The sequence below is a fragment of the Flavobacterium sp. NRK F10 genome (assembly GCF_024054235.1).
Lineage (GTDB): Bacteria > Bacteroidota > Bacteroidia > Flavobacteriales > Flavobacteriaceae > Flavobacterium > Flavobacterium sediminis.
This window is the reverse complement of sequence record NZ_JAMXLC010000001.1, coordinates 2,036,060-2,202,567: the sequence shown is the minus strand read 5'-3', so window position 1 is coordinate 2,202,567 and position 166,508 is coordinate 2,036,060. Positions and strand designations below refer to the sequence as shown.

At 35.7% G+C, this 166,508-nt stretch carries 134 protein-coding genes and 8 tRNA genes; 53 read left to right on the top strand and 89 right to left on the bottom strand.

Features of this window, described 5'->3' with window-relative positions; genetic code table 11:
• Window positions 1-111: 111 nt before the first annotated feature.
• The 14 genes from NHF50_RS09990 to NHF50_RS09925 form a co-directional block, all read right to left on the bottom strand.
• The gene (locus tag NHF50_RS09990; protein ID WP_252776166.1) at window positions 112-561 is read right to left on the bottom strand and encodes a hypothetical protein; all 450 of its coding nucleotides are present in this window, start codon (window positions 559-561) and stop codon (window positions 112-114) included.
• A 2-nt stretch (window positions 562-563) separates the two neighbouring features.
• The gene (locus NHF50_RS09985) at window positions 564-11,441 is read right to left on the bottom strand and encodes a DUF6443 domain-containing protein (protein WP_252776164.1); all 10,878 of its coding nucleotides are present in this window, start codon (window positions 11,439-11,441) and stop codon (window positions 564-566) included.
• A gap of 3 nt (window positions 11,442-11,444) precedes the next feature.
• Window positions 11,445-12,155, bottom strand: coding sequence for a hypothetical protein (locus NHF50_RS09980; protein WP_252776163.1), 711 nt, complete (start codon window positions 12,153-12,155; stop codon window positions 11,445-11,447).
• Entirely contained in the window at window positions 12,148-12,714 is a 567-nt protein-coding gene (locus NHF50_RS09975; protein WP_252776161.1) for a hypothetical protein, read from the bottom strand. The genes NHF50_RS09980 and NHF50_RS09975 overlap by 8 nt, the downstream gene beginning before the upstream one ends.
• 14 nt (window positions 12,715-12,728) lie before the next feature.
• Window positions 12,729-18,797, bottom strand: a complete 6,069-nt coding sequence (locus NHF50_RS09970; protein WP_252776159.1) for a hypothetical protein — start codon at window positions 18,795-18,797, stop codon at window positions 12,729-12,731.
• An 808-nt stretch (window positions 18,798-19,605) separates the two neighbouring features.
• Window positions 19,606-20,403, bottom strand: coding sequence for an endonuclease/exonuclease/phosphatase family protein (locus NHF50_RS09965; RefSeq protein ID WP_252776156.1), 798 nt, complete (start codon window positions 20,401-20,403; stop codon window positions 19,606-19,608).
• A gap of 2 nt (window positions 20,404-20,405) precedes the next feature.
• Window positions 20,406-20,822, bottom strand: a complete 417-nt coding sequence (locus NHF50_RS09960; RefSeq protein WP_109569535.1) for a hypothetical protein — start codon at window positions 20,820-20,822, stop codon at window positions 20,406-20,408.
• Between the two features lie 14 nt (window positions 20,823-20,836).
• The gene (locus tag NHF50_RS09955; RefSeq protein WP_146193434.1) at window positions 20,837-21,166 is read right to left on the bottom strand and encodes a hypothetical protein; all 330 of its coding nucleotides are present in this window, start codon (window positions 21,164-21,166) and stop codon (window positions 20,837-20,839) included.
• 13 nt (window positions 21,167-21,179) lie between these two features.
• Window positions 21,180-22,235: a type I restriction endonuclease gene (locus NHF50_RS09950; protein WP_252776154.1), complete on the bottom strand. Its 1,056-nt coding sequence runs from the start codon at window positions 22,233-22,235 to the stop codon at window positions 21,180-21,182.
• A gap of 24 nt (window positions 22,236-22,259) precedes the next feature.
• Window positions 22,260-22,472: a TM2 domain-containing protein gene (locus NHF50_RS09945; RefSeq protein WP_252776152.1), complete on the bottom strand. Its 213-nt coding sequence runs from the start codon at window positions 22,470-22,472 to the stop codon at window positions 22,260-22,262.
• Window positions 22,473-22,476: 4 nt separating this feature from the next.
• A complete protein-coding gene (locus tag NHF50_RS09940) occupies window positions 22,477-23,085 on the bottom strand; it encodes a PH domain-containing protein (protein WP_109569532.1) in 609 nt (202 codons plus the stop codon).
• A 270-nt stretch (window positions 23,086-23,355) separates the two neighbouring features.
• Window positions 23,356-24,021, bottom strand: a complete 666-nt coding sequence (locus NHF50_RS09935) for a response regulator (RefSeq protein WP_252776151.1) — start codon at window positions 24,019-24,021, stop codon at window positions 23,356-23,358.
• A 6-nt stretch (window positions 24,022-24,027) separates the two neighbouring features.
• Complete coding sequence (locus tag NHF50_RS09930) at window positions 24,028-25,668, bottom strand: tetratricopeptide repeat-containing sensor histidine kinase (protein ID WP_252776149.1); 1,641 nt, start codon at window positions 25,666-25,668, stop codon at window positions 24,028-24,030.
• A 54-nt stretch (window positions 25,669-25,722) separates the two neighbouring features.
• On the bottom strand, window positions 25,723-25,902 hold the full coding sequence (locus tag NHF50_RS09925; RefSeq protein WP_252776147.1) for a hypothetical protein: 180 nt from the start codon (window positions 25,900-25,902) through the stop codon (window positions 25,723-25,725).
• Between the two features lie 353 nt (window positions 25,903-26,255).
• On the opposite strand from NHF50_RS09925, the gene NHF50_RS09920 reads away from it, so the two are divergent.
• Together NHF50_RS09920 and NHF50_RS09915 are read left to right on the top strand one after the other, a co-directional pair.
• A complete protein-coding gene (locus NHF50_RS09920; protein WP_252776145.1) occupies window positions 26,256-27,155 on the top strand; it encodes a hypothetical protein in 900 nt (299 codons plus the stop codon).
• A 67-nt stretch (window positions 27,156-27,222) separates the two neighbouring features.
• Entirely contained in the window at window positions 27,223-29,592 is a 2,370-nt protein-coding gene (locus NHF50_RS09915) for a GAF domain-containing protein (protein WP_252776142.1), read from the top strand.
• Here the strand turns inward: NHF50_RS09915 and NHF50_RS09910 are convergent.
• Window positions 29,589-30,752, bottom strand: coding sequence for a Pycsar system effector family protein (locus NHF50_RS09910; RefSeq protein ID WP_252777332.1), 1,164 nt, complete (start codon window positions 30,750-30,752; stop codon window positions 29,589-29,591). The two genes, NHF50_RS09915 and NHF50_RS09910, sit on opposite strands and share 4 nt — an antisense overlap.
• Window positions 30,753-30,777: 25 nt before the next feature.
• Between NHF50_RS09910 and NHF50_RS09905 the strand changes: the two genes are divergently transcribed.
• Window positions 30,778-34,515 (top strand): metallophosphoesterase, encoded by a 3,738-nt coding sequence (locus tag NHF50_RS09905; protein ID WP_252776139.1) that lies wholly within the window; start codon window positions 30,778-30,780, stop codon window positions 34,513-34,515.
• On the opposite strand, the gene NHF50_RS09900 is transcribed toward NHF50_RS09905, so the two are convergent.
• From NHF50_RS09900 to NHF50_RS09875, 6 genes are all read right to left on the bottom strand, one after another.
• A complete protein-coding gene (locus NHF50_RS09900) occupies window positions 34,498-35,277 on the bottom strand; it encodes a hypothetical protein (RefSeq protein WP_252776137.1) in 780 nt (259 codons plus the stop codon). The genes NHF50_RS09905 and NHF50_RS09900 overlap by 18 nt on opposite strands.
• Window positions 35,278-35,360: 83 nt before the next feature.
• Complete coding sequence (locus NHF50_RS09895) at window positions 35,361-36,023, bottom strand: response regulator transcription factor (RefSeq protein WP_252776136.1); 663 nt, start codon at window positions 36,021-36,023, stop codon at window positions 35,361-35,363.
• 3 nt (window positions 36,024-36,026) lie between these two features.
• A complete protein-coding gene (locus tag NHF50_RS09890; protein WP_252776134.1) occupies window positions 36,027-36,788 on the bottom strand; it encodes a sensor histidine kinase in 762 nt (253 codons plus the stop codon).
• 112 nt (window positions 36,789-36,900) lie between these two features.
• Window positions 36,901-37,485, bottom strand: a complete 585-nt coding sequence (locus NHF50_RS09885; RefSeq protein WP_109569522.1) for a hypothetical protein — start codon at window positions 37,483-37,485, stop codon at window positions 36,901-36,903.
• Between the two features lie 75 nt (window positions 37,486-37,560).
• Window positions 37,561-37,872 carry a hypothetical protein gene (locus NHF50_RS09880; protein WP_109569521.1) on the bottom strand — a complete coding sequence of 104 codons (312 nt, stop codon included), beginning with the start codon at window positions 37,870-37,872 and terminating at the stop codon, window positions 37,561-37,563.
• Window positions 37,873-37,883: 11 nt separating this feature from the next.
• The gene (locus NHF50_RS09875; protein WP_109569520.1) at window positions 37,884-38,336 is read right to left on the bottom strand and encodes a hypothetical protein; all 453 of its coding nucleotides are present in this window, start codon (window positions 38,334-38,336) and stop codon (window positions 37,884-37,886) included.
• Window positions 38,337-38,581: 245 nt separating this feature from the next.
• On the opposite strand from NHF50_RS09875, the gene NHF50_RS09870 reads away from it, so the two are divergent.
• Entirely contained in the window at window positions 38,582-39,058 is a 477-nt protein-coding gene (locus NHF50_RS09870; RefSeq protein WP_109569519.1) for a DUF1761 domain-containing protein, read from the top strand.
• A gap of 27 nt (window positions 39,059-39,085) precedes the next feature.
• The gene (locus tag NHF50_RS09865; protein ID WP_252776133.1) at window positions 39,086-40,231 is read left to right on the top strand and encodes a GNAT family N-acetyltransferase; all 1,146 of its coding nucleotides are present in this window, start codon (window positions 39,086-39,088) and stop codon (window positions 40,229-40,231) included.
• A 6-nt stretch (window positions 40,232-40,237) separates the two neighbouring features.
• On the opposite strand, the gene NHF50_RS09860 is transcribed toward NHF50_RS09865, so the two are convergent.
• Window positions 40,238-42,157 carry an ABC-F family ATP-binding cassette domain-containing protein gene (locus NHF50_RS09860; RefSeq protein WP_252776130.1) on the bottom strand — a complete coding sequence of 640 codons (1,920 nt, stop codon included), beginning with the start codon at window positions 42,155-42,157 and terminating at the stop codon, window positions 40,238-40,240.
• A gap of 70 nt (window positions 42,158-42,227) precedes the next feature.
• On the opposite strand from NHF50_RS09860, the gene NHF50_RS09855 reads away from it, so the two are divergent.
• A complete protein-coding gene (locus NHF50_RS09855; RefSeq protein WP_109569517.1) occupies window positions 42,228-42,635 on the top strand; it encodes a DUF983 domain-containing protein in 408 nt (135 codons plus the stop codon).
• Here NHF50_RS09855 and NHF50_RS09850 read toward each other — a convergent pair.
• From NHF50_RS09850 to topA, 7 genes are all read right to left on the bottom strand, one after another.
• Window positions 42,625-43,707, bottom strand: a complete 1,083-nt coding sequence (locus NHF50_RS09850) for an FAD-dependent oxidoreductase (protein WP_308219316.1) — start codon at window positions 43,705-43,707, stop codon at window positions 42,625-42,627. The genes NHF50_RS09855 and NHF50_RS09850 overlap by 11 nt on opposite strands.
• 38 nt (window positions 43,708-43,745) lie before the next feature.
• Complete coding sequence (gene gldN, locus NHF50_RS09845) at window positions 43,746-44,639, bottom strand: gliding motility protein GldN (protein ID WP_109569516.1); 894 nt, start codon at window positions 44,637-44,639, stop codon at window positions 43,746-43,748.
• A 37-nt stretch (window positions 44,640-44,676) separates the two neighbouring features.
• A complete protein-coding gene (gldM, locus tag NHF50_RS09840) occupies window positions 44,677-46,230 on the bottom strand; it encodes a gliding motility protein GldM (protein ID WP_252776128.1) in 1,554 nt (517 codons plus the stop codon).
• A gap of 63 nt (window positions 46,231-46,293) precedes the next feature.
• Window positions 46,294-46,926, bottom strand: a complete 633-nt coding sequence (gene gldL, locus NHF50_RS09835) for a gliding motility protein GldL (RefSeq protein WP_252776126.1) — start codon at window positions 46,924-46,926, stop codon at window positions 46,294-46,296.
• A gap of 62 nt (window positions 46,927-46,988) precedes the next feature.
• Window positions 46,989-48,377 (bottom strand): gliding motility lipoprotein GldK, encoded by a 1,389-nt coding sequence (gene gldK / locus NHF50_RS09830; RefSeq protein WP_252776123.1) that lies wholly within the window; start codon window positions 48,375-48,377, stop codon window positions 46,989-46,991.
• Between the two features lie 146 nt (window positions 48,378-48,523).
• Window positions 48,524-49,672 (bottom strand): formimidoylglutamase, encoded by a 1,149-nt coding sequence (locus NHF50_RS09825; protein WP_252776122.1) that lies wholly within the window; start codon window positions 49,670-49,672, stop codon window positions 48,524-48,526.
• Between the two features lie 2 nt (window positions 49,673-49,674).
• Window positions 49,675-52,161, bottom strand: coding sequence for a type I DNA topoisomerase (topA, locus tag NHF50_RS09820; protein ID WP_252776120.1), 2,487 nt, complete (start codon window positions 52,159-52,161; stop codon window positions 49,675-49,677).
• Between the two features lie 158 nt (window positions 52,162-52,319).
• Here topA and miaB point away from each other — a divergent pair, with 158 nt between their 5' ends.
• From miaB to NHF50_RS09780, 8 genes are all read left to right on the top strand, one after another.
• Complete coding sequence (gene miaB, locus NHF50_RS09815; RefSeq protein ID WP_252776119.1) at window positions 52,320-53,768, top strand: tRNA (N6-isopentenyl adenosine(37)-C2)-methylthiotransferase MiaB; 1,449 nt, start codon at window positions 52,320-52,322, stop codon at window positions 53,766-53,768.
• Window positions 53,769-53,857: 89 nt separating this feature from the next.
• Window positions 53,858-55,126 carry a sigma-54-dependent Fis family transcriptional regulator gene (locus tag NHF50_RS09810; protein ID WP_252776116.1) on the top strand — a complete coding sequence of 423 codons (1,269 nt, stop codon included), beginning with the start codon at window positions 53,858-53,860 and terminating at the stop codon, window positions 55,124-55,126.
• 1 nt (window position 55,127) lies between these two features.
• Window positions 55,128-55,640 carry an LptE family protein gene (locus NHF50_RS09805; RefSeq protein WP_109569510.1) on the top strand — a complete coding sequence of 171 codons (513 nt, stop codon included), beginning with the start codon at window positions 55,128-55,130 and terminating at the stop codon, window positions 55,638-55,640.
• 12 nt (window positions 55,641-55,652) lie between these two features.
• Complete coding sequence (locus NHF50_RS09800) at window positions 55,653-56,519, top strand: tetratricopeptide repeat protein (RefSeq protein WP_252776114.1); 867 nt, start codon at window positions 55,653-55,655, stop codon at window positions 56,517-56,519.
• A gap of 2 nt (window positions 56,520-56,521) precedes the next feature.
• Window positions 56,522-56,875: a preprotein translocase subunit SecG gene (gene secG, locus NHF50_RS09795; protein ID WP_109569509.1), complete on the top strand. Its 354-nt coding sequence runs from the start codon at window positions 56,522-56,524 to the stop codon at window positions 56,873-56,875.
• A gap of 142 nt (window positions 56,876-57,017) precedes the next feature.
• A complete protein-coding gene (gene groES / locus NHF50_RS09790; protein ID WP_109569508.1) occupies window positions 57,018-57,293 on the top strand; it encodes a co-chaperone GroES in 276 nt (91 codons plus the stop codon).
• Between the two features lie 44 nt (window positions 57,294-57,337).
• Window positions 57,338-58,966 (top strand): chaperonin GroEL, encoded by a 1,629-nt coding sequence (gene groL, locus NHF50_RS09785; RefSeq protein ID WP_252776113.1) that lies wholly within the window; start codon window positions 57,338-57,340, stop codon window positions 58,964-58,966.
• 124 nt (window positions 58,967-59,090) lie between these two features.
• Window positions 59,091-61,424 (top strand): hypothetical protein, encoded by a 2,334-nt coding sequence (locus NHF50_RS09780; protein WP_252776110.1) that lies wholly within the window; start codon window positions 59,091-59,093, stop codon window positions 61,422-61,424.
• A 39-nt stretch (window positions 61,425-61,463) separates the two neighbouring features.
• On the opposite strand, the gene NHF50_RS09775 is transcribed toward NHF50_RS09780, so the two are convergent.
• Genes NHF50_RS09775 through xrtF form a run of 7 tightly spaced genes read right to left on the bottom strand, consistent with a single transcriptional unit; the run spans window position 61,464 to window position 67,762 of the window.
• The gene (locus NHF50_RS09775; RefSeq protein ID WP_109569505.1) at window positions 61,464-61,808 is read right to left on the bottom strand and encodes a heavy-metal-associated domain-containing protein; all 345 of its coding nucleotides are present in this window, start codon (window positions 61,806-61,808) and stop codon (window positions 61,464-61,466) included.
• Between the two features lie 20 nt (window positions 61,809-61,828).
• Window positions 61,829-64,066 carry a TonB-dependent receptor gene (locus tag NHF50_RS09770; protein WP_252776108.1) on the bottom strand — a complete coding sequence of 746 codons (2,238 nt, stop codon included), beginning with the start codon at window positions 64,064-64,066 and terminating at the stop codon, window positions 61,829-61,831.
• A gap of 56 nt (window positions 64,067-64,122) precedes the next feature.
• On the bottom strand, window positions 64,123-64,530 hold the full coding sequence (locus tag NHF50_RS09765) for a hypothetical protein (RefSeq protein WP_252776105.1): 408 nt from the start codon (window positions 64,528-64,530) through the stop codon (window positions 64,123-64,125).
• A 42-nt stretch (window positions 64,531-64,572) separates the two neighbouring features.
• Window positions 64,573-65,928 carry an MBL fold metallo-hydrolase RNA specificity domain-containing protein gene (locus NHF50_RS09760; RefSeq protein ID WP_252776102.1) on the bottom strand — a complete coding sequence of 452 codons (1,356 nt, stop codon included), beginning with the start codon at window positions 65,926-65,928 and terminating at the stop codon, window positions 64,573-64,575.
• A 3-nt stretch (window positions 65,929-65,931) separates the two neighbouring features.
• Entirely contained in the window at window positions 65,932-66,762 is an 831-nt protein-coding gene (locus tag NHF50_RS09755; RefSeq protein WP_252776100.1) for an ATP cone domain-containing protein, read from the bottom strand.
• 30 nt (window positions 66,763-66,792) lie between these two features.
• On the bottom strand, window positions 66,793-67,230 hold the full coding sequence (locus NHF50_RS09750; RefSeq protein ID WP_109569500.1) for an exosortase F system-associated protein: 438 nt from the start codon (window positions 67,228-67,230) through the stop codon (window positions 66,793-66,795).
• Window positions 67,205-67,762 (bottom strand): exosortase family protein XrtF, encoded by a 558-nt coding sequence (xrtF, locus tag NHF50_RS09745; protein ID WP_252776098.1) that lies wholly within the window; start codon window positions 67,760-67,762, stop codon window positions 67,205-67,207. The genes NHF50_RS09750 and xrtF overlap by 26 nt, the downstream gene beginning before the upstream one ends.
• 69 nt (window positions 67,763-67,831) lie before the next feature.
• Between xrtF and NHF50_RS09740 the strand changes: the two genes are divergently transcribed.
• From NHF50_RS09740 to NHF50_RS09730, 3 genes are all read left to right on the top strand, one after another.
• Window positions 67,832-68,287 (top strand): GAF domain-containing protein, encoded by a 456-nt coding sequence (locus tag NHF50_RS09740; RefSeq protein WP_252776096.1) that lies wholly within the window; start codon window positions 67,832-67,834, stop codon window positions 68,285-68,287.
• An 88-nt stretch (window positions 68,288-68,375) separates the two neighbouring features.
• Entirely contained in the window at window positions 68,376-68,645 is a 270-nt protein-coding gene (rpsO, locus tag NHF50_RS09735) for a 30S ribosomal protein S15 (protein WP_109569498.1), read from the top strand.
• Between the two features lie 139 nt (window positions 68,646-68,784).
• Entirely contained in the window at window positions 68,785-70,953 is a 2,169-nt protein-coding gene (locus NHF50_RS09730) for a polyribonucleotide nucleotidyltransferase (protein ID WP_109569497.1), read from the top strand.
• Window positions 70,954-71,108: 155 nt separating this feature from the next.
• Here the strand turns inward: NHF50_RS09730 and NHF50_RS09725 are convergent, their stop codons facing one another.
• On the bottom strand, window positions 71,109-72,143 hold the full coding sequence (locus tag NHF50_RS09725; RefSeq protein WP_252776094.1) for a YafY family protein: 1,035 nt from the start codon (window positions 72,141-72,143) through the stop codon (window positions 71,109-71,111).
• A 2-nt stretch (window positions 72,144-72,145) separates the two neighbouring features.
• A complete protein-coding gene (locus NHF50_RS09720) occupies window positions 72,146-72,757 on the bottom strand; it encodes a hypothetical protein (protein WP_252776092.1) in 612 nt (203 codons plus the stop codon).
• 93 nt (window positions 72,758-72,850) lie between these two features.
• Between NHF50_RS09720 and NHF50_RS09715 the strand changes: the two genes are divergently transcribed.
• From NHF50_RS09715 to NHF50_RS09705, 3 genes are all read left to right on the top strand, one after another.
• Window positions 72,851-73,318 (top strand): hypothetical protein, encoded by a 468-nt coding sequence (locus NHF50_RS09715; protein ID WP_252776091.1) that lies wholly within the window; start codon window positions 72,851-72,853, stop codon window positions 73,316-73,318.
• A 66-nt stretch (window positions 73,319-73,384) separates the two neighbouring features.
• A complete protein-coding gene (locus tag NHF50_RS09710; RefSeq protein WP_252776089.1) occupies window positions 73,385-74,131 on the top strand; it encodes a nucleotidyltransferase domain-containing protein in 747 nt (248 codons plus the stop codon).
• Between the two features lie 8 nt (window positions 74,132-74,139).
• Window positions 74,140-76,587, top strand: a complete 2,448-nt coding sequence (locus tag NHF50_RS09705; protein WP_252776088.1) for a S8 family serine peptidase — start codon at window positions 74,140-74,142, stop codon at window positions 76,585-76,587.
• Here NHF50_RS09705 and NHF50_RS09700 read toward each other — a convergent pair.
• From NHF50_RS09700 to NHF50_RS09690, 3 genes are all read right to left on the bottom strand, one after another.
• Window positions 76,576-77,622, bottom strand: a complete 1,047-nt coding sequence (locus NHF50_RS09700) for an AAA family ATPase (RefSeq protein ID WP_252776086.1) — start codon at window positions 77,620-77,622, stop codon at window positions 76,576-76,578. The two genes, NHF50_RS09705 and NHF50_RS09700, sit on opposite strands and share 12 nt — an antisense overlap.
• Before the next feature lie 400 nt (window positions 77,623-78,022).
• On the bottom strand, window positions 78,023-78,385 hold the full coding sequence (locus NHF50_RS09695) for a hypothetical protein (protein ID WP_146193431.1): 363 nt from the start codon (window positions 78,383-78,385) through the stop codon (window positions 78,023-78,025).
• Window positions 78,386-78,524: 139 nt separating this feature from the next.
• On the bottom strand, window positions 78,525-78,677 hold the full coding sequence (locus NHF50_RS09690) for a hypothetical protein (RefSeq protein ID WP_170108195.1): 153 nt from the start codon (window positions 78,675-78,677) through the stop codon (window positions 78,525-78,527).
• A 118-nt stretch (window positions 78,678-78,795) separates the two neighbouring features.
• Here NHF50_RS09690 and NHF50_RS09685 point away from each other — a divergent pair, with 118 nt between their 5' ends.
• The 16 genes from NHF50_RS09685 (at window position 78,796) to rpe (ending at window position 91,542) form a co-directional block, all read left to right on the top strand.
• Window positions 78,796-81,492, top strand: coding sequence for a LamG-like jellyroll fold domain-containing protein (locus NHF50_RS09685; protein ID WP_252776084.1), 2,697 nt, complete (start codon window positions 78,796-78,798; stop codon window positions 81,490-81,492).
• An 85-nt stretch (window positions 81,493-81,577) separates the two neighbouring features.
• Window positions 81,578-82,021: a hypothetical protein gene (locus NHF50_RS09680; protein ID WP_109569485.1), complete on the top strand. Its 444-nt coding sequence runs from the start codon at window positions 81,578-81,580 to the stop codon at window positions 82,019-82,021.
• A gap of 117 nt (window positions 82,022-82,138) precedes the next feature.
• Entirely contained in the window at window positions 82,139-83,893 is a 1,755-nt protein-coding gene (locus NHF50_RS09675; protein WP_252776081.1) for an ATP-binding protein, read from the top strand.
• Window positions 83,886-84,632 carry a LytTR family DNA-binding domain-containing protein gene (locus NHF50_RS09670; RefSeq protein ID WP_252776080.1) on the top strand — a complete coding sequence of 249 codons (747 nt, stop codon included), beginning with the start codon at window positions 83,886-83,888 and terminating at the stop codon, window positions 84,630-84,632. Before NHF50_RS09675 ends, NHF50_RS09670 begins: the two co-directional genes overlap by 8 nt.
• Before the next feature lie 185 nt (window positions 84,633-84,817).
• Window positions 84,818-85,273, top strand: coding sequence for a VapA/VapB family virulence-associated protein (locus tag NHF50_RS09665; protein ID WP_245896343.1), 456 nt, complete (start codon window positions 84,818-84,820; stop codon window positions 85,271-85,273).
• Between the two features lie 675 nt (window positions 85,274-85,948).
• Window positions 85,949-86,071 (top strand): hypothetical protein, encoded by a 123-nt coding sequence (locus NHF50_RS15755; RefSeq protein WP_256476014.1) that lies wholly within the window; start codon window positions 85,949-85,951, stop codon window positions 86,069-86,071.
• A 70-nt stretch (window positions 86,072-86,141) separates the two neighbouring features.
• Window positions 86,142-86,215 (top strand) — tRNA-Arg (locus NHF50_RS09660).
• A gap of 22 nt (window positions 86,216-86,237) precedes the next feature.
• Window positions 86,238-86,309, top strand: a tRNA-Asp gene (locus NHF50_RS09655).
• A 6-nt stretch (window positions 86,310-86,315) separates the two neighbouring features.
• Window positions 86,316-86,386, top strand: a tRNA-His gene (locus tag NHF50_RS09650).
• A gap of 228 nt (window positions 86,387-86,614) precedes the next feature.
• Window positions 86,615-86,688: transfer RNA gene (locus NHF50_RS09645), tRNA-Leu, on the top strand.
• Window positions 86,689-86,693: 5 nt separating this feature from the next.
• Window positions 86,694-86,767 (top strand) — tRNA-Phe (locus tag NHF50_RS09640).
• Between the two features lie 31 nt (window positions 86,768-86,798).
• Window positions 86,799-87,116 carry a hypothetical protein gene (locus NHF50_RS09635; protein ID WP_109569483.1) on the top strand — a complete coding sequence of 106 codons (318 nt, stop codon included), beginning with the start codon at window positions 86,799-86,801 and terminating at the stop codon, window positions 87,114-87,116.
• A 711-nt stretch (window positions 87,117-87,827) separates the two neighbouring features.
• Entirely contained in the window at window positions 87,828-88,925 is a 1,098-nt protein-coding gene (locus NHF50_RS09630) for a slipin family protein (protein ID WP_252776078.1), read from the top strand.
• Window positions 88,926-89,065: 140 nt separating this feature from the next.
• On the top strand, window positions 89,066-89,611 hold the full coding sequence (locus NHF50_RS09625) for a 3'-5' exonuclease (RefSeq protein ID WP_252776077.1): 546 nt from the start codon (window positions 89,066-89,068) through the stop codon (window positions 89,609-89,611).
• A gap of 173 nt (window positions 89,612-89,784) precedes the next feature.
• On the top strand, window positions 89,785-90,648 hold the full coding sequence (locus NHF50_RS09620) for an RNA polymerase sigma factor RpoD/SigA (protein ID WP_045967558.1): 864 nt from the start codon (window positions 89,785-89,787) through the stop codon (window positions 90,646-90,648).
• Between the two features lie 234 nt (window positions 90,649-90,882).
• Entirely contained in the window at window positions 90,883-91,542 is a 660-nt protein-coding gene (rpe, locus tag NHF50_RS09615; protein ID WP_252776074.1) for a ribulose-phosphate 3-epimerase, read from the top strand.
• Between the two features lie 103 nt (window positions 91,543-91,645).
• On the opposite strand, the gene NHF50_RS09610 is transcribed toward rpe, so the two are convergent.
• The 3 genes from NHF50_RS09610 to NHF50_RS09600 all read right to left on the bottom strand — a co-directional run bounded on the left by NHF50_RS09610 (window position 91,646) and on the right by NHF50_RS09600 (window position 93,394).
• Window positions 91,646-92,065, bottom strand: coding sequence for a CBS domain-containing protein (locus NHF50_RS09610; RefSeq protein ID WP_252776072.1), 420 nt, complete (start codon window positions 92,063-92,065; stop codon window positions 91,646-91,648).
• 108 nt (window positions 92,066-92,173) lie between these two features.
• Window positions 92,174-92,974, bottom strand: a complete 801-nt coding sequence (locus tag NHF50_RS09605) for a zinc-dependent peptidase (protein ID WP_245896341.1) — start codon at window positions 92,972-92,974, stop codon at window positions 92,174-92,176.
• Window positions 92,975-93,046: 72 nt separating this feature from the next.
• A complete protein-coding gene (locus NHF50_RS09600) occupies window positions 93,047-93,394 on the bottom strand; it encodes a MotA/TolQ/ExbB proton channel family protein (RefSeq protein ID WP_252776069.1) in 348 nt (115 codons plus the stop codon).
• 212 nt (window positions 93,395-93,606) lie between these two features.
• Between NHF50_RS09600 and NHF50_RS09595 the strand changes: the two genes are divergently transcribed.
• Complete coding sequence (locus NHF50_RS09595; protein WP_252776068.1) at window positions 93,607-94,683, top strand: sensor histidine kinase; 1,077 nt, start codon at window positions 93,607-93,609, stop codon at window positions 94,681-94,683.
• Complete coding sequence (locus tag NHF50_RS09590; protein ID WP_252776066.1) at window positions 94,667-95,383, top strand: LytTR family DNA-binding domain-containing protein; 717 nt, start codon at window positions 94,667-94,669, stop codon at window positions 95,381-95,383. The genes NHF50_RS09595 and NHF50_RS09590 overlap by 17 nt, the downstream gene beginning before the upstream one ends.
• A gap of 18 nt (window positions 95,384-95,401) precedes the next feature.
• Here the strand turns inward: NHF50_RS09590 and NHF50_RS09585 are convergent, their stop codons facing one another.
• The 21 genes from NHF50_RS09585 to mraZ all read right to left on the bottom strand — a co-directional run bounded on the left by NHF50_RS09585 (window position 95,402) and on the right by mraZ (window position 120,594).
• Complete coding sequence (locus NHF50_RS09585; protein WP_252776064.1) at window positions 95,402-97,219, bottom strand: glycerophosphodiester phosphodiesterase family protein; 1,818 nt, start codon at window positions 97,217-97,219, stop codon at window positions 95,402-95,404.
• Between the two features lie 30 nt (window positions 97,220-97,249).
• Complete coding sequence (locus NHF50_RS09580) at window positions 97,250-98,500, bottom strand: YaiO family outer membrane beta-barrel protein (RefSeq protein WP_252776063.1); 1,251 nt, start codon at window positions 98,498-98,500, stop codon at window positions 97,250-97,252.
• A gap of 11 nt (window positions 98,501-98,511) precedes the next feature.
• Window positions 98,512-100,935: a sulfatase-like hydrolase/transferase gene (locus NHF50_RS09575; RefSeq protein ID WP_252776060.1), complete on the bottom strand. Its 2,424-nt coding sequence runs from the start codon at window positions 100,933-100,935 to the stop codon at window positions 98,512-98,514.
• An 18-nt stretch (window positions 100,936-100,953) separates the two neighbouring features.
• Complete coding sequence (locus NHF50_RS09570) at window positions 100,954-102,327, bottom strand: glycosyltransferase family 2 protein (RefSeq protein WP_252776059.1); 1,374 nt, start codon at window positions 102,325-102,327, stop codon at window positions 100,954-100,956.
• 73 nt (window positions 102,328-102,400) lie between these two features.
• Entirely contained in the window at window positions 102,401-103,492 is a 1,092-nt protein-coding gene (locus NHF50_RS09565) for a hypothetical protein (protein ID WP_252776057.1), read from the bottom strand.
• A gap of 25 nt (window positions 103,493-103,517) precedes the next feature.
• A complete protein-coding gene (locus tag NHF50_RS09560) occupies window positions 103,518-103,883 on the bottom strand; it encodes a response regulator transcription factor (protein WP_252776056.1) in 366 nt (121 codons plus the stop codon).
• Between the two features lie 431 nt (window positions 103,884-104,314).
• Window positions 104,315-104,388, bottom strand: a tRNA-Arg gene (locus NHF50_RS09555).
• Between the two features lie 71 nt (window positions 104,389-104,459).
• A complete protein-coding gene (locus NHF50_RS09550; protein ID WP_109569460.1) occupies window positions 104,460-104,909 on the bottom strand; it encodes a GatB/YqeY domain-containing protein in 450 nt (149 codons plus the stop codon).
• Window positions 104,910-105,045: 136 nt separating this feature from the next.
• The gene (gene ftsZ / locus NHF50_RS09545) at window positions 105,046-107,016 is read right to left on the bottom strand and encodes a cell division protein FtsZ (RefSeq protein ID WP_252776053.1); all 1,971 of its coding nucleotides are present in this window, start codon (window positions 107,014-107,016) and stop codon (window positions 105,046-105,048) included.
• 10 nt (window positions 107,017-107,026) lie between these two features.
• A complete protein-coding gene (ftsA, locus tag NHF50_RS09540; RefSeq protein WP_252776052.1) occupies window positions 107,027-108,391 on the bottom strand; it encodes a cell division protein FtsA in 1,365 nt (454 codons plus the stop codon).
• Between the two features lie 9 nt (window positions 108,392-108,400).
• Window positions 108,401-109,126, bottom strand: a complete 726-nt coding sequence (locus NHF50_RS09535) for a cell division protein FtsQ/DivIB (protein ID WP_252776049.1) — start codon at window positions 109,124-109,126, stop codon at window positions 108,401-108,403.
• Entirely contained in the window at window positions 109,104-110,462 is a 1,359-nt protein-coding gene (gene murC, locus NHF50_RS09530; RefSeq protein ID WP_252776047.1) for a UDP-N-acetylmuramate--L-alanine ligase, read from the bottom strand. The genes NHF50_RS09535 and murC overlap by 23 nt, the downstream gene beginning before the upstream one ends.
• A 19-nt stretch (window positions 110,463-110,481) precedes the next feature.
• The gene (gene murG, locus NHF50_RS09525) at window positions 110,482-111,588 is read right to left on the bottom strand and encodes an undecaprenyldiphospho-muramoylpentapeptide beta-N-acetylglucosaminyltransferase (RefSeq protein ID WP_252776045.1); all 1,107 of its coding nucleotides are present in this window, start codon (window positions 111,586-111,588) and stop codon (window positions 110,482-110,484) included.
• Between the two features lies 1 nt (window position 111,589).
• Window positions 111,590-112,867: an FtsW/RodA/SpoVE family cell cycle protein gene (locus NHF50_RS09520; RefSeq protein WP_252776043.1), complete on the bottom strand. Its 1,278-nt coding sequence runs from the start codon at window positions 112,865-112,867 to the stop codon at window positions 111,590-111,592.
• Window positions 112,868-112,872: 5 nt separating this feature from the next.
• Window positions 112,873-114,204, bottom strand: coding sequence for a UDP-N-acetylmuramoyl-L-alanine--D-glutamate ligase (gene murD / locus NHF50_RS09515; protein ID WP_109569455.1), 1,332 nt, complete (start codon window positions 114,202-114,204; stop codon window positions 112,873-112,875).
• A gap of 1 nt (window position 114,205) precedes the next feature.
• Window positions 114,206-115,423, bottom strand: a complete 1,218-nt coding sequence (gene mraY / locus NHF50_RS09510) for a phospho-N-acetylmuramoyl-pentapeptide-transferase (protein WP_252776042.1) — start codon at window positions 115,421-115,423, stop codon at window positions 114,206-114,208.
• 12 nt (window positions 115,424-115,435) lie between these two features.
• Complete coding sequence (locus NHF50_RS09505) at window positions 115,436-116,896, bottom strand: UDP-N-acetylmuramoyl-L-alanyl-D-glutamate--2,6-diaminopimelate ligase (RefSeq protein ID WP_252776040.1); 1,461 nt, start codon at window positions 116,894-116,896, stop codon at window positions 115,436-115,438.
• Window positions 116,893-118,887: a penicillin-binding protein gene (locus tag NHF50_RS09500; protein WP_109569452.1), complete on the bottom strand. Its 1,995-nt coding sequence runs from the start codon at window positions 118,885-118,887 to the stop codon at window positions 116,893-116,895. The genes NHF50_RS09505 and NHF50_RS09500 overlap by 4 nt, the downstream gene beginning before the upstream one ends.
• Complete coding sequence (locus tag NHF50_RS09495; RefSeq protein WP_109569451.1) at window positions 118,878-119,237, bottom strand: FtsL-like putative cell division protein; 360 nt, start codon at window positions 119,235-119,237, stop codon at window positions 118,878-118,880. Before NHF50_RS09495 ends, NHF50_RS09500 begins: the two co-directional genes overlap by 10 nt.
• 3 nt (window positions 119,238-119,240) lie before the next feature.
• Window positions 119,241-120,149 (bottom strand): 16S rRNA (cytosine(1402)-N(4))-methyltransferase RsmH, encoded by a 909-nt coding sequence (gene rsmH / locus NHF50_RS09490; protein ID WP_252777328.1) that lies wholly within the window; start codon window positions 120,147-120,149, stop codon window positions 119,241-119,243.
• Entirely contained in the window at window positions 120,124-120,594 is a 471-nt protein-coding gene (gene mraZ / locus NHF50_RS09485; protein ID WP_109569450.1) for a division/cell wall cluster transcriptional repressor MraZ, read from the bottom strand. Before mraZ ends, rsmH begins: the two co-directional genes overlap by 26 nt.
• Before the next feature lie 364 nt (window positions 120,595-120,958).
• On the opposite strand from mraZ, the gene NHF50_RS09480 reads away from it, so the two are divergent.
• Both NHF50_RS09480 and yihA read left to right on the top strand, forming a co-directional pair.
• Window positions 120,959-121,714 (top strand): alpha/beta fold hydrolase, encoded by a 756-nt coding sequence (locus NHF50_RS09480; protein ID WP_179948676.1) that lies wholly within the window; start codon window positions 120,959-120,961, stop codon window positions 121,712-121,714.
• A gap of 35 nt (window positions 121,715-121,749) precedes the next feature.
• Window positions 121,750-122,370 carry a ribosome biogenesis GTP-binding protein YihA/YsxC gene (gene yihA, locus NHF50_RS09475; protein WP_109569448.1) on the top strand — a complete coding sequence of 207 codons (621 nt, stop codon included), beginning with the start codon at window positions 121,750-121,752 and terminating at the stop codon, window positions 122,368-122,370.
• Between the two features lie 4 nt (window positions 122,371-122,374).
• On the opposite strand, the gene gldC is transcribed toward yihA, so the two are convergent.
• Together gldC and gldB are read right to left on the bottom strand one after the other, a co-directional pair.
• A complete protein-coding gene (gene gldC / locus NHF50_RS09470; protein ID WP_252776038.1) occupies window positions 122,375-122,707 on the bottom strand; it encodes a gliding motility protein GldC in 333 nt (110 codons plus the stop codon).
• Entirely contained in the window at window positions 122,707-123,666 is a 960-nt protein-coding gene (gene gldB / locus NHF50_RS09465) for a gliding motility lipoprotein GldB (RefSeq protein WP_252776036.1), read from the bottom strand. The genes gldC and gldB overlap by 1 nt, the downstream gene beginning before the upstream one ends.
• Before the next feature lie 104 nt (window positions 123,667-123,770).
• Here gldB and nadE point away from each other — a divergent pair, with 104 nt between their 5' ends.
• Window positions 123,771-124,577 carry an NAD(+) synthase gene (nadE, locus tag NHF50_RS09460; protein ID WP_109569445.1) on the top strand — a complete coding sequence of 269 codons (807 nt, stop codon included), beginning with the start codon at window positions 123,771-123,773 and terminating at the stop codon, window positions 124,575-124,577.
• Between the two features lie 79 nt (window positions 124,578-124,656).
• Window positions 124,657-125,286, top strand: a complete 630-nt coding sequence (locus NHF50_RS09455; protein ID WP_109569444.1) for a response regulator transcription factor — start codon at window positions 124,657-124,659, stop codon at window positions 125,284-125,286.
• Window positions 125,287-125,289: 3 nt separating this feature from the next.
• Here the strand turns inward: NHF50_RS09455 and dnaG are convergent, their stop codons facing one another.
• The 7 genes from dnaG to NHF50_RS09420 all read right to left on the bottom strand — a co-directional run bounded on the left by dnaG (window position 125,290) and on the right by NHF50_RS09420 (window position 133,639).
• Window positions 125,290-127,272, bottom strand: a complete 1,983-nt coding sequence (dnaG, locus tag NHF50_RS09450) for a DNA primase (RefSeq protein ID WP_252777327.1) — start codon at window positions 127,270-127,272, stop codon at window positions 125,290-125,292.
• A 99-nt stretch (window positions 127,273-127,371) separates the two neighbouring features.
• Window positions 127,372-128,472 carry a hypothetical protein gene (locus NHF50_RS09445; protein WP_252776034.1) on the bottom strand — a complete coding sequence of 367 codons (1,101 nt, stop codon included), beginning with the start codon at window positions 128,470-128,472 and terminating at the stop codon, window positions 127,372-127,374.
• 41 nt (window positions 128,473-128,513) lie between these two features.
• The gene (locus NHF50_RS09440; RefSeq protein ID WP_252776032.1) at window positions 128,514-129,206 is read right to left on the bottom strand and encodes a hypothetical protein; all 693 of its coding nucleotides are present in this window, start codon (window positions 129,204-129,206) and stop codon (window positions 128,514-128,516) included.
• The gene (locus NHF50_RS09435) at window positions 129,193-129,759 is read right to left on the bottom strand and encodes an RNA polymerase sigma factor (RefSeq protein WP_252776031.1); all 567 of its coding nucleotides are present in this window, start codon (window positions 129,757-129,759) and stop codon (window positions 129,193-129,195) included. Before NHF50_RS09435 ends, NHF50_RS09440 begins: the two co-directional genes overlap by 14 nt.
• 188 nt (window positions 129,760-129,947) lie before the next feature.
• The gene (locus tag NHF50_RS09430; protein WP_252776028.1) at window positions 129,948-130,928 is read right to left on the bottom strand and encodes a polyprenyl synthetase family protein; all 981 of its coding nucleotides are present in this window, start codon (window positions 130,926-130,928) and stop codon (window positions 129,948-129,950) included.
• Between the two features lie 53 nt (window positions 130,929-130,981).
• Complete coding sequence (gene rlmN, locus NHF50_RS09425) at window positions 130,982-132,022, bottom strand: 23S rRNA (adenine(2503)-C(2))-methyltransferase RlmN (protein WP_252776026.1); 1,041 nt, start codon at window positions 132,020-132,022, stop codon at window positions 130,982-130,984.
• Window positions 132,023-132,055: 33 nt separating this feature from the next.
• Complete coding sequence (locus NHF50_RS09420; RefSeq protein WP_252776024.1) at window positions 132,056-133,639, bottom strand: FMN-binding glutamate synthase family protein; 1,584 nt, start codon at window positions 133,637-133,639, stop codon at window positions 132,056-132,058.
• A gap of 93 nt (window positions 133,640-133,732) precedes the next feature.
• Between NHF50_RS09420 and NHF50_RS09415 the strand changes: the two genes are divergently transcribed.
• The gene (locus NHF50_RS09415) at window positions 133,733-134,374 is read left to right on the top strand and encodes an O-methyltransferase (RefSeq protein ID WP_109569438.1); all 642 of its coding nucleotides are present in this window, start codon (window positions 133,733-133,735) and stop codon (window positions 134,372-134,374) included.
• Here the strand turns inward: NHF50_RS09415 and NHF50_RS09410 are convergent.
• The 6 genes from NHF50_RS09410 to NHF50_RS09385 form a co-directional block, all read right to left on the bottom strand.
• Window positions 134,358-134,933 carry a phosphatase PAP2 family protein gene (locus tag NHF50_RS09410; protein WP_252776023.1) on the bottom strand — a complete coding sequence of 192 codons (576 nt, stop codon included), beginning with the start codon at window positions 134,931-134,933 and terminating at the stop codon, window positions 134,358-134,360. The two genes, NHF50_RS09415 and NHF50_RS09410, sit on opposite strands and share 17 nt — an antisense overlap.
• Window positions 134,934-135,281 (bottom strand): twin-arginine translocase TatA/TatE family subunit, encoded by a 348-nt coding sequence (locus NHF50_RS09405; RefSeq protein ID WP_109569436.1) that lies wholly within the window; start codon window positions 135,279-135,281, stop codon window positions 134,934-134,936.
• 132 nt (window positions 135,282-135,413) lie between these two features.
• Window positions 135,414-137,681, bottom strand: coding sequence for a M1 family metallopeptidase (locus NHF50_RS09400; protein WP_252776020.1), 2,268 nt, complete (start codon window positions 137,679-137,681; stop codon window positions 135,414-135,416).
• A gap of 10 nt (window positions 137,682-137,691) precedes the next feature.
• Window positions 137,692-138,198, bottom strand: coding sequence for a DUF6702 family protein (locus NHF50_RS09395; RefSeq protein ID WP_146193425.1), 507 nt, complete (start codon window positions 138,196-138,198; stop codon window positions 137,692-137,694).
• Window positions 138,185-139,033 (bottom strand): carboxypeptidase-like regulatory domain-containing protein, encoded by an 849-nt coding sequence (locus NHF50_RS09390; protein ID WP_252776017.1) that lies wholly within the window; start codon window positions 139,031-139,033, stop codon window positions 138,185-138,187. Before NHF50_RS09390 ends, NHF50_RS09395 begins: the two co-directional genes overlap by 14 nt.
• On the bottom strand, window positions 139,030-139,770 hold the full coding sequence (locus tag NHF50_RS09385; protein ID WP_109569432.1) for a hypothetical protein: 741 nt from the start codon (window positions 139,768-139,770) through the stop codon (window positions 139,030-139,032). Before NHF50_RS09385 ends, NHF50_RS09390 begins: the two co-directional genes overlap by 4 nt.
• A 107-nt stretch (window positions 139,771-139,877) precedes the next feature.
• On the opposite strand from NHF50_RS09385, the gene pepE reads away from it, so the two are divergent.
• Window positions 139,878-140,588, top strand: coding sequence for a dipeptidase PepE (gene pepE, locus NHF50_RS09380; RefSeq protein WP_252776016.1), 711 nt, complete (start codon window positions 139,878-139,880; stop codon window positions 140,586-140,588).
• Window positions 140,589-140,619: 31 nt separating this feature from the next.
• On the opposite strand, the gene NHF50_RS09375 is transcribed toward pepE, so the two are convergent.
• Together NHF50_RS09375 and NHF50_RS09370 are read right to left on the bottom strand one after the other, a co-directional pair.
• Window positions 140,620-140,692: transfer RNA gene (locus tag NHF50_RS09375), tRNA-Gly, on the bottom strand.
• Window positions 140,693-140,721: 29 nt separating this feature from the next.
• A tRNA-Gly gene (locus NHF50_RS09370) sits at window positions 140,722-140,794 on the bottom strand.
• 506 nt (window positions 140,795-141,300) lie between these two features.
• Between NHF50_RS09370 and NHF50_RS09365 the strand changes: the two genes are divergently transcribed.
• Window positions 141,301-142,893 carry a murein L,D-transpeptidase gene (locus tag NHF50_RS09365; protein ID WP_252776014.1) on the top strand — a complete coding sequence of 531 codons (1,593 nt, stop codon included), beginning with the start codon at window positions 141,301-141,303 and terminating at the stop codon, window positions 142,891-142,893.
• Here the strand turns inward: NHF50_RS09365 and NHF50_RS09360 are convergent.
• On the bottom strand, window positions 142,882-143,637 hold the full coding sequence (locus NHF50_RS09360) for a murein L,D-transpeptidase catalytic domain family protein (protein WP_109569428.1): 756 nt from the start codon (window positions 143,635-143,637) through the stop codon (window positions 142,882-142,884). The two genes, NHF50_RS09365 and NHF50_RS09360, sit on opposite strands and share 12 nt — an antisense overlap.
• A 187-nt stretch (window positions 143,638-143,824) precedes the next feature.
• Here NHF50_RS09360 and NHF50_RS09355 point away from each other — a divergent pair, with 187 nt between their 5' ends.
• The 6 genes from NHF50_RS09355 to NHF50_RS09330 all read left to right on the top strand — a co-directional run bounded on the left by NHF50_RS09355 (window position 143,825) and on the right by NHF50_RS09330 (window position 153,050).
• Entirely contained in the window at window positions 143,825-146,251 is a 2,427-nt protein-coding gene (locus NHF50_RS09355) for a DUF5916 domain-containing protein (protein ID WP_252776013.1), read from the top strand.
• An 86-nt stretch (window positions 146,252-146,337) separates the two neighbouring features.
• The gene (gpmI, locus tag NHF50_RS09350) at window positions 146,338-147,861 is read left to right on the top strand and encodes a 2,3-bisphosphoglycerate-independent phosphoglycerate mutase (RefSeq protein WP_252776012.1); all 1,524 of its coding nucleotides are present in this window, start codon (window positions 146,338-146,340) and stop codon (window positions 147,859-147,861) included.
• 118 nt (window positions 147,862-147,979) lie between these two features.
• The gene (locus NHF50_RS09345) at window positions 147,980-148,651 is read left to right on the top strand and encodes a TetR/AcrR family transcriptional regulator (RefSeq protein WP_109569425.1); all 672 of its coding nucleotides are present in this window, start codon (window positions 147,980-147,982) and stop codon (window positions 148,649-148,651) included.
• The gene (locus NHF50_RS09340) at window positions 148,648-150,303 is read left to right on the top strand and encodes a peptidase domain-containing ABC transporter (RefSeq protein WP_109569424.1); all 1,656 of its coding nucleotides are present in this window, start codon (window positions 148,648-148,650) and stop codon (window positions 150,301-150,303) included. The genes NHF50_RS09345 and NHF50_RS09340 overlap by 4 nt, the downstream gene beginning before the upstream one ends.
• A 5-nt stretch (window positions 150,304-150,308) precedes the next feature.
• Window positions 150,309-151,661 (top strand): HlyD family secretion protein, encoded by a 1,353-nt coding sequence (locus NHF50_RS09335; RefSeq protein ID WP_252776010.1) that lies wholly within the window; start codon window positions 150,309-150,311, stop codon window positions 151,659-151,661.
• A 9-nt stretch (window positions 151,662-151,670) separates the two neighbouring features.
• Window positions 151,671-153,050, top strand: coding sequence for a TolC family protein (locus tag NHF50_RS09330; RefSeq protein WP_252776008.1), 1,380 nt, complete (start codon window positions 151,671-151,673; stop codon window positions 153,048-153,050).
• Between the two features lie 49 nt (window positions 153,051-153,099).
• Here the strand turns inward: NHF50_RS09330 and NHF50_RS09325 are convergent, their stop codons facing one another.
• Both NHF50_RS09325 and NHF50_RS09320 read right to left on the bottom strand, forming a co-directional pair.
• Window positions 153,100-153,432 (bottom strand): RNA-binding protein, encoded by a 333-nt coding sequence (locus NHF50_RS09325; protein WP_109569421.1) that lies wholly within the window; start codon window positions 153,430-153,432, stop codon window positions 153,100-153,102.
• A gap of 92 nt (window positions 153,433-153,524) precedes the next feature.
• The gene (locus NHF50_RS09320; protein ID WP_252776005.1) at window positions 153,525-154,790 is read right to left on the bottom strand and encodes an acetyl-CoA hydrolase/transferase family protein; all 1,266 of its coding nucleotides are present in this window, start codon (window positions 154,788-154,790) and stop codon (window positions 153,525-153,527) included.
• A gap of 190 nt (window positions 154,791-154,980) precedes the next feature.
• Between NHF50_RS09320 and map the strand changes: the two genes are divergently transcribed.
• Window positions 154,981-155,799: a type I methionyl aminopeptidase gene (map, locus tag NHF50_RS09315; protein WP_252776003.1), complete on the top strand. Its 819-nt coding sequence runs from the start codon at window positions 154,981-154,983 to the stop codon at window positions 155,797-155,799.
• The gene (locus tag NHF50_RS09310) at window positions 155,799-156,569 is read left to right on the top strand and encodes a class I SAM-dependent methyltransferase (protein WP_252776001.1); all 771 of its coding nucleotides are present in this window, start codon (window positions 155,799-155,801) and stop codon (window positions 156,567-156,569) included. Before map ends, NHF50_RS09310 begins: the two co-directional genes overlap by 1 nt.
• Before the next feature lie 71 nt (window positions 156,570-156,640).
• Here NHF50_RS09310 and NHF50_RS09305 read toward each other — a convergent pair whose 3' ends face one another.
• From NHF50_RS09305 to NHF50_RS09290, 4 genes are all read right to left on the bottom strand, one after another.
• Window positions 156,641-157,657 (bottom strand): FAD:protein FMN transferase, encoded by a 1,017-nt coding sequence (locus NHF50_RS09305; protein WP_308219315.1) that lies wholly within the window; start codon window positions 157,655-157,657, stop codon window positions 156,641-156,643.
• The gene (locus NHF50_RS09300) at window positions 157,632-157,994 is read right to left on the bottom strand and encodes a Na(+)-translocating NADH-quinone reductase subunit F (protein ID WP_252775999.1); all 363 of its coding nucleotides are present in this window, start codon (window positions 157,992-157,994) and stop codon (window positions 157,632-157,634) included. Before NHF50_RS09300 ends, NHF50_RS09305 begins: the two co-directional genes overlap by 26 nt.
• Before the next feature lie 32 nt (window positions 157,995-158,026).
• Window positions 158,027-161,836, bottom strand: a complete 3,810-nt coding sequence (locus NHF50_RS09295) for a T9SS type B sorting domain-containing protein (RefSeq protein WP_252775997.1) — start codon at window positions 161,834-161,836, stop codon at window positions 158,027-158,029.
• A gap of 294 nt (window positions 161,837-162,130) precedes the next feature.
• Window positions 162,131-166,508: RHS repeat-associated core domain-containing protein (locus NHF50_RS09290; protein ID WP_308219314.1), on the bottom strand; the 4,378-nt coding region annotated here is incomplete at its 5' end.

The following is a 166,508-nucleotide window of genomic DNA, read 5'->3' as shown; positions in this document are numbered from 1 at the left end:
GATAAGCAATATTGCTTATCCTTTTTTTATAAAATTTACGTTATCATTTGATTTTTAAAACTTTAACTTATATTGAAAATTACATCACTAACTCTGTAACATTACCACCCATTACCTCCACCAATTATTTTTCATAACATGCAATTCCTCTAGTACTAAAAATTTTGGTAGTTCTTTTATGCTGTCTAACTCAGTAAATTCTTCAGGTAAATCAAAACCAATATTCATAGATTTATCAATTATTAAAATTCCATGTAAAATGATTGAATATTTATTCTCTACTATCAATTCGTTTACAACCATACCTGGATAAAAAAAATTATCAAATTTACCATTGTAAGGTCTTTTACAACTGATTTTTTCAATTAATCCACTTTCATTATTGCCTGTAAAAGAAACTATTCCATTGTTAATTACATAGTCTGTGTATTGCTCAGATATTGCTTCTTGTTTAATTTGTCTAGGATTGATACTATTAACCCAATCTTTAACATTATCATTAATTGAGATTCCAGCAATTGACTTTCCAGCAATAATATTTTCGTTAAAATTTAAACACATATTTATCTCATTAATTTACCATTTACAAAGACTGGTGAGTTAGTGATTTCATCGAAATTCTCAAACCCTTCTTCAGCGATTCTTCCCAAAACTGTTTTCTCTCCATTGCTACTTACTTTATAAAGTTTCCAATAGGGTACCTTATGAATACCACCGCCAGGATGATAGTCTAATTGGTATGTTATATCTGATTTTGTTACTTTAGTAAAAACTGTGTGATGTTTTTTTCCTTTAAATAAAACTTGCGGAGATGATTTTGTCCAGCCTTGTTTTGTTAAAAAAGATTCAACTTGATCAGGGTGTTTTCCTGTTAAAACACTTACCCATCTTCTTACTGTTTTTAGATTATTAATATATTTAGCAGCTACTTGATATGCCCGAGCTAAAACTCCAGCCCTTATGTATCTTAGCATTCTTAACTTTCCAACTTTTGTTATTTTTGATGATCCGCCAGGCCCACTTAATAAAGGGCTTACTTCAAATCTGTAAGGCAAATTTTTATTTTCTCCTGTTAAATATCCATCTTGATCAACTACAGATACAAAGCCTTCGTCAACTTCTTTTCCTTCATTATTTACATACCTATCTCCAAATTCATACCATTTTGCTTCAGGTAAAACTTGTCCATGGTTATAATCTAATTGGGTGTATTCATAAGCGTCTTCTAAATACCAACCTTCCTCTGTGTTTTCGGTACCCATGTGCCAAAACCATTGTTTTTTCGGGTTTCCTTTGGTCCTCATTTTTAATATATTGGTACCTGCATTTCCCCTATCAGTTCTTGCCCAAGCAGTCTGACCTTCTTTTTTTCCTTTTTCTTTTGGCTCAAGTCCTTCAAGTTCTCCCATATCAATTAATCTATTCCCACTAAACTGATAGGGAGAGTACCAAGGATATTCATATACAAGCGGATCCACCGCAAAAAACCTACCCACTCTTGGGTCGTGCATTCTAAAGGTATAGTTTATACTATTCCCTTCTCCTTTAATTTCGTCATCTTTTTCTTGTCCCTGAAAGCCGTAACGATAAAGCGGACTTGAAAAAGTACGTCCCGTCATTTGAAATCCAAATGGAAAATAATCTGTATAACTAAGAACGTCGGCATTAAAATACAACAAACTACCATTGTCTAAACTTGGGATTTTCTTGTCGTTAATTACAACTAATACATTCCCCAAATGATTACTTAACTCATAACGTTTGTCACCTATCAAAGATAAGTAATTTTTGATTGCTATAGGGCCTGTTACCTGATAATTTCCGTTGGTGTCGTCCAAATAATTAGCGGTTCCGTCTGTATCATCGTCCAGAGTATAGGGGTTGCCGTCTGTATCATCCGGTATTTGAGGGTTAAAATAACCCGGACCGCCTTCAAGCGTTTCCCAAGTAGCATAACCGTCACCATCATCATCAACGTCTAAATAATCAGGCAATCCATCTCCGTCAGTATCTTGTGCATCATTAGGGGCATTGTTACTATCCGGGTCGTTGTTCTCGTACATGCTCAGAATACCGTCGCCATCGTCGTCAACATCCAAATAGTTCGGGATACCGTCACCGTCTGTGTCTATGATCGTTAGCACGCCGTTGTCGATCTCTACTTCGTAAATGTCCAGCAAACCGTCTCCGTCGGTATCATCCGGACAGGCTCCGAAACTATAGTAATCCGAAGCATTGGCATCGGGTTGCAATGTCATAGTCTCTGTAGTGGTTACCTGAGTGCTTGCATAATACAACTGGAAGTAATCGCCGGAGGTAAACAACACATCATTGGCTTCTTTAACCAATTCGCCATCAAGGCTGCCGTCAAAATCAAAATGTCCTAAGGCATCTTCATTGGCTACAGAGCTGTTCACATTCTGAATGGCATCGCTAAAGCTGTAGTCTAAGTAACACAAGGCTACTGAAGCATTGTCATTGTACTCGTCAATCGTAGTACCGTCGTCGTTATACTGTCCGCCCAGTGTGTTAACCGGGTCGGCATTATCATACATTGAAGCTGCCTGAACCGATGCTCCGGTTACCGTGCTTAGGGTCAATGCCGGTGTGGAATTATCGCTCAGTACAATGCTGGAATTGCTGCTTCCGCCGTACACAAATGAAAAGTCTAATCCGCCCTGAGCACTTTCTATCTGAGACGCGTCAAAAATATAGCCGGTTTCAAATGTATGCTCCGTTAAACCACTGACAGCGTCGACCTGTGCCTGTAAGTTGGCATTTAAAGGATAGCTACAAAGATTAAATTCATCAGTATAATATTTATTATCCAGACTGACCGTAAAACGGAATGCATACTGGTTAGTTGTATTCTTTAAGGCTTCGACCTTTACTTTATTAGCCGAAACGAAATAACCGATATCACGAAAGGCATTTGTACCGGCACAATCGAACTTATAGCGTATGGTTTGTGTACGGTTTTCCTGAAACTCTCCTATAAAGCCTTTGTTGATCCCGGAAACCGGCGTATCGACCTGGCAGAGTGCTTTTGTACTCAACCGGAAGGAACTTAACAGTTTATCGGTTAACAGTGTTGAAGTCGACATATTAACATGTTCATAAGCGACTTCGTTACCCGGCCATACGTATTCGTTAGCTGCATTTAACACCAAGGAGTTTCCTATGGTATTGATCGTTGCCGTTGTTGTTTTTGCTGTAGTGGATTTTAAGAGGATCACACTGGTTCCTAAACTGCTTTCATACACCTCAAGGTTTTCTTCTTCTACTCCTAAACGCGAAGAACCGTAAATGTCGTGTTCTTTTAACGTAAGTGTTTTGGTAGAATTTAAACCGCTTTGGTAATCGTAAAAATCATAAACTCCCAGTACGTTCCCCTGTGCATCACGGGCATAATAGGTCGTGTTTGACGTAGTTCCCGAACGGTTTGATGTGGTTACCGTTTTTCCGATCCTGTTGCCCAGACCGTCATAGATAAAGGTAATTACGGTAGGGAAGCTCACATACGAGTTTTTAGTAACACTTCTTACTTTTCCGTCTACCCGCCAGTCGATCGCTAAGTTTTCCGTTCGGTCTTGTACCAACTGCCCTATTTCGTCATAAAGGTAATTGTGGGTATTTTTATCGGTATCTACAAAAGTAACGCCTAAAGCACTTTCCTGATCTTCCAGATCCAATGAGTTGCTCAGGGTTGCCACTGCATCTTTAACTAGGGTTAACTGGTTGTTCTGCTGTGTTTGTCCGTCGCCCGGCCAGTACTTATAGTCCAACTCGTCCATCGGATCTCCGTTTTGCAGGTTACGCACCAAGCTTTTTAAGTTTCCGTTACGGTCGTAGCTATATGAACTTGCATAGCTGTTTGCTACGGAATTGACATCGTCGTATCCGGTATCTGTCGGTTTTAAGGCTACTGAGGTCATCCCGGTAATACGGTTCAACTGGTCGTAGGTATAGTTATTTTTCTGAACGTCTAAAAGTGCCTGTTCATTGGTACGGATAGCCGTTGTCATTTGTTTAATGTTTCCGTTATACAAATTGCGGTTTGAGGCACCGAAGGTGTTTCTGCTGAACATTAAAGGCGCAAAAGCATCCGTTCCGTCATCGGCAGTATCTATAGCCCGGTAATCGCCGTCAAAATAATTAAGACTGTAACCGAAAGCATCTTTTGTTTTAAGGATATTTGCTGAAATGCCGTCGGCTCCCATATCGTTATGAGGCGATGCCAGATTTTCTCCGTTAACGGCTTTTAGCCATCCTTGCAGGGTATACGCATAATCCACTCCCTGAACCATTTTGTCTCCTACTTCTACTCTGGACAACGGTCCGTGCGCATAGTATTCGTATTTTGCGTCTTTTTCCCAGATAACACCGTCTTTTGAGGTTTGTACATTAACAATACGGTTGTCTGCATCGTACTCGTATTTATGGATGTACAGATCTTCTTTGCCGGGCTGGAAGGTTACTTTATTAACATTACCACTGATCAGATCGTACTCATAAACCACTCTTTTTAAATGGGCTTCACAATCGTTAGTCAGTCCGGTGTTTGCATCCAGTACCAGATTTGAATCGCAATTGGAATCTTTTAACGGCATAAAGTAAGTTACCTGCTCTTTTACATTGCCATGAACATCATAATTATAGAAAATGGCATTGTCAAAATTTAGAGGTGTACTTTCATTATACAGATCGTAATAGAAGATTCCGGTTACCCTGTTGCGGTTGTTAAAAGTACGCTCCTGCACGCTAACTCCTGCCAGCGTTGTAAAATACTGATTGGAATAAATACCCGATTCCACTTCCGGATTGGTATCGTAAACCGTACGGGTCACTTCCGCTTTCGTTAGTCCGGTTCCAAAACCGTCAACTTCTGTTTCTGTAATAACATAGGTACTATTACCGCTTCCGTCATCGACCGCATCGCTGGTTACATTTATTAATTTTCCTTCTTCGGAAATATAATATGAGTATTTTGTTGTTCCGTTTAATGCTGTTATTCCGCTTATTTCTCCGGCTTCTGTAATTCTTCCTAAGCCGTCATAAACCGTATAGCTCATTCTTGCATTTCCGTTAACCGCCATAGCGGCTAATTGTTTTGCATTTTGTGAGGCTATGATCCTTCCCAGTTTATCGTATGCAAAACGACTGATCCCTCCGTCCGGCGTACTTTGCCAGGTTAACTGGTTCAATGAATTGTAATGGTACTGCGTTTTAAAAGTATGGGATGGCTGTAAACTCGTATCATCTGCTGTTACATCCGGGTCATAAGTTGCACGGTATTGATTGATGGCATCGCTCTTATTGACCATATCGGTAGGTGTAAATCGTTTTACTCCTTCCGGTGCCACTGTTTGGGTTAAATTGCCTGCCTGATCGTAATAGTAAAGTGTGTATTGGTATTCTTTGTCGAAATATTCTACTTCAAAATTTTCTATTAAATCGGATAAGGCTGCTTGTATATATGCTTTTTTAAATGCTTCCTTCTTGGTATTCAAATACGACTGGTACGCTTCATTATTGTAAGCTTCGCTTATTCCTATCTGTAATTCTACACAATCAGGGTTTTCATCTATTACTTCAATAACTGTTTCAATGGTTAGCGGATTTGGCGGACAAACAGTATTGTTTACCATAAAATCATTAACTACGAAACAAGACCAATTTACAAATTCACAGTTCGTTAGCTGTCCGTTAGCATTGATAAATTGCTGAAAAGCATCTACTATATCCTCATAGCCATTACCGTTATAATCCAATCCGTAATTAAGCGGTGTTCCTCCAAATTCATCGATACTGATATAGTACGGATCATCAATACTTGTTATGTTTAATGTATTCAAATAATAAATATAGCCTTCTACTATGTAGGCATATTTCATATTACAGAAATGCTCTTCTGTAAAATGTTCCGGTAAGGCTCCTGCTCCGAAAATGGAAACATAATTCTGAACAAAATAATCGTACCCGTTTGTACAGGAAACCGGTATTACTAACTGAGGTATACAGCCGAAATCGCACTCTTCGGTTGTTACTTCCGTTACCATATTAAAACTACAGGTTCCTTTAATTACTCCCGAATACTCTTTTTCATCTTTATCTGTAAAGAATACGGCATAAGAGTCCACATCATAAAAATCAATCGCAGTAACAGAAACTATGGTTTCAAATTTAACCCCTACAGGCAAATAAACCGGACAAGAGGCTTCTTTATCAATATTTATCTGAAATTTTATATAATCAGGATTTTCAAAAGCTACATTGGATATGTTCAACTGGCTGTTTATTGTACTTCCGCTGATGTATCCTCCCAATTGCGTTAAATACGTATTTGTATAGCCTTCAAAATTAGCCCCCGGATCTGCCTGCCAATCTGCTATCAACTGATTGTAGAAGCCCATCAACAGCGATTCTATGATTGGCTGGTTGTTTGTGGTTTGTACAACTGTTTTACAGCACGTAAAGTTCAAATTCTGATTTACACTATTCATCTGTTTGTTCAGTATTCCACTAAACAGAGTGGTAGCAAAACTACTGTCTACTCCTTTAAAAGTGATGTTAAAATTTGATCCGGAACTTATTGTATCATCAATAATTACATCATCAAAATTATAATTTTGGGTATTAGGAATCGAAACGTCAAAAACGTATTTTACTGTAGCATTTACTTCTATTTCATAACCGGAAGTTGTTGTATTCCAAACAGCAGTGGTTAAAGAGGATACTCCCATATCGGTTGCAATAAAATCATACAGGCTGCTATTTGTAAAGATCGGTAAGCTTAATAAATCGACATTAGAGCTATTTATTGCGTTAGTATCGTTCAAATAATTCATAATGTTCATCAACCCTAATTCAAAATCATTACGCTTAGTACAGTTACTGAATGAACTTGGCACATTTGAACCGTCTCCTAAATCATCACCTACCCCATTACTACCTCCATTGATGGTACATTCTCCGATTCTGGCATAGGTATACCCTGAAAAAACTTTCTCTACTAAAGTTCCTGTATTCAGATCTTTTATCGTGACCAAAACGGCAAAATTAAACCGATTGTTACTTGTATCATAAGGAGCTGCATAGGTGAACTGAGACAATGACTCTATAGTCCAAGCGGTACTGTATGTATCCCAAGTGTAGTATGTATCTTCAAAAAACGTCAGGATATTTGCGGTATCTGAACCATTTGTAACAGCAATAGTCAACTCCTCATTGGAAGTATTTACATTACTTGTAATTAAAATTTGATTGGAAGTGAAATAGTCAAATCCGGAATACACATCATCAATTAACTCTGTATTGAGGGATGCTCCCGAATAGTTCATACTTAGGTTTGATATACTTATAGCGGTAGCACCGGCACTGATTTGCTCTCCTAAACTAGTTAAAAAGAAATCCATATAGATTGCTTTCGGACACATCCCTGTCTCCGTATACGTATAATAAGCTGCCCATTCGGTCATTTCTTCTAAATTTTCCGATCCGGTTTGAGAAGAATCATATAAGGCATCTGATGGTAAAAAGATTCGTTCTTTTTCCAAATACAGACCATTTTGTCCCGCAACTGAAGAACATATAGTAAGGCTTGGCTCGCTGATGTATGAAGATAAATCGATTATATTCGCTGAAGCGGTTTCTGTATATCCGTTAATAGGATAAAGAATATTTGACGGTACAACCGGATGATCGTCTATACAACCGTTGTAAGCTCCGTGATTCTTAGCATAAATATTAGCAAAAACACTTTTTATCTTACTTCTTTCTGAAATGTAAAAGGACACATATTTAAACCAAAGATCGTTTCGTTGTTCTTCTGTCAGGTCATTAAAAATATCTACTCCTGAAATATCACATACTGACAGGTTATTACAATAGATACTTTGAAGTGCTAATTCAAAAGCTGACTTTCCGGAACCGCTTAGTCCTGTAGTATTATTTGCGTCAATGATCATTGCTTCAAGCATGATCGCTTTTCTTTTATCTCTCAAATTCGCCGCACTTGTTCCTTCGATACTTAATTCATAGTTGAAAAACGGATCATTATCGACAATGGCGTGAACTGCTACAAAATCATAAGGCGTCGTGCCAAGATATCCATTTAGCAGCGCTTCATCAAACGTTAAAGACTGTAAAAGATTTGTATATCCGTCGGCTGTAAGGGTATACGATGTAGTGGTATTACCATTTACCGCATCTATAAATGTAAAGTCTAATTCATCTGTTAAGGTACAAACATTTTGTTCATACTCTAAATAGGCATATTCCGGATGATAAATCAACAGTGACTTAGCCCATGAATTTTCAAATTTGTCTACAAAATCTCCTACATTCAATAAATATTGGGGTTCTATCTTTTTGAATCCTGAAATCCCGGCGTTCTGGAGATAAACAGGATCGTCAATTTCCGGTAAATATGTTATTGTACCGTTATCATCAATGACTTGTACTAAAACATAGGCAATCTGATCGGTATCATCGTAATAATGTTTAGGATCAGTAGTTCCTGCATTTTCTATACTATAAGGATATTTCCATGAAAATGGAGTACCGCTAAGAGTATAACCATTGTTATTAACTGTGTTCTGTATATAATTTGCATAATCAAAATACAATTGATTATCTTCCTTATTATAAATACTTAACGGATCTTGATCTAAGATCAAAACGCTCCCCGGATTATTAGGATCATCTCCGTTTCCGTAATAGCCATACTGTCCGGAAAGTGACATGTCTGATAGTAACCTTGCTTCTTTTGACTCACAAGAGAGAGTGACTACCGGTACATTTGAGCCTGCTTCAACAACCCCGTCAACCTGACAAGGACGTAAACACTCTTCTACCAATAATTCATATTCTCTTTCAAAACGTTGAATCAACAATTCAATTTCTGAAGTTGAATAACCGTTTTCAATTTGATTCAGGTCTGTATAATTGCCTCCTAAATCATCATAAAAATAACCTCCCGAATCTAATTCCAGGTCTATATTATAGAGTTCCAAATGTGTCAGGATGTAATCGTTCACATCTGTTCCTAAAGCTTCCACACATTCCTCACAAGTCTGGAAACAATCTTCAAATGCAGCTTCAGGTGACAATGCTTCCGGACAAATCACGCAACCTTCTACTTTTAGTCTGTTAATGTAGTCGTCAGCATAATTGTTTAAAACGTCATCGTCAACTACAATCTCCTTAACTATATTATAATTACCTACCTCTAAGGTTCCTGAAACAAATTGATCGTCATAAAATACAGTATTGTTACTGATTGTCTCTAAGTTATATAAATCTACATTCGTATTTATCAGGTTTCCTTCAGCATCATATTCTTTAGGACAACTCTCAAATTGATAAGCTGATGTAGCCGGTTCATTTTGTAAACTGATATCGATTGTTCCTTGCGCTAATACGGATTGTCCACATGCATCTAAAGCATCTATTTTTAGTTTGTACACAAAAGGATACCCAACTGTTTGATTGCCGCAATCTATGGCATAAGCATTTTTACCTTTTGCAGAATACTTAAATGTAAAGATTGAGTTCTTTTTACTATTGAATTGTGTTCCAAAATATTTTAAACCATCATCTAATAAAAAATTCCCTGTATTTAATGGATAATTATTGTCAAAATTTGTATCTACATCATCAACATATAGTTTATTTAACAAGTCCGTAAAGAACTGTCCGTGTATTGCTTCGGTTCCCCCGTCTGAAATAGTTCCTGTAGCGGCATCATCTTCATCTTCCAAACCGTCTAAAAGTTCCTCCGTACCGCTTTCATTTGCAGGAGTACCTCCGGAAAGTGCTGTAGCAACGGTTCTCCCCTGTGGATCAATATAACTTACAGATACTTGTCCGTTAGGATCTATAACTACGTTCTTTTTATAGTGAATAGCGTTCCCCACACTATATCCGAACAATCGATTCAATTCTTCAACCGTTGGTTTTGTATAAAAATACTTCATCTCATGAGTTGAACCTAATTGATGAGAACTTCCTACACCTCCTTTTCTTGCTATTCTTCCTGTATTGTCAGCAGTATATTCAACCTGAGAAAAGGGATATCCATTTGCATCCGGAATGTATTGATGATTTTTTCTATTCAAAAAATCATTATTGGAAGAATAATATCTTGCTGCTCCTGAAGCATCACTCATTTGAACTAAATCCGTATCACAAACTGTACTACTCCCCGAGCCTGCTGTGTTTGTTTCCCAATCAAAATCTTGATGTGTAAACGGATCTCCTAAATTGTTCTGATTAAAATTATTATAATATTGTATTTTATCATTGGTCGTAGGAACAGGCAATATCTCAACTGCAGGTCTGCCTTGTGCATCATAAACTACTTCTCCTACAATTGCATTATTATCTGTATTTATCTTTGTAACTGTTTGTCTGTTTCTTAATGACCCGTCAAAATAGCTTACCACTTCCTTTTTCTTTCCTTCCTCAGCATAACTGGCCTGAAATTGCCAATTTTTCCCGCTATCGTGATTCTCAACGGTGTAAACATCAGGCCAATCTGAGATGAATTGTTTTGTTGCACTACCTGAACTCCATTCACCAAAATAGCTTTTTTCTGAATTATCTCTAAATCGACTGACACCTCTAACTCTGTAAATTAAATACCCTTTTGAATAAATTAAAGGGATTGTATATGAATTACTATTCGCTAAAACTCGTGTATTATTCAATTCAAAATCTCTTTCACTCAATTTTATCTGACTTGGCGCCAAAGCAGTTGTTACTCCTGAATCTGAATAATTATCTACCCATGTCCATTCCAATTCATACTCAATTGCACCCGGTAAAGTATTCCAACTCAATACTAATTCACTTGGAATTGCAGTTCCTCCGGAATATGTATAAAATGTTTCACTTGCATTAATTACAGGTGTTTGCTGAGTTATTTCGTAAAATCTCTTGGCAACAAACCCTCCGCTTATATATAAATTATCCGGAATTAAACTTGATATTGTTCCTGTGGGAACATCTTTAATTTCGACATTGGTTACTGAAACCTGAAGTCCATATCGGTTATCAACTTTTAAAAAGCTAAGATCACTAAAGTTTGTTCCTGAATTAAAAGATGAATTAGGATTATAACTCACCACCAATATTTCATTTAAAATGTTAGCATTATCTAAACTTCCATCTGCTTTTAAAGGAATTATCTCAAAACTTATACTGGCTTCATACCAATTAAAAGGAGGCTCGTCATTGTTTATTTCCAGCTTTACATAGCTATATACGTCATCATCAACCTGATAAGGAAAACCTGCCTGATTGTCGTAAAATGTGGACGGTGAATTAAATACATTTAACTTCTGTAATGGTAAAAGAGCATACACCTGCTCCTGTACTTGGGCATAAACTGTTACTAAATTAAGTAACATTAAGGTAAACAGTAATTTAAACTTATGCATCTTTTAATTTATTAAGAGTTTATAATCTATATATTTCCTTGCAAGCTTATAAGATTCTCCTTCTTTCAAGACTATATTGTCTATGTTGAACAAACTTTTTACTTCCGCTTCACTCAGTTTTTTTTCGCTAAAAACTATCTCTAATCTCGGAGTGTTAGTCTTCTCGACTCCTTTCTCTTTATAAGGAACTTTTTCTAACAAATACAAAACTTGTTTCTTTATCTTATAAGTCCCTTTTTCTATATATATTTTAACTTTCCCGTAGGGTAATTGGGTTAATGTACTCGTTTGAAATTCAATAATCCATTCATTCCCTATTGATTGTAGTTTCTTCGTTTTAAAATATTTAATATAATCTTCAACGTTTAAAGGTGAATTCTGCGGTACAGAACTTGAGGGTATAAGTAAAACTAATTTCTGATCATGATTAATCTTAAGCGCCAGCTTAGAAGTATTTATAAATTCTGTATTATGAATTCTGATATAATTGTCTTTATTGCTGTTAACCGTAATACCCTCATAACTTTCAGTAACGAAATTACTGCTATATGTTGAATACAGTTTATAGCTTAATGACACAGCCAAGCTCTCTTTTTTCTGATACTGTTCATTTGATTTACTTAAAATTTCTGCTATTTTACTATCTTCTTGTGCATAAAAAAATTGCACTGATAATATTAGAAACAAATACTTCATCAAGTTTAATTTATTCATCTCTTTTAGGGTTATTACTTCTGGTTTCCTGAATGGTATACACTCCTCTTTCTGTTTCTTTTTTTACTCGAATTAAACCTCCTTCTAAATCATATTCATAAAAAGTGGCATAATTATTCTCGTCTAACTCAGCCATTAACCGCTGTGTCTCTTCATCGTATACAAAACTTTTCATATTTCCGTTAAACGGGTAGAATCGTATATCATCAAAATAACAGTCTCCTCCTGAAGCATTATTGCAATGCATTTCTACTCTTAGAAAAGGAGTCGCTGTAGCTCCTTGTAATGAAGGGATCTCAAGAACTCCTACAATACGTTGCCATCCATCAATAACATTTCCTACGGTATAAAAATTTATACTTAAAGGATTGGCTACATTCTCAACCTTAACCGTAAAATAACTGGTATATCCTGTTACTTGTTGGGGATGGATCTCTTTAACCCACCCGCTAACAATATATTGCCCCGGCTCCGGAGCAAATGTTCCTTCTTCCGGATTATTTTGAGAAAAACTATATAAAAAAAAGAATGTAAAGAATATATTTATAACTTTTTTCATATTTAAAACATTAATTAGTTGAAACAAGATTCTTCAAAAGGAGTTGATGAACAATTCCGCCCATGTATACATGAAACGGTTATAAGCTGAACCCCATCATCATCACAAGGCGGATTATCAATACCACAACCTGCATAACTAAAATACAGGTACATTATTTCTCCATCTACAGATATTTTTAAATAATAAGCTCCTCCTGCCCCGCATATATAAGTTGATACATTTAACACGTTACCATTAACAGAAGCGCTGGCTTCTGTAATACCACATTCATCCTCTATGGTAACTATTGAATTAGCGGCAAATGTCAATGTTGATCTTCCATTTGACACCGTATAGCTACTACATCCGCTTGGGTCATTTTCATCAGGAATAGTAGGACAATTATCCAAAATCTCTATTGTAGGTGGCGTTAGCTGAAGATTACTCGTTAAGGTTCTATAGCCTCCGTTCTCTACTTTAATACTTTTCTTTCCGGTATGAGAATGATCAGAAGTTATATCCTGAACAGCTATTAAGAAATCTAAATGTGTATTGTCTGACTCAAAACCTTCAAATCCCATATTTCTGTATTTAGCGTTTGAAGCAACAGCAATCGGCAATGTATATTTATAAGCATATTGTGCCGAACTATAGCGATCTAAAGCATCTTTATTCTCTAATTCCGGACCATACGGACTGTATTGTGTTACACTACTTGCGAATGTCCAACCTGTTTCATCTGCAACCCAGTTTTTATTTGCATCCAACTTATAAAAAGGACTAAACTTAGTATAGAATCCTTCTACTCTAGGGTTATTAATAGTTCCGTTGCCGAATCTTCTTCCTGTCAGATAAGCATAGGATTTTTCTGCTCTCCATTCTCCTTTAACATTAAAGACATAAGGATTTGCTAAAGGTCCGTAAGGATAATTCGGTAAGCCTTCTTCTGTTACTGGCCAATACTCCGTCGGGTCAAAAGGATCCGGATCAGAAGGTCTGGATGTCCCTGAAGTTCCCGAAGTATCTACATACGCCGGATAATATAGTCCTGTTTCGTATTGCGGCAACCAAAAATCTTTATAAAGTACGGCACTACTATTAATAATGTATGGATTATTACCGACTGGTGTTCCATCAAAAGTCAATGAATCAAAATCAAAATCTACCTCTCCGTCATTGTCTAAGTCTTTTAAAGGATTTTTCATTAATGTCACTGAAGCCATAGATGCTGATTGCAGGTTTCGATATCCTGATCTTACAATTTTAAAATCAAATTCATCATAATCACCACATTGATTGATATAACTTCCATAACGATCCATTAATAAAATTCCTTTCTTATCAGAACTGAATCCCACGACCCAAAGTCTTGACCCTACTATACTGCTTGCATCTATCGGAACCAAACCATCTCCCCCTGTGACATATTCTGACGTATATATCTCATCTCCTACATGAAAGTATTCTGTCAGATCTATTCCACTGTGCCCTTTAACCCAAAAGAACGGATTGTTAGCAGCCGAACTTGATCCGGGAGGCAGAATACCTGAATAAGAACTTAATGTTCCGTGAATACCTATGTTGTTACTTGCCAGTCCCATTCCGTCATACATCCAATAGGCCGGGTAACTAAAGCTGTAATAATGATCATCGTATTCATTGACTGTTTCCGTCAAGAGCACTTGTCCGGAAGAAGCATCCCAAAGTAAGTTCTTGGTAGCAACCGTAGATCCTAAATCTGTGGCTATAGTCTCTTTCATAATTCCCTTCCTATGAATTACCTTTGTAGTCGTTGCCATACGCAAAATATTATCATGTTGTTCATAAGAAGGTATTGTTGTCCAAATGTAAGTAATAACACAAGTAGGACATGGCACCCAAATATCTATACTCAAATTCCCTTTAAAACCAGTTATTCTTGTAGAAGAAGTATTAGTTCTGAAATCGTTTATTACATCATAGTCTATACCTATTGCACTTTCCTGAACTTCTCCTTTTGAATTAATAACCGGCACCGTATTATTTAACTCGCCTGCTTCTAAACTATATTCGTATTTAACTTGTGAAATCAGGTTGTCATTCTCATCAAACACTTCTTGCTTTTTCTGTTTTCCGTTCATATCATTAGTCTCTACAGAAAAACCTTGAGTAGCCGTTAACTTGGTCTCATCTATTATCGGTAATCCTAAAATTCCGGCTAAAAAATTAGCCATAGGATCTGGGTTAGAATCTATTAAATTGTCTCCGTTCTTAATTTCCGTAAAGTCAGTTTTTGTCGGAAAATCTTTTGACGTGTAAAAATAGTTGCTCACATAGCCTGTAGCATGTTTCTTTACTATCTTATCTCCATTTGCTCTCGGTAAATTCCGAACAGTAACTCGACTATAGGTTACCGTAGGTGCCGGAAAGAATGAAACCCCAAAAGGTTTTTCACTATAGTTTGTTTCTTTTGGTGCTATTAATCGTACTCCTTTGTCATAAAAAGGTACTACAAAAGGATTATCTTTTGCTCCCAATGGTTCAAAAGTAGCAACTCCGCTTGAAGTTCCGTTTTCTAAAGTATAATCATACAACTGCCCGTACTGCATATCGTTTAAATCAGTTCCTGATGTATCGGAAATATCTCCGTTGAGCATATTAGTCCACTTATCAGACAATGTAACCGACTTAACTCTACAACCTCCTCCTAATTTCTTTCTTGTAGGGTTCAACAATCTAATCCATGATTTTTCGGGTTTAAAATACCGTGCACAACTTTCTTCATTTCTTAACTTTCCATTAGGTCCTGAAAAAATTTCTGTCATTGTTTGAAAACTACTTCCTATAGCATTAATTATATCAAAGATATTTTCTTCATCCGGATCATTATTTAAGCCATAAACTGTTTTGTTCATATTCTGTCTTCCAAAATACCAACCGGCTTTTGATATAGGATTTACATCTTTATTCCCGTTTGTACCTCCCTCCATATCTGTCCATTCCATCGGTAAAGCAGCATAATATTTTCCGTTAGAAGAAAAAAGTTCCGGCTGTGAATTCTTATCCAGTTTAAAATACCCCTCAACATAATCATAATCATTGCTTCCTCCGGCCATGTTTAACATAAACCTGAAAAAAATAGGTTTATTCAACTGATCTCCGATATATTTATCCATAAAAAGAGAAGGATTACCGGAATAATCATCATCTACTTCAACTACAACATACTTTGCTTCACTATTGGCTCCATAAAAATTAGCATTGAATAATGTAGAATTAAAATTACTTGGGGAGCCTATTTTTGAAACCCCTACTACTTTAAACATTTGCATTGCTCTTTTATCCTGAACATATTGATAATCATCTGATTCTGTCTCAATATTGATTTCTCCGCCGGAGGGCAATTGTATTTTTCTCAATGACCATGTAGAAGTATTACTATCCGCTTGATTTTGCTCTTGTTCTACATAAGGAAATTCAACACTTGATATAGGATCATTTGGCAACATGGCACCGGTTCCGTTATTTTCCTTATAATTTCCCCAAACATCAAATGATTTCATATTATAATCAGGATTTGAATCAGGATTATCTTCATCATAATTAAATACATAAGGTGTATATTTCCCCATATTAGAGTCCCGATAAGTAAAATATACCTTTTCTAAAGTCAACTTTCCTCCTGAATTACTCGTTTCATTTTCTGTCAAAGAACCACCTTGATAATTATTATCCACTCCTTTACACAAATTATAATTATAAATAAAATGCGCTGTTTTTATAGGAGATACATCTAAATCGTCACTAGGATCCTCATTTAATAAATTGGCAGCTTTTGCTTCAGGTTTTGAATACAATTTGATCTTATCAATCTTGTACATTTTACTAGCTGAATTGATGTTCTTACTCAAGTTATATTCTGACTCTACTCCTAAACCATCTTTTCTTGGCGACAATTCAAAAATTGCCACATGCGTTTTGGTTTCAATTCGGGATATATATTTTGATTCTCTTTCTCCATAAGTATAACTCGCTTTTTTATGATTTCTATCAGCATTATACCCCGGATTATAAGACGCTCCATAATAAGGTGCTCTCCACTTATAGTTTCCGTAATCTTCATAAACAAACTTAGTATAACTCCCTAAATCGTCATCGGTCATACCGTCTCCTGTAATATCCTCATAATCGTTTGATAAAACTGCCGAAAGAAGATAACTGTTAGTATAAGAAGGTGTCACAATCTTATTAAAGTAATGATCAATCCCATTACCATTAGTAACAGATGCCTGATTCATAAAATCATTCTCATTAGTTGGACTATAAATTCCGACATTATCCGGTGCAACATTCTTTGATAATGCAAATGTCACCTCATTCTTAGTCGTATTGTAAATGGTATTACCAAAAACATAAGTACTTCCATCATTATTAAGAGCCTTGAAACCGGCAGTATGGTAATCTTCTGCATTGTCATTTTTTACCACAAATACATCTCCTTCCGATTCTCGTGCTGTTACTTTATACACAACCTGATTTCGTTCTTCTCTTACAGTGCGCTTTATTTTATTATTAATGTTTACGGCTGTATAATTATAAAGATCAGTACCGGAACCTGATAATTGCTTTTTTCGATACTCATTTTTTAAATTATTTACATTTAACAATTTAAAATCAATTGCATTTGTCTCTCCTAATTTATAGGTCAATAAATCAATATCTTTATTTAAAGTAAGATCATTACTGAACTTAAAGTAACTATTTTCATATTCAAGTGTCTCTGTCTGTGATTTTTTAAAATAATTCACTACCGGATTATCCCAAACACCTGCCCTTACATCATTGTGCGCATCTTCTACATCCATCCCAAAATGCATTCCCCAACCTATTTCTGCTTCTACCCCTAAAGAGCCACTCTTACTATCGTCTCTTTTTTTGGCATCAAATACATATCCTACTTGGCTTTGATAAGGTCTAAAACTTCCTGACATGCCTTGAGTCTGCATACTATAAGTATCATACGTGTAGTTTGTCACAGGAAGTACTCTTGTATTTTTTGTTACACCTCTATCATTTTCTCTATTGAAATCCAATAAATCATTCTCTGAAGCTAAATGCGTAAACTCATAACCATAAGCTTTCTCCTTGGTAATTTTACTTTTCAATTTCATATTCGAAAAAAATCCGACAACTCCTACCTCTCCATCAAATAAATAGGCATGCCCTCCAAAAGATGTACTAAAAGTACCTGAATACGTACTGAATTCATTACGTATTACAGGAGTAAAGCTGTTATTGATAAAATTGAATGTTGCCGCTCCAGAGGTTAACCCTATACTTCTAGAATTAGCTCCTTTTCCATCTGACTTGGAATTAAAATCTCTTTTTATTGATGTCGACCCATACAAACTAAAGCTTTGTAATCCCTGTCTAGAATTAAAACTTAATCCAAGCCCTGCTGACAATCCTAAATCATAAGTATCATTATTTAACTTTTTAGTCATAGAAACATTTACAGACGGAGCCACACTTACCCCCTCAGTAGCTGAAGAGGAAATATTCATTCCTACACTTACACTACGATTAATATCAACAGCAAATCCAAAAGATGGTACTGCGGATATGCCATTATAATTATTGTGCTGTAAGGTTAAAGCTGCATTACCACTTAACCCTCCTCCGCTTTCAAAACCTACTAACTGCCCGTTAACCCTAAATGTAAAACCTACCGTTCTATTCGGTTTCAAATTGTTATAATATTTTACTTCTTCTCCCTTAAAATCATCCGGAAGTCCTCTAACCTGTCGCTCTATTTGTCCTACGTTCAGATTCCATCCTAAGCCTACCCATGAAGCTTCCTGATCCATACTTACACCGGAGTTATAAGCCAGGTTAATAGGATAGCCCCCTACATCCATTATCGGAATGTTATAGTTAAAATCCCCGCTAGCTAAATCCACCATATCGGATGTACCTATAGGTGTAAAAGCATTGAATTCCGGCTGTGTCGGACCACTGGTCAATGCATACATTCTTACAGGCTGGGTAACTTGTAAAAACATCATAATAGCTAAATAATATGCTATTAACTTAGAAAACTTACTGGTTCTAATCTGCTTCATAATAGTATTTCTGTATAAGTATCTTTAATATTGGAATATCTCTCTTTTCTTTATTACTACAGACTAATGTATCTTCTCCGATTTTAGTCTGAGAATCCGCATTAAGTCTTAAAAAATTATACTTTGAAATTTTGTTTGCGACAAACAATAATAACTTAAAAGATAGCGCCCTAAACTTTAAAGCTCTGTCATTCGCTAAAAGGCAACTATTATTCATTTTTGCCTTTTTTAATAAGAAAGTGATGTGAATTTTCTTTTAATAAACCTCCATCTTCTTATGTAAAAACAATTTCAACAGTACAGTCTGCTCTTGTTTTTTCCGATAAAGAGAATCTATTAAAAAACAAATCTTACGTTTTTTCAAACTATTCATATTGAAAAAACTAACAATAGAAAAATCAGGGGGATTGATCTTTCTGAATAAATTTCGGTTCCTACCTCTTTTAATCTTTTACACGATAGAAAATCCAATACTATTTTTCAAGTATTTTCATTCCTTTTCTTCTTTTACTAGAAAAGATTAAAAAATGGTTAGTTAGCAGATACGTTTTTAGCAGCACTCTATCTTATTAACAAAAACATTATTTTTTAAACTATTTCAATACTTTACTATTTCCTGATGACCTTATTCAATTACACTTTGAATAGTTTTTAAGATATCAGGCTATAAATTAACAAACGTTAACATTTACTTTTTATTTTTTAGCAAAGCAAAAATTGTTAAAAAAAATTTTAACAAAAATATTTAGACCTATTGTAATCACCAAATTTTTGTTCTGTTAAATTATTCTTATCTTTTAAGAAAAAGTTAAATTATTTGTACCCAAACAGGAATATGGTCAGAAATTTCTCTTGATTTAGAAAAAAAGAGAAATTGTTTATAAAACAAAACAACTCCTGAGCCTATTAGTGAGAAACGATTTTTGTTATAAAAAACATTATCATATTCAGAAGCTAAACAGTCATCATCAATACATTTTTGACGGAGTGATGTTTTTTGATTCCGGAAAGCGGACTCGTACCCCATTTTTTTAAGCGGATTAAAAACGGTGTGTTTTTGCGGACAATTGAAATCTCCAAGAAAGATAAGATTTAAATTGGGGTACAAATCCGGAAAAAACTTAAAATATTTGATTTCGGTTTCGGGCTGTTGCCTTTTAGTTTTAGCATGGAAATTAACTAAGGTAAATTCTTTTTCCCCAAATTGAAAGGTGCAAAAAAAGGGCTCCCGTTGAATCTCTTCTACAAAATTCTGATCCAGCCATGGTTCTCCCAGTTTGGTTACTTTAGAAGGCTTCCATAAAAAAGCATAGCGTTCCGATTTATAAGCACTTCCTTGTGTTGCTTCACTGACTACATAATCCCACTTTGCTCCTTTTCTATTAAGGTTATCGGCTAATTGAGCGACAGCTCTTGCTCCAGATCCGTTAACAACAACTTCCTGTAGAGCCACAACATCAAAATCTTTTAATACCTCAGCCATAAATTGAATGGCGGAATCTGATTTTGAGGAGCCAAAGTTTTCAATGTTCCATGAACATATCTTTACTTGCGAAAACGCAATTACGACATAAAAAGAAAACAAAAAAGTAAACCAAATTCTCATCACTACTCTACTACAAATTCATATTCATTGCCGTCTATATCTTTTCCGGCAAGTTTTTCGTTCTCAACCCAATGAACATACAGGTCTTTTTCATGCCCGTCTTTGTCTTCTACCATACCTGCTCCGTATTTTCCTCGTATATTGATGTTTCCTCTTACTTTATTACTGTCTTTATCGTAACCGATGATATCGTAATTGTACTCATAATGTCCGCTAATTCCGGTGCGATACTCGTAGCGGTACTTTTTATCGACGTGATAGGTTTTTTTTTCTTTTTCCGTGATCTCTTTCCGATCTTCCGGCGTTATGGTATCTAACTCTAAATAAAAAGATTGCGGACTTGGTGGTGGAGGTGTATCTGTATCTTTACAGGACAACAGATTAAAAATAATAATAGGTAATAGTAGTTTTTTTATCATGATTCTTTAAAATTTTATTTCAATAACAAATATAAATAATAAGGAGGCTTTCCGTTTGGACCGCCGCCTCCGCCAATTTCATTTTGTAATAAATCTGAGAAATTATCTATCAGGAGCTTTTCCATTTCATTTATATAACTAACCGATGATGTTTCGTACTTCACTATCATCTTCTTCCACCCTTTTCCACTATTACTATGTTGAGAAAAGCGATTCAAAGGATTAGATGTGATTCCTACTTTTACTTTATTGTAATGTCTAAGATACTGAGCAATACTTCTTATTAATGATTCTTTCACATCATTAAAAGTACCTGTCTGGTATTCGTAAAATTCTAATTCCATTTTTTTTCTGATTTTATTCTTCACTATTATATCTCCATGCTGTTTCTAACAACTCATCCTCAAACTGATAAATATCCTCAAGGCTTTCTAATGCATGTCGGGTTTCATTTTTAGCATCATCAAACAATCCGATATACTTCTTAACACCGTTAAAATGCAATCGGCAAAGTGGTTTTCGGTTATTATCATCCAATAAAATTCCGAAATAAGATTGCGTATCACGATGTACAATTCGATGCACTTCTAATTTTCTTCTTAAAATGGCTACTACAATACGAAAGCCTTCCAATTCTTCTTCTGTTGTATTTATTTTACTTTCTTCTATTTCCTCTACCTGATCGCCAACCTGCTTTTCCGCTTCTTTATTTAAAGCGGCATTTAAGCGATCATTGATTCTTTCGTTAATAAATTGATTAAAACCTTTTAAAACCAATTCTTTAAACTCATCCATTACTTTTTCAGTCAATCTTCCGGAATATACTTTACCGGCAAACAAACGAATAAACTCAGTTGAAGGATTTTGTAATTCATCATTGATTAATTTTTTAATCTCTTTTGTGTACTTCAATGAACTGGCATTATTAACAATCTTATTGACATCAAAATTAGATTTATGAAATTTTGCAATTTCATGGATAGTATTTTCTTTCAGACTAGTGATCTCAAACTCGAGAAATGGTTTTTCATCCATTTTATTTTTTTCTTCCAGATCGGTAAAGAATTGATACTGAATTCCATTGGTCAACAAAGCAAATCGGGCTTTTGTTACATGAAAATAACGCAACAATTGCGAATTATGAATTGATAAATCTTCCCGCCAGTTTTTACACTCTATGATTAAAATAGGTTCTCCTTCCTGAAAAATAGCATAATCTACTTTCTCTCCTTTCTTTAAACCTATATCAGCTGTAAACTCAGGTACCACCTCTGTCGGATTAAATGTGTCATAACCTAAACTATTAATAAAAGGAAGCACAAAAGCATGCTTGGTAGATTCTTCTGTTTCTATTTTATCTTTGAGCTGATTGATCTTATCTGCTAAAGCTTTAAATTGTACTTGTAGTTCCATTCTTTTATCTTTTAATTGATTAAACTAAAAAGCAGTCTTATTATATTTAAAATTAAATCGCTCTTCTGACATAAATAAAAAAGCTATAAAATCAAAAAGAGCAATTATTGTTGGAATAAATGTCCAGCAAAACAACAAATACAATATCCCAACAAAAGTCTGCCCTAAATAAAATCTATGTATTCCGACTCCTCCTAAGAAAAACGCCAGTAAAACAGTTGTTAATTTACTTTTCATAATTTTACATTCTTGATAATATTTGTTCTTTTTTTGATTCAAAATCTTCTTTAGAAATGATCTCATTTTCTAATAATCCTTTTAACTTTTGTAAAACGATAAGAGGATCTTCTTCTTTATCTTTCTCATTAGCTGCATTTGTTGCTGTATTAGCGTTCACTACAATACCACCTCCTGCAGCGGCTCTTTTGTCTTCTAAATCTCTTTGCCTTCTATATTCCGCCATCTCTTCTTCTTTTTCCTGTGCAAACTGGTATAATTTTCTTGCCTGAACTTTAGGTAAATAATCTAAAGTATTTAATTGCCCCTTAATTGTTTTTACTGAAAAAACAGCTCCCAGAATAGCTTCTTTCATATGACAGTCTGCTATTTCTTTCCATAAATAATCTTGAAAATTCATAGACAGACCTAAATTACTAGGTCGGCAAAAAATCACTCTTTTGTTTGTCAATGTAATACAATCAGGAGATAAATTAACAATGGGTTTATTCTGTACTGCAATATATTCGACTTCTTCCCCTGCAGTAAGCAATCCTTTCACCTTGTGCATTAATTTTTCTACAACCTTTGGGTTTTGTTCCTCATTTAAGAACTTTTTAATATCATTAATCATTTTTTATTATTTAAGGTTAAACACCCCAAACATAAGGCCAATACCATAGTTTTCCTTACGGCTTTCCGTAAAGACTATTTTTTAATTTTGAAGAAAATAAATTAAAGGTGATTATTGTTCTTTTGAATTTTTGTAGCAAAATATATTTTCTGAAAAAAGTGCTGCAATAGTTGTAGCAGAAATTAATTTTTAAAAAAAATGCTACAAATATTGTAGCAAAAAAAATTATCTTGAAAATTGTGATACACAATAAAGGATGCCCGGAATATTTCAGATCACGCCCATATCTTTTGCAATAGCAATTAAATGCACATTATTGTTGGCTCCGAAATACATTCTCAGCCTGTTGATCCGCTTTTCTATGGTGCTTTTACTGTTAGGAGTGATTCCTTTCTCCTTAAACGTTAGTTCTATTTCATCCTGAGTAATTCCGGAGGCTAAATGTCTTATGATCTGTAAATCATAACTGTCTATTTCACTCACGGTTTTATCCTGCAAAGCTGAAGCATGATCCGGAGAAACATACCGCTCTCCTTTTTCAGCTTTCAAAATGGCTTCCTTGAGTTCCGGAATACTTTTGCGGTCTTTAACCACATAACCGTCCACCTCAAAATTGTCAAAAAGCGATTTTATCTTGAAAGACTTATCTTCCATAGAATACACTATCGTTTTTAATTCCGGCTGCACTTCTTTTGCTTTTTCTATCAATGCTTCGCCCGACTTTAAGGTTACAGCTCTGAAATCTTCTTTAAAACACAGATCAGAGATCAATAATTGATAAGGATCCCCGTCTAAAAGTGCTCTTTTGATCTTTAACAAGGCATCATCACAATATTTAGCAAAATCAACCTGCTCAACCTCTAATTCTTTTAAAAGTTGCGTAACCGCTACATTAGTCGTGTCAAAATCTTCTGCTATCAATACTTTTGTAAACATACGTGCTTAATTTTTAGGTATTACGATTGAAACTTTTAAGCCTTTCCCCGGCATAGTGTCAAAAGTAATCGTTCCGTTTACACTGTGAATACGGTTTTCCGCACTTTGGATTCCGCCTTTTACATTTTTCTTTTCAAACCCTATTCCGTTATCCGAATAGTTTACTTTCAGTTCTTTGTCCGAACTGAAATTCAGCACCACTAAAGATGCCTGACTGTATTTTTTCATATTCACCAGCAATTCCCGGAGTACTCGATATACTGCGATCTGTTTTTCCGGCGAAATCTGGTCCAGATTCACTTCTTCTTTCTTAATGATAATGCGTACTTCCTTGTCCTGAAAATCAGATATCATCGCTACAAGGTCGGCTTCAAAATCTTTTCCGGTAACTATATCATTATTCTCTCTGGAAATATTACGGGTCTTCTTGTAGATCTCATCCAAATCATTGACCAGAGACGCCCTGTTTTTGTCCAGATCCTGCGTTTGCACAAACGATAAGGTTTGAAAAACATCATTAGCCAACTCATCGTGCAATTTTCTGGAAATGCGGGTCTCTGTTTCGTAAGCTGTTTTTTGATTTTCTAATTGAAGTTTTATCTTATTTTTCCTTTTGATGTGAAAAAAGATATACAATGACGATAAGAGTACAATAATGGATAAGAGTAGATAGACTATTTTTTGTATTCTTTGAATCTCTACATCTTTTGAGATTAAAGAATAATCGTACTTCATTTTAGCAAATTGATTTTTTGCAGTTTGCCGAACCAGGTCAATACTGTCGTTTATTGTTCGATAATCCTGAAAATACTGTTTAGATTGTATCCCGGAAGTGTTTGGTATTAAAATTTCTAAAGCTTCTATCTGATCGTCCGGACTTTTTATATTGGAAGCTGCCTGAAACGCTTTTTGGGCATATTCAACTGTGAGGCTAGGCAAAGAATCCTGATAAAAACGGGCTAAATGTACTAAGGAAGCAATTCTTTCGTAATCTTCGCCCAGACTATCTCTTATCCGCATTGACTCTGTCAAATAATCATAAGCTTTATCTATATCTCCTTTTTTAAAATAAGCAAAACCTAAATTATCTATTATTTTAGCATAGTTTTTTTTGTCCTGTCGTTTTAATACATCTTCTTTTAAAAGTTCATTTGCTAAAGAAATTGCTTCTTCATAATTTCCTTTTTTTATATTAACAACTATAATATTATTTTTAATAATAGCTTTTTCAAGTATACCTGAAGTAGTATTCAATATCTCATAATAGTAGTTCAATGCTGCATCATAATCATGTCTTTCTTTACTAATAATTCCTAAACAATTATAGATTTCATTCTTATAAGATAAACTATCACAATCTTCAAAATATTTAATTGCTTCTGTAGCTGTCTCTTCACTAGATGAAAAATCACCTACCATTTTTTGTAACTGTACTTCTTTCATTAGAATATAAACAATGTAACAAGTATTTTCTTGAAGATAACTAAGCTCTTTCGCTCTCTCAAAATAGTAAAAAGCACTATCGATTTTGTTCTCTTTATTAAAAACCTTAGCTTTTCCTATGTAACTATCTAATAATTTATTTTGATTCTTGGGACTACATGAAATCAATAAAAAAAATACAATTAAAAAGGGGAAATATTTCATATAAAAAACATTTCCCCGAATTTATTAAATATTATCTTATAAAGATAAAAAAAATTAAGGATTTGATGGCGGTGGTGGATCAAGATGTCCGTCTTCTCCTCCTGTTGTATCCAAAGGTTCTTTATTCAAATACACTTCTTCCTCTGGTTCTTTAACTGAATTTTGGATGAAATCATCATTTGTACAAGACACTAGTCCGATCCCGGCTATTACTAAAAGAATTATTTTTTTCATGATCTTTTAAAAATTAAAAATGAGACATAGGCAGGGCTGTTCGAGATTGTTCGAATGTTTTTTCTACAGCCTTACTGCCGTTCGTTAATACTTTGCGGGAAGTGAAGTGTGCTGAAACAGAAAAGTCAATTTATACTTCCCGAATAAAAATCCTGATCTGTTTAGCGACACTTTTTTAGAAGTAGTTTTGTACATTTGTTCTTATCGCGAGTAGAACAAGAACTAAATCTGAAGACAAAGTAAAGCCTGATTTTCAATAGTTTTGCTACGGAATTCCGATAGTTCTAAGAGTTCTTGAAAAGTCCGACAGAATCCGAAAAATCCGACAGAATCCGAAAAATCCGAAATAATACATGGAAAAAAATTACTTAGAAGAGTATAAAAAAGCGATTCGAAAAAAGTATGAAACTGAAAAAAATGGTGTTCACAGTAACTTTCTTTTAAATCCTTCTCCGGCAAAACTCAGAGATTTATGCGTCATTATACTTACTGATTCCAAAAACCAAAATGACTCTATTAATTTTCGAAATTTTTTAGGTTTTGACTTTAACATAGAAAAAGTGCATGAACTCAATGATCAAAAACTTATAGATAAATTCAAACCCATAGGGCGTTTCTTCAGGGGAAAATCTGAGCTTTCCACTCTTTTTGCGTTAGATATGGCCGCTCTACTGGTAAACTATGAAAGTAGACCTTATACTAAGTTTACCCGATTAGTAGCAGAAAATAGTAAGCCTGATGAGCAAGCAGAAGAAACATTTCCGGAAGAAAAGACCTCAGAAAAAGAAAATTTAAAAACACCACTAACTTCCTTCATCAATTTTACAGACATAAATCCGATTCCTAAAAAACCGGAAAAAAAACGGTGGAATCCGAAAATAGTATTTGGTCTTTTTTCTTTGTTAATTCTATTTTCTTTAGGGGGTTACTATTTAACCAAAGAAAAAGCATACATGGTGTGGACCGAAGATCATTTTGTAAAATATTCGGAAAAAGAAATTCGCGACAATCCCGGTCTTCCGTATGAGAAAATAGATGAAAACAGATTCAGGAACTTTAAAAAGATAATTCCTTGTGACACTACTACTTTTTTTAAAAACGGAATGGAAAATGTCTGGTACGGCAAATCTTTAAAAGGTAATGAGATCGAATGCTTTACAGCTCCGGGATTGCATCCGGAAACCGGAGTTACTCTAAAAAAGATCACGACTTATATCATTGGTGAATATCATTTAAGGAGACCTTGCCGTTAACTTTTTCCGTTCGTCACACAAAAGGTTTCCGTCATAATATTTTGTATCTTTGTACAAATTAAGACGGATGGGTTTATCGTACTTCAGTGAATCACCTTTTAAAACACTCATTTCCTTTCATAAGCTTACGGAAATGCTGGAGCATATTGCCCAAAACGATATTCCGTTCCGCTCGGCTTATGCCCGATCATTACTGGATGAAGTACAAAAAGTTCCGGAATTGATCACCGGAATTGAAAATATCGATACGATACGCCAGAACAGTCAGTTGATCAGCTACCTGCTTTCAGACCTGTTTCCCACCGCTTTAACGCATAATGAAATAAAGGCCGCAGCTATCCCTTTTCACAATTTTACGTTCAATTATACCAAACGGTTTGAAAACATCTTGCAGAATGCCGGTGTCAATTTTGAGGTCAACATCCGTGATCTTGACGAACATCGATTTTATGTCATGAATTGTTGCCTCATTATCAATCACTATTTCAATAGTACGGTTGATTTTGCCATGCCTTTGTTTTACGATATCCCTGATAAAAAAGGATTTATGCGTCATTATCGCATTTTATACAATGCTGATTTTATGGATGTAATACCAACGGACAAAGCGATCATGTTGACCGAAGCGGATATCAATTTGTTACTGGACAATTATGATGATCTGGAGTTGTGGAAAAAATATTTTCCGCATGAAAGTTGGATCTTAAAAGGATTCGGAATTGTTAGTTTATTCGACAGTACAACGGAAAATTCACTTTCCAACTTAAAAACGAACTTACTGAAAACTAAAAGCGAACCGACTATTTTTGAAAACAGTTTTGAATCGATTTTCAGGTCTTTTTTTAAAATCCCTGATTTAAGGATCGGTTTTATGATCTTCAATCAAACTGAAAAAAAATTAGTGAAACCTCCTATCAGTAAAGGTTTTATTTCGAGTTTCCTTTTAGATGAAAAAGATTGCGATTGCGAAACGCTCTTATGTGGCGGTTCCTATGATAATCTGATAAAGAAACAGACTTATTTTACCATATCTGACGTTCAGAATTACATTCAGAATTCCGGAAATGAGACTTTCGGTTATAATTTATTATTAAAAAATATTTCGAGTTGTATTTTAGCTCCTATTGTAAAAGACAATCAATTACTGGGCATCATAGAATTTGTTTCGGCTACACCAAGAGCACTGAACAGTATTGAAGCTCAGAAAATTGAATTGATCACTCCGTTTTTGGTTGACACCATTGAACGCTTCAATAACGAAAGAGACAATCAGATAGAGGCTATCATCCAGCGGGAATATACCACGATACATCCAAGTGTTTATTGGAAATTCACTCAGGAAGCTCAAAAATTTTACGACAGCCTGATCAATCAGGAATCGTATACTTTAAAAGAAATTGTTTTTAAAGATGTCCATCCGCTTTACGGACAAATCGACATCAAAGGCTCTTCGGAACACCGAAACGAAACCGTAAAAAAAGACCTCAACGTTCAGTTAAAATGGCTGCTTGATATTTTCAGCACACTTAATAAGAACCATAAACTTGCTATTGTAGAGCAACGCATCTTTGAATTACAGGATTGGCAACTGGAGATCAGCGGGAATCTGAAAGCTGATATCGAACAGCAGATCCAACGGTATATCGGCACGGAAATACACCCACTGCTACAAACCATTCAGCTTGACGATGATGCCATTCAGAAAGAGATCAATCACTATTTTGACTCTTTGGATGTCAAAAACGGTTTGTTGTATACCGAACGTAAAAAATTTGATGAAGCTATGGCTATTATCAATAAAAAGCTGGCTAAGATCATTGATGAAAAACAAAATGAGGCTCAAAAGATTTATCCGCATTATTACGAACGTTTCCGAACAGACGGTGTTGAACATAATTTATACATCGGTGCGTCCATAACACCGCAACGAAAATTTGATTTGCTTTATCTTCAGAACCTGAGACTTTGGCAATTTCAAACCCTGTGTGAAATGGAAATTGAACACCATAAGATCAAATCGCAATTGCCATTTCCGCTAGAAGTCACTTCTCTGATCCTGGTTTTTAACAGTCCGATCTCTATTCGGTTCCGAATGGATGAAAAACGCTTTGATGTCGACGGCACGTATAATGCACGCTATGAAGTGGTCAAAAAGCGCATCGATAAAGCATTCATAAAAAATAAAAAAGAGCGCATTACCGCTCAGGGAAAAATCACTATTGTGTACTCCGGAAAACATGAGGAAGAAGAATACCTGAAATATGTTCGCTACCTGCAACACAAAAACATTATTGCTCCGGAAGTCGAGCAATTTGAAGTACAGGATCTACAAGGAGTTTCCGGATTAAATGCAATTCGTGTTACCATACTTCACGAAAACGCTAAACCGGAAAAGAGTAAGGTTACTATTGACGAATTCCTGAAGATCAACCCTTAATTTCCGGCCATTTTAAAAGCAACGACAAACGCAATAACTGAAACAATAATTCCGATCATAAAAATATTGTATGTTATGCGTAACAATCGGTATTTCTTTTCTAATACTAGCCCCAGATAATACAGATCAGAGATCATTGTATTGTATAAATAATCTTTATCATTGATCATTTCAGTAACGGCATCCTGATATTCTTTTAACGGCATCTTATAAAAATTACCGAAAAACAACAAATTGACTTTTCGTTCTTCTAAATCCCGTTGTGTGAACTTACCGGAAGTGACTTTTGGTCGGGTCGAAAGAATGGCAAAAATAATTGAGACCACGCTAAACATGACCATAGTAAAAGTAGGACCGATCAAATGAGCATTATTAGGGTTATCTAATTTCGGTACAATGGTTGACAAAGCTACCGAAATGATAATAGCATTTACCGACAGCAAGATATTTGCCTTACTATCAGCAATACCACTCAATCGGGTATGGTTATTTAAAGTTACCCGAAACATGGTATCAATGCCTCTGCTCGGTTTTTCTTTCTTTGCTTTTTTAGTTTCTTTCTTTTCCTCCATCTTTTGGATTGTATTCAAAACTTGTTTGATATTCTTTTCTTTAACCGGTTGTAAAAACTTTTTACAATATTCTGTATAAAAATGATGCTTTTGCTTTAAAAAAAGTAAGTTTTCTTTATTCCAGTCCAAATCTGAAAAACGCTTTTCACAAGTCAGCTCCCACTCTTTCCGGAGAGACTCTGATGATGTCAGATAGTCGATACTCCCTAAGTGGCAATGATCTGCATCCTTCATGATCCGTTCCCGTTCGTCCTCAGGTTCATGATTGTACCGGGTTGCCAAAATTATTCTTTTTACGTCTTTAATAAAAGTACTTTCTTTTCCGTTCTCTGTTAAAAACCTGGAAGCAATTTCTGCGCTGACCTGTTCGTGATTTATGATGCTTTCTGTATAACCTGTATCATGGAACCATCCGGCAACCAATAAAATTTCCTTTGTTTCAGCATCTAATTTTTCATACGCAACAATCGCTTCAATTGTCCGTACTACATTTTGTGTATGCGTAAAATTATGATACAAATATGCAGAAGATAACTTATCTTTGAATAATTGCTCCACAAACGAAGCTGATTTTGTAATTATAGACATCATAATCTTTTAATGATATAAATTTATGAAAATCATTGCGTTTTCAAATAATAAAACCTTTTTAAAACACGTTTTTTGCGTCCTTACGTCATGTTTCCTCTTAAGTTCTTGTGCTACAATGGGCGTTTCCGAAGGTAAGAACGTTAAAAACTATGATTTTAGTCTATCGGAAGACACATTAACTGTCGCCCATACCTTTTTTTTAATTGGTGATGCCGGAAATGCCGACGAGCCGGAAGGCGCAATAACTTTGCATTTGTTAAAAAACCAGTTGGAAACGGCTTCCAAGAACAGCACTCTTATTTTTCTGGGTGACAATATTTATCCTAAAGGTTTACCTGATAAGAAGGATAAAGCCAGGGCATTGGCTGAAGAAAAATTACAACGCCAACTAGACATTACCCAAAACTTTAAGGGAAAAACTATCTTTATTCCCGGAAATCACGATTGGTATAGTGGCTTAGAAGGGCTTCATGACGAAGCTAAAATGGTACAGCGATACTTTGACTCTAAAAAGGCTTTTCTTCCCAAAGACGGCTGCCCTATAGCAACTGTTTCCGTTACTGATAATCTAGCCTTAATCGTTGTTGACAGTGAATGGTATTTAGAAGACTGGAACCAACATCCGAAAATGAATGACGATTGTGAGATTAAAAACCGAGAAGAATTCTTTGACGAGTTACACAGCCAGATCAACAAAAATCAGAATAAAACGATCATTCTGGCTATCCATCATCCGCTGTTTAGCAACGGTGCTCATGGCGGACAATATTCCTTTCGTAAGCACTTTTTCCCGATAAGCAACGCGATTCCTTTGCCTGTTATAGGTTCTTTTATTAATCTATTGCGAAAAACCACAGGAGCCAGTCCGCAGGATCTTCAAAACAAACAATATGCTGCCTTTATTAAAAGGCTTAAACCTATGATCCAAAACTTAGACAATATTATAGTCGTTTCCGGTCACGATCATAACCTGCAATACATTGAGAAGGAAGGTATCAAACAAATCATCAGCGGTGCCGGTTCAAAAAAAGAAGCGGCAAAGGCAACCGGAAAAGATGATTTTACGTATGGCGGAAATGGTTTTGCCATCATGAAGGTTTATCAGGACGGTACTGTGATTAATCGCTTTTACGGAACGGATAATGCCGATCTGCAAGAATTGATCGCTCTGAAAATTATGGAACCAAACAGTAAAGATGAAACCGCTTTTACAGATTCAAATCCTTTACCACCAACCGTTTCTGCCTCAATTTACCCTAAAGAATGGACCGAAAAAAGTAAGTTCTACTCTTTCTTATGGGGACATCATTTCAGGGAATATTACGGATTAGCCGTTGAAGCTCCTGTTGCTTCTCTGGACACATTATACGGCGGACTGGAAACGGATATTGCCGGAGGGGGACACCAATCAATGTCACTCCGGTTAAAAGATACAACTACCGGCAAAGAATATGTTATGAGAGCACTGCAAAAAAGTGCTACTCGCTTTTTACAGACTGTTGCTTTTAAGGATCAGAATGTGGAACAGGAATTCAAAAACACGATTACCGAACGTTTTATTTTTGACTTTTATACTACAGCACATCCTTTTACCCCTTTTATTATCGGTGATCTGGCAGATGCTGTAGGTGTATTTCACACCAATCCGAGACTGTTCTATATTCCGAAACAAAAAGCACTAAAACAGTACAATGAAACCTATGGCAATACCTTGTATCTGGTTGAGGAACGCCCGACAGAGGAGCATCGTGACGAAAAGAGCTTTGGTAAACCGGATGACATTATCAGTACGACTGATGTATTAGAAAAGATCCGAAAAGATGAAAAATATCAGGTAGATGAATCTTCTTTTATAAGAGCCCGTCTATTTGATATGTTGATCGGTGATTGGGACAGACATGCCGATCAATGGCGCTGGTCTGTTTATAAAACCGAAGATCAGGTACTCTTTAAACCTATTCCCAGAGACAGGGACCAGGCTTTTGTAAAGGTCGACGGTAACTTGCTAAGCCTGATTCTCAAGATTCCGGCTGCCCGGCATATCAGTGATTTTAAGAGCCGTTTCCCAGATGAAAAATGGTTTAACTTTGCAGGACACAATCTGGACATAGCCTTTATCCGAAAAGCAGATGCAGAAGACTGGAAAAAGGAAGCTCAATTTATTGCCGATCACCTTACTGATAAGGTAATTGATAGTACTTTTGAACAACTGCCAAAAGAAATTAATCATGACGGCACTACTCAGGAAATTATTGCAAAACTGAAGTTGAGACGCGATAAACTAGCAGCTTATGCCGAGAAATATTATCACTTCTTGCACAAACGGATCATTTTAACCGGAACCGATAAAAAAGATGAATTCATTATTGAACGTTTACCTAATGAACAAACGAAGGTAACGATCAACCGTATCAAAAAAACAGGAATAGAAAAAGAGTTCAGCAGAACTTATTCTGCCTCAGAAACCTGTGAGATCTGGATTTACGGTTTAGATGATGACGATATTTTTAAAGTAAGCGGAACGGAAAAACATCCGATAAAGATTCGCCTGATCGGCGGACAGAATAATGACACTTATGATATTGAGAACGGTAAAAAAGTAGTGCTCTATGATTACAGATCAAAGAACAACACTTTACTTAATTCCGGGAATGCCACCGTTCATTTTAAAGATGATTATGACCTAAATGAATACCATTATAAAAAAACTTCAAAATATAGTGCTTTTATGGGCTTGCCTTCTATAGGATACAACCCTGATGACGGTATTAAACTGGGAGTAGGGTTATCTTACACGTATCAAGGATTCAAAACAGATCCTTTCACTTCAAAACACTCATTCAAAGGAAACTACTATTTTGCAACAGAAGGATTTGAGCTATTCTATAACAGCATCTTTACTCAGCTTTTAGGAAACTGGAACGTTGAAATTAATGCCCGTTATACGACACCGAATTTCAGCATTAATTATTTCGGTTACGGAAACGAAACTAAAAACTTTGACGACATCTTTGGCATGAACTATAATCGCGTTAAGATCCAAACCTTCAAAATAGCTCCGAGCTTTAAACGGATAGAAAGGACAGGAAACGAAATAAGTTTTACGCCATTCGTAGAAAACATTGAAGTAGAAGGTATAACCGATCGCTTCATCAATGTTTCTACAGAAATAAACCCGAGGGTTTTTGAATACCAACAATTTGCCGGAGCAGGCTTTAAATATGCCTTTGAAAATTATGATAGTAAAGCGAACCCCGGATTAGGCATTACGTTTGCCTTTTCAACGGAATGGAAAACTAATTTGTCAGACATCAAACGAAACTTCACGTATCTTGAAAGTCATCTTGGATTCAGCCATAAACTAACCGCTGATAAAAAAGTAGTTTTGGCGACTTTATTAAAGATTAAAAAAATATTCAACAATACGTATGAATTCTATCAAGGAGCTACTTTGGGCGGTGATTATGATCTGAGAGGTTTCAGGAATCAACGTTTTCTGGGTGATGCTGCTTATTTCCAGAGTTCAGATCTCCGCTGGAACATTGGTCACATTAAAAGTATCGTTCCGATGCAATATGGTATCTTAGCCGGATATGATTACGGAAGGGTTTGGCTAGACGGCGAAGATTCAGATAAATGGCATCAATCGTTGGGAGGTGGTGTTTGGTTGAGCGGATTAGATGCTGTTACAGCCCGATTGACCTTTTTCAATAGTGAAGACGGCAACAGAATTGCCTTTGGTTTAGGGTTTGGCTTTTAGTTTTAACCGATACAAATTCCCCCCTTTCTTTTTCACACGTTCATCAACCATAAAAAGGGTTTCGTTGCTTCCGAAACAAACGCCTTCTTTTTGTGAAGTATTTAGTTTTACAGTCGAAGTAACAGCTTCAGACGGAAATCGGTCTGTTTTTAACTGCATTGTAAAAAGCACTGAATGCCCTAATAGAGCCAATGTCTGTGTTGTTGTATTGAATGCCGCATCTGTAACCATAACCGGTTTGTCTTTCACCGATAGTGCCAATGTATCCGTTAAGATAGCCTTAAAATTTCCCGGTCGGTTAGGAATTTGATAGACATGAGAAATGCCATTCTTGTTTTTAGTAAAAAGCCAGAAAACATCTCCTTTTACGATAAATGCTTCTGCATCAAAGCTTTTCTTCTTTTTTTTTGGAGGAAAATGTTTTTGTTCCGGGTAGTTGAATGTTGTGACCTGACTTGGTACTACTTCATTCCGGTTCAACTCTTTTTTATTGATCTTTAAAATCCGGAGGTCTTTCCGATCACTGTCATTGTTACCAAAATCGCCAATGTAAAGATTTCCTTCCTCATCTCTTGTTAAAGCTTCCCAGTCTCTGTTCTCAAATCCTTTCACTTCTATCTTTCCGGAGAACGTTCCGTCAGTATGAAATACCCAGATAACGGCTTCATTATTGCTATCTTCTACCAAATAGAGCTTATTTTCTATCTCTATTATTCCGGATAATTCTTTTAATTCTTTAGGAAATGAAGCCACTGTTTCCAAAGTTGTCGGTTCTTTTTGACATGACCCTAAAAAACAACAGCCAAAACTCAGAAAAAGAAAAAAAATATATGTTTTATTAATCATCAGATATCATCTAACTGAATTAAATTTCGCTTTAACGCATAAATAACGGCTCCTACAATATTTTTAGAATTGGTTTTCCCGATAATATGTTTGCGGTGTGTATCAACTGTAGTTGAGGCTATATTCAATATTTTTCCCATCTCTTTACTGCTCAATTCCCGGGATGCTAATTTTATGATTTCTATTTCTCTGGATGTAAGCTGTATCGCATCTTCATAATGTGTCGTAGATTGGTTAGCTTTCTTTTCCCATAAAAGAGCCTCACGCAAAACAGTTCCCAGCTCATTTCCGAAATAATATCCTTTTTCCTTTATACTATTTATAGCCTGTTCCAACTGATTAGGATCTGAATTTTTAGTAAAAAATCCGTGGGCGCCCAGTTCCATAACTTTGTGAACACTTTCCTTAGTTGTTAATTGGGATATGATCAGAATGAACATATCCGGATATTCTTCCCGTAGCACTTTACAAGTCTGAAAGCCATCGAGCTCCGGCATTTGTATATCCAGTAAAACCAAATCGATCGGTACGGAATCTATTTGTTCTAAAAATTCCTTTCCATTGCCTGCTTGCAAAACAACATCCACATCCTGAAAGGAATCTACCAGATGGGCTAAGCTTTTTCGAAATAGTTGATGATCGTCAACAATAGCAATACGCATTTCTTATTTTTTTACCGAAATTACAAATTTATTCCCCTTTTCTACGGGAATTTGTTCAAAATCTGCTTCAATAACTTTAATTCGTGAGCTGATATTTTTCAATCCGGCTCCTCTAGATATAGCATATTGCTCTTTGAAATTAAAAGGAATACCATTGTCCTGTATCTCGATTTGATAGTGTTCCGGCGAATCGCTGAAAATAAAAGAACAAGACGTTACCTTTCCGTATTTCATCATATTAGAAGTAAACTCCTGAAGTATTCTGAACAATTCATACGCTTGCTCTGCAGGTATCTGATATCCTGAACCGTTATCGGTTAAAGTAAAAATGGCTTCTGCACTGGTATTAATACGATCGAGATAATCTTTAAATGCAGGCTGAAAGCCGGCTTTTTCCAGTAAAGGCGGCATCAATTTATAAGAGACCAAACGTGTATTCTCTAATGCAGCTTCTACTCCTCCTTTAATCTCAGAGAACATTTGCTTTTTTTCATCATCTGTTTCTGTTCGGAGTAAAATAGCAATAAAGTTCCGTACTGCGTTTAAATCACCGGAAACTCCGTCATGAATATCCGCAGCTATACGTTGGCGCTCTTTTTTTTCACTTTCCAAAGAGGTTTTCAAAAGCAACTCAGCTTCTTTTCTCTTTATCTTTAGTAAATTCGTCTGGTAAAAAACGGCCAAAAACAATAGAACAAAAACCAGAATTACAATTAGTCCGGTTCCTATTATGATTAAACTCCCAACTTGACTTGAATAATCCACCTATACATATTTTAATCAGAACAATGCTCATATTAGCCGCTATTCGGGCAAATATTGTATCATTTGACTCTTATTTAGGCATCAAAATTACAAAAGTTGCTAAATTTTCAACTCACTTTAGTGTTTTTTTCGAGCGCGATTTTAAAATAACCACAAGTAAGACAATTTTTGTTATAACATTCAATAACGCAATAATCACCCAAAAACTGGTGATACCTAATTTTTCCTGTCGTAAATAATCAGCCATTAAGAGGACCAAAAAAGTTCCGCAATAGAAAACCAGAAAGACTGAAATATAATAAAATACCGGGCGATCATACAAAGGAGATTCGTCCATTTTCTTAAAGACCTCTACAAACCATTGAACGCTCAATGTTACCACCATCAATACCATTATCATATTAATTGGCATATCATCATATACCTTTTGGTCAAAAGAAAAGTCTTTGAGCAGATAAGCATAAACCAAAAAATACAAAATACCGAAAAAATACGCTATCTTTTTATTATCCAATAATTTATAATAAAAATATAAAACAGTAAAAAATTCAATAAGACAATAAAAACGATACCATATAGTTGTAGAAATCCTGAAATATTTTTGATTGAGAGGGTCAAAAATACTAACCGCAAATGTTAATACTAAAAACGGTAAAAGGTAAACCGTTTCCCGGTTTACCTTTTTATGATTATACATATAAGTGAGTAATAAAGATACTCCGAATACATAAGAGATATTAGCTAGAATATTTAATGGCGACAAAACGAAACTCTAATTATTTAATAAACTATTAGTATCACAATCCGGTGGACATGGTGCTGTTCTATCAATAATTACAGCCGTCATATCATTACCTTCTGCGTCCACTCCGATTAAAACGGGAGAAAATCGTTCCAGATCTTCATCATAACCATTATAAAGACGAATTCCCATACATCCTTCCTGATTTAATATCAAATTTACCTTTTCAATTCCTACGAACGAACATTGAATTTCATTCGGATACTTCACTTTAAATGCATTAATTAATTTCTTTGCTGCATCAATGGAGATAACTTCCCCACAATTTGGATTAATAGCCATAGTTTAATTATTTAAGATTTGTTATTAGTAATTTTAAATTTTCCTTTTAGCACATTCCACACGATTTTTAGCGCCAAAAAAGAATAAGCCAAAACAACAAAATGTTTAAACCCTAACCCCATAAAATAGTTAAGAACCAAAGAAATTGTCAAATATGCTATAGAATAAAACATGGTATTAATAAAAATAGCAGAACCATCTTCGTACTTTTTGTCGTGAGATAAAAATAACAGCACTGTCGTTAAACTAATATTCATTAAAAACCATGTTATAGAAAATAAAACGCTTAACAATAATATGAAATAAAAATCGAAATCCAAAAGAAGCGGACTATCTAATTCATCTATCAGATCGTGCTTAAAAAGAAAAATAGCAATTAAAAAGTAATGAGCCTGCCCGAAAATCGATAATACAATTTTCGGATAGCTTAACCTGAATCGTAAGAGTTTCACTATGTTGCTCATCACTTTTTTAACTTGCTTTCAAAATGAAAAATTTAATTAACTAAATACCCCTACCAAATTAACCTCATTATTCCATTTTGTCTTTTCCAAAGTTACCTGCTCCCACTAATACGGACAATACTTAGTTTTGGGTATTTTTATACCTAATATTCGGTATTTCTTCGTCAAAAAGCACTATTTGCCACTTTGTCATTCATTTTCTTTTTTTCATTACCTTTGGTTTACTAACCAAAAACTAAACGCTTATGTTATTCAATCCTATTGCTGTAATTGTAGCAGCACTTTCTACCTTTGTAGTGGGTTTTATTTGGTATAATCCTAAAGTTTTCGGAACTATCTGGATGCAGGAATCCGGTATAACGGAAGAAAAAGCGAAACAAGGCAACATGATCAAGATCTTCGGACTTACATTGCTTTTTTCGATCATGATCGCTTTCATGTTACCCACATTTGTCATCCACCAGATCGGTGCTTTGCAAGCTTCAGGAGGAAATGTTACTGATGAAGCTTACCTTGCCTTCATGCAAGTTCACGGAGAACGTTTTCTTTCCTTCAAACACGGTGCATTACATGGCTTTATTTTAGGCTTATTTTTTGTACTCCCGATTACGGCAGTTAACAGCTTGTTTGAACAAAAATCATGGAAATACATCTTAATTACAAGTGGTTATTGGATCGTTTCTCTTACTATAATGGGAGCCATTATCTGCGGCTGGCACTAATTGGTTCACTTATCAGTACATTTCAATTTGAAAAATATCACTTTTACTATATTTCAGAATGTAAACGATCTACCAGAAAATTGGGATCAAGTTTCGCATTATAATCATTTTTTACAAACTCCTTATTTACAGGTCCTGCAAGAATCAGCACCTGTAAATATGGAGTGTTTCTTTATTGGTATTTTTGAAAAAGAAACACTAATAGGAACGGCATTAGCCCAGTATTTAGACCTAAATAAACTGGAGTCTTTCGGAGAACGGGATCATTGCTTAAAAACCAGTATTCGGAATTTTGTTTTTAAAAATTTCGCCTCTCATGTCCTTTTCTTAGGCAACAATATGATTACCGGACAAAACGGATATACCTTTAACAAAACAATCGGTTTTCAAGAAATCAGCCGTTTAATGGTTGAATGTGCTGAAGCCTTAATCACCTATTTTAAAGAAAAAGGGATTAAGATACATCTGGTCAGTTTTAAAGATTTTTACAATGACTGTTCGTCAGAGTTAAAAAAACACGATTTTAGATCCATCTATGAATTTTCAGCGCAACCCAATATGGTTCTCACGATACATCCAAACTGGAAAAGCATGAATGATTACACCAGTGCCCTTATCAAAAAATACCGGGATCAATATAAAAGAGCCCGAAAGAAATTTGAAGGAATCGCTATAAAAGAGCTTTTTTTAGAAGATGTTTTAGCAGAAGAAGACCGACTGTATGAATTGTATCATTACGTTGCTTTAAATGCACCGTTCAATACGTTCTTTTTAGCTGAGAATCATTTTTCCACTTTTAAAAAAAAATGCGGCAACCGCTTCAGAATCTGTGGCTATTATAAGGACGGAGTTCTGATTGGTTTTCATTCATTATTGCTGAATGATGAAACTTTAGAAACGTACTTTCTGGGGTATGACGAAAAAATCCAGAAAGAGAAACTTTTATACTTGAACATGCTTTATAACATGACCGAATTCGGAATTGAAAACGGCTTTAAGAAAATCATTTTCGGACGAACGGCATTAGAGATCAAAAGTTCCATAGGAGCTCAAGCCGTTAAAATGTCCGGATTTATTTTTCACACCAATTCACTAATCAATCGTTTTATTGAACCCTTGTTTACTCGACTTGAACCAGACGTTTCGTGGCAAGAACGACATCCTTTTAAATAACCCGTTTTAGATAGCATCGATCTCCATTTGAACCATTTCCCAGTCTTCCATCAATTGGTCTAAATCTTTCTTTTTCTGTTCGTATGCGGCAAAAAAGGAACTATCCTGCATCAATTTTTCATAGTTCACAGCTAGCTCTTCATCCTCTTTTTGAATTGCTTTTTCAAGCTGATTGATCTGGCTTTCAATTTTGCTCAATTTGTTCTGCAATGATTTTTGTTTCTTTTGCTCTTCATAAGAAAGACTTTTCTTTTCTTGTTGCACTGTCTGTTTTGCGGAAGAAACAGCTTCATCACTTTTTTCAATTTCACGCATATTCTGGGCGTTTCGCTGCTCTAAAAAGAAATTGATATCTCCCAAATATTCTTTTATTTTCTGGTCTTTAAATTCATAAACTGTATTGGTCAATCCTTGTAAAAAATCACGATCGTGCGAAACAATTAACAATGTACCTTCAAAATCTCGTAAAGCTGCTTTCAAAACATTTTTAGACTTAATATCTAAATGGTTGGTAGGCTCATCCATCAACAACACATTAATAGGCTGTAAAAGCAATTTACAAAGTGCTAAACGATTGCGTTCTCCTCCCGACAGTACTTTTACCTTTTTCTCAACATCATCTCCTCTGAACAAAAAAGCACCTAACATATCTCTGACTTTAGAACGATTTGCATCATTTGCAGCATCCAACATCGTATCCAATAGTGTTTTTTCGCCATCTAAATATTCTGCCTGATTTTGAGCAAAATACCCCAATTGTACATTGTGTCCCAACTTTATCGTTCCTTCATAAGGAAATTCATCAACAATAGCTTTTATAAAAGTTGATTTTCCCTGACCGTTTTGACCGACAAAAGCAATTTTATTTCCGCGTTCTACTAAGAGAGAAATATCCGAAAGCACTTTTTTATCACCGAAAGCTTTAGAAACATGTTCCGCTTCTACTACTACCTTACCGGGAGTAACCGAGATCGGAAAAGTGATCGACATCACTGAATTATCGTCTTCATCCACTTCAATTCGCTCAACCTTTTCCAGTTTTTTGATCAATGATTGCGCCATGGATGCCTTAGAAGCTTTGTATCTGAACTTTTCTATCAGTTTTTCTGTTTCTTCAATTTTCTTTGCTTGATTTTTAGATGCTGCCAATTGGATTTCCCGTTGCTCTTTTCGGGCTATCAGATATTTTGAATACGGCTTATTATAATCATAAATTTTACCCAATGATATCTCTATCGTTCTGTTGGTCACATTATCCAGAAACATCTTATCATGGGAAACAATAACAACCACTCCCGGAAAATTCTTTAAGAAACTCTCCAACCAGATGATACTTTCAATATCCAGGTGGTTGGTCGGCTCATCCAGCAGTAAAACATCATTACTTTGCAACAAGAGCTTTGCCAGTTCAATACGCATTCGCCATCCGCCGGAAAAAGACTCGGTAGGATTATTGAATTCTTCTCTTTTGAACCCTAAGCCCAATAGTACTTTCTCGGTTTCACCTTTGTAATGATACCCTCCTAATATTTCGTATTGATGCGTTACTTCACTTAACTCATCAATCAAATTATGATATATTTCGCTTTCATAGTCCGTTCTGTTAGCCAACTGATGGTTGATGTCATCAATGCGTAATTCTGCCCTTATAATCTCTTCAAATGCCTGATAAGCCTCTTGAAGAACCGTGCGCCCTCTTTCAAAATCTATATCCTGACGTAAGAAACCTATCTTGACTTCTTTTTCAGTGGCAATTGTTCCGGAATCGGGTTTCATATCACCGGATAAAATCTTCAACATGGTTGATTTTCCTGCACCGTTCTTCCCTACGAGTCCCACCCGGTCTCCTGAACCTAAACGAAAAGTCACTTCTTCAAAAAGGTAAGTCCCTCCAAATGAAACCGATAAATTATGTATATTCAGCATTGTTATTTTTTGTTACAATTGTTACAGATATGCATACAAGTTGTAGTATCTTTGTATAAATTTTTTGCAAATGTTAAAAAAAGGATCGAAACTCTATAGCATTTTAACAGGAACTTGTCCTAAATGCAACGAAGAGAGTATGTATGAGGATCCCAATCCTTATCATATCAGCAAGATATACAAAATGCATGAAACTTGCAGTCACTGCCATACAAAATATCAAATTGAGCCTTCATTTTTTTATGGTGCCATGTATGTGAGTTATGCTTTGGGAATTGCTTTTAGTGTGGCTGCATTCATTATTTCTTATGTTTTTATCGGAACAAACCTGAAAACAGCTTTTATCGCCATCATAGGAACATTGGTTGTTTTTATGCCGGTAATCATGAGACTTTCAAGAAGTATATGGATCAACTTTTTTATCAATTATGATAAAGACTGGAAAAAACATCTAAACGAAAAAAGAGCTAAGATTTAGCTCTTTTTTTATAATACCTTTCAATGTTAATTTCCTTATCCAAAGGGAGTCCTTCTTCAATATGTCGGAGTAAACTCTGAGCTAAGAAAGGTCCTAGCATTACTCCTCGTGTACCAAGACCATTCAACAGATGCACGTTATTATATTGGTAATGTGTTCCCACCAGCGGTCTTCTATCTTTAACCGTCGGGCGAACCCCAGCTAAATGTTCCACTACTTCATATTCACAGGTAATCAGTTCATTTAACTTTTCCAACAGCTCTTCTTTGCCTTCTTTTGTCGGTAAATTCGTTTTATCACTCCAATTGTAGGTTGCTCCCACTTTATAGATTTCATTCCCAACAGGCAAAATAAAGACGCCCGATTTAATAATTTCTTTTAGTTGCAACTCCGGCGCTTTTATATGTAGCAACTCACCTTTTGTACCATCTAATGGCAAATCATTAAAATAAGAGTTCTGATGCAAACCGAAACCTTCAGCAAAAACAATATGTTTAGCTTTATGCTCTTTATAAGAAACAAATTCATTATTTATTTCTAGGCTATCGTATGCAAAGGAATCGTTTACCAAAAATTCTCTTTCCTTTAAATATTCTCTGTAGCTCAACACCATTTTCTGAATATCTAAATAACCCGAATGCAATACCTCTCCGAAGCCATAAGGTGCCGGACAATAATCATAATCATAATGCAATACCTTAGGATTCAAAAAGGCTGACAATTTAGGTTTATCGGCAGCTACGAACCAATTATTTTGCTCTTCAACAGAAGCGAATTTCCTTAAAATAGGCATCGGAAAATCAAAAGTAACACCCAGTTTTTGCTCTAATCTCGGGTAAAACACTGAAGCTATATCCAATTGTTCCTGAGCCTTCCATATTTCGCTAAAACGCTTCAAAACAACAGGATTATACAAGCCTCCTGCTACCATTGAAGAAGGCTGCGAATCATTCTCAAAAACTAAAATAGTTTTACCGCTTTGCAACGCAAATTCAGCAAAACAAACACCGGCTAATCCCGAACCTACAATTAAATAATCTACCATACTACAAAAATAAAAAACTCCCATCATAGATAGGAGTTTTAAAATTAAATTGGAGAAAAATTATATTAATAATTCCACATATCTTGTTCGAAATCGCGGATCTTTTCTTTGATTCTGTCCGCTTCTAACAATTGCATCTGAGCATTTTCCTGCATGTAATCTTTAATTTCACGATCACCATAAACGTTCTCTTCTAAGTAAATAACCGAACTAAAACGTCTTGCATTTAACAAGTGATCAAAAGAGAAAGGCATTGCAGAGTTTCTGTCATTAAATGCTTTTGCTTCATGCAAAATATCTCTTACTGCCGGGAAATAAACCCAGAATAATTCGATATAATCTTTTTCGTCGTTATTCATTGTATAAACATCAGGAACAACCGGACAAATACCTAACATACGGTATTTTAATTCTCCTTGACGTTTATCAAAATACCAGTAGCCAACAACTTTATAAGAGTCAACGTGGTAAGCTTCGATCTGAGTTTTTGTAATGAACTCTTCAGGAATAGCTTCACCGGCATTAAAATATTCACGACCGGCATCAGTAGTATCTATATATACTAAAGAAGCCTCAATATCTTTTAATGATTTTTTATCCGTAAAATAACTTGAGTCATAGACTTCTGTGATTTTACCGTCTTTAATAGCATTAATCAAGACATTGTACAAAGGTTGTCTTTCCTTTGTTTTCATGATTTCACCTTCAACAGGAAAGTAATAAGGAAAATTCACTCTTTCATCAAGGTCAATAATCTCCCAAATTCTCTTACCCATCAATACATCTCTATCCATTACGTATCCGTAAGGTAGTGGCTTATCATTATCAGCTACTAATTCAGCTTCTGTTTTCTTCCCGATTTGGTCAGGAGTCTTTGCATTTAATAAATTAGATTGCGCAAATGTTAAAGTAGAACTTAAACCTAATGCTGCAACTAAAATAACTTTTCTCCAATTCATTTTATTTCCTTTTAGAGTTTAAACTATAAACTTAAAATTATTGTATTTCAAATGTACAAGGTGCTGTTTTCTTCAACATGATTGAACTTCCTTGTAATTTTGTTTTAATTTCAGAAATGATAATCACATCACCTCTACTAGCTTTTGAAATAGCAGCTTTTGCTCTTCCGTCCATTTTGTTTCCTGAAACAACGATTGTAGGTTGTCCCGGAACTTTAATATTGAACCCAACAACATTAACATTCAATTCAAAATCAAAGTCATCCAATTCAGCTGTAACAGTTGATACCTCTAAACTTGATTTAGGACCTTTAGCTGCAACTTCTCTTCTGATTTTACCTTGAGGAGCAGGAATATCTTTAATTCTGAATGTTTTCTTATCAGAAACCGCTTGTCCGTCAGGTAATTTACCAGTAACATTGATTGTAACTTCTCTACCTTGTCCTGGACTCATATTATATTGCCCAACTTTAGAACCTTTAGATAAACCAGGTGCACTAGCTGAAACTTTATCGTCAGAGATACCTGCAAATGAAATAGTCATCGGGTTAACAACACCACGGTAAACAACATTCATTTTGTCAGCAGAAATTGTAGCTGAATTCGGTTTAGGAACTACTACATAGTTTCCTTTAATATCGATATCAACCGGTTTTCCTTCTTCCATGAATGTGAATTTACCAGTAATATCATGCTCACCAACATTTCCTGCATTGAACCCTAACATAACCTGACCGTCTTGTAATGAATTAGCCAAGTCAACTTCTCCACCGTTAACTACAACTTTAGTAGGAACAGTTGATTTGTCGTAACGACCTAAAACAACTTTACCTTTAAATTGCTCACCAGCAAAGAAAGCAGATTTTTCGGGAATTACAATTGCATTATAGTTTTTAAAAGAAGCAGCTTCTTTTAAAGTATTACCCATAAATACATTATAAACACCTGCTTCTAATGTTTTAACATCATTTTGTAAAGCACTTAATTTAGCGATTGTTGCAATTGCAGGGAATCCTTTGAAGTGATAATCCAAATATTTTTTGTTTACTCCTTCACCGTCTTTAACATCACTTGTGTTAAATTTAGTTTCCAATTCTTTAACAATAGGCTGATAAGTAGCGCCTTCACCTAAAACAGATTTAATTCCGTTTCTATATTTGTCAAAAGCATCAATAATTTTCTTACCTTCAGCTGAATATCCGTCACCAGAGAACCATAGTTCATCAATTGTAGACTTATCCATAGCTTCATAAGGTAATTTTCCATCTTCTTCTTTTTCAAAACCAGCTTCGATTGAAGCTTTAGTTTTTCCTAAGAAATCATAAAATTCATTTGAAACTTTAGCAATTTGATCTGCTTTTCTTTTTGACTCACCGAAACGAGTAGGGTCATCACTTGCTTTAGTATCTAAAGCTCCTAATAATTTAGAGTTATAATCTTTTTGGTTAACGTTAGCTGTATCAAATTTTTCATTCATCAAACCGAAAGCGGTCAAAACCTCTTTCGACATATTTAAAGCTAGCATCGCGATGAAAACCAAGTACATCAGGTTAATCATCTTCTGTCTAGGGGTTAATTTTCCTCCTGCCATTTCTTAATAATTTTGTCTTTTTGATTGTTATAAATTAAGTTGAATAAATGATAATCTAAAAAATTATCTATTACTCATAGCAGAAAGCATACCTCCGTAAACAGCATTCAATGAAGCAATATTAGAAGTCATTGATTGCATTTGCTCTTTTAATTTAGCAGCATTTTCAGCAATTTCTTCATTAGCAGCAGCATTTTTCTGTGCACTGTCTAATTGAGATTGATATAAACTATTTAAAGTTTCTAAGTTTTTAGCAGCGCTTACCATCTCATCAGCATATTTCTTTTGAGAAGCGATTGCATCAACAGTAGGAGCAATATTTTTAGCTGCACCTTCAAAGTTTTTAATACTGTTTCCTAAGCTTTCCATTAAAGCTCCGTCAATCTTAGCTTCTTTTAACAAGCTATCTAATTTTTGAGACAATAATCCTTGTGCTTCAGCTGGATTTTCAGCTTTTTTCCCTTTTTCTTTTGGTTGTCCACCTGCCAATTCAGGATAAACTAAAGACCAGTCTAATTCTTTTTCTACAGGCTCGAAAGCTGATAAAGCGAAGATGAACGCCTCAGTTAACAACCCTACAATAAGCATAGGTCCCGCACCAGGCCAGTGCATCAATTTGAACAACGCTCCAACGATTACTACTGCCGCTCCCATTCCGTAAAGGAATCCCATTGCTTTTTTACTTAAAATTGCCATAATAAATAATTTTTAGTTAGTTAAGTTAATTATAATTAAAATTGGTTAAATATTAGTGTTTATTATTTTGGTCTTGTTCCTGTTGCTGCCGTACCCATGTAATCCTGAACCGTTCTGAAACCGATGTAACTACGAGCAGAATCTGCATATTCAAAGTCACGAGTACCTACTTGCAAGAAGTACCCAACATCTTTCCAAGAACCACCTCTAACAACTTTTCTCTGATTTTTTTGATCCGGAACATTCGGATTCATTGTAGATACAAACTCATAAGATCCCGGGTCGTAAGAAGATTGTGTCCATTCTGCAACGTTACCTGCCATATTGTACAAGTTGAAGTCGTTTGGCTCGTAAGATTTAGCCTCAACAGTATACAATGCACCGTCAGCAGCATAATCCCCTCTATTCGGTTTGAAGTTAGCCATAAAACAACCTCTGTCATTTTTAGCATAAGGACCACCCCAAGGGAAAGTTCCTGACTCTACACCACCTCTGGCAGCATATTCCCATTCTGCCTCAGTTGGCAAACGGAAAGAGTTAACCTGATCTCTTCCTTTTTTCTTTTTGATGTATGAATTTTTATATAAAGTTCTCCATGCACAAAATGCTTTTGCCTGATTCCATGACACTCCTACTACAGGATATTCATCGTAAGCAGCATGCCAGAAATAATCATTATGCATAGGCTCATTATAAGAATAAGCAAAATCTTTAATCCAAACTGTAGTATCAGGATAAATCTCGATCGGAGGATTTTCGCTATACAAACCTTTTCTTCCTTTCTTTTTAACCGCTTTATTCCAATCTACTTCTTTATATCTGAACTGTAATTTAGAAACATCAATTGTTTTTAATCCGTTATACGATTCTGATTCTGGTAAGTACATAGAATCCATAACTTCAACATAATACTCATCCGGATATTTTTGAGGATCGTCGATCAATTTCGCTTTATGATTCAATTTTCTACCCGCATACATATCATCGTCTGTTCCTAAGCTATAGTAATTCTCATACATATACTTATCGTAAGGCGACATTTCTTCCACATTCGCATCGGCAAAAGCATAGTCTCCGATACTACCTGTCGCTTTTCCGTTTCCTCCGTCACCAGAACCACCACCTACTTCGTCTGCAAGAATAGCAAGTCTTGTTCTAATAATAGAGTCTTTTACCCAACTAACAAATTGACGATACTCTGCATTTGTAATCTCAGTTTCATCCATGTAAAACGAACGAACAGTTACAGTCTTTGTCGGAGCGTCTTGTATATTGGCTAAATCATCGTCTGATTTACCCATAATAAAAGCTCCGCCAGGAACTAAAGTCATTCCGTATGGTTTTTCAGGATGCCATTTTTTACTTTTTGCACCAACTAATTCACCTCTATCGCCCTTACCACAGCTGATAAACAATGACAAGATTGCTGAAAATGCAACTAACTTCTTCATATAAATTTGGGTTAAAAATATTTTTACTTTTTAAGGGCGTAAACCTATTCAATAATTTTGAAAAAAACAATATTTTTCGAAAAAAACCTTAAAAAAATCTTAAATGCCATGAATTCCTTGCATAAAATATTCATTTCAAGGGTAGTTTATAACAAATTACGCCGTTGTGCTTTCCACCACCGTTCCGGTATTTCCTGCTCACAAGCCGCTAAATAATCTTCATGCGAGCAAGGTAATAACGTATTTTTCTTTATTTTATTATCTACATCTGAAATAAATGGTATTTCTATCCACCATCTACCCGTTCTGTCACTCTTATAAAAAATCAATTCATCATCATCAATCGGAACAATATATTTAAAATAATTCTCTTTTGTTCCGAAAGGATATTCTCCCGACCTCAATGCGAAGCCTTCCAAGAAGTACCATAGGATTTGTGCCACCAAAGATACTTCTTTTGTTGAATTATTAAAATTAAAAATACCTAAAGTTGAAACTTTATCACTAATTCCCGCATACCTTATTAAAGCACATATTTCTTTTCCGTCAAAACCATTCGGATTAAAATGGTTGAAATTACCCGAAAAAGAAGACTGAACAGAGAACATATCCACACTTACTAAATCCGCATCTCTGAAAACCGGCTCAGCGATACTGATCGTATTGGATACCTGTCCTAACCTGTAAGCTTCAAAATACAACTTCTCAATTAAATCGATCTCCTCCTGCGAATTGAGATAAGTCTGATATCCTACATTAGCATAATTAAACAAATTATTAGGCTCTTCAACTATAATTCGTGAAAGATACGAATTAGCAACCGGATTATTCTCTTTCGCAAAATCAAACTTACTATCCACTGTAACCAAATTTACCATTTGCTCCAAAGCATCGAATGAACGGTAAACCGCATAGGTTAAATCCTGCGAACCTCCTATCACTATAGGAATTATTCTCTGCCGTAAAAGATCTTCACAAACCGATCGTACTAAAAAATAAGTGTCTTCAATAGAATCTCCGGGAGAAATTGTTCCCAGATCTGCCAATACCAGAGACCAATTCCCCGGAAAAAGACCATAAAAATACTTTCTGAATGTCGTAAAATCTATATCCGTATTTGCTTCTACCATCCCCCTGTACTCGTTCACCGTAACCAAAGCTACTTGAACCCCCTCTAAATCCGGAAACTCTGCTTCTGTATTAAAAAGAGTCTTTTTCCCTAATGTTTGAGGCGATAAGGTTTCTACAAAATTTAAAAACTCATCACTTACAGGTCGCAAAAAATCAAACACCATACTTATTTCTTTTTAGCTGTTGCTTTTTTAGATGCTGTTTTTTTAGCCGGTGCTTTCTTTTCAATCAATTCTTTTACTTCCTCTAAGGTTAACTTTTCCGCATCCACTTCTTTCCCTAATTCTACCTTTGTTTTCCCTTTTAAAATAACCGATCGCCCCCAACGTGCTTTTTCTACACGGATTCCTTCTTCCGGCCAATCGTGAATTAATTTATCTTTTTCTTTTTGTATTTTATCTTGAATAAGCTCTATTATATCTTCCTGACTCAACTTGTCGAAATTATATTTTTTACTGACATTGATAAACATTCCGTCCCACTTAATGAACGGTCCGAAACGCCCAACTCCTTTTTGCACCGGTTTTCCTTCATAAGTAGCAATAGGAGCGTCTGCCTGCTTTTTTTCTTCTATCAGCTCAGCAGCTCTTTCTAATGTTACATCCAACGGTTCTTCTCCCTTCGGCAAAGAAATAAATGTTTTCCCGAATCTGACATAAGGCCCGAAACGACCGTTATTCACTTCTACTTCCTCCCCGTCATACGTTCCTAATGATTTCGGCAACAAAAACAACGTAAGCACCTCATCCAAAGTAATAGTTCCGATATTCTGCTCCGGTAACAAACTTGCAAATTGTTTGTTTTCATCTTCAGCATCTCCTATCTGAGCCATTGGTCCGAATTTACCTAACCGAACCGAAACTTGTTTGCCGCTTTCCGGATGAACCCCTAAAATACGCTCTCCGGTCTCTCTGTCAGCATTTTTCTCCACATCCACTACATTCGGATGGAAATGACTGTAAAAATCTTTCATCATTTGCACCCAATCCTCTTTTCCTTCAGCAATCTCATCAAAGTCCTGTTCCACTTTTGCTGTAAAGTTATAATCCAATATCGTTTCAAAATTGGCCACCAAAAAATCATTTACGATCATCCCGATATCTGTCGGTACCAATTTTCCTTTATCAGATCCCGTCGTTTCCGCCAAGACCTTAGAAACCATATCTGTACCCGTCAACGTTAACTGGTTATATTTTCGCTCCACTCCTTCATTAGAACCTTTTTCCACATAATTACGCGCAATAATTGTTGAAATTGTCGGCGCATAGGTCGACGGTCGTCCAATCCCTAATTCCTCTAATTTCTTAACCAATGATGCTTCTGTATATCGACTTGGCGGACGTGAAAAGCGCTCTGTTGCGACAATAGTATGATTCGCCAGTTTCTCTCCTACTGTTAAAGCCGGAAGCATTCCTTCCTGTTCTTCTTCATCGTCATCATGCCCTTCTAAATACACTTTTAAGAACCCTTCAAATTTGATCACCTCTCCACTGGCAGCAAAATATTCTTTATGACCGGTTGCTTCTATTTTTACATTTGTTCTTTCCAATTGCGCATCGCTCATTTGAGAAGCCAATGTTCTTTTCCATATCAAATCATATAATCGAGCCTGATCTCTGTCTAAATTTACTGTATGACGACTCATATCTGTAGGACGAATGGCTTCGTGCGCTTCCTGTGCTCCTTTTGACTTCGTCGCAAAATTGCGCGGTTGGGAAAATTCCTTACCATAGTAACTTTCTATTTCCGCTTTTGCTGCTTCCATAGCCTCCTGAGAAAGATTTACACTATCTGTTCTCATATAAGTAATCAACCCTGCTTCATACAACCTTTGAGCAATTTGCATGGTAATCCCTACCGGCAAATACAACTTACGCGCAGCCTCCTGTTGTAAAGTAGACGTTGTAAACGGGGCTGCCGGAGATTTTTTGGTTGGTTTAGTTTCCAGATCACTTACCTTATAAGCAGAGCCAATATTTTGTTTTAAGAAAGTTTCTGCTTCCGCTTTAGATCTGAAGTTCTTCGGTAAACGCGCTTTAAAAGTCTTCCCGGCTTCATTTGCAAATTCTGCCACAACACTATAAGAAGCTTCTGCATTGAAATTTTGGATTTCACGTTCACGCTCTACTATCAAACGAACAGAAACCGACTGTACCCGTCCGGCAGAAAGTCCTCCCTTGACTTTTTTCCACAATACAGGCGACAATTCATACCCTACTAAACGGTCTAAAACTCTTCGGGCCTGTTGCGCATTTACTAAATTATAATCGATCCCTCTCGGGTTTTCAATTGCTTTTTGAATGGCAGACTTAGTAATCTCATGAAATACAATACGTTTAGTCTTTTCCGGCTTCAATTTTAATTCTTCTGCCAAATGCCAAGAAATAGCTTCTCCCTCGCGATCTTCATCGGAAGCTAACCAAACAATCTCTGCTGATTTAGCTAAATCCTTAAGCTTTTTTACTAACGACTTTTTATCGCCGGAAACTTCATATTTAGGTTTAAAATCATGCGCTACGTCCACGCCGATCTCCTTTGAAGGCAGATCTGCTATATGACCAAAACTCGATTCTACCTGAAACTCTTTTCCTAGAAATTTTTCGATAGTTTTTGCTTTAGCGGGTGACTCTACTATTACTAAATTCTTTGCCATGTCCAATTTTTGTTTGAGGCAAAAGTATAAGTTTTTTTTAAATTTTTCGGCTATTGTCGTTTTTATAACAAATAAATCGTTAAAGATAATATGACATCTTGTCATATTATAGAATTTAGTATTATCTTTGCCCATTAAACGTTTTGGGATTTTTATAAATGGAAAAGATTATTGAAGAAAACAAACAAGGAACAAGCCTTGTTAAAGAACAAAAGGAAGGCAATGCTAAAAAACTTTTCATAGAAAGTTATGGTTGTCAAATGAATTTTTCGGATAGTGAAATCGTTGCCTCTATCTTGGCTAACGAAGGCTATAATACTACTCAAAACCTTGAAGAAGCCGATTTAGTTTTAGTAAACACTTGTTCGATCAGAGATAAAGCAGAACAAACCGTTCGTAAACGTCTGGAACAATATAATGCCGTTAAAAAGATCAACCCATCCATGAAAGTAGGGGTTCTCGGTTGTATGGCAGAACGTTTAAAAGACAAATTCCTTGAAGAAGAAAAGATCGTGGACATGGTGGTAGGTCCCGATGCCTACAAAGATATTCCGAACCTTCTAAAAGAAGTGGAAGAAGGTCGTGACGCCATCAATGTAATCCTTTCAAAAGAAGAAACTTACGGAGACGTTCAACCGGTTCGTTTAAGCAGCAACGGAGTATCTGCCTTTGTATCTATTACCCGCGGATGCGACAACATGTGTACTTTTTGTGTGGTTCCGTTCACACGAGGAAGAGAACGTAGCCGGGATCCGCAAAGTATCGTAGAGGAAATTCAGGATCTTTGGAACAGAGGATTCAAAGAGATCACACTGTTAGGGCAAAATGTTGACAGCTATTTATGGTATGGCGGAGGTCTAAAAAAAGATTTTGACAAAGCAAGCGAAATACAAAAAGCTACAGCAGTTGATTTTGCGCAATTATTAGACCAATGCGCCTCTCAGTTTCCTAAAATGCGTTTCCGTTTTTCAACATCTAATCCGCAGGATATGCACGTGGAAGTTATTGAAGTGATGGCAAAACACCATAATATATGTAAATACATCCACTTACCGGTTCAATCAGGAAGCACTCGTATCTTAAAAGAAATGAACCGCCAGCATACTCGTGAAGAGTATATGGCTCTGGTTGATAAAATTTATGAATTGATCCCGGATATTTCTTTATCTCAGGATATGATCGCCGGATTCCCGACCGAAACTGAAGAAGATCATCAAGATACCTTGTCTTTAATGGAACACATAAGATACGATTTCGGATTTATGTTTGCCTACTCAGAACGACCGGGAACTTTAGCCGCAAGAAAAATGGAAGATGATGTACCTGAAGAAGTTAAAAAACGTCGTTTAAATGAGATTATAGATTTACAACAACGCATTGCTTTAGAAAGAACTCAGCGATTTGTAGGGCAAACCGTTGAAGTTTTAGTTGAAAAAGACTCCAAACGTTCCGACAAACATTGGAGCGGCAGGAACTCTCAAAATACAGTCGTGGTTTTCCCAAAAGAAGAGTATAAACCGGGTGATTTTGTAATGGTTAAAATTTCAGATTGTACAACCGCTACATTAATCGGTGAAGCCATCGGGTATTCTGAAAAAATGCAATAATATTTAGTCGAAAGATTAAAGTTTTAAAGTCGAAAGAAATTCTTTTTTGAGTTTAAAACTTTTGACTTTTGACTTTCAGACTTAAAAAAATGGAGAGCATTCAAAATATAAAACAACGCTTCGAAATCATTGGTAACGATCCGAAATTAAATCGTGCACTTGAAAAGGCCATTCAGGTAGCACCAACAGATATTTCTGTTTTGGTTACCGGTGAAAGTGGTGTTGGTAAAGAAAGTATTCCCAAAATAATTCATGCACTTTCACACCGAAAACACGGCAAATACATTGCTGTAAACTGTGGCGCTATTCCGGAAGGAACTATTGACAGTGAGCTTTTCGGTCATGAAAAAGGTTCATTTACCGGAGCTACTTCCACTCGTGAAGGTTATTTTGAAGTCGCAGACGGCGGAACTATTTTCTTAGATGAAGTGGGAGAATTACCCTTAACCACTCAGGTTCGTTTGCTGCGCGTTTTAGAAAACGGCGAATTTATCAAAGTGGGATCTTCACAAGTACAGAAAACCAATGTTCGTATTGTGGCTGCCACTAATGTAAATATGCAAGAAGCTATTTCCAAAGGCAAATTCCGCGAAGACTTATATTATCGTTTAAGTACCGTGGAAATCCACTTACCTCCCTTGCGTGAGCGCAAAGATGATATTCACATCCTGTTTCGGAAATTTGCCGCTGATTTTGCTCAAAAATATAAAATGCCACCTATTCGGCTTTCGGAAGAAGCTATACAATACCTGATCCGCTATCGCTGGAGCGGAAACATTCGTCAACTGAGAAATATTGCCGAACAGATTTCCGTTTTGGAAACCAACCGCGATATTTCCGCAGCTACTTTACAAGCGTATCTCCCTGCTGAAGGAAACAATCTTCCTTCAATTGTAAACAATACCAAATCGGAAAGTGACTTCAGTAACGAAAGGGAAATTTTGTATAAAGTACTTTTTGATATGAAAGCCGACCTGAATGACCTGAAAAAATTAACTTTGGAACTCATGCAGAACGGAAGTGCTAAAGTTCAGGAAAACAATAAAAACCTGATCCAACGCATTTACGGTCAAAAAGAAGAGGACATTATTTTTGAACAACAGCCGGAAACGGAAATTATCCCTGTAAAAGAAAACAACGTCATTGCTCCGGAAGGATACCGTCACGAAGACCTTGATGATGACCAATATATTTTTGAAGATGCCATTGAGGAAGAAACCTTGAGTTTAGAGGCCAAAGAAATTGAGTTGATCAAAAAAGCATTGGAACGCAACCGAGGCAAACGCAAGGCTGCCGCTGATGAACTCGGAATCTCTGAAAGGACATTATACCGAAAAATTAAACAATACGATTTATAAAATGATCTCAAAGCTAAAATACAGTTTTTTAATCCTTAGTATCACCCTGCTGTTTACAGGATGTAGTGTAAACTATAATCTTACCGGAACAGGTAAAATCGACGCCGAAACATTTCAGGTCAATTATTTTCAGAATTCAGCTGATCTGATCGAACCCGGAATTGAAAGAACATTCACACTTCGTCTACAGGATCTGATCCAGAACCAGACGAACCTGAATTTAGTAAATCACGACGGAGATTTAGTATATGAAGGAGAAATTGTAGAATACCGCATTTCCCCTATGTCAGCAACGGCAGACCAGCTTGCTGCTCAAAACCGTTTAACTATAAGTGTTTTGGTTCGTTTTACCAATAAAAAACACGAAGATGATGATTTTGAAAAACGGTTTTCATTCTATCATGATTACCCGGCTTCCGAACAAATGGTAGGAAGTAGGTTAACAACGGCTTTAGACGAAATTTACGAACGGATCACACAAGATATTTTCAACGCTTCCTTAGCAAAATGGTAAAATCAAATTCTATTGAACACTAACGATTTAACATATCTATTAAACAAGCCAGAAGCTATTAATGATGTACAAACCGCATCATTAGAATCCGTTTTACAACAATTTCCGTACTTTCAGGCAGCCAGAGCCTTATATATAAAAGGGCTTTACAACAATCAGAGCTTCAGATACAATTACGAACTGAAAAAAGCAGCCGCTTATACAACGGATAGAAGTATCTTATTTCATTTCATTACTTCTGACGGTTTTCATACACTTCAAAAACAACATATCGAAGAACAACAAACGGCTCTTGAAGAGATTGATGTTACGGAAAGTGAATGGATAGCTCCCGAAAACCTTTCGGAAACCCCGAAAAGTCAGACCGACATTCCACAAGCAGAAGAAATAGAAACCCCGATTACTGAACATGCTTTAAAAACGGATGTTGCGCCGAATGAAAATACAGAAGCTTCTCCGGAAGAGCTATTAGAAATAGGCAAACCTTTCAACTTCAATTCAAGTGAAAAACACTCTTTTAACGAATGGCTCCAGCTTACCAGAATTGCTCCTATTGAAAGAAATGAAACTGAAAAAGAGCCTGAAATTGACAGTGAACGAAACAAAAAATTCGATTTGATCGATAAATTTATTGAAACAAACCCTAAAATAGTTCCTTCAAAAGAAAGCCAGTCCAACGCCGTAAATATCAGCAAAAGCCTTGAAGAACCTACACATTTGATGACCGAAACATTGGCGCAGATATACTTAGAACAAAAAAAATATCAACGTGCCATACAAGCTTATGAAATTTTAATTTTGAAATATCCAGAAAAAAGTAGTTTCTTTGCAGACCGAATTAATAGTATAAAAAAATTACAACAAAATAATAATAACTAATTATGTTTACAGGATTTTTAATTGCAATCACAATTGTTTGTTTTTTATTGATTTTAGCCATTATGGTTCAAAACCCTAAAGGAGGCGGATTATCTTCTACATTCGGAGGTTCTCAACAATTAGGTGGTGTTCAGAAAACAACTGACTTTTTAGACAAAAGTACCTGGACCTTAGGAGGGATCTTAATTGCATTGATCTTATTATCTTCAATAGCATTTAACAACAGTGCTTCAGGTTCAAAAGTATTAGGAGATGACGAAGTGACTATTCCTCAAACTGAAATCCCGGCTACTCCGGAAGCTCAACAACAAGCTATTGAACAAGCTCCTGCTGCAACAGAGGACGCTGCAAAATAATTGCTGTAAAATACTATCATTAAAATGCCAGCCTGTCAGTGCTGGCATTTTTATTTTCAGCAAAAATGTCAGGAAAAGCATTTGGCATAATTTCTGAAAAGATTTTGACCGTAAAATTTAACATTAAAAAACTAGATAAATTATGTCATTAAACATTAAACCTATTTCAGATCGCGTAGTAATTGAGCCAATGGCTGCAGAAACTACAACGGCTTCAGGGATCATTATTCCTGACACTGCAAAAGAAAAACCTCAAAAAGGAACTGTAGTTGCCGTAGGTAACGGTAAAAAAGACCACACGATGACCGTTAAAGTAGGCGACACTGTACTTTATGGCAAATATTCAGGTACCGAGTTCAAGTACGAAGGTAAAGATTACCTGATTATGCGTGAAGATGAAATTTACGCTATCTTATAAAAAAACAAACAACTTTTAAACCTTAAAATTTAAATAAAAAGAAAATGGCAAAAGATATTAAATTCGACATTGAAGCTCGCGACGGTTTAAAACGCGGTGTAGATGCTTTAGCAAATGCTGTTAAAGTAACTTTAGGACCAAAAGGTAGAAATGTTATTATCTCTAAATCATTCGGAGGCCCTACAGTAACCAAAGATGGTGTTTCCGTAGCAAAAGAAATCGAATTACAAGACCCGTTAGAGAACATGGGTGCTCAAATGGTTAAAGAAGTAGCATCAAAAACTAATGATTTAGCCGGAGACGGTACTACAACTGCAACAGTTTTAGCACAAGCAATTGTTAAAGAAGGACTTAAAAACGTTGCTGCCGGAGCAAATCCGATGGATCTAAAACGGGGTATTGACAAAGCGGTTGAAGCCTTAGTAGCAGACTTAGGTAAACAGGCTCAGGAAGTGGGTGATTCTTCTGAAAAGATCAAACAAGTAGCTTCTATTTCTGCCAATAATGACGATACTATCGGCGAATTGATCGCAACTGCTTTTACAAAAGTAGGTAAGGAAGGGGTTATTACCGTTGAAGAAGCTAAAGGTACGGATACTTACGTAGACGTTGTTGAAGGGATGCAGTTTGACAGAGGTTACCTTTCTCCTTACTTCGTAACCAATGCTGATAAGATGGTTGCCGAACTAGACAATCCTTATATTTTACTATACGATAAAAAGATCTCTAACTTACAGGAATTACTTCCTATTTTAGAGCCTGTTGCTCAATCAAGTCGCCCGCTATTGATCATTGCTGAAGATGTAGACGGACAAGCTTTAGCTACTTTAGTAGTTAATAAATTAAGAGGCGGATTAAAAATTGCTGCTGTTAAAGCTCCGGGGTTCGGTGACAGAAGAAAAGCAATGTTAGAAGATATTGCCATCTTAACCGGAGGTACTGTAATTGCTGAAGAAAGCGGATTCACTCTTGAAAATGCTACTTTAGCTATGTTAGGAACGGCTGAAACGGTTACTATCGATAAAGACAACACAACTATTGTAAACGGTAACGGCGATGCTGAAAACATTAAAGCTCGTGTAAACCAGATCAAAGCTCAGATCGAAACTACGACTTCTGACTATGACAGAGAAAAACTTCAAGAGCGTTTGGCTAAATTAGCCGGAGGTGTAGCTGTATTATATGTTGGTGCAGCCTCTGAAGTAGAAATGAAAGAGAAAAAAGATCGTGTTGATGATGCTTTACACGCTACAAGAGCTGCTGTTGAAGAAGGAATTGTTGCCGGAGGTGGTGTAGCTTTAGTAAGAGCTAAAAATGTATTAACCGATGTGCAAGCTGTTAATGCTGACGAAACTACAGGTATCCAAATCGTAAACAGAGCTATCGAAGCTCCTTTGAGAACAATTGTTGAAAACGCCGGTGGTGAAGGTTCTGTTGTTATTTCAAAAGTATTGGAAGGTAAAGCTGATTTTGGTTTCAATGCTAAAACCGGAGAATATGTTGAAATGTTGAAGGCAGGGATCATTGACCCTAAAAAAGTAACTCGTGTAGCTCTTGAAAATGCGGCTTCTGTTGCCGGAATGATCTTAACTACCGAGTGCGCTTTGATCGATATTAAAGAAGAAGCTCCTGCAGTGCCTCCTATGGGTGGCGGAATGCCGGGAATGATGTAATGACATTCTTCTTACAAGAACAAATTAAAAGCTGCCTGTCAATTCGGGCAGCTTTTTTTGTATTTGACTAAAAAAGAATTTGATTTATTTGTATTTTTCCTACATTTGAAAAAAAAACAGGAATATGTTTCGAAAAATTTTTCTCTTAACCTTCTTACTATCAATAGCTTTAAAGGCTCAGAATATGGGCGAAATTGACCGTAAATTTCAGAACTATTTTAAACTTGACAGAGAAAATATTTATTTACACCTCAACAAGAACACTTATTTTTCTAATGAAACTGTATGGTTTAAAGGCTATATTTTAGACAAAAAGACTAACAAATTGAATCCTTTAACCACCAATGTTTATATCACTCTTTATAATCAAGATAAAAACGAAATAAAAAACCAACTTTTCTATGCTTCAAACGGGATTACTTCAGGGCAAATTAAATTAGATAAAAGCCTCCCTTCAGGAAAATACTTTCTGCATATTTATACCAATTACATGAACAACTTCATTGAAGATGAATCTACCATTGAAGAGTTTGAAATAATCAACATTGAAGACACACCTCTCGATCTTCATTCTGAACCGGAACATCTTAATTTTGAAATAACTCCCGAAGGAGGAAAACTATTATTTGAAAGTGATAATACAGTTGTTGTCAAAATAACAGACTGCCAAAACAAAGGAGTCAAACTTTCCGCCGATGTTACAGACGATTCCGGCAATACCATTACAAGCTTTTATACAAATCAAGAAGGATACGGGAAATTTGATTTACTCAATACTAAAAACACAACCTATTCCATAAAGACAAGTGTTGCTAACCAAACTTTTTCACATGATTTACCTCCTGTGACTATTGAAGGCGTTAATTTATCGGCACTCACCTTTATCAAACAAGATAATGTATTGCTTACTTTAAAAACCAATGCCAATACCTTAACTAAAATAAAAGAAGAAAATTTAAAACTTATCATAGAAAAATATGATTCTATAAAGTTCTTAGACATCCGTTTTGACAACCTGACCAAAAAAGATTTTTTCCTCGAACAAAAAGAATTCTTTAACGGGTTAAATACTTTAAGATTATTAAACTCAAAAAATGAATCCATCGCTGAAAGATTGATCTTTATAAAAAAAGATCCAAACAAAATTGAAATCCGAAATACTGTTAAAAACAACGACAGTATAAGAGTAAAAGGATTGTTGAAGAATAATATCGGGATTATGAGCATCAGCATTCTTCCTAACTCCAATATAAGCCAAAATTCTATCATTAATCATTTAGCCTTTGAGAATGTAACTAAAGAAAAATTAAATAATACACATTATTATTTCGAAAATTTTGATCGAAAAAAACAATACGAACTCGACCTTTATTTGATGGGCTGTAAATCGAAATACAATTGGAATTCAATACTGAACGACACTATTGTACAGAAATACGATTATGAATTCGGTATTGATATTACCGGAAAAATAAACCAAAATATCCCGAATAAAGAAAAACTACAATTAAAACTATACACTCAAGGAAGTCTTAATTTAGGAACCAACATAGAAACCGACAACTCGTTCTATTTTAAAAACTTACTATTAGAAGATTCCGTTTATTGTCATTTTTCTCTTTTAAAGAACAATACTAATTTAAAAAAGCTCAGCGTAGTTACTACTTTAAAGAATAACAACAGTAAGTTTTTAAAACCTGTTCTTATAAAGAAAAACTCCTGTCAAAGTACTTTCTATGAGAAAAAGCAGGATGAATATGTTAATCTATTTCCTAAAACAGGAAAAATAATTGAACTGGATAGTATACAATTAGTTTCAGAAAAAAAAGAGAAGCTTATCTACGGAAATACAAGATACCAGAATAATTATGCCCGAGCATTCAAAATAAATGAAACAGACAGGCAAACATACAATGATGTCTTATCTTTTATATCATTTAACGGATTCGATGTCAGTGTATCAGGCATAAATGTTATTATCAATGCCAGAGCGTCCAAATCAGTTTTAGGATCCCGAACCCCAATTGTTTACTTAGACAATACTCCTATAACTGATTTCAGTTTACTTTTAGGCATGTCATTAAGACAGGTAGATGAGATTTATATTAACAGAACAGGATTTGGTGAAGGAATGAACGGTTCCAACGGAAGCATACGCATTTACACCCGAATAACTTATGACAAAGAATCTAACCCAACAATTAAATCAAGTAAAATTCAGATCAAAAAAGGGTTTCAAAAAGATATTCCTTTCAAAAACATTGAGTACCAAGATTACGACCATGATTCATTTAAAAAATACGGTGTAGTTGATTGGAAAAATAACATTTACACCAATGAAACAGGTGAATTTGAATTTTCTTTTCCTCATTTTGATCTAAAAGAATTCTATCTCGACATACAAGGTCTTGACGGTTCCGGTAATTTTTTCCATGAAGTACTTCCTGTTAAGCTCTAAAATAAAAAACCGATTAGAAATCTAATCGGTTTTATTTTTTTATAATCGTTCGTATTGGCAACAAGAATGCAAACGCTCATAATCTTCATTACTAGCTTTAAAGTTTTCAGTATCGTGACCGGCTTTAGCAATTGCTTGTTGTACTTCTTCAACTGAACATTTATTTTCATCAATGATCAGATGAATATCGTGATGATCAACATGCCACTGTGCACTTTTTACTCCTTTAACAGAAAAAGCAGCCTTTTCTATACGTTTTTTACACATTTCACAATTCCCGTTAACTTTAAATTCAACTTGTTTATTCTTACTTTTCTTTTCTTGCCCCATCATTCCTGTAGATGCCAAAAAACTTAAAAAGAATACTAACATTACTTTTTTCATACCTACTATAATTTTGAAATTTATTTAATTTTAAATCGCAATCCTGCATAATACATTTGCCCGAAAACAGGCCCGTAGATCATACTGCTGTCAAAATATGACCCAAAAGGATCATTTGCCGCCACTATGGCATTATTTTGTTTGTAATTTCCAATATTTTCACCTCCCACATACATTTCAAAAGTACTTGAAAAAGTTCGGGTAATCTGAGCATTTATAACTGCAAAATCCGGAGCATACACTCCTAAACGATATTCTTGCGGATTAGATACTGTAGCAGGCAAACGTTGCTCTCCAAGCCAGTTATAGGTCACATCGAACTTCCACTGTTTTCCTTTTTCCTTAATATGCGTCTCATAAGCTACATTAGCAAAAAAACGATGCTTGGCTTGTAGTGGCTTTTGTTTTTGTCCTGTCAGATATTGACTTTGTACATCATAATATTTATAGGCCATTTTAATATTGAAATGAGTGAACGGAGTTACACTCCATTCCGCCTGAAAAGAATTAGCAAAGCTTTTTCCTTCTAAATTATGAAACAGAACGTATTGCGGACTATAATCCACATCTACCACGACCTGATTTTCAAAATCAGTCCGGTAGTAATCCACAACCAGTTCAGAATCCATACCTAAAAAGGTAAAGGACTGGATAATGCTTAAACCATAGTTCCATGCAATTTCAGGATCTAAACCATATAATTTACCATTGGCGTTTAAAATACCGAAAGCTCTTGAAGAAGCAAAAAGTTGTTGGTTCTCTGCAAAAATATTAGCTGCTCTTTTACCTCTTCCTGCAGAAACTCTTATTACTGCATCTTTCCATGGGTTATAACGGATGTGCAAACGCGGTGTTATGAAAGTCCCCAACCGATTGTGATTATCGACCCGAATTCCGGCAACTGCGCTGAAATTATCTAAATTATCGAATGTATATTCAAAGAATACTCCCGCTGAATTGTCAATTCTGGAAAAATCTTCAGTAAAATTAACAGCTACACCCTCTTTATAAGCATCATACGTAAAATTAACTCCGGTAGTAAACTTATTTTTAGTATTGTTTATAATGGAACTGAACAATAGATTAGAATAATAACTTTGCTGATGAATATTATATCTGTTTAAACCAAAATAAGAATCTTGTTTATGGGATTGAAATGAATTCTGAAAACCAAAACTTTGATACGGCATCTCTTTAAAAACATAACCTGTTTTGTTAGCTATCTCTATTTTTTCAGTATTTACCTCACTTCCCCATGCACTAACCGTTAATCTGTCAATATCCGGATCAAATGTGAGCTGACCGGCTTGTTTTTCATCTTTCATATAACGAACATTCAGAAAACTAACCCATCCTTTTTCAGTATCGTGGAATTGCCACCGATTTAAAATATTAATCTGTTTCCCAATCGGGTTGTCTAAAAATCCGTCATTATTTTTATCATTTTTGATTTGGCGGGTATTACCATGAATAAACAAACTGGAACTTAACTTTTCTGAATACTTTTGATTGAAATGAGTATTCAATTCAAAGCGTCCGCCCATTGCTCCATAGGCATTTAAGAAAAAAGGAATATCGGTTGCAGGTTTAAGCAGTTCATAATTAATCTGACCGGAAATACTTTCATAACCATTACTAACACTACCCGCTCCTTTGGTAATCTGGATACTTTCCACCCAGGTTCCCGGAATAAAAGACAATCCGTACGCCTGTGATGCACCACGAACAGAAGGTATATTTTCTTCCGCTATTACAATATACGGACTGGTTAATCCCAACATCCTGATCTGTCTGTTTCCGGTTACTGCATCAGAAAAATTAACATCGATTGACGGATTAGTGCTAAAACTCTCCGACAAATTACAACAAGCCGCTTTCAGCAGTTCCTTATGCCCCATAGTTTGCATATTGACTGCTTGAAGATATGAATGTTCTGTTGTCTTTTTAATTTTGGAAACCGTTACTTCCTCTAAATTGGTCATTTCTTTTAAAACGACAGTTACAAAGTCAGTTGTAACCGCAACTTTTTGAGTTTGAAACCCGATATAGCTCACTACCAGATCTTGTGTTTCACTTACTCTTTTAAGCGTAAAGCTCCCTTCTGTATCAGTAGTAACACCTACCGACGTATTAAACCAAAATACATTGGCTCCTAAAAGGGGTTGGTTATTTTCGTCTACTACTTTTCCTTTAATTTCAGTCTGTGACCAACCGGATACTGAGATAAGCAGTAACAAAAACAAGATATTTTTGTACATAAAGAATCATGTTTTAATGTTAGTTAAGAATTTTTAAAAACGAATAACATTAAAACTCAGACATAAAAAAGGTATTGACAATACAACTTATAAAGTGGTGGTGCATGGGAATCACAGTAAAAACAGAACCACTTTTGTTGAACAATCGTTTCTGCAACAGAGAAAAAATCGGGAATACAAACAGTTGAAAGAACAAAAAACGATAATTCCGATTGATGAGACCGGGCTAAAACAGTAGCTGTTTCCTTCTCTGCTTTTACAACTGAATCTGAACAACAGTCTTCATGATCTTTTTGAGCTGCACAACAGTCTTTTTCCTCTATCACACAAGCTTCTTCAACCTGATACCCCAAAGAGACCGAAGCCATTTTATTATGGCAATAATGTACATTTACAGCTAACCCTAAATTAGAGAACAGGATCAGAAACAATAAAACTGCACTTATTACTTTTTTTAGCCTCATCCGGCAAAAGTACTTATTTTTTTATTGCTACTTCACAAAAAATCAAATTTCAATCACTTGCCCTCTACTCGGAACAACTACATGAAAACCATAATGCTCTTCTACTTTTACCCTTAATTCATCAGCAGCTTCATTTTCGCCATGAACCAAAAAAAGCGTTTCCGGTTTTTCTTCCAGATCAGAAAGCCAATTCAACAGATCCGCTTGATCTCCATGAGCCGACAAACCTTCAACAGAAAGAACTGTTGCCTCAACCGGATAATATTTACCATACATTTTTATTTCCTTAGCTCCTTCCAGTAATTTTCGGCCTCTGGTTCCCTCTGCCTGATACCCCACTAAAGCAACTGTAGTTTCCGGTCTTTTTATATAACGTTCCAGATAAGACAACACTCTGCCGCCGGTAACCATTCCGCTGGCAGCAATAACCACTTTAGAACGATCATCATATATTGTTTCAATCGTATCTTTGTAATCAGAGATCAATGTAAACATCCTGCACATTTCCACACATTCTTCCTGATTCAGTTTGTGCCATTTTCTATTATCAATGAACAGTTGCAATACGTCAATCCCCATCGGAGTATCAATAATGTACGGAATATCAGGAATTCTTCCTTGTTTTTTCAATTGCCAGAGCAAATACATCATTGTTTGTACCCGTTCTACCGCAAAACTCGGAATAACAATATTTCCTTTCTTATGATACGTATTATTGATAATCAGTTCCAGGTCAAACATAGGATCTGTTTTAGGATGCAAACGATTTCCGTAAGTGCTTTCCAGAAAAACATAATCAGCCTTTTTAGGTTTTACAGGCGGAAATAGCAGCACATCATCGTCTTGTCCTATATCCCCGGAAAAGACAAATGTTTTCCCTTCAGCAGTCAGAGAAACTGAACAAGCTCCTAAAATGTGTGATGCATAGAAAAATTCAAAATATACGGAATCTGACAAGTAAACTTCTTCATTCGGATCTACAACCTTTAGCATAGGAAATACCTTTTCGGCCTCTTCTACCGTATAAAGCGGTTTAGCGGGATCATGCTTTGAATAATGTTCCTTATTCGCCTTTTCAGCTTCTTCTTCCTGAATCTTGGCACTATCCCACAAAATCAGTTTCGTAATTCCTTTTGTAGGTAATGTACAATAGATCTTTCCTTTAAACCCTTGTCTGACTAATAGTGGTAACCAACCACAATGATCTAAATGTCCATGTGTTAAAATAACACAATCAATAGTTTCCGGCAAAAAAGGCAAAGGCTCCCAATTGAGCTCCCTTAGATTCTTCAATCCCTGAAACAAACCACAATCAATTAATACATTGAGCTCCTCTGTTTCCAATACTGTTTTGGATCCGGTAACCGATCCGGCTCCGCCTAAAAAATGAATCTTCATCTGCTAACGGTTTAAAAGTTGAGTACATTCTTGTTTGACATTTTTCATTCGGCTTTGGCTTAACTTCAAAACAGAAAAAGCCTTCCCGAAATGCATCAGATCATACACCGTCAACACATCCTGCATGAGCAGGATCTCTTTTTCCGCCATCGTCAATGTAGTCAAACATGTTATAGGGTATACATTAAATTTATTGATCCTGTCCCGAAGGCTTTCCCCTTCCGGATAATCCCAACTCATTAAGAACAAACCGACACAATTTGCAAAGTCGAGTGCATCTGTTGTGAACTTATTATTAGTTACCAACCAGCATTTTGAGATCATATCACTTCCTCCCGAAAAAAAATCATACCTCTTTTGGTTCACATCATTGAATCTCGACAAAATATACATCGGCACCTTAACATCGGTCTTTATCTCCTGATTGCTATGGAATTTACATTCCGCCATAGCTACATGGTTGCCATTCTTTATCACCACATCCAATTCATGCGAAATACAACTACCTTCCACAAAAACATTGGTTCGTGCCTGATATCCTTCTAATTCGAATATACGGGCAATGAACTTTTCAAAATAAAACCCTGCGGGTCCCAATGCCTTTATACCCGATTTTAAATTGTAACGGGCTGCAGTAGCTTTTGATCTGTTCTTTAATCGTTGAAAGGCCAATCTGAAAATTTTTCGGGACGAAATGCCCTCATACAATTTAGGCGTGATCTCGTTGATCACTTCTAAAGCTATCTCTCTGGTTGTTCCGGATGCCATTAAGGAACGGATCAGTTTTTCCTGATCAAACTGGACTTCCTCTCCGGAATATTTTTTGATTTTCATTACGTGCGAATAGAAATCCTAATGTACAAATTATTTTGCAAATTTCTGATAATAAAACGCCGGAATGAACAAAACAAGAAATAAAGGTTGGATCAAAAACCTTCTTACGTAAAACAACATCATATAATCCGGATCATATCGAAGAAGCCAGAAGAAAGCTATACTCAACAAAATAAAAAATAAAACATACATCCAGAAAGAAACCACAAGGATTTGTTTTTGCCTGAACAAAAGACACAGGATACCTAAAGAAAGGACAGTGTTTACTGAATAGCGGAACAACAGCCCTAAAAACAACTGCACCGCATCAAAATCAGGTAAACGCTGATGCTGAAATTCGGTTTTAAAGAAGTTAATGAATGGATCATAGAAAAGGGCATCTTCAAACACCCTTACTCCTACTAAGAGTAAAAGAAGACCTGTAATACCTGCTATATTTTTCTTACTCAGTAATATTTCTTTTGGCATACCCCGAAACTTTTGTCACCCAAAACACCCATAACAGAAAAACCGCTCCGTAAATAAACAACGGAAAAACAGTTCCGTGCAATATGCGTTCATATTCGGGTTTATAATACAAGGCTAACGTCAAAAGTACTATTCTGATTATATTGAGTATATAAATTAATACGGCCCCTGAAACAATAAACAAAAAAGTACGTTTGAAACCACTTGAAAAAGCAAAAACAAATGCAGCGAATAAAATAATTATACTTATTGCATTACACCCTTCTATAATCCTGGAAACATAGGCACCTTTATATAGTATTTTTACAGAAGGTTCGTTTTCATGTTTCACAATTTCGGCATTATGCCCGAATAGGTTCAAAACATGACCTGTTTGTTCTGCAACGACCTGAGAAATACCATCTACTTCATTCAAATCCGGATTATATTGATTAAGATACATTTTGTACACGAAGGTACAGACAAAGTAAAAAACTAAAAACCTGATTAAAAAAAGAAAGAAGGGTTTGTATTGGACTAAAAGTGTCTTCACCGATTTTTTTAACAAAAATATATATTTTCCTTACTTCATTATAAATAATTTTGCAAAAAAATTGTTTACATGGATTTTGAAACTTTAAAACCGGAAATAACAAAGATCATTGCCGAAGAAGGAAACAAGGATAAAAAACTATTGAAAATTTGTCAGTACTTACACGATACTATTCCTTACTACAATTGGGTCGGTTTTTACTTTGCACAACAAGAGACTAAAACATTGCACTTAGGTCCTTATGTGGGCGCTCCTACCGATCATACTGTAATCCCGTTCGGAAAAGGGATCTGCGGACAAGTTGCCGAATCGAACCGGAATTTTGTAGTTCCTGATGTTAAAGCACAAGACAACTATATAGCTTGTAGCCTAACGGTAAAGTCTGAAATTGTAGTACCTCTTTTTGTAAACGGCGTTAACATCGGACAAATAGACATTGATTCTCACGTTATTGATCCTTTTACGGATCAGGACGAAAGATTCTTAGAATTTGTAAATGAACAAGTTGCCCAATTATTTGAGTAAGTATTTGTTTTATAGAAAAATAAGTTTATCTTTGCACCCGAATTGAGATCATCTCAATTGTACATAAAAATCATTAACTAATATTGGCATGTATTTAACTAAAGAAGTAAAAGCTGATATCTTCGCAAAACACGGAGGAAAAGCTGAAAACACAGGTTCTGCTGAAGGGCAAATCGCTTTATTCACTTTCAGAATCAACCACTTAACAGAACACTTAAAGAAAAATCGTCACGATTACAACACTGAGCGTTCGCTAGTAAAATTAGTAGGTAAAAGAAGAAGTCTTTTAGACTACTTAAAGAAAAAAGATATCAACAGATATCGTGAGATTATCAAAGAATTAAAAATCAGAAAATAATCAACATAAGGGGCTCTGCGCCCCTTTTTGTTTACAAATAAAGACAGAAAAAAGTTTGGTTTTTCATTGGGTTTCAAACAACTAACAACAACACGCAACAACACAACTAAACCCTTTGTTTAATTAAGAATTACAATTTATGATTCCTAAAGTAACCCAAGAAATTATCGATTTGGGTGATGGAAGAACCATCACTATCGAAACAGGTAAACTAGCCAAACAAGCAGACGGTTCTGTCGTGGTTCGTATGGGCGATGCCATGCTACTTGCAACTGCAGTTTCTGCCCGTACGGCCAATCCGGGAGTAGATTTTCTCCCGTTGACTGTAGACTACAGAGAAAAATTTGCCGCAGCAGGTCGTTTCCCAGGCGGTTTCTTCAAAAGAGAAGCACGTCCAAGCGACCAGGAGATCCTAACCATGCGTTTAGTAGACCGTGTATTACGTCCGTTATTTCCGGATGATTACCATGCCGAAACACAAGTTATGATCCAATTGATGTCTCATGACGAAAATGTGATGCCGGATGCTTTAGCCGGTTTAGCCGCATCTGCCGCATTAGCTGTTTCAGACATTCCTTTCTACAATCTTATTTCAGAAGTTCGTGTAGGTAGAGTTAACGGTCAATTGATCATTAATCCTAATCGCGAAGAATTAGAGCAATCAGACATCGATATGATGATCGGTGCTTCTAAAGATTCTGTATGTATGGTAGAAGGCGAAATGAAAGAGATCTCTGAAGCCGAAATGATCGAAGCGATCAAATTTGCACACGAAGCGATCAAAGGTCAGATCGAAGCTCAGGAAAAATTAAGAGCAGCGATAGGTACTCCTGCTTACAGAGAGTATGAAGGCGAAGCGGAAGATGAAGCTGTAAAAGCAAAAGTGAAAGCAGCTGCTTATGACAAATATTATGCGATTGCTCAGGAAGCCTCTTCAAAACAAGAACGCGGTGAAAAATTTGCTGCTGTAAAAGAAGAAGTTGTTGTTTTGTATACGGAAGAAGAATACGCCGAAAACGAAAACTTAGCAGAATTAGTTGCTAAATACAACTACAAAGTTCAGAAAGAAGCCGTACGTAATGTGATCCTTGAAAAAGGAATTCGTTTAGACGGAAGAAAAACTACTGAGATACGCCCGATCTGGTGTGAAGTAGATTATTTGCCTTCTGCACACGGTTCGGCAATCTTTACACGTGGAGAAACTCAGGCTTTAGCTACTGTAACATTAGGTACTTCAAGAGAAGCTAATGTTATTGACCTGCCATCTGAACAAGGTGAAGAAAAATTCTATTTACATTATAATTTCCCTCCGTTCTCAACCGGTGAAGCAAAACCTTTGAGAGGAACTTCCCGTAGAGAAGTAGGTCACGGAAATTTAGCACAACGTGCTCTTAAGAACATGATCCCTGCTGATTGTCCTTATACGATCCGTGTGGTTTCTGAAGTATTGGAATCAAATGGTTCCTCGTCAATGGCAACGGTTTGTTCCGGAACATTAGCTTTAATGGATGCCGGAGTACAGATCGCAAAACCGGTTTCAGGTATTGCTATGGGCTTAATTACTGACGGTGATAAATTTGCCGTATTGTCTGATATCTTAGGAGATGAAGATCACTTAGGAGACATGGACTTTAAAGTAACAGGAACTGCTGACGGTATCACGGCATGTCAGATGGATATTAAGATCGAAGGATTGCGATATGACATTATGGAGCAAGCTTTAGCTCAGGCTAAGGACGGACGTATGCATATCTTAGGTAAGATCACTGATACTCTTGCACAACCTAACACTACGGTTAAGCCTAAAGCTCCTAAAATCATCAAATTTGATATTCCGAAAGACTATATCGGTGCGGTTATCGGTCCGGGTGGTAAAAACATTCAGGCATTACAAGCCGACACTAAAACCACTATCGTTATTAACGAAGAAGGAGATTTCGGTATCATTGAGATCTTAGGTACTGATCAGGACGGAATGGATAAAGCAATAAAATCGATCCAGAATCAGATCTTTGCTCCTGTTGAAGGAGAGATCTACAAAGTAAAAGTTACTAAGATCTTAGATTTCGGTGCTGTCGTTGAATTCGTTCCGGGAAAAGACAGTTTACTTCACGTATCTGAGCTGGACTGGAAACGCGTTGAAAAAGTTAGCGATATCTTAAAAGAAGGTGATGAACTGGAAGTTAAATATTTAGGTTTGGATCCGAAAACGAAAAAACCTAAAGTTTCAAGAAAAGTACTTTTACCTCGTCCTCCAAGAGAAGACAAAAAACCAATTGAAAAGAAAAAAGAAGATCCTAAAGGTTAATTTAATCCGTTAATTCAAATACCCGAGAGGCTGTTTCAAAAGTAAAATATCTGTCATTTTAAGTATTTCAGAATCTAAAAAGACCGATATTCAATTTGTAGAATCTGAAACCAGTTCAGATTGATAACAAAATACTTTTGAAACAGCCTCTTTTTTTATTTCTCCGGCAACGGATTTTCGTCTTCATAACGCTTCAAAGCACTTTCCAGTTTCTGACGGATGATCTTTCGCAAGCGTTCCGGTTTCAGTACCTCTACCCCATCCCCGAAGCCCAACAGTACTCGTTCTAATTCATAATTCTCGATCAGGAACAGGTTAACAATAATGCTGCCATCTTCATTTTGCTGTAATACCCGCTGTGTATGGTGCAAAGGTTTAGTCAACACATAAGGCGCATTATATGCGTCAATCCACAAGCGGATCGCCTTAGGTTGTAATCCCGTATTGACCGTAACCCCGATTACGTTCCTGTAAAAAGCTTCCGCATCAAAATCGACTTGGATGAACTCGGCCTGAAAATCATAATCGATCGCTATGATCCTGTCCAAAGCTAAATTGACCACCGGTTGCTTCATGGTCCGCTTCCCTATCAGGAACCAACGGTTGTTGTATTCTTTCAGCACTAACGGATAAAAGCGAAATGTTCTTTCTTCTCTTGATTTGAAAGACTTATAGGTGATCACCAAAACCCCCTTTTTAACAATTGCCTGATAGATCGTATCTAAAAAATGTAAACCTTTCAGTTTCTCATTCTTTTCCAGATGAATTATCGGCTTACTATCGGACTTTTCCGCATAGATTTTATCCTCCAAACGTTGCAAAATATCCGAAACATCTGCAAAAAGCGAAAAATCCTTAAACTGTTTCAACATCGAAACCGTTTCCGTCAACACATTGATATCCGTTTCCGTCAACGGAATATCGGTTATCGTATATTCTTCATTAGCATAGCGGTAGAATTTTTTATCATACACTTCAATAGGAGCGTTATAGCCCAGTTTCTCGCTACGCATCATCTGGATATCCAATTGTACGGTACGTTTACTCACCGGATTTTGTTTGCCCTCATATTCGTATAGAGCCTCATTACAAGCCTCGATCAAATCCTCCAATGTCCATTGACGGTATTGGTTCTGCAAACATTTGTCAATGGTTTTATAGCGAATCAATGCGTTTTTATTTTGAGCCATGTTTACAATAGATTAATTTCTTTTTGAATGTTTGTTCTCGCTTGTTGTTCGTATCGATTTCGGAAAGTTTCCGTTTGGTAAATGAATTCATGCTCCAGAAAATGTTCCAAAGCTTTTTTGCGTCCCGGTTTATACAAAATATCAGGATACATTTTATATTCTTTTCGAATTTGACCGCAATACACTTGATAATCTTCCCAACTTTTCGACAGTATTTTCAGATCGAAATCAATCAGCCAGTTAATATCCTCTTCTTCGTTATGTTGGTGATGTTGTGTAGCAACAATCATATCAAAAACCAGTGTTTGGTTGAGGTTGTGCTGCGGTTGCAATAGAGAAACGGCATACTCCGCACTTTGCAATTCATTGTCCTTACGAGTGGTTTTATAGACAAAATCATGATAAAAAATAGCGAACAACACTTCGTCAGGATGTTGTAAATACGATTGGTATTCTTGGTAAGCTGTGATCATTTCCTGCAAATGCGTCAAATTATGATAGTATCTTGACTTTCCCGTGTACGCTTTCTCTAAAGCTAACCATAAAGTGTTGATTTCTTGTTGGGTAAAGCCGATTTTTAAAGTTAATTCTGCGAATAGTACCTGAAGATTCATAATTATTCTTTTCCCAAAAATACAATTCTTTTCATGTTGCGTAAAATAATTGCGTAGTACTGTAAAACCTTTGCAATATTAAAATGAATGAATATGAAAAAGAGAATAGTGAAAGACGAACCGATTTATACAAATCAAAATAGAACATTACCCAAAGCTATAATCTGTGATTTAGATGGCACATTAGCTTTGATGAATGGCAGAAATCCTTTTGACGCCGGAAGATGTGAGCATGATGTGTTGAATGAGCCTGTTGGTAACTTATTGCGAAACTATAAAAAGTTAGGCTATCAAATACTTTTGGTTTCGGGACGAGAAGAGCAGTTTAAACCTCAAACTTTATTGTTTTTGGAAAAACATGCTATTGCATTTGACCAGTTGTTGATGCGAAAATCCAAAGATTATAGAAAAGACGCCATCATTAAAACGGAAGTTTATAAGCAATACATACAAGACAATTACTTTATAGAATTTGTGTTGGACGATCGTAACCAAGTAGTAGATATGTGGCGAAAAGAATTAGGATTGCCTTGCTTTCAGGTTTTTTATGGAGATTTTTAATTTATGTAATTCTTACAGAAATTTATAGCTAAACAGTTTTTTTATTACATTTGAAAAGTACCGTTTATGAACAAAATAATACAAAACAAACTAAAAGAAATAGAACTTCAAAAAGGAGTTGAAATACTATACGCTGTAGAATCGGGGAGTAGAGCGTGGGGATTTGCCTCACCGGATAGCGATTATGATATCCGTTTTATCTACAAGCACGATTTGGATTATTATTTGTCGTTGTGGGAACAAACCGATGTCATTGAATTTATGACCGAAGACGATTTAGACGGTAGCGGCTGGGATTTACGGAAAACCCTAAAATTATTAGCCAAATCCAATGCACCTTTGTTGGAATGGATCTATTCGCCTGTGGTGTATTATGAAAATGAAGCGTTTATGAACCAAGTACGAACCTTAGCAACAGATTGTTTTTCGCCTGTAGCGTGTTTGCACCATTATTTGGGAACGACAAAGAATTTTATGGCCGTTTGTGCGCAAGAAGAAGTAAAACTGAAAAGTTATTTTTATGCCTTGCGTACTGCTTTAGCTGGAAAATGGATCATAGAACGCAACACCTTTCCACCGGTAGATTTCATGGAATTATTGCCCATAGCACCGCAAAATATACAAGAAAAAATAAAAGAGTTATTAAATATAAAAGCCAACCAAGACGAAAGCTATTTACACCCGAAAGAAGAACTGATAAAGAGTTTTTTACAGGAAACGGTACTGTTTAATAAAGAAAATGCTGCCGGGTTAAGAAGTGGGAGGAAAGTGAGTGAGGAATTGGATGGGGTTTTTAGGGATTTAATAAAATGATTTGAAATATGCCAAACAAAAAACACTTAAGACTTCTTTCAGAACAACAATTGGAAAAGGTTATTCCAATGAAATTCAAATATGGTTTTGCTCCAGAAAATGAAGAAGAAGAGGAAGAACCAAAAAATTATTACAAAGTGGCACAAACGCTAAGAATAGATAGAGAAAGATTCTATAGACACTCTGAAATAAAAAATGAAAGACGAAATAAAAGTTTAAGTGTTCCTCATTACATAGACCACGTATTATTTACTTTTCAAGGGCAATTTGTAATTAGTGATTTTTTTAAAAAATATTACAATGATTTTGGCTTAGAAGCCATTGCATTTTACGATTTTGGTAAAAAAGGATTATTTACAATTATAGATCATAAAAAGTTTCAAGTTTTTATGAATGAAGTGTATAAATTCATTCAAAGAGAATTAAATCATATAGAGGATTTGGAATATGAAAAGTATGTATTGTACTTAGCCTCATTCAAATTATTGCAAATAAGAGAAATTGTAAAATTCCGTTTAGATCAAGCGCAAGGATTGGTATATTTATCTTTAATAGATTTACCTTTACATGAAGAATTAAAAACGGTTATTTTAGAAAGTTTATTTGCTTATTTACAAGAGAAAGATGTAGTGTTCAAATTTGACGAACCTAATGATAGATTAGAATTAAACAATCCAACGCCTGAAATACTACAAGAAATAATTGAAAACTTCGATATTATTGAAAGTGCTACAAATTCAGCTTTTACAACAGTTCGTCCTGGAGAATTTAATACTGTAACGCGAGAACAAGGTATCAATATTGTGAATGCAGATGAAGATTTGCCAATTATTGGAATCATTGATACTGGAATTAGCTCAACTTCAGCAATTGCACCATTGTTAATTAATGATAGAAGTTTTTCACTTAATGGAGACCCTTTTATTGATACGGCAAATTTTCAAAGAAATGGTCACGGTACACCGGTTGCAGGTTTGGCTACTTTAGGTAAAATCAATCATCTTAACCAATTTAACGAAGATGTCATTGCTGATGCTAAAGCATTATCAATAAAGATATCTAATGGCGCAACTGGATATATTTCTGAAATTGATTTAGTAAAGATGCTTTATGATGTTAAAGCAAAATATCCTAAAATAAAATTATTTACATTAACCACATGTTATGATAGACACAAGACAGTAAACGAAACCTTCTCAGACTACACTTTTCTGTTAGATAAGTTTGCTCATGAAACAGATAGTTTAATATTTATTTGTACGGCTAATAATAATGATGCTATTAACGATAATAGTTCTTATGACTTAAGTTACTTTCATTCTGAAAAAACTAATATATGTACCCCTGCCGATAGTATGAATAATTTGACTGTAGGAGCAGCAGCAGATAATATTGCTAATAGACCATTTTGCGGGATTGCAGATGGTAGAGAATTTCCAACCTTATTTTCAAGAAAAGGAAATATAGATTTAAGCTTAATTTTTTCAAGAAACAAGACCAATAAAAATTATTTCAAACCGGATGTAATTGAAAGTGGTGGTGATTTAGGCTATTATAATGCAACAAGTTTGGATTATATGGATGACGCAATGATTGATTTAATTTCAGCGAGACCAGAAATCGGATTGTTTAAAGATGTAGGAACCAGTTTTTCTACTCCATTAATAGCCAACTTAGCTGCTAAAATACAAAAGCAATATCCAGAATTATATCCACAAACAATAAAAGCTTTAATAATTAATTCAGCCTCATTGAATAAGATTCCTTTTGATACCTCAGTTTCTAAACTAAGGAATCGTGTAGCAGGGCATGGCTACATTGATAATTTTAAAAGTGTTTTTTCAAATGAAAATTCAGCAACTTTAATATTAGAAGATAGTATTAGTGATGATGATTTAAAAGTTTATCCAATTAATTTTCCGCAATATTTAACTCAAACTGATTTAGGAAAACAAAGAGGCATAGTAAAAGTTACAGCAACGCTATGCTTTAGCTTTTTACCTATAAAAAACAATCAATTATCATATAATCCAATTCATATAGCGTTTTCAATTTTTAAAAATCACGAAGCAGAAGATATTATTAAGCCAAAAGGGGAAGTCAATTCCAATCTTAAAGCAGGTTTAACGTGGTCTCAAAATGGTAGATTCAAAACAAAGCCAATTCCTTACTCAAATACTCAAAAATTAGAACTAAATGTAAACGTTAATGATTTAGCCAATGAAGAAAATACATTCAAATTGGCAGTTCATTGTTTAGTTACAGACCAAATTATTGGAGAATTACCAGCAGGTTATCCAAAAGATTTTTCTTTTTCATTAGTAATTAATATTGAAGAAACAACAAGAAATCAAACAGGATTACTATATGATGAAATACAGCTTATTAATAATCTTGAGGTAATTGGAGATTTAGATGCAGATACTACAATTGAAATAGATTCATTAGATGTTTAATGAATCTTTTTCAATTGATATTAAATTTTTCCAAATAGTAGTATCAATGTAAGTAACTAAGCTTTTTGATTGTCCAACAGAAGCAAACAATGATTTTTTTATAGCATTAATCAAAGTCTTTTGAATGCTATAGTAAGATAAGCCTCTACAATCCTTAATAATTTTGTTTACTTCACTTTTATTCTTAAAGGCAAACTTTCCATCTTTAAGAGTAAGATTGATAAGCTCCTTGATTTCTTTTTCTGTTGGTAAACTAAAAGTAATAATGTTATCAAAACGTCTCAACAAGGCATCATCTAACATGTCTTTTTGATTGGTAGCAGCTATAACAATACTACTTTGTGGTAAATAGTCAAATAATTGTAAAATAGTATTTACAACACGTTTCATTTCGCCATGGTCTTGACTATAATCTCTAATCTTACCTATACTATCAAATTCATCAAGGAAAATAATACAATCTTCCAAAGCAGCTTTTTTAAATATCTTAGATAAGTTTTTACTTGTTTCACCAAGTTTAGAAGATACGATAGCTCCTAGATTAAGAACAATCATCATTTTCTTTAATTCACCGGCAATAACATAAGAAGCTAATGTTTTTCCACAACCAGATGGTCCATGTAACAACAATTTATTGGAAACAGGTAAGTTAAATTGTTGAAGTAATTCAAGTTTATGGTGTTCCTCAATAAAAAACTCAAGTTCTTGTTTTACTTTATCTTCAATCACAATGTTAGACAAAGTATAATCGGAAGTTATTTTTTCCAGAATTAAATCTGAAACTTCTTTGTCTTCTAATCGATTAAAATATTGGTCACTACCTACTTTAGTTAAACTATTGTGTTTTTGTAAACGAATAGAATCCTTTAAAATAGATTGTAATTGAATCGCAAAGTTTAACTTTCTAGTGTTTTTAGAATGTTCAATCAACTCGTTCAAAACAGTCAATAACTTTTCCTGATCATTTTCCAGACCGTACTTAGCAATATCCTTTATGTAATCAAATTGACTCATCCTTGATACAAAAGTAATCATTTTTATACTTATTTGTAAATTTGATTAAAATTAATTCAATGACTATCCAAAACCTTAAATCCCAAAACCTAATCCTTTTCAAAGCTATTCCAAGCAGTAAATACTAGGTACAATTCAAACAATTTGTGATTTATTTTTATTGTACTACAAAACAATCACAATAACGTGATTAAAAAATCGTTTTATAAATAAAGATCACGATTAATTCCTTTATCAGACCATGAAAGAAGCACGTCAATTTCGGAAAGCACTTTTTAAAAGAGAGACTTATGTTGCTTTACCGGAGTTAAGCCATGCTTGTATTTCCATAGAAAAAAACCTGCCCGATGAAAGTTAACCAACATTCCGGACAGGTTTCGCGAATTAAATTACTTAACAAGGTCTATACATTACACTGAAACTATTCACAAGATGAAGCCGCGACTGTACTACTCACCTCACGGTTCGTAGTTACCTTAACCTGATAAGGTGCCGTGATCGTTGTACCGTCCGGAACTAATCCGATGTAACTGAACTGACCGCCGGTTGACTGAACCGTATCAATCTGAACTGTTTCGTTCTTCGGTCCGTAGATCAGGTAAACCGAATAAGCCGTTATCGGCACTCCTTTTCGTCCGCTTAATGTTCCGCTGACATAAACAGCATTAACTGAATTACAAGTAACCACATTAGCATCGGAAAGTGTTACCGTTTGCGCTTTTAGAGTAGTGTTGAAACAGCTGAACAACGAACAGGCTGCAAGAGCTAAAAAATATTTTTTCATAATTGATGTTTTTGGTTCCTACTCATCTGGCTTTTCGGTTACGCCCCGTTTTAAAATGGTTTCCGGTCTCCATTCGAAAAATTTTGTTTCACTTCAAAATTCATATCCCAAAACTACTACACTACTCAATTGCAATTCTTTAAAAAGGAATGAGTACTCTTTTTTTATCCACCAATACGGCAACAAACAGCATTTGTAAGTTTTTATCCGCACAACTAACTCCTGATTTAAACAGCCTTACATTTCCGTTCAGAAAAAATACGGTTTCATACCCCAAAAAACCTGCTTTCATTCCATTTTTTCAGAATTTCCCTCTGCCCTCTTCTACATTTGTATACGTGATTTTCTTTAGAAATCACCCGATTAAGAAATATTTATTAACCGTTTATCATTTTAAAATCAGTAGAATTATGAAGCAAAAAAACTACTTTCTTTTATTAATCCTAACCTTTTTTCAACTGGTTAGTAATGCACAAACACTGGATCAATCCAATGCACCTGCCGGCTCCGGAGGCGGAGGTTTTCAGGTAAACAATTCCGGACAAACTGTAGGTCAGTCATTTGTTGCCGGCTTAACAGGAACTTTAGCTCAGGTAAATGTATACTTAGGCAGCTACAATTTTGCAGCCGGTGATTTCCGATTATCAATCATTAACGGCGACGGATACGGAGGAGTTGTAGAAGGTACTCAGGACTTTACGCTTTCAAGCTATCCCGGAGACGGAGAATATGTTATTTCAGTCACCAATACGATCAATATCACAGCCGGCAATACCTATACCTTAAAATTTGAAGGGATCACCGGAAGTGTTAACATGCTGGCACCTTCAGGAGATATTTTTACCGGCGGAACATTATATTATGGCAGCGGCTCTTCTTTCAGTTCGTATGATCTATGGTTTAAAACCTATGTTAGTGTGCCAACGCCAGCTACTCACTTAAATTTTGACGGAGTTAATGATTATGTAAACTTAGGAACTTCAATTTCTACTGCTTTAAATGGAGCAACTGCTTTAACATTTGAAGCATGGATTAATCCATCAGTTTTAAATGGGTGGAATAATATTATTACAGATTATGATGGAGCTTATCATAAAGTATTATTACGTGTAAGAAATAACAACAACATTCAATTTGTTTTAAATGGTACTTTTTTAAATTCTCCTTTTAGTGTTCCCTTAAATACATGGACTCATATTGCTGCAGTTTATGATGGAGCAAATATGTATGTTTATGCAAATGGAACTTTAATCGCTTCTCAAGCTGCTTCTGTAAGTTTACCAACCACTTCAAATCAATTTAACATTGGTAATAGAATTAGTGGTTCAGAGCTTTTCACAGGAAATATTGATGAAGTTCGTGTTTGGACTACTGCAAGAACAGTTGAACAAATTAATGGCTCTATGAACTGTGAATTACAAGGAACAGAATCAGGCTTAGTAGCTTATTACCAATTCAATCAAGGAATAGATCAGGCAAACAATACAAGTGTTACTACTCTAACGGATGCCACTTCAAATGGATATGACGGAACATTGACTAATTTTGCTTTAACAGGTTCAACTTCAAATTGGTTAGCAGGTTCTGTGGTAACAACCGGATCTACAGTTCCTGTTGCTCCTACAGTTGCAACGCCTGTGGTCTATAATCAAAACACTACAGCTACAGCTTTAACTGCTACAACAGGAGGAACCGGATTATTATGGTATACAAGTGAAACAGGAGGAACAGGAAGTGCTACTGCTCCGATACCGGATACTTCAACTCTAGGAACTACTTCTTATTGGGTCTCTTCCACTAATGCCAACGGTTGTGAGAGTGAAAGAACGGAATTAGTGGTAAATGTATTATCTCCCGCTACTCATCTGAATTTTGATGGTGCTGATGATTATATAGCTATAGGAGCAAATCCTATCTTTGATTTTGCCAATAATGATTTTACTCTTGAAGCTTATATTTACAGAGCGATCTCCGGTACTGATGATTGTATTATCGGAAAAGATAACTGGGCAAGCAATAACGGATACTCATTCTGGATTCTTTCAAGTGACAAACTGGTCTTAAGATTCGGTTCAACGACTTATTCCAGTACTATGAGTGTTCCTTCTTCAACTTTTACTCATGTAGCAGCTACATATGATTCCGTAAATAACGAAGTAAGTCTTTACATCAATGGGGTTTTAGATTCAACACATCCTTCCGGCGGTCCTATTTTGAATACCGGCAGTTTATATATCGGAACTCCTCAGGATGCAGTAGCCAATTCAACGTACGGATTTTCCGGCTCCATAGACGATTTAAGAATCTGGAACACACTTCGCTCTGAAACTGAATTAAATGGTTTCATGAACTGTGAACTACAAGGAACTGAAAACGGCTTATTAGCATACTATAAATTCAATCAGGGTTCTGATCAGGCAGATAATACTACTGTTACAACAGTAACTGATGCTACAGCAAACGCAAACAACGGAACCTTGGTCAACTTTGCTTTAACAGGAGCCACCTCTAACTGGTTGGCAGGCTCTCCTTTAGGAATTGCTCCTCAGGTTACAACGCAACCACAGGATCAGACTATCACGGAAACAGATAGCTTAACTTTTACCGTTGCAGCGACCGGCGCAACTTCTTATCAATGGGAAGTCAGCACAGATGGAGGTAGTACATGGATGGCTTTAAACGATAACTTTGCCAATCCTGATGTTTCCGGTTCTACAACAAATACCTTAACGGTTTCCGGAAATAACATGATAATGGTTAACGGCTATTTATTCAGGGTTCTTATCGGTGGAACAGCGATCTGTACAATACCATCTGATAGCGCATTAGCCACTGTAACCTTAGGAACCGAAACATTCTCTGCTAACGGTAAAGAGGTTACTATTTATCCTAATCCGTTCCGTAATGAGATTATGGTTGATCTGTTACATATAACAACTACTGACACTTCATTAGAAGTATACGATAGTAACGGACGTTTATTAAAAGATCAAAAGTTGAGTGCAACTCAAAACAGAATTGACATGCATGATCTGCCGTCAGGTTTGTATCTGTTCCGTATTATTTCCGATGAAAGAACATGGACCCAAAAAGTGATAAAACAATAAAAACAAGCTATCTTAGCATTCGTTTAACCTAAACGAAAAATGTTTTTTGTATTTTTTAAATTACGTATTAATCAATTAAAACACCATGGAAACAAATCAAAACTTTACTGCGCTAAAAGGAGAAGACACTAAGATCATCCCTTCTACAGCCAAACCGGCAATTGTCCCTAAACAAGAAGTGCAATCGGTTATTACTTTTACAAACAAAAGACCGGCAACACCACTTCCTCCTTTAGTTCAGGCCTATTATACTGCCGCAGAAAACACGTTACAAGTCAGTGCCGTTATCTTTATTGCACAAGAGAACATTGAGCCTTCCTCAATCACAGTCGGATATGACAATCCTACAGGGGATCAGCCAGCATTTTATATTTACTATTATGGTCCTGAAGTTGAGACCGACACCTTTTACGGGTTTCAGATCAATTTTGAAATCAAATTAGAAAAACAACCGGAGTTGATAGAAACATTTGTATGTGACAAAGATCCGGTAACATCCAGAGGAACATTAACTACAGTACAACCTTAATAATAGAAGGGAGTTTATTTTGCTTGAACAGGCGGTCCGTTTTGACCGCCTGTTTTTTTATCACAAAATTTAGCTAACTTGCCGATTCGTTTTGTAAAGCACCAAATCTGATCCGGCATGCGAATGAATCTTACGTTTTTCAGGATTTTTATTCTCTTTTTTCTGATTGTCCATCCTTTGGCTAAAGGGCAAGCTCAAAAACAACTGCATCTGCTCTTTGAAAAAGAGATTGAGAAAAAATGCAAGGCTTTATCTGATGCTCCTTACTTTAAAAAAACATATACTTTCTTTTTAGAAAAGAAATGGGATTCTACTCTGGTCTATTCCATGAGACAGCTCAATTCTGACCGCTCAGACAAAACGATCAACGATTACTGTCACTTTTTCAGAGGCTTCAGTTTCAAAGAAAAAAAACTATTCAAAGAAAGTCAAAAAGAATTATCCGATATCACAAACCGTTTCTTTTTTTACCAACGGGTAAGCATGCTTTTAGGTGAACTAGCTTTAGAGAACAACGAATCGGAAAAAGCCATCCCTTATTTTAAAAAACTGGAAGCATTAAGCAATCCTGAACTCTACGGTATTAAAGCCAGTACTATAAAACACAATCTGGGGATCTGTTACCTTCATTTAGGTCAGTTTTCTAATGCCGAGTCTTATTTGCTTGACAGCACCGAACTACAGGAACAAGAACAGGACACTATTATGCTGATAGGATCCTACGGCGATATCGCGAATCTTTATTACGAACAATACAAAGACGATCAGGCAATTCCTTATTTTATAAAAGCCTATGAACTCGCTCAAAAGACAAAAGATTTCAGACTAAAATATACTACAGCCTATAATATGGCTATAGTGGAAGAAAACCGAAAAGATTTTCTCCGATCACTTCAGTACAGAAAAGAGTTTGAAAAATGGAAAGATTCTTTGAACGACCAAAATAAGATCTGGGAAGTTGCCCAACTGGAAAAACAATTTGCCGTTAAACAGAAGCAAAAAGAAGTGAGTCTTTTGCAGGCAGAGAACAAAATTAAAATTGCTGAAAGGAACGGGCTTCTGTATTCGGCTATTGTTCTCTTAGTCTTATTGATCACCGGAGTTTATTTTTATCTTGAAAAAATAAAATCAAATAAGATCATACTGGCTCAGAAGCAAAAATTAGACGAATTAAATGCTACTAAAGACAAGCTTTTCTCTATCGTTAGCCACGATCTGCGTTCGTCTGTCAATGCTTTAAAAACAAGTAACAGCAAACTTTTAAAGAACTTAGAGACTAAAAATCTGGATGAATTAGACTTTCTACTGCATCAGAACAGCGCTATAGCCAATTCTACCTATAATTTACTGGACAACCTGTTGCACTGGGCATTATTACAAAGTCAGCAATCATTCTTTGAAATTACCGCTATGCGTTTGTTCTTTATAGTGGAACAGATCAGCTTCAATTACAAATCCCTGTTACAGGAAAAAGAGATTCAGTTTGAAAATAATGTTGCCCGAAGCGAAATGGTCTATGCCGATCAGGAATCGTTAAAGATCATTTTGAGGAACTTGATGGACAATGCCATTAAATTTTCAAAAGAAAGAGGGTACATTCACATCTATACCCGGAGTCGAAACGATATGTACTGTGACCTCATCATCGAAGACAACGGTTTAGGCATGGATGCCGCCACCCGTGAAAACCTTCTTAAAGAAGATATCTCATTAATAAAGAAGCAAAACAATGACAAAATAGGTAGCGGATTAGGGCTGCAACTTTGCAAATCGATGATCAAAAAGAACAAAGGAAAATTCACAATAGAAAGTGAATTGGGAAAAGGAACGAAAATGATTGTATCTTTGCCTAAAACCGTGTCTGATGGATAACATAAATATTCTGGTTGTTGAAGATACTCCTTCTGAAAGTGAAGCCTTAATCACTGTATTAAAGGAGAATGGTTACAATGTTGTAGGCCTGGCTACTAACCATAAAGATGCTTTAGCTTTATTTTATGCCAACAAAGTCGACATCGTTATTATTGACATTTACTTAAACGGTATCCCGGAGGGGATTACCTTTGCCGAAACGATTAATGTTATTCCTAATTCGGCCAAGCCTTTTGTCTTTTTGACCAGTTCTACAGACCGACACACGTTTGAACGCGCCAAACTGACAAACCCGTTCAGTTACCTGCTCAAACCATTCAACGAACTGGAACTTTTGTATGCGCTGGAACTTGCCATTGAAAAGTTCTACGCTCAGAGCGATGTTTTTTTGGGTGAAGAAGAAGACACAGTGATCAGTACCGAATACTTATTCATTAAAAAAGGTAAATCCTTAAAAAAAGTATTGATCGCTGATATCATTTATATTGAGGTCGAAGAGAAATACTGCAACATTATCACTGAAAAAGAAAAATTCGTTATCCTGATCTCTTTAACCAAGATCCTCGATATGCTGGACAATACTCTTTTTTGCCGGACACATCGAAACTATATTGTAAATACAGAGAAGATCATTGAGATCGTTCCTGCCGATAACTTGGTTATCTTAGCCGGAAACCATAAAGTGACCTTAGGTGAAAAATATAAAAACCTGACAAAAAGAATACGAACTTTAAAATAACCGCGACTACAACCTATAAACACAACCCCCTGTAAACAACCTGTTTATAAGGCAGTTATACCTGTATCTCAAAACAAGCTTTTCTCCTCTGTTCCCTGTTCTTTTTCTGTTGTAATATTGTTATAGAATTACTTCATGCGGAAACCGAAAAGCAAAAAGAGTAGGTCTATTTTAAATTTTAAGTTATGTCTGAAAAAAACGGCACTGCAGAAATGCAGCAAGTAACCCCAGAAATGATTGCACATGATTTTCATGTGGCAACAGCAGGAAAAATGGACGATGCAGCAATAGCATCTGTAAAAAAAGGCTTAACAGCTACTACTTCTTCATACGGAGCAAATGGTAGTGTAGCCAGCATGATCTTTTATCTGAAGTTTCAGGTCAACATCAAAAACGGGAAATCCTTTAACGGAAATGCAGGAGGAGTATCTTCACCTGGAGGAGGAGCTTTGTTCGGAGATGTTTATACTGACGATATTAATAAATTATATTCGGATACAGTTAGTTTTCAATTTAATTGTACTCCTGTATATACTAGTTTATTGTTTTTTGACAAGCATTCTAACTTATTAGGACATTTCCAATCCGGATCTGTTTCAACTGTTTTAGGTACCGGCGGTGGTAGCGGTCATTGGTCATAAAGTAAACAGATAAAAAATTGAGAGTGCTCTATACAGAGCACTTTTTTATGCTGTATAACTAATATTTCATTACTTTTTCAGGTCATAAAGCATAAATTTTTGATACTTATATGCTTTTTTTTAACAAAAATCTTACCTTTGCCTGCGAAATGAGAACACAAAACCTACATATACAAGCTATTTCAAGTGATAGCAACTATCGTTTAGAGGTAAAATTCCCTTCTAAACCTACCGGATGTTTTGTGAAGATCTATAAAAAATAAATCAAGATTTAAAATACTATAGCTATTTCAAAGCGTCCTTTTAGTCAAAAGGGCGCTTTTTTTTATACCAAAAAAACAAAAAATCGTATGAAAATGACACTTAAACAAACCTAGTGTGAAAAAAAAATTAAAAAATGTCAGATGATCAGTAAACATAAATTGAAATAAAACTTGAAAGGTAATCAAATGAGAGACAGCCATTTGAATTCTTCAGAAAAATCTGCCGAAAGCGGATCGGACACCTATTGCCTAAAAACAACATAAACAATTGATAATCAATGAAATAATTTTAAAAAATATTTGGAAGTTACTTTTTTTTGACCTTATCTTTGCCTCAGAAATTTGAAACAACAAATAGTTAGATCATTACGTACAACGAATACTTTATAACCTGAAGCTTATACTGATAAAAATGAAACGAGATTTAAAACAACATATAACACTTGTAGCAATTGAAGCAAAAAATACTTCTTTAGGATCTTACCGTCCGGTGTTTTATAGTGATTATAAATTGGTGCCTCCATATAGGGAATAGATTGTTATATACAATTGTATCGTTATGGAGCACCTTCAAAAAGAGGTGCTTTTTTTATGCCTAAAATTAAGATTCTGTAGCTCAACAGGATAGAGCATTCGCCTACGAAGCGAAAGGTTACAGGTTCGACCCCTGTCAGGATCACATGAGTCTTTAGAAAGGGACTGGCTTATTAAGGGACTGGCTAACCTACCTGACTGTCTCTCAGGAAACACGGGTTCCATTCCCGTATAAGCCGCAAATGGTGTTTTTAGCTTATTTGGTAAAGCATTGAACTGTGAATTCAAAGAACAGGGTTCGATTCCCGAAAACACCCTAAATAACTGGGAAGATAACGATTGCTTGCTTGTCTGCTTTGGATACAGAAGATTGCAGATTCGAAATGCGAAGCATTCATGAACACCTAAAAAATAATAAAATTAGGTAAACAATCCTGTTTCTCAGACAATTTGGAAGTACGTCGGAGTCAGAGTAGCCGAGCTTGTCTGTAAAACAAGTGCTTTTATGCTGAATGAGTGCAAATCTTATTACTTCCACAAAATTGCAGGAATGGCGGAACAGGCAGACGCATCAGATTTAGGATCTGAATTTTGAGCGTTCAATTCTCTCTTCCTGTACAAAAGGAACAGTGGTGTACTTGGTGTTGCACACTTGTTTGAAGTACAAGGGGTATTCGTTCGATTCGGATCTGTTCCACTAAAAGAAGTTTAATTAAAAACAAAAGAAGATGAGACCAGACATTGTAAAACGCTTTTTGACCAACACAGATGAAACAGGAAGATTTTTGATGAAGTCAAGAATTACCGGAATCATCTATTTTGTAGAACCGCTCTATAACGGTAAAACACCACAATGGGGCGACGTTGATCCGGCAACGAAAAAAATAACTGGGCAATATGGTTCTAAATATACTGGAGCCGTAACCAAAAAAGAATCCTTAATAACAGAAGAAAACGGATTTGTCAACATCGGCTATTTTAAAGGAAGTCCCTTCGGAGCTATAGAGGTACGAGATAAAGAACATCAAAAACGAATGGGATTATAATTATTTTTTTGCTACGCAAAATAACTGCGTACTTCGTTTTGAATCTTTGTTCAGTAATAAAGAAAACGTTCTTTGAATACAAAAGATTATGAGATTTCTCCTAACGTCGAAATGACAATATTAAGGTAAAAATATCAAGCAAGTCCTGTTGGGTGTTTCTGTATAGCACTAATGTAATGCTCTTTACGTAAAACGTATGAAGTAGTATTATGCAACTTGGCTTGGAGGTTTGCGGTTGTTTTCCAAAAAACGATCACCAATTACTCTATAGGTCGTGGGTTCGATTCCCACTTTCGAGCAATCGAAATAGTTCAGTCTGGTTAGAACAATAGAATGGATACGTAGGTTCGAATCCTACATGCAATTTAGGTTTGCATTTGACAGCGGTTGTCACCAAACAGACTTTTAATCTGTTTTAAGGAGAGAAGTACAACTCTTAAAAATAGTACCAAAAAATTGAAAACATTTGGTTTTTATCTGTTTCAACATTTTTCGAAATCGAGAAACACTTACAAAGAAACCTGAAAAGGGCTTCGCTTTCAAAACCGTTCTTTTGCTTTTCTGTGTGATCACTGGTTTATAATAAGCCAATGAAACAAAACAGTTAACCATTTGAATGCTTCTGTTAACTAACCTTTTTTCCGTTTTGGGTTAAGGATAAAAACCGAAAGTTTTCTTTAAAAGAAAACAATAGAATTAAAATATAAAGACATGATTAAATACATTACTATTAATGCTTACCAAGTAGGTTTAGTATTTGAAAGAGGAAAATTGACCGACGTATTGCAGGAAGGAAACTTCTGGATCGTCGGGAATAAAGAAGTGAAATTATTTGAAATGAAGCAGTCTTTTGTTGCTCCGATGGAATTGAACATTTTGTTAGAGAATGCAACCTTAGCTTCTATGTTAGAGATCGTTGAAGTGGGCGATACTGAAATAGCCTTGTACTTCGCAAACGGAATGTTCAAAGAAGTTTTGCAAACCGGTCGATACGCATTCTGGAAAGGTTACTTGACCAATGAATTTATCAAAGTTGATTTGGCTAAAGTGGCAATTACAGAAAATATAAACACGAGTTTGCTGGAGAACATCAAATTGCGAATGTACACCCGTAAATTTCAAGTCTTCAATTACGAAAAAGGATTATTGTTTATCAACGGAGCCTTTATCAAAGAGTTGTCTGCCGGAACTTTCTATTTCTGGAATAACGCCATTCCAATTGATGTAATAAAAGTGGATATGCGCCAAAAACAAATGGAAATCTCAGGACAAGAATTGTTGACCAAAGACAAAGCCGCTTTACGGATCAACTTCTTTGTGAATTACAAAGTAACCGATATTCAGAAGGCTGTTGTAGAAAACAAAGACTACGAAAAACAATTGTATGTTTTAATGCAGTTGGCCTTAAGAGCTTTTGTCGGTGGATTTACATTAGACGAATTGTTGAGCAAAAAAGACCGTATTACCGAAATTATTTTGGAAGACACTCAAGCAAGAGCAAAAGAATTAGGTGTTGCAATTACAGATGCCGGAATTCGCGACGTAATCTTACCGGGCGAAATGAAAGAGATCATGAATCAGGTATTGATGGCCGAGAAAAAAGCACAGGCTAACAGTATTATGAGACGTGAGGAAACTGCGGCAACCCGTAGTTTATTGAACACTGCTAAATTGATGGAAGAAAACGAAATGTTGTGGAAATTGAAAGAAATGGAATATGTGGAGAAAATCGCTGACCGTATCGGAGAAATTACCATTTCAGGAAGCGGAAACGTCATCGGGCAGTTGAAAGAGATTTTTGTAAAATAAAAAAACCTCGGAAAGATAGCATTTTCGAGGTTTTTAAAAAACTAAGAAAATGAAAGAGGTAAAAATTGATTTTCAAACTATTATAAAAATTATTTTAGCTCTCTTGAAAATTATTGAGAGCATGATCGATTAAACAAAACATGAAAACAACAGATAAAATTTTAATTATTGACTTAGAAGCTACTTGCTGGAAAGGAGAAACCCCTACCGGTGAAGTGCATGAGATCATTGAGATCGGTATTTGTGAACTAGATCGTTCCAGCGGTGCCATTTCTAAGAACAAAGGGATATTAATACGCCCTACCCGTTCGAAAGTAAGTTCTTTTTGTACTGAACTGACCACTATTACACAAGAACTTTTAGATACGGAAGGTGTAACTTTTGAAGAAGCTATTGCGATCTTAGCCCGAGAGTATCAGGCGGATCAATATACCTGGGCCAGTTACGGACAATACGACCTGAATATGCTTAAACGCCAGTGTAAAGCCAGAAAAATATCTTATCCTTTAGGAAGCCAACATATTAATGTAAAAGAATTGTTTGCTGAGGTTAAAGGCTTACATAAAAAAACAGGTATGAATGGTGCTTTGGCAATTTTAGGGTTGCCTCTGGAAGGAACTCATCACAGAGGTATAGACGATGCAAAGAACATTGCTAAGATCTTACATTGGTGCCTAACATCCTGATTAATCCTGTTTTCTAAAAATCGAAACAGGATTTTTTATAATTATCACACCTTTATTTTCCTCTTCAACAACCTCTCTATTCGTCAATTTTAAAAAAATAAAAAAAAATTGTAACTTTTTTGAAACTCATTACGTATAAGTACTGAACTTAAAAGAACTAAGGAGAGAAATAAATGAGACAGCTCAAAATTACGAAGCAGGTTACAAACCGTGAGACTGCTTCTTTAGACAAATACCTTCAAGAGATTGGTAAAGTTGATCTTATTACTGCTGATGAAGAAGTAGAATTAGCACAAAGAATCAAAGCCGGTGACCAAAGAGCATTGGAAAAATTGACTAAAGCTAATTTACGTTTCGTAGTATCGGTTGCAAAACAATATCAAAATCAAGGACTTACACTACCCGATTTAATTAATGAAGGTAACTTAGGCTTGATTAAAGCAGCACAACGTTTTGATGAAACCCGTGGTTTTAAATTCATTTCCTATGCTGTTTGGTGGATTCGTCAATCTATCTTACAAGCTTTGGCTGAACAGTCACGTATTGTACGTTTGCCACTGAATAAAATCGGTTCCATCAACAAGATCAACAAAATGTATGCTTTATTGGAGCAATCCAGTGAGCGTGCCCCTTCTGCTGAAGAGATTGCAAAAGAGTTGGACATGACAGTAAATGACGTTAAAGAGTCTATGAAAAATTCAGGACGTCACTTATCCATGGATGCCCCGCTTGTAGAAGGTGAAGATTCGAACTTATACGATGTCTTACGTTCCGGAGAATCTCCGAACCCTGACAGAGAATTGATACACGAATCTTTGCAGACTGAAATCGAAAGAGCTTTGGAAACACTGACTCCGAGAGAAGCTGATGTAGTTCGCTTATACTTCGGTTTAGGAGATCAACATCCGATGACTTTGGAAGAGATCGGTGAAACTTTTGATTTAACTCGTGAGCGTGTTCGCCAGATCAAAGAAAAAGCGATCAGACGATTAAAACACACTTCAAGAAGTAAAATTTTGAAAACATATTTAGGCTAAGCCTATTAAACGCAACAACAGTTTAATAACTGTTCGTTTTTTGATTGATGATTGAAACCTCGGCTGATTACCGGGGTTTTGTTTTTGTAATAAACTTCTAGATTCAAAATTCTAAGTTGAATATTCAAAACTCAAAATATAAAATCTTAATTTGTACATTTGCAAAAATATTGAACATTAGCAATGCTAATTTGCAAATGTTCAAATTTATAAACGACACAACAACACAACAAAATGAAAAATACTTTAATTGCTCCTTCTGTTTTAGCAGCTGATTTTGCCAACCTTCAACGCGATATTGAAATGATCAACCAAAGTGAAGCAGACTGGTTTCACATTGACATCATGGATGGTGTTTTCGTTCCGAATATTTCTTTCGGTATGCCGGTATTAGATGCCATCAGTAAACATGCTAAAAAAACAATTGATGTACACCTGATGATCGTAGATCCTGATCGTTACATCACTACTTTTAAAAAATTGGGGGCTAATATCCTTACTGTTCACTACGAAGCCTGCACTCACCTGCACCGTACATTACAAGCTATAAAAGCAGAAGGAATGAAAGCCGGAGTAGCTATTAACCCTCATACTAATATCATACTATTAGAAGATGTTATCCAAGACATCGATCTTGTATGTTTAATGAGTGTTAATCCGGGATTTGGCGGACAATCTTTTATAGAGAACACTTATGCCAAAGTAAAAAAACTGAAAGAACTGATCGCTCTGAAAAACGCTCCGACTTTAATTGAGATCGACGGAGGAGTAACTAATAAAAATGCGAAGGCTCTTGTAGATGCCGGAGCCGATGTTTTAGTTGCCGGAAGTTATGTTTTCGGGGCTCAGGATCCGGTTGCCACCATCGCCGATTTAAAAGTCATTACGCGATAAAAATTCAATTTAAAATATCACTTCGATCAAAGAGAGAAGTCTCATAATTTTATAAGATTTCTCTCTTTGGTCAAGATAATAAACTATCTGATCTATTTGGATTCTAATATTGACTTATCAAATATTTGATCAGATCTGTTGTTGTCAGAATTCCTACAAGCAGATTCCCTTCGCAAACAGGAAGCGCGTGAAATTCTTTATTTGCTAAAACCTCAGCTGCTTCTTTGATCGTTGTTTCCGGTGAAATAGAAACCAAATTTTTGGCCATAACCTGCTCTACTGTAAACATATTATACACTGTGGTATCTACTACTTCATCATTATCATCAACGGCATCAGCAAACGAGATACGCAACAAATCCGTATAACTTAACATTCCTAAAATCTTGTTGCCGCTTACAACCGGAATATGGCGAATATGGTGCTTCTTAAAAAGGCTCTCTGCTTTGGTCAGATCATCGGTAATATTCAACTTAACTACATTTGTTGTCATTATAGTTGAAACTGGAACACGTTGTTTCATAAGGCTTAATTTTTGATTACTATTCAAAATTACATATAAAACAACAATAATCCGAGGCACTAAATCATTGGAAATTACTATTTTTTTTCGTATCTTAACAGTTAGTTTTTATCTTATTTCTTTGAAATTGATCATTGTTTTGACCAACTCGTATAATTGCGGGAATTCAGCCTGAAATCGATCCGGAGTTTCAAAAAAGTGTTCTAATACAACTGCTATAAACTCGAATTCATTAGTATAGGCATAAATACGGAAATAATCAGATTCGACCATTCTTTTATGGTTTGCAGGATATCTGATCTGTTCAATGATCTCATCGTAAGTTGCTGAAAAGATCGTAGAAGAAGTATCTGTACTTTTTAAACCCTGGTAGTGCAATACGTGACCGAATTCGTGTAGTCCTAAATTCAGATTATCATTGGATATCTGATAGCCTTCTAAAAAATCTTTCCATGAAAAAACAATAGCATTCATTGCCGGGTTGAACTCTCCCTTGTGGTAATTATCATTGATTGTAGAATAATAGATATCCGGATAAACTATGATCTTATCAATCACATCAAATAAATAACGTCGCATTCCGAAAGTCAGCATAATGGCTGTTGCTGCAATGAGCACCTGTATCTCATCTGTAATCTCTAAACCGTCTTTTCCGTAAAACGGGTATTGCTTTATAAATTTTGCCACTCTGTGTTCAAAATAGCGTTTTTGCTTAACCGGCAACTTAGCGTAAAATTCAAATCGGTTGTTTAGCACTTCTAATTGCTGAAGCGATAATTTTTTCGGAAAAGGATAGAAATGCACATAAATAGGTTTCCTGAATAAAAAGGCATAAACAGGCTCTACGACTACGTGGTAGGCAAAAAAAAGTGTAAAAGCAAGTCCTGCAAGAATTAAAAAATATACCAAAAAAATAAGCGAGATTAGATAGAATTGCTAAGATATAAAATTACACTAAGAACTCGCTTATTTAATACCCTTCTATTTCTCCAATAATGTCAAAACAACTATCCCTGTTCTCCCGATCAAAAAGGCAAACATGCCGAAAACAGAGGGCAGGAAAGAGACTTTTAAACCACCTGCTAAAATTTCAGCAGTAACACTGCCTGTTTTTTGGATAAATTCAAAAGCACTTATTAAACCGATCGATTGCCCTAAAATTCCCCAGACCAGTACAAACAAGCTGATGGATGCAATTAAGTTTTTTGTTTTAGTGTTGTCTGATTTTTTCAACACTCCTTTCACCACCAATAATAAAATCACAATTAGCAGTAAAACAATAGGAACCATAAAAAAAGGTCCGCCCTCATAAATTTTTTCTAAAATCATTTTCATATTTTTTTGTTATTAATATGGTTCAAAATTAGTCTACTGCTCTTTTGTATTTTCTATTTTGCGACTAACTCCTCCTATTAAGCTTTAAAGAGCCAAATTTACATTGCTATCCGCAATTATTTCTATTAAAAAGCTAAAACAAGCTCTAAACAGGTCATTCGTCGCAAAAGTTTTAAAAAAAACAAGAATTTAATTAAATTGGCTACATGAATTCTAAAGCTTTAAACACCACCAGATCATTTTTCCTTCATTTCATATTTTGGGTCGGAGTTTGGGTGTTTTACATTTATTTTTTCAGCTATAATTCAAATGATACCAACTACATCACTTGGTTTTCCGGCTTACTGCTTCCTGTTACTATTATTGCTACGTACCTTACAAATTTTATTCTGATCCCTAAATTCCTGTTGACTAAAAGATATTTTAAATTTAGTCTATATACGTTATATTCACTCATTTTATCAGCTTATTTGATCCTCATGGCCATATTCGGCGGTTATATTTTTGTAACTGATCTGAATATTACCAAAATACCTCCAATGGGCAGAAACTTTATTTTTATCTTTATTCTAGTCTATCTGGTCGTAGGCCTTTTCAGTTTTATCACGATTTTAAAACACAATTTGCAAGATAAGACCCAACTTAAAATTTTAGAAAATAAAATTTTAGAGACAACTCTTCAAATTAAGGAACAGGAACTCGATTATTTAAAGAAGCAGATCCACCCTCACTTCTTGTTCAACACCTTAAATACCATTTATGCTTTTGCCTTAAAAAAATCGGAATATACTCCGGAACTGATCTTAAAACTCTCTAATCTTTTAGATTATATTTTGTACCAAATTCAGAAACCAAAAGTATTTTTAACTGATGAAATAGAACATTTAAAAGAATATATTGACTTAGAAAAAATTCGCTTTCAAGATAGGCTTGACATACAGGTTCATTTAAAAAACATTCCGGACGATTTAGCAATTCCGCCTATGCTGCTGATCCCATTTGTTGAAAATGCGTTCAAACATGGTAGCATTCTGAACGGGAAGCTTACCATACTGGTCTCTTTAGAATACAGGAACAACAAAACATTATACTTTACAATCCGGAACAGTACTTTAGAAAGTCCTGAATCTGATACAGGAGGTATTGGCCTAAAAAACATAGCAAAAAGACTAGACTTATTGTTTCCGGACAATTATACTTTTAAAAGGGTGGTTTCTGACGATTGGTATTTTATAGAATTAACACTGCTTAATAAAACTGAGGAAAATGGAGAAATATTATAATTGTTTGATTGTAGATGATGAGGTTTCTGCCCGGGAAATCATAGCTTCTTATCTCTCAAAGATCGGGAACTTTAAAGTTTGCGGAATTTGTGAGAATGCCATTGAAGCTTTTACCGTTATTAATAACGAAACTGTAGACTTGATCTTCTTAGACATTAATATGCCTGACATTTCCGGATTGTCTTTCGCCAGATCCATCAATAAAAACATCAAAATAATCTTTACAACAGCTTACAGGGAATATGCTATTGATGGTTTTGATCTGCAAGCTGTCGACTATCTTTTAAAGCCGATCTCTTTTGAACGTTTTATAAAAGCAACGAACAAATTTTTAGGTGAAAACAGCATTCCGGAAAGTACTCCTAAAAAAGAGATTGAAACGGATAAGAATGATTTTTTATTTGTACGCTCAGACAGAAAGATGATAAAGGTTGATTTTAATGAGATCCTTATTATAGAAAGCCTAAGTGATTATATTAAGATCATAACGCAGAAAAAAACGATTATAACACGAGAAACGATCTCAAATATTGAAGCAAAACTTCCGCAGGAAAGTTTTCTACGTGTTCATCGTTCTTTTATCATTTCAATTGATAAAATAGACTCTTTTACTAACGAGTGTATTGAGATCAACAAAACAGCCATTCCGATAAGCAGAAGTTATAAGAAAAATGTTTTATCTGTTTTAGAGCGGTTTTAAAATAAAACGAACTGATCTCTAAGGAATATTCTGTATCGTCCAATTTGTTGATGATCCGTCAGCAGCAATTACCTTAAACGTCACAGACCCGTTTCTCTCTTTAAAGTTGAACCATCCGGATGTCGGAATATCTGTTTTGGCACCATAACTCAACTGTAAATTATAAGCCACTTTAAAATTGTTACCAGTGCTTTTTTGCTTTATAAAAATAGTTTGCTGTTCCCAATCGATCATTTCGGTTTCCAGACTGTCAATGCCCGTTGAAAAAAGTTTCTTATTATTTACAGGTATTCCATTGGGACTTACTCCTCCAAGTAAAGATACTTCTGCTTCGCTCATTGCATAATTACGCAACTGCAAAGCATTAATATAAACCGCTGCAGTTTCATTATCATTATCTGAAAAAAGTAAGAAACCGTGTTTACCATGGTAAGCCATATTGTTGAAAACAGGCCATCTTTTCAAACCTAAGGGAGCCTCTGTTTCGCCGATAAACGCTTCATCAAGGTATTTCCTTATTGCGTTCCCGTCAAGTACAAATACCAACCTATGCCATGTGTCAAAATCAAAATTTCCATGATAGCTGTCAAGAGTTCCTAATTGTCCGTCCGGATTAATAAAAAAATCGGCATCACCCAAATTATCCGGATTTGTTTGCAACAATGAGATATATCTTCCTTTATTAGCTGAGGACACATAAAGATCAACTATAACCGAGTAGGAAGCATCTAAGGCGCCATAATCCTCCATCATAAAGTTATCGTATACAAACAAACCATTATGAGGGTTATAAGCCGGAATTTTGGCCACTGTCACATCCATACCACTAACAGGAGCAATACCAAAATAACTTGTTGTTCCAAACTCCACCGACTGCAACAGTGTACTATCTTTCTGAAAATTTTTCAATCGGGAACCCACACCATTACTTTCAAAATCGGCTTTTTTAAAATTCCAATTACCTGTTGTCTCTTTTTTCGGATAATCAGAAACAGGATTGTATCCGCATACGGCAAGTTGGGCTACATAAGGTCTATCCGTTTCCACTCCATCAAACCCCATATTCGCATATTCTTTAATCTTTTCTTCATTATTAACCGTATATACCCATACTTTTGCCCCTGAGTCATGAGCCATATCAATGAAAGTGCTAACCCAGTCACTGCCTTTTAACACATCATCTTCCGCTAATTCGAAGACTTTGCAACCAAGCTGTACTTTTGATTTATACCAATCCACATCCTCAGGATTTTCCGGCATTCCACCAAACCATACCCATGGGGAATCAGGGCAACTGTCTTTAAATTCATTCAAAGCAGCTATTGTTGTTATTGCCGGCATCATTCTTATAGGGTCAGCACCTGACTCCAAGAGTACTTGTTTTAACATCGAGCCACTAAAGTTTTTTACATCCAGATATAGACAAGCATCATATTTTTGTGCCAACTTCAAAGCATCTACTAAAAGGGGAAACGAAGTTCCCTCAAAATAACTTTCTTTCCATTTTCCGGTTTCAAGTGCCATGAGTGTTGCATAAGAATTGTCGGAAACAGCTCCCGTACCATCCGTTGTTCTGGAAATAGTATGGGGATCGTGACTTAAAACATATATACCATCCTTACTTATCGCTACATCTACCTCACAGTATTTTATTCCTCTTTTAAAGGCTTCTTCAATGGCAAGCAAAGTATCTTCCGGGTAAAACTCCGAATATCCTCTGTGAGCAACAGCTGTAAAGCCACAATCTGAAAAATCAACAGGACTTTGGGTCTTCTGTGAAAAAGAATTTAAAAAAAATAAGACAAATACAAAAACACTTGAATTTCTGATTATCATAATCCTTTAGTTTAAAATTGATCTATACACTTACCTGAAACTCAAATACCAAGTAAGTCCAACGTTGTATACCCAAAAATAAGAACCGGGGTTAAAAATCATTTCCTGATGAGCAACACCTGTTTGAAAGCCCCATATATTTTTGTTGTTCTTGGACGAAAAATAATATTCCAGTCTCAATTTCTGTGACTTAAGATTTATTATGGTTTCTTCATTTCCTTGGGATTGAAACTGGTATATTTCAGGAGAGAACCCCATTCCGATTTCAACTCCAAAATAATTATAGGCATTTTTTCTATACTTTCTATACGTAAAGAAACCTGACTTGCTTGTACCTCGATCATTAGGTGTAAGATAAGCCCGGAATTGCAAATAGTCATTTCCGGTATACCAGCCTAAAGACCCTGTATAAACCGTTGTTGTAGTATTATATTTCAACACCCTGACTCCTAAGGAAGCATCTAAACTTAAAGGCAGTGATTTGTATAGCTCTGCACCATACCTTACATCCGGATATAAAGAAGAATTTGATACCCCGAAATTCAGATAGCCGTACATCCCTTTTGTGATCTTCGGATACATGTCAACCTCATATTGGGTTCCGGTGTTCTGAAACCTATGGCTCATATTAACCTTTGCGGTTATGCTTCCCAGTTTGGTTTTTCTCCTCCAACCTACAGAATAATACTGCATGGGGTCAAAAACCTTTGAATATATATCTACATAAGAGCGTACAATTATGTCATTTTTGCGCAAATCCCTTAAAATACTGGCTTTAAGCGCTAATGCCTCTTCATTATCAGGATCCTTTTCCAAAACGGGTTCCAATGTTGCCAATGCCTCTTTATTGTTTTTTAATTCTGCTTCTGCTTTTGCTTTTAAGAAGAGTATCTTATCATTGTTCGGAAGGTGTTTCAAAGCTCTATCTGCCATTTCTAAAGCCTTAAATGGTGAATTGCTGTAGAATTCATTCTTAATAGCAGCTTCCCAAACTTCAAATTCTCTCGGGGCATATTTTATTAGCTCTTTAAATTCATCCCGTGCCAAATCATACTTTCCGTCCCAAGAATATGTTTTTGCCAATAAAGTTCTGGCTTGAACATCATAAGGATTCTCCTCTAAAAGCAACTGTAATACTTCTTGAGACTGCTGTCTTTTACCATTAAAAGCCAACTCTCTGGCTTCTTCAAAAGTTCTTTTTTGATTTTCCTCTCCTCCCTTTTGCTGAGCAAAAGAGTTTAAGTTCAATACAATCATTAAAAAATATAAAAAATTTTTCACTATAAAAATGTCTATTTTAAAGTCTCTTTAAATGTTAAATATTCCTCTCTTTCCGGATAGTGCTCTATAATGCTATCCATTATTTTATTTGCCTTATCAAAAGAACCCGTTCTTGCATACTCCTTAGCCATTTCAAAACTAATCTGCGGATCATTTGCACCATTCCTCAATGCTTTTTTTAGTATCTCCTTTAATTTATATTCTTGTTTTGACCAATGATATACATCTATCAATGCTATATAACTATCATAATGTCGGGGTACTCCTTTGATAACTTTCAACAACTCTACCTCAGCCCCTGAGTAGTCGCCTTTCCACGCCAACACCCGCCCCTTTAAAGCACGACAATCTGAATGGTTTGGCTTTGCATCCAAAATATAATCGCAAAGTAATAAGGCATCATCATATTCCTTGGTAAAAGCCTTCTCTCTTGCCAGTTGAAAAGCCTGTTCAAAATCCATCCCTTTTGTCATTCTTTCTACCTTTTCTTGTTGTTCCTGAGAAAATTTCTTTCTCGATTTAACGTAAATACGAACCAAAGAATCCGGAAAGATCTTGTTCTCTCTGGTAAGGTAATTGTTCAATTGTTTAAATGCTGTTAAGGAATCTAAAACAGGCTTAAGGAGTTTTCTATTATTCTCCTTGTGTACGTTAAAATCTTTGTCCATCTTATATAGTTCGCCCTCAGAATACAAATAATCATTGTATATGTAATCTTCTATATTTCCTTTATAACGCATCAAAGGAATTTTATGTACATTTCTGAAATCTGCCACAGTATCAAGTCCATCACTCATCCAAGCTATTTTTTCAGGTTTGTTGAACTCGTAATTATTGGTCAGAAATGTTAACAGACTAGGTGCGATATCCCAATGAGATGAAACAGACTTAAATGTTTTTGATGTTTTCAGCATTGGGCTAAAAATAAATAATGGTACGTGATACCTACACAGATTATCTTTTTGTGTAACCGGAATAAGTCTGTGGTCTCCGGTAATGATAAATACAGTATTATTGTAATCCTTTCGCTTGGCATAAGCAAGCATGAAATCTTTTATAGAATTATCTGTATAAACTAAACTCGCAAAAATATCTTTATTTGCAAGTACCTCTTTCTTAATGCCCGCAAATTTTAGATCAGATGACAAGATACTGTCAATCTTCACTTTATACGCTTCCTTTGACGGAAAAATAAAAGGTTCATGATTCGTAAGCGTCATAATAATATCCAGTCTGGGATCTGGCTTAGAATTTATGGATGCTAAGGCTTTCTTAAATATAAGTTCATCCGGATATCCCCAAGAAAATCCTCTTGAATCCTGTTCCGTCTTAGCATACTCTAAACCATAGCCATCTTCATCAACCACATGGTCTATATTATTATATTCTAAAAAATTTATTTTTTTATCAAAAGCCGATTTATCTCCGCAGTAATAAGACGTTGTATAACCATTTTGTTTTAACACACTGATCAGAGATAAGTGATTCGGTGTATCAGTAAGTTCTAAGAAGCCTTCGTGCCCATACGGTAATGATCCCAGCAAAGAAGGAACTACTCCAAATGTACGACCTGTATTGCTTACAAAATTTTCCCAGTACAACGATTTTGAGGTCAATGAATCTAAATATGGTGTAAAGCCATGGTAAGTACCATTTCCTACAAAATCACCTCCTAATCCTTCTACAATGATGATCACTACATTAGGTTTCTCTCCATTTTTGATGCTAAAAAACGGAGTAAGTACATCTTTTGACTGACTAAACGGTCTTAACAAAGGATATTCCTTTCCTTTGAAGGCTTCAGTATCCAATTTACGCTTCTCCTTTTGGGAGTGAATAATGTCGCTGATTAAAAAGACTAATTTGTTTTGATATTTTATTTCTGGAGTAAGATCAGATGTCATCTTCAACAAACCTAACAGTAACATTAAAAACAACATCCCTGCAATTAAATTAATATTACTTAGGTATTTAGCAATTATTCCGTACGAAAACAAGAATAGAAGCGGGAAGATCACAAACGGGATAAAATATCCTATTGAAAAAGTTTCAGATACGGTTACGGTATGAGTTATATCATTAAAAGAATACCCTAAAAAATCTGCACCCAAGTTCAATAAGGTAGAAATACTATATTTTACCAAAGCAAACTGAACAATTACCACAACCACAAACAGTACTTTAACAACCTTAATGCTGTTCTTTTTAGTTAATAACCTCAAAACCGAATATAAAGGAAACAGCAAAAGACCTATTAATAACCCTGCCCAAAAATCATTTGTGATTTTTAACAGATAAACCAAGGCAAAGCTGTCATTCATAGATTTTATCATGACAAGCTCAAAAAGGCTCATCAGGCAAAAAAGGAATATCAAAGCCAAAGTCAAGTTAGCAAAACTACGAATGTCATTATTATTTTGTGAACTAGTCTTCATTGATTTAAGATTTTCTTTTTATGCATGTTCATTGGTCAATCCTTTTCGCTTCATGTTGCCCCATTTTTTTTCTTTGCTGAAATAATAGATAAAATTTCCTTTAATGGCTGCATAAAGCACAAGTGGATGTAAGATAAAAGGTTCCAGAAAACACATCAAAATAAGTTTTCGACCGTATCCTTTTTTTAAGTACTGCCCAAAGGTCAATTCCTCTGCATATAGGGTAACCAATGAAAAAATAACGGAAAACAAATAGAACAAAACGAAGAGTGCTATGGCATAATCCCATCTGACTCCTCTGAATATCAACAGCATGGAAAAATAGATGATTCCCACCACTTCGATAATAGGAGCCAAACGTTCAAAAATAAACCAATACGGCATACTTATCATACCCAAAAATCCATACTTTCTGTTAAGTCCTAGTTTTCTATGCTTTTTTAACGTTTCTATGGTGCCTCGGGTCCAACGATTTCGCTGGGAAACAAAAACTTTACGATCATCAGGTACTTCAGTCCAGCACAGCGGATCCGGAATATAATATACTTTATATGCTTCTCTTTTATCTTCCATATAACGTCTCATACGGACAACCAGTTCCATATCTTCACCGACAGTTTCCCTATCGTACCCTCCGACTTCAATGACGGTTTTTCTATCAAAAAGTCCGAAAGCTCCGGAAATTACCAAGAGACCATTAAGTCGGCTCCATGCCATACGTCCTAATAAAAAAGCTCTTAGATATTCTATAATCTGTGCACGCACTAACATACTCTTGGGCAAATTAACTTCAAGCAACCTACCATCCTTTATGGTACAGGCATTTGCTAAACGTATAACACCTCCTGAGGCAATAACACTTTTTTTGGTTTCCTCCAAGAAAGGCTTCACCATTCTTTGAAGTGCATCTTCTACCAATAAACAGTCAACATCAATACTTACCACATATTTACTTCTGCTGATATTGAATCCCATATTTAGGGCATCTGACTTGCCTCCGTTTTCTTTATCAACAACAGTTAGTTTTTCAAAGGCAGGATTCTTTGATCTGAAAACACCTTTTCGCAGAGGTTCTGTTTTAAGTTGCTCGCTTAATATATAATCATCAACCCGCTCCAGATCATAAACTTTAATAAGCTCCTCCAAAGTATCATCATCACTTCCGTCGTTTACCACAACAATATCATAATTAACGTAATGAAGCGACATTAACGACCGGGTACTTTCAATAATATTGAGGCTCTCATTATAAGCCGGTGCTACAATAGTTATTGTCGGAGATACTGAAGATGACGGTATGTCTTTATAATTAACAAAATGATTCTTTCTTAAATATTCTTTGGTTTCACTTCTTGAGATAAATCCCAAAACAACATACGATATTGTAATCAATATTGTAAAACCAAAGAAAATATAATTACATATCTCAAATATTATATGAATTACTGTCATTACTTTTTTGTTATTACTTCTTTGACTTTAAGGCAACAGGAAAAAACTGTGCTGATTGCAAATAACCCGAGTTTTCTATAGTTAATGGACTGTTGGTCGCTATTATTTTTTGTGCTAAAAAGTGTAGCTCTGTATTTTCATTCTGCAAATTCTCTTTAGCAAGTAAAATATCTTCCGGTGTTGCTTCTTTTTCTAACAATTCCAGGAAGTATATCTTTTCTTCAAGGGGTAAAGCATTAAATTTCGGTCTGATCCTTTCTTTAGCCTCGTTACCAAATAAATTAACCAATACCGTAATAGTGTATGTTCTTATATTCACATTTTCATGATCCAAAAGTTCAAACAAGTCGTCCTTAACTTCTGAACGTTTATATATCCGGGCTAATTTGAGTGCGAATAAGACTACTGTATCATTTTTTGACTGTAACCATGAATGCAAATTTTCCATTTCCCGATCGTCAAACTTCCTGAGGTTCTCAAGTAACTGAATCTGTATCCATTCCGAAAGTCCTTCGGTCAACTCATCTAAAAAGAATAATCCTTTAAATCCAAACAAAGATATCAGATACAGATGTGCTTTTCTTCTAACTTCTTCTCTTTCATGGTTTATATATCGTTTGGCGTAATTCTTAGTTTCGTCACTATCAATTTTAAACCTCATTAATTCTACCAGAGCTCCGGCTATAACATCCCATTTATTAGTTGTTTTTAAGTCTTCAATAGCCAATTGCTCAAGACCTGATTCTCTATATATCTTTTTTACCAATCCCTCTTTTTCTCCGGAAACCTGTTCCATAATGCCAAACAAACCTGAAACGAGTACTTTACGCCTGAACTTCTTTGAAATTTGCTCGTTAAACTTAATAAGTATCGCTTCCCTTTCTTCCGGATCGGTTGCAACTATGTATTTAAACAATAAGTCTTCAAAAAAACGCTTGTATATAATACGTTCTTTGTTTTTATTTCTTAATGAACTTCTTATAAAACCTATATATGAGATCAGAATGAAAATATATAAAGTAAAAAAAACTATTAATAACCAAACCACTTGTATCAATAAAGGAAGTTGGTAATAGTAGTCTTTTAAATATTGTATTATTCCCATTGCTATTGCTGAGTACTATATTCTTTTAATTTAGAAATTGTTTTATCCGTACAACAAGACTATCCGGATCAAAAGGTTTTTTCATAAAGTCATTAGCCCCTACACCCTTAACTTTATGAACCATCTCTTCTTGCCCTGATGCAGAAAAGACAATAATCGGCATACCCATATCCAGCTTCCCCCTAACGTAACTAACAACCTCCAGACCATTCACATAAGGCAACATAACATCTAATAGTACAATATCCGGATTCTCTGATTCTATCAATCTTTTAGCTTCTTTTCCGTCACCTGCCAAAAACATAGAATAACCTTCTTTTTCTAACACAAATTTCAGTATCATTGAAAATACTGCATTGTCCTCTACTAAAACTATTTTCTTTTTATCCATAATCCCTCTTCTTTAAGTTGATTTAGAACTACATATACACGGGACAAACATATATAATAAAACAAAGTTGCTTTGTGGACAAAAATTGTTTACCTGTAGTTTTTTATCCACATATTAAATAATATCTTTCAAAAAATAAAATAGATAAATTTTATTACAAATTAGTAAAGTTTCCTATTTCAATTTATAAACATACCCACAAGAACTCAAAAAATGATAAAGAAGTCAATCTTATCGGCACTATCCTAAAGAAACAATTGAACAGGAAAAATTATGACACATAAGTTTAATGCTTTCGGAATATAATTATTTAACACAGAAAAATATCGGAATTCAAAACTGAATACAGCTGTGGTAAAATCTATAATAAACAGTAAGGAGTGGACATAAAAAACGGGACAAATTCAAAGTAGTGAACTTGTCCCGTGAAGTGACCCCGGAGGGATTCGAACCCCCAACCCTCAGAGCCGAAATCTGATATTCTATCCAGTTGAACTACGGAGCCATTTTTAAGAAAAGAAGAAAGAAAAAAGACATTTCCTTTCCTTTATACCTTTTCTTATTCTTATATTTTTTTTAAGCTAAAAGCTTTTTAACGATCGTTGAAATTGTTTTCCCATCAGCTTGACCGGCTAATTGCTTAGATGCCATTCCCATTACTTGTCCCATGGCTGCCATCCCTGAAAAACCACCTTCAGCAATGATCTTTGAAACTGCTGCTTCAATTTCTGCTTCTGATAATTGAGCCGGTAAAAACTTTTCAATAACTGCTACCTGAGCCAACTCCGGTTCAGCTAAATCTGCTCTTCCCTGTTCTGTATAGATCGTAGCACTGTCTTTACGTTGCTTAACTAATTTCTGCAATAATTTTATTTCATCATCCGCTGCCAATTCTTCTTTTGCACCGGATTCCGTTTTGGCTAAAATGATCCCTGATTTTATGGCTCTTAAAGCTTCCAAAGCAACTGTATCTTTTGCTTTCATCGCTTCTTTCATCTGATCCATAATTTGTTTTTCTAAACTCATATTTCTCGTTTTATACTAAACTTAAAAACTTTCTTTTTCAAAGACGGATTACATCTTCTTTTAATTATTCCTGCAAAAGTAATAAAAAAACCCGAAAAAAATCGGGTTTTCAGTGAGTAGGCAGGGAGTTTATGGATTAGTCTACATTATCATGTAGAAATGAATTATTTGAACGTAATTGTAAATCATCGTTACTATCTGTCCCTAAGGACATTCTCGATGTATTATTCGTTTGCGGAGTTGATGTTACATCTATTCCCATACGTTTGTACGCCGGTTCATTTTCAATTTTATCAATATTAGCAGCGCTATTATTAAATTTATAATTGAACTCTTTCATTTTTCTTTTTCGCTCTTCTGCTCTTGCTTTTAATGTTTCTTCTATTGACATTTCAAAAGGAGATACATTATCCAGTTCTTCACTATTTTTAAATTCAGTGGTTTTTTGTTTCACACTGAAATTCAATGACTCATCAATCGGTTCTTCTGCTTTTGCAGCCGGCTTTGCTATTACTTTTTCCTCTTCTTCTTTTTCTTCAAAATCTTCTAATGAATATTTGACCACTCCGCTTTGAGTCACCTCTGTTACCGGAACTACATTGATAGGATCTTTGACTTCCATTTGTTTGGTTTCCTCAGAAACATCAAAGATTGTCTTCTGTACAGCTTTAGGTTCTTCAAACAGATCGAATGAATAATTAAATTCTTTATTCGCTACCACAAATTCAGGTTCAACCACTTCTATATCTTTAACTTCAGAAGTAATGATTTCAAAATTTTGCGAGATATTTGTATTTGCTTTTGGCGAAACAATCTCAAATTCCACATTCATATTCTTGATAGCGTCTGTTGTAGCCACTAAATCCATTTGCGGTTTTTCCTTGATCTCAAAAGATAAAGGCTTCTCAGCAGTTTCTTCATCAAGTGAAAAAATAATTTTCTCTTCTTTAACCTGATCTGCCACCGGATTAATAATATCCTGTTTAGGCTCTTCCGGTTTTACTTCATTCTGAATCGGTGCAGAATATGAAGCTGTTGCATTCTTTTGACTTAAATCGTGAACAATCTTTTGTTCATCCTCTAAAGAATGGATAATTTTTTTAGGCTCCGAATTAACAATTTCTGCTTGTTGCTCGATATTAAAACCTGTAGCAATAACCGTTACTGCAATGGCTTCTCCTAAAGTTTCGTCTTCACCAACCCCCATGATAATATTAGCATTGAAGCCGGCTTCGGTCTGAATATGATCGTTGATCTCTCCGATCTCATCCAATGTGATTTCGGAAGTACCGGAAACAATTAATAACAATACATTTTTAGCACCATTAATTTTATTGTCATTTAACAACGGAGAATCTAAAGCACTAACGATGGCCTGTTTCGCACGATCAACACCTTCTGCTACTGATGAACCCATAATAGCAGTTCCGCTATTTGCCAATACAGTCTTAGCATCGCGTAAATCGATATTTTGTGTATAGTGATGGGTAATAACCTCTGCAATACCTTTTGCAGCAGTTGCTAAAACCTCATCTGCTTTGGAGAACCCTGCTTTAAACCCTAAATTTCCGTAAACTTCTCTTAATTTATTATTGTTGATAACAATCAAAGAGTCTACCTGCTTGCGCAATCTCTCGACTCCGTTCATTGCCTGTTCTGAACGGATCTTCCCTTCAAACTGGAATGGGATCGTCACAATACCAACCGTTAAAATATCTCTTTCTTTTGCTAACTGAGCAATTACAGGGGCAGCACCAGTACCTGTACCCCCTCCCATTCCTGCTGTAATAAAGAGCATTTTTGTGTTTGTATCTAACATTTTTTCTATTTCTGCGATACTTTCAATAGCGGATTGCTGTCCTACTTCAGGATTAGCACCTGCTCCAAGTCCTTCGGTCAGGCTAACTCCTAACTGGATCTTATTAGGTACAGAGCTATTTTGTAAAGCTTGAGAATCGGTATTACAAACAACGAAATCAACACCTTTGATTCCTTGTTGAAACATGTGGTTAATTGCATTACTACCACCTCCTCCTACTCCAATAACTTTGATAACGTTTGATTGGTTTTTGGGTAAATCGAAAGAAATACTTGTAAATTCTGACATAATGTACTTTTTATTCGGCGTTATCTAAAAATTCTTTAATCTTTTCTATATACTTATCAAAAAATGATTTTTTGATTTTGCTTTCGGTAGTCTCGGGTTGCGGTTCTTCTTTTTCTACTGCTTCCTCTACTACAGGCTGCTCTTCAACTACGGATTGTTCAGCGATCACGGATTCTTCCTGTTTCATCTCTACAAAAGGCGTGGCACTTTTTGTATTGTTACGGATACTGTTCATGACCAAACCAACGGCAGTTGCGTATAATGGACTCGATAATTCTTCATCAGAACTACCGGCTAAATGTTCGTTCGGATAACCGATACGGGTATCCATTCCTGTGATGTACTCTACTAACTGTTTAATATGCTTTAATTGAGCTCCACCACCTGTTAATACTATTCCGGCAATGAGTTTCTTTTTAGGGTTCTCATGTCCGTACAATTTAATTTCTGCATATACTTGTTCAATAATTTCCACCACACGTGCATGTATAATTTTTGACAAGTTTTTCAGTGAAATCTCTTTAGGTTCACGTCCTCTTAAGCCCGGAATAGAAACAATCTCGTTGTCTTTATTTTCTCCCGGCCAGGCTGAACCGAATTTCACTTTTAACAATTCTGCTTGCTTTTCTATAATAGAACAGCCTTCCTTTATATCTTCAGTAATGACATTTCCTCCGAAAGGGATCACTGCCGTATGACGGATAATACCATCTTTAAAAATGGCCAGATCTGTCGTTCCGCCTCCTATATCGATCAATGCCACTCCGGCCTCTTTTTCTTCCTGACTTAAAACAGCATCTGCAGAAGCTAATGGTTCCAATGTAAGTCCGGACAACTCTAATCCTGAACTTTTAACACAACGTCCGATGTTTCTGATTGAAGCTGCTTGTCCGACAACAACATGAAAACTGGCTTCTAATCGTCCACCCGACATCCCGATCGGTTCTTTTGTTTCTGTTTGTCCGTCTATCTTAAATTCCTGCGGCAAAACATGAATGATCTCTTCACCCGGCAACATTGCTAATTTATGCACTTGCCCGATCAAAGCATCGATATCCATATCTCCTATTACTTCTTCGGCATTCTGACGACTGATATAATCACTATGCTGTATACTTCTGATGTGTTGCCCGGCAATACCTACCACTACATCATTAATTTTATATCCGGAATCGTTTTCGGCTTCCAAAACTGCTTGCTGAATAGACTGAATGGTTTGGGTAATATTATTTACCACACCTCTATGAACACCTAAACTCTTGGATTTACCTACCCCAAGAATTTCCAGCTTACCATATTCGTTTTTTTTACCTATCATCGCTACAATCTTTGTAGTTCCGATATCTAAACCTACTGCAATGTTATCTCTGTTCATAACTCAATTCTATTTCTTACAAACTACTTGCTCCGTAAACATTAAGTTTACTTCTTTATATTGTTTAACCAAAGTGTCTTTTATTGCATGATAAAAGAACGCTTTATAATTTTTTAACTTTCTGTCAATAAAAACAGGTTTACCGAAAATTATGGTATAATCATAATTTCGGCTTTTCATCAAAATGCTTCCTGAAGGCAATATTTTTATGCCTGTTATGTCTTTACTCAAAAAATCATCATCACTTATCTCATTAAAAAGCGACAAGTATTGACCCTTATCCTTTTCGACATAGGAACCCACTACAAGAGGAACTCTCGCAGAAAAATTTTCGGATAAAGGCATCGTAGTACCTTTTCTATCAATATAATACGAGGTATTATCTGATATAAATCTTACGGTTGGGGACTTTTGTTTTATATGCGCATTTAGAGAACCATCTACTGTTGAAAAAACTTCTGCTTTTTCTATCATCCCGTGATCATCGAGAACAGTTTCTAAAGTATTCAAATCTACCGCATCTTTTTGAATTGATAAAGAGCCTCCCAAATTTTGTTTCAACAAGTTATTAACCATTTCATGAGTTATGAACATATTATCTGTTCCTCCTTCAAAGGAAATATTAACTTCTTTCAACACTCTGCTTCCATTTCTTTTTGATGAAAAAGAATATAAAAAGACCATTAAAAGAACGATTATAACCAAACGAATATTATGCCATTTGAGTCCTATCATCTAATACTTTTTTTAAATCTTTTACCATTTCTCCGATGTCTCCCGCACCAATAGTTATAAACACTTCTGCATCAGATTGTTGAAAAACTTCAAACAAAGTTTCTTTACCCACCAACTTCTTATTCGGGTTTTCAATTTTTGTTAATAAAACCTCAGAAGTTATACCTTCAATCGGCAATTCTCTTGCCGGATAAATATCCAATAGGACAATTTCATCAAATTTTGATAAGCTTTCCGCAAAACCTTCCATAAAATCTCTGGTTCTGGAAAACAAATGCGGTTGAAAAACAGCCAACACTTTTTTTCCGGGATAAAGCTCTCTGACTGCATTATGAACAGCTTCTATTTCTGTAGGATGATGTGCATAATCGTCTACATATACTCTTTTTTCATTTCGCACCTGAAAGGAAAATCTTCTTCTTACTCCGCGAAAAGTTTCTAATGCTGCTTTCAGACCATCCTCAGACACACCATATTTTTCAGCCATTGCCAAAGCGATCAAGGCATTAGACAAATTGTGTCTTCCCGGAAGTCCGAACTTTACATCTTTCATTAATTTTGAAGGTGTTTGAACGTCAAAATGGTAAAAACCATTTAGAATACGGATGTTCAAAGCCTCATAATCTGCTCGCTCGTCAATACCTATCGTATTTCCTTTTAAGTTAACTTTCAAAGGAACAAACAAATGTTCCGGATTGACTTTATTGGCAAACATTCTAAAAGATTCTTCAATAGATTCCACATTTCCGTAAATATCTAAATGATCTGCATCCATTGAAGTTACACAAGCTAAATTCGGATGTAAATGTAAAAATGAACGATCAAATTCATCAGCCTCTACTACTGTTACCGTTTTACCACTTCCGATAAGGTTTGAGTTATAACCTTCAACAATTCCACCTAAAAAAGCTGTAACATCGATTCCGCTCTGATACAAAATATGACCTAAAATACTCGATGTAGTCGTTTTTCCGTGTGTTCCGGCAACTGCAAAACAAAAAGTATCTTTAGTAATAATTCCTAAGACTTCTGCACGTTTTCTAATTTCAAAACCATGGCTCAGGAAATAATTCCACTCGGAATGGTTTTTAGGAATAGCCGGAGTAACCACTACTAAAGTAGTCTCCTTTTCTAAATATTTTTTCTCGATCCGATCAACATTGTCCTCAAAATGAATGTGCATTCCCAAATCTTCTAATTCATCGGTTAATTGGGTATGCGTTTTGTCATATCCCGCAACATTTTTTCCGATATGCATAAAATATCGAGCCAAGGCACTCATACCGATACCTCCGATCCCTATAAAATATACGTTTTGTATTTGGTTACTATTCATTTTATCTCTTTTTTAAAGGTTATTCACCTTTTTCCAAAGCCAATTTAACAATCTCATCTGCGATCTGTTGCGTTGCGTTCGGCAATGCTTTTTTATGTATTTTTTTGCTCAGCTTTGCTTGTTTCTCGTCGTTCGAAATCAAGTCCGCAAAGGTACGTCTGAATTTTTCATTTAGCTCACTTTCTTTCAATAAAATTGCAGCTTTTTTTGCTGATAAAGCGAGTGCATTTTTAGTTTGGTGATCCTCAGCCACATTCGGTGACGGGATCAAAATAGTAGGTTTTCCGACAATACATAACTCTGAAATCGAAGAAGCTCCGGAACGCGAAATTATAAAGTCGGCTGCCGCATAAGCCAGATCCATTCGGTCAATAAAAGCAAAGACATGAACATTTTCTTTTTCATTGAAATGTTTGTACTGATCGTAATACAATTTGCCGCATTGCCAGATGACCTGAATTCCTAATTGCAGAATAATCTCCAACTCATCCGAAACCAGTTGGTTTATTCTTTTTGCACCTAAGCTCCCACCCAAAACCAATAGGGTTCGCTTATCAGCATTTACTTCAAAATATGTTAATCCTTCGATACGTTTATCGTCAACAAAAATAAGATCCTGACGTACCGGATTACCGGTTAATTTTATTTTTTCAGCCGGAAAAAACTTTTCCATTCCTTCATAGGCCACACAAATTGATTGTGCTTTTGCCGCTAATAATTTATTGGTAATTCCCGGATAGGAATTTTGCTCCTGAATTACTGTAGGAATCCCTAACATGCTGGCAACTTTGAGCACTGCTCCGCTGGCAAAACCACCTGTTCCGATCACAACATCCGGTTTAAATCTTTTTATAATAAAATAGGATTTCCATAAACTTGACAGAAGCTTGAATGGAAACAATAGATTTTGAAGGCTGATTTTCCGTTGAATTCCTGAAATCCACAATCCTTTGATGGAATAACCCGCTTGCGGAACCTTTTGCATTTCCATTTTATCTTTAGCTCCCACAAACAGAAATTCCGCTTGCGGAAAACGAGCTTTTAATTCGTTTGCAATTGCTATTGCCGGATAGATATGTCCTCCGGTTCCTCCTCCACTAATAATAAATTTCAGCTTCTGTTCCATACTACTGATTTAAAACCGGTTCTAACGGGTTAGCTTCTGATTCTTCACTTTTTTCTCCTTCAGCCAGGTCTAATTCTTTATCTATAATACGTTGTAATGCTTCTTCTCTCTTTTTCCGTTCTTCTTCATCCTGTGCCACTTCTTCCTCTTTTTTGGTAACGCTTAAAATAATACCAATAGACACACAGGTCATCCATATTGAAGTTCCTCCGGCACTGATCAGCGGTAGCGTTTGTCCTGTTACCGGCAATAATTCTACTGCTACCGCCATATTCACCAAAGCCTGAAAGATAATCGGAAATCCTAAACCTACTATGAGTAACTTTCCGAATAAGCTGGAGGCTTTTTGAGCATTAATGATAAAACGGACAAACAACAACATATACAAGAACACTATTCCTAATGCCCCCATTAATCCGTACTCCTCTACTATAATAGCAAAGATAAAATCGGAAGATGATTGTGGCAGGAAGTTCTTTTGCACACTTTTTCCGGGTCCCAGTCCGTAAATTTTACCAGATGCAATGGCTATTTTTGCTTTTTCGATCTGATAATCATCATCTTTAGCATCTTCATTTTTATCAAAAAAGCTATCCACACGACTGATCCAGGTATCCACACGGTTTGGCATAGCTCCCGGAAAAGCCTTGGCAACCAAAATAAAAAATGTCAATGCTATAACTCCTGCTCCTATAATTAACGCCAGATACTTAACAGGATAATACCCTACATATACCAGCATGCACACCATTGAGAAAATTAGCGCTGTTGTAGAAAAGTTGGCCGGCAAAACCAATGCTAATACTGCAAAAACCGGCAGCCAAAGTTCCAGTAATGAATCCTTAAACGAATATTCTTTTTCGCTGACCTTAGCCAAATAACGCGCTACATAAACCATCAATACGGTAAAGGCGAGTGTTGACGTTTGAAAACCGATCCCGATAAAAGGAATCTGTATCCACCTGCTGGCATTTGCGCCACCTATGGTTGTTCCCTGAAAAAGGGTATATAACAACAGAACCAACACAAACGGAATTCCTAAAATAGACAAGGCTCTGAAATAATGGTAAGGCACTTTGTGAACCCAATAGATCACAATAAAACCGATAAACAAATGCACCAAATGCTTGATCAGATAACCAATCGTTGAGCCTTTACCTATTACATACACTAAATTTGTACTGGCGCTGTAAACCGGTAAAAAAGAGATAAGAGCCAATAGAAAAACTATTGCCCAAATTACTTTGTCTCCTCTTAACCTGTTTACTAACTGTGTCATGCTTTTTATAAATTATGTACTGCTTGTTTAAACTGACGTCCTCTGTCTTCATAATTTTCAAACAGATCAAAACTTGCACAAGCCGGTGACAACAATACCGTATCTCCTTTTTCGGCCATTCTCTGTGCGATCTTTACTGCTTCTGTCATTGAAGTTGTTTCTATCATCACATCCACTACTCCACTGAAAGCGTTGAAAATTTTCTGATTATCTACCCCCAAGCAAATGATCCCTTTTACCTTTTCGCGCACTAAAGGCATCAATTCGTCATAATCATTTCCTTTATCTACACCTCCTACAATCCATACCGTTGGCGTTGCCATACTATCCAATGCAAAGAATGTAGCATTAACATTAGTAGCTTTAGAATCATTGGTATACTGCACTCCTTGTATTTTCAACACCTTTTCCAAACGATGTTCCGCTCCTTGAAAATTACTCAGACTTTCACGAATGGTCTGTTTTCTTATTTTCATCAATTGAGCCACTGCAGTCGCTGCCATAGCATTTTTCACATTGTGCTTTCCTTCTAATGATAATTCATTTATTGGCATGGTAAATAAATCGTTATTTATATTATTGTTCAAATTGTTATCTTCTATACTTCCTCCGTTCTCAATCTTTTTAGTGAGTGAAAACGAAATTAATTTTGCTTTTATCGGATGTTGATCCAACCATTTTTGAGTTTCAACATCATCGCCATCGACTATTAAATAATCTTCTTCCGTTTGATTCATGGTAATCCGAAACTTGGCTGCTATATACTGGTTATAATCATAATTATACCGATCCAAATGATCCGGACTCAAATTGGTTAGCACAGCAATATGTGGTTTAAATTTTTCAATCCCGTCCAATTGAAAACTACTTAATTCCAACACATACACGTCATGTTTATTCTCTGCTACCTGCCAGGCAAAACTCTTTCCGATATTCCCGGCCAGACCAACGTTTAATCCGCCTTGCTTTAACAGATGATACGTTAAAAGCGTCGTTGTGGTTTTTCCGTTGCTTCCTGTAATACCTATGGTCAAAGCATCTGTGAATTGCGAAGCAAATTCAATCTCCGAAATAACCGGAATTCCTTTCTCCTTTAATTTTTTAACTATCGGAGCCTTATCCGGAATACCAGGACTTTTCATTACCACATCAGCATTAAGAATTAAGTCCTCCGTATGCTTTTCGTCTTCCCAATCTATCCTATTAATTAAAAGAACTTCTCTATAATTATTTTTTATCTTTCCGAAATCAGACAGAAAGACATCATATCCTTTCTTTTTACCTAAAATTGCAGTTCCTACACCGCTTTCACCTCCTCCTAAAACAACCAGTCTCATCCTATCTTAGTTTTAATGACACTAAAGTGAAAATGGCTAGTAAAATGCCTACAATCCAGAAACGAGTCACAATCTTACTTTCATGGTATCCTTTTTTCTGGTAATGATGATGTAAAGGCGACATTAGAAAAATGCGGCGCCCTTCTCCGTATTTCTTTTTGGTATATTTAAAATAGCTCACCTGCAACACCACTGATAAATTTTCAGCCAGAAAGATTCCACATAAAATCGGGATCATTAATTCTTTTCGGATAGCAATAGCAATTACGGCTATTATTCCACCGATCGTCAAACTTCCGGTATCTCCCATAAATACAGTAGCCGGATAGGTATTGTACCAAAGAAAACCAACTAATGCTCCCACAAAGGCAGCAATATAAATGGTCATTTCTCCAGAATTAGGGATATACATAATATTCAGATAATCTGAAAAAATAATATTTCCGGAGAGGAATGTAAAAATCCCCAAGGTCAGCACCGATATTGCCGAAGTTCCGGCGGCTAAACCATCAATTCCATCTGTCAGGTTAGCACCGTTTGAAACGGCAGTGATGATAAAAATCACAACCGGTATAAAGATCAACCATGCCCATTTTTCATAACCATCGCCCATAAACGACAGTACTTTAGCATAATCAAACTCATTATTCTTTAAGAACGGAATCGTTGTTGCTGTTGATTTTTCCTGTAAGAATTTAGTATCTACGTTTTCTGTTTTAACGCGAGCTCCCATAGTATCTTTACGTACGGTAACCCCTGGGTGGAAATAGAGTACAGATCCTACTATTAACCCCAGACCAACTTGCCCGATTACTTTAAACCTTCCTTTTAATCCTTCTTTGTCTTTCTTAAATATCTTAATATAATCATCAATAAACCCTATTGTTCCCATCCACAGGGTAGTTATTATTAAAAGAATAACATAGATATTCTCTAACCTTGCAAACAGGAATACCGGAACTAATGTTGCCAGAATAATAATGATCCCTCCCATTGTAGGCGTTCCCGCTTTTTGCGTTTGTCCTTCTAACCCTAACTCTCGTATGGTTTCACCAACTTGTTGTTTTCTTAAAAAGTTGATGATCTTTTTTCCGTAAATAGTAGCAATTGCCAGCGAAAGAATGAATGCCATCGCTGAACGAAACGTGATATACTGAAACACTCCGGCTCCCGGAACATCAAATGCTTTGTCTAAATACTGAAATAAATAATATAACATTGCGAGTTAGTTTTAGCTTAATTGGTTTAAAAATTCTTTTACGATCTTCATATCATCAAAATCATGTCGCACGCCTTTAATTTCCTGATAGGTTTCATGTCCTTTTCCGGCAATTACTATAATATCATTGGGCTGTGCCATTTGGCACGCTGTTTTTATGGCTTGTTTTCTATCTAAAATAGAAAGTGTTTTTTTGAAATTTTGCGGTTCTACTCCTTTTTCCATCTCATCAATGATGACTTGCGGATCTTCTGAGCGTGGATTATCGGATGTAAAAATGACTTTATTACTTAAATCGGAAGCTATCTTGGCCATTACCGGTCTTTTAGTCTTATCCCGATCTCCACCACAACCTACAACCGTTATTAAAATTTCATTTTTTGTCCGTATATCGTTTATTGTTTTCAGCACATTTTCCAAAGCATCCGGTGTATGAGCATAATCTACAACGGCTGTTATTTTGCCCGGTGACACGAAATACTGGAATCTTCCCGACACACTTTCGAGTTCGGAAAGTAAGCGCAATACTTCATCACTTTCTAAACCTAATTCGACACTCGTTGCATAGATCGCTAATAAGTTATAGGCGTTGAACGCTCCTATTAATTTAGTCCAAACTTCATTATTATTGATCTTCAGCAACAAACCACTAAACTGATTTTCCAAAATCTGCGCTTTATAATCTGCATAGGACTTTATAGCATAAGTAACTTTTTTAGCTACTGTATTTTGCAACATTACCATTCCGTTCTTATCGTCAACGTTACTGATTGCAAATGCCGTTTTCGGCAAATTATCAAAGAACGATTTCTTAACATCCCGATATTCTGCAAAAGTTTTATGATAATCTAAATGATCGTGTGTTAAGTTGGTAAATATTCCTCCGGTAAAATGTAACCCTTCCGTTCTTTTCTGATGAATTCCGTGCGAGCTTACCTCCATGAAACAAAACTCACATCCGGCTTCAGCCATTTCATTCAAATAATAATTGATCGTTAATGAATCCGGGGTTGTATGCGTTGCCTTAAATTCGTTATTATCTACCAGAATTTTTACAGTTGACAACAAGCCTACTTTATATCCGGCACGTTTAAACATTTGGTATAATAAAGAAGCTATTGTTGTTTTCCCGTTGGTTCCGGTTACTCCCACCAATTTTAACTTATCGGAAGGGTTGTCGTAATAATTAGCTGCTGTAAAAGCTAATGCCTCATGTGTACTCTGAACCTGAATATAGGTAACACCGTTTACAATTCGCTCAGGAAACTCTTCGCAAATTACAGCTATCGCTCCTTGATCCACAGCCTTATCAATAAATGCATGACCATCTGACAGAGTACCTCTGATAGCTACAAAAGCATCATTCAACTGAATTTTTCTGGAATCAAATTCAATTTTCCCGATAGTCACATCAGTGGTTCCTCTTACCGCTTCAATGTGTACTTTGTATAATATATCTTTTAATAGCTTCACGATAATTCTAAAATGATGATTGAATCTTTATTGATCTTTTCACCGGCTTTAACCGATTGTGTTTTTACTTTTCCGACACCTTTAATTTCAACATGCAACCCTAAATTCTCAAGAAGTGCGACGGCATCCATTGCCTGCATTCCTTTTACATCAGGAACTTTATCTGTTGCATTATTTGACTTCTTATAATAAGAAGCATATTGTTTTTCTACCGCGTTTATCTTCTCATTAATATCCTTTATATGATTTGTAGGAGGAGAATCCGTGTAAATTTTCTGTGCAATACGTTTAAAAACCGGTCCGGCGACATCAGCACCATAATATCCGGCAGAAACATTAGGTTTATGAACCACTACTATACAAGAATACTTAGGATCATTAGCCGGAAAATACCCCGCAAATGAGGATACATAATACAGCTTTGACCGATCGCGATAATTAGCTTGTGCCGTTCCTGTTTTTCCTGCCATCGAAAAATCTTTAGAATACAGTTTAGAACCTGTTCCTCTCTTCACCACGTTCTCTAATACTGCCCGAACTTTTTTTAAGGTTTCATCCGAAGCAATTTTAGGATTGATCACTTCAGGCTCGAACTTTTCAATAGTTTTATTCCACTCTTTAATCTCTTTTACGAAATAGGGTTTTACCATTTTCCCATTGTTAGCCACTGCATTGTACAGGGTAAGTGTTTGTAAAGGCGTCATTGCAATTCCGTAACCAAATGCCATCCAAGGTAAAGTGGTTCCGTACCAATTCTTGTCACCGGGTTGCGGAATTCTCGGTTTTCCTTCACCTATTAACTGCAAGCCTAAAGGTTTGCTTAAACCATAACTATTTATTCTATCTATAAACTGTTGCGGATTATCTTTATAATTATCATGAACAGCTTGTACCAACACAGTATTGGAGGACAGTTCGAATCCTCTGGCTAAAGAGATCTTTCCATAGCCTCCTTTTTTGGAATCCCGTACTTTTCTCTTATAATATTCAACAACTCCGTTATGGGTATCATACACTTTACTGGTATCCACCTTATGGTCGTCTAAAAGTGCTATCAGGTCAAACAGCTTAAAAGTAGAACCCGGTTCGTGCGATTCTGCTACGGCATAATTCTGTGATTCGTAATAACTGCCATCAGAGGCCCTTCCCAAGTTTGAAATAGCCTTAATGGCTCCGGTTTTGGTTTCCATCACTACTACACAACCGTGGTCAGCCTCATAATGCTCCAATTGTTTCAACAAAGCATGATGGGCAATATCCTGAATATACACATCTATAGTAGATACGATATCATAACCGTCCTGCGGGTCTAATTCATTATTATCACTAATAGGTTTCCACTGGCTTTTGGCAATTTTTTGCATCATACGATGACCGTTCTTGCCATTGATGTATTTACGAAAAGCGTATTCTAATCCTTTCCCGTTAGGCGAGCCATCTGCATTTGCTCTTTCGTAACCGATAGTTCTCTGCGCTACCAAACCAATAGGATGTTCCCGAACCGTTTTCTGCTCCACAATAATACCCCCTTTGTAAGCTCCTTTATTAAAAAGCGGAAAACTTTTTATACGCATATATTGGGTATAACTTAGCTTTCTGGCTATCAGATAATACCTGTTTTTATTAGCTCTGGCTTTTTGTAATTGCGCCTGATAATGACCGGGTGTTTTACCAAACATAACTGAAAGTGAATCACTCAGAGGTTTTATAAGATTGGTAAAGTTTTCCTGCGATGGAGAAAGTGCATCAAAGCGAATCGTATATTCCGGAATTGAAGTTGCCAAAAGACTGCCGTCAGCCGAATACACATTTCCTTTATTAGCCGGAATGGTAAAGTTCTTAACGGTTCGTTCTTTTGCTAATTTTCGGTAGTATTCTCCTTCTACCCATTGAATATTATTCAATTTGACCAAAACCAAAATAGCTATCACAAATATTGTGAAAGCTACGCCATACATTCTATAATTTGTATTTTTCGGTTTTACTGCCATAATTTGAAACGGTCAAAAAAACTTTTTTCTTCTTTTATACTTTTCTTTACTATTATTTTTGTCGGCGGTACACTTGCCGGGTAAATCTCTCTTTTTTCCATTTTTTTAGCGACGGTTGATTCCATTTTCAACTTCATCAGCTCTGACCGTCTGTCCACAAATTCCGAACGCAACTCCTTTACTCGGTTGGTCAATTCGGTTATTTTATAATTTTTAGCATCGTACCTGTGATTATTAGCAATCATTATCATAGCTAAAAAGATCAGAAAAACAATAAACTTCCAGTTCTTAAGTGCGTCGTCACTTACCAGAAACTTAGCTTTCAACAAACTGTATATACCGTTCTTCATTTTTTATAATTTTTCCGCCACTCTTAATTTCGCACTTCTTGCCCTGTTGTTTAGCTCGATTTCTTCCTCAGTCGGCACAATCAAACGTTCTATAATTTTAAACGGCACTTCAAAGTTCCCAAAGAAATCTCGTTCCGGCTCTCCTTCAAACATTCCGTTTCGCATAAAGCGTTTAACCAAACGATCTTCCAATGAGTGATACGAAATCACACTCAAACGTCCGCCCGGATTTAACAATTCCAGTGATTGCTCTAAAAACTCCTTCAACACTTCAATTTCCTGATTCACTTCAATACGGATCGCCTGATAGATCTGAGCCAATATCTTGTTACTCTTGTGAGCCGGTAAAAACTTCGCCAGCACTTGCTTTAAATGTTCGGTATTGCGAATTTGCTTATCTTTTCGTGCCGACACGATTACGTTTGCCATCGCCCCACCATTCTTCAATTCGCCATATTGTACAAAAACCCTTTTCAGATCCTGCTCACTATATTCGTTCACTACATGAAAAGCACTTAACTCACCTTTCTGACTCATACGCATATCCAGTTCAGCATCAAAACGAATAGAAAAACCTCTTTCCGCCACATCAAACTGATAAGATGAAACTCCCAGATCCGCTAAAATACCGTCCACTTTTTTAATTCCGTGAAAGCGTAAGAACCTTTTAATATTTCTGAAATTCTCATTAATCAACAAAAAACGCTCGTCATCAATAGCATTCCGCAACGCATCTTCGTCCTGATCAAAAGCTATCAATTTCCCACGATCTCCCAATCGCGACATTATCTCACGGGAATGTCCGCCTCCGCCAAAAGTCACATCCACATAAACCCCATCCGGTTTAATATTCAAACCATCTACCGTTTCTTTTAATAAAACCGGATTATGATATTCCATCTTCGTCAATATTAAAATTACCCATTACCTCTTCTGCTAAATCTGCAAAATCCTGAGCGGAATCCTCAATTGCATTTTCGTACAATTCTTTATCCCATATCTCTACAATTGAAACCGCAGAAGACAAGACCACATCTTTATCAATCTTTGCAAACACCACTAAATCTTTAGGAATCAGCAAACGACCGTTTGCATCTATCTCTATCATTTTCACACCAGCCGTAAACCGACGAATAAAGTCATTGTTTTTCTTTACAAAACGATTCAATTTATTGATTTTTGCCATCATTTTGTTCCATTCCTCTATCGGGTACAACTCCAAACAAGGCTGAAACACCGAACGCTTCAGTACAAAAGCAGCTTCTGTTCCGTCAAATTGCTTTTTTAAAGCAACCGGAATCATCAATCTGCCTTTTGCATCAACTTTACATTCGTATGTTCCAATCAGTGGTTTCAAAGTCTGTTTACACTATAGTTTATACAAAAGTAGAAAAAAATCACCACTTTTTACCACAAATTACCACTTTGTTGATAAGTTTTTACCCTTTCGTAATCAAATACTTAAGTACACTTTTGAGACAAGCTACCGTACACATTGAGTTTTCAACTGTTTTTATAACTTTAATTTAACATTCAACAGCCATCACTTTTAACAAAAAAATCATCCAAAAAAACACAAAACAAACTGAAATTTAAGCATATAGAGTCTCCAAAAAACACCAAAAACACTCGTTAAAAACAGCTTTATATTTTTGCTTCCTATTAAAGCATAAAGTCTTATATTTGTGAAAATTTCATGTTGACAATTTGAAATTGACACTATGCTAATAAAAGATAAAAAATATACTTATTTTGAAGCCGGAGAAGGCACGCCAATAATTGTATTACACGGATTAATGGGAGGGCTAAGTAACTTTGACGGTGTTTCTGATTTTTTCCCTAAGAACGGTTATAAAGTAGTAATTCCCGAACTCCCACTTTATACACAAAGTATACTGAAAACCAACGTAAAAGCTTTTTCAAAATTCGTTAAGGATTTCATTATCCACAAAGGTTTTGAAAAGGTTATTTTATTAGGAAACTCTCTTGGTGGCCACATCGCATTGTATCACACCAAGATGTATCCGGAGCTGGTAAAAGCTTTAGTAATAACCGGTAGTTCCGGACTGTATGAAAGTGGCATGGGTGAAAGTTACCCGAAACGCGGCAATTACGAATATATCAAAAAGAAAAGTGAGGATGTTTTTTACGATCCGAAAGTTGCAACTAAAGAGATCGTAGATGAAGTTTTTGCAACTGTAAATGACAGGATAAAACTTTTAAAAACATTAACCATAGCTAAAAGCGCTATCCGTCATAACATGGCAAAAGACCTGCCTAATATGACTACACCAACGTGTATTATCTGGGGAAAGAATGACAAAGTGACTCCGCCAGATGTAGCTGAGGAATTCAATCGATTATTACCTAATTCTGAATTGTTCTGGATCGACAAATGCGGACATGCTGCAATGATGGAACACCCGGACGAATTCAATCGGATTTTGTTTGATTGGTTGCAAAAAAATCAAATATAACTTTCCCCGCAAGGGGAATCTTTTTATTATAAAAAATGAAAATTACCAGTGCAGAATTTATCGTGAGCAACTCAGACGCTAAAAAGTGTCCAAATGAACCTATACCGGAATATGCTTTTATCGGGCGTTCCAATGTAGGTAAAAGCTCTTTAATAAATATGCTGACTGGTCAAAGACACTTAGCCAAAACCTCATCCAAACCGGGAAAAACACAATTGATCAATCATTTTAAGATCAACCATAACTGGTTTCTGGTAGATTTACCCGGATATGGCTATGCCAAAGTTTCCAAATCCGTTAAAGCCACTTTCCAAAAATTCATCACGGAATATTTTGAAAAAAGAGAACAATTGGTTTGCGCTTTTGTATTGATAGACATTCGCTTAGAAGCCCAAAAAATCGATTTAGACTTCATTAATTATTTGGGAGAATCCGGTATTCCGTTCTGTATCGTTTTTACTAAAGCTGATAAGATCGGAAAAGTAAAAGCCCAGCAGAATATTGCGGCTTATCGCAAGAAAGTTTTAGCTAACGGTTGGGAAGAAATGCCACAACACTTTGTTACTTCGTCTTTAGATGCTTCAGGAAAAGAAGAATTGCTTCAGTTCATTGACCAAGTAAATCAAGATATGTTCGGAAGCAATTCCATGCTATAAAAAGCTACGCTTTTAATTCCAGTTTTTCGGCAAAATAATCGCAAAAATCACGCATTGTAGCGCTCATTTTCTCATCTGTCGTAGCTCTTTCAAAAGTATCTGCCATAGCTACCAGTGTTTGATGAAAGAATTGTTTCATTTCGTCAACCGGCATATCTTTAGTCCACAAATCTATCCGAAGTGTTTCTTTTTGTTTACTATCCCAGATTGACAACAACATAGCTTTAGCTTCAGCCTGGTCAACACCTCCGTCCTTTGCTGTCCACTTTAATTTTTCCGGAATCTGATTTTCGTCTAATTCTACTGAAATCCTTATATCTGATCTTTTATTTGTCATTATTTTGCAGGTTTATATTTGGAACGTTCAAAAATAGTTTTGGCATCCATTGCCAACATATCGTGCAAAGATACATTATTATTTTCCATATAACTCTTAACGATTTGCCAACCTATCCATTGTCCTACTCTACCGGGAGACTCATTATCAATATCCAAATAAAATTTTGAAAAAGGCGCTTCTGCTATAAATCGGAATTCATTTTTTTGATTGGTATCAAACAACAAGTTATTTTCAATAAAGTAACTCCACATTTGCGATTCGTTTTCTTTACACCAAGCTACCTGGTTCTCACTATAACCTATTTTTGAAGCATCTGAAAACTCAGGCAACAAAACATCTTCCATATATAGTATCTTTCCGTAATAAATCATACCGGAAAGAAGAGTTCTGTCAAATGGTGCAGGCACTTTTTGTTGAGCAAAACTAGCTGCTAAATCAGGTAACATTTCATTACTATTAAAACGAATACGCTGGTATTCCGGAAAATCAGTATAAAAACGATGCTTCTCTCCCAAATAACAATCCAGAGAAATCAATGCTAAACTGTCAGCGTAAATAGCTTTTGCTTCAGTGTCTACTTCATTAATTAAAGTAATTACTCTGGGAGTTTTATATTTCGGAAAATAATACTGTACACGCGCAAAGAAATCTTCCAACTCAGTATGCAACTGATCCAGATTGCCATATTTTTTTTGCACCTCGCTGTACAATTCTCTTAACAAAGGATCTTTCAATTTTTCCAACCAAACACTATCTGTATTTCCCGGTGGAAAAAAGAACGGGTATTTTGTTTTTATTTTTTTCAGATCCTCAGGTTTAGATTCATAAAATACCTGATCAAAACGTTCTATATTGAATTCAACCGGTATAACGGCTACTTCTTTATCTATCTTACTTTCTTCTTTACAAGCTAACAAAAGCCAAAGAATAGAAAAAACGAACAGTTTCTTCGCCATATTTTTTAAGTTTATAGTATTTTTGAATAAATGATTAAAGTCGCAATTTTACTTTGTAAAAAGTAACGGCAAATATACAGTTATAGTACAAAAAAATATAAAAAATGAGTGTATCAGCAACTTTTAACCCCGAAAAAATTAACGAACATATTGTAAAATGGCTTTACGACTACGCAACTAATGCTAATGTGAAAGGCTTTGTTGTAGGTATATCAGGCGGAGTCGACAGTGCTCTGACATCGACTCTCTGCGCACAAACCGGTTTACCAACTTTATGTGTAGAAATGCCCATTCATCAACACAAGAGCCATGTGGACAGAGCCAACGAGCACATTACACAATTGCGTGAACGTTTTCCAAATGTAAGCAAAGCCTACACTGATCTGACACCTGTTTTTGACACTTTCCTGAGTCAGGTTGAAAAAGACGAAAACAACAAATCCTACGACATCACGCTTGCCAATACAAGAGCCCGATTGCGAATGACCACTCTTTATTATTTTGCCGGGTTAAACGGATTTTTAGTCGCCGGAACAGGAAATAAAGTAGAAGATTTCGGTGTTGGGTTTTACACAAAATATGGCGACGGAGGCGTAGATCTAAGTCCCATTGCTGATTTAGTTAAGAGCGAAGTACGGGCTTTAGCTGAGTTTTTAAATGTTCCCAACAGTATTTTAACGGCGAAACCTTCGGATGGTTTATATGAAAATGATTTATCGGATGAAGATCAGATCGGAGCAAGTTATGACGAACTGGAATGGGCAATGGAACAAAACGAGTCCGGTAAGTCCGCAAACGATTTCAATGGGCGTCAAGCCGAAGTTTTCACCATTTTCAAACGACTAAACACTATCAATCAGCATAAGATGATTCCTATCCCAATTTGCATAATTCCGAAAAATTTTAAATAATAATTACGTAATTAACAGGAATTTACATTTTTATCACTATATTTGTACCCCTACTATTATTAACCAAATTATTAAAAAAATGATTAGAGTTTGTACCGCCGACAATCAACCCATTGTTCGTTATGGACTAAAAACGTATTTTAAAGAAAATGCGGACATCGAGGTTGTAGCTCAAGCATCGGATCTAGATGAACTAGTGAACATTTTAGAAGACAAAAAGATCGATGTAATTTTATTAGACATCGAGCTTAGTGGTATTTCAAGCATTCGCGACATTAAAGAATTATTAAAAGAATTCCCGGGTTCAAGAATTGTTCTTTATACCACTGTTTCTGAAAAAATGTATGCACCAACAGCTGTTAAAGCAGGAGTCTCTGCTTATGTTTCTAAAAATGCTTCTTTAAAAGAACTTGAAAACATTATTTACAAAGTTAAAAAAGGAGAAGTTGTTGTTAGTGAAGATGTGAAAAAGAAAATTGAAGTTTTAAGCAAAGGTAAAAAAGCAGATCGTTTGTTTAAAAAACTTTCAGCCAGAGAAGTTGAAGTTTTGCGTTATTTGAATGACGGAAAGAAAAACAAAGAAATTGCCGAGATCTTAAAACTAGATGAAAAAACCATCAGTACGTATAAATTACGTTTATTAGCTAAATTAAATGTTACCAACTTAGTTGATCTTTTAAACAAAGCTAAAACTTTAGATGTAATTTAACTTTTAACTGTAACGACTCATTACTCTGCCGAGCTTTTTAGCAAAAACGTTAGTGAGTCCTAAATAATCTATTACCAAAGACAATGTTTCCGCATTGTCTTTGTCTTTTTCATGCCCTATCGATTGTTTTAATTCTTCTACAATACTATTTACCCAATACCATCTTAACGACAGGATTGTTTCGGTCACATACTGAGCAATGGTTTGCTCTTTCTGTTTTACAAAGATCTGTTTAACTTCCCAATTGTGTAAGGTCTCTTTTTCCTCATTCATCAGAATAGACGTTACCTCGCCTGCTATTTCAGGTTGTAACTGCATTAAATATTGTTCCATATGGAACTCATCCGTCTGATTGTAATAGTTGATCAGATCGGTATAAATAGCTTTAAAAACCGGATTAGCTAATTCTATCTCGTCTTCCTGCAAACTCATATAAATCCGCTGAAAAACTTTATACTTGTGATATTCTTTTACCTCTGTTAATTCTCCTTCTTCATCTGCCTTTAGAAAAACATCCTCAAACTCTTCTTCTGTATTTCCATACAATAACAGAATTTCAATTATTTTTTGCTCCAGTTCGAATTGAATATTTACTTTCGTTTGTTGTTGAAAATTTTCATTCTTAACAACATCAAAGGCCTTTTCTTTCTGTTCTGCTTTAAACTTTTTATTGGCATCGGCAATTTCCTTTTTATCGATCTGTGCTAAAGTATTGAACAATACATCTTCCGATATATCCATAATTCTGGAACATTCCTGTATATAAACTTCTCTTTTGATCCTATCGGATATCTTAGAGATACTAACTACCATATCCCGAATCAGATCCGCTTTCTTAATAGGATCGTTATTCGCTTCTTTCATTAAAAGTGAAGCTTTGAACTGGATAAAATCTTTAGCATTTTCCTCCAAATAACGAACTAACTCTTCAAGAGGTGTTTTTTTAGCAAAACTATCCGGATCTTCTCCGTCCGGAAATGCACACACTCGAACGTTCATTCCGGCTTCCAAGATCAGGTCGATCCCTCGTATAGATGCTCGCAAACCTGCTGCATCGCCATCAAAAAGAACCGTCATGTTTTTAGTCAACCGTTTTACCAGATTGATCTGATCAGGTGTTAAAGCGGTTCCTGAAGATGCTACTACATTTTCAATTCCTGCCTGATTGAACTGAATTACATCAGTATACCCTTCAACGAGATAACAATTGTCCTGCTTAGCAATAGCTTGTTTAGCGTGATAAATTCCATATAGTACTTTACTCTTATGATAGATTTCACTCTCAGGCGAATTAAGATACTTTGCGGCTTTTTTATCATTGGTCAGGATCCGACCACCGAAACCTAACACCCGCCCGCTCATACTTTGTATCGGGAACATCACCCGACCTTTAAAACGATCGAACTGTTTGTCTTCTTTTACTATGGTCAGTCCGGTTTTTTCTAAAAATTCCAGTTGATAGCCCTTATCTATAGCTTCTTTGGTAAAAGCATCCCAAACATTGGGAGAATACCCTAAACCAAATTTTTCAATAGTATCCTGAGAAAAACCTCTTTCTTTAAAATAAGTTAGCCCGATTGCTTTTCCTTCTTCCGAATTTTGTAAAATATCATGGAAATATTTTCCGGCAAACTCTGAAACCAGATACATGCTTTCTTTTTCATTTGCAACGGCTACTTCTTCAGAAGATTGCTCGGTTTCTTCGATCTCAATATTATACTTTTTCGCTAAATACCGAATAGCTTCCGGATAACTGAAATGTTCGTGTTCCATTAAAAAAGTTACGGCATTGCCCCCTTTTCCGGAACTAAAATCTTTCCATATCTGTTTTACCGGAGACACCATAAAAGAGGGCGTTTTTTCGTCAACAAACGGACTAAGTCCTTTTAAATTACTACCGGCGCGTTTTAATTGCACGAAATCTCCGATCACCTCCTCTACACGGGCGGTTTCAAAAACAGTGTCTATAGTACTTTGTGAAATCAAACTGAATAATTCTTTGCAAGATTCAAAGATACGAAGTTCCATAAAAAAATCTGCAAGGTTTTCTTCCTTACAGGCTTTTTTAAACTAAACCCAAATTTTTTAATTAATATCGAACCGTACTCCAAAGGAGATATTGTTTTGATCTACCGCATTGTCTTTAAATAATGGATTAATATCATATTTAGCATAGAAGCTTATTTCTCCGTAACCGATATAGGCGCTTAAGCCGTAATTAAAATCAGAAACGTTGAAGTCGCCTTTTTGCTTCGTTTTAATTCTTTGATCGTCTTCCTTATATTTCAGGATCTGTTTTGATTTTACCCGAACTCCGGCATACCCTCCGATTCCAACACGGAATGACTCATGCGTTCTGAAATAGCTTTCTCCGTCCTTATCTACTTTTTTTGGTGTAAAATCGAATTCTAAATGAAGTGGCACTGTTAAATACACATTTCTTAATCGCGATTCATCAAAATCAACTGTTCCTGTTTGTAATTCCGTTACATCTCCGTTTTTTACAAAGTACTGATTATCTGTCGGACGTAAATTATTGTACATAAGCGACAAACCGTATTTGGCGTGTAACAGATTGTGATCTTTAAGAATCCGAGAATTTAAGGTTAAACCCCATTCGTAAAAATGTGATCCCCAAACTCTAAAATCCGATTTGTTAAAACTCTCTCCGTTTGTCACCACATTATTTAAACCTGCTGCAAATACAAACTGAGTCGTTGTTCGTCTTTCTGATCTTGGTTTATATTCTTTTCTTGATTTTCCTCTGGAAGGTTCAAAGCTAATTATAAGCCGGCCTTTTCTTAATTGTATTGTATCGATATCTTGCTCTGTTTCTCTTAATCTTCCATCCACTTTATCCTGAACCAATTGAGACAATCTGGCTTCTTCAGCGGCTACTTTTGTCTCAATATTCTGAGCTCTTTCTTTGGCAATTCCCAATTTCAGTTCGTCTCCTTTTTCTTTGGTGATCTTACCTTCTTCAATTTGCTTGTCAATAGCTGCCACTTCTTCTTTCAATGCTTTTTTCTCTTCCGTTGTAATAATTTGAATATTGTTAGCTATTTCTTTGGCTTGCAATTCAAAGCTTTTAGTTACCTTCACCTCCAGCGAATCTTTTTCCTGAGCGCTTATTTTACTGATAACGGTTAACAAGACTACAACCGTGTATAGAATAATTTTTTGCATAACTGTTCGTTTTTTAATTAATGATTATGATGATTGACTATTTATTCCTGATAATTCCTGCTAGCTAATGCCGATCTTACTTTATTGTAGTTTTTACTGATCTTATTCAAAGTACTTTCTCTATATTCTGTTTTAATTTCGCCCTCAACAGACGATAAAAGCTCTTCAGCATTGACATTTAGTTTGCTTTTTTCATTGTTAGTTTTCTCCGAAATAACTTTTTTAGTGTCGCCTCCTTCAACAGCTGCTAATAATTCTTCCGGAGTAACATAATGATATGCTACTTCTTCTCTTTCTGCTTGTATTCCTGAAGCAGAAGGAATAACTACCGTTTCAACATTTTCCGCAACAGCTGTTTCCTGAATATTCTCTAAAGGAACGACAACCTTATCTTCTTTTTGGGCAATACTTTGTTGTCTTTGTAATACTATTTCGGGGGCAACAACTTCTTTTTCAGGATTCTCTTTAATTTCTTTCGCTTGTACCTCCGGTGCTGTAACTATATTATGTTCCGGAATTATCATTTCGTTATTATCCGACTTCGTGAACCAATAAGAAACTCCGAGAACCACAAATAACGATGCCGCTATATAAAACCAGAAATTACGTTTCTTTTTAGGTTGTTCCTGAGTCGCCAACATTGCGTCCAATCTGTCCCAGGCAACATCAGAAGGTTTCATCTCTCTTTTCGCCAACTTTTCTTTAGCTATTCTTTCAAATTTATTCCGTTCCATTTTCATTAGCTTTTAACAGGTTAATTTTATTTTGCAGTAATTTACGCGCATGTGCCAGTTGTGATTTTGACGTCCCTTCGTTAATATTCAACATCTTGGCTATTTCCTGATGTTTGTATCCTTCTACTGCATAAAGATTAAAAACGGTTCGACACCCGTCCGGTAAATTATCAATCAGATACTGAATATCGTCAACTGAGAAATCTGTTGTTTCTAAAGAGATCTCTTGCCCGTCAGATAATACGTCAATAGCATCATGTGAGATAAAATTTTTCTTTACTCTGAGAAAATCAATACATTCATGAATCATGATTCTTCGTATCCAACCTTCAAAACTTCCTTTATTCTCATATCGACCCAGGTTGGTAAAAACTTTCATAAATGCTGTGATCATTACATCTTCTGCATGCTGTACATCTTTTACATACTGACGACAAACGCTCAACATTTTAGGTGAATATTTTTCATACAATATCCTTTGCGCCTGCCTGTTATGGGCTATAGCCTGCTGAATGGTCTTATTTTCGTCTCTATGTAAATTGATTACTTTCACTTACAAATTCAATATTCATCTTCAAGTTTTAAATCAAATTTTTAAAAATTCTCTTTTGATTACCTGACAAATTCGTTTCTATTAGTATAGACGAGATGGGGTTTAAAATAGTTGTATGATGTATGAAAAAAATATATCTTTCAATAAAAACAATTCACAAAACACTAAATTACAGTATTTTAATGAAATTATTTTTTACGTTCAATAACGTAATTCACCATTAAGGTCAGTGAATTTTTATAAGGAGAAGGAGGGAAATCCTGAATTAATGCTAAAGCTTCTTGTTGAAAAGTTATCATTTTTTCTTCAGCATACGTAAGTCCACCTTGTTTTTTAACAAACTCAATAACTTCTTTTACTCTTTTTTTATCCTTATTGTGGTTTTTTACTGAGTTGATCAGCCATTTCTTCTCTTGTTCAGAAGAATTGTTTAATGCGTAAATCAAAGGCAAAGTCATTTTTTGCTCTTTAATATCGATCCCTGTTGGTTTTCCGATAGCATCATCAGTATAATCAAATAAATCATCTTTGATCTGAAAAGCCATTCCGATCAATTCTCCGAATTTACGCATTTTCTCGATCAATTCTGTGTGTTCCGGTTCAACGGAACAAGCTCCTAAAGCACAACATGCCGCTATAAGTGTTGCTGTTTTTTGGCGAATGATCTCGTAATATACTTCTTCGGTAATATCTAAACGCCGGGCTTTTTCTATTTGCAACAACTCGCCCTCACTCATTTCACGAACGGCAACAGAAATAATTCGCAACAAATCAAAATCACCATTATCAATAGAAAGCAAAAGACCTTTAGACAACAAATAATCGCCGACTAAAACCGCAATTTTATTTTTCCAAAGAGCATTGATGGAGAAAAAACCTCTGCGTTTGTTACTGTCATCCACTACATCGTCATGCACCAATGTAGCCGTATGGATCAACTCAATTACCGAAGCCCCGCGATATGTTCTGTCGTTAATAGTTCCTCCGGAAATCATTTTAGCTGTTAAGAAAACAAACATCGGACGCATTTGTTTTCCTTTTCGGTTTACGATATAATAGGTGATCCTATTGAGCAGTGCCACTTTTGAAGACATCGATTCAAGGAACTTTTTTTCAAAAAGCTCCATCTCGGTGGCAATAGGTTGTTTTATCTGCTCTACTATTTTCATTTAGAAGCCAAATGTAGCTAAATCTTGCGATATTACAAATATGAGAATCATAATTATGATTTATTAGCTAACTGTCCGCAAGCCGCATCAATATCCTTTCCGCGACTTCTTCTTACTTTTACTATAATGTTGTGATGTTCTAATGCCGTAATATAGTTTTGAACGGCCTGTTCTGATGCTTGCTGGAACATTCCGTCATCTATCGGGTTGTATTCGATCAGATTTACTTTACACGGAACATATTTACAAAACTTTACCAAGGCATCTATCGACCTTTTATCATCGTTTATTCCTCTCCAGACTACATATTCGTAGGTTACTTTACTCTTGGTCTTTTTATACCAATATTCCAAAGCTTCCCTCAAGTCAGTCAACGGGAAATTTTTAGTAAACGGCATGATCTCATTTCTGATTTCCTCTACCGCTGAATGCAATGATACTGCCAACTTGAATTTAACTTCGTCATCAGCCATCTTTTTGATCATCTTAGAAATTCCTGAAGTAGATACGGTAATCCGTTTCGGGGACATTCCCAAACCTTCCGGAGAAGTGATCTTTTCAATTGCTTTCATTACATTAGGATAGTTCATCAACGGCTCTCCCATTCCCATAAAAACAATATTTGATAAAGGGTGCCCGTGGTACAAACGACTTTCATTATCAATAGCCGCTACCTGATCGTAGATCTCATCAGGATTAAGGTTTCGCATTCTTTTTAATGTAGCCGTAGCACAGAAATTACAATCTAAACTACACCCTACCTGACTAGAAACACAAGCTGTAGTTCGCGTTTCAGTCGGAATCAAAACCGATTCCACAATCAAATCATCGTGTAGCCTTACCGCATTCTTAACCGTTCCGTCTGAACTGCGTTGCATAGTATCTACTTTTATATGATTGATTACAAAATTAGCTTCAAGCATAGCTCTGGTTTCTTTTGAGACATTGGTCATATCTTCAAAAGAGTGCGCTCTTTTTTGCCACAGCCATTCATATACCTGATTGCCCCGAAAAGCTTTATCTCCGTTAGCTGTAAAAAAATCGCGCAATTGCTCTTTGGTCAAAGCACGTATGTCTTTTTTCTCCGTTTGCATGATGCAAAGGTAATAAAGTCGGCTCAGTTTTCACTAAAATCTTTCTACGCTAGCTTTTTTCCAAAAGTAATACAACCTATTCGGTACAGATTCCGGATTTAATAAACATCCCTCTTTAACTTCCGGAAACGTTTCTGCAAAAGTTTCTACCTTGTTGTGCTCTACCCTTGTACTTACCACATCTCTTGTTACTTCATCGGGATGGTGTAAGCCTGCGGAAGCCATTAATTCCAAAGCACTATGAACCGTTTCTTTCTGATATTGAGCTACCCGAACGCTCTTCTCCTGAGGAACCAGACCTTTTACCAGATCCGGATCTTGTGTCGCAACGCCAGTAGGACACGTATTTGCATGGCATTCTAAGGCTTGGATACATCCTAAAGCCATCATCATTCCTCGTGCTGAATTGCATAAATCGGCACCAAGAGACAACGCTCTGATAATATCGAAACCGGAAACTACTTTTCCGCTGGCTATAATTTTGATCTCATTCTTCAATCCGAATCCTTTTAAACAGTCATATACAAAAGCAATAGCATCCCGAAGCGGCATCCCTACATGATCAGAATATTCAGGCGGTGCTGCACCTGTTCCACCTTCTCCGCCATCGACCGTAATGAAATCAAAATAGGTTTTAGTAGCGACCATTGCTTTACAAATTGCGATAAACTCGGATTTATTCCCCACACACAACTTCATTCCAATGGGTTTTCCTCCCGATTTTTCACGTAATAATTTTACAAATTCCATTAATTCCAAAGGTGTACTGAATGCCGAATGTTTAGGTGGTGACACTACATCATGACCTTTCGTCACCAAGCGAATGTGTGCTATCTCATCTGTTACTTTTGCTTTGGGCAAAATACCCCCGTGCCCCGGCTTAGCTCCCTGAGAGAACTTGATCTCAATCATCTTAACATTATCCAGTATTGCCCTTTTTTCAAACTCCTCAACTGAAAACTTCCCATCTGACGTACGGGTACTGAAATATCCGGTTCCAATGTTCCAAACCACATCTCCGCCACTCTCTAAATGATACGGAGACAAGCCTCCTTCTCCTGTATTATGGTAAAAATCTCCCGCTTTTGCCCCTGCATTTAAAGCCTCAACTGCATTCTTACTCAACGAACCATAGCTCATAGCACTAATATTGAACATGCTGGCGAAATAAGGTTGGCTACATTGAGAAGAGCCGATCTTTACTCTGGGGTTCTCAGCCAATTTATTAAACGGAAGTGCGTTCATACTATGGTTGATCCATTCGTAACCGACATTATAAACATCTAGTTGCGTTCCGAAAGGTTTGTTAGCCGAAACGCTTTTACTTCTCTGGTAGATCATCCCTCTTTCCAAGCGGTTAAAAGGTTTTCCCGCAGTATCCGTTTCTATAAAATATTGTCGCATTTCAGGACCGATCTCTTCCAACAAATAGCGTACGCGTCCTAAAAGCGGAAAATTATTCCGGATAGTATGTTTAGACTGGTACATATCATATAACCCCATTAAGATCAGAGGTACAAAAATGAGCAATAACAACAGGAATTTCAGGTTAACATAGCCTAAAATTGCAATAATCGATAAGGATGTGATTGAAAAAACAAGAAAAGCTTTTCGCATTTTATTGGATTTGAATTGAATTTGAGTAAAATTATTAAATCTAAATGATGTAATGAAGGGGAATTTGTAATTTTGCCTAAAAATCATCGGAACATGCACTTTATTTCGGAAGAATTAGAACATTACGTAGCAAAGCATTCAGAAAATGAACCGGAGTTATTAGCAAAGCTCAATAAAGAAACACATCAGAAGATCTTGCAACCGCGAATGATCAGCGGGCATTTTCAGGGTAGAGTATTGAGCATGCTTTCTAAGATCATTCAACCTGAACACATTTTAGAAATAGGAACTTATACCGGTTATGCTACGCTTTGTCTCGCCGAAGGGTTGGCTAAGAACGGAACGTTGGATACTATTGATAACAATGAAGAATTGTATGATTTTCAAAAAAAATATTTTGATGCTTCGGAATACAAAGATCAAATCTTCCAACATTTAGGAAATGCACTGGATATCATTCCTTCGCTAAATAAAAAATTTGATCTGGTTTTCATTGATGCCGACAAGCAGAACTACATCAATTACTTCCATGCCATTGTACCTATGATGAACAAAGGCGGTATTATTCTCAGCGACAATGTTTTGTGGAGCGGTAAAATTCTTGACGAAATAAAGTCTAATGACAAATCTACTCTTATTCTTTTAGAATACAACAAACTACTGAAAGAAGACCCTCGGGTAGAAACAGTTTTACTTCCTATTCGTGACGGCTTAACTGTTAGTCGGGTAGTTTAAAACGATCACCTGTTCGTTTTTGAAACAATTGGTGCAACTTAAAAAATACTGCACCAGAAAGACCTCCGAAAACATATCCTGTCAGGATATCTCCCGGAAAATGCAATCCTAAATAGATGCGACTGTAGGCAAATATTAACGGAAATAAGAATAATAAAAAGGCGTATTTATAATATTTTCTAAGAATAAGAACAATGAACATGGTACTCGACATTGAACTTGCTGCATGTCCTGAAAAGAAACTATAAGAACTCCTATGGACTACGATTCGGATAAAATCTTTTATTTCGGGATCGTTGCAGGGACGTAAGCGTTGAAAATGATTCTTGAACAAATTGGTGGTTTGGTCAGTAAAAGTAATCAGTACTGCCAGAAACAAAACAATAATCCCCAGATTTTTCCAACCTACTTTTCTTTGCATCGCATAAAAAATCAACAAGAAAACGGGTGCCCAGTAAAATTGTTTGGTTATGATCTTCCAGAAAGGATCAAATGCTTCTGAACCTAATCCATTTAGGTAAACGAATAATTCTTTGTCAAGAGAAAGGATATGTTCCAATTAGAGTTGTCTTTTTATCGGCCCGGTCATATTCTCAATATCTTCTTTTGCCTGCTGAATAGGTTTTTCAATATCTGAAGTAATATTGCTTAACGGGTTAACGGATTTATTAATTTCTTCTTTTGCTTTTTTTATTTCATCTGTAATACCTCCTGTCAGCGAATTCATATCTAAACCGGTATCTTTGGTTCCTTTCTGAATTTCGCTTTTGATCTCATTGGTTGCATTTTTAATTTGCGCCATTCCCTTACCTAAGGAACGGGCAAATTCTGGGATCTTATCTGATCCGAAAAGCATTAATACCACAAATATGATAAAAATAAGCTCGCTTCCACCAATTCCAAACATTTTCTTTTCTTTTTAATAGAACAAATGTACAAAGAATAAATAACAATTTTGTGTTAAAAAAAAGTCATCCTAAAGGATTTACAAAACGTAAAAAGACTTTAGGATGACTTTTATATTTTTAAAAACAAAAGATTATTTTTTATCTAATTCATCAAATTTAGACGGCAACTCTTCTTTTGGCCACATGTTGTTTGAAACATCTATATCTGCAGTTTCTAAATTCGGGTCTAATTGGATTTTTACAATTTTTTTATCTGTTGCAAAAACTCTTTTTGCCGTTTCATTGTTTCTTCTCCAAATCTGTGCCGGAAAGGTATGCAACTCCGTTGATCCGTCTTCAAAATGCAATTCTGCGATAATCGGCATGATCATTCCTCCCGGTTTTTCAAATTCGACTTCATAAAAATATTTCGGTGCTTTGTTCAAAGCTGCTTTCTCCTCAGTTGTAAGGTTCTTATCTAAATAATCCTCTAACATCTGAACATCTTTAACCTCAAACGGTTTTTTTGTTGCCGGATTAAATTCTTTATTCGTTTCGTCTACCAAATAAATAAAAGGCCCCATATCACGTAAAAATCTTCCTCTACGTGCCGCAAAGTTTTTCATCTCCTCTGTAGGCTCTAATGAAACATAATATTGTTTTACATCCTTAACTCCTAAATCTACATAATCTGTAGAATAGAACCATCCTCTCCAGAACCAATCCAAATCAACTGCTGATGCGTCTTCCATTGTTCTGAAGAAATCTTCCGGTGTCGGGTGTTTGAACTTCCAACGGTTTGCATAGGTTTTAAAAGCATAGTCAAACAACTCGTGTCCCATGATTGTTTCTCTCAAGATGTTTAAACCTGTTGCCGGTTTACCGTAAGCATTATTCCCGAATTGAAAAATGTTTTCAGAGTTTGACATGATCGGAGAAATAAAATCCTGATTTCCTCTCATATAAGGTACAATTTTATCAGCCGGTCCTCTGTCTAAAGGAAAATTAGGGTCGAACGATTTCTCGGTTAAATACTCCACAAAGGTATTCAATCCTTCGTCCATCCATGTCCATTGTCTCTCATCCGAATTAACGATCATCGGAAAGAAATTGTGTCCTACTTCATGGATAATTACTCCTAACATTCCGTATTTTACTCTATCAGTATAGTTTCCGTCTTTATCAGGACGTCCGAAATTCCAACAGATCATCGGATATTCCATTCCCTGATCCTGAGCAGATACGGATACGGCTTTCGGATACGGAAAATCAAATGTAAAATGAGAATATGTTTTTAAGGTATGTGCCACAGCTCTTGTCGAATATTCTCCCCAAAGCGGATTCGCTTCTTTAGGATATAGCGAAATTGCCATAGGGGTTGTTGTTTCCAACTTTACTGCCATTGCATCTAAAATAAATTTTCTGGATGTTGAGAACCCGAAATCACGAACGCTTTTAGCTTTAAATTTCCACGTTTTCTTTTTATCGGAAAAACCTTTTTCCGTTTGTTCTGCTTCTGCTTGTGTTACAATCACTACAGGCTTATCGTATGTCTTTTGCGCTAACTCCCAACGATTTTGTTGTTCCTTAGTGAATACATCTTTGCGGTTTTGTAACTCTCCAGTTGCTTCCATGATATGATCTGCCGGAACGGTGATATTTACTTCAAAATCTCCGAATGGTAACGCAAATTCTCCTCTTCCCCAAAACTGCATATTTTGCCAACCTTCCACATCATTATAGACAGCCATTCTCGGGTAGAATTGTGCAATTACATACAAGCGGTTACCGTCCTCAAACTGCTCATAACCTGAACGCCCTCCGTCAACCTGATAATTGTTAATATTATACCACCATTTGATAGCAAATGAAATTTTATCTCCTGATTTTAAAGGCTGAGCCAGATTAATACGCATCATCGTTTGATTGATGGTATAACTCATTGCATTTCCTTTAGCATCTTTTACATAATCGATATGAAAACCTCCCTGAAAAGGCTCTTCCATAAATTGCTTTGCAAATCGGTCAGGAGTTAATGCCGGACTCATTCTTTGGCTTTCCACCAATGGTGTTTTTGATTCCGGAGCACGCATATTCTGATCTAACTGCACCCATAAATATTCTAAATTTTCAGGCGAATTATTATGATACGTAATTGTTTCTGTACCGAAAAGCTTCGTGTTCTTATCATCTAATTCCACATTTATTTTGTAATCAGCCTTTTGCTGATAATAAGCTGGCCCCGGAGCTCCTGATGCTGTTCTGAACATATTAGGGGTAGCCATCTCTTCGTACATTTGACGAAACTTGTTTTCGTTGTAATGTCCGGGTTTTCTGTTTTCCTCTGTTTTAGTTTCCTGTGCTATAGCAATCGAGGCCATAAAAACTAAAGCAGCTGAAAATAAAAAATTCTTTTTCATCTTTTAAAAATTAATATTCTATATGGGCTGTTTTATCGCTTAATGTTAACAAAAAGCTTTTTTTCACTTTATTAATATTGGTATGTACAATATTTTGCTGTTCTGAAAAGAACTCTGTCAACAAACTGTTATAAAGGTCGAAAGTAGTTATTTTTTCAGAATAATCCACTTTAAGATAGCAAATTAACACATCATCTTCATATTCGGAACCTAAAAAAATGAGTTTCTTTTCTTTGTGATTCACTAAAACCGACATCTTTTCAGTTACGTATTGTGCTATTAATTCTTTTGCTTTAGACGACTCTTGTCGGGTCGCCAAATTTAACTTTTGATTGTACTTTTTATCCAATACTTTTTCCAGATCATCAATAAAGATCCGGGACGATATTTCGATTCTTCCTTTCGTTTGGTTATAATCAACTTGCGTTACTGACACATAAAATTTGTGCAAACCTCTAAATGACAACAATGCCAGAACTGCACAAAAAAAAGTGAGTGCTATTCTATTTTTTTTCATATTCTGTATTAGTAGCTTTTTCTTCCGTTTTGTTACGTTTGTATTCTTCTGATTTTTTGATCAGATACTCTATCAATTGTATTTCGTTCTCAGGCTTCATCAAATGAAACATTTTCTCATTATCCGGTTGGGCAAAAGCAACGAACAAGTTAATTTCATTTTGTGGTATTTTAAAATTCTGAACTATAAAATTTTGCGAATACCTACTCAGCAACAAGTCGTAAAAAGAATGAGACAACAACTCTCTCCTTCGGCCTCTCTCCATCCTCTCAGCTCTGGTATCTTTTTTCTTAGCGTTCGGAAGTAACATATTGAAAAGAGCCAAAAAATTAACACCACTCAACGGGCTGAATGTAGAAGGCAATGCCTCATTTTTCACAGGACTATATTTATCATCTGAAAAAACAAGTGTAGCATAATCGATCCCGCTTAAATCCGGTGCATAAACTTTGATCCGCTTTGTATCTTCCTTCAGATCACCTGTTAAACTATAAGGCGTTACTACAACTTCATTTAATTCATTAATTTTATAATGCAATCGAATTTCAAATTCTTCTACCCAAAAATCACTTTCTGTAACAATGTAAACTTTAGACACAAAACTAACCGCTTTGAACAAAAGCGTATCTTTTTCTCTTGCTCTAATCGAAAACTTCCCATCAAAATCGGTCATAACGGCTAAGCCTGTTGTCTTATTCATAACCGTAACATTTTCAACATCTGTTGAATCAGAAACAATTCTGCCTTTCAAGACTTTTCGCTCTTTTTCCTGAGCTTGTAAACTAAAAACAGATGTAAAAATTAGTAATGTTAATTTGAGTAGTAGTTTTATCATTTTTTTATTTTTTGAAGTTCCAAAAATCGAGATGCTACTTTGTTAAGAACAAACTCACACATAGTCTTATTATCTGAACGATAAGCAGCTACAAATTCCCTATCTTCTATCAGATAATACAAGAACCCCTCTACCAGTTCTCCCGGAATATTCAGGTTTTTAGTCAAATATTCTTCTGAGTAATCCAACTTTACATTTTCCAGCAGCATTTCTCTTTTCTCAACCTCTAACTCCTTCTTCAGCATCCTCGTTCGCCCTGATATTCCGTTTAAAATCGCATCAAATGAAACACTGGAATTAAGCCCGTACTGATTATCTCCCCCTGTTGCCTGTTTCAATTTTCGTTCAGCAGGTGTATACGACCTCATTCCTTTCGGAATTATCCCTAAAGATTCTGTGGTAATACTCTTATATTCCGTCAACACCACTTCGTTCAATTGATTAACCAGCGCTTCCATCGGAACAAACAGCAACTCTTTCGTTTGATCTTCCTCTGTTACGACGTGCATCGTTCCTCTCAAATTAATTGCACTGAAAATAATGGTATCATTCACTTTTGCTTCTATTGTAAAATATCCGCCACGTTGGGTAGCCACACCAATATCCTGAGTCTGATTTACAACATTAATGCCTTCCAATTGATAGGACTGTGACACTATTTTTCCCTTCAGAATAAAATTGTGTTGCGCAAAAGAAAATTGGACTAAAAAAAGAAGTAAAAGTATTTTTTGTCTCATTTATTTGTTTTTCAAGGGTAAAGATACCAAGCCCCCCTGCCAATTAATTCCTAAGAACTTGATAAACTTATGTTAAACAAAATCGTAATTTTGAAAAAAATTAAAAAATGAGGAATCTAATCATAGCAAGTACCTCCACTTTACATCAAGGAGATTATTTAGACTATTTATTGCCTGAACTCAAAAATCATTTTGCCTCGACAGAAACCATCGTTTTTATTCCTTACGCCCGCCCGGGAGGTATTTCACACGATGCCTATACGGAAAAAGCAAGACAAGCTTTTAACACAATAGGCAAGAAAATAATAGGACTACACGAGTTTACCAACCCGATTGAAGGCATTCAAAAAGCTGAAGGGATTTTTACCGGTGGCGGCAATACTTTTTTATTAGTAAGTGAACTGTATCGTACTAAAGTCATTGATACATTAGAAGAAAAACTAAAAACCGGAACGCCCTATTTAGGTACTAGTGCAGGCAGTAACATTTGTGGCTTAACGATGGGAACCACTAACGACATGCCCATTGTATACCCTCCAAGCTTCAGAACATTAGGCATGGTTCCTTTTAATATCAATCCACATTATCTGGATCCGGACACAAATTCTACCCACATGGGCGAAACCCGGGAAACTCGCATCAATGAGTTTCATCAGTTTAATCCCCAACCTGTAATCGGTCTACGGGAAGGGAGCTGGCTAAACGTTAAAGGAGACAAAATTATTTTAAAAGGAAATTTAAAAGCCCGTTGGTTTACAACCAATCGTCCGGCAATTGAAGTAGATCCTGAAACTGAAATCAATACTTTATTGACATAAAAAAAGCCCTTGTAAAAAAGGGCTTTCTTTGAGCGGGAGACGAGGTTCGAACTCGCGACATTCAGCTTGGAAGGCTGACGCTCTACCAACTGAGCTACTCCCGCAAAAAATTATTAATTCAGTAAAACTTAAGAGCGGGAGACGAGGTTCGAACTCGCGACATTCAGCTTGGAAGGCTGACGCTCTACCAACTGAGCTACTCCCGCATTTGTGGCTGCAAATATACTTCAAAAGATAATTGATTTGCAAATTTTTTTTTGAAAAAATTTACATTACCTTTAAAAAGCCTTTCCGAATTTACCCCTTCCAAAACCCAATATTTTAATTTTTAACACCTTAGATCATGATTGTAGTAAACGTTTTTTCTACAAAAGAGATATCCTCTATTCGCCACGAAGTTCTTATTAAAGGAAAAACTTTCAGTATTTGTCATTTTTTAAACGGTAACAAGCCTACTACTATTCGACTAGAGCGCTTTACAAATAAAGTGCTAAATAGAATTTCATCACGCAACCAAAAACAAGGTTTAGAATCTTTAGTAATAGAAGGAGGGGTAAAAAATCGACTGAGTTTAATATTGCCTCATTTCATCCAGTACAAAAAAACGCAGTAGATTTTTACAAAAAATTAAATTGTGTAATTTTGGGCACGTGTTTTGAGATTAAGAATTATAGGTGCTCTCTGCGCAATGTTTAAAAAACTAAAATAGTATATGCCGCTAAAAAATTACTTTTTATACGTTTCTGTATTTATAGTCCTGAGTTGTAACAAGAATAACACTTTAGCAACTTCAGAAGATGATGCTTTACTGAAAGATCAAGAAACGGAAGAGATTGCAAGACCGATTCCTGAAACACTTTTAGAACACAAAAGTGACTCTATTCGATTGTATTATCATTTATTCCGAAACAAAGAGATCTGGTATAACAGCATTAACAGAAAAGCATTGCTGTCCGAAATTGAGAATTGTGGCAAGGATGGTTTGTTTTCTAAGGATTATGAATTCGCAAAACTTTCTGAATTAGAAAAAAAACATTCTGAACTGAATGATGACGAGAGTATCGCATACGATTTTCTACTCACAGAAATGTTTGAAAAATTAGCGCATCATTTACATGGCGGTAAATTAAATCCGAAAAAAATATATGATGACTGGGATCTGAACCCGAAAAAAATTGCATTATCTAAAAGATTAGAGAAAGCTATTATGGAAAAACAAGTCTCTCAACTTTTCGATTCTCTGAAACCGCAACATTACGTTTACAGTACTATTAAAAAAAGCTTAGTCCTTTTAAATGCTTTTCCTGACACTGACTTTAAAAAGATTCAATTGGCTAAAAAAATTGAATTAAACGATACTATTGACGTTATGATCAACATCAAAAAAAGATTGGCGTATTGGAATGACTACAAACCCAAAGACAGCATCATCACTGCGGTCTATGATTCAATTACTTATTTAGCCGTAAAAAAATTTCAAAACCGTCACGGACTAATTCCAGACGGAGTAATAGGCAACGGCACTATTAAGGCTCTTAACTATTCTAAGAACGAACGAAGAGAACAGATTTTTGCTAATTTAGAACGCTGGAAATGGTTTCCTGATGATTTTGGCAGTGATTATCTAATCGCTAATTTACCGGAATATAAGATCTACTATATCGTAAACAAAGATACAATCTCAGTACACAATATTGTAGTCGGAAAACCATCACGTAAAACTCCGGTCTTAACCTCTAAACTTTCAAACTTTGTATTTAACCCTACTTGGACGGTTCCTCCGACTATTATAAAAGAAGATCTGACGCCTTCAGCCTCAAAAAATAGAGAATATTTTGAACGAAACAGGATTACTATCTTTAATAAAAGCGGAGAAGTTATAGCGCCTTCTGACTGGAATCCTGAAAAAGCCAAAACCTTTAGATATGTACAAACATCCGGTTACAACAATTCTTTAGGATTAGTGAAATTTAATTTCCCCAACCGCCATCTGGTATATCTACATGATACCAATCACAGGGATTATTTCTCAAGAGAGACCAGAGCCTTGAGTTCGGGGTGTGTACGAATTGAAAAGCCTTTGGATCTTGCTGAAATGATTTTAAAGAAAGAAGATGCTAAGAAATGGAACAGGACTGAGATCGACTCTATTTTAAGCAAAAAAAACAGTAGAATTGTCAACTTAAATTCTACTGTTAATGTGTTTTTCCTGTACTGGACAAATTGGTCAAAAAGCAATCAACTTTATTTCTGTAATGATATGTACGATTACGACAAAAAATTATTTGAACTATTACGAAACTAATTTTGATTTTACTACATAATTTCTGGAAGGATGGTAGATGAACAAACACGATTTATCCTTGATCAATTCAATCAATTTATCGTGCACCTCATAAGAAACCGCCGGACAACCTTGGCTTCTTCCTAACCTTCCATAAGACTTCACAAAAGACTCTGAAACATAATCTGCTCCGTGAATTACTACTGCTCTGTCGCGGGCATTGTCATTTATTCCGTATTCTACTCCGTCCAAACGCAATGACAAACCGTGTTTTCCCTGATAAGTTTCCCCTGTAATATAAAAACCTAAACTGCTTTGATAAGATTCTGATTGATTTGAAAACTTAGTTGCCATATCTTCTCCTGAATTTCTACCATGTGCCACTAACGTTTGTAAAACCACTTTTTTGTTTACCATATCAATAACCCACATTCTATCTTCTTTTGACGACAGGCTAAAATCGACGATAGTCAAATATTCATTTTTTATTTTTCCTTGATTTTTCAATTGCTCATAACCTTCAAAAGCTTTTGTAAAGCTTTCGTATTGCGGCAACTCATAAGAAGTACTATCAATCGAAGTGTAAAAAGATTTACATTTAGCCTCAAAAGAAGCTTTTTTATTTTCCGCTACTAATTTGGGATCAGTACCATTATCAGAAGCGTCAACAATTGTAACTCTATTCTCTAAAACTCCTTTTTCTCTGAAAACGGGAGCAAACGACATTAAGCTTAAAACTAGTAGGGGCAAAAATTTATAAGTCATTGTATTCGTAGCAGTTATTTTCGATTAATATGTTTCCAAATCTATTTATTTATTTTCTCTCTTGCAACTTTTTTTTGTTATTCATCGAAAAAAATTGCTTTTTATCGATATTTACTACAAAAGTTAAAGAATTAATAATTTTTTCAACTTATTTTTTCATTATCGTATTTTTGAAAAAACAAACTTCATGCTTAATAACTTAAAATTCAACATATTATTATATTTTCTATGTTCTTTTTCTGCTCTTTCCCAAGATAATCCAGAAGAAATAAGAAAAAAAACGCTTCAAACCCGAAAGATCAGTTCTTCCATTTCTATCGATGGCCATTTAAACGAAAAAGAATGGGAAAATGCCGAAACCGCTACTAATTTTGTAATGTACTCTCCTGATAACGGAAAACCCATAGATCAAACTAAAAAAACGATCGTTAAGATCCTTTATGATAATAACGCCATATACATTGGTGCTGTTTTACACGATGACGAACCTGATAAAATTTTAAAAGAAATCACGGAACGGGATAATTTCGGAACTTCTGATTCCTTTGGCGTTTATATCAACGGATATAACGACGGACAGCAGGATTTTCGCTTTTTTGTTACCGCTGCCGGCGGACAGGCTGACTGTTTAGCTACAGAACAAAACGGAGAAGACTATTCCTGGAACGCAATCTGGGAAAGTGCTGCTAAAATAACCGATTCCGGATGGACAGTAGAGATGAAAATCCCGTATGCTGCCTTGCGATTTTCAGCTGAAGAAAAACAAACTTGGGGAATCAACTTTGTGAGGGAACTGAAACGTTACCGCCAGACCTACACTTGGAACTTCGTCAATTCGCAAATCGGAGCTGTCATACAACAAGCCGGACTACTCAAAGGCATTTCTAATATAAAAACACCTACCCGTTTGTTCTTTATCCCTTATACCTCAGGTTACTTGAGCACCAATAAAGAAAATACTGATTTTGAATTTAAAGGAGGCTTAGATATCAAATACGGAATCAATGATGCTTTCACGCTTGATGCTATTCTGATCCCGGATTTCGGACAAACCAAATATGATAATGTTGTCCTGAATCTAGGCCCGTTTGAACAGCAATTCAATGAAAATCGCCCTTTTTTCACAGAAGGTACTGATCTATTCAGTAAAGGTAATTTACTCTATAGCAGAAGAATCGGATCCGTTCCTAACCTTAGCATAACATTAGACGAAAACGAAACAATTGACCAATATCCGGCCTCAGTGAATTTATTAAATGCCGTTAAGATTTCCGGACGGGATAAAAATGGCCTGGGCATCGGGTTCCTGAATGCTGTTACCGAAAAAACTATGGCTACTGCTTATAACGAGACAACAGGTACCTCCCGAGAGGTTGAAATTGCCCCGTTAACCAATTATAATGTTACGGTTTTAGACCAACGCTTCAACAAAAATTCATCTGTTACCCTGATCAATACGAATGTTATGCGTAACGGTTCTTTCAGAGATGCTAATGTTCTGGGACTTTTATTTGACTTGAATACAAAAAAGAACACATTCAATCTTTCCGGAGATCTTAAAATGAGTAGTCTTTATGAGCTTGAAAACACAAACGGCTATAACACCTCATTATATTTAGGCGAAACAAGCGGAAAAGTACGCTTTTCATCCGGCATTAATTATGTTTCAAAAGATTTCGATAACAATGACCTAGGAATAAACTTCCAGACTAATTACACTTCCTGGTCCGGCAATGCTAATTACAGAATTTTAAACCCAAATAAAACATTTAACACTTTCCGGGTTGACCTCAACTCTTATATGCAGTACAATAACACGACGGGAAAGATCCAATCAAACAATTTTAATATCAATGTAAGTACAACAAACAAAAACAATCACTATTTTGGAGGAGGTCTCGACTACAATCCTTTTAAGAATTATGATTACTACGAACCGAGAACAGACGGTCGTTATTTAGTTTTGCCGGACAGTTATGGTGCATGGGTATATTTTTCTTCTAACTATAATTACAAATTTGCACTTGATATCAATCCTTATTTCACTAATACTTCTGAAAAAAACCGAAATGAATACGGCATAACCATCAGTCCGCGCTATCGTTTCAGTGATAAATTTTCATTCATCTATTCTTTTGATATCTACAAACAACAAAAAAATGTAGGTTATATAGATTCAGATGAAACTGCTATTTATTTAGCCAAAAGAGATCGGGACACCTATACCAATTCCATCACCAGTAAATATTCCATTAAACCTAATATGAATTTTGCACTTTCCGTAAGACATTATTGGTCCTATGCTGAAAACAAAAATATCTACAGCCTGAATGAAGACGGAACCCTAACAGAAAATAGTTCTTACACTGCAAATAAGAACTCTAATTTCAGCACATGGAATATGGATTTGTCGTATTCTTGGTGGTTTGCTCCCGGCAGTCAGCTTTCCATACTTTACCGAAATAATGCCAATGCTTTCAGCAGAGACATCGATAAAAATTTTGGCAACAATCTATCCGGAATCCTAAAAGATAATTTACAGCATATTTTTTCAATCAGCATTCGTTATTACATTGATTACAATCAGGCAAAAAACTGGTTCAGCAAAGCCTGAATCTCCTATAACGATTTCGCACTTTTTGGTACTAAAAATTAAGCAATCCTCAACATTTCGCTATCTTTGTATAAATTACCGAATCCATGAACAAAAAAGTTATTTTAATGATATTAGACGGTTGGGGAAAATCACCCGACCCGAAAGTTTCTGCTATTGACAACGCTGAAACCCCTTTTATTGACAGCCTTTACACACAATACCCGAATGCCCAATTGAGAACCGACGGATTAAATGTAGGATTACCGGAAGGACAGATGGGAAATTCTGAAGTGGGTCACATGAATTTAGGAGCCGGAAGGATCGTATATCAGGATTTAGCTAAGATCAATTTAGCCGTACAAAACCAAACTATGGCAAATGAAAAAGCATTAAACGATGCTATTGAATATGCTTTGACTCATGATAAACCAATTCATTTTTTAGGATTACTTTCGGACGGAGGTGTTCACTCACACACTTCACATTTGAGAGGCTTGATTGATGCCGCACAGGCAAAAGGTGTTAAAAAAATGTTTGTTCACGCTTTTACTGACGGTAGAGATGTTGACCCTAAGTCAGGAATCCAATATGTAGAAAGTTTTGAAAACTTCACACAACACAACAATGCAAAATTAGCTTCCGTCATCGGGCGTTACTATGCTATGGATCGTGACAAACGTTGGGAAAGAGTTAAATTAGCTTATGACCTGATTGTAAACGGTGAAGGCGAAAAATCAAGAAATGCCGTAGCAAGTATAGCAGAAAGCTACCTGAATAATGTAACCGACGAATTCATTAAGCCAATCGTCATGGTGGATAAAAATAACGAGCCTGTTGCTACCGTCAAAGAAGGGGATGTCGTTATCTTTTTTAACTTCAGAACCGACAGAGGTCGTGAATTAACCGAAGCTTTATCGCAAAAGGATTTCCATGAGCAAAACATGCACAAACTCAATTTGTACTATGTGACCATGACCAACTATGATGAAACTTTCGTTAATGTTCATGTTATTTACGACAAAGAAAATATTACAGAAACTTTAGGAGAAGTGGTTTCTAAAGCCGGTAAAAAACAGATCCGTATTGCAGAAACTGAAAAGTATCCGCATGTAACCTTTTTCTTTTCAGGAGGGCGAGAAGAACCTTTTGAAGGAGAAAGCCGTATTTTAAAAAACTCACCTAAAGTGGCTACTTATGATCTAAAACCGGAAATGAGTGCTTACGAACTGAAAGACGCTTTGGTTCCTGAATTACAAAAAGGAGAAGTTGATTTTGTCTGTTTAAATTTTGCCAATGGCGATATGGTAGGACACACCGGTGTAATGGAAGCCGCTATAAAAGCCTGCGAAGCTGTTGACCAATGTGTAAAAGAAGTTATCGAAGCTGCTTTAGCTAATGGCTACACAACTCTTTTAATCGCTGATCACGGAAATTGTGAAACCATGATCAATCCGGATGGTACACCTAATACGGCACACACAACGAATCCGGTTCCGTTAATTTTAATTGATCCGGAGTTACAAGAAATTCACAACGGAGTTCTGGGTGATATAGCACCTACAATTCTGGAGCTAATGGGCATTCCTAAGCCTGATGCCATGACACAACATTCATTATTACATTCATAATTTAAGCGCCTTAGGGCGCTTTTTTAATTTTTATATTTTTATTAATTAAAAGTTAAACTTTTAATAGTTAATAGTATTACTATTATATTTGTATATCTATGCTAAATAAGTATACTATATGCATTCTATTATAGAAAATGTAAAAATTACTATTAACGAGAAACTATATCTTAAAGATCCCGAAACTTCTGAATTAGGGAGAAAGATAGTAGGACAAAGTATTTTACTGATTAATGAGATCGGTTTTGATGCATTTACTTTTAAAAAACTAGGAGAGCGAATCCAGTCCAATGAAAGTTCAATCTATCGCTATTTTGAGAACAAACACAAGCTTCTGGTTTATTTATCTTCCTGGTACTGGTCCTGGGTTGAATACAATCTGGTCTTAGCAACAAACAACATCGAAAACCCTGAAAAAAAACTCAATAAAGCTCTTGAGATCATTACTCGTAATGTGCAAAAAGATGATTCGATCGCTCACATTGATGAATACATTTTAAACAAAATCATTATTGCCGAATTCACCAAAACATTTTTAACCAAAGAGGTCGACGAAGAAAACGAAGATGGCTTTTTTGTAGTCTACAAAAGGGTCATTAACCGGATTCACCTGATGATCGAAAGTGTAAACCCAACATACAAATACAGTAAAAGCTTAGCTTCATCTATTGTACAGGGAGCTTTGCACCAAAACTTCTTAAAAGACCACTTTCAAAGCATTACCAGTCTTTCTGAAAGTAATTGCCTAACCGATTTTTACAAAGATCTTATCAAAAAAGTATTATTATGACGCCCATACAACGATTTAAGAACCTAATACAGATCGACAAAAAAGACATTTACCAAATCATCCTCTACTCTATCCTTGCAGGGGTAATCAGTCTTTCCCTGCCTTTAGGTATTCAATCTATTGTCAACTTCCTGCAAGCCGGAAAGATCAGCACTTCTTGGGTTGTTTTAGTTACTATTGTAGTCATCGGTGTTGCCATGGTAGGTATTTTGCGCATTATGCAATACCGCATCATTGAAGACCTTCAACAAAAAATATTCGTGCGTTCCTCATTTGAATTTGCGTATCGCTTTCCGAAAATTAAATTCAATAAACTATATAACTATTCTCCGCCTGAATTAGCCAACCGATTCTTTGATACACTAACGGTACAAAAAGGTTTTTCGAAATTATTATTAGACATCTCAGGTGCTGCTTTACAGATCTTTTTCGGGATCATTTTGTTATCCTTATACCATTCCTTCTTTATTTTCTTCGGGATTATTTTATTGATCTTACTTTATTTTATTTTCAAAGTAAATTTCAACCAAGGCTTAAAAACCAGTTTGGAAGAATCCAATTATAAATACAAAGTGGCTCATTGGCTACAGGAAATTGCCCGAAACCATTTGAGCTTTAAAAACGAACGCTTATTTGATTTTTCATTAGATAAGAATGATGCGTTAGTAAACGAGTACATCTCACACCGCGAAAGTCACTTTGAAATCCTCAGAAAACAATTCATTCAGCTAACAGGCTTTAAAGTCTTGATCACAGCCGGTCTTTTAATCATAGGAGGGATCTTAGTACTGAACCAACAAATGAACATCGGACAATTTGTTGCGGCTGAAATCATTATTTTAACCATTATCACTGCTGTTGAGAAATTATTCTCCGGCTTAGAATTGTTTTATGATGTACTGACTTCTTTGGAAAAAATAGGAAAAGTTGTGGACATGGAAATTGAAACCTGTGATACAAACAAAAACTACCAGATAGGAAATGAAGATATTTTCTTAGAAACAGAGAACTTAAGTTATAAATTCCCTGACGGAGAAACTGAAGTCCTTAAAAACATCAACATCCGCATTGCTCCTAAAGACAAAATATTGATTACCGGAGAAAACGGTTCCGGCAAAACAACGCTGCTTCGTTTACTAAGCCGGCTGCTGGAACCTGCAAACGGAACTGTATTTATCAACAACAACAATTATAACAAATATTCCATTGACGATTACCGCTCTCATATAGGAGTTATTACCGTAAACGACAAATTATTTGAAGGAACCATCTTAGAGAACATCAGTTGTAACAACCCGGATTTCCCTATCAACCAGATCAATGAACTGATGGAAAAGCTGAAATTAAGTAAATACATCAAATCATTACCCGATGGCCTGGACACAAAAGTTCATTCCGAAGGAAAAAAGATGAACTCTTCCATTATTCAAAAAATACTCTTAGCTCGTTGTATTATTTCAACTCCTAAAATTTTGTATCTGGAAGAACCTTTAGAAAACGTTGACACACAATCGGCAAAAGAAATCATTGATTTCTTAACTGCCGAAGATAAGACCTGGACTATTGTTGTGGTTTCTAAAAATGACTATTGGAAACAAAAATGCAACAAACATTACAATCTTGAAAACGGTGTAATTCAACTCATAAAATAAGTACGATGCTAAATATAACCGACAATAAAATAAGCCAATACATTGATTTAAAAAAATACAAATCAACGCAAATATTTGCCGACAACCCTCATTACAACGTCATCAAAAAAATTGTATGGGGAATTGTTATCGTCATTATTTTATTCTTGTTTTTACCATGGACACAGAATATTTCCGGCAACGGATTTGTTACTACATTGCGTCCTAACCAACGTCCACAAACCATTCATACTGTTATTGCCGGCCGAATTGAAAAATGGTATGTACAGGAAGGTGATTTTGTTAAGAAAGGCGATACGATCCTCTTTATCTCTGAGATCAAAGAAGATTACCTAGATCCTGATCTAGTGGAGAACACCGGAAATCAGGTAAAGGCAAAAGAAAATGCCGTTGATTCATATGAAGAAAAAGTTAAAGCTTTGAACCTTCAGATGAACGCCATTGAAAACGAAAAAGGTCTGAAACTGAAACAAGCACAAAACAAACTTAAACAATCCTATTTAAAGGTTAAAAGCGACAGTATAGACCTACAAGCTGTCATTACACAGCTTAAAATAGCAGAAACACAATACAACCGTGCTGTAAGCCTGAACAAAGAAGGGTTAAAACCCATGACGTATGTAGAGGAAAAAAAGGTAAAACTTCAAGACATGGAAGCCAAAATTATTACACAGGAAAATAAATATCTGGCAAGCCAAAATGAAGTCTTAAATGCCACCATGGAAATTAACCGTATTATGGCAGAATACACCGAAAAAAGAGCCAAAGCCAGCAGCGACAAACAAACCGCTTTGAGTGCACAATTTGACACAGAAGCTCAAGTGAACAAGTTGCGCAATCAGTACACCAATTACAAAATCCGAAACGGGTTATACTATATTACTGCCCCTCAGGACGGTTATGTAAATCGCGCATTACAATCAGGTATCGGAGAAACCATTAAAGACGGTACACCTATTGTAAGTATCATGCCGTCTAATTTTGAAATCGCCGTAGAAACCTATGTCGACCCGCTGAACTTTCCGCTAATCAACAAAGGAGAAAAAGTACGCGTTTGGTTCGACGGATGGCCAACTATCGTTTTCAGCGGATGGCCCGGAGTTTCTTACGGAACCTTTGGCGGTGTCATTGTTGCCAAAGAGAATTTCATCAGTGAAAACGGCAAATACCGCGTTTTAATTGCTCCTGATCCCAACGAAAAGCCGTGGCCGAAAGAATTGAGCATCGGAGCCGGAACACAAACCTTAGCGCTATTAGAAGACGTTCCTATCTGGTTTGAAATCTGGAGGACACTCAACGGATTTCCGCCTAATTTTTACCAACCTAACGCTGCAAAAGGCAAAACGGATAAAAAATAAGGAACTTATATGAAGCATATAACCTATCTTATAATCAGTTTGTTTAGTTTGACTTCCTTTAGTCAACAGATCAATGATGAATTTACCTATGAAGAATTTTTAGCTTATGTTAAAAAATTTCATCCTCTGACCAAACAAGCCGATCTGAAAATAACAGAAGCTCAGGCTAAATTACTAAAAGCCCGTGGTGCATTTGATCCTAAAATCGAATCCGATTTCACCCAAAAAGAATACAGCGACAAAAAATACTATTCGCTCTTCAACGGAAGTTTTAAAATTCCTACCTGGTATGGCATAGAGATCAAAGCTGCCTTTGACAATAACGAAGGAATTTATCTGAATCCTGAAAATACCGTTCCTAATCAGGGATTAACTTCACTGGGAATTAGCGTTCCGGTGGGGCAAGGTTTATGGATCAATGAACGAATGGTCGATCTGAAAAAAGCAAAGTTATACCAAAGCGTTAACGAATCGGAACGAAAAATAATGATTACAGAAGTAATCGTTGCAGCTTCAAAAAGTTATTTTAACTGGAAAAGAAGCTATAGCGAAGTAAAGCTCTATGAAAATTATCTGGACAATGCTCTGATTCGCCATGAAGGTATTATAAAATCAGTTCACTTAGGCGACAAATCAAAAATAGACAGCGTAGAAGCTGGTATTTTAGTCAAATCGAGACGATTGAATCTGGAAAAAGCTAAATTAAAGCTTAATAAAGCCAAATTAGAACTATCCAATTATTTATGGTCTGAAGACAACATTCCGTTGGAAATCAATGATAACCTATATCCCGAAGAGAACCTGAAATCAACGATCTTACAAACGCTGAATTTAGCCGATCTTAACAATCTTTCTTCAGAAAATCATCCGAAATTAAACGCCCTTCAACAAAAAATTGCTATTCAAAAGATAGATAAAAATCTCAACGCTAATAGCTTGTTACCCAAAATCAATCTGAGCTATAACTACCTATCAGAGCCCAGTGCTTTTGATAATTATCGCTTTGAAGATTATAAATTCGGCGTTAATTTTTATTTTCCATTGTTCTTGCGAAAAGAGCGTGCTAATTTAAAACTGGCAAAAATAAAGCTCCAGGATTACCAATACACCTTAGATTTTGAAAAACTGAACATTAGCAATAAGATCGAAGCCGGAAAGCAAGAAATCTTATCCTTACAAGATCAAATGGAAATAAATACCTCTTTGGTGAACGATTACCAACACATGTTAGACGGAGAAGAACGCCTGTTTGAAATGGGCGAAAGCTCCTTATTTGTGATCAATTCCAGAGAAAACTCATTGGTTTCCGCCAAAATAGCTGAAATCAATTTAGAAATTTCCTATCTCAACGCCGGGATCTCTTTATATAAAACTTTAGCCAATCCATAAAAAATCCCGCTAAATGCGGGATTTTTATTTTATTGTATCCAAAAGAATATTAGTAACGTCCTCTATTGTTGTCTCTTGAGTTCGAAAAACCTCCTCTGTTTCCACCACCATTTCTATTGAAAGGTTTTCTTTCTCCTTGCGGTTTCGGTTCTGATTTGTTTACCACAATTGAACGACCGTCAATCTTAGCACCATTAAGCTCGTCAATTGCTTTTTGTGCCGCTTCATCATCAGGCATTTCAATGAAGCCAAAACCTTTACTTCTTCCGGTAAATTTATCCGTTATCAGTTTAGCTGAAGTTACTTCACCGTATTCCTCAAAATACTCTCTTAAATCTGCTTCCTCTACGTTATAAGGAAGGCTTCCTACAAAAATGTTCATTGAATTAATTTTAATTGGGAGTAAAGGTAATCTTTTATCTCTCTCCTTTTCTCTTTTATTTAATTTATTTTCAAATATTTATAATTTCTTAACTATTTCATAGTACTAAAGGCTCTTTCTATTGCCTCCTGATGATCCGGATGTGCAATTCTAACCAATTCTTTTTGGCGCTGCTGTAATGTTTTTCCATACAAATCAGCAATTCCGTTTTCCGTAATCACATAATGAACATGTGCCCGCGTTGTAACCACTCCGGCTCCTTCTTTTAAGAACGGAACAATTCGACTTTCTCCTCTCTTAGTCACAGATGGCAGAGCAATAATTGCTTTTCCGCCTTCACTTAAAGAGGCTCCTCTTATAAAATCCATTTGGCCACCAACCCCTGAATACATTCTTGTACCAATGGAATCTGCACACACCTGTCCGGTCAAATCCACTTCAATAGCCGAATTAATAGCTACCATTTTAGGATTCTTACGAATAAAAGCCGTATCATTTACCATAGAGGATTCTTTCATTACTAAAAACGGATTATCATCTACAAAATCATACAACCGTTTAGAACCTACTAAAAATGTAGCCAGAGCTCTACCTCTCAAAACACCTTTATAATTACAATTGATCACATCTTTTTCGATCAGGTCTATTACCCCGTCTGAAAACATTTCTGTATGCAGTCCCAGATCTTTGTGATGGACCAGTTTACTTAAAGCCGCATTAGGAATAGAACCGATCCCCATTTGCAACGTACTTCTGTCTTCTATCAATGAGGCTATATATTCCCCTATCTTTTCTTCTTCTTTGGTAAACGGTGCTACCTCATGAGCATAGATCGGTTCATTGACTTCAACCAGATAATCGATCTCACTTACATGCAACACACCGTCTCCGAAAGTTCTAGGCATATTCGGATTTACCTGAGCGATAATGTATTTAGCATTTTCAATAGCTGCCACAGTAGCCTCAACGGAGACCCCTAAAGAACAATAACCGTGACTGTCAGGTGGTGAAACATGGATCAGCGCTACATCTAAATGTACGATCTTATTGCGAAACAAATGAGGTAGTTCGCTCAAAAAAACCGGAGTATAAGATCCGTTCCCTGCTTTCAGCGTGTGACGAACATTAGCCCCGATAAAAAAAGAATTCACATGAAAACTCTCAGCCAGATCTAGGTTGGCATAAGCAGCTTCTCCTTCCGTGTGCAAATGACAAACTTCTACATTGCGAAGTTCCCCGGCTCTGTCTGCCAAAGCCTTTGTCAGGACTGTTGGTGTAGCCGCAGCCGCCTGCACATAAACCCTATTACCCGACTGCACTACTTTTAAAGCATCTGCAGCCGAAACATACTTACTCATATTTTGTTTTTTATTTATTTTCAACAAAGTTAACTTGAGGTTTTCAACCTAAAAATGATATTCCTCACTCTTTTATACGGTCAATTTACTACTTTTCGCAGACAAAATTGCCTCCGCTCCCTCAAAAGTCTGTCTCTGAACTTCAAAAAAGGATTAATTGTTGTACTTTTGCACTTTAATTTTTCAAAGAATGATTGTTTTAAAAACTAAAGAAGAAATCGAATTAATGCGCGAAAGTGCTTTGATTGTTTCTAAAACATTAGGCATGCTTGCCAAAGAAGTTAAACCCGGTGTTACCTCATTATATTTAGATAAATTAGCAGAAGAATTCATCAGAGACTACGGAGCAGAACCTGCCTTTTTAGGAATGTATGGCTTTCCGAACTCACTTTGTATGAGTCCTAATGCTCAAGTTGTACATGGTATTCCGAATAATACTCCGTTACAGGAAGGCGACATCATCTCTGTGGATTGTGGTGCTTTAAAAAATGGCTTTTACGGAGATCACGCTTATACTTTTGAAGTAGGTGAAATAGCTCCCGAAACTAAAGAGCTTTTAAAAATAACAAAAGAATCATTATACGTAGGAATTCGTGAAACCAGAGCAGGAAATCGTGTGGAAGACATTGGTTATGCAATTCAACAATATTGTGAAAAACACGGTTATGGTGTTGTCCGTGAATTGTGCGGACATGGTTTAGGTCGAAAAATGCACGAAGACCCTGAAGTACCGAACTATGGTAAAAGAGGTCGCGGTAAAAAATTAGTGAACGGAATGGTTCTGGCTATAGAACCAATGATCAATCTGGGAACTAAAAACATTCGTCAGCATAAAGACGGTTGGACAATTACAACTGCTGACGGTAAACCAAGTGCTCACTTTGAACATGATGTTGCTATTATTGACGGTAAACCTGAGTTGCTTTCAACATTTGCTTACATCTACGAAGCGTTAGGCATTACCAGTAACGAAGAAGATGGTCTGAGACAAGTTCCTTTAGTGTTATAATGAAGAAATTATTCAAGCTTGTTTTAAATACTATTCCCCGTCCTATCTTAATCCGTTTGAGTATAGTGGTACGACCTATTCTGGCTTTTCTGTTGAAAGGAAATCGCTATACGGATCCTATTGACGGCAAAAGCTTCCGTATGTTCTTACCTTATGGCTACGGAAACCAACGCAACAATGTACTCTCACCCAGTACACTTTCTTTAGAAAGACATCGTTTATTGTGGTTGTACCTGCAAAATGAAACCGATTTTTTCAGCTCTGAAAAGAAGCTAAAGGTTCTGCATTTTGCTCCGGAACAGGAATTTTACAAGCGTTTTAAAAAACAAGCCAATTTAGAATACACCACAACCGACCTGTTATCACCATTAGCCGATGTAAAAGCCGATATCTGTAATTTGCCTTTTAAAAACAACAGCTATGACATTGTTTTTTGCAACCATGTGTTAGAGCACATTCCTGATGACACAAAAGCAATGCAGGAATTATATCGGGTAATGAAACCGGGAGGTTGGGGAATCTTCCAGATCCCACAAGACTTAAACCGTGCTGTTACGTTTACGGATGACAGTATTACGGATCCTAAAGAGCGTGCTAAAATTTTCGGACAGTACGACCATGTACGCGTTTACGGGAGGGATTATTTTGACAAACTGCGAAGCATCGGCTTCAAAGTAAACGAAGTAGACTATACCGCAAAACTATCACCGGAACAAGTAGATCGCTATTGTTTAGCCAAAGGCGAAATCATTCCGGTCGTTTTTAAATAGTTTTCTAAAACAGTTCAAAAAATAATAATCTTTCCGATTGTGTGACTTCTCGACTCCGCTCGAAGTGACAATTATTTTAAAAGTAATTTAAAATTTTCTGTCTGTAGTTGTTGTAATTTATTATTTTCATCTGCATACATAATCATTACATACAATTCAGGATGCTTTTTCAAGAATTCTTTCCCTTGTTCTAAAGACATTACCATAAAGGCTGTCGCATAACCATCAGCCATCATACATGTGGAAGCCAAAACCGTTGCGCTAAGTACATTACTTTTTTGTGGCTTTCCGGTTTTCGGATTAATAGTATGCACAAATTTTTCTCCGGTTATCGAATCAGTTATTACTTTTCTGTAATTTCCGGATGTGGCCATCCCTAAATTTTCAACTGCTATCGTTGCGATCAATTTTCTTTCTTCGGGTGTTTGCAGCGGATCGTCTATTCCGACTATCCAGTTTTTATCTTGAATCGTATTTTTTCCTATAGCAAACAATTCTCCTCCGATTTCGACAATAGCGTCCTGAATCCCTTTTGATTTCAAAAAATCAACCGTTACATCTACTGAATAACCTTGCGCTATAGCATTGAAATCAAAATACGTTTGCGGAAAATCTTTATGAATAGTTTGGCTTGAACTGATCTTCACTTTGGAAAAACCGACATATTGTAGCAAACTATCAATTTGATACGGACTCAGGTTATGGTGCTGATGTCCCGGACCAAATCCATAAGCATTGACCAAAACTCCGATAGTAGGATCAAACAAACCGTTCGTTTCCTTATATATCTTTTGAGACGCATTAAAAGTATCAGTAAACCATTTATCAACAACTATTGTTGTATCACCTGAATTAACTTTTGCAATCTTTGATGTTGGTTTATAGGTGGAAAGAGAATTATCAAAAGCTTCCAATAAAGAATCAATCTCAATTTTGCTTACTAATTCTTCTTTAGCAATATATTTTATACTGTATGTACTTCCCTGAGCTTGTCCTTGAATAACGAAAAACGTCTCTTCTTCAGGTTGTTGACAGCTCCATAAAAGCAGCCCTAATATCAGGCTATAATAAAACTTTAAATCCATCATAATTGATAATATAATCTGACGTTCTGTAAATCGGTAATTCAAAATCAGCGGCATTAGCTATGCCCACACCGGCAAACAGCACCTTAGCTTTTTTCTCTTTAGCATGCTTTAAAAAAGTTTCCATAAAGATCACATCGTATTCATTAGGATTCTCAGGGTATAAAACAACCTGTACCATAACAAAGTGTAATGTATTGGCTTTATCGACACAAATAAACTGCGGATGTTTTCGCAACTGACTGTTTATGGCGATGAATTCAAAACCTCTGGATTCTAAATCTTTCCCCACATGGTTCATTGCTATTTGATGCAATTCTTGCAAGCTTAGTTCTTCCATAGTACAAAAGTACAAATAGGATTGGGAAACAACTAGCGCTTCAAACTAAAATGTCCTTTGATTATTTTTCCATTTTCCAGTTCTATAGAGTACCAATAATCTGTTGAAGGCATCAGACTTCCATTAAAAGTACCATCCCATCCGTTTCCTACAGGGCTTATCTGTTTGATTAATTTTCCATATCTGTCAAATATGTATATTATAGTTTGTGCGTTGAAATGAGTATTAGCTCCTTTTATATTCCATGTATCATTATATCCGTCTCCATTTGGCGTGAAGAAATCAGGAATTCCTAAAATAGAAACGTCTTCTGTTACTACTCCGCATCCATTTTTATCACGAACATAAACTGTATAAATTCCAGGTTCCATAGTATAAAAGGAATTGGATTCCTGGTAATATTCGTTATCTAAACTATACCCATAATCTCCTTCTCCGGTAACATCAATGATTATGGAATTATTATCCGATAGCTCCACAATATCAATATTCTGAATTGCGGCAATGTTTGAGGCATTGACCTGAATTGTTCTTGTTACAACACAACCATCAGTACTAATAACATCAACAGTATAAATTCCTTCTGTATTAACCGCTAATTCATAATCATTTTCTCCTGTTATCAATCCTCCGTCTAAATACCAATTATAGCTATAATTATTCTGTAATGTTTCATCAATTAAACCTGCATTGATTGTTTTAGTAAAAGTTGGATCATTACTACACACTAATTCTTCTCCATACAAATCGATAATAGGCAAAGGGTATACTTCAAATACCAATGTATTTGTTGCAATACAATTTGTGTTTACTGAATTTATTACTTCAACCAAAACATTTTGTGTACTTGCAATAAAAGGATTCGGTAACGGGCTTGGCAATGCATTTCCGTTTTCATCATAATAATTAACTACCATTCCTGTTTGACTCCCTAAAATAATACTTTGAAAACCGGAAGTATCAAAAGCATACAATCCATCTTGAAGACTTGGAATAGTTTCGTCATCACATATCTTAATTAAACCATTAGGAACTGAAAACGCTTGTGGTAAATCATCAACTGTAAAAGTCACTGTTGTTTCATAAAAACACGCAGTAGCTGTATTGTTTATTACTCTTGCCGTTAATGTTTGCGTGGTAGTAGTAAAAGGATTGGTCATTGTCACAGGGTTTCCCGCTGTATCAAAATAAGAAACGGTTACATTGGTTAAGCCATTTAATAAATCACTTTCTAAACTAGTCGTATCAAAAGCAAATTGTCCGTCTTGATCATCATCACAATGTGAATAATACTGGGGTTGGACTATCGGAAGAGGCTCTACATGCAATGTTACATGATGTCCTAAACCTAAACACTCATTGTTAATTTGGCTATCCACGCGTACATAAATATTTTGAGTAGTAGGATAACCTGCATTAGAATAATTTGAAATATCAGCTATAGCATATTGTTCCGCTAAAGCATCTGCAAGATTCCTATAATATGTTATTGTTAACAACTGACCTGACGGGTATTGTGCCTGAATAACTGTGTTTATACTACTAAAATCAAAAGTTGCTATTCCATCTGTATCGGAACCGGAAACAGTGTCATCACATACATAAAAATGTTGTTGGATACTACTTGAAATTAAAGTGGTTGAAACCACTAAATTTAAAGTAACTACCCGATAACATCCGTTTGTATTTTCTACTCTTACATATACCACATCATTACTGACTATTTGATTGGTATAAGCTGTCATATTAGTAATAGAATTTGAAGCACTATCGGCTAATGATAATGTTTCGTAAAAAGTATAGTTTAAAGTCGTATCGCTACTAATTAAACCAATCGCTTCGGTAAGATTAAATGCACTAAAACCGTCATTATTATCATCGCATTGTTTTAAAATAACCGGACTATTCACAACCGGTAAGCTAAAGACCTCTATCTGAAAAAATGTTGTAGCAAAACAATCCGGATTTTGAGTATTGTAAACTTTTACATAAATAGTTTCAAGGTTATTTGTATTTACATAATTATTAGGTGTCCCTATTAAATTGGTTAAACCATTATCAGTATAGTACGCTACGGCAAAAGTAGCTGTTGATTGTCCATTTAAAATAGCATTTTGCCTTTCCGTTAAATCAATAATAACTCTTCCATCCGTATCTGTTCCAAAGCTTGTATTGTCACACTTTGTTATCGGTTGAATCGTTGTCGCAGGAACCGGGCTTTCAAAAACCTGAATATCAAAAGTTGTAATGACTTTACAACTCGCATTATCCACATTATATACTTCAGCGGTTATCGTTTCTACAGTGTAAGCTATTGTATTTTGGTAATTTGCCGGATCAGTAATTTCGTTTGTTCCTGAAAAATAACGTACATTAAATTGTGAGGCGTCTTGTCCGTTTAGAATGGCATTGGTATTTTGTGTTAAATCAAAACTATAAAACCCATCATTGTTGTCATCGCATACCAAAATATTTAATGGTTGTGTAGCGGTTGGAACTTCTGAAATAACAATATCCCGTGTAGCAGTACCTGTACCATTAGAACTACTCGTAGTTACCGACACTGTATAAGTACCCGGATTTGCATAAACATGATTAGGATTTAAACTATTTGAAGTACTTCCATCACCAAAATTCCATGAAGCAGACACTATATTTACATTACTTAAATTAAAAATAACATTTTCGCCTACACAAGCATTTTGGAATTGAATGGTTGGATTATAAAAAAAAGAAGAGACAAACGGTGGAAGTCCATATTTACAAAATTTCCCAGCTAAATCAATACTATTCAATTGAAAATCACAACCAAAACCCAAAACATCAGGATTATTTATAACACTAAGGCTATTTTTACTATTTTGACCAACATATATTTTATTATCTGGACCTAATTGTAAAGAAGTTGGCACTTGTGAATTTGTATTACTTGTATAGATTATCTGCATGCTTCCATTTATTACTGAAGGATCAGATAAATCAAATTGTAATATTTTAAAGTTTACTTGATTTCCATCTAAATTTGTTAAATATAAAACTTGACTGTTTACTGAAAATTCAATACCATAGCAATTATTTTGATTATAAAATTCAATTGGATTTGATACTAATCCTGTATTTATATCAAAATCAAATAATTCTGCATTAATGAAAGAATTTGCTATAGCTAATTTTGAACCATCTGGCGAAATTTTCATTTGTCCCCAACAATTATCTGTAGAACCTGTTACCATTGCTCCTACACTTGATACTACTGGATTAGAAATACTGAGTCCCGATGATGTTAATAGATAACTTATAAAGTTATTGCTATCCCACTCATGGGTCACTATCCAATAATCAATATTATTTGCATGCTTTATAATTGAAAGTTTCTCATTTGACGGCGTATAAATAGTTACATTTTTTACAATAACATCTCCATTTCCTCCATTTAGCGAAATGTCCACAATTGAATAGCAAAAACCGTCAGGACCGGCAAAAGCATCTAATGTAAATATGTAGAAAACTGTTGATGAACCGGGTTGAGGGACTATTGTGGCTGATTGTGTTGAAGAAGGGTCTCCGTTTAACCCTGCGCCATTTGGCATAACGGCATGATTTTTATCCCATACCGTTATCCCGTCTGTATAAAATAACAAATTGCCACTACTATCAGAAATAGTGGCACAACCTTCTAAAGTATTTAATTGACCATTTGTTAAAGCAACTGGACTACCGCTGTTAAAATCTAAGCCCGCATTTTGTCCAAAATACCAAATATTGGCTTCACCTTGTGAAAAGGCAAAACTGGAAATAAGCATGATAAGGTAGAACAATCCTTTTTTTAACCGTATATTCAAAAATACCCTTTTTATATTAATTATATTATAACATTAATGAATTTCTATATTACTCAAATAGCGGACATTTTTAATCCTTAATTTTCTTATTCTCATTAATTATCTCTTTTCTCTTATTCTCCTCAATTCTGTTTGTACAATCTTTATAAAGGATGTTATAAATGAAAAGCATAACAAAAAAAATTATCAAATTATAAATTCCTCTTCTAAAACTAATTTTTTTTACTTTCTTATTCTGAAACGTTTTTTTCGTTTCAAAATACTGTTTATTTAATTTATCTGGCTTCATAATAACTACTGTTTTGCTAAATTTCTAGCCTTTGTCCATTGAAATGTGATTGAATACCAGATAAACATATCAAACTTATTATTTCCTGTCTCTTGATCAATACTACCTTTATAGTATTCTACTGGATAACTTTTGTTATAGAAGTTATTTTTTAAATATGTTAATGTCTGATTATAATTAACCATATAGGAACTAGCCAACCTTCCATTACTTAAATTAGTTAATCCATCAGAACTTCTAGCGTCATCAAAATTAACATGTAAAGCAATGGATAAGGTCGGATTACTATATCCTACAAAAGTTTCGACTCCTGTTTGAGTAGTATTCTTAAAAAATTCAGTTCTATCTGAATCTGATAAATAATCTGAATAAACAGAACCTGCGGCGAAGAAAGTTGCCAATGGTGCTGAATATTTTCCGAACATACTTCCTTTTCTCATTATCTGAGTGCGTGCATCCATAGTCGTTATAAAATAACCTAACATCGCATTATCATCTGCAAGTTCAGCGTAAACATCATATCTTTCAAACTTATCTTCATTTATATTATGACATCCAATTGTACAAATTAAAGGATTATCATTTAAATCTCTTTGCTGATTAACATATATATCATTTTCCGGAATATCCTGATATTCAATATTATCATTCCCATAATTTGAAATATAATTATCTGCATAATAAGTAACGGCTGTTGAAGCACCAAATGATGCCGCCCCCATTCCGGCATTTGTCCAAGCAGTACTGTTCCAATGTAACGGATTAAAATCACCACTGGACTGATAGCCCGAAGCATAGGCATTAAATAATGCCCCTACAATATATTGCCAAAATAATTCTCCGTTTTCATCGGTATACTTAGTAGGATTATTCATGACATAACCGTAACGGTTATAATTTTGAGTATTATAAAAGTCCTGAATATTGTTATCGGGTTGCAAAAATTTATGCAAATTATAATCATAAATACGTCCGTTCATATTGATAATATTTACTCCCAACAAATGCTCATGGCTTGTATAGCCTCTGTCTAACACCAAGCTATTTGCTGTGACAGGTACAGATGTTATTCCACCGGCATTTGCAAAGTTAATTAAAGCCCCCCAAACATCAAACTGGCGCTTTTCAATAACGTTACCGGCTGCATTAACAATTCCGTTTATGGTTCCTTGATAATCTTTTAACAAGTATAGGTATTCTTGGTTAGCACCATCTGATTTTAACACTACTGAAGAAGAATACGGACTTCCCTGAACATAGGTTATAAATTCTACCTGATTAGTAGCCAGGTTCCGTTTAATTTCCATAGAACCGTCTGCTGAGTAGTATTTTCTATAGATTCTATCGGTTTTAAGCGGTTCTAAATCCCCATAATACATAACACTTCTGGAATCCATGGGATTATACTCAAAATCAATATTTTCAGCATTTAGTTCTGTAATACTAACCGGTTTTTTATTGATATCGTAGCTAATATTTTGCTCTCTGTTTGCATAGTAATCATAAACTGCCGAAGGATATTGCGGCGTTATTGTTGATACCTGAAATGGTTTATTTGAAATAGTATAAGCGTAGCTTCCTATTTTATTATTATCAATTGTACCATTTCCATTATAAGTCTGATCTTGAACCCCTTCATTATCTTTCCATGTTGTTAATCTGTCTAATTGATCGTAACTTAAATTTTCTGTCCAAGTTGTTCCGAATAAATTAGATGTTCTCTGCGTTAAATTGCCATAGATAGGATCAAATACTGTATTTTGAATCATATAATCTGACAGATCATTTGAATATTTTATCTGAGTTGGAAATCCATACATATCATATGATTTATTCAACAAAAGTGAGTTATCGTTTAATCCTGCTGATAAAATATCTCCATTTTCATTTATCTCTTTTGTTTCCCATAATAATACTCCTGAAGCAAATGGAGTTTGCATATCATACATCTTCCAGCTAAATCCGTTTTTATATTCTGTTTTTATCCATTTATTTGATATTTTATTATCTGAAAGATTTTTAGCCGAATAAAATTGTTTTTCCGGTCTACCGAAACCATCGTAAGTAATTTTCTGTTCAAAATAGAATTGGTTTCCTATTTCTTCTTTAAAGATCAAACGCTTATAATCATCGTAATCATAAGCATAATCAATTATGCTATTATTTGCATAGTCATTAAACACAATATTTGATAATTGCCTGTTACTATTATAGATATAAGTTGCTTTAGATTTTAAAGTTCCTGCCTCAGTAATTTTCTTTTCCAGTAATTTCCCACTATCATCCAAATCAAATTCTGTAAATCCTTTGCCCACTACTTCTTCTTTAATTAACTCACCGAATTTATTATATTCATAATTTCGGACTCCGGCAGACGGATCGATAAGAGTTTTCTTTCTGCCAAATGCATCTTGCTGGATTTCTATTGCAGAACCACTTGTTATTGCTTTTTTTAGATTACCGTTAGCAAAATATTCATAATTAACTATTTCGCCCGGGCTATCCGCCAAAGAAATCACTTGCCCTATTGCGTTTTTAACCGTTGTTTTAGTTTTTAAACCGTCATTTTCAACTGTTGTTAACCCATTATAGTTATGTGTAGTCACTTTACCGGCAGAAGATGCTGTTTTTAAATGATTCGATTGTATTAACCTTCCATAGATATCATACTGCATTTCATTCCAGACCTCTGGTGTATCTCCGTCAAAATAATTAGCTGTAACTTTTATTGGCTGATCATAAATATTATATTCAGTAGATTTTACACTCCATTTATCTTCAATAGTTTTGTAACCTTCATGTAAAACCCTTCCCAACGGATCTATAATTGTTTTTGTCGAGCTACTATCTGAATTTGAAACGGTCTTTAAAACACCTTGATTATTTGCCAAATTAGAATATGTTATAGCACTAAGCTTCCCTAAGTAATCCGTTATTTTGGTAAGTTTTCCCCATTTATCATAAGTATATGTTGTTTTTAACGGGAAACCTGAATTAGACGGAGCAGTTTCAGATAATAACAGCCCTGTATTTTGATCGTATTCATACAACGTTTCTTGTAATTCCACATCTGTTTTCTTTATTATAAAACGATGGGTTTGGGCATCATATTCATAGTCTGTAATTCTATCTGTCATACCAGGCGCAGAATACTTTTTCTGAATTAAATTTCCATAAGTATCATATTCATTACTCTCTGTAATAAAATCTGAAGTCAAACCTGAGTTAGTTGTTCGCTTTTTTATATCTTTCAGTAAATTACCATCATAAACATACTGTTCTTCCGAAGCATAAGCATCACCACTAGGATATATAGTGGTTGAAGTTGTTTTACCATTTAACCTATCCACAATATAAGGAGATGAAACAACCGGATCATAATTAAAATTATTCGTACTTACCTTCTCTACCGTTGTTCCGTTCTTAACTGTCGTAGTTGAATTAACAGGATTATTGTAACTGTTATAATTAACAGTAGTAACAGAACTTGTTCCTGCTAAACCGTTAAAACTTTCCGTTTTTGTTTTAAATAACTTGAATACCTTATTACTCAGCAAAGGATCTACATATCCCGTATCTTCATGGTTATATGTATTAACGGTTCTTGCTATGTATGAATCTGTAGATTGCAGCACATAATTAGGTTCAATTAATCCCGGCATAGAAAATGTTTCAGTATTAGCTCCATTCTTAGCAAAATCATATTTATTTACAGTAGAGATTATATCCGAAGGTTGAACAAACCAATTAGTTGAAGTTGTTGCTTGAAATCCGCTTATTCCCCTTCCTGCTGTGTCAAAAACTGCTCCATAGTATTTAAATTGTTTTTTCTTAGTTGGTGATCCAGAATTCAATTCTCTAATCTCTGAAATTACTTTCCTATTTTTATTATTCAATACATTATAATATGGATATTCAATTAATTCATTTGAAGTCGTATAGATTCCATTTCCATTTTTAAGATTATTGTAAGTAATTAAACTACGAACACCATTACCATTGTTCACTTCTGCTAAAAGAGTTTGATCATCTTTATGCCTGAAAAAATTGAAATAAGATATCCCCATATCTCCCAAAACAGCAAAATCAGAAGTTGTTCCTGCTAATCCTTTATCCCTAACAAATAAAGGGATTAATGTTGAAACAAAACCATTAAAATTTACTGGATCATAAAGATCAGCCCAAAATGGAGAAACATTATCTGCCCATTTCTTTTCAATTGATGTATTGATCCATGTACCTTCTTTAAAATAAGCATCAATAAATATCCCTCTAAGATTAGATGTCGCAGTACCCTCACGGTATGCTTCTAATCTAATTATTTCAGATTTTCCGTCATTATTTAAATCTAAAGATGAATATAATGAATAAACCTGAGAAGAA

Excerpts from the sequence above, each read along its gene's own strand:
- NHF50_RS09990 (WP_252776166.1), bottom strand. The coding sequence starts at position 561 with ATGTGTTTAAATTTTAACGAAAATATTATTGCTGGAAAGTCAATTGCT.
- NHF50_RS09985 (WP_252776164.1), bottom strand. The coding sequence starts at position 11,441 with ATGCATAAGTTTAAATTACTGTTTACCTTAATGTTACTTAATTTAGTA.
- NHF50_RS09980 (WP_252776163.1), bottom strand. The coding sequence starts at position 12,155 with ATGAATAAATTAAACTTGATGAAGTATTTGTTTCTAATATTATCAGTG.
- NHF50_RS09975 (WP_252776161.1), bottom strand. The coding sequence starts at position 12,714 with ATGAAAAAAGTTATAAATATATTCTTTACATTCTTTTTTTTATATAGT.
- NHF50_RS09970 (WP_252776159.1), bottom strand. The coding sequence starts at position 18,797 with ATGAAGCAGATTAGAACCAGTAAGTTTTCTAAGTTAATAGCATATTAT.
- NHF50_RS09965 (WP_252776156.1), bottom strand. The coding sequence starts at position 20,403 with ATGAGAATTTGGTTTACTTTTTTGTTTTCTTTTTATGTCGTAATTGCG.
- NHF50_RS09960 (WP_109569535.1), bottom strand. The coding sequence starts at position 20,822 with ATGATAAAAAAACTACTATTACCTATTATTATTTTTAATCTGTTGTCC.
- NHF50_RS09955 (WP_146193434.1), bottom strand. The coding sequence starts at position 21,166 with ATGGAATTAGAATTTTACGAATACCAGACAGGTACTTTTAATGATGTG.
- NHF50_RS09950 (WP_252776154.1), bottom strand. The coding sequence starts at position 22,235 with ATGGAACTACAAGTACAATTTAAAGCTTTAGCAGATAAGATCAATCAG.
- NHF50_RS09945 (WP_252776152.1), bottom strand. The coding sequence starts at position 22,472 with ATGAAAAGTAAATTAACAACTGTTTTACTGGCGTTTTTCTTAGGAGGA.
- NHF50_RS09940 (WP_109569532.1), bottom strand. The coding sequence starts at position 23,085 with ATGATTAATGATATTAAAAAGTTCTTAAATGAGGAACAAAACCCAAAG.
- NHF50_RS09935 (WP_252776151.1), bottom strand. The coding sequence starts at position 24,021 with ATGTTTACAAAAGTATTGATAGCAGAAGATTTTGACACGACTAATGTA.
- NHF50_RS09930 (WP_252776149.1), bottom strand. The coding sequence starts at position 25,668 with ATGAAATATTTCCCCTTTTTAATTGTATTTTTTTTATTGATTTCATGT.
- NHF50_RS09925 (WP_252776147.1), bottom strand. The coding sequence starts at position 25,902 with ATGAAAAAAATAATTCTTTTAGTAATAGCCGGGATCGGACTAGTGTCT.
- NHF50_RS09920 (WP_252776145.1), top strand. The coding sequence starts at position 26,256 with ATGGAAAAAAATTACTTAGAAGAGTATAAAAAAGCGATTCGAAAAAAG.
- NHF50_RS09915 (WP_252776142.1), top strand. The coding sequence starts at position 27,223 with ATGGGTTTATCGTACTTCAGTGAATCACCTTTTAAAACACTCATTTCC.
- NHF50_RS09910 (WP_252777332.1), bottom strand. The coding sequence starts at position 30,752 with ATGTCTATAATTACAAAATCAGCTTCGTTTGTGGAGCAATTATTCAAA.
- NHF50_RS09905 (WP_252776139.1), top strand. The coding sequence starts at position 30,778 with ATGAAAATCATTGCGTTTTCAAATAATAAAACCTTTTTAAAACACGTT.
- NHF50_RS09895 (WP_252776136.1), bottom strand. The coding sequence starts at position 36,023 with ATGCGTATTGCTATTGTTGACGATCATCAACTATTTCGAAAAAGCTTA.
- NHF50_RS09885 (WP_109569522.1), bottom strand. The coding sequence starts at position 37,485 with ATGTATAATCATAAAAAGGTAAACCGGGAAACGGTTTACCTTTTACCG.
- NHF50_RS09880 (WP_109569521.1), bottom strand. The coding sequence starts at position 37,872 with ATGGCTATTAATCCAAATTGTGGGGAAGTTATCTCCATTGATGCAGCA.
- NHF50_RS09875 (WP_109569520.1), bottom strand. The coding sequence starts at position 38,336 with ATGAGCAACATAGTGAAACTCTTACGATTCAGGTTAAGCTATCCGAAA.
- NHF50_RS09870 (WP_109569519.1), top strand. The coding sequence starts at position 38,582 with ATGTTATTCAATCCTATTGCTGTAATTGTAGCAGCACTTTCTACCTTT.
- NHF50_RS09860 (WP_252776130.1), bottom strand. The coding sequence starts at position 42,157 with ATGCTGAATATACATAATTTATCGGTTTCATTTGGAGGGACTTACCTT.
- NHF50_RS09855 (WP_109569517.1), top strand. The coding sequence starts at position 42,228 with ATGTTAAAAAAAGGATCGAAACTCTATAGCATTTTAACAGGAACTTGT.
- NHF50_RS09850 (WP_308219316.1), bottom strand. The coding sequence starts at position 43,707 with ATGATGGGAGTTTTTTATTTTTGTAGTATGGTAGATTATTTAATTGTA.
- gldN (WP_109569516.1), bottom strand. The coding sequence starts at position 44,639 with ATGAATTGGAGAAAAGTTATTTTAGTTGCAGCATTAGGTTTAAGTTCT.
- gldM (WP_252776128.1), bottom strand. The coding sequence starts at position 46,230 with ATGGCAGGAGGAAAATTAACCCCTAGACAGAAGATGATTAACCTGATG.
- gldL (WP_252776126.1), bottom strand. The coding sequence starts at position 46,926 with ATGGCAATTTTAAGTAAAAAAGCAATGGGATTCCTTTACGGAATGGGA.
- gldK (WP_252776123.1), bottom strand. The coding sequence starts at position 48,377 with ATGAAGAAGTTAGTTGCATTTTCAGCAATCTTGTCATTGTTTATCAGC.
- NHF50_RS09825 (WP_252776122.1), bottom strand. The coding sequence starts at position 49,672 with ATGGTGTTTGATTTTTTGCGACCTGTAAGTGATGAGTTTTTAAATTTT.
- topA (WP_252776120.1), bottom strand. The coding sequence starts at position 52,161 with ATGGCAAAGAATTTAGTAATAGTAGAGTCACCCGCTAAAGCAAAAACT.
- miaB (WP_252776119.1), top strand. The coding sequence starts at position 52,320 with ATGGAAAAGATTATTGAAGAAAACAAACAAGGAACAAGCCTTGTTAAA.
- NHF50_RS09810 (WP_252776116.1), top strand. The coding sequence starts at position 53,858 with ATGGAGAGCATTCAAAATATAAAACAACGCTTCGAAATCATTGGTAAC.
- NHF50_RS09805 (WP_109569510.1), top strand. The coding sequence starts at position 55,128 with ATGATCTCAAAGCTAAAATACAGTTTTTTAATCCTTAGTATCACCCTG.
- secG (WP_109569509.1), top strand. The coding sequence starts at position 56,522 with ATGTTTACAGGATTTTTAATTGCAATCACAATTGTTTGTTTTTTATTG.
- groES (WP_109569508.1), top strand. The coding sequence starts at position 57,018 with ATGTCATTAAACATTAAACCTATTTCAGATCGCGTAGTAATTGAGCCA.
- groL (WP_252776113.1), top strand. The coding sequence starts at position 57,338 with ATGGCAAAAGATATTAAATTCGACATTGAAGCTCGCGACGGTTTAAAA.
- NHF50_RS09780 (WP_252776110.1), top strand. The coding sequence starts at position 59,091 with ATGTTTCGAAAAATTTTTCTCTTAACCTTCTTACTATCAATAGCTTTA.
- NHF50_RS09775 (WP_109569505.1), bottom strand. The coding sequence starts at position 61,808 with ATGAAAAAAGTAATGTTAGTATTCTTTTTAAGTTTTTTGGCATCTACA.
- NHF50_RS09770 (WP_252776108.1), bottom strand. The coding sequence starts at position 64,066 with ATGTACAAAAATATCTTGTTTTTGTTACTGCTTATCTCAGTATCCGGT.
- NHF50_RS09765 (WP_252776105.1), bottom strand. The coding sequence starts at position 64,530 with ATGAGGCTAAAAAAAGTAATAAGTGCAGTTTTATTGTTTCTGATCCTG.
- NHF50_RS09760 (WP_252776102.1), bottom strand. The coding sequence starts at position 65,928 with ATGAAGATTCATTTTTTAGGCGGAGCCGGATCGGTTACCGGATCCAAA.
- NHF50_RS09755 (WP_252776100.1), bottom strand. The coding sequence starts at position 66,762 with ATGAAAATCAAAAAATATTCCGGAGAGGAAGTCCAGTTTGATCAGGAA.
- NHF50_RS09750 (WP_109569500.1), bottom strand. The coding sequence starts at position 67,230 with ATGCCAAAAGAAATATTACTGAGTAAGAAAAATATAGCAGGTATTACA.
- NHF50_RS09740 (WP_252776096.1), top strand. The coding sequence starts at position 67,832 with ATGGATTTTGAAACTTTAAAACCGGAAATAACAAAGATCATTGCCGAA.
- rpsO (WP_109569498.1), top strand. The coding sequence starts at position 68,376 with ATGTATTTAACTAAAGAAGTAAAAGCTGATATCTTCGCAAAACACGGA.
- NHF50_RS09730 (WP_109569497.1), top strand. The coding sequence starts at position 68,785 with ATGATTCCTAAAGTAACCCAAGAAATTATCGATTTGGGTGATGGAAGA.
- NHF50_RS09725 (WP_252776094.1), bottom strand. The coding sequence starts at position 72,143 with ATGGCTCAAAATAAAAACGCATTGATTCGCTATAAAACCATTGACAAA.
- NHF50_RS09720 (WP_252776092.1), bottom strand. The coding sequence starts at position 72,757 with ATGAATCTTCAGGTACTATTCGCAGAATTAACTTTAAAAATCGGCTTT.
- NHF50_RS09715 (WP_252776091.1), top strand. The coding sequence starts at position 72,851 with ATGAAAAAGAGAATAGTGAAAGACGAACCGATTTATACAAATCAAAAT.
- NHF50_RS09710 (WP_252776089.1), top strand. The coding sequence starts at position 73,385 with ATGAACAAAATAATACAAAACAAACTAAAAGAAATAGAACTTCAAAAA.
- NHF50_RS09705 (WP_252776088.1), top strand. The coding sequence starts at position 74,140 with ATGCCAAACAAAAAACACTTAAGACTTCTTTCAGAACAACAATTGGAA.
- NHF50_RS09700 (WP_252776086.1), bottom strand. The coding sequence starts at position 77,622 with ATGATTACTTTTGTATCAAGGATGAGTCAATTTGATTACATAAAGGAT.
- NHF50_RS09695 (WP_146193431.1), bottom strand. The coding sequence starts at position 78,385 with ATGAAAAAATATTTTTTAGCTCTTGCAGCCTGTTCGTTGTTCAGCTGT.
- NHF50_RS09690 (WP_170108195.1), bottom strand. The coding sequence starts at position 78,677 with ATGAAAGCAGGTTTTTTGGGGTATGAAACCGTATTTTTTCTGAACGGA.
- NHF50_RS09685 (WP_252776084.1), top strand. The coding sequence starts at position 78,796 with ATGAAGCAAAAAAACTACTTTCTTTTATTAATCCTAACCTTTTTTCAA.
- NHF50_RS09680 (WP_109569485.1), top strand. The coding sequence starts at position 81,578 with ATGGAAACAAATCAAAACTTTACTGCGCTAAAAGGAGAAGACACTAAG.
- NHF50_RS09675 (WP_252776081.1), top strand. The coding sequence starts at position 82,139 with ATGCGAATGAATCTTACGTTTTTCAGGATTTTTATTCTCTTTTTTCTG.
- NHF50_RS09670 (WP_252776080.1), top strand. The coding sequence starts at position 83,886 with ATGGATAACATAAATATTCTGGTTGTTGAAGATACTCCTTCTGAAAGT.
- NHF50_RS09665 (WP_245896343.1), top strand. The coding sequence starts at position 84,818 with ATGTCTGAAAAAAACGGCACTGCAGAAATGCAGCAAGTAACCCCAGAA.
- NHF50_RS15755 (WP_256476014.1), top strand. The coding sequence starts at position 85,949 with ATGAAACGAGATTTAAAACAACATATAACACTTGTAGCAATTGAAGCA.
- NHF50_RS09635 (WP_109569483.1), top strand. The coding sequence starts at position 86,799 with ATGAGACCAGACATTGTAAAACGCTTTTTGACCAACACAGATGAAACA.
- NHF50_RS09630 (WP_252776078.1), top strand. The coding sequence starts at position 87,828 with ATGATTAAATACATTACTATTAATGCTTACCAAGTAGGTTTAGTATTT.
- NHF50_RS09625 (WP_252776077.1), top strand. The coding sequence starts at position 89,066 with ATGAAAACAACAGATAAAATTTTAATTATTGACTTAGAAGCTACTTGC.
- NHF50_RS09620 (WP_045967558.1), top strand. The coding sequence starts at position 89,785 with ATGAGACAGCTCAAAATTACGAAGCAGGTTACAAACCGTGAGACTGCT.
- rpe (WP_252776074.1), top strand. The coding sequence starts at position 90,883 with ATGAAAAATACTTTAATTGCTCCTTCTGTTTTAGCAGCTGATTTTGCC.
- NHF50_RS09610 (WP_252776072.1), bottom strand. The coding sequence starts at position 92,065 with ATGAAACAACGTGTTCCAGTTTCAACTATAATGACAACAAATGTAGTT.
- NHF50_RS09600 (WP_252776069.1), bottom strand. The coding sequence starts at position 93,394 with ATGATTTTAGAAAAAATTTATGAGGGCGGACCTTTTTTTATGGTTCCT.
- NHF50_RS09595 (WP_252776068.1), top strand. The coding sequence starts at position 93,607 with ATGAATTCTAAAGCTTTAAACACCACCAGATCATTTTTCCTTCATTTC.
- NHF50_RS09590 (WP_252776066.1), top strand. The coding sequence starts at position 94,667 with ATGGAGAAATATTATAATTGTTTGATTGTAGATGATGAGGTTTCTGCC.
- NHF50_RS09585 (WP_252776064.1), bottom strand. The coding sequence starts at position 97,219 with ATGATAATCAGAAATTCAAGTGTTTTTGTATTTGTCTTATTTTTTTTA.
- NHF50_RS09575 (WP_252776060.1), bottom strand. The coding sequence starts at position 100,935 with ATGAAGACTAGTTCACAAAATAATAATGACATTCGTAGTTTTGCTAAC.
- NHF50_RS09565 (WP_252776057.1), bottom strand. The coding sequence starts at position 103,492 with ATGGGAATAATACAATATTTAAAAGACTACTATTACCAACTTCCTTTA.
- NHF50_RS09560 (WP_252776056.1), bottom strand. The coding sequence starts at position 103,883 with ATGGATAAAAAGAAAATAGTTTTAGTAGAGGACAATGCAGTATTTTCA.
- NHF50_RS09550 (WP_109569460.1), bottom strand. The coding sequence starts at position 104,909 with ATGAGTTTAGAAAAACAAATTATGGATCAGATGAAAGAAGCGATGAAA.
- ftsZ (WP_252776053.1), bottom strand. The coding sequence starts at position 107,016 with ATGTCAGAATTTACAAGTATTTCTTTCGATTTACCCAAAAACCAATCA.
- ftsA (WP_252776052.1), bottom strand. The coding sequence starts at position 108,391 with ATGAACAGAGATAACATTGCAGTAGGTTTAGATATCGGAACTACAAAG.
- NHF50_RS09535 (WP_252776049.1), bottom strand. The coding sequence starts at position 109,126 with ATGATAGGACTCAAATGGCATAATATTCGTTTGGTTATAATCGTTCTT.
- murC (WP_252776047.1), bottom strand. The coding sequence starts at position 110,462 with ATGAATAGTAACCAAATACAAAACGTATATTTTATAGGGATCGGAGGT.
- murG (WP_252776045.1), bottom strand. The coding sequence starts at position 111,588 with ATGGAACAGAAGCTGAAATTTATTATTAGTGGAGGAGGAACCGGAGGA.
- NHF50_RS09520 (WP_252776043.1), bottom strand. The coding sequence starts at position 112,867 with ATGACACAGTTAGTAAACAGGTTAAGAGGAGACAAAGTAATTTGGGCA.
- murD (WP_109569455.1), bottom strand. The coding sequence starts at position 114,204 with ATGAGACTGGTTGTTTTAGGAGGAGGTGAAAGCGGTGTAGGAACTGCA.
- mraY (WP_252776042.1), bottom strand. The coding sequence starts at position 115,423 with ATGTTATATTATTTATTTCAGTATTTAGACAAAGCATTTGATGTTCCG.
- NHF50_RS09500 (WP_109569452.1), bottom strand. The coding sequence starts at position 118,887 with ATGGCAGTAAAACCGAAAAATACAAATTATAGAATGTATGGCGTAGCT.
- NHF50_RS09495 (WP_109569451.1), bottom strand. The coding sequence starts at position 119,237 with ATGAAGAACGGTATATACAGTTTGTTGAAAGCTAAGTTTCTGGTAAGT.
- NHF50_RS09480 (WP_179948676.1), top strand. The coding sequence starts at position 120,959 with ATGCTAATAAAAGATAAAAAATATACTTATTTTGAAGCCGGAGAAGGC.
- yihA (WP_109569448.1), top strand. The coding sequence starts at position 121,750 with ATGAAAATTACCAGTGCAGAATTTATCGTGAGCAACTCAGACGCTAAA.
- gldC (WP_252776038.1), bottom strand. The coding sequence starts at position 122,707 with ATGACAAATAAAAGATCAGATATAAGGATTTCAGTAGAATTAGACGAA.
- gldB (WP_252776036.1), bottom strand. The coding sequence starts at position 123,666 with ATGGCGAAGAAACTGTTCGTTTTTTCTATTCTTTGGCTTTTGTTAGCT.
- nadE (WP_109569445.1), top strand. The coding sequence starts at position 123,771 with ATGAGTGTATCAGCAACTTTTAACCCCGAAAAAATTAACGAACATATT.
- NHF50_RS09455 (WP_109569444.1), top strand. The coding sequence starts at position 124,657 with ATGATTAGAGTTTGTACCGCCGACAATCAACCCATTGTTCGTTATGGA.
- NHF50_RS09445 (WP_252776034.1), bottom strand. The coding sequence starts at position 128,472 with ATGCAAAAAATTATTCTATACACGGTTGTAGTCTTGTTAACCGTTATC.
- NHF50_RS09440 (WP_252776032.1), bottom strand. The coding sequence starts at position 129,206 with ATGGAACGGAATAAATTTGAAAGAATAGCTAAAGAAAAGTTGGCGAAA.
- NHF50_RS09430 (WP_252776028.1), bottom strand. The coding sequence starts at position 130,928 with ATGAAAATAGTAGAGCAGATAAAACAACCTATTGCCACCGAGATGGAG.
- rlmN (WP_252776026.1), bottom strand. The coding sequence starts at position 132,022 with ATGCAAACGGAGAAAAAAGACATACGTGCTTTGACCAAAGAGCAATTG.
- NHF50_RS09420 (WP_252776024.1), bottom strand. The coding sequence starts at position 133,639 with ATGCGAAAAGCTTTTCTTGTTTTTTCAATCACATCCTTATCGATTATT.
- NHF50_RS09415 (WP_109569438.1), top strand. The coding sequence starts at position 133,733 with ATGCACTTTATTTCGGAAGAATTAGAACATTACGTAGCAAAGCATTCA.
- NHF50_RS09405 (WP_109569436.1), bottom strand. The coding sequence starts at position 135,281 with ATGTTTGGAATTGGTGGAAGCGAGCTTATTTTTATCATATTTGTGGTA.
- NHF50_RS09400 (WP_252776020.1), bottom strand. The coding sequence starts at position 137,681 with ATGAAAAAGAATTTTTTATTTTCAGCTGCTTTAGTTTTTATGGCCTCG.
- NHF50_RS09395 (WP_146193425.1), bottom strand. The coding sequence starts at position 138,198 with ATGAAAAAAAATAGAATAGCACTCACTTTTTTTTGTGCAGTTCTGGCA.
- NHF50_RS09390 (WP_252776017.1), bottom strand. The coding sequence starts at position 139,033 with ATGATAAAACTACTACTCAAATTAACATTACTAATTTTTACATCTGTT.
- NHF50_RS09385 (WP_109569432.1), bottom strand. The coding sequence starts at position 139,770 with ATGAGACAAAAAATACTTTTACTTCTTTTTTTAGTCCAATTTTCTTTT.
- pepE (WP_252776016.1), top strand. The coding sequence starts at position 139,878 with ATGAGGAATCTAATCATAGCAAGTACCTCCACTTTACATCAAGGAGAT.
- NHF50_RS09365 (WP_252776014.1), top strand. The coding sequence starts at position 141,301 with ATGCCGCTAAAAAATTACTTTTTATACGTTTCTGTATTTATAGTCCTG.
- NHF50_RS09360 (WP_109569428.1), bottom strand. The coding sequence starts at position 143,637 with ATGACTTATAAATTTTTGCCCCTACTAGTTTTAAGCTTAATGTCGTTT.
- NHF50_RS09355 (WP_252776013.1), top strand. The coding sequence starts at position 143,825 with ATGCTTAATAACTTAAAATTCAACATATTATTATATTTTCTATGTTCT.
- gpmI (WP_252776012.1), top strand. The coding sequence starts at position 146,338 with ATGAACAAAAAAGTTATTTTAATGATATTAGACGGTTGGGGAAAATCA.
- NHF50_RS09345 (WP_109569425.1), top strand. The coding sequence starts at position 147,980 with ATGCATTCTATTATAGAAAATGTAAAAATTACTATTAACGAGAAACTA.
- NHF50_RS09340 (WP_109569424.1), top strand. The coding sequence starts at position 148,648 with ATGACGCCCATACAACGATTTAAGAACCTAATACAGATCGACAAAAAA.
- NHF50_RS09335 (WP_252776010.1), top strand. The coding sequence starts at position 150,309 with ATGCTAAATATAACCGACAATAAAATAAGCCAATACATTGATTTAAAA.
- NHF50_RS09330 (WP_252776008.1), top strand. The coding sequence starts at position 151,671 with ATGAAGCATATAACCTATCTTATAATCAGTTTGTTTAGTTTGACTTCC.
- NHF50_RS09325 (WP_109569421.1), bottom strand. The coding sequence starts at position 153,432 with ATGAACATTTTTGTAGGAAGCCTTCCTTATAACGTAGAGGAAGCAGAT.
- NHF50_RS09320 (WP_252776005.1), bottom strand. The coding sequence starts at position 154,790 with ATGAGTAAGTATGTTTCGGCTGCAGATGCTTTAAAAGTAGTGCAGTCG.
- map (WP_252776003.1), top strand. The coding sequence starts at position 154,981 with ATGATTGTTTTAAAAACTAAAGAAGAAATCGAATTAATGCGCGAAAGT.
- NHF50_RS09310 (WP_252776001.1), top strand. The coding sequence starts at position 155,799 with ATGAAGAAATTATTCAAGCTTGTTTTAAATACTATTCCCCGTCCTATC.
- NHF50_RS09305 (WP_308219315.1), bottom strand. The coding sequence starts at position 157,657 with ATGATGGATTTAAAGTTTTATTATAGCCTGATATTAGGGCTGCTTTTA.
- NHF50_RS09300 (WP_252775999.1), bottom strand. The coding sequence starts at position 157,994 with ATGGAAGAACTAAGCTTGCAAGAATTGCATCAAATAGCAATGAACCAT.